This window comes from Streptococcus rifensis, from assembly GCF_053203525.1.
This window is the reverse complement of record NZ_JBRUCW010000003.1, coordinates 1-198,347: the sequence shown is the minus strand read 5'-3', so window position 1 is coordinate 198,347 and position 198,347 is coordinate 1. Positions and strand designations below refer to the sequence as shown.

The window sequence follows — 198,347 nt, the reverse complement described above, 5'->3', positions numbered from 1 at the left end:
CTCTTGTTTTAATTCTGTTGAATAGTAGGTGTTATTACCTTTTTTAACCACTTCAATACCATACCTATCCATAAGTTTGACCATGTACTTGAGATTAGAAATCTGAATATGATACAGTTGGCTGAGTCGGGAATAAGATAACCCATCTTTTCGTAGCTCATAAATTTGTTGTTTATCCTCGTAACTTAATTTCATAAGAAAAGCACCCCATAGTTAGAATTTTGTGTCTAACTTTTGGGGTGCAGTTCAGGGAGAGCAGACTTTTTCCTGAGCCTAGAAATAAGAAAGCGAAGTCTGACTTTATGGTAACGACGGCTATGTTTAAAGCGCTTTCTTGTCTTCTTGAAGGTAGATTTTATTTTTAGACGCCAAAATCGTTTTGGCATCTGCCTTTTTAGGGTGAGGTCTTGGTGTCACTTTGCGCCAACCATGACGCTTCAACAGCGCATAGAACCCTTCTCGGGTTGTCTCTTTCCCGATTTTAGTTTGATAAGCCTCATGCATCTCTGCAATGGTGACAAATTGTCCTGAAGCACTACCAACAAACTGTTCTTTTAAGAACGCTTTTTCTTCTTCGTAGGTGAGATAAGAACGGTGACGGCCTCCTCGCCCATCATGGGTTAGAGCAGAGAGACCTTCTTGATTATATTTTTTCACCAACCGCCAAATGGTATCATGAGATAACCCGATTAAGTCAGAAATAGCTTTGTAAGTCAAGTTTTGGGAGCGTAAATAGACTGCTTGAATCCGTTTGTGATAGGAAGAGAGCTGTTTATCCTTGAGGGCTGATTTGAGTTCTGTGATTTGATCTTGTGTAAATGTCATATAAGTATTATATATCAGATTTTGATTTTTGTTAAGTATAAATTTAATTATATAATTAATAATGATTTATAATCTGAAAAAATTTGCCCATTTCATTATTGGACAAACATGGCATCGCCAAAGCTGAAAAAGCGGTATTGTTCCTCAACGGCATGTTTATAGGCATCTAGGATAAAGTCGCGTCCTGCAAAGGCTGCGACCAGCATGACCAAGGTTGATTTTGGCAGATGGAAATTGGTTGAAAAAGCATCAACAAGTTTAAACTCATAACCAGGTTTGATGAAAATATTGGTCCAACCGGAATCAGCTACAATGCGACCATCAAACTTCGTCCCGATGGTCTCCAGTGTACGGATCGATGTTGTCCCGACAGCAACAATTCGGCCACCAGCAGCTTTCACGTCACGCAGGGTTTGGGCTGCTTGCTCGCTTAAGCTGTAAAACTCAGAGTGCATATCATGATCATCGACATTGTCTACAGAAACAGGACGGAAGGTTCCAAGACCGACATGGAGCGTTAACTCGACCAATTTGACACCCTTGGCTTCAATTTTTGCCAGTAATTCTTCTGTAAAATGAAGGCCAGCAGTTGGTGCCGCGGCAGAGCCATTTTCTTTAGCATAAACAGTTTGGTACCGATCCTTGTCTTCCAACTTCTCATGGATATAAGGCGGTAAGGGCATTTCTCCTAGAGATTCTAACACCTCTAGAAAAATCCCGTCATAGTCAAAGTGAACAATCCGTCCACCGTGGTCTAGTTCCTCTGTAATGGTTGCGTTTAATCGCCCATCTCCAAAGGTAATCTTGGTACCTGTTTTGAGGCGTTTAGCAGGCTTGGCTAAGACTTCCCAATCATCTCCCTCAGTATTTTTAAGCAATAATAGTTCCACATGGCCACCGGTATCAGGTTTTTGACCATAGAGACGAGCAGGTAAAACACGGGTATTGTTCATGACTAAGGCATCCCCTGGATTGAGGTAATCGATAATATGATCAAAGTGCTGATCGACCATAGTTTGTTTGTCATGGTCTAGCACTAAGAGGCGCGAGCTGTCTCTTTTTAAAAGAGGGGTTTGGGCAATTAAGGCTTCCGGAAGTTCAAAATCAAAATCAGCTGTATTCATGATAGTCCTTATCAAATCAAGATTTGCGAGTCAAGCTCACAACGGTCTCTATTATATCATTTTCTATCTTATTCTGCTTGACAAAAATTGGTATATACCATATAATGAAATTAGCATTAAAACAGAAAAAGGAGTGCCTCATGAAAATTATTGAAGTTCGTAATCCAGTTGAAGGTGGTAAGATTGCCTTAGATATTGTCAGGGATAGTTTAAAAAATGGGGCTAGGGTTTTTGGCCTTGCGACGGGATCTACTCCCGTTGAGCTCTATAAGCAAGCAGTCGCTAGCGATATTGACTTTTCAGACGCAGTGGCGATTAATCTGGATGAGTATGTGGGTTTAGGGCCAGATGATGATCAGAGCTATCATTATTTTATGCAGAAACACCTTTTTGAGGCTAAGCCATTTAAGGAAACGTATGTTCCTGATGGAAAGGCCAAGAACTTAGATGAAGCAACAGAAGCCTATGAAGCCATCATCCAAGACAACCCGATTGACTTGCAGATTCTAGGGATTGGACGAAATGGCCATATAGGTTTTAATGAACCTGGGACGCCATTTGACCAACAGACGCACGTGGTTGATTTAGTACCATCAACCATTGAAGCCAATGCCCGTTTCTTTGAGAATCCAGAAGATGTTCCTCGCCAGGCTGTCTCTATGGGAATTGCAAGCATCATGAAGGCTAAGGCTATTGTCCTCATGGCTTATGGGTCTGAAAAGGCGGAAGCCATTGCAGGATTGTTGGAAGGACCAGTGACAGAAGACTTACCAGCTTCTATCTTGCAGCGTCACCCAGATGTGACTATTATTGCCGATGAGGCTGCCCTTAGCCTTTATAAAGGCTAACAGGAATGGAAACGCCAATTAATAAAAAGAAGTTAAAAAAATCGCTCTCCTTTAATCTAGGAGGAGCGATTTTTTTAGAGGTACTGGCGGGCGACTTCTAAATCACCGAGATAGCTGTCGTCTTTTTGACCGTTGATGATCTGATAAGCATCAGCCCCTTTGCCCGCAATGATAACCGCATCGTCTGAGTTAGCCGTGCGAGTCATAGCTGTTTGAATAGCACTTTCTCGGTCAACAATGGTATCATAAGGTCTTGTGAGGTAGCCTGCAATCTCCTCACAGATAAGGGCAGGGTCTTCGTAGTTGGGATCATCGGCTGATAAGATGACCTCAATGTCTGGCAAGCTATTGAGCAGGTCTCCAAAATCCTTGCGGCGACTTTGACCTTTGTTGCCCGGTGCACCGATGATAAGAATAATCTTCCCTTTTTGGTGGGTTTGAACAACATGAACCAGTTTTTCAAGACTGTCTTTGTTGTGGGCATAGTCGACAAAGACTTTGGCACCGTTGGCCTGTGTTAAGACTTCCATGCGACCGGGAACCTGCGTTTCGGCAATCCCTTTTTGAATATCGGAAGGAGTGGCACCAAGCCTTAAACAGGCCAGGCCAGCAGCTATGGCATTTTCCTGATTAAAGTGACCGATGAGTTGGATGTCGTATGTGCCTTCTAATTTACCACTGACCTCGAATAAAAAGGCCTTAGAGGTCAGGATTTGGTTGTCTGAAGTTCCCCCATAGAAGTCGTGGGGTTTGTCAGTAACCTGAGCTTTGACAAGGTCAAAATGGTCCATCTCGCTATTGACAATCACAGCTCTGCTATTGTCCATCAAAAGGCGCTTATGGTAAAAATAGTCCTCTAGACTAGGGTGCTCAATGGGCCCGATGTGGTCGGGGCTGATATTTAGAAAGACACCGACATCAAAGGTTAGCCCATAGACGCGTTTGACCAAGTAGGCTTGACTGGAGACTTCCATGATGAGGTGCGTCCGCCCATTATTGACGGCTTGGGCCATCATGGCAAAGAGATCAAGGCTTTCAGGAGTAGACAGTTGGGATTTAAAAAAGGTTTCGCCATCCAGTGTCGTATTCATGGTGGACAGGAGAGCAGGCTTGTGGCTTTGTTTAAGAATATGATAGGCAAAGTAGGCAGCTGTCGTTTTTCCCTTTGTTCCTGTAAAGGCAAGTAGTTTTAGCTTATCTTGTGGATAATCATAAAAAGTCATGGCTAAAAGACTCATGGCCTGCTTAATATCGTTGACTAAAATAGCAGGAATCCCAACTTCATAGTCTTTTTCAGCGACATAAAAGGCCAAACCTTGCGCGACAGCGCTCTCTAAAAATTCCCGCTTAAAAGTAGCTCCCTTTACAAAAAAGAGGGTATCAGCCTTAGCCTGACGACTATCGTAAGAAATACTTTCAAAGGTCACACCAGACCAGTCAAAATGATAACGACCATCCGTAATCACCTCACGGAAATTATGGTCATTTTTTAAAATGTGTAATACAGACTCAATTTTTAACATGACTCTATTGTAAAACTAAAGTCAAAGTTTTACAAGTCCCAAAGAAAAGTTTATAATAAGTAGGATACAAAGCCCGTTAAGAAAAGCGAAGAAAAATGAAAAAAGAGACGACGAGTCATAAAGCCTCTAGGAACTTTTTGAATTTTATCTAGCTTTTTAGGGCGTGTTCGACTACATAGGATACAAAGGGCGTTAAGAAAAGCGAAGAAAAATGGCGGTAAGTCAGAAATCTCTGATTTCGGAGAACGTAGACAAACCCTAGTTTTTCTGTCAACAGGACATTACAAAGTTCTAGCAAGGTTTTAAAGAGATGATCTTTTGCGAGCTAAGCGAGAAATTATCGAAACTTTCCGCTGTGATAAAAGTGCCTGAAACGCAATAGTTTCAGGCACTCGGAAGTTTGGAGACCTTAGGCTCAAAACTTAGGTTTGGAATCCCGAAGGGAGTCGCTACCGTCCGTTATCACCTAAGGAAAGTTTCAAAAGAGACTTTGTCTTCAATCTGAGAAATCTCTGATTTCGTTGACGCACCCCGGTCAGGACGGTTAGGCTTTTCGACGATAGCCATCGAGAAGGGCCAACAGATATTTTAAACTACTGGAGACTTGTTAATGGCTCTTAGGGCCTTAATCTCGTCATCATAAAAAAGGAAAAATCATGTCAAAACAAGCTATTTCACAGCAAGAGAAGATGGTTCAAGGAACCTTATGGCTGACGATGGGAAATTTTGCCAGTCGACTTTTAGGTGTTGTCTATATTATCCCTTGGTTTATGTTGATGGGGGAACATGGCAATCAAGCCAACGCCTTGTTCAATATGGGCTATAATATCTATGCTATTTTCTTGAATATTTCAACAGCAGGGATTAACGTGGCTGTTGCTAAACAGATTTCAAAGTACAATTCCATGGATCGACCTGAAATGAGCTACAAACTAGTTCGGACAGCCTTTCAATTTATGTTGGTGCTTGGTGCCATTGCGGCAGGAATTATGTATATAGGGGCACCGCTTTTTGCGGAAATCTCTGGGGTTAGGGATGATCTGGTGCCTGTCATGCGAAGTCTGTCTTGGGCAGTGCTAATCTTCCCATCGATGAGTATTATTCGAGGCGTTTTTCAAGGGTTTAACAACATGAAACCCTATGCTATCAGTCAGGTAGCTGAGCAGATTATTCGAGTAATCTGGATTTTGTTGGCCTCCTTCTTCATCATGAAGTTGGGATCAGGTGATTACGTTGAAGCAGTGATTCAATCAACCTTTGCGGCCTTTATCGGAATGATTGCCAGTGTCCTCGTATTGGCCTACTACCTTTGGAAAGCTGATTTAGTAGGTCCCATTTTCTTAGAAAAACCTGTTGGTGAGAAAATGGAAACCAAGGCGGTCTTGATTGAAACCGTTAAAGAAGCCATACCGTTTATCGTTACGGGTGCGGCCATTCAAATTTTCCAATTGATCGACCAATTCACCTTTATCAATGCTATGGAACTCTTTTCGCGTTACACCAATGAAGAATTGCAAGTTCTCTTTTCATACTTTGCTGCCAACCCTAACAAGGTTTATATGATTTTAATCTCTGTCGCTATCGCAATCGGAGGAGTTGGGATTCCTTTATTGACAGAGAATTTTGTCAAGAAAGATAAAAAAGCTTCTGCCCAGTTGATTGAAAACAGTTTAACCATGTTGATGGTCTTTCTGTTTCCAGCAGTTGTGGGGGCAACTATACTTGCAAAACCACTTTACACGGTGTTCTACAATGTTCCAGATACCATGGCCTTAAGTTTATTTATTGTCGCCATGCTTAGCACCTTTGTTTTAGGGTTTTACACAGTCCTTGCTCCCATGTTGCAGGCTCTCTTTGAAAACCGAAATGCAGTCAAATATTTCCTCTATGGAACACTTGCTAAATTAGTGGTTCAACTACCATTCATTTATCTTTTTGGAGCTTATGGTCCGCTATTATCGACAATTCTAGGACTAATGGTCCCAATTGTCATGATGTATCAAAGAACAAGGCGTATCACTGGCTTTAATCATCAATTGCTTCTCAATCGTGGACTATTGGTTCTGCTACAAACTCTGATCATGGGGGTTCTTGTACTGCTTGTAGAAATCGGGTTAAATGCTGTTTTTCCGGTCACCGATCGGTTTTCAAGTGTGGTTCACTTAGTTATCGGTGTTAGTGTTGGTGTGATTGCCTACGGCATCATGAGCTTAGTGACCAAATCAGCCGACTTCCTGATTGGAAAAACAAAAGCTAAGGTGTTGCGTCAAAAACTAAAGCTACCATAATATTGGAATGGCTACCGATTTATTTTGAAAAATAGAATAAGATATAAATCGGAGGTTGATATGACTTATAAAATAAGGGCATTAAAGCAGAGTGAAATAAAACTGCTGGATAGATTTCTATATGAGGCTATTTTTATCCCCGAAGGAGAACAAGCTCCATCAAAAGAGATTATAGAGCATCCCGATCTACAAATATATGTTTCGGATTTCGGGAAGAAAAATGATATCTGCTATGTTGATGAAGTTGAGGGAGAGGTAGTAGGAGCAGTATGGACCCGTATTATCAATGATTATGGTCATTTTGATGATGAAACGCCCTCCCTTTCGATTTCACTGCTCAAGGCGTATAGACATCTGGGAATTGGAACAAAACTGATGAAACAAATTCTTTTAACTTTGAAGGAGCAAGGCTATAAGCAAGTGTCATTATCGGTTCAAAAGGCAAACTATGCTGTATCAATGTATCAAAAAGTAGGTTTTAAAGTAGTTCGTGAAAATGAAGAAGACTATGTAATGGTTTGTAAACTCTAGTTTTTCACATGACGGTTTGTCTCAGTCAATATGATAAAATAAAGAAATCTTTTTCCTAAGCTTGAGGAGTGGAAGAACAACATTTTGTTGATAGAGACTAGTGAGGAAAAACCTGATCCAGACCTCTTTAGAAAAATGATTAATACTCTAAAAGAGTATGGTATTTTTGATGTCATTTCAGGTGTTTTAGTCGGGAAACCTCAAAATGAAACATATTATGAAGAATACAAGCAAATTTTATTAGAAGACATTTCTGATAACGATTTATCTACCGTTTATAACTTAAATATCGGTCATGCAACGCCTAGATGCGTTATACCATTTGGGGTGGATGCAGAAGTCAATATTTAAAAACAAGTTATTGTTTTCCATGATGAGATAGGAAAGAGGAAGCTCAGATATCAGAGCCTCCTCTTTTATACAGCTCAATTAGCTTATAGCCCCAATCTATAACTAGCTATCTTTAATAAAAATAAAGGGGGAAAGTGGCTGTATCCTAAATTCATGATAAAATAGAGAGTAGAAATTGGAGGATGAGACATGACCCATAAGATTGAGACGATTTTAGCCCAGACGGGAATTAATTCAGATGAAAAAACGGGAGCATTAGTGACTCCTGTTCATTTTTCCACGACCTATCAGCATCCGGAATTTGGCCAGTCAACCGGTTTTGATTACACCCGCACCAAGAACCCGACGCGTTCAACTTTGGAGAAGACCTTGGCTGCTATTGAGTATGCCGATTATGCCTTGGTGACAAGCTCTGGCATGTCAGCCATTGTTCTAGCCTTTAGCATCTTTCCAATCGGGACCAAGATTTTAGCGGTGCGTGATCTTTATGGGGGCTCTTTCAGATGGTTTAACCAGCAAGAAGCAGAAGGGCGTTTTCACTTTACCTATGTCAATACTGAGGAGGAATTACTGGCTGAAATTGCTACAAAAACCTACGATGTGGTCTACGTTGAAACACCGACCAACCCGCTCATGCTGGAATATGATATAGCTTCGATTGTTGCAGCAGCTCACAGTACAGCGGCTAAGGTCATTGTGGATAATACCTTTTATAGCCCAATTTATCAGACACCGGTTAAAGACGGTGCCGATGTCGTTCTTCATTCAGCAACCAAGTACCTTTCTGGGCACAATGATGTGTTAGCTGGTGCTGTGATGACTAGCGATCAAGAACTCTATGATCAGTATTTCTACAACCTTAACACGACAGGAGCAGTTTTATCGCCTTTTGATTCCTACCTTCTGATGAGAGGACTTAAAACATTAGCCTTGCGGATGGAACGGTCAACGAGCAATGCTCAAAAATTGGTTGCTTTTCTACAAAACCATGAGAAGGTTACAGATGTTTTATACCCAGGTAAGGGGGGAATGATCTCTGTTAAAGTTGTTGACGAGGAGAAAATTCCGACCATTCTTAACACCTTAAAACTCTTTACCTTTGCGGAGAGTTTAGGTGGCGTCGAGAGTCTAATCACTTATCCAACAACTCAGACCCATGCAGATATTCCAGCTGAGGTGCGGCACAGCTATGGTTTGATGGATGACTTATTGCGCTTGTCGATAGGTATTGAGGATGCAGATGATTTAATAGCTGATTTGAAACAAGCACTGGAGGCTTAACATGACTTATGATTTTACCAAGCGGCCAAATCGGCTGACCACTCATTCCGTTAAATGGAGAGAAGTGGAGAAAGACCAAAGGCTTCTGCCTCTTTGGATAGCAGATATGGATTTTTACATTGCGCCAGAAATCAAACAAGCTATGGCAGACTATGTCGCATCAGATGATTATGGCTATGCCTATGAAGCAGAAAGCCTCTACCAGTCCGTCGTTGATTGGGAGGCCAAGCACTATAGCAATACCGTAAAAGCTGACGAAATTCTCTTTGTATCAGGTGTCGTTCCGTCGCTGTCTATCGCTTTACAAGCTTTGACATCAGAAGGTGATGCCGTGCTGATTAACACGCCTTATTATGGACCAATTCCTCGAACCGTCCAACTGTTGAATCGTCAGTTAGTTAAAAATGAATTGGTTAATATTGAGGGGCGGTATCAGATTGATTTTCAGCAGTTGGAGCAAGATATTGTTACTCATGACATCAAAGTTTACGTTCTCTGCAACCCTCAAAACCCTAGTGGCCGTGTCTGGACGCGTGAGGAACTTCAAAAACTTGGCAACATCTGTCTCAAACACAATGTGCTCATCATTGTTAATGAAATTCATCGTGACTTAACGCTTTTTGGCAATCAACATATTAGTTTCAATACAGTCGATGATGCCTTTAAAGATATTTCCATTACGCTAGCCAGTGCAACTAAAACCTTTAACATAGCCGGGACCAAAAATAGCTACGCCTTGATTCCTAACCCATCGCTAAGGAAAAAATTCACCCAGCAACGTTTGGCCAATAACCAACATGAAGTTCCAACGATTGGTCTTGTGGCGACTGAGGCAGCCTTTACTCACGGAGAAGGTTGGTTAAATGCTCTCAAGCCTGTTTTAGAGCAAAATGTCACCTATGTCAAGGACCAACTAGAAAGCCAGACAGAGATTAAGGTCATGGTTCCAGAAGCAGGTTATCTCATCTGGCTAGACTTCTCTGCCTACAATCTCGATGACCAAGAACTCAAGGCTAAATACCGTGATGAAGCAGGCCTAATCTTGAGTGATGGGACAACTTTTGGGACTGCTGGGCGTCAATTTGTACGGTTTAATATCGCAGCACCTTTTGATGTCATTCAGGAAGCGTGCAGTCGGTTGATCAATGTGTTGGCTAAGGATGACTAGCTTTTTTAAAAGTGTCGATTGACACATGCCTTTTTAAGTCTTTTTTGGTATAATTTTAGAAGAATAGATTAAGGAGGCTATCATGGGAAAATTCCAAGTTATTTCTCATCCATTAATTCAGCATAAACTGTCCATCTTACGCCGGGTTGAAACGTCAACCAAGGATTTTCGTGACCTGGTCAATGAGATCGCCATGCTGATGGGATATGAAGTGTTGCGTGATCTTCCGGTGGAAGATGTCGAAATTGAAACACCGATTACAAAAACCGTCCAAAAACAAATTGCTGGTAAAAAATTAGCGATTGTGCCCATTTTAAGAGCAGGTATCGGGATGGTTGATGGTTTGTTGAGCTTAACGCCTGCCGCTAAAGTTGGCCATATCGGGATGTACCGTGATGAGGAAACCCTTCAACCAGTAGAGTACTTAGTTAAGTTACCGTTTGATATTGAACAACGCCAAATTTTCCTCGTGGATCCTATGTTGGCCACAGGTGGTTCAGCTGTATTAGCAGTGGATTCCCTTAAAAAACGTGGGGTAACCAATATTAAATTTGTCTGCTTGGTAGCAGCGCCAGAAGGCGTCAAAACCTTGCAAGATGCACATCCAGATGTTGATATTTATACAGCTGCCTTAGATGAAAAACTCAATGAGTATGGTTATATTGTCCCAGGTCTTGGAGATGCTGGCGATCGTCTCTTTGGAACAAAATAAGACAATCTCTTCTATCATTGCTTAATGGTCTTGAAGTCAGATTTCTTTTGTCGAAACTTACCATTTTGCTAAACAGTTCAGAATATCCATAAATAGTCTGGATAAGGTCAAGGTAACGATGTTATTAAGGCCTTGTCCTTTTTCTATTAATGTGAAGCTGTCTGGCAGATGTTTGCGAGATTGGGAAGGAAAATAAATGGATAGCTCTTTATGGATGCAGAAGAAGAACTGGATAGTCTGCCTCAGGCTTGTTATCTAAAACTGAGTTCTATTTGTGCTAAAAATTTGACCTTTATTGACCAAAAAGATATAATGGCAATATAACATTTTAAGTATTATCTTATGACTAAAAAGGAGAACGATATGATTCCAGTAGTTATTGAACAAACTAGCCGTGGCGAACGCTCTTATGATATATACTCTCGCCTTCTTAAAGACCGTATTATCATGTTAACAGGACCTGTTGAAGACAATATGGCAAACTCAGTGATTGCCCAATTGCTCTTCCTGGATGCTCAGGACAATACTAAAGATATCTATCTTTACATTAACTCACCTGGTGGCTCTGTTTCAGCTGGTCTTGCAATTGTCGATACCATGAATTTCATCAAATCTGATGTTCAAACCATCGTGATGGGTGTGGCTGCCTCTATGGGTACCATTATTGCCTCATCAGGTGCTAAGGGTAAACGGTTCATGCTGCCAAATGCAGAATATCTCATTCATCAACCAATGGGTGGAACAGCTGCAGGCACGCAACAAACAGATATGGCCATTGCAGCAGAGCGCTTGTTAAAAACCCGTAAACGACTTGAGAAAATCCTCTCTGAGAACTCAGGTAAGACAGTGAAACAAATCCATAAAGATGCAGAACGTGATTTCTGGATGGATGCTGAAGAAACCCTTGCTTATGGGTTTATCGATGCCATTATGGAAACATCTGATTTAAAATAAGGGGGTTACCTCATTAGTAGGCTGAGTCTAAGACTTGGCCTTTTTAGTATTCTTTTATTTAGCAAATAGTCTGGGTCACAGAAGCCGAAGGCAGCTCTTCACAGATGTTTTAAAGGGAGATTAGATAAAACGTTGCTATTATTTGGCAGTCACTTGGGCTATTTTTTGTTATAATAAAAGGAAAGGAGAAGAATATGTTTGAAAAAAGAGAACGAAAAAGCATCGTCGTTTACTTGAATTATTACCGCGATGTCAAAAAAATAAAACATGTGGGAGATGTTGCATATGTCTCTCGTCGAGGTCGTTATGCCGTCATCTATGTTGACCAAGACCAGGTAGAAATGTTAGTCCAACAACTTTCAGCCGAAAAATTCGTTAAGCGTGTTGTCCCATCTTATCTGAAAGACTTGAATCAAGACTTTGTAGGGAACCTTTGGCGGGACTCAGATTCTGTCGCAATAGCAGAAAATTAGAAAAACTTTTAAAATAAAAACGCTTTCTAGGACATTCATTATTGACAATTTTCTGACAATTGTGTATATTAGTTATACTTTGAAAAAAAGAAGTAATTGATAGGAGAACACAATGACATCAAAAAAATTAGCAATGACCCTTTTGACTTTTGCTAGCGCTGCATTTTTAGTAGCCTGTGGAGAGGTTGGAGGAAGCAATTCAACCTCTAATTCCGGTAGTTCTGAACAAACAGCCTCTAACGCTATCGGGGATACCATTAAAGTTGGTTACAACTTTGAACTAAGTGGCAACGTCGCTTCATACGGAAATACCGAAAAAAATGGTGCAGATCTTGCCGTAGAAGAGATTAATGCTGCTGGCGGTATTGATGGTAAAAAAGTAGAAGTTATTTCTAAAGACAATAAGTCAGAAACAGCAGAGTCAGCTACAGTGGCAACCAGTCTTGTGGCAGAAGGAGCTCATGTTATCATTGGTCCTGCAACATCTGGTGCATCTGCAGCCGCAACGGCCAATGTAACGCGTGGTGGTGTTCCGATGATTACACCATCCGGAACACAAGATAACCTTGTTTATGCAGCTGATGGAACAACAGTTAATGAGTTTTTCTTCCGAGCAACCTTTGTTGACAGTTTCCAAGGAGATTTGTTAGCAAGTTATGCAACAGATACCTTAAAAGCTGAAAAAGTTGTTCTTTACTATGATAACTCCAGTGATTATGCGAAAGGAATTGCAGATTCCTTTAAAGAAAACTATACAGGCGAAATCGTAGAAACCTTAACGTTTGCTTCTGGTGATAAAGACTATCAAGCAGCTTTAACGAAGATCAAGGACCTTGACTTTGATGCGATAATCATGCCAGGTTACTATGAAGAAACAGGAGCTATCGTTAAACAAGCTCGTGATTTGGGAATTGATGCTCCAATTGCTGGTCCTGATGGATTCGATAGCCCAGTATTCTTAGAAAAAGCTGGAACTGCTGCGACTGACGTACATTACTTGTCTGGTTTCTCTACTGAGGGTTCTGAAAAAGCTAAGAAATTCTATGACGCATATGTTGCAAAATATGGTGAAGAACCATCCATGTTCTCTGCCCTCGCTTATGACTCTGTCTACATGGCAGCAGAAGCAGCTCAAGGTGCATCAACTTCTGTTGACATTAAAGACAACCTAGCTAAATTAAGCGATTTTGAAGGTGTAACTGGTACCATGTCTGTGGATGAGAACCACAATGTGGTGAAATCTGCTTATGTCATCAGCTTTACAGATGGCAAAGTCTCTGGTGTTGAAGTCCTTGAGGCAAAATAGGGCGGTACCAGTTAGATAATCTCCTTGATAAATCAGTTCTTACTGAACTGATTTATCTTTGTTTTCTAAACGATAAAAAAGATGATAGAAAGTGCGGTGCCACTATGATTCAACAGCTTGTAAATGGCCTTATTTTAGGAAGTGTTTATGCTCTTCTGGCCTTAGGATACACCATGGTGTATGGAATTATCAAGCTTATTAACTTTGCTCATGGCGATATTTATATGATGGGGGCTTTTATGGGCTATTTTTTAATCAATAGCTTCCAGATGAACTTCTTTTTAGCCCTCATTCTGGCGATGGTTGGAGCAGCTGCTTTGGGTGTGACCATTGAATTTTTAGCCTATCGCCCCTTAAGGCAATCAACGCGAATTGCAGCTTTGATTACAGCGATTGGGGTCTCCTTTTTCCTTGAATACACCATGGTCTATTTTTTTGGAGCGAATACACGGGCCTTTCCTCAAGCTATCAAAACAGTCAGTTATGATTTAGGGCCTATCTCAGTGACAAATATACAGCTTATTATCTTGGGTGTTTCCCTGTTATTGATGGTGCTTTTGCAATTCATCGTAAAAAAAACCAAGATGGGGAAAGCTATGCGAGCTGTTTCTGTTGATAGTGATGCAGCGCAATTAATGGGAATTAATGTGAATCAGACCATTAGCTTTACCTTTGCCTTGGGCTCTGCCTTGGCAGGTGCAGCAGGTGTATTGATCGGTCTTTACTATAATTCTGTCGAACCCTTGATGGGGATGACACCAGGTCTTAAAGCCTTTGTTGCGGCGGTCCTTGGTGGTATTGGGATTATTCCTGGCGCTGCCTTGGGTGGTTTTGTCATCGGTATTTTGGAAACGATGGCTATCGCTTTTGGGCTGTCTGACTTCCGAGATGGGGTCGTTTACGCAGTACTCATTTTAATTTTACTGGTTCGCCCTGCAGGAATTTTGGGTAAAAATATAAAGGAGAAGGTCTAGTATGAAACAAAATTTAAAAGCTAACTTAACTTGGCTAGCATTAGTCGTAGGCCTTTATGTCTTACTATCGCTCCTGATTAACACTGGTGTTATTAATTTTTACTATGTTCAAATTTTACAGCAAATCGGCATAAACATTATTTTAGCTGCAGGACTCAACCTTATTGTAGGTTTTTCTGGCCAATTTTCACTAGGGCATGCAGGGTTTATGGCCATTGGTGCCTACACAACAGCCATCATTGGTAAACAGATGCCAACGTACGGTGGCTTTGTTTTGACAATCGTGATTGGCATGGTCATTGCTGGCCTTGTAGCGACCTTGGTTGGTATTCCAACGCTTAGACTCAAAGGGGACTATCTAGCCATTGCCACCCTTGGGGTTGCAGAAATTGTGCGTATTTTAATCATCAATGGTGGTAGTTTAACCAATGGAGCTGCTGGGATTATGGGGATTCCTCCCTTTACAAGTTGGGAATGGGTCTTTGGCTTAGCTGTGCTTTCAATTGTATTGATTATGAACTTTTTACGTAGTCCTATGGGACGGGCAACGATTGCTGTTCGCGAGGATGAAATAGCCGCCGAGTCTATGGGAGTTAGCACGACAAAAGTTAAGGTGGCAGCTTTTGTCATCGGCGCCATGACTGCAGCTGTTGCTGGTAGCCTTCAAGCAGGGTATATCGGAACCATTGTTCCCAAAGACTTTGCCTTTATGACGTCTGTCAATGTCTTAATTATCATCGTTTTAGGTGGTTTGGGTTCGATGACCGGTTCCATTATTGCGGCAGTCCTTTTAGGAATCATCAATGTTCTTTTACAAAGCGTCTCAGACATTCGGATGATTATCTATGCGTTAGCTCTGGTTCTCATTATGATTTTCCGACCTGGTGGACTCTTGGGAACCAAAGAATTGACCTTGTCCAGGCTGTTTCAAAAAAAGGAGGAAAAGTAGATGGCATTACTTGAGGTCAAAAATCTGACTAAGCACTTCGGCGGATTAACAGCAGTTGGTGATGTAACACTAGAACTCGAACGCGGGGAACTCGTTGGGCTTATCGGGCCAAACGGCGCTGGAAAGACAACCCTATTTAACCTCCTGACGGGTGTTTATGAACCTAGCGAAGGGACAGTGACCCTAGATGGGAAATTGCTGAATGGAAAAGCTCCTTATAAGATTGCAGCAGCGGGTCTAGGCCGCACCTTTCAGAATATTCGCCTCTTTAAGAACATGACTGTCTTAGAAAATGTCTTGGTAGGTTTAGGAAATCATCATTCGTCGCATGTCCCTGCCTCCTTCTTACGCTTACCAAAGTTTTACCAATCTGAGGCCAGCCTCAAAGAAAAGGCTTTAGAATTGTTAGCTATCTTTGATTTGGACAAAGAAGCGGACACGCTTGCGAAAAATCTTCCCTATGGGCGACAACGTCGGTTGGAAATTGTTCGTTCCTTGGCAACAGAACCAAAAATCTTGTTTTTAGATGAACCTGCTGCAGGGATGAATCCTCAAGAGACGGCTGAATTAACGGCCCTCATTCGACAACTGAAGGAGCAGTTTGATATAACCATTATGTTGATTGAACACGATATGAGTCTGGTCATGGAAGTGACGGAGCGTATCTATGTTCTTGAGTATGGCCGTTTGATTGCTCACGGAACGCCTGAAGACATTAAAACCAATAAACGCGTGATTGAAGCCTATCTGGGAGGTGAAGCCTAATGTCAATGTTAAAAGTAGATCAACTCTCGGTTCATTATGGCGTCATTCAGGCGGTTAAGGATGTCACCTTTGAAGTTAATGAAGGGGAAGTCGTTTCCTTAATTGGGGCTAATGGTGCCGGAAAAACGTCTATTCTAAGAACAATCTCTGGTCTTGTTCGTCCGTCTAACGGTAGTATCTCCTTTTTAGGGAATGAGATTCAAAAGGTACCTGCTCAAAAAATTGTTGCCTCAGGGATCTCTCATGTTCCTGAAGGTCGCCATGTGTTTTCAGGCTTAACAGTTCTAGAAAATTTGGAAATGGGAGCCTTTTTGAAAAAAGATCGGGACGAAAACCAAGCAAATCTAAAAAAAGTATTTGACCGTTTCCCACGCTTAGAGGAGCGAAAAAATCAGGATGCTGCGACCCTTTCTGGCGGTGAACAACAAATGTTAGCCATGGGACGAGCGCTCATGTCAACCCCTAAATTGTTGCTGTTGGATGAACCATCGATGGGATTGGCACCAATCTTTATTCAAGAAATCTTTGACATCATTCAAGATATTCAAAAACAGGGCACGACAGTCCTTCTGATTGAACAAAATGCCAATATGGCCTTGTCTATTTCGAATCGTGGTTACGTGCTTGAGACAGGCTCTATCGTCCTTTCAGGAACAGGTCAAGAGTTGCTCACGTCTGATGACGTTCGAAAAGCCTATCTTGGTGGTTAAGTCTAAACTCGCTTTGGCGGGTTTTTCTTTACGGTTTTTGCTTTAGTTTGTATACTAATTATAAGAGGGATTAAAAGCGTCTAAGAATGAGACAGTTACTGAAAGGTATGCTTTATTCCTGCCTTGCAACCTGTTCAACCTTGTTGGGTTAAGCTTTGTCCGTTTCGCAAACGAAAATTGGAATGACGGAGGAGGAGTTTGATGACTTCAGAAAAACAAGAACGTATTTGGCCCTCGCTTGTAAGAGATTACCTTATTTTTATTGCCATAATAATGTTACTAAATGCCGCTATCCAACTATCTAAGGGAGCAGAAGTATGAGAACGTAGACAAACCCTAGTTTTTCTGTCAACAGGACATTACAAAGTTCTAGCAAGGTTTTAAAGAGATGATCTTTTGCGAGCTAAGCGAGAAATTATCGAAACTTTCCGCTGTGATAAAAGTGCCTGAAACGCAATAGTTTCAGGCACTCGGAAGTTTGGAGACCTTAGGCTCAAAACTTAGGTTTGGAATCCCGAAGGGAGTCGCTACCGTCCTTTATCACCTAAGGAAAGTTTCAAAAGAGACTTTGTCTTCAATCTGGAAGTATTTGCCTTTTCAACCAATATTTTAGCGTTTGGTGTTTTTCTAGGGAGTTCATTGATCCGTTATCAACCTTCAAATGGGTGGCTTAAGGGTTGTTTACTACCTGTTCTTATTTTTATGGCAATAACGATTGCTTTAATCTTTTTATTTGGTGAGACGCTTTTTTATCTTCCCTGGGTCTGGGTTTTCCCTATAGCTTTCTTGATTGCTGGATTGGCAACAGCGATTCACTGTTATTTTGTTCGAAAATCCTTTAAACTGGAGTGGGACAATAAGCCAGGTCGTCATGAAAAATTATAGAATCTCCACTTTTTTCGCTAGAAAAAAGTGTTTTTTTGTGCTTATTTTGGTAAGATAGAGGTATTGCTTTTTAGGAGATAAGTGTGGATCAGAAGAAAAAAACGTTACAGGAACTAAGACGAGAACGAGCTAGGAAAAGAGATAAGCGAGTGTTACTGAGTTTATCTGTCTTTTTGATGCTCTTATTTATGGTCTATCTTGTGACAAACTCGCCACAGTTTCATCTTCCTAAATTTTCCTTTAGTTGGCCAAAATGGTCATTAACATCTTCACCTCAAAAGGAAGAGCAACCTGAGGTTGAGGGGAAATTTTCAAAAGGGCAACAGATGCTCATCAGTCCGGCAGCCATTGAGGAAGACCCTTCCCTAGCGCCTTATCAAAATCGATTGGCGAGGGTGGAATCTCTAGAGCAGATAGAAGAAGGTGACAAACAAAATATTGTTTACACCCTGAACTTTGGGCGTGATGAAAAAGTCTCAGGCATTGCTGAGGACTTTCTCGCTGAAGAAGCAACTGGTTTTGCCTTAGGGCAGGAAGTGGAACTGTTAGACAGAGTTGGATCAGCTAGAGTTGAAACGATTACCAAAACGGATGATTACGAAACCTACTCGGTGACTCTTGAAGATGGACAGACAGTGGATTCTCTTAGTTTTCATCAGTTAGCCTATGTTTATGATATTCCGCTTGATGCGACAGCCCTGCCTCGCGACAACAATCAATTGATTCAAGAGGCAATGGATTTAACCAGCCAGTATAGCTTTGTTGTGGTTCGATTTCCAAAGGGCCAGTACCGCATTGGATCCGCGACTCCAGAGTCAGAATACCTCTTACTACGGTCAAATGTTGAACTGCGGGGGCAGGAAACTGAATTAATCGTTGAAGGCTCTGCCCGTTGGTTTGGGTTAGCTACTGGCGTGACTGGCTATGACGGGGTCTCGCATTTTCTAATGAATGGGCTGACCTTTAAAGCCAGTGACTTGGTTAATGGCAATCAATTGTTGATCATGACTAATCATGGCTATGGTTGGCAAATTGAGAACAATCAGTTTTCCATGGTCCATAAAATGTCCAGCCATATTTTTGACTTAGGGGGCTTACAAGACTCTGTTTTTAATGGCAATCGTTTTGAAGGGTATGCGCCTGAACTGACACAGGTGACTGAGATTGGTGATCGTGACCTCCATAATTTTTATGCTGAGGCCATTCAACTGGATACTTCTCACAATATTTCTCCTTGGGATGGTGGCATGATGCGAGCGATTGATCCCAACTATGACTGGACGACTAGTCAACCCGTGATGTCAAACAATATTACAATTAGTCATAATGCCTTTTTACCCTACTATAATCCTCAAGGACAATTGGTCGCCTATGGAGCAACGGTTGGTCAACATTCGTCTTATGTTGGCATGACTAGTATTTTCGGAAACACTTTTGAAAATACTCTGGCGACACGCTACAAGGACCAAACGAGTGACCAATGGGTTCTTGAACCAGTTCATTTACAGTCCAATGCACCAGTTGACATAAGAGATAATAACTACCAGTAGATCAAAATGGGCTAAGCCATAGAAAGAGGTTGTGATGGATTACCAAAAGTTAATAGATAAACTGTCTACTTTTATAGCTCATCAAGGAGAAAAGTATGTTTCTCCCGCTAAAGCGGGGCCGCATGCTGCTGAAATGGAAGGCTTAAAAAGTCAAGGGCAACAAGCTAGAAATGCTTTTACAGCATTAGCGCAGGCTCTTGAAAAAAGGGTTCCAGGCTTTAACCGTCAAACAACCAGCCAATGGATGAACCAGGCGCAAATCCTGCGGCCACACTTTTGGGCCTATTTTATTGAGGAGACAAGGAGCTCTCAAGAGCCAGCCATAGCTTTAAGGGTCATACAGGATACGAAAAGTCTCGGTGTCTCGCTGGAGGTAAGCGTCATTGAGCGCTCCTTAGCAGAAGATACTCTTTCAAGATTAAATCGAGTTCTCGACTTGCCATGTCAAGATGGTCTTTACTATTTTGCACAAGAAAACGGGACGAGTCGTAGAGTGGAGATGACAGAAGATAACCGTCAAGCTCTCATTGAATCTGTCGAAAAAGGTTGTGTCCGTAAAGTCCAGGTCAAATACGATCTACCAGATTTAAGTCAGTTTTCCTCTATTGAAGAGTTAGATAATGAATTAATAAAAGGATGGGAGAGGATACAGCCATACTATCGGGTAACTCAATAATCTCACAAGAGGCTCTATTTATGACATATTTTGTGATACTTAAAAAGAGTAAAAGAGGGGCTGGGACTTCAATCAGTGTGTTGTGAAAACTTTTAATGAAAACTAGCGAAACGCTTCCAAAAGTGCTATAATGAAAATAGAAATTCAAAGGAGGCGTCTATGGCAGTTAAAGATTTTATGACCAAAAAGGTTATCTACGTTAGCCCTGAAACAACAGTTGCATCTGCAGCAGACTTGATGAGAGAACATGGGATTCACCGCTTACCCGTCATTGAAAATGACAAGTTGGTTGGACTGGTAACAGAAGGAACCATTGCTGAAGCAAGTCCATCCAAAGCGACCAGCCTTTCTATCTATGAAATGAATTACCTGCTGAATAAAACCAAGGTCGGGCAGATCATGATAAATGACGTTATTACGGTCTCTAAGTTGGCCAGTCTAGAGGACGCTGTCGCTCTCATGCTGACGCACAGCATTGGTGTTCTACCAGTCGTTGACCATGATATGATTAGTGGCATTATTACGGATAAGGATGTCTTTAAGGCCTTCTTAGAAGTCTCTGGTTACGGTGAGGATGGTGTCCGTGTACGCTTGATTGCTGATAATGGAATCGGTGTTTTGGAAAAAATTATTCATCTGATTTCAGAAGAGAACCTTAATATTTCACATACTGTTAATATTCCACGAAAAGATGGCAAAGTCATTATTGAAGTTCAAATAGATGGTGAATTTGATATAGACCAACTGAAAGCGAAATTCACTCAAAATGGGTTTGAAGTAGATGGGATTGTCAGAACCTCATCCAAGCAGTAGTGGTTTTTCTCCTTGGATGACTACACTATACTGTTTAGTGAAAATTAAACATGGACAAGACGACACAGTTGCAGATAGAACTGAAATTATCAATTAAACGAAAACAAGGTCTCAGTTTGGTTTTCGAAAAGTCATACAAAAGCGAGCCCCAATGGAGGGGCTCGTTTTTAATATTCAATTATTTTTTACGGTAAATTCGCTTATGATTTTCAATTCTTTGGAGAGCAAACCGGCTATCATCATGTCGTAGTTCAGGGCTATTACCCTGATCGTCAAGAGGAATGGTCTCAAAGAAAATGGCTTCATAGTCAGTGATAGAAAGGATTTGGCGCTTGGCCAGCTCTTCTAAACGATTTGGGTTGAGATGATCGCGGTAACCATCAACGAGACGTGCTGAGAAAAGCTCACAAACAGCACCTGAGCCATAGCTATATAGGAGAATCTCATCACCTGCAGTTAAGCCTTTGCTTTGTTCTAATAGGGATAGCAAGGAGAGGAAGAGCGACCCTGTATAGATATTGCCAACCACTTGGTTGTAGCGTATGGCTTCTATGAAGCGTTCCTCATGTTTTTTTGATGGATTGAGAGATTGCAACCCCTTCAGACCTTGTTTAGCAAATGGAATATGGAGACAAACAGCAGCAAAATCATCTAGGGTTTTACCATTTTGTTGACGATATTGTGTAAATGTAGTCTGTAGACAGTCCGTGTATTGCTCTGTTGAAAATCGTCCATCAACCTCTGGGTAGGGACAATAGTTTGGTCTCCAAAAATCCATGACGTCTCTGGTTTGGTACACATTGTCCCAATTGAGCTCAAGAATACTTGGGTTGGCTGAGATAAGCATAGCGACTGCACCAGCCCCTTGCGTAGATTCGCCACCAGATAGGAGTCCATACTTAGCAATATCGCTAGCGATAACCAACACCTTTGACTCTGGACGATTAGCAATATGATTTCGAGCGAATTCTAATCCTGCAGCAGCAGAATAACAGGCTTCTTTGAGCTCAATCGCGCGAGCGTATGGTTGAATACCCAAGAGACCATGGATGTAGACAGCGGCAGCCTTGGATTGGTCAATACCGGTTTCTGTTCCAACAATAACCATGTCAATGGCAGCCTTGTCCTCTTCCGTTAAAATTTGAGCAGCGGCCTCAGCAGCAAGGGTCACGATATCCTGGGTGACTGGAGCAATAGCCATTGCTTTTTGCATGAGACCAATAGTGTATTTACCAGGGTCTGTATTGCGAGCTTTTGCCAAATCTTTTAAATCTAAAATATAGTTTGGTAAGGCGAGACCAATTTTGTCGATACCTATTTTTATCATTTTTATAACCTCATTTTTAAAGAAGCGAGACACCATACTTATGCTTTGTTCGATTCCGATATATCTGACGAAATCAAGGAGTCCACTCTATTTTGGAGTTCATGGATAAGAGAAGCTATTATGCTGTCACTAATTGACCAAGATCAACGAAGTCTTCATTAACATTGCCTTATCTCTATTAGGAGAAACACCTCATTCCCCTTGGACAGCCAAAGTCTAGGGGGCAAAAGATTTTATGACATTATCACAATCAAAATAAACCAATCTGCTAATTCGATACTTTTTAGGCTAGAGTTATGGACTTTATAAGCTTAAAAGTAGTATTAATGTCAAGAAGTGGTTTTAGGACAAGCTAGAGAGTGATATATAGATTGGGCAGGAAATAAATACTGTCTAGGATCACTTTACCAGCGACCACTTGTTCAAAGTGGATAATAGTAGAACGCGTAGGTTCTACGATGCCTAATTTTTATAATCAACTTGAGCGTTTTTCATAACTATACTCACTTGAAAAGGAAGTTAATACAGAACTTACACTAGACCAAAAATGGTTTAGGGACAGGGACAATCAACTAGTTGCTGACTATCTAGCTAGTTGATTATACCATTTTTTCGTTAAATATTTAAGTGGAAGTATTTTATGTTAGAAAATCAGACTCGAGTCCTAGTTGAAAACTTTTTTGAAAAATAATAGCTTTTTGAGATGTTTTTTTGTAAAATAGAAGGGTAAACATAGTTTTCACAAAAGTAAAAAGGAGAACCCTTAAACATGGTAAAATTAGTTTTTGCTCGCCACGGTGAGTCAGAATGGAACAAAGCAAATCTCTTCACTGGTTGGGCAGATGTGGACTTGTCTGAAAAAGGAACACAACAGGCGATTGATGCTGGTAAATTAATTAAAGAAGCAGGAATCGAATTTGATGTAGCGTTCACTTCAGTTTTGAAACGTGCGATCAAAACAACTAACTTGGCTCTTGAAGCAGCCGATCAGCTTTGGGTACCAACTGAAAAATCTTGGCGCTTGAACGAACGTCATTACGGTGGCTTAACTGGTAAAAACAAGGCTGAAGCAGCTGAGCAATTCGGTGATGAGCAAGTACACATCTGGCGTCGTTCTTATGATGTTTTGCCTCCAGAAATGGCAAAAGATGACGAGCACTCAGCACACACTGACCGTCGTTATGCCTTGCTTGATGACTCAGTTATTCCCGATGCAGAAAACTTGAAAGTAACGCTTGAACGTGCCCTTCCATATTGGGAAGACAAGATTGCGCCAGCCCTTAAAGAAGGTAAAAATGTCTTTGTTGGTGCCCATGGTAACTCTATCCGTGCTCTTGTTAAACACATCAAAGGCTTGTCTGATGATGAAATCATGGATGTTGAAATTCCAAACTTCCCACCACTTGTATTTGAATTTGATGAAAACTTGAAAGTAACGGCAGAATACTACCTCGGTGGTGAATAATAAACGCTAAAAAACTCGGAAATCTCCGAGTTTTTTTGTGCTTATTGAACGGGGTTTCTGCATGTTGATACGATGCTGATTCCCGCCAGAGATCCTGAACGATTAGGATTGTTAGCAGTCTTTATTGACCCAGGCTGAGATTGACCCTCCGTTGACAGGAAACATTCCCCAACCCTCTTCATCAATGATCACTTCGAAGTCATGGTTCCCAGTGTAGTCGACAAAAACTTTCCCTGCGTTTAAGCTACCGACATGCATGCGTTTTTCATTGATGTCTCCATTACTGATAATAACGGCAACACCATCAGGGTGCTCATCGTTACCTAAACGAGTCCATCCAATACAATTGGCGTCATCTAGATAGTCTATCTGCTCTCCATAAGCATGATTCTGACGGATATAAAGTAACTTATCAATGATGTCTTGGAAACTTGGCTGTCCAAATTCCCCCTCAATCCCATAATAGTCACCGTAAAAGACACAAGGTAGACCTTGTTCACGCAATAGAATAGCGCCATAAGCAATCGGTTTAAACCAGTCTTCGATAGCTGATTCTAAGGCCTGACCGCGTTGTGTGTCGTGGTTTTCCACAAAGGTAACCGCAGACGTTGGAATATGCTCGACCAGTGTTCCTTGGAATAAATTTCTTAAGTCATAATAGCCACCAGCCAGTCCAGCTTGGTAAAAGTTCATGTGCAAGCCCACATCGACCAAATCAAAGGTAAATTCGGTTTCATTAAGGTAACTATCTTTGGCATCAAAGTCACTGTTCCAGTACTCCCCAAAAACATAGAAAGCCTCCCCATAGTGTTCCTGGGCGTGTTGCATCAAATCCTTCATGACGTTTTGATCGATATGTTTGATGGCATCTAGTCGAAATCCTGCTACACCAGTGGTTTCAACAAACCAATCCATCCAGTCGTGTGTGTGGGCTAACACATCTGGATGATTGTAATCGATGTCTGTAAACATGAGGTAGTCATAATTGCCATTTTCATTGTCTACCGTATCATCATCTGCCCAGCCTTTATTATCCCCTAGAATCATATAGACGCCAGTTTCCTGATTTCTCGCATCAAAATCAGTGCCAGAAAAATGGTACCAATGCCACTTGAAATCACTGTAGGTATCACCCCGACCGGGAAACTTAAAATGCGTCCAAGCCTCAATTTCAAACGGCTCTGAAATGGGTGTTTGACGGTCATTCGGGTCCATGCGTAAGACCTTGAAAGTTTCAAGAGCATCCCCATTAGCTTTGTGGTTGAGGACGACATCAGCGATCGGAGCAATACCAACGTTTTTTAGGGCCTGAATCGCGTCTAGATACTCATCTTTTGTCCCGTATTTGGTGGCCACAGTTCCTTTTTGGTCAAATTCTCCTAAGTCAAAAAGGTCATAGACACCGTAACCCACGTCATCTTTGCCTGTTCCCTTAAAAGCAGGTGGCATCCAGACTTTGGTAATACCCATATCGGCTAGGTGTTGGCTATCTTCTTTCAAATGGTTCCAGTGGTTTTGGTCGCTTGGCAGATACCATTCAAAGTATTGCATAATGGTTTGATTTCTCATAGGAGTACCTCTTTCAATTAATAGTACCTATTATAGCAATATTTTTAGCATTTTTGTCAAACTAACCTTTTATGAAATAGGAAAACCAATGGTGAAACTATGTTTAAAATAGAAAAGCTGATTAGTTTTGGGCAATCATTCGTAGATTTGTTAAGGTAAAAAGCATAGCCTATCAAAGTAAGCTATTCATTCATTAAATGCTTATTTTTTAGTCTGCCTTTTTTCTAAAAATTATGATAAAATAGGGAAAAGATTTTAAGAGAAATGAGAACACCCATTGTCTTCAAAAAGAAGCGCTAAATTTTGGAAAAAAAAACGAAAACATGGTTATCAAGAGGTGACGACAGGTCGCTTATACCTTATCTTTGCAACTGTTGTTGTCCTTTTCTTGGGGTTGATTGCTAGACTAGCATACATGCAACTGGTCGATCAAGCATTTTACCAGACAAAATTAGCCACGGCTAGTCAAAAAACAATTTCCAGTCCAGGAGTTCGGGGTCAAATATATGATGCAAAGGGTGAGCCTCTTGTCACTAACAAGGCCTTTCAGGCGCTTTTCTTTACGAGACCGAACAAAGGATCGAGCGACGATATGAGGGCTCTTGCCCTAGACTTAGCAGCAGTGGTTGATATGTCAGACATCACGATCAGTGATCGGGATAAAAGGGATTTTGTGCTTGCTGATTCAGAAGTGTATCGACAAGTTGTCTCCGACTTGCCTAGAGAGGAACGTCTTGATGGGACAGGGAATTATTTGCCTGAAGCCACGATTTATGCCAATGCCATAGCTAATTTAGACCAAGATGATTTGAATTTTTCAGCCACTGAAGAAAAGGCCATTGCCCTCTATTCTCAAATGGCCTCCTTGGGATATTTTGAAACCGTTCAGCTCTTGACAGACCCGTTGACAGAAAAACAAGTCGCAAAACTAGTTGAAAATAAAAAATGGAAAGACGAGGGCTTGTCTGTCCAAACAGGATGGAAACGTGAAGTGTTACCAACTTCCTTGGCAAGCATCATAGGTCGTGTGTCCTCCCAAAAGTCCGGGTTACCCGAAGAAGACGCTCAGGACTACTTGGCTAAAGGGTATGCCTTAAATGACCGTGTGGGGACCTCTTACCTTGAAAAACAATACGAACCATACCTCCAAGGCCAACGAGAAGTCAAAGACCTTCACCTTGATAAGGATGGTAATTTGGAATCTGTTCAGGTGATTTCAGAGAGTCAAAAAGGTCAGAACTTAAAATTAACCGTTGATCTTGCCTTTCAAAATGGCGTTAATGATATCCTCCAACGCTATTTTAAGGAAGAGCTCGAAAAAGGGACAACGACCTATTCTGAAGGGATATATGCAGTCGCCTTAGACCCAGAGTCTGGTGCTGTTCTTGCCATGTCAGGCTATAATCACGAAGCTGACAGTAAAGAGTTAGAAGAAAATGCGCTAGGTACGGTTACCAATGTTTTTGTTCCCGGCTCAATCGTCAAAGGAGCAACTCTCACTGCAGGCTGGGAAACTGGTACGATAGTGGGAAACCAGGTCTTAACAGATCAGCCGATTGTCTTTGCCGAATCAGCTCCGATTATGTCTTGGTTTACCTCCCTCGGGAATCAAGAGGTTACTGCTACTCAAGCCTTGCAATACTCTTCAAATACCTACATGGTACAAGTGGCTCTTAAAATGATTGGACAAGATTATCAACCCAATATAACAGTGGCTACGGGGCAACTCGCCCAAGGGATGTCACAACTTAGAGATGGCTTTGCGCAATTCGGTCTCGGAGCTGAGACGGGAATTGATTTGCCGATTGAATCTGCTGGCTTTATCCCTCAAGACTATGATCTTGGCCACTACCTAACCAATAGTTTTGGACAGTTTGATAACTATACTCCTATGCAAATGGCCCAGTATGTGGCGACGATAGCTAATGGAGGCCAGCGTATTGCTCCCCATCTGGTAGAAGGAATCTATGGAAATGATTCGCAAAAGGAGATAGGAGAGCTAGTTCAAGCCATACAGCCTGAAGTCCTCAACACGGTTTCCATCTCACCTGAGAATATGGCCTTGATACAGGATGGCTTCTTCCAAGTGGTGAATAACCCCTCAAGTTACTCGACGGGTAAGTCGATCGGACAGGGGGCTGCTGTTGCTATTTCTGCCAAAACAGGAACAGCTGAAACCTTTGTAACAGATAAGGATGGTAAACAGCAAGAGGCAATCAACACCAACGTTGTTGGCTATGCGCCTAGCGATAAGCCTCAGATTGCGGTAGCTGTTGTTTTGCCGCATGTTACGGATTTGAACTCAAAAACGAGCCATTATATCATGCGTGATATTATTAACCTGTATCACCAACTATACCCTATGAATTAAAGGAACTTTATGTTATATCCAACTCCAATTGCTAAATTGATAGATTCGTATTCCAAGCTGCCAGGTATTGGGATTAAAACAGCAACCCGCCTAGCCTTTTATACTATTGGAATGTCAGATGAGGACGTCAATGACTTTGCCAAAAACCTTTTGTCAGCTAAGCGAGAATTAACCTACTGTAGCCAGTGTGGCAATCTAACCGATGAAGATCCTTGTGCTATCTGTGCAGACGAGTCTCGAGATCGCTCGACGATTTTAATTGTGGAAGACAGCCGGGATGTTTCAGCCATGGAAAATATCCAAGAATATCACGGCCTCTACCATGTCTTGCAAGGTCTTATTTCTCCTATGAATGGGATTGGACCTGACGACATTAATCTCAAAAGCTTGATCAGTCGGTTAATGGAGAGTGATGTGACTGAGGTCATCATTGCGACCAATGCCACAGCTGATGGAGAAGCAACAGCCATGTATATCTCTCGTGTGCTAAAACCTGCTGGCATCAAGGTTACTCGTCTGGCGCGTGGGCTAGCGGTTGGGGCTGATATTGAATATGCAGATGAATTAACGCTCCTAAGAGCTATTCAGAATCGAACAGAATTATAAAAAAAGGAAACGACTATGTCTAAGGAAACATTGATTTTACTTTATGGTGGGCGTTCTGCTGAGCGAGAAGTGTCGGTTTTATCGGCAGAAAGTGTGGCGCGCGCGGTAGATTACTCCCAATTTATAGTGAAAACCTACTTCATTACCCAATCGGGTGATTTTATTAAGACCCAAGTTTTTGAAAAAAGGCCAGCAGAAGAAGAACACTTGATGACTAATGCGACCATTGATTGGGAGAAGAAGATCCCTGCGTCAGCTATCTATGAAGAAGGAGCAGTCGTCTTTCCCTTGCTTCATGGACCAATGGGCGAAGACGGGTCTATGCAGGGCTTTTTAGAGGTTTTAAAACTACCTTATGTTGGGACAACAGTTTTAGCGTCGAGTTTGGCCATGGACAAGATTGCGACCAAACAGGTCCTAGGCACATTAGGCATTCCGCAAGTAGCTTACGTTGCCCTGTCCGCTAGCCATGATCGTGAAACTAAAATCGCTGAAATAAATGATCGTCTGACTTATCCAGTTTTTGTAAAACCTTCAAACATGGGATCTAGTGTCGGTATTTCCAAGGTTGAGACAGCAGAAGCATTAGACGCTGCGCTTGATTTAGCCTTTCGCTATGATAGCCGTGTCTTGGTCGAGCAAGGTGTTAATGCCCGTGAAATCGAGGTTGGTCTCTTAGGCAATCATGACATAGGAACGACAGAACCCGGTGAGGTTGTGAAGGACGTTGCCTTTTACGATTATGATGCTAAGTATATCGACAATAAGATTACCATGGCTATCCCAGCTCAAGTTGACCAAGAAGTGGCTCAAAAAATGAGAACCTATGCTGCTCAAGCCTTTGCTGCTATCGGGGGGACGGGTCTATCACGCTGCGATTTCTTCTATACTGAAGATGGGCAAATCTTCTTAAATGAGCTTAACACCATGCCAGGGTTCACTCAGTGGTCCATGTACCCTCTCTTGTGGGATAATATGGGCATAGGCTATCCTGATCTCATTTCGGAGTTAGTGCGTTTAGCTAAGGAAGTTTTTGCAGAACGTGAGAGTCAGTTGTAGAGTAAAGATGTCAAGGGACATTTTGATTGGTCAAAAGAGGAAATAGATCTATCGCAAAACTTGAAATCCTCAGATGCTTTAAAAACCACTCACTCAGGCTCCATTTGCCTCTCTGACTATGCTGAAGTATGATTGATGGGCAAATCATTTTTAGACCATAAGGAGGTTGTTATGATTAAGAAAAGTCACTATGTTAGTATCGGTTTATTTCTGTTATCGATTTTACTGAATGCTTTAAGCTCGCAAGGAAAGTTATTGCCTTATACGCAGGCACAAATTTCTGATCGTTATAACAATGTCCTGGCACCAGATTACTTTACCTTTTCAATCTGGGGAGTGATTTATCTCTTATTTGCCGTCAGTTTAGCCTATCCCTTTATCAAGAGAAAACACCCCTTAAAAGGTATTCAAAATGCGATTGCACCCTACAATGTGATGTGGATTTTGGCAAATATCGCTTGGATCGTTTGTTGGAGCAACAATTGGCTGTTTTTATCTCTTCTCATCATTAGCTTTTATCTGGTCATACTGGTCCTGATTAATATCAAAATCAATGCTTTTACCAATTCTCCAGCTCTGTGGCTAATGAGGCTAACTCATGGCTTGCATGCGGGATGGTTAATTGCAGCATGGTTTGCCAATGCCATGGCTTTTCTAGTTAAACTGGGTGTTCCAGGACAGGGCTTTATAGGTGTGACCCTTGCCATCTTGATGGCGCTAGCCATAGTTGGCCTTGCTTACTTTGTGCAAGGACAGACGCAAAACCCCTTGATCCTGTTATCGCTGATTTGGGCTTTTGCGGGTATTGCCAGCAAGAATGGACCATCTAGTTTATACACTGGAGCTAGTTCGGTTATTCTAGTGTTATCCTGGCTATGTATTGGCCTTTTAATCTTTTTCTTTGCTAAGGCCTTTGCCAATCGCACACGAAGAACCCATTAATCCAAGGAGAGAGGCATGGAGTATTTACTTGTCATTGGTGCTGTTCTAGTTGCAGGCCTATTGTCGGTGCCGTTGTTAAAACAATCAAGTCGGAAGCGTTTAGAGGCAAGGTTGAGCTTCTTAACCACACGACTCTCATCTAATACAAGGCAATTAAGCATGACCACTGCAGCAAAATTTCCGACAGACTATCAGCGATTGCAACAGCAAGTTGCTGCGGATATGGCAGAGCTGTCGAAACTGCTAAAAAGCAATGAACAGCGGTTGCCACTTGATTTAAGTCAGTCAGCCTGGGACTTGGTGGAAGAATCTCAAGTGCTGTTACCTACCCAAGGCGTTGTTGAGCGACCCCAATTATCAACCAGCACTGGAAAGACTCAAGGTCTAACAGCTGGCCAATTGAAAAAACAGGTTCCTGAAATTTGGCCTATTTTATCAAATATTCAACAAGATGATGCCGAGATACGGCAAAAAATGGCTGAAAAGAACCTGCCCAACCAGCAGGAACTTTTAGCGGTTCATGAGGCTAATATGGCCAGGTATCAGGACATTTTAGAAGGCTATATGAAAATCAAAGCAGACCCTAAAGCCTACTATCAGGCGGAAGAACGCTTGGTCAAAAGTCAGCAAGCGTTGCAGCATTTTGATGAGGAATTAGATGAAACCCTGCGTCAAATCAATGAAGGGGACATGATGAATTTTGAGATTAGCCTCAGGATGATGAACCAAAGGTGAACTAATCAACCTCAAAATATTTTTATAAGCGAAACGGAGGCTGAGACAAAAGTCCTAGCCTTCTGATGGTTTTCCATCAGTTGAACAAGATACAGTGGTTGGGAGTAACACTCACTTGCTATGTCAGTTTAAGTCTTACCCCTGCACAGGTCATTAGGTTCTTCAGCACCAAAGAGCACTACTGAGTGGTCTCTAATTTTACAGTCCTAATAGTATGAGGGAAAGGTTGTTTCCTTTATCTCCACTCCCTTTGAAGTCAATTGAATGAGTAACAAAAAGAAGATTAGGACTTTTTATCCTAACCTTCTTCTCTAGTTCTAGATTATTTTATTTGAGTTTTAAAAAGCATCACGGAGCGCTTGAAAAATTAAATATTGTTAAGGGTTATTGGTCTTTCACATAGGCACCTAAGCCAAATAAGGAGCTAATAAAGAGCAGACCGACGATGACTATTCCTGGTTGAACAAAAATTAAGGGAATAATGCTTAGCAAGAGAAAAGCAATAAATCCTGAGATGGTAATCCATTTTTTATCTTGAAGCAACTGTTTGTGCATGCAAAACTCCTTTCAAAAGGCATGATTGTGAAGACGTCCTTGAATGCTAAAACGAAAGAGAAATGATTTAAACCGCAAATCCCTGATAAGGTCTTTCAACTAGGAAGAAACCAATCTCATCAGTTCTTGTCTTTGGTTACAAGGATAGGAAATAATCTATTACAAGCCTATTGTAACGTTTTAGGGTAGCGTTTTCAAGCAATTGTATGTCATTTGGCAGAGTCTTTATTTTGTGAAAATTAGGGCTTTTCTGCTATTATGAGAGTTAAGAAAGTGAGGGGGAACATGGTTACGATTGAAGAACTTATATCTGGCCAAGTGGATGGCCAATCATCAGCTTCCATAACTTTTAATGATGACACTTTGGATGTCGTTCGTCAGGCTCCTGAAGGGCTGACGGCTTATGACATTTTATTAGCAACTCTTGACGAAGATTAAAGAAATATTAAAGGATAGTAACAAGGGGTAGAAATCAGCTATTTGGTCAAAAATTTGGTATAATGGGTAGATAGAATGACTATGGATTGAGGAAATCTTTTATGAAAAAAATCTTAGTAGTTGATGATGAGAAACCAATCTCTGATATTATAAAATTTAACATGACACGAGAAGGCTATGAAGTTATCACTGCCTTTGATGGGCGTGAAGCTCTTGAGCAGTTTAATCTGGAGCAACCAGATATTTTAATTTTGGATTTGATGCTTCCAGAGTTGGATGGACTTGAAGTAGCTAGAACAATCCGTAAGACCAGCAATGTCCCAATCATTGTGTTGTCTGCAAAAGATAGCGAATTTGATAAGGTCATTGGTCTTGAAATTGGGGCGGATGACTATGTGACCAAACCTTTTTCAAATAGAGAACTTCAAGCGCGTGTTAAGGCTCTTTTGCGTCGTAGCGAATTATCTGAACAAGCCCCTGAGAGTGATGGCAAACAGGCAACAGAAATTATAGTTGGGGAATTGCAAATCTTACCAGACGCCTTTTTGGTGCGGAAAAATGGAAAAGATTTAGAATTGACTCATCGTGAATTTGAGCTGGTGCACCACTTAGCTACACACATGGGTCAGGTGATGACCCGTGAACACCTCTTGGAAACGGTCTGGGGCTATGACTATTTTGGAGATGTAAGGACTGTTGATGTGACTGTGCGCCGTTTAAGAGAAAAAATTGAGGATGTACCAAGTCGCCCCGAGTATATCTTGACACGACGTGGCGTAGGGTATTACATTAGAACTAATGATTGAACAACTTAAGCTTTTTATCTTTTCCCAGGGCTTTATTTTCACGGTCATTGTGATAGGTTTTGTGGCTATCCTTGCCTTTCTTCTCGTAGAAAATTACAAGGATAACAAGCAAATTAAGCTCTTGAACCAGAAGGTTCAAGACTTGATTCACGGCGACTATTCAGAAGTTCTGGATGTTCTTGGCAGTCCTGAAATTACAGATATGACCAATAACCTCAACGATTTGTCTGAGGTTATTCGTCTGACTCAGGATTCCTTGGAACAGGAGAAAAATCGTCTGTCTTCCATCTTAACCTATATGAGTGATGGGGTAGTCGCTACGGATCGGATGGGCAGGATTATCCTGATTAATGAATCTGCTAAACGACAATTAGGACTATTAGACCAGACGTCAACCGGAGATATCCTCCTTATGGATGTTCTGGAATTTCCTGAGGAATATAGCTTCAATGACCTAATCAAAAAAACACCGGAACTCTTTATCGACCACATGAGCCAAAATGGTGAATTTATTACCCTAAGAGCAAGCTTGGCACCTATTCGCAGAGAATCTGGTTTTACGGCAGGTTTGGTTGTTGTCCTTCATGACATGACAGAACAAATGAAGGAAGAACGAGAACGGAAATTGTTTGTTTCCAATGTCAGCCATGAGTTAAGGACACCACTGACTTCTGTGAAGTCCTATCTAGAGGCGTTAAATGATGGTGCGCTAAATGATGCTGTCGCACCGAGTTTTGTAAAGGTCTCTCTTGATGAAACCAACCGCATGATGCGAATGATTACGGACCTCCTCAATCTGTCGCGCTTCGACAATAAAAATATTCAGTTGGATTTGGAATTGGTCAACTTTACAGCCTTTATGACCTTTATCCTCAATCGTTTTGATCAAATCAAGCAACAGGAAGATAAGAAGAATTATACGATTATCAGGGAATACCCGCTAAAACCTATTTGGATTGAGATTGATACTGACAAGATTGCGCAAGTGATTGACAATATTGTTAACAATGCTATTAAATACTCTCCTGACGGAGGGAACATCACCATCAGCATGAAAACGACAGAGCGACAGTTGATTATCTCTGTGGCGGATGAAGGTTTAGGGATCCCCAAGAAAGATTTGCCTAAGATTTTTGATCGATTTTACAGGGTTGATAAGGCACGCAGTCGAGCCCAAGGGGGAACAGGTTTGGGGCTGGCGATTTCAAAGGAAATTATTAAGGCTCATCAAGGCTTTATCTGGGCCAAGAGTGATTATGGCAAGGGGTCGACCTTTACCATGGTTCTACCGTATGATAAGTCTATCTCCGGTGATTGGGAGGATACGGAAGTTATGGATAAAATAGAAATGACGGAAACACTTAATGGAAGGCTTTAAATATAGTATTTTAGCGTCTGGGTCGACAGGCAATGCTTTTTACCTAGAGTCTGACCAAAAGAAGATTTTGGTAGATGCGGGATTAACAGGAAAAAAAATAGAGCAACTGCTTAATGATATTGACCGAACAGCAGCAGATTTGGATGCTATTTTTATCACACATGAGCACAGTGACCATATCAAAGGGGTTGGTATTTTGGCTCGGAAGTATGGGCTTGATCTGTACGCAAACGAAGAAACCTGGAAGGTCATAGATGAGCGCCAGCTAATTGGAGCAGTACCGAATGAACAGAAGCATATTTTTAAGCGGGATGAGATGAAAACCTTTGGGGATTTAGATATTGCTTCTTTCGGAGTGAGTCATGATGCGGTCGCCCCCCAATTTTACCGTTTTATGAAAGATGGCAAAAGTTTTGTCATGTTAACCGACACAGGTTATGTTAGCGACCGGATGGTTGGGATGATCGAAAATGCTGACGGTTACTTGATAGAAGCCAATCATGACATTGAAATTTTAAGGGCAGGGAGCTATCCTTGGCGAACCAAGCAACGCATTCTATCAGATATTGGCCACCTCTGCAATGAGGATGGGGCGGAAGCTATGATTCGGAGCCTGGGTAATAAAACCAAAAAGATTTACCTCGGTCACTTATCCAAGGAAAATAACATCAAGGAGCTGGCCCATATGACGGTGTTTAATCAGCTAGCCCAGGCCGATATGCGAGTCGGAACGGATTTTCAGCTTTTTGATACCTCACCTGATGAAGCGACTTCACTAACAGACATTTAAACCAGTAGGGGGAGCAGATGGGTAAGAATTGTAGCCATTTGACCTCCTTCTTTGTGGTATAATGGATAAGTAACGCATTAATGACTAAATGAAGGAAGAAATATGAAAACACTAAACACCAAACTCACAGCAGATTATGGTATCCACTTTGATGACTTGTCTCTTTTAGAGACTGCTTTTACCCATACGTCTTATGCTAATGAACATCGCCTCTTAAAAATTTCACATAATGAACGCTTGGAATTTTTAGGAGACGCTGTTCTCCAGTTAATAATCTCCCAATATCTCTACCAAAAATACCCTGATAGACCTGAAGGGGACATGTCAAAACTCCGCTCGACATTCGTCCGTGAAGAAAGTCTAGCGGGCTTTTCGCGTGCTTGTGGCTTTGCGCCTTTTTTGAAATTGGGAAAAGGTGAAGAAAAGTCTGGAGGACGTGATCGTGACACAATTTTAGGTGATGTTTTCGAAGCTTTTTTAGGGGCTTTATTACTAGATAAGGGCATTGAGACTGTCGAAGCCTTCCTTTACAAAGTTATGATTCCACAGTTGGAACAAGGAACGTTTGCAAAAGTTGAAGACTACAAGACTCGACTGCAGGAGATGCTGCAAGTCAACGGAGAAATAGATATCGAGTATGTGGTGGTTGACGAAACAGGACCGGCGCATGATAAGGTCTTTCAAGTTGAAGTTCGGGTCAATGGCAGAGTCATCGGTCAGGGCCAAGGTCGCTCTAAAAAAATCGCGGAACAACAGGCTGCGCAGCATGCGGTTGAGCAGGGGAAATAGACATGTTTTTAAAAGAAATTCATATGCAGGGCTTTAAATCCTTTGCGGATAAGACCAAGGTCGTTTTTGATCAGGGGGTGACAGCAGTTGTAGGACCAAACGGTTCTGGCAAATCCAATATCACTGAAAGTCTGCGTTGGGCGTTGGGAGAATCCTCTGCCAAAAGCCTCCGTGGAGGCAAAATGCCTGATGTTATTTTTGCAGGGACGGAAAATCGTAAACCCTTAAACTTTGCCTCGGTCACCGTTGTCCTTGACAATAAGGACCAATTCATTAAAGATCGTGGTTCTGAGATTAAGGTGGAACGTCAAATCTACCGTAATGGAGATAGTGAATATCTGATTGATGGGAAAAAAGTCAGGCTTCGAGATGTTCATGATCTTTTCATGGATACTGGTCTAGGACGCGATTCCTTTTCGATCATTTCTCAGGGGCGTGTTGAAGCTATCTTTAACTCCAAGCCCGAAGAGAGGCGGGCTATCTTTGAAGAAGCAGCTGGTGTTCTCAAGTATAAGACTCGAAAAAAAGAAACGGAAAGCAAGCTCAATCAAACGCAGGACAACTTAGATCGTTTAGAAGATATTATTTATGAGTTGGATGGGCAAATTGGCCCCCTAACCAAACAAGCCGAAACTGCCAAACAATTTCTCACCCTAGATGATGAACGCCAAAAACTGTACCTCAATGTTTTAGTGGCGCAAATTAAAAGCAACAAAGCTCAGTTAACGCAGCAAGAAGCTGCCCTCGTTCAAGTCCAAGCAGAATTGCAAACGTATTATAGCCAGCAAGACCAAATGGAGCAGGAAAACCAGGTCTTAAAGCGTAAGCGCCAGGACTTGCAGAAAAAAGGGGAGTCTCTCCAAGCGGATCTTGTGCGTTTAACAGGCTTAATTGCTGATTTGGAAGGGAAAATAGCCCTTCATAAATTGGAAGCGAACCAGAATGCGACCAGTAAAGCTGAAGCTCAAGAGCGCCTGGAACGGTTGAGAGAGCAAGAAACCACGACAAAAACGGAATTAGATACAAAACAGCAGGTCCTTGCGATGACTAATGCTCAGCTTTCTGAGATTGAAGGTCAGATTGAGAAACTGACGGCTGACATTCAAAACTTTTCAGAGAATCCTGATACTGTTATCGAAGCCTTGAGAGAAAAGTTTGTTTCACTCATGCAGGAAGAGGCGGAAACCTCAAACCAGTTAACAGCTCTTGACAATCAGGCTGAGCACTTGCGTCAAGCCTCGGAATCTCAAGCAGCAGAACTAGCGAAATGGCAAGATGACTTAGAAAAAGCAATTGAGGAGCAGCAGCGCAATCAGGAGATTCTGAATAGGGCCGAAGGAGAGGTTCAAACCCTTCTGGCAGATTATCAAGCCGAAAGTCAGAAACAATCGTCTTTAAACCAGGTCTATCAGCAAGCGCAGGAGGCGATGTTTTCTGTCTTGGACCAGCTGAAAACAAAGCAGGCCCGTGAACAGAGTCTTCAACACATCCTTAAAAGTCACAGTAACTTTTATGCAGGGGTCCGCAGTGTCTTAAAAGAGGCCACACGGCTAGGTGGTATTGTCGGGGCGGTGAGCGATCACTTGAGTTTTGATACCAAGTATCAAACAGCCCTAGAGATCGCGCTTGGTGGCGCTAGTCAAAACATTATTGTCTCTGATGAGGGAGCTGCTACACGTGCCATTGCTTTTCTTAAGAAAAATCGCCAGGGTCGAGCAACCTTTTTGCCTCTAACAACGATTAAACCGCGGTACTTGTCTGACCATAACCAAGCGACCATCAGCCAACAGGCTGGCTTTTTGGGGATGGCTGCTGATCTAGTTCGTTTTGACCAAGCTCATGCCAACATTTTCCAGAATTTATTAGGACTAACGGCTATCTTTGAAACACTAGAGCAGGCCAACCAGGCTGCACGGCAAACCCGTTTTCAGGTCCGAATAGTGACCTTGGATGGTTCAGAGATTCGTCCAGGTGGTGCTTATGCCGGTGGTGCAAACCGTCAGAATAATAGCAGTTTTATTAAACCAGAGTTGGAACAACTAACAGATGAGATAACAAGCTTGCAGGCCAGCTTAAAAGAGATAGAGCACCAAGTTGCAGAACATAAATCTTCCTTGCAAACGCAAGAAGAAATCCTCTCTCAGCTAAAACAAAGAGGGGAAACCGCTCGTTTAGCCGAACAAAAAAGTGCCTTGGAGCAAGAAAACAAGGATAAAACGGTTTCAGATTTAGAAAATCTGATCGCCCTCCACGCCCAAGAAAATGGGGTATCCAATTTAACGGAACTGGATGCTAGTCGACTCACCCTTAAAGAACGATTAGCAAGTCTGTCTGACCAAAAAGAGAGCATCAGCAAGCAAATTGAGCAAGTCAAGGGAGATAAAGACACTATTGAGGCGCGACTCAATGATTTAAATAAGGCTCTTTCTCAAGCGCAAGTGCAAGAAAGTCAGCTCAATGGTGAAGCCAGGTTCGCGAAGACCGAAGAAACCCGTTTAGTCCAAGAAATGGCTCGAATTGTTGATGAAATGACAGGTTTAGAAGCCATCATTGCTAGTAAGACGACCCAACTGAGCCAGGAAGACTCTATTAGCCTGACGACCCAGTTGGCTGAAAGTCAGGCTCGAAAAGATAGCCTTTTGCAAGAACAGATCCGCCATCGGTTTGAGTTGGAGGACATTGATGGTCAGTCTGAGGACTTGGCAATGCGAATGGCTGAGGCTAGAAGTAAGAATGAAGAACTGATCCGATCTCAAACCAAATTTGAAGCAGAAATTGAGCATTTATCAGATCGTTTACGCAGTCTTTTAGGAAGTTTAACAGAGCAGTTCCAACTCAGTTTTGAAGCTGCAAATGAAAAGGCTCATAGCATTGACAATCTGGCTCAAGCAGAGCAAACGCTCAAGCAACTTGAAGGTAAAATTCGTCGTCTAGGTCCGATTAATATAGAGGCTATTACTCAGTTTGAAGAAGTCAGTGAGCGTCTCCATTTCCTCAACAGCCAGCGTGATGACCTCCTTTCCGCTAAGAACCTTCTCCTTGAAACGATTCAAGAGATGGATCAAGAAGTTAAGGAAAGGTTCCAGGAGACCTTTGAGGCCATTCGTGTCTCCTTTCAGCAAACCTTCCGGCAAATGTTTGGCGGTGGTTCAGCAGATCTGATTTTAACCGAATCTGACCTGCTCTCAGCTGGCATTGAGATTTCTGTGCAACCGCCAGGTAAGAAGATTCAGTCCTTAAACCTCATGTCAGGTGGTGAGAAAGCTCTATCGGCTTTAGCTCTGCTATTTGCCATCATTCGCGTGAAGACGATACCTTTTGTTATTTTGGACGAGGTGGAAGCGGCTCTCGATGAAGCTAATGTCAAGCGTTTTGGGGATTACCTTAACCGCTTTGATAAGTCTAGCCAATTTATCGTGGTGACCCACAGAAAAGGAACCATGGCTGCTGCGGATGCCATGTATGGGGTGACCATGCAAGAATCTGGCGTCTCCAAAATCGTTTCTGTCAAACTCAAGGACTTGGAACAAGAACAGCTATCTTAGAAGATGATTGGTTCTCATCTTTGAGACTAGATTTTTAGTTTGAATTATGATAAGATATCATACAGCGAAGGGCTTTTAATGTCATCCTGTGAGGTGACAAAGGCACGTAGAACCGGCAAACTACTAGGCCCTATTGCAAATACATTAGGGCTTTTACTATGCCTAGAAAAGAGGAAATTATGGAGTCAAGCACTTCACGCGTTAACTTATTATTGGATGTAGATCAAACCCCACCCTTAGCCAAGGGCCTTCTCCTCAGTGTCCAGCACGTCTTTGCCATGTTTGGAGCAACTATTCTTGTTCCTTTGATTTTAGGGATGCCAGTATCCGTTGCCTTGTTTGCATCTGGTATCGGGACCCTTATTTACATGGTGGCAACTCAGTTTAAAGTACCTGTTTACTTGGGGTCGTCCTTTGCCTATATTTCTGCTATGGCCTTTTCTATTGAGCAGATGGGTGGTGATATCAAAGCTGCACAAACGGGTGTTGTTCTAGTTGGTTTGATCTATGTAGTGGTCGCTGGATTGGTTAAGTTTCTTGGTACAAAATGGATTGATAAGCTGTTGCCACCAATCGTTATTGGTCCCATGATTATGGTTATTGGCCTTGGTTTAGCGGGATCTGCCGTGACCAATGCTGGTTTTGTGGCTGATGGTAATGTCAAAAACATTATTGTCGCTATAGTGACCTTCTTAATCACTGCCTTTATTAATACCAAAGCCAAAGGGTTTCTTAAAATTATTCCCTTCTTATTTGGGATTATCGGGGGCTATATCGTGGCCATTTTCTTTGGCTTGGTTGACTTTACACCTGTTTTAGAAGCCAATTGGTTTGAATTGCCTGGGTTTTATTTGCCATTTTCAACAGGCGGGCTCTTTAACACCTATGACCTTTACTTTGGTCCAGAGACATGGGCAATTATCCCAGTAGCAGTAGTCACGATAGCAGAGCATATCGGTGATCATACGGTCTTAAGTGAAATTTGTGGTCGCCCGTTCTTGAAAACTCCTGGCCTCCATCGCACCTTGATTGGTGATGGAGTAGCGACAGCTGTTTCGGCCTTTATCGGCGGGCCTGCCAATACGACCTATGGGGAAAATACAGGTGTTATCGGGATGACGCGTATTGCCTCTGTTTCAGTCATCCGAAATGCCGCTCTTATTGCCCTTGGTCTCAGCTTCTTTGGCAAATTCACAGCTCTTATCTCTACGATTCCGACGGCAGTCCTTGGTGGGATGGCTATTCTCTTGTACGGTGTAATTGCCAGCAATGGCCTTAAGGTGATGATTGAGCGCCAAGTAGACTTTCGTCAGGTACGTAATCTCATCATTGCCAGTTCCATGTTGGTACTTGGTCTGGGTGGTGCCGTTCTCGAAATCGGTGCAGTAACCTTGTCAGGCACAGCCCTCTCAGCCATTGCCGGGATTCTTTTGAACCTCATCTTACCACACGAAGAAAAATTCGACGACCATAAGGTAGAAGAATTACTTGAAAAATAAATTTCAAAAGAGCCTCAAATGCGAGTCTCTTTAATATCCAATAGACTTTAAAAATTGCCACATTGAAGCTGGGCAAAAAAGTCTCGAAAAATAGAAAATGGCATAGAATCAACGTTGTTAAAACGTTGATTCTATGCCATTTTGCTTTTAAAAAGAATAACTAAAATATAACTTTTTGCCCAGCCTCTAGTCTTTGCGAGAGACAATGCCAATGATGACATCAACGGCTTTTTCCATGGTTTGGAGGCTGACAAACTCAAAGCGGCCATGCATGTTTTCCCCACCGGCAAAGAGGTTTGGAGTTGGGATGCCAAGGAAAGAAATCTTAGATCCATCTGTACCGCCACGAACGGGTTCAATAACTGGGGTTATCCCTTGATTTTCCATGACAGTCTTGGCAATGGTAATTGGGGTCATGTCTTTTTCAATGACTTTTCGCATGTTGTAGTATTGATCATGCATCTTAAGAACGACACGTTCGGTATCAAATTGCGCATTCATGCGATCTGCAATATCTTGTAAGAGATGTTTACGGGCATGGAAGTCATCGTCCGCGAAATCTCGGATAATGTAGGCAGAAGTCGCGTGATCAACCGTTCCCTCTACATTCATGAGGTGAAAGAAACCTTGGTACCCTTCTGTATGCTCAGGACGCTCCGTTTCAGGGAGTTGGTTATGAAAATCAATGGCTAATTGAAGGGCATTGATCATGCCGTTTTTAGCAGAGCCTGGATGGACGTTACGGCCAATAAATTCAAGATTGGCAGCAGCAGCACTGAAGGTTTCGTACTGGAGTTCACCAAGTGGGCCGCCATCAACGGTATAGGCAAAATCGACGTTGAAATCATCAACATCAAACTTATTAGCACCGACACCAATTTCCTCATCAGGGCCAAAGCCAACACGAATTTCGCAATGTTTAACATCAGGGTTTTGGACCAGATATTCGATAGCTGTCATGATCTCAGCAATACCGGATTTATCATCAGCCCCTAATAGGGTTGTTCCATCGGTAGTGATCAAGGTTTGGCCTTTGTAGGTTGTCAGCTGAGGGAAATCCTTTGGATTGAGCTCATAGCCAGAAGTACCAAGGGTAATGGCCTTCCCATCGTAGTTTTCAATCACTTGAGGCGACACGTTTTCAGCATTGAAGTCAGCTGTGTCCATGTGGGCAATAAAGCCAATCTTACGGGTCAGACTAGGATCATTGGCAGGAAGCGTACCGACCGCAAAGCCATTTGGCAAGTAGTGGACATCCTGTAATCCAACTCGCTCCATCTCAGGAAGCAATATATTTTGTGCAAAGTCAACTTGAGACTGGGTAGAAGGGGTTGTCGTAGAGGTTTCATCAGAACGTGTATTGACCTTAACATAGGTCAAAAAGCGATCTAATAATGTATCGTAGGGCATAAGGTTTCCTTTCTGATTTCCTTAAAAAAGGACGTTTCAATCTACTTAAAAGTTTATCACAATTAGCCATAAATGGCTAGAAAGGAAGTGAGTCTGATAAATTTGGAAAAATGTTAATAATTGACCATTTTGAACTAGCTATGGACAATTGATTAAACAAAAAATCAATGGTTTATACATTTGCAAAATATTTGCAGAAGACAACAAAAAAGGCTTTGAAATCATAGCCTTTTTGAGTAGTTTTTAATATTTTAAACAGTAGCTGTCAGCTGTTCCTCACTTCGTTAAGCTTGTTAGCTCACAGGACAGCCTTGCAGGGGTAATACTAGGCCCTCTCTTGTTTGCTTTGCAAACAGAATCGCGCAGTATTACTCCCACTCATCGACTCCACCTCCAAAGACTCACTTCAATCGTCTTTGGAGGTGTCGCATGCTGAGGGGTGGACAGCGGTTCTAATAGCACTACGTTTATTAATCACCGTGTCCAACGTAAGGATTAGGGCCTTGCTCTAATCCTTACTCCCACTCAACAGTTGCTGGTGGTTTGCTGGTGATGTCGTAGACGATGCGGTTGACATGGTCAACTTCGTTGACAATGCGGACGGAGATTTTTTGAAGGACTTCCCAAGGGATCTTAGCAAAGTCAGCAGTCATGCCGTCGATAGAGGTGATGGCACGAATGGCAATGGTGTAGTCATAAGTACGACCATCACCCATAACGCCAACGGAGCGCACGCCAGTGTTCACGGTGAAATATTGCCAAATGTCGCGGTCAAGACCGGCTTTAGCAATCTCCTCACGCAGGATAGCGTCTGATTCACGAACGGTTTTCAGTTTTTCTTCGGTGATTTCACCCATGACACGAATGGCTAGGCCTGGACCTGGGAATGGCTGACGCCAAACAATTTCATCGGGCATACCAAGGGCAGTCCCTAGGGCCCGCACTTCGTCTTTGAAGAGAGTGTTTAGTGGCTCGATCAATTCAAACTGCATGTCTTCTGGAAGGCCGCCAACATTGTGGTGCGATTTAATGGTTTGAGCGGTTTCTGTTCCAGACTCGATGATGTCTGTGTAGAGCGTTCCTTGTGCCAAGAATTTGACATCCTTGAGTTTACTAGCTTCGTCATCAAAGACATAGACGAATTCGTTCCCGATGATTTTACGTTTTTGCTCAGGATCAGAGATGCCGGCCAACTTGTCAAGGAAGCGTTTGGCAGCATCAGCCTTAATGATGTTCAGGCCAAATTTACCACCAAGCATTTCCATAACTTGGTCAGCTTCGCCTTTACGGAGAAGACCGTGATCAACGAAGATACAGGTTAATTGATCACCGATGGCACGTTGAAGAAGCACCCCAACAACAGAAGAGTCAACACCGCCAGATAGACCAAGGAGAACTTTTTTATCTCCGACAGTTGCACGGATTTTTTCAATTTCCATGTCGATGAAGTTATCCATTGACCAGTCCGCTTTAGCGCCACAGATGTTCAGGGCAAAGTTACGGAGAATGTCGTTTCCGTATACGGAATGGCGTACTTCTGGGTGGAACTGAATACCATAGATATTTTTCTCAGGATTTTCAATGGCTGCAAATGGGCAATCCGCTGACTGCCCTGTGCGGACAAACCCTTCAGGAATTTCAGTGACCGCATCTCCGTGGCTCATGAGGACCACCTGTTTTTCAGGCGTGTTGTCAAAAAGAGCAGAACCTGTCTGGGTCATTTCAGATTGTCCGTATTCACGGTTACCAGCCTCGCCAGCAGGAACCACTTTTCCGCCAAGACGGTCTGTAAGGAGCTGCATGCCGTAGCAGATTCCTAGGATAGGAATACCCAGTTCAAAGATATCTTCGTCAATGCCGAATGAATTCTCAGCATAAACTGAATTTGGACCTCCTGATAAAACGATACCGATCGGATTTAGGGCCTTGATTTCCTCAGCACTGAGTTTGTGGCTTTTGAGTTCGGAGAAAACCCCAAATTCACGGATACGACGGGTAATCAGCTGGTTGTACTGGCTCCCGTAATCGAGAACAATGATTTTTTCAAGATCTGTAAAATCGTTTGCGATACTAGACATGTCTTTCCTTTCTGATAGAAGCGATGTGATAACCTTATTTTACCATAAAAGCCGACAATTTCTAGGGGAAAATGGATTTATAGTTAGAATTTTGGTAAGATTAGTGTGAAAGAGGTGCCTATGTTACCAGCTTATCTAAAAATTCATAATCAAATTAAGGACGAGATTGACCAAGGAATCTGGAAAATTGGCCAACGTCTGCCCAGTGAGCGAGATTTTGCGGATCATTTTCAGGTCAGTCGCATGACTTTGCGTCAGGCTGTTAGTCTCCTTGTTGAAGAAGGTGTCTTAGAGCGCAAGGTTGGCTCAGGGACCTATGTCGCCAGCAATCGCATTCAAGAAAAAATGCGTGGGACGACGTCTTTTACTGAGATCATCAAATCCCAAGGCAAGCAACCGTCTACTCAGCTTGTGTCTTATATGGCGAGCAAGCCCAATAAAAAAGAACAGGCCTATTTAGAACTGAGACCGTCTGAGACCGTTATTCGGATGGAACGGGTACGATTTGCGGACGATCTTCCTGTCGTCTATGAAGTAGCTGTAGTGCCTAAGAAATTCATCGCTCAGGTGTCGCAGGACGAAGTGACGCAGCATTTCTTTAAAACCTTGACAGAGGCGGGTTATAAAATCGGCAAGAGCAAGCAAACCATTTATGCACGTCTAGCACAAGATGTCGTCACTGACTATTTAGGATTGGAGCCAGGGCAAGCCATTTTAGGCCTGACACAGGTGTCTTATTTTGAGGATGGTCAGCCCTTTGAATATGTCAAAAGTCAGTATGCTGGTGAACGGTTCGAGTTTCACTTAGAAAATAACTAGGAAAGAGGTTGTTATGCAGCATTCAGCATGGCACGACTTGATTAAGGCAAAGTTACCAGACCATTATTTTGGTCAAGTCAAGCAATTTTTGAAGACAGTTTACAGCCAAGGCACGGTTTATCCTCCTGAGGATAAGGTTTTTGCGGCCATTCAACAGACAAACCTAGAGGATGTCAAGGTCGTTATCTTGGGTCAAGACCCTTACCATGGCCCTAATCAGGCTCAAGGCTTGTCTTTTTCGGTGCCGGATAAGATTCCTGCACCCCCTTCTTTGCAAAATATCCTCAAGGAATTGGCAGAAGATATTGGACCAAAACCATCCCATGATTTGACCGCCTGGGCAGACCAAGGGGTCTTGCTCCTTAATGCCTGTCTAACGGTACCTGCTGGCAATGCCAATGGTCATGCTGGGCTCATCTGGGAGCCGTTTACAGACGCTGTAATTAGTGTTGTTAATGATTTGGAAAAGCCTGTCGTCTTTATCCTTTGGGGCGCTTATGCCCGCAAGAAAAAGGCTCTGATTACCAATGCGCACCATCTGGTATTGGAATCAGCCCACCCCAGCCCTCTGTCTAGCCATCGAGGTTTTTTTGGCAGTCGCCCGTTCTCAAGGGCTAATGCTTTTTTGGTGGACAATGGCAGAGCTCCGATAGATTGGTTAAGGTGATGAGATGGCTTTACTAGCAACAATTTGTTATGTGGACAATGGCGAAAGCCTGCTGCTCCTCCATCGTAACAAGAAACCCAATGATGTCCATGAAGGCAAATGGATAGGTGTAGGAGGCAAGTTTGAAGCAGGGGAAAGTCCAGAAGAGTGCGCCAAACGTGAAATCTTAGAAGAAACGGGATTGACAGCGATCAAGATGAATTTATGTGGTGTTATTACCTTTCCAGAATTTACGCCAGATCATGACTGGTACACCTATGTCTTTAGGGTGACCGCTTTTGAGGGAACGGTGTTGGAAGACTGCCCTGAAGGAGACCTAGAATGGGTACCTTATGATCAAGTTTTATCTAAGCCAACATGGGAAGGCGATAAAACATTCCTCAGCTGGATTTTGGGAAATAAACCCTTCTTTTCAGCGAAATTCAGCTATAAAGACAGTGAATTAATCGATGAGGAAGTGGTATTTTATGGATGAGTACATCAAACCTTTAAGAATTGACGATTTACAAGCTTATCTAGCAAACCATTATAAAGGCGACCGTGATGAGCAAGGCTTTTTCATGAAGTTGGTGGAGGAAGTTGGCGAGGTAGCTGAAGTCCTCAATCAGCGGGCAGGACGCAAGGCGAAAGACAAAGCTGATTTGGACCTGGAGTTAGCCACAGAACTGACGGACCTTCTCCATTATGTGGTAGCCATCGCAGCGATTAATAGGCTAGATTTAAGTCAGATTATCTTAGAAAAAGATAAGAAAGCAGCTATTAAGTACCAACACGAAATGAATTTAGAGGAATTTTTAAAGAAGTCTGAAGACTAGCAGATAGTAAAGGAGAACTGTATGCTTTTAATTCAAAATGGTCGAGTCGTTGACCCTAAATCTGGCGTTGACCAAGTCATGGATATTCTTATTGGAGATGGTAAAATCCTGCAAATGGGAGAAGCTATTGTTAAAGAGAATGCAGAGACGATTGATGCAACTGGTTTAGTCGTAGCCCCTGGCTTGGTGGATATTCATGTCCATTTCAGGGAGCCTGGTCAGACCCACAAGGAAGATATTCACACTGGTGCACTAGCTGCAGCAGCGGGTGGGGTGACCAGTGTTGTCATGATGGCTAACACTAGCCCAACTATTTCAACCGTTGAGATTTTAAAAGAGGTTCTAGCCTCAGCTGCTAAGGAAAAAATCCATATTTATTCTGTAGCTACAGTTACCCAAAACTTTGATGGCAAAAACCTGACAGACTACAAGGCACTATTAGAAGCCGGTGCTCTTGGTTTTTCAGACGACGGTATTCCTTTGCAATCAAGCAAGGTGGTTAGAGATGCCCTTAGATTGGCCAAAGAACATCGTGCCCTCATTTCCCTTCACGAAGAAGATCCAGAACTCAATGGCATTCTTGGACTAAATGAGCATATTGCCAAGAGCCATTTCCAGATTTGTGGGGCAACAGGTGTGGCTGAATACAGCATGGTAGCGCGTGATGTCATGATTGCCCATGCTGAAAATGCTCGTTTGCATATTCAACATTTATCCAAGGCTGAGTCTGTTAAGATTGTAGCCCTTGCCCAAGAATTAGGAGCGCCTGTGACCGCAGAAGTATCTCCTCAGCATTTCTCAACGACAGAGAGCTTGCTTTTGACCGCTGGGGCTAATGCCAAGATGAACCCGCCTCTTCGCACAGAAAGCGATCGGCTAGCGCTTATTGAAGGGCTGAAATCTGGAGTCATCTCTGTCATTGCAACTGACCATGCCCCTCATCATGTTGATGAGAAGAGTGTTGCTGACTTGACCAAGGCGCCGTCAGGGATGACAGGACTTGAAACCTCACTGTCACTTGGATTAACCCATTTAGTTCATACCGGAGATTTATCCCTGTCTGACTATTTGGCTAAAATGACTTGCAATCCAGCAGCTCTCTATGATTTGGATGCTGGTTATCTGGCTGAAGGTGGACCGGCGGATATTGTGATTTTTTCTGAGACGGAAGACCGTCTCGTTACCGCAAATTTCACTTCCAAAGCTAGCAATTCTCCTTTTGTCGGTCAGACCTTAAAAGGTGTGGTCAAATACACCATAGCAGATGGTCAGATTGTCCATCAAAATCTTTAATATGGCCAAGAAACGTAAACTTCTAACTTTTAAAAAATGGGTCAAAAAATGGCGTGGTAAAAAACTCAAAAAACAAGTGAAACGACGCCTTCAGATTTTTGGACTACTCCTGTGCCTTTTGTTTGCTGGGTTGTGGATAAGGAGGCAAGTCATCATGCAGGAAGAGCAACGAGCTTTTGAGAAAGCAGATCCTAATGCTTTTATCGAAATTGTTGGGAAGTCGGCTCAAGACATTGCTGATAAAAATGATCTTTATGCCTCGGTCATGGTGGCGCAAGCTATTTTAGAAAGTGATTGGGGCAAAAGTCAGTTGACCGTAGAAGCCAACAACCTCTTTGGAATTAAGGGGGAGTATAGGGGACAATCTTATCAGATAGCGACTGCTGAGGATGATGGTACAGGAAAACTTTATACTGTCATGGCCGATTTTCGCAAGTACCCGACCTATCATGCTTCACTCCAAGACAATGCTAAGCTTCTTCGTCAGGGGTTAATCGGTGCGCCAGATTTTTATGTTGGTACCTGGAAGAGCAACACGACGTCTTACCATGACGCGACAGCTTATTTACAAGGGCGTTATGCCACTGACACAAATTATGCTAGCAAACTCAATACCCTTATTGAACAGTACCATCTCACTAGGTTTGACAAAGTGAAATAGCTTTTTTAATTGTTAAAGCATAGCCATCCTATGCAGACATAATAGAAAACGAGAGACTCACGTTAGGTGAATCTCTCGTTTCAGATTGAAGACAAAGTGTCTTTTGAAACTTTCCTCAGGTGATAACGGACTGTAGCGACTCCCTTCGGGATTCCAAACCTAAGTTTTGAGCCTAAGGTCTCAAAACTTCTGAGAGCCTGGAACTACTGCGTTTCAGGCTCTTTTATCACGGCGGAAAGTTTCCGTTTTTGCTCGCCTCGCTCGCTAAAAATCCATTATTTTAAATCATTAGGCAAACTTTTGAAGATCATTAACACAGAAAACAGGTTTGTCTACGCTCTCAAACGAGAGACTCACGTTAGGTGAATCTCTCGTTTTTCGTTCGTTTGCCAGATTATTTTTAGTTATTGCTTAGTCTATTAAGAGCACATAAGTCAGACACTGAATAATGGGAGCTTTATTCTTCAAGACTAGTGTCATCGAACTCATCCTCATCAGAAATGAGGTCTTCAAAGTCAGCTAGATCAAAGGGTGTGGTTTCATTATCTACACCAGTATCAGCTTCCATCTCAGCTAATAGTTGTCTGTAGTCATTATTGATGGCACCTAAGTCAGCTTTTGTTCGTGCAACCTGCACTCTTGCTTGGATGGCGTCAGCTTTTTGAACGTATTGAGAATACTTCACTGGTGCATTTTCAAACTTAAACAAAGCTGCATAAACGAGTCCTGCCAGTTCCATGGTTTCATAAGTGTCCTCAGAACTAAACGGCGCGTCTAACGATGGTTCAGCGACTGTTTCAGTAGGAGGCGTCTCTACAATTGGTTGCTCAGTAGCTGGTTCTGGATCTGCTGGAGTTTCTGGTTGTTCAGGTTGACTGCCGTTCGCTTCGTCTGCACCAGTCTCAGGAGAACCAGTTTCAGAAAGAACCTGATCGCCAAAGGCAATGGCTGCCTCTCTCATCTTAGTCAGCTCTTCTTTGGAGAGATCTTGACCATAGTTTTGACCAATAGGAGCGATAATAGCGTAAAGCATGTTCACGTACTCAAGGCCTTGGGCTTCTTGGTCACCGGTGTAGTGGTCAAAGATTTTATTTTTAATCTCTTCTATGGTATCAAGTAAGAGCTTTTGATCTTCCTCAGTCCATGGTGTTCTGCCCTCATTTTCCTCTCTTGCAGGAGGAGTGGTTGGTGAAGGTTCAGGCTTACTTTCTTCAGCAGTCTCTGACTTGTTAGGAATCAGTTCTTTATAAGGACTGTTCTCTGCTAAGGTATCCATCGAGAATTGGATTAGTTCATTTTGGAGGGCAAGCATCTGGTCTTTCGTCATTTGATTACCATAGGTGGCTACCTTGGCGACAATGGCTTGTAACTGTGAAATTAAGGCTTCATCCTTATGGTCCTTATCATCTTGATAGGCCTTCAAGATAGCTTCTTGAATGTTTCCTGAGATTTCCAGCAGTTTCATTTGGTCCTCAGGTGTTATCGGAGTAGCAGTTGGTGAGCTGTCCTCAGGTTTGGTTTCAGCTGGTTTATCTGGTTTTGAATCCTCAGGCTTAGGAGCGACTGGCTCTTCTGTTTTCTCCTCTATGCGAGAAAGTAGCGTTGGTTCTGCTGCGTTAATGGCTTTTTCCTTGTCACTGAGGGGTTGGCCATAAGGCTCAAGAATGGTTTTTGGTGTTTCCATTTGGCCATTGCTAGCAAAGCTATCTTTGAAAGCATCAATGAAGGAGGCGATCCCACGTAGGGCATGAGGGTCATCGGCTAGTGCTTTGTAGGCGTCACCGTCTTCATGGGCATAACTTTTACGCTCAACGCTTGCAATGTCAATTCGCATCTTTAAATCAACCCATTTGCCCACTAAATTTGGATAGGTTTCGCCATCAGCTGGTTTTCTATCCAGAATCCGGTAGATTTGGCCGATAGCTTTAGCGGTATCTTCTCTAAGATCGTTTGGCAATGCGGATTGATTCACATGGCGCGTGAAATAATCAAGATATTGTGTAGCGGTCGGAACCAATCGGTCATTAAAGCGTTGGATTTCGCTTAATTCATGGGTGATGACGTCTAGGTCATGAGTGTTTGATTTTGCGGCAGCCGTGTTGACGCGTTTGACCCACTCTGCCTTATCGACCTGAGTAATTTGAATATGGGAATCTCTGATCCTGTTTAGCAGATTGTTATAAAGGGTATCAATCGGTTTAGCAGCTGGAGCATCCTCACCGAGGAGATGTTGACGACGGAAATTGTCTAGCATGCTGAGATAACCGTCTGTCGAATTAGTGACTAACTCGTCTAAATCGGTTTTAAATGCTGATAACACCTGGCTGATGCGGTGGAGTTGGCGCGGTTTTTCTGTGCCAAAGAGTTGCTCAGCTTCGGCTTCAATAGCACTTACGTTTGCTAGGACAGCTTCTTTGTCAAAGGCACCCTCTACAAAACCTCCTTGGATGGCCGGGAGCTTATTGTTAAGGTATGCTTTGAGGCCATCTTTAGCTTTAATGTTGAGGAAGTGAGTGTGCCCGTGACCTTCACCCTTATAAGGAATGACAAATTTGCCATTTTCGATACGGATGTCACTGGTTTTGATGTTGCGGTGTTTGGCAATGGCTAGAAGTTCATTTTCAAAATCCGTTTCAGGATCGCCGGTCACCTCAGGCAGTGTCACCAAGTCTCTTCTGAGCATGTAGGGGTGAATATGCGTTGGATCATAATCTTGCGTTGGTTCGTTAAAGACAAAGTAATGGTCCTTGACTTTAATCGCTTCAAGAGGAACATTGTAGGTTTCTGAAATGTAACGGCGTTTAGCCTCCGTCTCAGCGGCACTATCTGTCCTTGGTTGGTCGCTATTGGAATGATCGTGACCTGTATCAATCTTATCGCCGATGCTAAGGTCATTGAGAATATAGATGTGGTCATGGTTCCCGTGTTTCCAAATGGCTAAAGGCCCTTTTTCAGAGTCCATAAGGGTCAAGTCAGAGCGTTTAATCCCTAGGAGATCAGCAAGGTAGGCCAATTTTTCCTCTATGTTATCAGTTGGCTTTTCTGGTTTAGATGGTTTAATAGGCTCATTAGGTTCAGTTGGGTTAACTGGGACACTTGGTTTCTCAGGTTGGTTAGGTTTTGTTGGGTTTGGCGTTACTGGTTGATTATGGCGTGATGGCAATGTTGGACTTGGATGGTCATGACCAGTAGAAATCTTGTCTCCAATCTTAAAATCATTAAGAATATAAACATGATCATGGTCCCCATGTTTCCAAATCGCTAGAGGTCCTTTTTCAGAGTCCATAAGGGTCAAGTCAGAGCGTTTAATGCCAAGGCTTTTAGCAAGGTAGGCTAATTTTTCCTCTAAACCAGTAGACGTATTGTTATCAGGCTTGGTTGGAACACTTGGCCGAACCGGTTGCCCTGGTTTTGCAGGTTGACTCGGTTGAGATGGGAGCGTTGGGTTTGGTTTAGCGATTGGTGTAGCAGACGTCGGTTGACTTGGGCGAGCGCTGGCTGGGACCAAGTGATCCCATGGACCACCAATCAAACTATCATAAGACAAAAAATGGTTATGATTGCCGTGCTGGACAATAATACCAGTTGCCGTGTGGAACTGAATACCTGTGCCATCAAACAAGAAACCATCATCAGTTGTGTAGTCAACACCAGCAACAGGACCAGACTGGCTCGGTTGATTCGGCTGGCTAGGGTGGTGAATCGGTTGCGCCTGGCTACCTCCCTGGTCGCCTGAACCTCCTTGTCCTCTGTGCGCAAGAGCAGCATTAGCGGCAGCTAGTTCGCTAGCAGATAACTGAGATTTAGGGATGTAGTGCGTGTGGTCACCATGTGGAACAAGGAAACCATCTCCCAAGTCTTGCAGGACATGGCTTGGGTCAAAGACATAGCCATCGTCCGTACGGTAGCCTGTAGCAGTATTTTTTGAGTCACCTGAAGCTGAATGGATGTGCTCAGCAGCGTGCCCTTCCTGTTGTGCCTTGATGTCTTCTTTACTGCGGACATTGCTTTGCTTTTTAGCATCCTTGAGGTAGAGGTAGTATTTGCCATCCACCTTGATGATGTACCCGTCTTTTACCTCATTGACCACATCGCTATCTTTAAAGACATAATTGGGATCTTTCATAACCAGTTCTTCACTGATGATGGCATCAAAAGGGACCTTACCATCATAGTAGTGGAAGTGGTCCCCATGCGATGTTACATAGCCTTGATCAGTGATTTTGACAACGATTTGCTCAGCATCAATGTTTTCTTTATCCGAAATCTGCTGAGGAGTCGCCTGTTGAGACGATATTTTTGATTTGCCGGCTTCTTTGGTGTAGGCAATTGTCGCGTCTTCTTGCTTGGATTGCTCCTGAAGGCGGCCCATCTGGTAGCTCGAAACGCCTAATAGCAAGGCAGCAGCAGACCCTAGAATGTATTTCTTTTTCATAAGTCTCCTTAAATAAGAATGATAAAAAATAAAATTACCGGTAAATAACCAGTTAACCAAATGATACCACTAGAAACTTAACCTGTCAACTAAATGAACAAAAAATAATGTTACCTATTTTATAAAAAAAGGTTGACGATTCGTTCTGGATACTGTAAAATACAATGGAATAAGGAGATCTGATATGATTTATGGACTAGAGATTGATAAGGACAGTCGCTGCCTGCATTACCACTCACCCTTAGATGTTGTGGCTTTAAAGTGTGGCCAGTGTCAGCGCTACTATTCCTGTTATGAGTGCCATGATGCCCTAGAGGACCATAACTTTTTGGCTACTGGACCTGATGTGGAATACCCAGTTTTGTGTGGAGTTTGTAAGACCTACCTGACGCAACAAGAATATCAAGATGGGGCCTGTCCTCACTGTCACCACCCTTTTAATCCTAAGTGTGCTCTGCACAAAAGCATCTATTTTACAACGGATAAGATAAAGGAGTAAGAAATGAAAATAAAGGACCTTACACAAATCACAATGATGGCCACACTCATGATTGTCTTAGGGTTTATTCCAGGAATTCCCTTAGGGTTTATTCCTGTCCCCATTATCCTTCAAAATTTAGGGGTGATGGTTTCAGGTGCCTTACTAGGACCTAAAAAAGGCACCTTAGCAGTTGTTCTCGTTTTAATGATTGGTCTATTTCTACCTGTTTTTTCTGGGAAATCAACAACGATTCCAGTCTTAATGGGACCGACAGCAGGCTATGTCTTGACCTGGCTTTTTGTTCCAGCCCTCATTGGTTGGGGGCTGTCAAAGGTAGATGTCAAAAATGCATTGCTGACGTTTGGGGTAATCTGGCTAGCTGGTGTTCTTTTTATCGATGTGATTGGAGCTATTTGGCTTGCGGTATACACACAAGCTCCCATAGGAGCTTCCCTGCTGGCAAACCTTGTTTTCATCCCTGGAGACACGATTAAAGCCTTACTAGCGACCATCGTCGTCATGCGGATGAGACGGATGACTGGTCAGGTATTTATCTAGAAAATCAAATCAAAGTGACAACAGGTAAAGAGCTGGCAAGCTGGTACGAATTCAGTCTTGCTAGCCTTTTTTGGTCAGTCAAGGCAACGCGTGTGGAGGGTTTAAGCGTCTGAAATCTAGCTTTTCAATAGAGAGTGGGACAGAAGTCATGATTTCGAAGAAATTGACTTCGTTGTCCCACCACCGCACAGTTGATTAGGATGGCCTCTAACGATTGCATAGCAAGGGTTTAGGGCTTCCAATCAACCACTGCGTCAATCTGTTACTTCTATCAAAAAGAGAAGATTGAGACACTTTTGTCCCAAGTTCTACCGCTCCCTATAAGGCTTATCTTGAATTCTTAGGAGAATTAATTTATAATAGGGCAAATAAAGGTGAGGTGAGGCAATGTTACATTTTGAGAACGACTACAATAAGGGAGCGCATCCAGCTATTTTAGAGGCATTAGTCACGAGTAATTTTGAAGGATTAGCTGGTTATGGGAGTGATCCCTACACTGAAAACGTAACGGAACAATTGCGAGAGCTTTGTGACTGTCCTGAGGCTGAGGTTACCTTGTTAACGGGTGGCACGCAGACCAATCAATTGGTGATTGATACCCTTCTTGCCCCCTACGAAGGGGTGATTGCAGCAGAGACAGGGCATATTGCGACCCATGAAGCAGGTGCCATCGAGTACACCGGCCATAAAGTCTTAACCTTACCGCATCAGGATGGCAAGCTATCGGCTGAGGCTGTGGAAACGTATTTGGCTGATTTTTACGCTGACAGCAACCACAGCCACATGGTTTATCCAGGCATGGTCTATATTTCCCACCCGACAGAATATGGAACTCTCTATACAGAAGATGAGCTCGAAGCTCTCTCTAAGATTTGTCAGGCTTATGACATTCCCCTCTTTCTAGATGGGGCCAGATTAGCCTATGGTCTAGCAGCTGACGGGGCAGTAGACTTACCAACGCTTGCACGGTTGACAGATGTCTTTTACTTTGGGGGGACTAAGGCTGGTTTACTTTGTGGTGAGGCAGTTGTGTTCACTAAAAACAACCAGCCTAAGCATTTTGTCACCCATGTCAAACAACACGGTGCCCTCTTAGCCAAGGGACGCTTGCTCAGTGTTCAGTTTAAGGCACTCTTTGAGGATGGTCTCTATGAAAGCATAGGACGGCATGCTTTGGAAATGGCCGAGCAGTTAAAAGGCATTCTCAGAGATAAGGGTTATCGCTTTTATTTAGAATCGCCAACCAACCAGCAGTTCATTATCGTTAACAATGAAACCTTAGAAGAATTAGACCAGCAGGTGGCTTATAGCTTCTGGGAAAAATACGATGACCAGCATATCGTGATTCGCTTGGCTACCAGCTGGTCGACAACTCAGGCAGACATGGATGCATTGAGGGAAGTCTTGTAATAAGGAAGAGAAGCAGGAAAAGTTACCTTTTCTTGTTTTTTGGCATTATTATGCCCATCTATTTTAGCCAGTTAGCCAAATTTTAAGCTTTTTATGGTAAAATGTTAAAATAGAACCATTACAGACAGTACGGGAGAAGTCTAATGAAATTAGAAACCAAATGCACAGGCTTGCAGGGTACCTTGAAAGTTCCTGGAGATAAATCAATCAGTCATCGTTCTATTATTTTTGGGGCGATTAGCGAGGGCACAACAACTGTTCATGACATTTTGCGTGGTGAAGACGTGCTTTCAACCATGCAGGTCTTTCGGGAGTTGGGTGTCCCTGTTGAAGACAATGGCGATACGGTGACCATCGAAGGTGTTGGTTTTAAGGGCTTAAAAGCCCCGGAAAATAAGCTCGATATGGGGAATTCAGGGACCTCTATTCGCTTGATTTCAGGTGTTCTAGCGGGTCAAGATTTCACCGTTGAGATGTTTGGAGATGACTCCCTTTCAAAACGCCCTATGGACCGTGTAACGATTCCTTTGCGTCAAATGGGCGTTGAGGTGTCTGGTCAGACCGATCGCGATTTACCGCCATTAACGCTAACGGGTAGTACTAAGCTAAATCCGATTCAATATCAACTTCCGGTGGCTTCCGCTCAGGTTAAGTCAGCCTTGATTTTTGCGGCCCTTCAAGCAGATGGAGAATCAGTCATTGTTGAAAAAGAACTGACACGGAACCACACGGAAGACATGATTCGTCAGTTTGGTGGGGAGCTGTCCGTAGATGGGAAAGAAATTCGTGTTAAGGGTGGCCAAACCTTGCAAGGTCAAACAGTGACCGTTCCTGGTGATATTTCCAGTGCGGCCTTCTGGTTGGTGGCTGGTTTGATCGTGCCCAACTCTAAAGTTGTCCTCAAAAATGTAGGCATTAATGAAACTCGGACTGGTATTATCGATGTCATCAAGACCATGGGAGGCAAATTAACCCTTTCTGAAGTTGATGAGGTGGCCAAGTCAGCAACCTTGACTGTGGAGACTTCAGACCTACATGGCACTGAAATTGCAGGCGATATTATCCCGCGTTTGATTGATGAGCTACCAATCATCTCCCTATTAGCGACTCAGGCGACTGGTGAGACTGTCATTCGCGACGCCGAAGAGCTAAAAGTCAAAGAAACAGACCGCATTCAAGTCGTTGCAGATGCTCTCAACAGTATGGGCGCTGACATCACACCAACAGAAGATGGCATGATTATCAAGGGTAAAACGGCTCTTCACGGAGCAGTTATCAATACTTTTGGTGACCACCGGATCGGTATGATGGGTGCAATCGCATCGCTCGTGGCAGAGTCTGGCCAAGTGGTGCTTGAAAGAGCTGAAGCCATCAATACCAGCTATCCAAGCTTCTTCAGTGATTTAGAAAGCTTGCGCCATGGCTAAAGTCTTGCTTGGATTTATGGGGTCTGGAAAATCTACTATCGCTCGAAAACTAGACCCTGATTACGTGGATATGGACACAGTTATTACAGACCGTATCGGCATGCCCATTGCGCAATTTTTCAAGGAACAGGGAGAACCAGCCTTTCGGGCTATCGAGTCCCAAGTCTTGACTGAATTGCTTGAGGAAGATATTGTGCTCTCGACTGGTGGTGGGGTGGTGCTGTCTGACATGAACCGCCAACTCCTGTCCCAAAACCAGCCCAACATCTATCTGAAAGCGGATTTTGAAACCCTTTATCAGAGGATTGCTGCAGATACGTCCAATGATCGACCGGTCTTTGAGCAAAATAGCAAAGCGGATTTGGAAAAAATCTTTGACAGTCGTCAAGCACTTTATGAAGAAGTAGCTACTCAGACCATTGATGTGGCTTGCTTAACCCCAGAAGAAATTGTCGAGGTATTGGCATGAAACTTGGATATTTAGGCCCTGTTGGGTCCTTTTCCCACAATGTCGCTCTAAAATCTCTCCCATCAGCAGACCATCTAGCATTTGCTAACATCACAGAGGTCATCAAGGCCTATGAGCAAGGTCAGGTAGATGCGGCTATTGTTCCGGTTGAAAATGCGATTGAAGGAAGCGTCCATGAGACCCTCGATTACCTTTTTCACCAAGCCAGCCTTCATGCTGTGGCTGAATTTATCCAACCTATTAAGCAGCAACTCTTGGTGACAGATGTCACCAAACCGGTTGAACGCATCTTTTCCCATCCCCAAGCTATTGCCCAAGGCAAGGCCTATATCACCAAGCATTATCCCCAGGCAGAGATTGAATTGACAGCCTCAACAGCCTATGCTGCGCGCTATGTTTCAGAGCATCCCGATAAGCCTTATGCGGCTATTGCGCCTGATTCTGCAGCCAAGGCCTATGGCCTGGTGACTGTGGCTCGGGATATTCAGGAAATGCAGGAAAATTTCACCCGATTTTGGCTCTTAGGACACCAAACACCAAGTATCTCTGCTCATAGTTTAGGCCATAAAATTTCACTAGCCTTGACCTTGCCAGATAACTTGCCAGGGGCTCTCTATAAAGCAATGGCGACCTTTGCCTGGCGAGGCATTGATTTGACCAAAATCGAGAGCAGGCCCCTCAAGACGGTATTAGGAGAGTATTTTTTCATTCTCGATGCCAGATATGATCACCCTAAGCTGGTCCATTTTGCATTAGAAGAGCTAACCAGCATGGGAATTACGTATAAAATTTTAGGAAAATATGAAGTTTTTCAAATGGAAAACTTGGAACTGTAAGGAAGACAAATGGCAAGACAATACGACCATCTCAGCCATCACGAGAATTTACGGTACGATTTTTTACAAAAAAATATCCATTTTCTCAGTGAGCGAGATAAGGCTGAATTGCATTATTTAGAAGCCAAAATTGCTGGAAATGCCATTCCAGCACCACAAGGAACTCTTAAAAAACGCCGTAAGCCTGTTAGCTTACCGGCTTATTCGCCATCCAGTCGCAAACGTCAGGTCGAGCCAAGGGCCAAGAAAAAGCCTGTTCGAGAACTAGAAGGCTTCACGCCCGAAGGACTGCCTGTCCTAGAAAGCAGGCGCTCAAGAAGGCAAAAGCAAAAAAACTACTATGCTTTACCGACCTCTCCTACCAAAGAGATCCCTAAAGTTCCTAAAACAGCGGCAACTCGTTCTGCTGTAGCTCCACAAGTTCCAAAAATCAAGAAACAAGAAGCACCGCAGGCACAAGCTCAAACGCCTGATGTAGAAATCTATTCATCCATCGAGGATTTGGCGCACCAATTGCACAAAGAAACTCAAGCACATCAAGCTAATCCACAAAATCGCCTTGAGACACGACAATCAGGGCATCGTCTTGCTGACAGACAGTCTAAAAAGAAACCTGCCCATAAACCGAAACAATGGCCAAAACTACCTAAGCCTCAAAAGGGCTGGGGTAAAAAGGTCTTAAAGGTGGCAGGTCTCGTCCTCTTAATTTCCCTGATAGGGATGTTCTTGATGTTCCTCAAAGGTTATTATGATGCCAAAAGCAATGAGGCGGCGGCTGAAGCAGCAGAAGTCGAATTTTTTGACGGTCAGGATTCTCGGGATGGAACGAATATTTTGGTCTTAGGAACGGATTCGCGGATTGGTCAAGTCAGTGCTGAAGCACGAACAGACTCAATCATGGTGGTCAATATCGGTAATTCTGACGGTAAAATTAAGATTGTCAGCTTTATGCGTGATACCTTGATCAATATTCCTGAAGTCAGTTATGAAGATGGGATTAATACCTACTATGATCAGAAACTTAATGCTGCCTTTAGCATCGGTGAGCAAAATGACAAGCAGGGAGCAGAGGCTATCCGAGTTGCCTTAAAAAACCACTATGATATTGATATCAAATACTATGCCATGGTTGATTTCCAGACCTTCGCAGCAGCTATTGACACCCTCTTTCCAAATGGCGTCACCATTGATGCTCAGTTTGCGACAGTAGATGGTAATAAAGTTGATTCGGTTCAGGTACCAGATGACCTTAATATGAAAGATGGTGTCGTACCCGAGCAGACCATCGAAATTGGGAAACAGCAGATGGATGGTAGGACTCTTCTTAACTATGCGAGTTTCCGTAAGGATGATGCAGGAGATTTTGGACGAACTGAGCGCCAACAACAGGTTCTTTCGGCTATTTTACAGCAAGTCAAAGATCCGACCAAACTCTTTACAGGCTCGGCAGCTGTCGGAAAAATCATGGGCATGACCTCAACTAATCTCCCCTACTCCTTTATCATTGGACAGAGTATTTCTGTCTTAGGGGATGCCTCTAATGGGATTGAACAGACAACTGTCCCAGCGGCAGGTGATTGGGTTGACGAGTACGATATGTATGGCGGTCAAGGCCTGCTGGTTGACTTTGAAGCCTACCAAGATAAGCTCTATGAACTAGGCTTGCGGTAATGAACTATGGTATAATAAGGGTTAGAGTTTAGCTCTGGCCTTTTCTTTTTTGGGAAATGGCAGAGCAGTAAAGAAAGAGATAAAAAGATGTTAGAAAAAAACAGTATTATAGAGGTTGACATCATTGACCTCAGTCATGAAGGCAAAGGAGTGGCCAAGGTTGATGGCCGTGTCTTTTTTGTCGATAATGCCTTGCCTGGTGAGCGTATCCAAATGCGCGTGCTCAAGGTAAACAAATCGATTGGTTATGGCAAGGTCGAAGCCTTACTTGAAACCTCAGAGGATCGAAACCAAGACCTCAACCTAGATTACCTGCGCACAGGGATTGCTGACCTTGGCCATCTCACCTATGAGGCCCAATTAGCCTTCAAGCAAAAACAGGTCCAAGATAGCCTTAGAAAAATCGCTGGAAATACAGCAATAGAAGTCCTGCCAACCTTCGGCATGGCCAATCCTCTTGCCTACCGCAACAAGGCCCAAGTCCCCGTGCGACGGGTCAATGGCCAACTAGAAACAGGCTTCTTCCGCAAAAATTCCCATGACTTGATGCCGATTGAGGACTACTATATCCAACACCCTGAGATTGATGCCCTCATCAACATGACAAGAGACCTGTTGCGCCGTTTTGACCTCAAGCCTTATGACGAACTCGCGCAGACCGGTCTGATCCGCAATCTCGTTGTCCGTCGTGGACATTACACGGGCGAGCTCATGCTGGTCTTGGTGACGACACGGCCTAAGCTTTTTCGGATTGAGCAAGTGATTGACCAGCTGGTCGCAGCCTTTCCAAACCTGGTTTCCATTATCCAAAACATCAATGATAAAAATACCAATGCCATCTTTGGAGCTGAGTTTCGGACCCTTTATGGCAAAGACAGCATCACAGACACCATGTTGGGTAACCAGTATGCCATCTCAGCGCCATCTTTCTATCAAGTTAACACCGAAATGGCGGAAAAACTCTACCAAACGGCTATTGATTTCTCAGAATTGACAGCAGACGATGTGGTTGTTGATGCTTACTCAGGTATTGGAACCATCGGTCTTTCCTTTGCTAAAGACGTTCAGCATGTCTATGGGGTTGAAGTGGTCGAAAGTGCGGCTGCAGATAGCCGAGCAAATGCGGAACGAAATGGTATCACTAACGCCACCTATGTCTGTGATACAGCTGAAAATGCCATGGCGAAGTGGGTCAAAGAAGGCATCAAACCAACCGTCATCGTCGTTGATCCTCCGCGTAAAGGCCTGACCGAAAGCTTTATCCGAAGCTCGGTGGAAGTAGCACCGAAGAAAATCACCTACATCTCCTGCAACCCGGCCACCATGGCGCGAGACATCAAACTCTATGAAGAACTTGGCTACAAGCTCCAAAAAGTCCAGCCCGTTGACCTCTTCCCGCAGACGCATCATGTTGAGGCAGTTGGTTTGTTAGTCAAGGAGTAAACCGAGGAAGAATGGCAAATTTAATATGAAAAGAGGAAATTATGACACGACAACCATTTGAGGAATATTTAAAAGGGATTGACAATCTCGAACACCGCGAGAAGGTAGCCACCATCCTCCATTGGATAATGGAGGAATTTCCTGAATTGGAACCCGTCATCAAGTGGAATCAACCTATGGTAACCCATAATGGAACATATATCTTTGGCCTAAGTGTTAGTAAGCAACATATATCAGTTAGTCCTGAAGTAGCAACAATTAAACAGTTTAAAGAAGATATTGAAAAAAGTGGTTATTCATACACGGACAATATTATTCGTATAAAATGGAAAGAAACGATAGATTATGATCTTATAAGAAAGCTGATTACCTTTCAAATGGAAGAAAAAGCAGGATTTACTAAATTTTGGAGATAGCATCAAAAAGTATAAGTGGCATTGCTATTTAAGGAGGTATAATCAACGACAGATAACAAGTATCCTAGTTTAAAAATAATTGAGCCGATATTTTCGGATTCTGTTGTTTTAGAAAAAAATAGGAGTCATTTGCTTTAGTGAATTAAAGAGTATGTACTGTGGAGGTGCTTTTTACCCACCCAAATTTACATCAGATTTTAACCAAAATTTTTTCAAATCGGAGCTTGATAGTCTTTCTGAGTTTGCAGAGAATTTTGATCTTAAAAATAATTGTTCGACGGGAGGAAGAGCGCTATTATCTGCTAATTCTTTAAGACGTAAAGATCAGAACCATTCTGCTAAAGGGTCAAAATACCAAAAGTCAATTTTTTAGACTGGACATATTCTAGGGCATCAGTTAATTTATAATATTCCTGGTTTTAATTATAATCCTAGTAACAGAAGCAATATTTTCAATTTTTTAGTGGAAAGGTGCTAAGAAGTGGAAAACTCAAATTAGGAGGAAACCCTGAACCAAAAAGTAATACTTAACAAAAATCAAAATCTGATATATAATACTTATATGACATTTACACAAGATCAAATCACAGAACTCAAATCAGCTCTAAAAGATAACCACCTTTCTTCCTATCATAAACGGATTCAAGCGGTCTATTTACGCTCACAAAACTTGACCTACAAAGCTATTTCTGACTTAATCGGTTTATCTCATGATACCATTTGGCGTTTGGTGAAAAAATATAAACAAGAAGGTCTCTCTGCTCTAACCCATGATGTACGAGGAGGCCGTCATCGTTCTTATCTCACATACGAAGAAGAACAAGCGTTCTTAAAAGAACAGTTTGTTGGTAGTGCTTCAGGACAATTTGTCACCATTGCAAAGATGCATGAGGCTTATCAAACTAAAATCGGGAAAAAGACAACCCGAGAAGGATTCTATGCGCTGTTGAAGCGTCACGGTTGGCACAAAGTGACACCAAGACCCGAACATCCTAAAAAGGCAGATGTCAAAACAATTTTGGCGTCTAAAAATAAAATCTACCTTCAAGAAGAAAAGAAAGCGCTTTAAACATAGCCGTCGTTACCATAAAGTTAGACTTCGCTTTCTTATTTCTAGGCTCAGGAAAAAGTCTGCTCTCCCCAGCAAACTTTTTTGTACCAAGATGAAGCAGGGTTCGGACGGATCAGTAAACTTGGGAAGGCGTGGCACCAAAAGGAGTGCGTCCTCATATTCATAGCCACTATATCCGAGAATACCGATACTGCTATGGCGCTGTCGATGCCCACACAGCGGAATCTTTCTTCATCATTGCTGGGGGTTGTAATACCGATTGGATGAATGCGTTTCTCAAGCAATTATCTGAAGCCTACCCGAATGACTATATTTTACTCGTGATGGATAACGCTGTATGGCATAAATCACGGACCTTAGAGAAACCTGCCAATATTGGCTTTACGTTCATTCCTCCTTATACGCCTGTGATGAATCCGATTGAGCAAGTCTGGGGTGAGATACGTAAGAGAGGATTTAAGAATAAGGCCTTTAAGACGCTTGGTGAGGTCATTGACAAGCTACAAGAGGTGATACAAAGCCTGCATTGGTCTGTGTTGAAGCCCATTGTTCATAGAAATTGGGTGTTTTCAGATTTTGATGTTGGATGAGTATAAAAAATCTGTTGTAAGACTGGGAAAGTGACAATCCTACCTTATATGAAATTGCCAATAGTGTGCGCGAGAGAATATTGCAACTGGTTGATACAGTAGACAAAGAAGTGAAATATGGCGGTATTTTGTTTGCCGCACCTGAACCGTTTTGTGGCATTTTTGTTTATAAGCAACATGTATCTGTGGAATTTAGTCATGGCGCCGAGATAGTAGACCCATACGGTTTATTAGAGGGCAAAAGCCGTCGTCATTTGAAATGACATGCTATCCTATGAATGTTGGATTAGAAGAAGACTGGAAAAAATTAATTGGATTTGTAAAAGACAATTATGGTTATTTAGATGTACTGGTGAATAATGCAGGTATTGAAATGGGAAAAGATATCCATGCCATGTCTTTTGAAGAGTTCAAAATGATGCAAAACTGTAATGTAGACGGTGTATTTTTAGGTAGTAAATATGCTTATGAAGTCTTGGTAAAACATGGGGATGCTAGTATTATCAATATTTCATCTGTTTCCTCAAAACGTTCTGGTCCAAACTGTGGTAATGATGCTGGGTACAGTGCTTCTAAAGCAGCCGTTAATTTGTTAACGAAGCATGTTGCTTATACCTATGCTCCAGATGGCATTCGTGTCAATGTGATTTTACCGGGTGGTATTCGTACTCCGATGGTGGATGAATCCTTGAAGAATGTTCCAAATGCAACAGATTATCTAAAAAGCATCAATCCACTTCCCCCACATCTAGGAAAAGTGGAAGACATTGCCGATCTAGTCTATTTTGTTGCTTCAGCTGAAAATGCCTATATGAATGGTGCTGAATTAGTTAGCGATAGTGAAATGATAACATATTAATGATTTTCTGAAATCATACAAACTCATAGTCGAATAAACAGGCTGTCTTAAATCTGGAATAAGACAGCCTGTTTTTAATATGATTGAGAACTGTAATGGGTAATATTATTTGCTGCTTTCAGTAAGTATAGGGAAAGAAACACAAAATAAGACAATGCGCTATCCAGCAACGAGACGATGGCTTTGAATTGACTGAGGTAGTGCGACTAAAGGATAAAACTATTGGATTTAGGAATTGATAAATGTATGAGAATAACCTGCCAATGGTGGGCCCATTCCGTTTTCTATGATATAATAATAGTACCAATGTTCCTTGAGAGAGGGTGTGGGAGGAAGGATGATTCAATTAATTGCTACGGATATGGATGGCACCTTTTTAGACCATGAGGGAAGCTATGATAAGGCCCGTTTTCGTCGGATTTTAAATCAATTAGCTAATAAAAACATTCAGTTTGCTGTGGCTAGTGGACGCTCTTACTTGGCACTTGAGGGCTTGTTTGCAGAATTTAAGGATGAGATCATTTTTATTGCTGAAAATGGCAGTCTGGTTATGGAAAAGGACGTTTGCCATTTTGAAGCCGTCATGACGCCAGAGCTCTATCTCTCTATTATTAGCCGCTTGGGAGATAGCCCCTTTCCATGTGAAGCCTTTCTTTTATCAGGACGAAAGGCTGGTTATGTTTTAGACACTGTTTCTTCTGACTATCTGACATTTATCACCCGCTATTACGAAAATGTGGTCCAGGTTTCTGATTTTTCAGAAATAGATGACGATATTTTTAAAATCACTGCTAATTTCTCAGAAGACCAAGTCCTTGATGTCGCTAATTGGCTGACGCAAGAAATTCCTGGTGTCACAGCCATGACCACTGGGTTTCAATCGATCGATATTATCCGGGAAGACATTGACAAAGAAACTGGGTTAGCAAGTCTTTGTCAGTATTTGCATCTCTCTCCTGACCATGTCCTGGCCTTTGGAGATAATCTCAATGATTATCGGATGTTAGAGTTTGCGGGAACGGCAATAGCGACAGCAAATGCTCGGAAAGAAATCAAACAGATTGCAGATTTAGTGATTGGCTCTTGTGAGACCGAAGCAGTTCAGACCTACATTGAGGAGAATGTATGACCGAGATAAAATTATTGGCACTTGACTTAGATGGCACGTTGTTGAATTCAGATAAACAGATTTCCATTGAAAACCAGAAAGCTTTGCGAGCAGCGCGTGATAAGGGCGTAAAAGTTGTCCTAACTACAGGGCGTCCCCTAGCAGCTATCGGTGACTTTTTAGAAGAGTTGGACTTGGTCCATGAAGACGAATTTGCCATTACCTTTAATGGTGGCCTCATCCAGCGCAATACCGGAGAGATTTTAGATAAGGTAACCTTTGGTTATGAAGAAGTTAAGGCTATTAAAGCCTTAACGGATAAACTTGGTCTATCCCTTGATCTTTTAGATGATGGGGATGTTTATGCCTTGCATTCGCCTGTACCGACCCTTTATCCAACCTGCAATGCCAGTCTCAATCACATGCCCACAGCTTTTGAAGAGTTAGATTCTAAACAGACCTTCAACAAGGCAGTCAGTTCTTGTAAGTCGGATTTGATTGATCGGCAACTCCCTAACATTCCGCAGAGTTTTCATGATCGCTTTGAGATTTTTAAATCACGAGCGATTATTTTGGAATGGAACCCTAAAGGCGTCCACAAGGCAAATGGTTTGGCCAGTTTGATTAAGATACTAGGCCTAAAACAAGAAGAGGTCATGGCCTGTGGAGACGAAGCTAATGATATGAGCATGGTCAAATGGGCTGGCTATGGGGTTGCTATGGGGAATGCGACAGATGAACTTAAAAATGCTGCAGACATTGTCGCGCCAATGACCAATGACGAAGATGCTGTCGCTTGGGCAGTCAAGACCTATATTTTGAAAGAGGATTAGAATGGGATTATTTGACCGATTATTTGGAAAAAAGAAAGATCAAGACGAACACAGTAAAGACGAGGTTGCACCTGACCAAGAGCATCAACTTGACCAGGACCAAGATCCGATGAATTGGGAGACGGTTTCTGAACAGGCAGAAGATGGTTTTGCTGAGGATGTGGCCAAAGCACCAGAGGCTGATGAATTAGAGGAAACCTTTGAGAATAACCTTTTAGCTGATCAAGCCAGCTCAGCAGAACATTTTTTTGAAGACGAAGTGGCTGTTCCAGAAGAACACCTCAGCTTTCCTCAGGATGCGCTTACTGACCATGAAACGACTGATTGGGAATCAATTAGTCATCTAGCAGAAGACAGTTTTGCGACAGAAATAGCGGAAACCATTACTCAAATAGATGGAACAAAGCCGTCTTCCGAAGAATCTTCAATTGTAGATCAAGCTGCCTCAGCAGAAGTATTTTTTGAAGACGAGGTAGTTGTTCCAGAAGCAAATCGGGACTTCCCGCAGGAAGAAATCCTTGTCCCAGAAGATGTGATGTCACAATCTGAGGAGCAGGCCACACCAGAATTGATTCAAACTGATGAAGCAGATCTAGTTGAAGGACAAGCCTTCCCAACAGAAGCGGATGCCTACCATGCTGCGGACGAAGAACATCAGGCTGAAACGAGACTGAGCGATGAAGCGACCGAATCATCCCTGCCTTCGGGTCATCAGGAAGTAACAGACTCTACCACTGAACCAAGGTCTGTAGAAACGGTTGACCATGTGCCATCAAGCTTAGAGCGGGCCATGGAAATCTTGCGCGACAAGGAAAAAAGAGCTGCTGCAGTTGAAGAGGCAGAAGCCCGTAAAGCTGAAGAAGACAGATTAGCTGCCGAGCGAGCTACTGAAGAGGAACGGTTAGCTGCGCAAGAACGTCAAGAAACAACAGAAGAAAAATATGAGCGCAGCCTTAAGAAAACACGGACTGGCTTTGGTGCCAAACTCAATGCTTTCTTTGCTAATTTCCGTACCGTAGATGAGGAGTTTTTTGAGGACCTAGAAGAACTGCTCATCACCAGTGATGTAGGCGTTCAGGTCGCAACCACCTTAACTGAAGAACTTCGGCAAGAAGCGAAATTAGAAAATGCCAAAAAACCTGAGGACCTTCGTCGTGTCATCATTGAAAAATTAGTCGATATTTATGAGCAGGATGGCGATTTTGAAGCCGAGAAAATCCGTCTGCAAGAGGGATTAACGGTTATGCTTTTTGTTGGTGTTAATGGTGTTGGTAAAACCACTTCCATCGGTAAATTAGCCAATAAATATAAAAAAGAAGGCAAAAAGGTCATGCTCGTCGCAGCCGATACGTTTCGTGCTGGAGCCGTTGCTCAGTTAGTTGAATGGGCCCGTCGAGTTGATGTTGCTGTAGTGACGGGACCTGAAAAATCGGACCCAGCCAGCGTGGTCTATGATGGAATGGAACGGGCTGTAGCAGAAGGCATTGACATCCTTATGATTGATACAGCAGGTCGTCTCCAAAATAAGGACAATTTAATGGCTGAGTTGGAAAAAATCGGTCGTATTATCAAGCGCGTGCTCCCAGACGCACCTCATGAGACCTTGTTAGCCTTGGACGCGTCAACCGGTCAAAACGCTCTTGTACAAGCTAAAGAATTTTCAAAAATCACCCCCTTAACAGGCTTAGTCTTGACCAAGATTGACGGAACAGCTCGAGGTGGTGTTGTCTTAGCCATCCGTCAAGAATTGGATATTCCTGTTAAACTGATTGGGTTTGGTGAAAAGATCGATGATATTGGTCAGTTTGATTCAGAAGACTTTATGCGTGGACTTTTGGAAGGCTTAGTTTAGGTAGGTGAGGTTAGGATAATGCACACAGAACACTACAAAGATAATATTCACGCCCCGTGGGGTCAGATTTTCTACACGATTCTATTTGCGCATCTCATGGATATCAAGAACAAGCAAGTGCTCGATTTTGGCTCAGGGTTTGGTTTAACGGCAGATTTTTTATCAGCTAATAATGAGGTCATAGCTATAGAACCAAATGCAGACATGGTCTCAGACCGTTTTGGTAAAGATAGTTACCGTCAATTGACAGGAAGTCTTGAACTTCTCAGCCAGTTTCCCAATGATTATTTTGATGTGATTATTTGCCATAATGTACTCGAATATGTCTCATCTGATTCCAGAGCCATTTACCTAAGAGAACTTGCCCGAGTCCTAAAGCCTGGAGGACAACTCTCTTTGGTCAAACATAATGCAGCTGGCAAGGCGATGCATAAAGCTGTTTTTGAAAATGAAAGTATACAGGCACTTCGCTTGATTTCTGGGGATGGTTCTTATGAATCGACAGCCCTTGGACACGGGCAGGTTTATGATTTGGAAAGTCTCTTGCCTCACAGTGGCTTGTCCATTGAAAACTATCGTGGTATCCGGACCTTTTACGGTTTGCAAGACAATAAATTTAAACGCGAAAGCGATTGGATACGGCGAATGACTAAGTTAGAACTAGGTGTAGCCGACAAGTCCCCTTATCGAGATGTTGCCTTCTTTCATCACTATACCTTGCGAAAATAGCATCATCATGAAACCCTTCTATTAAAATGGAGGGGTTTTGTTTATGGAAGAATGCTTTTCACGATAACATTCTATAGTAACTTTTAACTTTTTAAACAGTTCGAAGAAAAAAGAGTAGTTAGGTGCCTAAATTTTCTAAACAATAAATGCGAGGGCTAACCATTTATTAATTTGCATTAACAAGAAAAATAGCATCGTTTACTAGATAAGTGTCTAGAATGAGTCTAAAGAAAATGATAATGCAGTTTTGGAAAAAGTAGCAACAGGATTTTTAAAACCTCACGCTATCCTGGAAGATTTTCCAGAACAACTTATTAAATGCTATTCAGATTCGTTACTTTTCGCATATCATTTTATACATCAACTAAAAATCTATTTTAGAGAAGCAGTTTATTTTAATCTTTGAATGGGATTGTGATACAATAGAATATGTAAGCGGTTCCTTGTCTTTTTGTTAAACCTTGTACACTAAGAAGTAGTGATGGTATTAATATGGACAGTATCTAGTGATTTTTTGGTAGAAAAATTTGAATGCGGGTTACTCGAGTTAGGACGGAACTCGATTTTTTGTAGCAATATCTTAGAATCTGCAAATTGTTAAGTTGCTTGATTGTAGCCTTAGTACTTGGATTAGAACTTCATTATAGATTTGAAAAATACTTAAAATTTGTCTTGGCTGTCGATTCAGGTAATGCTAGATCTCCATAAACAGGTTATTTAGAGAAATGGAATTTGAAGCGACTCATTAGTATATTGATGTTCCTTGATTAGCGTTATAGAAAGAGACAAAAGGGAGCGCTGTTATGAAATAGACAGTCCTTATTATCATCAGAGGAGGAAAAGCTATGGATAAATATTACCGATTATTAAAAGATAAATTCCCTACAAAAGCTGCTGTTCTCACTGAAATTATAAATCTGGAAGCCATCCAACTGCTTCCCAAGGGGACAGAATTTTTTATCAGTGACCTGCATGGTGAGTTTGGGGCTTTTGATTATCTCTTAAGGAATGGCTCAGGTATTCTGAGAAGAAAAATGGAAGAGTGTTTTGAAAATCGTTTGACGCATGAAGAACAAGAAGCACTTGCCCAACTCATGTACTTTCCAAAGGAAAAGATTGCGAGAGATCGAGCGGTTATGGGAACTGTAGAACTGCAAAAGTGTTTGCATCATCAGTTACCACAGATTATTCTACTAGTTCAATACTTAGCTAGTAAATACACACGATCTAAGGTCAGAAAGCTATTGCCGCCGACCTTTTCTTATATTATTGAGGAATTATTGGCTGAGATTGAACGACAAAAAGATAAGGAAGATTATGTAAGAGCTATTGTTGAAAAGGTCACAGCGTTGGGTAGCTTGGAGGAATTAATCATAGCTCTTTCTAGTCTTGTTCAGGAATTAGCGGTGGACCATTTACATGTAGTAGGCGATATTTATGATCGTGGACCAAGTCCAGACCTAATTATGGAACGCTTGCTTGATTTGCGATCTGTTGATATTCAATGGGGAAACCATGATATCACCTGGATGGGAGCTATGGCTGGCTCTCTGATTTGTATGGTGAATGTTATCCGAATAGCTGCTCGCTATAATAATCTGAGTTTAATTGAAGACAGTTATGGTATTAACCTTAGGCCTTTGATCTCCTATTGTCAGGCATATTATCAACCTTTACCATCTTTTACACCGATTTTAGACGGTAAGGAGATAGCTCAGGAACAGGCGATTATACTTAATCAGCTCCAACAGGCGACAGCTGTATTACAATTTAAATTGGAAGATGCTGTTATTGCACGCCATCCAGAATGGCAGATGGAGCACCGGCGCCTTTTAAGGAATGTATCTATGAGAGATAATACGGTTAGGATTGGTGAGGAGACTTATCCTCTAAAGGACTTCACGACAGTATGTCTTGACAATGATAATCCTTGCCGACTAAGCTCTGCCGAAGAAAGCCTTCTGCAACATCTTATGGCTAATTTTCAGTCTTCTGAAAAGCTTAAACGGCACATCGATTTTCTCTTTGAAAAAGGTTCAATGTATCTATGTTATAATGACACTCTCCTTTACCATGGCTGCATTCCACTAACAGAAGATGGCGGCTTTAAAAGTATGCAGTTAGGGGACAAATCATACGCAGGGAAGGCCTTGTTAGATGCCTTTGAGGACCGGATAAGGACTGCTTACTATCATCCAACTGTCGGCGAATCAGAAGTTACAGATGTTTTTTGGTATCTGTGGACAGGAGAGTGCTCGTCTTTATTTGGAAAGGAAGCAATGACGACTTTTGAAAGGTATTACATTTCAGACAGGAAGACCCATCAGGAAAAGAAAAATACCTATTATCACTTACGTGATCAAGAAGAAACTTGTCATAGGATTTTAAGAGCCTTTGGCCTAAGTGAAGAGCACCACATTGTAAATGGTCATACCCCAGTCCGTGAAATTGATGGGGAAAACCCGATTAAAGCTAATGGACGCTTATTAGTCATTGATGGCGGATTTGCAAAAGGCTATCAGCAAAAGACTGGAAGAGCAGGTTATACACTTGTTTCAAATAGCTTTGGTTTGGAGCTTGTGGCTCACCTTCCTTTCCAATCTATCACGACCGTTTTAAATGGTCAGTCTGGTATCATGGCAACCAAACGTCTAGTTGAAGAAGCAACTCATCGAAAATTGATTTGTGATACAACGATCGGACAAGAATTATCCCAGGAAATTCTCGACCTAGAATGGCTATATCGAAATTTTGAAGATTATTAAACTAAGAAACACCCTTTCATCCATTAATGAGAGGGTGTTTCTAAATTTCTATGGTAAATTCAGTTAATCCAGCAAACCATGCTCGCGGTACCACTCATCAGGATGCCAGTACCATTGCGTATCAAAGGCTTCCAGCATATCAAAGGCTGCTTGTGGGCCCATGGTGCCAGCAGGGTACGTGTGGAGAGGGACAGTATTGTCTTTCCAGAGTTTAACGACACGATCAATCAATGCCCAGCTGGCTTTGACTTCACGCCAGTGGCTAAAGTTAGTTGAATCACCATTTAGGGCGTCAAACATTAGTTTCTCGTATGCTTCAGGCGAGTTAGCAGTCGCTTGGCCACTATGGCGGAATTTCAGATCGACAGGTGTGATATTAAAGTCAGTACCCACTTGTTTTCCGTTGATGTGAAGAGAGAACCCTTCTGTCGGCTGGATATAAATGGTTAGCACATTTTGTTCAAACTCTTGACCAAAAATATTCTGTGTGGGCTTGAAGATAATGTTCACACGAGTGCCTTTTTCGGTCATGCGTTTGCCTGTGCGGAAGAAGAAAGGCACATCCTTAAACCGCTCAGTGTCAACAAAGAAGGTACCTGCCGCAAATGTTTCTGTTTGCGAGTTTTCAGAGACATTTGGCTCATCAAGATAGCTGATGTAGTCGTGCTTGTTGATACGACCAGCAACATATTGCCCGCGGACAAAGTTTTTCTTCAGCTCCTCATCAGACTGGTGACGGAGATTTTCAAAAACCTTGATTTTTTCCTGACGGATGGCATGTTCATCGAAGGTTTCAGGCTTATCCATCGCCAAGATGGAGAGCAATTGCAAGGTATGGTTTTGGACCATGTCTTTGAGGGCACCAGACGTGTCATAATAGCCTGCACGTTCCTCAACACCGATGCTTTCGGCAAATGTAATCTGGATATTATCGATGTATTGGTTGCTCCACATTTGCTCGAAAATGGGGTTAGCAAAGCGAACCGCAAAGATATTTTGCACCATTTCTTTTCCGAGATAGTGGTCAATGCGGTAAATCTGATTTTCCTCAAAAGCTTCCGCTAATTCCTGATTCAGTTGTTCAGCTGTTTCCAAGTCTGTTCCAAAAGGTTTTTCAATGATTAAGCGTTCAAAACCTTGACCGTCTACAATCTGTTCTGACTTGAGGTGCTTAGCAATGGTCCCAAAGAATTCAGGAGCCATGGATAAGAAGAAAATTTTATTCCCTTCTGTAAAATACTGCTCTGCTAGCTCATCCTGTAGTTTCTTCAAGGACTGGTAATGCGCTGTGTCATTAACATCATGGCTTTGGTAGTAGAAGTGGCTAGCAAATTCCGCTGCTTGACGTGGGTTGTCAGGAAGTTCTCCGAGCGATTCAATGACCACTTCTTCAAAGTATTCTTTGGTCCATGGACGGCGAGCAGTTCCAATAACTGCAAAGTTTTCAGCTAAATGGCCTGATTTATAGAGTCGAAAAAGGGCAGGGTAGAGCTTGCGTTTAGCAAGGTCACCACTAGCTCCGAAAAAGGTAAAAAGTACTTTTGCTGGCATAGTCGTTTCCATTTCATTCAAGGTGATATCTTAGAGAAATTCCGACATCATGCACTACTAATGGCTAATATCCTGAGAAGAGATTTAAGCTATGGGATAGCGTGATGATGAATTTCGATGAGTGTGAGCCATTTTGCTCTATTAGTTTCTATTTTATCATAAATTGTCAGATAATTTCTAATTTTGGGTGCGAAAAGTTAAAAAAAGCTTAAAATACTTCCTTTTTTCTGAAAGGAAGCTTAAAGCATTTGTAAAAGGGTGAAATTTTAAAAAAACTTTCAGAAAAGTCCTTTAGACTGATTGCAATCAAAAGAAAGAGAGGACAGGACATGTCTAAAGCACCTATCATTTTAATTCCATCCTATCGTCCTGATCAAAAATTAATTCATACATTAAAGGAGCTGCGTCTCATTAGCTCACAACCTGTTGTCGTTGTGGATGACGGGAACACAAGCACCTCTGAAAAAAATTTATTCTTGAAACTCAGCAACCTGAAAGATGTTCATATTGTGCACCATGCTGAAAATCGTGGGAAAGGCGCTGCTTTAAAAACAGGTTTTAAGTATATTTTGAACCACTTCCCTGAGGCGGTTGGTGTGGTGACAGCAGATGCGGATGGCCAGCATTCGCCATCAGATGTGTTAAAAGTTTCTGAGCAGCTCTTAAAAACGCCAGAAGCACTTGTCTTAGGAATGCGGGAATTCTCAGGCGATGATGTTCCTTTTAGAAGCCGATTTGGTAATGAAGTGACAGCCTTTATCTTTAAATTGTCAACAGGTATTTCCTGTCCTGATACGCAAACCGGACTAAGAGGTCTTTCACGACAAGAAATGACCCATGCTATGGCTGTAAAAGGCGATCGTTTCGAATACGAAATGAATCAACTGCTAGATTCAGCCCGTCGTAAAGTAACCTTTACGCGTGTTCCGATTGAAACGATCTACATTGATGATAATGCGACCAGTCACTACAATCCGATTAAAGATTCAATCAAAATTTTAAGTGCGATTTTTAAGTTTATGTTGGCGTCCTCAGTAGGAACAGTTGTAGATCTCAGCCTATTTTTCCTTTTGGCAGGTTTTGTTTTTCCTGCTACGGTATCTGGGATTTTATGGTCAACAGTTATCTCCAGAGTCATTTCCGGAATAGTTAACTATACGATTAACGTCAAATGGGTATTTGGGTCTAAAAATGATAAAGGAACCTTTCTACGTTATGGTCTCTTATTCTTAGGTATTATGGCTCTAAGTGCCATTCTAGTGGGAGGTACTAGTCAAGTCTTTGGCTATCATTTCTTTTTAAAACTGATTATTGATACTTTCTTGTTTGTCATCTCCTATAAAGTGCAACAAGAGTTCGTTTTTAGACCTCAACAAAGACTGCCTCTGGTAAAAACGGCTAACCAAATGCGACCATCTATTACTCAAAAGCTTGGGTAACTGGTCACCTCTCGCATTTCATGGGGAATTAGTGATCTAGGTTAAGAGGAGTGGGAGAGAGTTTCTCAAACCTTAAAGAATGCTTACTTTAAGATTCGTGCAAGAAAAAATTAAGAAACTTTCAAGAAAAGGACTGTAAACTTAGCTTATCAAAATGTTATACCTTTGAAATAGTAGAAATGAGGTGGCCACATGGCAAAAGATTTTTTTAAGCGAAAAGAAAAAAAGTATGTTTTAACCCAATCTCAATTTGAGGCTTTCAAGGAGCTCTTGGAAAACAAGATGGAACGCGATCCCTATTATGTAACGCAAAACAATACCATTTATTTTGACAATGACAATGATGAAATGATTGTGAATTCTATCCATGGAACGGATTATAAATGTAAAGTCAGAGCTCGTCATTATGCAGGTACTGGCCAAACCTTCTTGGAAATTAAATCTAAGATTTATGGAACAGTTTTTAAACGCCGCATTATTCTTACCTTGGAACAATACAATGATTTTCTAGAAACAGGTCTTTTGCCAAAGAGTCAAATTGGGCGTGAGATTAGTTATGTCTTTGAGGACAAAGAGCTGTATCCTAAGATATTTATTATATACAACAGAACGTCCTACAAGACTAAGGAAGAACAGTCAGACTTAAGGATTACTTTTGATGAGGATTTGCGGTCATCTACCCACAACCTTGATATTACCCTTGACGAGGAGATGACTCGCTATTTTGAAGAGCCCCGTATCATCATGGAAATCAAGACCAAGGAAGGCATGCCTCCATGGTTAGTCGATTACATCTCTAGCCATCACATTTACCCACAGTCTTTCTCTAAATACGGTAAAATTTTTACCAAAGCGAGATTAAGCCAGATCAGAAAGGAGCAACACGCTCATGTTTAATTCAGTCCTTACAGGTGGCATTACCGCCCAATCCCTTTTTATAACATCATGTGCCTCCATTGTTTTTGGTCTCGCCATTGCTTGGGTCCATACGAAGACTTCATCCTACTCGAAGAACTTTGCCATTACTCTCGTCACCCTGCCTGTCCTGGTGCAATTTGTCATTATGATGACCTCTGGAAGCCTTGGGACCGGGGTGGCTATCATGGGGACCTTCAGCTTGGTGCGTTTTCGTTCCATGCCAGGAACGTCTCGCGAATTAGTTAGTGTCTTTGCGGCCATGGCGGTGGGGCTCGTGACCGGGACCGGTTACGTAGGGTTTGCAGGTGTAGCGACGGGCATCATCGCCATCTTGCTCTTGACCCTTCATTTCACAAATCTCTTTGATCCAAGTGAGACGACCCAGTACCTGACCATTTCCATGCCTGAGGATGTCGAGCACGAGCAGGTGCTTCGCCCCGTTTTTGAAGAATACCATGTTAAGGCGACTCTTGACAATATCCGTCTTAAAAACATGGGGTCTATCTTTGAACTGAGCTATGACTTAGAATTGCCGAAAAACATGGACCGTAAGGCTTTTATCAATGACTTACGTATCCGAAACCGCAATCTATCAATTATTCTCGGCAAAAACCCACTAAAAGGTGGATTGTAATTATAGTAAATTTGAGGTCAAAATGATTGTAGCCCAACTGAAAGGAGTCAATTATGACAACAAAAACACTAAAACGAACAGCTATTACCATTGCATGCTTAGCAACACTCCTAGCAGGGATCTATATCATGCCCTATGATGGCTAGTTTCTAAGTTTGCATTATATTATTAAGAACGAGATTTATTAAGGAGAAAAACGATGATTAAAACGACACGATTTAAACGATTGAGCTACGGTCTTATCTGTGGCTTGACCTTGCTAGTGACTGCGGCGTGCTCAAGTCAGTCCTCGGCTTCACAAGCAACAATAGCATCCTCAACGACCACAACTTCAAGTCAGACAGCAACATCATCTGACACAACTTCAAACACGTCCACTACAAGTGCAGCAGATATTGATTGGTCAGCTCTACCAACGACAGAGGTCACTTTGACAGATGAGGGCTTGACCATCACTGAAGCAGGAACCTATGTCTTAACAGGATCAACCACAGGTGGGGTTACGGTTAACACGACTGGAAATGTCCGCATTATCTTAGCGGGTGTTGAGATTTCAAGTGCAGATAATGCAGCCCTTTATGTCGAATCGGCTGACAATACGGTTATTGAGTTGCAAGATGGGACTGACAATACCATTTCAGACGCGACTGTCCATAGCGACACATCGATAGAAGGAACAGTGTACTCGAAAGATGACCTCTTTATCACCGGAAATGGTAATCTGACAGTTGAAGGTAATTACCAAGACGGGATTGTATCGAACGATGATTTGACCATTGAAGCAGGGAATATCACAGTTACTGCAACAGATGATGGTATCCGTGGTAAGGATTCGCTTATTGTGACTGGTGGCACTGTTTCAGTGACTGCTGGTGGTGATGGGATGAAAGCGACCAATGATGAGGATACGACTAAAGGCTACACGCATATCACGGGCGGTACCATTACTGTTGAAGCTGGCGATGATGCCATCAAGGCAGAATCAAGTCTTATCATCGATGGTGGTGATATAACCGTCACCAATAGTGTAGAAGCCCTTGAAGGAACTAATATAACCATCAATGGTGGTACACTTGACCTTTATGCGTCAGATGATACGATTAATGCGTCTAGCACCGTCTCTTCTGATATCTATGTTAAGATCACTGGTGGCGACCTGAAGATTGCGGTTGGCTCAGGGGATACAGATGCCATTGACTCTAATGGAGACATCTACATCTCAGGTGGTACCATAGATATCACGGCTCAGTCAGCCTTTGACTATGATGGCACAGCTGAATACACAGGTGGTACCCTGATTGTTAATGGGGTCACCCAAACTGAAATCACTGCTTCAGGCCCAGGAGCTATGGGTGGCATGGGCGGAGGCCCAGGTGGTCGCTAAATTGAAGACAAACGCCCCGCTAAGCAAAAGAGACTTAGCGGGTTTTTGGTTATGGTTGGTAGCTTGCTACAAAGCTTGTGCTTAGTATGGCACGTTTGACAAAGGAGCTGACTAGAGCTATTTCTTCAGCTGTGTGAGCACCATCACCCATACCACCTAGGCCACAAAGGGTTGGGATGCCCAATGATGTCAAAATGCCAGAATCTGAAGCGCCATTAACTTTGGTAGCTGATAGTTGGCCATAGCCAATCTTCTGAGCATTTTCAGCATAGGCTTCAAACAGGGCCATGACTTCTTGACTTGCTTCCATGCAGTCTATTTCCATCCGAACGGTGAGGTCTGTTTGCGTGTCGGGCACGGTCTGTTGGTGACACAGACTTTCGAGGTCTGCTAAGATTTCATCCCGCATGGCTAAGGTATTAAAGCGAATAGCGACGCTAACTGTAGCACTAGCTGGAATGACATTTTCGCTCGTTCCACCGATAATTTTGCCACAGTTAAGGAGTTTGCCCCGACTGTAGTCATTGAGCTGTTCGATGGCAATGATTTTATGCGCCATTTCTAAAATAGCAGAGCGTCCATCTTTTGGAGCATTTCCTGAGTGGGCGGGACGGCCAGTCACAGTGATATCGACAATCCCGCCTCCTTTTCGGCCGACCACGATACTATCATTCAGGAGACCGGTCTCAAAGTTAAGGCCATAGACGGCTCCTTTTGCTTCCTGACGAATGATGTCTTTGACATTTGAAAACATGTGTAGATTTTCCTCGTCACTGACCAGGATGTATTTGACCGGACGGGTAAAGTGAGGAAGAGCTTGCAGTGCTATTAAACTATAGAGTCCAATAACCACACCTGATTTCATATCCACAATTCCAGGACCATGAGCAAAACCGTCGTCATCAATCCTAAAAGGATTAGCTTTTGCAGTCCCATCAGGAAAGACAGTGTCTGTGTGGCCGATAAAAACGATCGGAGCTTCGTCGCTATTGGAATTAATTTCAGCGATGAGGACAGGCCCTGCACCATCCGCTTCAATGGTCCGGTTGGGGATATCGTATTGGTTCAAGGTGTTTTGAAGAATCTGAACGACCTGAGCAACACCAGCTGCATTTCGTGTGCCACTGTCGATGTTAATAATTGTTTCAACCAGTTTAATCAATTCGTTTTCTTTAGCATTTAGGTAATCTGTGATAAATGAGGTTGTCATAAAAGATTTCCTTTCTTAGAAATAAGCGATGACAAATCCTGCCATGAGGACAGAAGCGATGGTCACAGTGACAATTCCTGCCACCAACATTTTCGGCAAGAGATAGCACTCGATGGCTTGGCGCTCAACGTCCGTTTGACCGATAGACATCGCCATTTCTTTAGGCATGAGCATGGTCGTTGGAAAACCAAAAGTACAGCTGATCCCAAGGGCAATGGCCATGTAAGGACTAGTTTTAAAGAGTTTACTGGCTACGAGGCCCATGAGGACAACTCCGACGACACCAAGCCCCATAATAGCAATAAGGGGAACGATAATCGAGACAACCATCTCAGGTGTAGTAGACGAGAGATTTGAAAAAATCAAGACGGTTACAAGGAACATGATGAGACCATCTGACTCTGTCTTGGCTAAGATGCCTTGCTCAAGAAACCCTAGGGCAAAAGCAAGCATTCCTAAAAGCAAACACATGACAAAGAAGTGGATTTTTCCACCAGTAAAGCCAGATAGGTAAAAGCTTAAGCAGGTTACCAATGCTAATTTAGTCAAGTATGTCGATGGTTTCTGTAGTTTAGCAGGGATTTCAAGGAACTTACGTTTGTTACCCTCAGTATCAGGGGCAACACTGGTTTCAGCTTGGCCGCTTCTAAAGCAGTTTAAGTAGTTTTTAGCTTCTTGCCGTAAACAATAAGAAGCGATTGGAATCCCGACAAATTTTTGAAGGATAAGCAGACCAATACAAAAAGTTACAACTGTTTCAAGTCCCTTACCTTCAAGAGCACTAGTGATAACGAGTGTAGCAGCATTTCCACCAGCAAAAATTGGAAGTCCTGCTAAAGCAAAGTCTTGCAGTCCAAGAAGTTTCCCACCTAAGAAAATGAGAAGTGAAGACCCGAAAAGTCCCATAAGAGCAATAGCAACTACCTTGCCCTGACGTTTCATTTCAGGAATATCGAGAGTCGTTCCTAAGGAGGTGATGAGCAGGCCAGCCATTAAGTTTCCAAAGACCTTGATGCCAGTATCGTCAAAACTAGCAACTGGAATGAGACCAGTCCAAAAACCAATCAACATGAGAAAAGCAAGTGCAAGGACAGAGGAAATCATGGCTCTGGTTTTGAGCGCAATCAGTTCACTAATGGCAAAAAGAACAAGTAAAATAGTAAGGCTTGTAATAGCAGGCATAAGAAAACTCCTAAGATGATTAAGGTCTTTCATAAGAAAGAAAGTGAAAAGTATCTAGGAGCTTTTTTCTATGAAAAAAGGGCTACATCAAAGTGCAGCCCATCCGATTATTGAGAGCTTCACATAGATACTTTTTGAAACAACCAAAAAATTGTATCTATGCAATTTCACATACATACATACAACTTATCTATGCCAGCTTTGCCATGAAAATACTGCTGATACGTGCATGTGAGTCTCCTTCGAAATGTTTTTTTCTATCATAACACATTTTTAAAAGAACGCAAGCGTTTTTTTAAAAACTTGTACCGAATGTTCGGAAATAATGCGTCATACCAGTCCTTCACGATTTATGGTATAATAAGTCTAACTTGATAGAACGAGGAAATGGTATGCGTTTAAGCCTTCATGAGATTGCACAAGTCGTCTCAGCCAAAAATGATTACAGTCAGTATCCAGACCACGCGGTCTCTGGTCTTGAATTTGACAGCCGTAAAATCACGTCAGGAGATATCTTTCTCCCCCTGAAAGGGGCGCGTGATGGCCATGCGTTTATCCCAGTAGCTTTTGAAAATGGTGCCCAGGCAACCTTGTCAGAAGTGGTGGTAGAAGGCCCTCATCTTTTAGTGGAAGACTGCCTCACAGCCTTTCAACAACTAGCCAGCTACTATATCCAAAAAACAGGTGTCGATGTTATTGCCGTGACGGGTTCCAATGGGAAGACAACCACCAAGGACATGATCCATGATATCCTAGCGACAACTTTTAAAACCTATAAGACCCAGGGCAACTACAATAATGAAATTGGTCTGCCCTACACGGTGCTTCACATGCCAGAGGACACGGAGAAGTTAGTCCTTGAAATGGGGCAGGACCATCTTGGGGACATCAACCTGCTATCTGAGCTTGCCCGTCCACAAATCAGTGTGGTGACCTTGGTTGGGGAAGCCCATTTGGAATTCTTCGGCAAACGCGAAAAAATTGCTGAAGGTAAACTCCAAATCGCAGATGGCATGCCAAAGGGAGGTCTTTTGCTGGTTCCTAACGATCCGATCCTTAAGCCATACTTGCCTGAGAATCAGGAGGTGATCTTCTTCGGAGAAGGCGCTGCGCTTGATGTCACAGATTTGGTTGAAGAAAAAAATCGCTTGACCTTTCAAGTGCCCTTTATGGAAGGTGAGATTACCCTCCCTGTGCCAGGACGGTACAATGCCACCAATGCCATGCTCGCAGCCTATGTGGCCAAAGCTTGTGGGGTGACAGACGAAAACATCAAAGCAGCCCTTGCCACCCTAAATTTGACCCGCAATCGCACGGAGTGGAAGGTTGCTCATAATGGCGCCGAAATCTTATCGGATGTCTACAATGCCAACCCAACAGCCATGCGCTTGATTTTGGAGACCTTTGCAGCCATTGCTAAAAATCCTGGTGGTCGCAAGCTAGTGGTCCTGGCAGATATGAAAGAGTTGGGGGAAGAATCGGCCAGCCTTCATGCAGGCATAAGAGAAAGTATCAGTGATAAGATTGACCAAGTCTATCTCTATGGTCCGGAGATGAAGCCACTGGCTGAAGCGATGGCTCAGGATGAGCGGGTGCTCTATTATCCGGATTATCCAGACTTTGAACGCCTTAAGGCAGATCTTAAGGCAGATCTGCAACCGGCGGATCAAATCCTCCTAAAAGGATCTAATTCCATGCGATTGGGACAGGTGGTGGATCTCTTAGTCGGAGAATAGTTCAAACAGTTACCAGAGCAAAGGAGAAAAGAATGGCAGAAGCACTTGAATTAGTTGCAATCAGTGATAAGGATATCGATGCGATTGCAGATTGTTTCACGCAAGACTTATTGCAAGCCGTGAATGGACAACTCGTTTTTGACAAACGACGTCATATTGGAGATGTCAAACAAATCTTGCTGGTCTTTGAAGCTTTCTATATCCGTACGGGTTCGTATGGTAGTCTGACGGTAAACGTTATTACCTCAAATGACTATCACAGTGTTGACCTTATTCCGTCAGGAGGTGGGGATGGTCTCTTAAATATTAGCTGGGGAGCCAATGCCAATTTTGCTCAAAAAGCAAAAGAGATTCTAGAAAGCTATGGCTTTAAACACATAAATGGAGACCATTAAGGAAGTAAATTTCAGAACAAGACTTTAGCTTGGGCTTCTAACTAGGTTGGATACACTATCTAGTTGCTTCTAGATTTCTTAAGTTATTGCAACTTAAAGACACAAAAAAATCGATGTGAATCGATTTTTTTTGTTATGAGCGTCCCAATACTTTTTTGATAAGGGTAATACCCTTGTGTTTGAGTGGTGATGGGTAATAGCGAAAGGTCCCCATTTTACGGGTGATGTAGCCGTTGAAGTTCTGTTTGAACCGTAACACACTATCAGACCCATCAAATAGACCAGTAATGCCAAGAAAATTATAAGTCGGAATACCTCTTTTAATGCTTTCGTTCATCGCTTCTAGTTGAAGAATAGCTGGTGCGTAGAAGCGATTGAACTCAGGATAGGAACCTGAAAAAAGATAGGCTGTTTCATGAGTGTCATAGATAAACAAAGCACCTGCTAAAATAACTTCCTCATTTCCAAAACGATCGATGTATTCAGAAGCCTCATTGATCCGTGTATCAAACGTCGAAATCTGGCTGGATAATTCCTTGGCCAATTTTTTTTGTTTGGCAGAGTCCGTTTGGAGAATCGCTTTTTCAGCGTTTTTTAGTTTAGAGACGATTTCATTTTTATTCGTTTCGAGATTTGCTTTATAGTCCGTAAAATTTAGGACTGCGACCAAAAATTGTGCCTTATCCCCAAAACTATCATAGAAATCCTGATAATAATCAAGCGATTTATCTTCATAGTCACGACGCTCAGAAGTTGCAGCAGTAATCTCTTTGAAAGCATGAAGCTCTTCTCGGTTCAACTCTCGCGTCTTAATCCCAAAACTGAGGGCTTTTTTCACTAAGGGACGGCCTTTTTTACTAAAGGAAGCCAGCAGCTTTTCTTCAGAGATATCAGTTAAGTCTTTCACATAGTGCCAGTCTGGTTCCCCACCTGGATAACCTGTGGTTAAGCCATCGTGGCTGTAGCCTGATAAAGTTAAATCCTTAATGAGTTGGTTTTGTTCAGGTCCTGCGGGCTCTCCGTCACTGTCAAATCGTTGATAGGTATCATAGGGTTTAACCAGTAACTGCAAAGCCCCTTCTTTTTTAGCATAGTCAGTTAATCCCTGATAGAATTCGCTAAGATAGTCTTGATTAATACTTATAGGTCCAGAATTAATCTCCATATGGAGCCCTCCAGTCATAGGCATGGCATACACTAGACCTGCAACCTGAAGGTTGCCGTCTTTTTCAAGACCGAGGAATGCGGTTTTAAACCCACGTTTTGTTAGCAATTGTGCCATTTGAGGACTCTGCATAAAAGAAGCATTCGGACAATGTTTGGCAAAAGACTCGAAGGTTTTTGCATCTAGTTCTTTTAAAGACATTAGTGTTTATTCCTTAATTTCTTTCGGGTTTCATAAGCAAATTGAGATAATCGATAGAGAAGGCCATTGACAGGAAGGTCGAATTCTCCGATATATTCCTCAAAGGTTGGCGCAAAATTAGCTTTGAACTTGGTCAAGCCGTCATCCAAACTCCCTTCAACCCCCCCCATATTCGCCCAGATAATACCATCTTGATAGGCATCATCAAAGACTTTAGGATATAGAGAATATTGGGGATAGAATTTCTTGAAATCATCGTTCATGCCAGCGTACAGCATTTCCATGACATTGCCAAACCGGACAGATAAAATACCAGCGATTACCAACTCGTCATCATACCGATGCACAAATTCCGAAAACTCAGCGATGTATTTCTCTACTGAAGCTTTTTGTTGATTGAGTTTGGTCAAGCGTTTCTTTTGATGCTCCGCAGTCTCAGCTAAATCTTTGTTAATTTGTGCTAATTGCTCCTGATACTCCGCTAAGCGGTTCGGCAGATTAACTGTTGCAAGATGGAGGTAGGCGTCTTCACCATAAATGGTCATCATCTTTTTGAAGTAGTCTTGGTTGCGAAGAGCGACGCCTTTACGGCCTTCTGTTAACGCGACCACATTGGCAAATTCTGCGACATCAGAAATGTCTCCACGACTTGTGACAACACCACGATTAATAGCGTCTTTCATTAATCGTTTTGTGTGTTTTGGAAAAGTCTCAGCAAGATTTGCTGCAGTATAAACATTTGCTTGAAAGCGCGGTTGAATGGTTTCAGCGATATCTGAAGTTCTTCCAGCCCAGTTAGCACCGGCTTGTTCTAAGTTCTTGACATAGGACAGAACTTGGTCATTTTCTGGAGCTGTTTCAGCATCCGCTAAGGCGTATTGACGAAGAAGCAGTGCAGGATCAAACTTGATAAACAAGGTCCGTTTGGATTTACCAAAAGCCTTGAGGGAGGTCATGACAAAGGTAACAAGTTCTTGATTACCATAGTCCATAATTGGCCCTCTTGGGATATAGAGCATGGTCAGGCCAAAGGGAAGAGGTTTAATGAGAACACTGGCAACAGCAATGAGTTCCTCATTATGATAGAATCCTAAACGCTCGTTTCCCCAGTTATCTTTTATCTTCGCCCAGTTTGATGACTGCAAAAGATTCGCTTGTTCAGATGCTTTTGCGAAAGCATCATGTTCCTCGGGGGATAGTCCAACTTTATAGGTATACATTAGTCGAGCACCCACTCTCTAAGGGCGTGGGCAACGCCACTGTCATTGTTTGATTTGGTGATGTATTTAGCAATTTCCTTCAGTTTAGGATTTCCATTTTCCATCACTACAGGTGTTCCAACAATTTCAAGCATAGCACGATCGTTTTCTTCATCGCCAATAGCCATGGTTTGATCTAAGGTTAAGTCTAGTTTTTCAGCTAGGTGCTTGATGGCTTCTCCTTTGCTGACGGTTTTGTTGAGAATTTCTAAATAAAACGGAGCTGATTTGACAACATTATATTTTTCATAGAAAGCTTCCGGTAATTTTTTGATAGCCGCGTCTAGAATTTCAGGCTCATCAATAAACATGATTTTAACGATAGCCTTATCAGCCATTTCTTCAGCAGTACGGTAAAATATGGGCATATTAACCAAATTGGATTCATGGACAGTGTATTTACCGATGTTGCGGTTGGCTGTGTAGATACCGTCCTTCGTGATGGCATGCATGTGCACACCCAGTTTACGGCCCAAAAGTTCAATATCCATATAATCGTCGTATGACATGGTTTCTGAAATGATATCTTTGCCACTAGAGGTCTCTTGAACAAGCCCCCCGTTAAAAGTAATCACATAATTTTCAGGGTCATCTAGCTTTAGATCGTTTAGGAGTTGCTTAACCCCAGCAATTGGGCGACCTGTTGCAATAACGATTTTAACCCCTTGATTTTTGGCGTCTTGCACAGCTTCAAAAACTTCAGGTGTGATCTGACGTTGATCTGTAATAAGAGTGCCATCGATATCGACAGCTACAAGTTTAATTGACATAGTTTTTCCTTCTATAAAATACATTAGGAAGTCGAAAAGAACGTGTTTGAAAAGGTCTTTTCTCCTTCCTTAGTCTTTTTTAAAGCATAGTCTAAGCAGTGACAGGTGTTTTTGCTATCTTAATGTTCCATCGCCTTAATAATAGACATAAAACTTTCATAATCATCAGCAAAAATAGAATCCTGAATCATCTCTTTAGGGAAATAAAAACGTTGATCCCCATGAATGGTTCCTGATAAGGTGCTGACTAAAGGTGACCGTTGAGACAGTTCAACCATAAGTCCGTCCTTTTGGTAAAGTTCAATCTGTGTTCGAGGTTGCTCTGCTTCGGGATGGTAAATATCATAGGGCAAATCAAAATTCCGATGAACTGCCGTATAATACTCAGGGTCAAATCCAATTTGCGCAACCAAGCGCCTCAAATTATCGAGATTCTCTTCATCTACTTCATCAAAGGTTACCGACTTAAAGACCTTGCGATTAACGAAACGACTAGCAAGGTCTGCTAAGATTTCGTCAGAAGACTGCATCCAAGCTTGAAAATAGGTATTCATCACCCCATCATCGATGGCCAGGTAATCAAAGAGATCGAAGTTCTGCCTAAAGAACGGGATGAGGAGAGGCGATGTCTGCTGGAAAAAATCTGGCTCCACTGGAAAGAGAACTCGTGCTCGCTTAAGTAAGTTTTGCAAGAGCACTTCCATGGCACGAGTAGCAGGGTGGAAATAGACCTGCATATACATTTGGTAACGACTGACGATGTAGTCTTCCACAGCATGCATACCTTGAACTTCAAATGCGATGCCTTCCTCAGTCGGACGAATAACTCGTAAAATCCGTGTTAAGTCAAATTCACCGTAGCTGACTCCTGAGAAATAGGAGTCACGTAACAGATAATCCATACGGTCCACATCGATCTGACTGGAAATTAATTGCTCAATCTTTTTATTAGGGTGATTGTGACTAATAATAGAGGCAATTTGATAAGGAAAATCTGGAGCGACAGTCTGCAAAATTTGACATATTTCAGTCTCTGGATCAGTGATAACCAATTGAGACATCAGTTCATGATCCGTGTCAAAAAGGCGCTCGAAGCTATGAGAATAGGCTCCGTGTCCGATGTCATGCAAAAGAGCCGCTACCTTGGTCAGCAGGCTTTCTTCTTTGGACCAAAGCTCGGGGTATTTTTTTTCAAATTTTGCCGTAACTTGACGAGCAATTTCATAGGCACCGAGGCTATGGGAAAAGCGGCTATGTTCTCCTCCATGGAAAGTAAAGCCAGATGTTCCGAGCTGTTTAATGCGGCGCAGCCGCTGAAATTCCTTGCTATTTATTAAGGCGTAGATGACTGGATGATCCACATTGACATAATTGTGCACTGGATCTCGAAAGACTTTTTCATTCATGTCCTCATTATAGCAAAATAGGCTCTTTTTCGCCATTAAAAGATAAAGCCTTCTGACTGAATAACCTTTGTCATTTTTTTGGAGGACATCGGTGAAAAAGTTTGCTATAATACCAGTATGAAAATCTATTTGCCTATGTATCAATTCATTCTTCTAGCCTTATCAACTGCTTTTGCGACCTATTTTTTCAATAGGTCAATGATGACCGGCCAGTACCTCTTTGTTATGATTTGGGGGAGTATTTTGTTGCGGAATTTGCATAGCAGTTATCAGCTTAGTAAGTTTATTAGAGCAATTGAGGCTAGGATTGATAAAATGACCAAGAAAAAAGACTGAGATGGGAAGAATGTTTAGTACCCAACTTAGTCTTTTTATCTGTTTTTAAGAATTGTTAATCGTTTGTCCAGCTGCTTAGACTGATTTCGCCACTGTTGAGCCAGATATCAGGTCCATCAGAAAGTTCAACCAGCAACCGTCCCTCATCGTCTATTTCTTTAGCAAGACCTGAGTAATCTTGATGATTTTGCTTGAAGGTGACGGTTTGACCAAGAACCAAGGAACGGGATTTATAGAGGGCAATAAGGTCCTCTTCAGAAGTGTTTAGGTAGACCTGCCAGATTTCAGCGATGAGCTCGTTGCGGGTTATAGCAGGCTGCCGATCAAAGAGACTGCCAGCCTTATTGGCTATCTCTTGAGGGAAGTCCTCAATGTGAAAATTCAGTCCAAGGCCAACAATGACGTCGGTGATGAGGCCGCTTTCGATAGAAGAGACTGCTTCAGTCAGAATGCCTGCAATTTTTTTCTGACCAAGGTAGATATCGTTGACCCATTTGATTTGTGGCTTCTTGTCAGTCAGATTATCAATAGCTTGAACGACAGCAGCCGCGACTAAGACGGTATAAGGGGGTATTTGGTTGAAAGGAACCATGGGTTTGAGGTGAAGGGACATGTAAATCCCACCTTGCTTAGGAGCAAAAAAACTGCGCCCAAAACGACCTTTAGCGCCTGCTTGATGCGGAGCCAAATAGAGGCAGTTGCCCTGATGACCAGCCTCTATTCCTTTCCTAGCATCCTGTTGGGTCGACTGACTATCTGTTTGGTAATGAATGTCAAATGGCAGGTGATTTGATAACCAAGATGGCTCCAATAGATCGCCTTTAAGGAGTCGATAACCGCGATTGGGAATAGAATCAATCACAAGGCCTTGTTTTTCAAGTTGTTGCGTAGCTTTCCAAATACTGGTCCGTGAAAGATTTAATTGCTCCGCTAACTGTTCGCCACTTATGTAATCTGAAGCCTTTGCTAAGATTTGATACACTTTTTGGTAGGTTTTCATAAGATTATTTTATCAAAAATAAGCCGATTACTCAAAAACAACTTGAAGAAACTTATGAAAAATGATAGTATAAAGTATGTATTAAAACACTAGGACAACAGTATGATAGGAAATGGCAGAGAGGAGTAAAAGGAGCAATGCTACAATTACAAGCTGTTAAGAAAAGCTATGGTAGTAAACAAGTGCTACATGGTATTGATATGCAAGTCAAACCAGGTCATATCGTAGGACTGGTCGGGAAAAATGGTTCTGGTAAAACCACTATTTTCCATTCTATTTTGAAATTCGTAACCTTTGAAGGAGAGATTACCTTTGATGGTCAGCCAATCCAGTTGGAGACTTATGAGCGCGTGGGCTATTTGCCTGAGGAGCGAAGCCTTATGCCCAAGTTGACCATTAAGGACCAGGTCAGCTATCTGGCCAGTCTAAAGGGACTCAGCAAGGCCCAGATTGCTGAGCGACTTCCGCGGTGGATGGAACGCTTAGAGGTCAAGGGTAAGTTAACGGATAAGATTAAAAGCCTCTCTAAAGGAAACCAGCAAAAGGTCCAATTGATCGCGACCTTGATTCATGAGCCAGATCTCATCATTTTAGATGAACCTTTCAGCGGGCTGGATCCGGTCAATACGGCGCTACTCAAAAAGGTTATTTTATCAGAAAAAGAGCGTGGGGCAGCTATAATCTTTTCTGACCATGTCATGACCAACGTTGAAGAACTCTGTGATGAATTGGTTATGATTAAGGACGGCAATGTTGCCCTAAATGGTAGTGTTCAAGAGGTTAGAAATAGTTATGGTAAGACTCGAATTTTTGTCTCTAGTGACTGGAGTAAAGAAGCCTTAGAAGAACTGCCTCAAGTTACTGAGGTTTCAAGGACTAATCAAGGAACCTGGCGTTTAGTTTTAACAGATGAAGCGGCTGGTCCTGAGATTTTTACTCGCCTAACAGCTGGTCAGTATATCCAAACCTTTGACCAGCAAGCCCCAACCATTGATGAAATCTTTAAAATCGTGTCAGGAGTCAGTGTATGAACAAAGTGTTAATTGTTATAAAGGAGACCTATCTGAGACAGGTCAAATCACTAGCCTTTCTCTTTATGGTCTTATCACCCTTCTTGTTTATAGGACTTACTGCTATTAGTGGATTAGCAGGCGCAAGCATCGGTGGCAATTTGTCGAATCAAACAGCACTTATCAGTCAGGACAAGGCCTTAATTGATGAACTTAATCAATTCGGTGACTATACAACAGATTTTGCTGATCTTGAAGCAGCCGAAAAAGCCTTAAAGGACGAAAAAATTTCTGCTTATCTTGATATTAAGGTAGAAGATGGTCAGACGAAAGCCAGTTATATTGGCACAGAACCAATGGGTGAGAGGGATAAAGTCTTGCTCAGTCAAGCTTTAAGTAACTACCAGATGAAACTTAATCAAGAGGAAGCGGATCTCAGTCCTGAACAAGGCCATATTTTAGCCCGTCAGTTCCAGTTGGACGAACATATAGCAGAAGACAAGTCCTTTGAAAAAATAGCCCAGACCATTGCCTTCTTTGCCTTAGTCATGTTCATGTATATGATTTTGATTACCTATTCCAGCATGACCGCTCAGGAAATCGCCAATGAGAAAGGGACCAAAATCATGGAAGTTATTTTCTCAAGCGTTCCAGCTCATCTTTATTTCTATGGACGCATTTTGGGGATCTTAGCTGTAGTAGCGACCCATGTTGGCATATACGCCCTTGGTGGTTACTTAGCCTATCAGTTTGGTCAACCCTACTTGAAAGCTCTGGGAGTTGCTCCAATTGTCAATAGCGTACTAGGCAGTCTTTCCATTAATACCCTCTTCTTTGTTATTTTTGGAATCTTAATTTATGTTATCTTTGCAGCCCTATGCGGTTCTCTGGTGACCCGTATGGAGGATGTTAACAAGGCTATTTCACCTGTCATGATGATGATTATGGTAGCTTTCTTTACAGTCTTTAGTCTAGGACAATCTGGAACAGACCATATCATTATGAAAATAGGTTCTTTCATTCCTTTCTTTTCAACTTTCTTTATGCCAATTCGTGCGATTAACGGTTATGCTTCTGGAGCCGAAACCTGGCTGTCCCTGAGCATTTTAGTGCTCACAACGGCAGGCTTAGTTTTTTACATCGGAAAATCCTATGCAGGTTTGATTTTGCAGACGGATGATTTAGGAGTTTGGAAAAGTTTCCAAAAGGGAATGGCCAGCAAATAAACAGTGAAAGGGGTTTGCAGTGTTTGTAAATCTCTTTCTTTTTGGATGAAATTGTGATAGAATAAACAGGTAAATTAAAAAAAGAAGAGGTAAGTGAAATGTCACGTAAACCGATTATTGCTGGTAACTGGAAGATGAACAAAACGCACAAAGAAGCTCGCGATTTTGTCAGTGCTGTTGTTAATGCTATCCCATCCAACGAATTGGTAGATACTGTTATTGGTGCTCCTGCAATCTTCCTTGAAGGAATGAAAAAAGGTGTTAAAAAAGCTGATTCCGAACTTCAAGTAGCTGCGCAAAACTGTTACTTTGAAGACTTTGGTGCTTACACAGGCGAAAACAGCCCTGCAACCATTGCAGCTCTCGGTGTAGAGTATGTTATTATTGGTCACTCTGAGCGTCGTGACTACTTCCATGAAACAGATGAAGATATCAACAAAAAAGCCCATGCCATTTTCAAAAATGGCATGACGCCAATCATCTGCTGTGGGGAGTCTCTTGAAACTTACGAAGCTGGTAAAGCTGAAGAATTTGTTGGTGCGCAAGTCTCTGCTGCGCTTAAAGGCTTGACTGCTGAACAAGTAGCCTCTTCAGTCCTTGCTTACGAGCCAATCTGGGCCATCGGTACTGGTAAGTCTGCTACTCAAGACGATGCTCAAAAAATGTGTAAAGCTTGTCGTGACGTTGTAGCTGCTGACTTTGGTCAAGATGTGGCTGACAAGGTGCGTGTGCAATACGGTGGCTCTGTTAAACCAGAGAACATTGCAGACTATATGGCTTGTCCAGACGTTGACGGTGCTCTTGTTGGTGGTGCTTCCCTTGAAGTAGATAGTTTCTTAGCACTCCTTGACTTCGTTAAATAATCTCATTAGGTTAAAGGTCTCCTTGTTTATGACAGGGAGGCCTTTTAATATCGAAAAATACCTCAAGGAGACCATTACATTATAAAAAGAGTAAAAACTAAATAAAGGATATGGATGTCTACTCTATATAGTTGAATGCTTTAAGAAAATTCTGATGAGTTTTAGGGGTGCTCAAAATAATAGAAACGGCTAGTGCAGTCTATTTATTATTTAGTTTTTTAAAAAGATGATATAATCTCATTAAAAGATTGGGGGAATTAAAAAATGATGAACGACAATCATTTGCATGAAATTCGTGTATTTGAGAATTTTGAAATGGTGTCCTATGATCGTGGACATGTCGTTGTAGCGACTGAGGTGGTAGATAAGTCTCTTAACTATTACGGCTTTGCCCATGGTGGATATATCTTTACACTGTGTGATCAGATTAGTGGCTTGGTTTCTATGTCGATGGGAGCTGAGAGTGTGACCCTGCAATCCAATATTAATTATCTTAAATCCGGAAAATTAGGAGATAGCCTCGTCATTGATGGTCTTTGCGTCCATGATGGGAAAAAGACTAAAGTAATTGATGTCACAGTCATTAACCAAAACAAGGAAGATGTAGCTAAGGCAACTTTCACCATGTTTGTGACAAGTAAATAGAATCTTAGATAATTTTTTTTATAGTTGATTAATTATGATAAGAGTGAGTGAGATGGCAAAAATAAAGTATAGGCCCCTTAGCTTGATAGTACTGATGGTTTTAGGGTTTAGCCTCTGGAACCCATTAAATTTGGAAGTAAAACAAGTTTTTCTTTTTGCAAGTCTATTGGTAACCTTTGCTGTATGGGCAACAGAAGCTGTTCATAAGCCAGTTGCCTGTCTTTTTTTGCTAGGGAGTTTTTTGGTTTTTGGTGAAACGCCTGCTAGCAATATTTTTGAATTCGCCTGGTCAGACACCAATCTTCTCATTATCACCACGACTTTACTAAGTGTAGGGTTAATGCATTCCAATGTCATTCATCTTTTGATTGAAAAAATTATTTCTCCCTTTACTAACAGTCTTTTTCTCTTTCTTTTATTTCCTTATCTCTTAGGGATAGTGCTCGTGTTCTTAATTCCTCAGGGGTTTGCCCGAGTCATCATTGTTGGAACGCTTTTTCAAGCCATGTTACCTTCTGATTCAGTAGAGCAGTTAGAAAGTAAACCAATTTATCTATTTAATGCCTTTATAGGTGTTATTATGGGCTACATGTTTTTTCCAAATGGCGAAATTCTACTCAATGGCTCTGCACTCGCATTTGCCGGTCAAGAGATAAGCAGTCAGTTAGGATTTACTCAGTGGTTCACTTTAATGGCAGTACCTACCATCTTCTTTATTCTTCTATCTATTGCCTCTATCTACATTCTTTTTAAAAAGCAATTGGGATCATTTCATAAAAACCAACTATCATTAACTAAAACAAAGCCAGAAAATTCGGAAAATCCTTATGCAACATGGATTGCCATCGTTTCCATGGTCTGTCTGCTCATTGTCTGGCAGACAGAGAGCTATCACGGAATCCCAGCCTGGGTTGGAACGGCGATAGTGGTCCTGGTTTTTTTTGCAACAGGCATCTTGAAAAAGTCAGACTGGGGTCAATTAAATCCACATTTCTTATTATTTTTAGTGACGATATTTAGCATTGGAAAAGTACTCGGCCAAAGTGGCATCACTGGAATTGTTTTCGAACACTTACAAAGAATGTTGCCTAATGCTCAAACACCAATGTATTTGGCTATCGTTATGGGGATTGTCATGTTGATGCACATGGCTATAGGATCAGCCGTAGCAACTATGTCGGTCGTTTTGCCCTTGCTTTTTCCTATGATGGAAAGTGGTGGATACTCTGGTGTAGTCATTCTATTAATGGTTTACATTCTGGTCAATACCCACTATCTCCTGCCCTTTCATCATGCCACCCTTATGATTGGGACGGGACGTCAGTATTACTCTGAAAAAGTGATGCTTCGGTATGGATTGGCCATGTCACTTGTGGCTCCTCTTATGGTTGGATGTGTTTATTTTCCTTGGTGGCGATTCCTTGGTTGGCTTAACTAGACTTATTCAAAAGCACAGTTTTTTACTGTGTTTTTTTTGTGCAGTTTTATAGGCTTTTTGTTACAATGAAGCTATGACAAAAGCAGATGTGATTTTTAAGGAAAATATTTCAAAGATTCTTAACGAAGGTGTTTGGTCGGAACAAGCACGTCCAAAGTATAAAGACGGTAAACCGGCTAACTCCAAGTATATAACAGGTTCTTTTGCAAGCTATGACCTTAGTAAAGGTGAGTTTCCCATTACAACTTTGAGGCCGATTGCAATTAAATCAGCTATCAAAGAAATTTTTTGGATTTATCAAGACCAGACCAATGACCTTTCTGTTCTAAATGATAAATACGGTGTCAAGTATTGGAACGATTGGGAAGTTGGAGATACTGGAGCAATCGGTGAGCGCTATGGTGCCATTGTGAAAAAGCATAATATTATTGGTAAACTGCTCAAGCAGTTGGAAGAGAACCCTTGGAATCGTCGCAATGTCATTTCGCTTTGGGACTATGAGGCCTTTGAACAGTCAGAAGGGCTTTTGCCTTGTGCTTTTCAAACCATGTTTGATGTGAGGCGTGTGGATGGAGAAATATATCTTGATGCAACCTTGACGCAACGGTCTAATGATATGCTGGTTGCCCACCATATCAATGCTATGCAATATGTGGCTCTTCAAATGATGATTGCCAAACACTTTGGATGGCAAGTCGGGAAATTTTTTTATTTCATTAATAATCTCCACATTTATGACAATCAATTTGAACAAGCTGAAGAACTTTTGCGCCGTGAACCTTCAGAATGTCAACCACGTTTAGTGCTCAATGTGCCAGATAAAACAAATTTCTTTGATATAAAGCCAGAGGATTTTGAACTTCTGGATTACCAGCCCGTAAAACCTCAATTACGTTTTGATCTTGCTATTTAATTTCAAAAAGCCATAGGATGAGTTCCTAAGTGCTTTTTTAACGTATTTTTGATACAATGAGATTAGATAAAAAGTCCTAGGAGATCGACTGATGAGCAAAAAAATGGCGGCTATCTGGGCTGAGGATCAAAACCAATTAATCGGAAACGACATGGGACTCCCTTGGTCTTTGCCAGCTGATTTGACCCATTTTAAGCAAACAACTATGGGTCACAGTATCCTTATGGGACGCAAGACATTTGATGGCATGGGACGGCGCGTTTTGCCAGGCAGAACCAATCTCATTTTGACAAGAGATAATGAGTATAGTGTTGATCATCCTAATGTTCTCGTGTTTAATGAGTTAGACGATGTTATAAACTGGTATCAGGGCCAAGATAAAAACTTATTTATCACTGGAGGGGCTGAGATTTATGCCCTCTTTTCTCCCTATATCGACGAAGTCATCAAGACAGAGATTGATGGCGTTTTTGAGGGAGACACCTACTTTCCAGAAAATTTCGATTGGACTGGATTTGAGACTGTTAGCCTGACCCATTTTCCAAAAAATGAAAAAAATGCCTATGATTTTAAGGTAAGAGTCATGGCAAGAAAAGGATAGACATGCAAAGAAGTGTTTTTGGTGTATTCACCGCTTTTTTATGTGGCATCTGTGTCTTATGTGCCATGCAGGCGTTTCGAAAAAAACGCACAGGTTTAGGAATTATTTTTTTACTTAATGCCTTTACCAACTTAGTTAATAGTATCCATGCTTTTTACAATACCCTGTTTTAAGCACAAACTCCTGATCTTAAAAATAGAAAGATAGAGAATCATGCCAGCCAATAAAAAAAATGAAATGATGGTTTATTGTTCCTTCTGTGGCAAAAACCAAGACGAAGTCCAAAAAATCATCGCAGGAAATAATGTTTTTATCTGTAATGAATGTGTAGAACTAGCACAAGAAATTATTCGCGAAGAAATGGCAGAAGAAGTTTTGGCAGACTTATCAGAAGTTCCAAAACCGCAAGAACTTTTAGCTATTCTAAATCACTATGTGATCGGGCAGGATAAAGCCAAACGAACGTTAGCTGTCGCTGTCTACAATCACTATAAACGCATTAATTTCCAACACAGCAAGGACGACGGTCAAGAGGTTGATTTGCAGAAATCAAACATCCTGATGATTGGCCCAACTGGATCTGGAAAAACCTTTTTGGCTCAAACCTTAGCCCGAAGTCTAAATGTGCCCTTTGCTATTGCTGATGCGACTGCCCTGACTGAGGCGGGATATGTTGGGGAAGACGTTGAAAATATCCTTTTAAAATTGCTTCAGGCTTCTGATTTTAACATCGAACGTGCGGAGCGAGGGATTATCTACGTCGATGAGATTGATAAGATTGCCAAAAAAGGTGAGAATGTCTCCATCACACGTGATGTCTCTGGTGAAGGGGTTCAGCAAGCCCTCCTTAAAATCATTGAGGGTACTGTAGCAAGTGTACCTCCTCAAGGTGGCCGTAAGCATCCGAACCAAGAAATGATTCAGGTCAACACGCAAAACATCCTCTTTATCGTAGGTGGGGCGTTTGATGGGATTGAAGAAATTGTTAAGCAACGGTTAGGTGAGAAAGTTATCGGTTTTGGCCACAACAACAAAGCCATTAACGAAAAAGCTTCATACATGCAAGCTATTGAAGCAGATGATATTCAAAAGTTCGGTATTATTCCAGAATTAATTGGGCGCTTGCCTGTCTTTGCAGCACTTGAGCAACTAACAGTTGATGATCTGGTTCGTATTTTGAGAGAACCGCGAAATGCATTGGTTAAACAATACCAAACCCTTCTTTCTTATGATGATGTTGAATTAGTTTTTGAAGAAGATGCCTTACAAGCTATTGCCGAAAAAGCCTTGGCCCGTAAGACTGGAGCGCGTGGTTTGCGTTCGATTATCGAGGAAACTATGATGGATGTCATGTTTGAAGTCCCTAGTCAAACCGATGTCAAAGTGGTTCGCATTACCAAAGCTGCTGTTGAAGGTAGTGATAAACCCATTTTAGAAACTGCCTAACGACTTAGGTCCGATTGCTCAGCCTTTCGGACTTTTTCAAGTTAAGAAAGGAAATATAATGCCTGTAAATATTCATAATGCAGAGATTGTCTTATCTGCTGTGTCACAAGCCCAGTATCCAGCTGATGATCTCCCTGAAATCGCCATGGCTGGTCGCTCTAATGTTGGAAAATCAAGCTTTATCAACGGAATTCTTAATCGAAAAAATTTAGCTAGAACCTCTAGTAAACCAGGAAAAACACAACATTTAAACTTTTACAATATCGATGACCAACTGAGATTTGTGGATGTTCCAGGCTATGGCTATGCCAAAGTTTCTAAAACAGAACGTGCCAAATGGGGTAAGATGATCGAAGAGTATTTAACAACCCGAGAGAATTTACGTGCGGTAGTAAGCCTTGTTGATATGCGTCACGAACCAACTGCTGATGATATTCAGATGTACGAGTTTCTGAAATATTATGAGATTCCTGTTATTGTAGTGGCAACTAAAGCGGATAAAATTCCAAGAGGAAAATGGAACAAACAAGAATCTATTATTAAGAAGAAACTGCAATTTGATTCAACAGATACCTTTATTGCATTTTCATCAGTGACAAAAGAAGGGGTCGATGCTTCTTGGGAAGCTATTCTTTCTGCTACTGGAATTTCCTAAAATAAATACTTGAAAATCTGTTTTGAACAGCACCTCAAAAGTTAGATGGAAAAAATCTAACTTTTTGTGCTCAGTACATTTTTTAACTGAATTTTTTAATTTTTTTCAAAAAATTTTTCAGCTAAAAAACGGGTACTTTTCTTCATATTTAATAAACGATTTCTGTGGAATCGTTTTCGTGATAAAAAGGGAGATACGGGCCAAAGCACTTATATTTCAGCCCCACATTCTCCAAAAAATATGTTAAAATGGTATACAGATAGTTTTAATTTTAGAAAATTAGGACGGACGAAGAAGGGAGGAGTTTATGGCAAATGCAACATTAGCAATGATGCAAGAGATTGAAATGGAAGCGCAAGCTGTCTTGGATAGTTATGAGCAAGAGATTGCTGGCTTAAGAGAAGCTGCTGAAAAAGATTTGGCTGATATCGCGGCACAATACGATCGTGATACTCAGACGGAAGTTTCCAATTTGAAAGCTCTTGCTGAGCAAGAAATAGATACCTTGCGTCAAGAGATTCAAGCCACCATTGCTCAAAATGAAGCTGCTGTGCGGGAAGCCTTGACAGATAAAAAAGATGACTTGGTCCAGGCCATCGTAGATAAGGTGGTGGCAAATTATGGCCATTAGTCAAATGCAGAAGTTGTCTCTGATTCTGCCAAAGGATCATCTGGACAATGTTCTTGTGACCATGCAGGACTTGAGGCATGTGGAAGTGCGTGACCTAGGACAGGAAGAGTCTTGGCAGGAAGCTTTCTCTAACAATCAAGTTCAGTTGGCAGAAGCAACTCCTTATGATCAGAGTAGTCAAGGGATGCTTGCGGGCGAGGAAGCGCTGGCCTATTTTTTAAAGCGTCAGCAAAAACTGGAAATAGCTATTGCACAATTAAAAGCCTTTCTGCCTCAGCAAGGCTTGATAGCCAGTCTTCGCCAAAAGCGCCGTGTTTTAGATTTTTCGGCTGTTGAAATTCAGGGACGCGAGAGTCTTGAAGAAAATTTCCTTAAGAAAATTCGCTCACTCTTTAAAGAGCACGATAGCTTACAGGAACAACTTCAAAAGTTAGAAGCAAACTATACAGAAGTTGCTAAGTGGGAAAAACTGGAGACAACTCCTCAAGAGCTCAGTCAGTTCAAGCATATCAAAGCTCTGATTGGAACCATTCCAAATACTGAGGACAACCATTACCTCAGGCGGCTTCAAAAGGCAGAAGGCATTGATTATCAGGAAGTTTTTCGGTCTGAAACAGAATATGGTGTGATTCTCTTCCTTCACCCCCGTGAAGAAGGGCGTGAATTACTTAACTTAGATGACTTTCTCTTTAAACCTTTAGAATACGCCTACAGTTTGATCCCGGCCGAACAGCTCAAGGAATTTGATGTCGCAAGGAATCTTCTTCAAGCGAGGGTTTCTGAAATCAAGCATCAACTGCGAGATGCTCAAACCAGCTTAGAACAGCTTGAGCTAGAGTTAGAAGCTGTCACTAACCGTCACACGCGTGAGGTCGCTAAGAAGAAATTAGCGACCAGTCAGAATCTCGTGGCACTAGAGGGGTGGATTGAGTCTGCTGAATTACCGATTTTTAAACAGGATTTACAGGACAAATATGGAGACAGTATTTTACTGATAAGTAGTGAAGTAACGAAAGACGATTGGAATAATGTTCCTATCAAGCTGACCAATCATCCAATGGTAGAGCCTTTTGAAATGATTACGGAGATGTATTCACTCCCTAAATATTATGAAAAAGACCCAACTCCTTACTTGGCACCATTTTATTTCACTTTCTTTGGAATGATGGTGGCTGACTTAGGTTATGGTCTGCTCATGTTCCTCATAACAGGTTTGGCGCTTAAGTTCTTTACTCTCGCACCTGGGACCAAGCGTTTCCTAAAATTCTTTAATGCCCTAGGAATTTCGGTTGGACTTTGGGGATTGGTCTATGGCTCATTTTTCGCTTTTGAACTGCCGATGCAGCTCCTGAGTACAACCAATGATGTTATGACCATCTTAATTTTATCGGTTGCCTTTGGTTTTATCACGGTTTTAACAGGTCTATTCTTGAGTGGTCGCCAAAAGATAAGGATGAAAGAGTATGCTGAAGCCTATAATTCTGGTTTTGCGTGGTTGTTGATTCTAATCGGTATTCTACTAGTCATTATCGGTATGATGATTCCAAACATGGCCGTTTTGGCATCGATTGGTAAATGGCTGGCTATTATAAACGCTGTAGGCATTTTAGTCGTTTCAGTTATTGCTGCTAAGAGCCTTGCAGGTTTGGGATCTGGTCTTTATAATTTGTATAACGCAACGAGCTATGTCAGTGATTTGGTTAGTTTTACGCGTCTCATGGCACTAGGAGTGTCAGGAGCGAGTATTGGGGCAGCCTTTAATATGATTGTTGGTATGCTACCTGTTTTGGCTCGCTTTAGTATCGGGATTCTATTGTTTTTAGGACTACATGCTATCAACATCGGACTCTCCTTGCTTTCTGGTTATGTACATGGGGCTCGTCTCATGTTCGTCGAGTTCTTTGGTAAGTTTTACGAGGGAGGCGGTCGTGCCTTTAATCCCTTAAAGCCTGCTGAAAAATATTTTGATATTAAAAAAGTTCATTTGGAGGACAAATAAATGGAACACTTAGCGTCTTATTTCTCAACATATGGTGGCATCTTCTTTGCCAGTCTTGGTATTGTGTTAGCCGTATCTCTCAGTGGTATGGGGTCTGCCTACGGTGTTGGTAAGGCTGGTCAAGCTGCAACAGCGCTTTTAAAAGAGCAACCTGAAAAATTCGTGCAGGCTTTGCTTTTACAACTCTTGCCTGGTACGCAAGGCCTTTATGGCTTTGTTATCGGAATGTTCATACTCTTTTCTATGCCAGCGGACTTAGCTGTTCAAGATGGTTTAGCATACTTATTTGCTACTTTACCAATTGCTATCGTCGGATACGCCTCAGCAAAGCACCAAGGTAATGTTGCGGTTGGTGGTATGCAAATCTTGGCCAAACGTCCCGAGGAGTTTATGAAAGGGGCTATCCTTTCTGCCATGGTTGAAACGTACGCTATCTTAGCCTTCGTTGTATCGTTCATGTTAGTTCTCCGAGTAGGATAAACCATTTTAAAAAAGGAGGGTCTAATATGTCAGATATGACAGGACTGAAGGCATCTGTAATGGCGCAGTCGCATGAAAAAGGCCGCCTCAATCTTGCAGCTTCAAAAGAAAAAATCCAAGTAGATTTTGATAAGAAAAAAGAGCAGTTAATATTAGAAAAAGAAGCCATTCGTCGCAATCGTCTAGGAGAGATTAATCGTCATAAACAAAGGGATTTGCAACAATTAGAAAATAAGGCTCGCCAATCGACTCTAGTGACCAAGCAAGAGGTTCTAAAAGAACTTTTCATAGCGGCACAAGACAAGATGGCGAACTGGCCTGAAGCTGATCAAGTAGCTTTCTTTAAAACGCTTATGGCCAACTATCCTCAAGCTGTTACAGTACAGGTTGGCCAAAGAACAGCTGATACCTTTTCAGAAGCGACTTGGCAGGCACTTAGTCAAGAATTTCCACAAGTGACTTTTGCTAATGAACGTGTACCAAATGAGGCTGGATTTGTGGTCTCAGACGGAAAGGTAGATGACAATTACCTATACAGTACTTTGGTGCAAGAAATTTGGGAATCGGAAAGTTATCGTTTAGCTTCTGAAATTTTTCAAACGGAATAGGAGGTGCTTCATATGGATGCAAGCCTATTTTCACAAGTCAATACGGCTATTAGTGTGCGTGAAGCACGAATGGTTACAAAAGACCAGTTTGAACAGCTCTTATCTGTGGAAGACAGAGAGCGGATGGCTTTGATTTTACAGGAGACGGATTATAAGTTAGACAAGGAAAGTCTGGCTGATCCTAATCAGATTGAGGCTGCTTTGATGAAGCAGTTGGCGGAAGAGTATCGGTTTGCTTTTGAGGAAACACCAGTTGAAGAAGTGGTGCAACTCTTTGCCCTTCGTTATACCTACCACAACCTGAAAGTGCTTCTCAAGGCTCGTGCGACTCAAACAGATTTAACGGAATTGCTGTTGCCCATTGGTCGTTATTCTCGCGATATCATAGAGCACTTGGTGACAACTTTGACCAGTGAGGCGTGTCCGAGCATCATGGTTGAAGAAGTATCGGCTACTTGGCTAGAGTTCCAAGATTATCAAGATATGCGTATTTTGGACATTGGAATGGACATGGCTTATTTTAAGCACTTGAGGATTTTGGCAGAAGAACTGGACATAGCTGAACTTAAAGCATTTGCAACGCTCACTATTGACTTTTATAATGTGATTACGGTGAAGAGAGGACTCAATCAAGACAAGCCACGCAGTTTCATGCGCCAGCTTCTGTCAGAAGACGCTCTCATGAAAGCCCGTGAATACTTGAAACTATATGCTGATCAATCTCTTCTCGCCTGGTTCAACCAAGTTTATCCAAATAGTTTCGATCTCTCTACCAAAGACTTTGAAAATGCTCTGGCTCAGGCTGAGATTTCAGCAGTAGACTTGGAATACTTGATGGATTTATTACGCTTCCAAGTTTTAGAGCAGGGACGATTTGAAACGCAAGGACCACTTCCTCTGGCTCGCTATATCTGGGGGAAAGAGCTTGAAGTCAAAAATCTTCGCTTAATCTTAACGGGACGCAGCAACGACCTTAGCCCAGAACTTTTAAAAGAAAGGATGAGACCTGTCTATGGCCAGTAAAACCTATAAAATTGGTATCGTTGGGAACCGTGACGCCATCCTGCCTTTTCGAATGATTGGTTTTCAAACTTTTCCAGTAACGGAACCTCAGCAAGCTGTTAACACACTTCGTAAATTAGCACGGGAAGACTACGGTATTATCTACCTAACAGAAGATATTGCAACCGAAATTCCTGAGACGCTTAACTATTATGACAGTCAACTAACCCCTGCTGTTATCCTATTGCCAACCCATAAGGGAAGTCTAGGATTAGGAATTCAACGTGTGCAGGATAATGTTGAAAAAGCTGTTGGACAGAATATACTTTAACCAAAAGGTCGTCATAGTGACACTACGGCCTCATATCTTATTGAACTGAATTCGGCCTACGAGTTTTGCGAAAAAGATAGTTTTTACTAGAACGTTTTCGTTCTTCGTCAAAACTCCTGTTCTCGCTTGACTCGCTTAACGGCCTCATATCTTATTTGAACTGAATTCGAGCTAAAAGCTTGGAAAAATTCATAACACTCCTTGTGTCTGCTGACACATCGTCCTGTTTTTCATTTTTCATTCGCTTTTTTAACGCTCTCATATCTTATACAAGGAGGGGAAAACTTGAGCCAAGGTAAAATTATTAAAGTTTCAGGTCCCTTAGTGATTGCTTCTGGCATGCAGGAAGCCAATATTCAAGACATTTGCCGTGTCGGTGATTTGGGCTTGATTGGTGAAATTATTGAAATGCGTCGCGATGAAGCGTCCATTCAGGTTTATGAAGAAACCTCTGGTCTACGGCCAGGTGAGCCAGTGATAACAACTGGCAGTCCACTTTCGGTGGAATTGGGTCCTGGTCTGATTGCTCAGATGTTCGATGGGATTCAACGTCCGTTGGAAAGTTTCAAAGAAGTTACTGATTCTGACTTCTTGATTCGTGGGGTTGAGTTGCCAAACTTGGACCGTGAAACCAAATGGACCTTCAAACCTAGCTTAGCTGTTGGAGACCAAGTTGTTGCTGGAGATATTCTAGGAACGGTTCAGGAAACAGAAGTGGTTGAACACCGCATCATGGTGCCTTACCAAGTTGAAGGGACTATCACTAGCATTTTAGAAGGTGACTTCACTGTCGAGGAAGTTATCTACGAAATTGCTCAACCTAATGGTCAGACCTATCAAGGAACCTTGATGCAGAAATGGCCAGTTCGTCGCGGACGTCCGATTGCTCAAAAATTAATTCCGGTAGAACCTATGGTCACTGGTCAGCGGGTTATTGATACCTTCTTCCCAGTTACCAAAGGTGGCGCGGCGGCTGTCCCAGGACCATTTGGTGCCGGTAAAACCGTCGTTCAGCACCAAATCGCTAAATTTGCGAACGTGGATATTGTTATCTATGTTGGTTGTGGTGAACGTGGGAATGAGATGACCGATGTACTAAACGAATTTCCAGAGTTGATTGACCCTGCAACAGGACAATCCATCATGGCGCGTACAGTCTTAATCGCTAACACGTCTAATATGCCCGTTGCAGCTCGTGAGGCCTCTATCTATACCGGTATTACGATTGCAGAGTATTTCCGCGATATGGGTTATAACGTGGCTATCATGGCGGACTCAACCTCACGTTGGGCGGAAGCCCTGCGTGAAATGTCAGGGCGTCTGGAAGAAATGCCAGGGGATGAAGGATACCCAGCCTATCTCGGTAGTCGTATCGCTGAGTACTATGAGCGGGCCGGTCGAGTTATTACTCTTGGTAGTGAAGGTCGTGAAGGAACGGTTACAGCCATTGGTGCCGTATCACCTCCAGGGGGGGATATTTCAGAACCTGTTACACAGAATACCCTTCGTATTGTTAAAGTCTTCTGGGGGCTAGATGCACCGCTTGCGCAACGCCGTCACTTCCCAGCCATTAACTGGCTCAGCTCTTACTCGCTCTATCTCGATGAGATTGGTCAGTACATTAACGATCGTGAAAACATGCAGTGGGCTGAGAAGGTCACAAAGGCTATGAATATCCTCCAAAAGGAAAGCGAATTGCAAGAAATCGTTCGTTTGGTTGGTATTGATTCCCTCTCAGAACGTGATCGTTTGACCATGAATGCTGCACGTATGATTCGTGAAGACTATTTACAACAAAATGCCTTTGATGACGTGGATACCTATACATCGTTCCGCAAACAGGTTGCTTTACTGACTAATATCTTACTCTTTGATGATGAAGCTAACCGTGCCTTGGAACTCGGTGCCTACTTCACAGAGATTATGGATGGTACCGTTGAATTGCGTGACCGTATTGCCCGTAGCAAATTTATCTCTGAAGACCGTATCGAAGAGATTGAAGGCTTAACAGAAAAAATTAAAACAACGCTGCATGAAATTGTCGCACAAGGAGGGGTAACACATGAAGGTTATTAAAGAATATCGGACCGTCAGTGAAGTTGTTGGCCCCTTGATGATTGTCGATCAGGTCGAAGGGGTTCGTTACAACGAGCTCGTTCAAATTAAGTTGCATAATGGCGAAACCCGTCAAGGACAAGTCCTAGAAGTCCAGGAAGACAAGGCTATGGTCCAACTTTTTGAAGGATCAAGCGGGATTAACCTTGAGCAGGCTAAAGTGCGCTTTACAGGTCGTCCTTTGGAATTACCCGTATCAGAAGATATGGTTGGCCGTATCTTTAACGGGATGGGTAAACCTATTGACGGTGGGCCAGACTTGATTCCTGAAAAATTCTTGGATATTGATGGACAAGCCATTAACCCTGTAGCTCGAGACTATCCGGATGAGTTTATCCAGACAGGAATTTCAGCCATTGACCATCTGAACACACTTGTTCGTGGTCAAAAACTGCCAGTGTTCTCTGGTTCAGGTCTTCCCCACAAGGAATTGGCTGCTCAGATTGCTCGTCAAGCAACCGTTTTGAACTCCGAAGAAAACTTTGCCGTAGTCTTTGCAGCCATGGGGATTACCTTTGAGGAAGCTGAATTCTTCATGAATGACTTGCGTGAGACAGGAGCCATTGACCGTTCGGTTCTCTTTGTGAACTTGGCCAATGACCCAGCGATTGAGCGTATTGCGACTCCGCGTATCGCCTTGACAACAGCAGAATATCTGGCTTATGAAAAAGACATGCACGTTCTTGTTATCATGACCGATATGACCAACTACTGTGAGGCCCTTCGGGAAGTCTCTGCGGCCCGTCGTGAGGTTCCAGGACGTCGTGGGTATCCAGGTTACCTTTACACCAACTTGTCTACGCTTTATGAGCGTGCAGGACGCTTGGTTGGTAAAAAAGGCTCAGTGACACAGATTCCAATTCTGTCTATGCCTGAGGATGACATTACGCATCCCATTCCTGATTTGACTGGTTATATCACAGAAGGACAGATTATCCTGTCCCGTGACCTCTACAACAGTGGTTACCGTCCACCGATTAACGTTTTACCTTCCCTATCTCGTCTGAAAGACAAGGGGTCTGGTGAAGGTAAGACACGCGGAGACCATGCGGCAACCATGAACCAGCTCTTTGCGGCATATGCCCAAGGGAAACAAGCCAAGGAATTGGCGGTCGTTCTCGGAGAATCTGCCTTGTCTGAAACAGATAAACTCTATGTGAAATTCACCGACCGTTTTGAAAAAGAGTACATCAACCAAGGTTTCCAAACCAACCGTACGATTCAAGAAACCCTTGATTTGGGCTGGGAACTCCTTTCTATCTTGCCTCGTACTGAGTTGAAACGAATTAAGGATGAAATGATTGACCAATACTTGCCTAGCACAGCGACTGCTAAAGAAGACGCTTAGAAAGAGCAGGAGATAGAAATTTTTGAGATGAGTTTGCAAGAATTCATTTCAGTTTCTCTCCAGATGGAGGACAAACGATGGCACGCTTAAACGTCAAACCAACTCGGATGGAGTTGAGCCGTCTTAAGGACCGCTTGAAAACCGCCATCCGAGGCCATAAATTGCTCAAAGATAAGCGGGATGAATTGATGCGGCGGTTTATCGAATTGATTCGTGAAAACAACCGTCTGCGTCAAGAAGTCGAAGCAGGTATGGTAGACAGTATGCAGGATTTTGTCTTGGCTAAGTCTCTCGAAAATGACAAAATGGTTGAACAAATCTTTGCTGTCCCTACTAAAACAGTCGATCTTCATATTGAAACAGAAAATATCATGAGTGTTAATGTACCACGCATGCACATGACTGTCAATAATCCTTATGGAGATGACGAGGGAGATGTGGTATACAGTTACCTTGCTTCTAATTCTCAAATGGACGCTGCTATTGAGCAAATAGAAGATTCATTGTACAAGTTGTTGCGTTTGGCCGAGATTGAAAAATCTTGCCAGCTTATGGCTGATGAGATCGAAAAAACACGCCGCCGTGTTAATGGCCTGGAATATTCAACCATTCCGCAACTCCAAGAGACCATTCATTATATCGAGATGAAACTCGAAGAAGCAGAACGGGCTAATGTCGTTCGCATGATGAAGGTTAAAGACATGGGATAGCCTACTTGGTTATCTCTTTTTTGTAGTTTCAAGGCTATTCCTATCCTATTATTTACATTTAACATCAAAATCTGAATGCCGAAAGATAGGTTTGCTTGTTTGTTGTCAGCGATGATAAGCTAAACTGTTATCATCTCTTTGTTAATAGTTTGGAGAATTGGTTACAACTCAAACACTTGGAAAATTAGCATGCATTATCAGATTTTGATTTTATTTGAGTATTATTTATTGAAAATCATTCGGAAACTACTGATTAATAGTTATTATTTTCAGAAAATATTGACAATTAAAACAACTTTAGATATAATGACAACTAACTTAAAAAAGGAGGAAACCATGCAAAAAGTAACTTTAATTCCAGGTGATGGGATTGGTCCAGAGATTACAGAATCTTTAAAGGAGATTTTTGCAGCTGCAAAAGTTCCGATTCAATTTGACCAAGTTGAAGCTGGACAAGCCATTTTAGATCAGACTGGTTCATTAATTCCAGACAATGTTTATCAGAAAATAGAAGAAAACAAAATTGCTTTAAAGGGTCCTATTACAACCCCAATTGGGCAAGGATTTAGAAGTATCAATGTTTCACTCCGAAAAAAATATGACTTATATGCAAATGTTCGGCCAGTCAAAAGTATTCCTGGTCTGACAACACGGTATCAAGATATCGATTTGATCATTTTCCGTGAAAATACAGAAGGTCTCTATATTGGTGAGGAACATTATGAAACGGATGATCACAATAGTGCTGTTGCTATTAAAAGAATCACGAAACAAGGCAGTGAGCGCATCTTAAAATCAGCTTTTGAACATGCCAAAAAACATGGAAAAACTAAAGTAACAGTTGTCCATAAAGCTAATATCTTAAAACTAACGGATGGCTTGTTTTTAGAGACTGCGAGAGAGGTCGCAGCTTCTTATCCAGACATTACCGTTGAAGAGCTCATTGTGGATAATATGTGTTTACAGCTGGTGACTAATCCAGAGCGTTTTCAGGTCATTGTGACGATGAATTTATATGGTGATATTCTATCTGACCTTTGTGCAGGATTAGTAGGAGGATTAGGAATAGCACCTGGTGCTAATTTGGGAGATGAGTTAGCTATTTTTGAAGCAGTCCATGGTTCAGCACCTGATATTGCTGGCCAAGATAAGGCTAATCCACTAGCACTTATCTATTCAGGAATCAATATGCTCGATTACATGGGGCTGTCTGATTATGCCCGTCAGATTGAAAATGCTGTTTTAAAAACAGTTTCCCAATCTAAAAATCGAACAGCTGATTTAGGTGGGCAGTTGACAACGACTGCCTTTACTCAAAAAGTTATCAGTTACCTTTAATAACTTCGTTGAAAAAATATTTTGTCAAAATAAAATCTCGTAAAGATTTCCTTAGATTTAGAAAGGCCTAATAAAGTGTCAAAAACAGACATAATCTTATTTGTTGGCAATCATAAGCGTAGATATTTTAAGTCAGTTAGACTTAAAATATCGGAGAGATTAATTCTTAATGTTGGATATATATGCTACAAATGGATGCTATTTACGAGTTCAGGATTTTACGTCGAAAGAATAGGAGTATTTGAATGCAATTAGCACTTATTGGATTTTTAATGTTAATCACCATTATTTTCCTGCTGTTTAAGGGGAAAGTGACACCGATGGTGGTCTTTATCACCGTCCCAACGATCGCTGCTTTTTTAGCAGGATTCAATATCGAAGAAGTCGTTGCTTTTATCGAGAGTGGTATTGGTACCGTCAGCAATATGGCAATTCTCTTTATCTTTTCAGTAACCTTTTTTGGTGTCTTAGCAGATACGGGGATGTTTGATGCGGTTGTCAATCGGTTGGTTAAAAAGTCACAGGATCATATTGTTTTAGTTGCAGTCGTTACAGCTATTGTTGCTGTTTTTTCTCACCTTGATGGGGCAACTGTTACCACAGTACTAATTACTGTCCCAGCCCTCTTGCCTCTGTATCAGAAGTTAAATATTCGTCCTCAATTGCTTATTTTAATTACCGCTTGCGGTATGGGTGTCATGAATTTATTACCATGGGGAGGACCGGTCGCACGAGCTGCTGCCGTTCTTGAAATGGAAGCCAATGACCTTTGGCAATTATTGATTCCGATACAGATTTTAGGAGTATTCATGACGATTGGGCTAGCAATTATCATGATATTGAGAGAGAAGAAGCATTATCAAACTCAACAGGACGTTTTAGTAGCTAATGATTCTCCAAAAGAGCAAACCGAAACGTCAGAAAATCCTTTGCACCGTCCTAAGCTGATCTGGTTCAACTTTCTCTTAACCCTGGTGGTTCTTCTTGTACTGCTTTGGGATAAATTTCCAGCTTATTTCGTCTTTATGTGGGGGTGTGCCTTAGCACTCATGGTTAACTACCCAAATGTTAAGGATCAAAAAGAACGGATTAAAGCCCATGCCGCAGCAGCACTGGATGTTTCTGCCGTGATGCTTGCAGCAGGTATCATGGTTGGGATTTTAGGACAAAGCGGTATGCTAGAAGCGATGGCCATTCCATTATTGAAAATCATTCCACCATTCTTAGCAAGACACCTTGATCTGATTATGGGAGTCTTAGGATTCCCATTAGGAACAATGCTTGGAACGGATTCTTATTTCTATGGTTTGATGCCCTTGGCCATTGAAATAGGAGAAAATTACAGCATTGCACCTTTAACGATGGGAACTGCCATGCTGATTACGAAAAACCTTTCCTTACTCATCAGTCCGATGGTGCCAGCAACTTATTTAGCAACTGCACTAGCTGGTGTGGAGCTCAAAGAACACATTCGCTATAGTTTTATTCCATTATGGATTGTTGGGATTCTCATGCTGATTTTTAGTCTCCTGATAGGAGTGATTGCCTAAGTCTTGTCAATGGGTTGCAAAAAAGCTTAACCGATTTTTCCAATGTTAACTGGAAAAGCGGTTAAGCTTTTTGCTTTCATCATAAATTGTTATTACGGATTAGAAGTGGGCGAGTTACTACCCTCTTCTGAAGAGCTAGATTCCTCGGTTTCCGAACTAGATTGAGAAGTTTCCGAGTCTTCCTTAGGTTCAAATTGTTCAGGATGTAGAGCCTTATAAGTCGGAGCATTAAAGAGGTCTATGGTTGACTTGTTACCGTTCTGACTATAAAGGCTGGTCGAAGCGCTACCCAATTCTTTTTCAAGAGCTAGTTCCTGTTCAAGAGAATTTTGGTAAGAAATCTTAGTCAGGTCTAATTTCTCGAGACCACTGTCTTTATAAAAGCGTAATAAATCTCCAGTTTGAATAGCATCTGAGGTGGTCAACTGCAGAGTCGCAACATCTCTAGCTTCTTGAATAGCTTCTGTCGTGCTCTCATCAGGAACTGTGATTTCCTCACCTGACTCAGTGTAGTAATTACGCCCCCCATAACTCGTATAAGTAGGAGTAATAAAGTAACCAGAGGTTCGAAGAGCGACAACCTGCTTATGGTCTGGTGATAGAGCATCTTGACCAACTTGGAGGTACTTGCTCGAATCAATACCTAATAAATGCAATAGGGTTGGTAAGGCATCGACTTGACCAGCATAAGTGTCAATGATTTTGCCATTAGATATGCCCGGAATATGGATCATATACGGAACGCGCTGTAACATGGCATTGTCGTATGGAGACCAGGTTTCGGAATTTTCCCCAATCAATGGCGCTAGTCTTGGGTTCCTCGAATTGGAAATACCATAATGATCCCCATAAAGGATGATGATTGAATTATCGTACAATCCTGTCTCTTTGAGGTAATTGAAAAAAGCTTCGACAGCTGCATCTAAGTAGTTTGCTGTTGCAAAATAGCCGTTTATAGTTTCATCTTCAGTCTCAGCCAGAGGAAATCCAACCTCGTCACCAACCAAACTTGTTGTATAAGGATAGTGATTAGATACTGTGATGTATTTGGTGTAAAAAGGTTGTTGGAGATGTTCCAAGTACTCAATGGAGTCTTTTAGCATGACCTTATCATTTAGACCATACTGGAAGGAGTTTTCACTCGTTTGTTTTGAAAAATAGGACGCATCAAAAAAGTATTGGTAACCCCATTGTTTATATGTTTGATTTCTATTCCAAAATGTTCCAGCATTACCATGGAAGACGGCACTGCTGTAGCCCTCTAATTGTGAGAGGATGTTGGGAGCTGCGACTTGAGTGTTAGTGCCTCCGTAGGTCACCATAAAGGAACCTTGTGACAACCCAAAGAGACCCGTATCGAGCAGTGTTTCGGAATCAGACGTTTTGCCAGCCTTGACCTGGTTGAAAAAGTTTGAAAACGATAGAGTTTGTTCGGAATGGTAAAGAGAGTTTAAGAAAGGAGTAACTTCATAAGATTCTCCCTCACTTTCCAACTGATAGTCAATCAAAAACTGTTGGAAACTCTCCAGATGGACATAGATGACGTTACGTCCTTTAGCTATTCCATAATAATCAGGATTGGGTTTAGCATAGTTTTCTGACACGTAAGCCTCAACTGGAATAAGATCCTCTTCTGTAGCTCCAGCCCTATCTTGCCGAGCACTGTAGGTCTGATTAGCACTATAAGCTAGGAAGGCATTTGGCCCTAAGGCTCTTACAATATAACTATTAGAGAAGCCACGACTTAATAATTCAGGGCGATCAATTTCAGCTAAAAAAAGATTGACTGAAAATAGCATAACGGAGAGAGCGGTGACAGCAAAGCTAGATCTCTTATCAAAAGGTCGTTCGTCTGCAGAGATTTTTTTCCTATAAATAAGATAGCCGAATAAAAAGAAATCAAAAAGAAAGATTAGGTCAACGAAGCGAAACAGTTTTACCGCAGCTTCACCTAGACCAGCAGAGACGCTAGAGGATGCTAACATCGTGTTCACCGTGATAAAGTCACTAAACTCTCTAAAATAGATCACATTTGAAAATAGCCAAGCAAAAACTATAGTATACAATAGCGAGACGATGATATAAAATGCTTTAGTGTTCTTAATATAAAGGGCTAAACCCAGGAAAAACAGAGTTGTAGCCACTGGACTTATAAGGGCGATAAAATGCTGGTAGATGCCTCCAAGATCTAAATCAAAGACAAAATAGTAGGCAATGATCGTTTTTAACCAAACCAAAAAGACAAGGCTTAGAACTAACCCGAGTCTCGTACTGATAATTTGCCTTAAGTTTTTAAAAAAAGTTTTCACAATACTGTCCTTATCATATCTTTTTCCTAAAATCTTAATTTCTCTTTTAAAATTATAACATATTTTGAAAAAATGGCTAAGATTCACCTATGTTTTGAGAAAATAAGGAGATTTTGATATACTTCTAAATATGAAGAAAATTAGCTTGAGGCAAGGCGCTGAACGCAAACTCTTAAGTGGGATTCATTTGATAGATTCTAGAGATATAGCTGACCAATCCCTTGATAATACTTGGGTGGATATCCGTAATGGCAATGGAGAATTTTTAGGCATTGGCTATCTCTCCCAGCAAAATAAAGGCGGTGGCTGGGTCATAAGTCGAGAACCTGTTCAAATAGATGCCCAATTCTATGAAACCCTATTTCGTCAAGCTTGGGAAAAGAGACAATTTTACCATGCTGATCAATCGACTACGGCCTATCGCTTGTTTAACCAAGACGGCGATGGTCTTGGCGGGCTGTCCATAGATCTCTATGGTGAATATTCAGTCTTTTCATGGTATAATGAGTTTATCTATAGCCAAAGAGAGCTGATTATTAAGGCCTTTCATAAAGCCATTCCCCAAGTAAAAGGAAGTTATGAAAAAATACGCTTTAAAGGACCTGATTATGACAGTCGGCATATTTTTGGCCAAGAGGCTCCTGAAACCTTTTTAATTTTGGAAAATGGAGTGTCTTACCAAGTTTTCTTAAACGACGGCTTGATGACTGGGATATTCTTAGATCAGCATGACGTGAGAGGTTGTCTAGTAGATGGTCTTGCTTCTGGGAAAAAAGTTCTTAATCTCTTTTCCTATACGGCAGCATTCTCAGTGGCAGCTGCTATGGGGGGCGCCGCTGAAACGACTTCAGTTGATTTAGCGAAACGAAGTAGAGAACTCTCTCAAGCTCATTTTGAAGCGAATGGACTAGATTTAGAGAACCACCAATTGGTTGTTATGGATGTGTTTTCTTATTTTAAGTATGCTAAACGGCATGGCTTAACATTTGATGTTATCATCTTAGATCCACCGAGTTTCGCTCGCAACAATAAAAAGACCTTTTCAGTTGCTAAAGATTACCACAAGTTAGTAACAGAAAGTATTGAGATATTGCAGCCAGGAGGACTTATTATAGCCTCCACAAATGCCTCTAATTTGAGTTTAAAAAAATTTAAAGAGCAAATTGAAAAAGGATTTGGAGATCGTTCACATGACTATGTGACTCTTCACCAATTACCTTATGATTTTCAAACGAATAAAAAAGACGAAAGCAGTAATTACTTAAAAGTATTTACCATTAGGATTTAAACTATGCAAATTGTCGTACCAATTATGCCGACATCACTCGAAGAAATTGAACAGCTCGATTTATCACGTTATGAACAAGCAGACTTGATTGAATGGCGAGCAGATTATTTACCAAAAGAAGAGATATTACGTGTGGCTCCAGCAGTCTTTGAAAAGTTTGTGGGTCGAGAAGTCATCTTTACGCTAAGAACAGCAAGAGAAGGTGGCCATATTACAATAGACGCTCAAGCCTATGTTGACTTACTTAAGGAAATTAACCAATTGTACCAACCTGATTATCTTGACTTTGAATATTTCTCCTATCGAGAAGTATTTGATCAAATGCTTGATTGTTCAAACTTGGTGTTAAGTTACCATAATTTTGAAAAGACTCCTGATAACTTAATGGAAATTATGTCTGATATGACAGCTTTGGCTCCTAAGATGGTTAAGTTAGCTGTAACTCCTAAACGAGAACAAGATGTGCTTGATTTGATGAACTTCACACGGGGATTTAAGGGACTTAATCCAGAGCAGAATTTTGCTACCATGTCTATGGGGAAGCTTGGTCGCATTACTCGCTTTTCATCAATATTGACAGGTTCTTCTTGGACATTTGCCTGTGTGGATAACCCTTCCGCACCTGGCCAAGTTGACCTGAAAGACATGGTTAAAATCAGAGATATTTTAAATGAAGATTGATGGATATACAAGATTAGCAGCAGTTGTGGCTGACCCTATTAGACATAGTTTATCGCCATTCATTCACAATATGGCTTTTGAGACTACTGGCGTTAATGGTGTTTATGTGGCTTGGGAAATTCCTGAGGGTGACTTACCAGCAACAATTGAAAACATTCGCCGTTATAATATGTTTGGGATTAACCTGTCCATGCCATACAAGACTGCCGTCATCCCATTCCTTGATGATCTTACCCTCGAAGCAAAGGTGATTGGAGCAGTCAATACTGTTGTTAATCAAAATGGCAAGCTCATCGGTCATAATACGGATGGTAGAGGTTTTTTTGCCAGCCTTAGAGAGTATTCTGTCACAGGTCAGGAAATGACCTTGATTGGTGCTGGTGGGGCAGGTCTGGCTATTATAGCTCAGGCAGCATTAGACGGCGCTGAGGCTATCCATGTCTTCAGTCGTGCCAAATCAGTTGCCAAAACAATTGCAAGCTTGCAGGCCATTATGGAGGAGACGGGCGTTTACATCACTGTGACGGCACTAGAGGACTTGGTTGCTCTTCAAGAGGCTATTAATCAGTCGTCCCTATTGGTCAATGCAACTAGCCTTGGCATGGACGCTACCAGCAATCCCTTGCCAGATGAGATTTCCCTTCCTTCTAACCTTTTGGTGGCAGATATTATCTACCAACCCTTTGAAACACCGTTGCTTAAACGAGCCAGACAAGAAGGTTTGAGTGCTGTCAACGGACTGGGAATGTTGCTTTATCAAGCAGCAATAGCCTTTGAACTCTGGACTGGTCAGTCTATGCCCGTTGATGTGATTTGGCCCAAACTTGAAGACTTGGTCAAAACATAGGACCTAGGATGCCAACCCTAGGGTCTTTCTATATTCGGTACCAAATGACTGAGAGACAGAGTCCTCACCCAATCCTGATCTGTTCCAATCGGGACCATTAATCCAGTAGTCCTCTTAAAATTTTTGGGGGAGTCAGGCAACAAGCCTTCAAAAGTTTTTGCTGGCTTCACTGCTTACCATGACGAGTGAGATAGATTCCTTGCTCGTCGTTCGTGCAATCTGTATGGAGTTCTTATGAAAGTATCTGTTAATTTACCGCATCATCCTTATGATATTTTAATCGAAAACGGCAGCCTTGCTAAGGTTGGCCAGTGGGTCTCTAGCCTGTGGAAACCGCAAAAAATAGTTATCATCACTGACGACCATGTCGGTGGCTTATATGCTAACCAAGTTCAAGAGAGCTTGGCCTCAGCGGGGTTTGAAGTAGCGGTCTTTGACTTTCCCGAAGGTGAAGCCCAGAAAAACTTGGCTACTGTCAATCAAGCGTATGAGTTCTTAGTGAAAACGGGATTGACGCGGTCAGATGGGATTATTGCCTTGGGTGGCGGTGTCGTCGGTGACTTAGCTGGCTTTGTTGCGTCTACCTACATGCGGGGTGTGCATTTCTTACAGATTGCGACCAGTTTAACTGCCCAAGTGGACTCGTCGATTGGTGGTAAGACAGGCGTTAACACACCTTTTGCCAAAAATATGGTCGGTACCTTTGCCCAGCCAGATGGTGTCCTGATTGATCCAGAGGTCTTAAGAACCTTGGGGCGTCGAGAACTGATCGAGGGAATGGGTGAGGTGATTAAGTATGGTCTTATTGCCGATGTCGAGCTCTGGCAATTGCTCGAAAGTATGTCGGGAGCTGACGATATTTTAAAGTATGCAGAACAATTGGTTTATCATTCGTGTCAGGTCAAGCGTCAACATGTTGTTGAAGATGAATTGGATAATGGGGTTCGGCTCTACCTTAATTTTGGGCATACCATTGGACATGCTGTTGAGCAGACAGCCGGCTATGGTAATGTGATGCATGGTGAAGCTGTGGCCATAGGGATGGTTCAAATCTCCCGTGTAGCCGAGAAAAAAGGGCTTATGCTAGCTGGGATAACAGAGCAAATTGCTCACATGTGCCAAAAATTTGGTCTCCCAATTGACTACGAGCCATGGGATGCAAAAGCTCTCTACAAGGCTCTTATTCATGACAAGAAGGCGCGGGGCAGCCAGATCAAAACCGTTATTGTTCCAAAGTTGGGGCAGGCAGCTCTTAACCCTATTGGTCTTGACGAGATGAAAGAATACTTGGAGAAATAGATGAGATATTTAACTGCTGGGGAGTCACACGGTCCCCGTTTAACAGCTATTATTGAAGGCGTTCCGGCAGGTCTTCCCTTGACGGCTGAGGACATCAATGTAGAACTGAAACGCCGCCAGGGTGGTTATGGGCGTGGTGGTCGCATGAAGATTGAAAGCGATCAGGTGGAGATCACCTCAGGTGTCCGCCATGGGTTGACCATGGGAGGCCCCATCACCCTTAATGTGACCAATAAGGACCATGAGAAATGGCTTGACATCATGTCGGTTGCTGACATTGAAGATAAGTTGAAGAGTAAACGTAAAATTACCAAGCCTCGGCCAGGTCATGCTGATCTTGTCGGTGGGATGAAGTACCGTTTTTCTGATTTACGTAATTCTTTGGAACGGTCATCCGCGCGTGAAACGACCATGCGGGTCGCAGTTGGTGCAGTTGCCAAACGCCTTTTGGAAGAAATCGGTGTTGAGGTGGCTAGTCACATTGTGACCTTTGGCGGAATTGAAATCGATGTGCCAGATGGGTTGACCGTTGGTCAAATCAAGAGCTTGGCTGCCCAGTCAGAAGTTTCCATTGTTAACCAAGACCGTGAAGACGAAATCAAAGCCTATATTGACCAAATTAAGAAGGACGGTGACACCATTGGTGGCGTCATCGAGTGTGTGGTCGGCGGTATTCCTGTCGGTTTAGGTTCCTTTGTTCAATGGGATAAAAAGTTGGATGCTAAGCTGGCTCAAGGCGTTGTCTCCATCAATGCTTTTAAGGGTGTTGAGTTTGGTGTTGGCTTTAAAGCTGGCCAACTTAAAGGTAGTCAGGTTATGGATGAAATTCTCTGGTCTGAGCAGGACGGCTATACTCGCAGAACAAACAACCTTGGTGGCTTTGAAGGTGGTATGACCAATGGTCAGCCCTTGGTCATTCGTGGGGTCATGAAGCCTATTCCAACTCTTTACAAGCCCCTCATGAGCGTAGATATTGCAAACCATGAACCCTACAAGGCAACAGTGGAGCGTTCTGACCCAACAGCAGTGCCAGCAGCAGCAGTTGTCATGGAGTCTGTTGTAGCAACAGTTCTTGCCACAGAAGTTCTGGATAAATTCTCTTCTGACAATATAGAAGAACTCAAAGCAGCCGTTGCTGCCCATGCTGCTTACGTGAAAGAATTTTAAGATGACTAAAACCATATACATTGCAGGATTGGGCTTGATTGGTGGCTCCATAGCGCTTGGAATTAAACGCGATCACCCAGATTACACAGTTTTGGGCTATAATCGTGGAGCGGATTCTCGTCGTGTCGCTCTGGAGCGAGGCATGGTTGATGCTGTGACGGATGATTTTGCGAGCTTTGCTCCAAGGGCGGATGTCATTATTTTGGCAGTGCCCATTCAGCAGACTCTTGAGTTCCTTGAACAGCTAGCAGGCTTACCGCTCAAGCCTAATGTCCTAGTCACAGATGCTGGTTCGACCAAGCTAGCTATTGTCCAAAAAGCCGAGCAAGTCCTTGCAGGTAAAGCTATTCGTTTTATCGGCAGTCACCCCATGGCTGGTAGTCATAAATCGGGTGCTCAGGCTGCAGATGTCAATCTCTTTGAAAACGCTTATTATATCCTGACACCGTCTGCATTGACCACAGAGGATACCATCTTAGAAATAAAAGACCTTTTATCTGGTCTTCATGTCCGCTTTATTGAGATGGATACTGAGGAGCATGACCAAGTGACCGGTCAGGTTAGCCATTTCCCACATGTCTTAGCAACCAGTCTCATGCTACAGGCAGGAGACCATCGCGAGACACATGCTATGACCCAACATTTAGCTGCAGGTGGGTTTAGAGATATGACACGAATAGCTGAATCAGAGCCTGGGATGTGGACAAGTATTTTAATGACCAACAAAGAAGCTGTTCTGGAACGGATTGATGACTTTAAGAGTCGTTTAGATCAGGTAACTGACATGATTCAGCAAGACGATCAAGAGGCGTTGTGGCAGTTTTTCCATCAAGGCGGTCAAATCCGTAAAGAGATGGAAATCCACAAACGTGGAGGCGTCGATAGTTTCTATGATCTTTCTGTCAATATTCCTGATGAGGAAGATGAAATCCTGAAGATTATGGAATTACTTCGTGGTACATCACTCATGAACCTGCGAATTAACGAAGAAAACCGGGAAGACATTCACGGAATCTTGCAGATAACTTTTAAAACACAGGCAGATCAGATTCGCTCAAAAGAGATTATCGAAGCCGCTACAGATTACCAAGTGTTTATTGATTAAACCTTAAAAAGGAGAAACCTATGTCAGAAAATATTTACGATTTGGCCAACGGCCTAGAACGTGCGTTTCGCCAATTGCCGGAATATCAGGCTGTTGTAGAAGCCAAGAATCAGATTGATGGTGATAGCTCAGCTAGTGAACTCTTTAAGGAATACACAGCCTTTCAAAGCGAGCTTCAAATGCTTATGCAATCAGGTCAGGCACCAGATCAGGACTTGCAAGACCGTATGCAGGCTATAAGCACTAAATTGCAAGCCAATTCAGTTGTTGCAGACTACTTTACCAAACAGCAACAGCTCTCCGTATATCTTTCAGATATTGAGCGGATTATTTTTAGCCCGCTGCAGGATTTGATGTAGCCTTCTTTTAAAAAACTGATGACATGTCAGTTAAAAAGCCAAACCTGATGAATACAGGTTTGGCTTTTTGTGATTCCTCATTCTCTTTTACGGGAAAGGGTTTCAGATAATTTAATGCCTAGACACCATAGTAGAGGCTTTCAGTGGCAAATTGGGGCTCGCTAGTGGCCATAATGCCTAAGTCACGGAAGATTTCTTCATCTGCTTTTGACAGGATAGCACTGCTATGAGCTTGCAAGTCACGGAGTTTTTCGACCTGCAGAAGAGCCGCTTCGGCAGAAGGATTGGTAACAGCTGAAATACTTAGAGCGATTAAGGCTTCTTTGCAATCTAGAATCTTGCTAGTGTTTTTCAATTTATCATGATTGAGCTTGTTGATTGTATCAAGAATGACTGGGGGCATCAGGTGTAAATCTTCACCGATATTGGCCATTTCTTTTAAAGCATTGAGGAGGCAGGCGGCGGCAGATGTCATAGTAGAACTGCGTTTCCCAGTGACTAGACGACCATCTTCAAGTTGAATAGAAACAACTGGAGCTTTAATCTCCAAGCTTCGATTAATGGCAGCCGCAACAACGGGTCTGTCCTCTGGGGTTAAGCCCATCTCATCCATAATGAGTTTTCCACGTTGGGCAGCTTCTAAACTAGTTGTACCTTTTTTGTAATCACATTGAAGGGCATAATAACGACGAATAATTTCCTGCTTGGCGGCCTCTTGAACAACATCGTCATCAATGATAGCAGAACCAACACGATTGACTCCCATATCTGTCGGAGAGTAATAAGGAATATCAGCGCCATTAATCTTAGTCAAGATACGACGAAGCAGCGGGAAGGCCTCGATATCACGGTTGTAGTTAATGGTTGTGATACCATATTTTTCTAAATGGTAGGGATCAACCAGATTAATATCTTCTAAGTCAGCGGTGGCAGACTCGTAGGCCACGTTGACAGGGTGTTTGAGAGGAAGGTCCCAGACAGGAAAGGTTTCAAATTTAGCATAGCCAGCCTTGCGACCGCGCTGGACTTCGTGGTAGAGCTGATTGAGACAGGTAGCCAGTTTTCCGCTATTGGCACCTGGTGCCGTCACGATAACCAGCGGTTTTGTTGTTTCAATGTATTCATTTTTACCATAACCATTTTCGCTAACAATAGTATCCACATCAAAAGGATAGCCTTCAGTATGACCGTGCGTATAGACCTTAATCCCGTGGCGTTCAAGTTTAGTTTTAAACTGACTAGCGGCGGGTTGTCCGGAAAAGCGCGTGATTAAGACGCTGTTAATCTGCAAATCCCAGTAGCGCAGGTCATCGATCATCCGCAGCAGATCGCGGTCATAGGTGATACCGAGATCGCCACGAACCTTGTTGGACTCTAAATCGCCAGCGTAAATGCAGATAATAATCTCTGCCTGTTCGCGCAGACGGTGGAGCAGTTTAACCTTGCCATCAGGGTCAAAACCCGGTAATACACGCATGGCATGAAAATCCCCTATAAGTTTGCCCCCAAACTCAAGATAAAGCTTGTCATGAGCGTTAACGCGTTCCATGATAAACTGACTCTGCTCTTCGAGATATTTCTCGCTATCAAATCCTTTTTTCATATCGACCTTCCTTTCCTCATACTCATAAAAGAATAGTTTACTCCTTTTTCTCTAAAAAATCCAGCAAAAACCTATAAGAATCAGGTTCAAAAACAAGGTCAGTGAATCTCAGTACACAAATGATTTAAAGACACACTGAGACAGCATTAAAAGCAGACGAAAAGTCCGCTTTTAAACTGTTAGGATTACCAATTGATGTTGCAGAAGAGCTTTTGATAAGTCATCTCTTGCGCAGCATTAGTCCTCTTTCTTCTTGCCTTTAAAGAAGCTTAAGCCTGAGAAAAGTCCGAGACCGAGCACTGATAAGATAGAGCCTGCATCGCCAGTCTTAGGAAGAACATTCTTCGGTGTTGTGTTTGCGGACATTGACCGAGCAGTGTTGCTAGTAGCTGCAGAGGCTGCATAAACAACGGCGTATTTGCTAAAATGCGGCGCTTGGAAAACAACTGCGTCATAGGCATTACCGTTTGCGTCATAGGCAATCGTCTGAGTAAAGTCCAGCGGTACAGCCGTCTCATCGTTTGGTAAGTAGAGAACAGCCTCGACTGTCTTACCGGCATCGATTGGAAGAGTGACCAAGGCTGGCTTGCTAATCTCCAAATCCTGTTGTTTAGCATCCACGACTTCTATATCATAAAGGTCGAAATCTTTACCACTCAAGACAGCGGGAACAGAAGCACTATTCGGATCGATATGGGAAACTGTTAAGCCTTTAGCTGCAACCGTTTCTTGTTTATCCAGAACGACTCTGATTCCTGAAGCAGGATCATTGAGTACGATTTCTTTCTCAGCGTGGTCCATTGCTGATGGATAATATCCTGGGCGATAGCTTGGGAGATTTTGACCAGGTTGAGGTGTCGGTTTAGGAGTAGCTACATCATCTTTGACAAATGGGTCAGTACCTTTTTGGAGCTCGTCAAGGTTTGAGATGCCGTCTCCATCACTGTCAGCTTCAGGTGTTAATGGAATAACGCGTTCATTGCTATTCACAGCAGTGTATTTAGAAAGGTCAGGAGTTTTTGCTAGAAATTCTGCAAAGACTTCATCCATGGAAGGCCCTTCCTGACGGGCGCCGCCTAGCATATCGTAACCATCACCACCAGCAGCTACAAAGTCATTGGTTGCTAAATAATAAGTTTTTTCTGGATTTAAGGCATCATAAGCGTTGGTTTGCTTGTTGAGGATTTCGATTTTAAGCACGCGATTACCAACTTCAGCCAAGGGATTGTAGTAAACTTTGGCACCAGACACTTGTAAGTAGAAACCAGCAGCACTAAAGAGCGGTTGACCATTTTCGTCTGTGATGTAAGAGCCATCTTCGTTTTTCTGAAGGGCTGAGCTAAGGGATTTTTCGAACATCTTCTGGATTTGGCTTCCCTTAACTTCGATTTGGGAGATGATATTTCCAAAAGGCAGAACCGCAATAATATCCCCTTTGGTAATCGCCTGACCAGCCGCAATTGTTTCTCGAATACCACCACCGTTTGTAACAGCTAAATCAGTTGGTTGACTAAAACCTGTTTGTCCATAATCATAGAGAGCATCAGTGATAGCATTACCAGAGTTCGTTTCGCGAACACGGACATTGGAGCGATCACCATTAAGTTCGACCGTATTGTTTTCAACAACGACCTTGGCATTTTCAGCATCAAACTTGGCTTTGGCTTCAGCGACAATGGCAGCAATTTTTTCATTAGGAACAAGTGAAGCGGTATCGGTAGCCTTAATAATTTCAGGTGTTACCGTGTTGTTGCTAAGGGTAATCTTACCAATATTATTGAGGTAGCTTCCAGTTTGGCTGTAGGTCACGTTGGAGCCAAAGGAGGCAGTGTTTACCGTGTGAGAGTGACCATCAATGACAATAACAGTCTTACCTGCTAAGGGTTCGTATTCGGACAAGGCCTTAGCCAGAGTGTCTCCGCGCCATTCAGACGGCGTACTATCGTCTATTCCCAAATGAGCTAAGATAATATAATAGTTGTAGGTCTTTCCTTCAGCTCGACCGTTGGCTTCGACTTGCTCAATCGCTTGTTTGACTTCGGAAATAGGGTCTTTAAAGACAACGTTAGTGACATTTTTAGGATGAGTCTTAGTTTCCGTTTCAGGAGTCGTCACGCCAATAACAACAAACTCATCACCTGGTGTGTCAGGGGTCTTATCAATAACCGTAGAGGCTTCAAACAAGCGCACATTATCAACATAGGTATTAGCAGAAAGTAGTGGAAATTCAAGAATTTCTTTGTAAGCTTGAGCCTGTTCCAAGCTAAAATCAAATTCATGATTTCCCACAACCATCGCATCGTATCCGATAGCGTTCATGGCCTTGGCTAATTCAACACCCATACTGGCATTGGAAATAGGAAGTCCTTGGAAGGCATCGCCTGCGTCAAGAACCAAGGTGGTTTGATTAGCCTTTGCTCTTTCATCTTCAACAACAGTAGCTAATTTAGCTAAACCGATGACGCCACGCTCCTCTAACATCCGACCGTGGATATCATTGGTGTGTAGAATAACGGTTGATGTAGATTCAGTTTGCTCCATAGGAGCTTCAGATGTAACTGTACTAGATTCTGAAGTGGGCGCAAGAGGTTCGCTAGCAGGGAAGTTGTCAGAAGGAGTCGCTTTTTCCTGACTGGCTGGAGAAGCTGAAGTGTCTGATTGTTCTGCTTCAGGCGCCTGTGAAATCGCAACAGTTGGTGTGTCTGTAGTTGCAGATTGGTCAGAAGGTTGGTCAACAACTGTAGGAGAAGTAGGACTTGTGACAGTCTCGTTTGTAGGTGCCGTTACCTCAGTGGCTTCAACGGATCTCTGTCCTTGACTAAGCAGGACAGTTGAAAGTAAAATCATTGATGAAGTGACAATTAACGGTTTCTTTTTCATAAGAACTCCTTTTTTATGTGATACTCTTATTATAACAAAAGTCGAATGATTTTTATATGAAAACGCTGTAAATGTTAGGAAAAATTAGTAGATAATTTTAGTCATTGATTTTTGAATGGAAACCTTGGTATCTTAGAAGCTAAAATAATTTTTATCAGAATACTTTAAAAATTCATTAAAATAGAGTATAATGAGACCATTACATAATTTTGAAATAAGTTGAGGTATTACCTATGGGATACACTGTTGCTTTGGTCGGTGCGACTGGTGCTGTTGGAACACGCATGATTCAGATGTTGGAAGAGTCTTCACTACCTATTGAAAAAGTCCGCTTTCTAGCATCTGCTCGGTCAGCTGGAAAAACGTTGGTTTACAAGGGTCAAGACATTGTTATCGAAGAAACAACAGAAGATGCGTTTGAAGGTGTTGACATTGCCCTCTTTTCAGCAGGAGGTTCAACGTCTGCAAAATTTGCTCCTTATGCCGTTAAAGCTGGCGCAGTAGTTGTCGACAATACCTCATATTTCCGCATGAACAAGGAAGTTCCTTTGGTTGTTCCTGAAGTTAATGGGCATGCTCTGGAAAACCATAAAGGCATCATAGCTTGCCCTAACTGCTCGACCATCCAGATGATGGTGGCTTTAGAGCCAGTTCGTCAACAGTGGGGGCTTGAGCGTATCATTGTTTCGACTTATCAAGCTGTTTCTGGTGCTGGACAGTCAGCTATCAATGAAACGGAAAACCAATACCGTCAAATCTTAAATGATGGTGTGGCACCTAAGGATGTTACAGCTAACATTTTACCGTCAGGTGGCGATAAGAAACATTATCCAATCGCTTTTAACGCTCTTCCTCAAATCGATGTTTTTACAGATAACGATTATACCTATGAAGAGATGAAAATGACCAACGAAACAAAGAAAATCATGGAAGACGACAGTATTGCTGTTTCAGCAACCTGTGTGCGTATTCCAGTCTTGTCTGGCCATTCTGAGTCCGTCTACATCGAAACAAAAGAAGTAGCCCCAATTGAGGATGTTAAAGCTGCCGTTGCAGCCTTCCCGGGAGCTGTTCTGGAAGATGATGTCGCAACACAAACATACCCTCAAGCGGTCAATGCTGTTGGAAGTCGAGATACTTTTGTCGGACGTATCCGTAAAGACTTGGATGTTAAAAAAGGCATTCACATGTGGGTGGTTTCTGATAACTTACTGAAAGGTGCTGCATGGAACTCTGTCCAAATTGCTGAGGAGTTGCATCTCCGTGGTTTGGTTCGACCAACTGAAAATCTTGTTTTTGATTTGAAATAATTTAGATTCCCAAATAATAGGAGGGAACTTATGTCTTTAGAAAGATTAAAAAATGCGCATATTATCACTGCCTTAGTCACTCCATTTAAGGAAAATGGTGACATTAATTTTGAAGCATTACCAAAACTGATCAATTATTTACTAGACCACCACACAGAAGGGATACTTCTGGCTGGTACGACAGGAGAAAGCCCAACATTAACACACGATGAAGAGTTAGAGCTCTTTGCCGCTGTGCAAAAAATTGTTGATGGTCGCGTTCCTTTAATTGCAGGTATCGGTACCAATGATACCCGAGATTCAGTTGAGTTTGCCAAGGAAGTTGCTGCCTTCGGTGGGTTTGATGCAGGATTAGCGATTGTGCCTTATTACAATAAACCAAGCCAAGAAGGATTATATCAACATTTCAAGGCTATTGCTGAGGCGAGTGAGTTACCGATCATGCTCTATAATGTTCCTGGTCGAGTAGTGACTGCTCTGGAGCCTGAGACAACGCTACGTCTCGCAGCTTTACCAAATATTATTGCCATTAAAGATTGTACAAATCTGGATAATTTGGCTTATCTGATTGAGAACAAGCCTGAAGATTTTCTGGTTTATTCAGGCGAAGACAATTTAGCTTTTCATGCCATGGCATTGGGGGCAGATGGGTTAGTTAGTGTTGCTTCCCATACCAACGGGGATGAATTTTATGAAATGTTTGAGGCTATCAGTCATCAGGATTTGCCTAAAGCAGCTCAAATTCAGCGCCAGCTCGTACCAAAAGTATCCGCTCTGTTCTCTGTTCCTAGCCCTGCACCTGTGAAGGCTGTTCTCAATCATCGCGGTTTTGAAGCTGGTCCCTTGCGCTTGCCTTTGGTCGCCTGTACAGATGACGAAGCGAAAAAGATTATTGAAATCGTTGAACAATAGATTCTGATAATTTCACTAAAAAGTTTTAATTCTTTATTTTGGATTTTAACTACCTATGTTAAAAAGAACTAACTAAAAACGGTAGATTTCGAGATAGTTGAGACTTCTAAAAGTAATAAAGGCAGGACAGTTGTCCATGCCTTTTGTCATTTTAAGTTTGTGCTTATCTACAAAGGGAACTTATTTATAAGAATATTTTTGACTGGGTGTTAGGAATAATGTCTGTCAAATATGGTATAATATCAGCAAGGAGATGATATGTATAAGACTCAATCGTCAGGAGAAAAGGTACGCTTATTTAGTTTACTTTTCGTTCCTATCTTGATTTATCAGCTTGCCAATTTTTCGACGTCCTTTATTGATACCATGATGACAGGTCGATATGCTACGGTGGATCTGGCTGGAGTATCAATGGCGACCAGTCTTTGGAATCCATTTTTTACATTTTTAACCGGAATTGTCTCTGCCTTAGTGCCAATAGTTGGTCAACATTTAGGGCGAGGGGACAGAACAAGTGTGACCAGAGAATTTCATCAGTTTATCTATATGAGTATCGGGTTATCAGTATTTTTTTGGTTTTTGGTCATTCTTGGCGCTGATAAAGCCCTTGTTCTTCTAAATTTAGAAGCGTCGGTTTATCAGGTCGCTAGCAATTATCTGTCTTGGCTTTCTCTAGGGATTTTTCCGCTATTTTTATTCAGCGTTTGTCGTAGTTTATTTGATGCTTTAGGACTAACGCGACTTTCAATGGTTTTGATGCTTCTCTTAGTTCCTTTAAATTCTTTTTTTAACTACTTGCTCATTTTTGGGAAAATGGGATTACCAGGGATGGGTGGTGCTGGAGCAGGATTAGGAACAGCCTTAGCCTATTGGATTATTTTAACGCTTGTTATAGCTATCCTGATGTTTCATCCCAAAGTTAGGGAGTATCGTTTATGGGAGTTGTCGCCTATTGATGTTAAGGATATATCCTCAGGATTTCGACTCGGTTTACCTATAGGAGGAGCTATTTTTGCTGAGGTAGCTATCTTTGCGGTAGTAGGGCTTCTGATGGCCAAGTATTCGACAGCTTTGATAGCCTCTCACCAAGCTGCTATGAATTTTGCCAGTTTGATGTATGCCTTTCCTGTTTCTATTGCAACCGCACTACCGATTGCTGTATCCTATGAGGTCGGTGCTGGACGCTATGATGAAGCTAAAAGTTATGCTAAGATTGGTCGTCTATCAGCTTTCGGTTTTGTTTCAATCACATTAGTTTTTCTATTTTTATTCCGCTATAAGGTTGCTGCATTGTATGGGACAGACCCGTCATTCATTGAACGGACAGGAACATTTTTAACTTATAGTTTATTCTTCCAGTTAGCAGATGCCTTCACAGCTCCTATACAAGGGATTTTAAGGGGCTACAAGGATACTCGACTGCCCTTTTTATTGGGAGTTATTGCTTACTGGGGGATTTCCTTACCAAGTGCTTTTTTACTTGAGTGGTTAACCTCTTTAGGTCCTTACAGTTATTGGATTGGTCTGATTCTAGGGATATTTTCAAGTGGATTATTGCTTTCTAAGCGTTTAACCATTATTCAAAGAAAACTTGAGGCAATAAACAGATAAATAATTGGTTTCAAACTATAAAAGATAGTGATTTAAAATGAGTTGAAAAAATAATAAGGAGGATTTTGATGTCACAAATTATTTTGGTTACAGGGGCTTCTGCAGGTTTTGGGCAAATCATTTGTCAAACCCTAGTCGAAAAAGGATACAAGGTCATTGGAGCTGCAAGACGGTATGAAAAATTGCAACGCATTCAAGAGGAACTGGGAGAGCAGTTTTACCCCTTACAGATGGACGTCTCTCAGCCAGAACAGGTTGACAAATCCTTAGCTAGTCTACCAGTTGGATGGCAAGAAATTGATATCCTTATCAATAATGCTGGCCTAGCACTAGGCCTTGATCCAGCCTTTGAAGCGAGCTTTGAGGATTGGCAGACAATGATAAATACCAACATTATAGGGTTGACCTATGTGACTAGACAGATTTTGCCTACCATGGTCTCTCGAAATCAGGGTCATGTTATCAATATAGGGTCTACAGCAGGAACAGTTCCCTATCCAGGAGGGAATGTCTATGGAGCGTCTAAAGCTTATGTCAAACAATTTAGTCAAAATTTACGGGCAGATTTAGCTGGAACGCGTATCCGGGTTACCAATATCGAGCCTGGCCTTTGTGGTGGAACAGAATTTTCCAACGTCCGTTTTAAGGGGGATGACGAGCGAGCAACTAAATTATATGATGGGGCAGGCAGTATCCAACCTGAGGATATCGCAAACACAGTTCTTTGGACTTTAGAACAACCTGCACATGTCAATATTAGTCGAATCGAAATTGTTCCAGTTTCTCAAACATTTGGGCCACAGCCTATAAACAGAACCTTGTGGAATGATGATTCTTTATCGTAAGCAACAGAAAGAATTGGATGGGTGTTCGATTTCCATCTGATTCTTTTTTATCTAGTTTTGATAGAAATTGAAATAAAATGATAGAATTTGGTTGACTTTGAATGATTTTATGGTATAATGAAATCTGTAATCGATTTCAGGAGGGAACCGTTATTCTTAAATCAGAACGAAAGCAATTGATTTTGGAAGCTATCGCTGCTGAAAAAATCGTTACCTTGGAGTATTTAGTGGGCTTATTAAATTCTTCTGAATCAACTGTTAGAAGAGATCTTGATGAGCTTGAAGCAGAACGAAAACTCAGACGTATTCATGGCGGTGCAGAAGCACTGTCTTCTTCAGCTAGTGAATTAAGTAACCTTGAAAAATCTGTCAAAAACGTTCAAGAAAAAATGTTGATTTGTCAAAAAGCTCTAAATTTGATCGATGAAGGCGATGTTGTCTTTATAGATGCTGGGACGACGACAGGTGTTTTAGTTAAAGCGCTCAGTCAAGAACCAGTTGCCAATTTAACGGTGGTGACCAATTCTATCCATCATGCAGCGACGTTTGTCGAACAAGGCATAAAAACCATTATTATTGGTGGTCTTGTTAAGGAACGTACAGATGCTAGTATTGGAGGCTTTGCTCTAGAGCAAATTCAAAGTCTTAACTTTGATAAAGCCTTTATAGGCATGAATGGTGTGGACAAGGAGTACCTTACAACGCCAGATCCTGATGAAGCGACCATCAAAAAGGCCATTATTGCTAATGCTAAGGATACCTTTGTGTTAGCAGATGAGTCTAAACTGGGCCAATTTTCATTTGTTAAAGTTGCCAGTTTAAACCAAGTGACGCTGTTAACGAATCGGACAGAAAAAACAATTCTCCAAGAAATCAAAAAGAAAACGAGGGTGATAGAAGTATGATTTATACAGTCACGCTAAATCCTTCGATTGACTTTATTGTCCGTCTTGATCATGTCGAGACAGGGGCGGTCAATCGGATGACTAGTGATGATAAATATGCCGGTGGTAAAGGCATTAATGTGAGTCGCGTTTTACAACGTCTTGGAATTCCTACCACAGCTACTGGTTATGTTGGTGGATTTACTGGCGATTTTATTGAAAAGGTGCTTCAGTCTGAGGCTATCGAGACAAAGTTTGTCCATGTCGAGGAAGATACACGGATTAACGTTAAAATTAAGGCCGACCAAGAAACAGAGATTAACGGAACAGGCCCTTTCATTTCTGATGATAATTTAAAAGAGCTCGAAGCTATCCTTGTCCAATTATCATCAGCAGATGTTGTGGTTTTTGCTGGATCGGCACCCGCAAATCTTGGCAATGGAGTGTATAAGGACTTAATCGCTAAAACAAGGTCAACTGGAGCTCAAGTGGTCTGTGATTTTGAAGGGCAAACCTTGCTGGATTCGTTAACCTTCTCGCCCTTGCTTGTAAAACCAAACAACCATGAATTAGGAGATATTTTTGGTGTAGAGCTAAACAGTCTCGATGACATTGAGATCTACGCCAGAAAAGTTCTTGAAAAAGGCGCCCAGCATGTTATTATCTCCATGGCTGGGGACGGGGCGCTCTTAGTGACACAAGAAGCTTCTTACTTTGCTAAACCGATCAAAGGAGAAGTCAAAAATTCTGTGGGAGCGGGAGATTCTATGGTGGCCGGTTTCACTGGGAAACTGGTTGAAACTGGTGACGTTCTTGAAGCCTTCAAGTGGGGCGTTGCCTGTGGCACAGCAACCACTTTCTCAGACGATCTAGCGTCGGCTACATTTATTAAGGAAACATATCAAAAAGTTGAGGTAGAAAAACGATGAACATCCAAGATGTATTACGTAAAGATGTGATGTTGCTTGATTTACAAGCAACCGAAAAAGAAGCAGTTATTGATGAAATGATTGCTAAATTAGTAGAAACTGGGGTCGTAACCGACTTTGATGCCTTCAAAGCTGGCATCATGGCGCGTGAAGCCCAAACGTCTACTGGACTTGGTGACGGGATTGCTATGCCACACAGTAAAAATGCGGCTGTCAAGGAAGCGACTGTTCTCTTTGCTAAATCAGCAGCGGGAGTCGATTATGCCAGTCTTGATGGGCAACCGACGGACCTCTTCTTTATGATTGCTGCTCCAGAAGGCGCAAATGACACGCATTTGGCTGCTCTTGCACAATTATCACAGTACTTGATGAAAGATGGCTTTGCTGCTAAATTACGTTCAGCGTCAACAGCAGATGAAGTTCTAAATTTATTTGCTCCTGAGGCAGAAGAAGTTGTTGAAACCCCTGTTGCACCCGTTGTTTCTAACTCAGAGGAGTTTATCGTAGCAGTCACAGCTTGCACAACAGGTATTGCCCATACCTTCATGGCTGAAGAAGCTCTTAAAAAACAAGCTGCTGCAATGGGTGTCGACATTAAAGTCGAAACTAATGGAGCTTCCGGTGTTGGCAATGCCTTAACTGCAGCAGATATTGCAAAAGCTAAAGCGGTTATCGTGGCAGCGGATAAGGCTGTAGAGATGGATCGTTTTGACGGCAAACCTCTTGTTAATCGTCCAGTAGCTGACGGTATCCGTAAAACAGAAGAATTGATCAATCTAGCTTTGTCTGGTGATGCGCCGATCTATAAGGCTGCAGCTGGTAGTAAAGCAGTCGAAAGCGAAGAGAAGACATCCTTCGGTGGTCAAATTTACAAGCACTTGATGAGTGGTGTTTCTCAAATGCTTCCATTTGTTATCGGTGGTGGTATTATGATCGCCATTGCCTTCTTGATTGATAACCTTATGGGAGTGCCTGAAGCTAACCTTGGCAGTCTTGGTTCTTATAATCAGTTGGCAGCTATGTTTAATAGCGTTGGTGGTGCAGCCTTTGGCTTTATGTTACCAGTTCTAGCTGGTTATATTGCCTACTCCATTGCTGAAAAACCAGGTCTAGTATCAGGTTTTGTTGCTGGAGCTATCGCATCAAGTGGTCTTGCCTTTGGTAAAATCCCTTATGCTGGTGCCGCATCAGAGATTCCTGCTGCTGTACCATCAGGTTTCCTTGGAGCCTTGGTTGGTGGTTTCCTAGCAGGTTATGTTGTTCTAGTCATTAAAAAATATGTGAACGTCCCACGTTCCCTTGAAGGCGCTAAGTCCATTCTGATCTTACCACTCCTTGGTGTATTCGCAACAGGATTCCTTATGTTCCTTGTTAACATTCCCATGGCCGCGATCAATACGGCTCTCAATAACTTCTTGACAAGCCTATCTGGTAGCTCAGCTGTTCTTCTCGGTCTCCTTGTCGGAGGTATGATGGCTGTTGATATGGGTGGTCCAGTTAACAAAGCAGCTTATGTCTTTGGTACTGGAACATTAGCAGCGACTGTTGCGTCAGGTGGTTCAGTCGTGATGGCTGCTGTTATGGCTGGTGGTATGGTTCCACCGCTTGCTGTCTTTATTGCAACCCTTCTCTTTAAAGATAAATTCACTAAGGAAGAACGTGACTCTGGATTGACGAACATCATTATGGGCTTGTCATTCATTACAGAAGGAGCTATCCCATTTGGTGCAGCTGATCCAGCTCGTGCTATCCCAAGCTTCATTGTTGGCTCCGCCCTTGCAGGTGGCTTGGTTGGTTTATCTGGCATCAAATTGATGGCGCCACACGGTGGTATTTTCGTTATCGCCTTAACAAGTAATCCAATTCTTTACATCCTGTATGTTTTAATTGGTGCTTTAGTATCAGGTTTCCTCTTTGGTTACCTTCGTAAAGCGAAGTAAGCTAAGGCTTTCATACCAATGAATTAGTTCAAACCTTGCTGATCACGCAGCAAGGTTTTTCTGATCTTTCCTGTAGGAATCAGCTCAAAATATGTTATAATGAAGAGAATGTAAAAGCTAAGAGGTAGAATATGCAAATCAATCGTAAGCAAGAAATTGTTAATCAGTACCATTTTGATGCTCGAAATGCAGAATGGGAAAAGAAAAATGGTGTCCCAAAGACAAAAGTTGAAGTGAATTTCCATCTAGTCAAACAAGACCATGAAGCCAATTCAACGCACTTAGTTGCCGTAGTTCGTTTTATGGTTGTCTTTAAGGATTTTGTGGTTTCTGGAGGGATTTCTCAAGAAAACGAAGTGGTGGGACGTGTTGTTGATCAGCCTGGTGATTATAGTCAAGAAGAAATCCAGGAAATCTCAGCACCCATTTTAGATATGCTTAGACGACTAACCTACGAGGTTACTGAGATTGCCTTTGATGCCCCAGGAATTAAATTAGAATTTTAGGTTATTTTATGAAATTAGCTATTGTAACGGATAATTCAGCACATATGTCTAATGAGGTTATACAAGACGAAGACGTTTATGTATTAAAGATTCCAGTTGCTATTGACGGAAAGTCTTATATTGAGGGAGAGAATCTAACCGTCTCGGAATTTTATCAAAAAATGGCCCAGTCTGAAGATTTACCCAAAACCAGTCAACCAAGTATTGCTGAACTGGACCAATTGCTAAAAGAATTGTCTCAAAAAGGGTATTCCCATGTTCTTGGACTATTCTTATCGAGTGGTATCTCTGGCTTTTGGCAAAATATTCAGTTTTTACCAGATGAGTATCCTGAGATGACGGTTGCCTTTCCAGATACAAAAATCACGTCAGCTCCTCTTGGGATGATGGTTGGTCAAGTTCTGTCTCAGAGCAAGGCTGGTCTTTCTTTTGACGATATTATGGTCAAACTTGAACCATTGATCGAAAAAACACATGCCTTTATCATGGTTGATGATCTGAACCACCTGGTTAAAGGTGGACGGTTGTCAAATGGTTCAGCCCTGTTGGGAAATCTCCTTAAGATTAAGCCAATTCTTTATTTTAACGAGGGATCGATTGAAGTTTATGAGAAAGTTAGAACTGAAAAGAAAGCTATTAAGCGCTTAATTGAAATACTAGATGAGAAGACAGCTGATAATAATTACCATGTTGTCATTATCCATGCTAATTGCCCTGAAAAAGCTGAAAGCTTTAAAACCCTTTTAGTTGAAAACGGCCTTGGCAGTGATTTGGCCATTGCACCATTTGGAGCGGTCATTGGGACACATCTCGGTGAAGGCGCTATAGCCTTTGGGATTTCACCTAAAGTTGCATAGAAAGATGGTATCAGACCAGAGTACAGAACGGAAAGAGAGGAATGTCATGTCCATCAAAGTCATTATTGCAGGATTTAAGGGAAAAATGGGACAAGCAGCCCATAAAATGGTTTTAGAAGATGAAGCCTTAGAGTTGGTGGGCTTAGTTGATCCCTTTGCAACAGAGAAAAATGTGGCTGGTGTTCCAGTTTTTACTGATAAATCTGAGTTAAGTTCTCTGGAAGCGGATGTCTGGGTCGATTTTACGACCCCAGCGGTGGCTTATGAGAATACTAAATTTGCCTTGGAAAGTGGCTTTGCACCTGTTGTTGGGACAACGGGGTTCACGCCTGAGCAAATTGATGACCTTAAAACCTTATCGGCCAGCAAGGGATTGGGCGGTTTAATTGCTCCAAACTTTGCTATCGGAGCCATTTTGCTCATGCAATTCGCAGCTCAAGCAGCCAAATACCTTCCAAATGTGGAAATCATTGAATTGCACCATGACAATAAAAAAGATGCTCCTAGTGGAACAGCCATTAAAACGGCTGAATTAATTTCGGAAACTCGGCAAAGTCTAAAACAAGGAGCAGCTGATGAAGAAGAATTATTAGCTGGTGCACGTGGAGCTGAAGTTGATGGCATGCGCATTCATTCGGTTCGCTTACCAGGCTTGGTTGCTCATCAGGAAGTTATTTTTGGCGCTCAAGGTGAAGGTCTCACACTTCGTCATGATTCTTATGACCGCATATCCTTTATGAGTGGGGTCAATCTTGGAATTAAAGAAGTTGTTAAGCGTCAGCAATTGGTTTATGGATTGGAACAGTTATTATGAAATTAAGCAACTTGCCTTCTGAATTTCAGGAGGCATTGCCCATTTTAGAAAAAATAAAAGCTGCAGGATTTGAAGCGTATTTTGTTGGCGGATCGGTGCGCGACGCGATTCTCGGCCGGCCTATTCATGATATTGATATTGCAACCTCAAGCTATCCAGAAGAAACCAAGTCAATCTTTCCAAAAACGATAGATGTGGGGATTGAGCATGGAACAGTTTTGGTACTAGAAGGTGGTCATGAATACGAAATTACGACCTTTAGGACGGAAGAGGTTTATGTCGATTACCGTAGACCGTCAGCCGTTCATTTCGTGCGCTCGCTGGAAGAAGACTTAAAACGTCGCGATTTCACGGTAAACGCTTTTGCTCTTGATGACCAAGCACAGGTGATAGATCTTTTTGGAGGACTGGAGGATCTAGCTAGGAGACAACTCAGAGCTGTTGGGAATCCTAGCGAACGCTTTAAAGAGGATGCCCTGCGTATCATGAGGGGCTTCCGCTTTGTGGCTAATCTTAATTTTGAGATAGATTTGCAAACCTTTAAAGCCATGAGAGACCATGCCCATCTACTGGAAAAAATATCTGTCGAACGCTCTTTTGTTGAGTTTGATAAGCTTCTCACGGGCCCTTCTTGGCAGAAGGGGTTAAACCTCTTGGTTGATAGCGGAGCTCATAACTACTTACCAGGTCTAAAAGGACTAGAGGAGGAAATTTATTCTTTCTGTCATAGTTTGGCTAAGGATTATCAGTTTTTGCAATCAGAACAGGCCTGGGCTGCATTTTTACATCATTTAGCAATTCCTAATGTGAAAAGTTTTTTAAAAGGTTGGAAAACCTCTGGTCAATTTCAAAAAGATGTTGAGAAATTAGTTCAAATCCTGAATTTAAGGGAGAAAGGTTGCCTAACCAAGCAAGATTGTTACCGCTATGGGGCATCCTTTTTGAGAATTACTGAAGAACTTCGCAAGGCAAAAGGATTAGATAGTGATTTTAAACGCATCGATCAGCTGGATAAATCTCTGGTTATTCATAGTAAAAAAGATATGGTTGTCTCTGGAAGGACATTAATGACCGAGCTTGGTATGAAACCTGGACCGGAAATCGGTCAACTGCTTGAAAAGATTGAAGCGGCAATTGTAGATGGAAAAATAGCAAATGACAAGGACGCTATTTTTCGAGTGATTAGAGAAGGAGAATGTGATGAGTGATTTTATCGCAGAAAAACTGACAAAATCTGTAGGAGATAAAACAGTTTTTGAGAATATCTCATTTATTATTCACCCTGAAGACCGAATCGGAATTATTGGTGTTAACGGAACTGGAAAAACGACCCTTTTAGATGTTATTTCTGGTCGACTTGGATTTGATGGCGATACGAGTCCATTTTCTAGGAAAAATGATTATAAAATAGCTTATTTAACTCAAAATCCAATTTTTGATGACACAAAAACTATTTTAGATACCGTTTTATCCGATAACCTTCCTGAAATGCGTTTGATCAAGCGATATGAGCAATTACTAGAAAACTACGATGACAGCCAGCAGGATGAACTGAATCATCTAATGACTCAGATGGACGCTAGCAATGCTTGGGAAATTGAGAGTCAAGTAAAAACAGTTCTGCATAAACTCGGATTAACAGACCTGCATCGCTTGGTTGGTGATTTATCAGGAGGCTTACGACGTCGGGTTCAGTTAGCACAAGTTCTACTGGGACGAGAAGAGTTGCTTTTGCTCGATGAGCCCACAAACCATTTGGATATTGAAACCATCGAGTGGTTGACCAATTTTCTCAAAACAGAAAAACGAACGGTACTGTTTATCACTCATGACCGTTATTTCTTAGATCATTTGGCAACGAGAATCTTTGAGCTTGATAAGGCGAAGCTAGTCGAATATCAAGGAAATTATCAGGATTATGTTCGACTTAAAGCAGAGCAAGATCAACGAGATGCTGCCCTTCGTCATAAGCAAAGTCAACTTTACAAACAAGAATTAGAGTGGATGCGCCGCCAACCACAGGCGCGTGCGACAAAACAGCAAGCAAGGATCAATCGCTTTCACGATTTAAAAGGGGAACTTTCGAACTTTTCAGAGTCTGCAGAGCTTGATATCAACTTTCAGACCAGCCGTATTGGAAAAAAAGTCGTCAAATTTGATGACGTGAGTTTTTCCTATCCTAATTTACCAATTCTTAGTCACTTTAATCTCCTTATTCAAAATAGAGATCGTATTGGTATTGTAGGAGAAAACGGGCGAGGCAAATCAACTTTACTCAACCTCATTGCTGGTCAGCTTAATCCTGACTCAGGGGTTGTTGAGAGGGGAGCGACGGTTAAAATTGGCTATTTTTCGCAACAAATCACTGGTCTTGATACCAGCAAACGAGTTATTAATTACTTGCAGGAAGTAGCTGAAGAAGCCCAAACGAATTCTGGTCAGATTTCTATTGCAGAACTTCTAGAGCAGTTTTTATTTCCAAGGAATACCCATGGTACCTTAATTGAAAAATTATCCGGTGGCGAGCAAAAGCGCCTGTTCTTGCTTAAAATTTTATTGCAACAGCCTAATGTGCTCTTATTGGATGAACCCACTAATGATTTAGACATTGCCACCTTAACGGTTCTTGAACAATTTCTGGAACAATTTTCTGGTCCAGTTATTACCGTTAGTCATGACCGCTATTTTTTGGATAAAGTCGCCAACAAGATTCTTTCCTTTGAAGCTGATGGCATTGTGACTTTTTATGGGAATTATACGGACTATTTAGACGAGAAAAAGTTTTTAGCGGATCAAGCACAGGAAAGAGAGAAGTCCGTTCTTAAAGAGACCACAGTAGGAACAAAAGTTAAACCTGAACGTGCTAGGCGAATGACCTATCAAGAAAGACAGGAATGGGAAGGCATCGAAGCTGAAATAGAAACGTTAGAGGAATCCATATCAGCTCTAGAATCGAAGATGCTAGAACATTCCAGTGATTATGGTAAATTAGCTGAGCTTCAGCGTGAGCTTGAAACTTCCAATGATTTACTCTTAGAAAAGTATGAACGCTATGACTACTTGAGCGACCTTCAATAAGGAGAAAGAATGAAACAAGGATTAGTTCTCTTTGTCAGTATTTATTTGTTGGTAACCTTTGGTGAGAGCCTTTGGCGCTGGCATCAAAAACGGTATAACGTTGTTTTTGGTGGACTTGGTATGATCCTTAGCGGTCTGTTATTGCTGGTGACTTGGTCTTATGCTAAGGCCTATAGTGATTGGCAGATATCGCTTTATGCCCTAGGGTTTATGGTGCTTGGTAGTTTGCCACAACTTTATGAATTTCGTCACCATCACCCACTCACGGTTAAACGGCATTTTCTCCAGTTCACTTGGCATATTGCACTTCTCTTTTTACTCTATCTTTTAGGACAAAAGTGAGTAAAACTTTTTTTAAAAACATGCAAGCCTTTGCATAAAGTGGTATAATAGAATGAAAATGAAATGAAGGAGAGACGTATGAGTCAGAAAATTATAGGGATTGACCTTGGAGGGACATCGATTAAATTTGCCATTTTATCAAAAGATGGTGAAGTTCAAGATAAGTGGTCTATTGGCACTAATATTTTAGATGAAGGTTCTCATATTGTCCCTGATATCATTGCTTCTTTAAAGCAACGGATGGATTCTCTTGGTTTAACCAAGGATGATTTCTTAGGCATTGGTATGGGATCTCCTGGAGCCATCAATCATGAAATGGGTACAGTAGTTGGAGCTTATAATCTTAATTGGAAGACAGTGCAACCTGTTAAAGAACAAATCGAAACAGCTCTTGGAATTCCATTTTTTATCGATAATGACGCCAATGTGGCTGCTTTAGGTGAAAAGTGGAAAGGTGCAGGAGAAAATGACCCAGATGTCGTCTTTGTTACTTTAGGAACTGGAGTCGGGGGCGGAGTCGTTGCTGGAGGCAATTTGATACATGGCGCTGGAGGTGCCGGTGGCGAAATTGGCCACATGGTGGTTGATTTTGACCAACCGATCAGATGTACCTGTGGCAAGCTTGGTTGCTTAGAGACAGTCACATCCGCAACTGGTATTGTTAACCTTGCTCGTCGTTATGCTCAAGTTTATGCGGGGGAGTCTAAACTCAAACAATTGATTGACAATGGGGATGACGTCTCTGCTAAAGTTATATTTGATTTGGCAAAGGCTGGTGATGATTTAGGACAAATAGTGTACGATAACTTTTCCCGTTATTTAGGGATTGCTTGTGCTAACATTGCTTGTCTTCTCAACCCATCAGCAATTGTCATCGGTGGAGGTGTATCTGCAGCCGGTGATTTCTTGCTCAATGGACTCGATGAGGTATATAAGGAAAATGTCTTCCCTCAAATTGTTGGCTCAACCAAGATAAAATTAGCTCAGTTGGGGAATGACGCAGGTATCATAGGTGCAGCATCATTGGTTCTTTGAGAGATTTAAGAATCGCTAATTAAGCAGGTCGAGGCCTGCTTTTTTCTGAATGATGGAGGTTTATATTGGCTGAAAAAGAATTTTTAAAAGCAATGCAAAAAATTTTGGCCATTGCAAACACAGGGCTATTTTACAGCAGCAATCCTTTTGATCAAGAGAGATATCAATCTATTCGTAGGGAAGTGAAAGAAATCTTGAAATCAACCACAGCGCTATCAGAACCGGAACTTACCAACCTTATGAGACCGACCAAGTCTTATGAAACGCCTCTAGTGGATGTGCGTGCTTTCATTTTAAAAGAGGGCAAGGTTTGTCTGGTTAAAGACCGATTGTCCAGTGGCACCTGGGCCTTACCTGGAGGGTTTGCTGAAGTTGGATTAAGTCCGACAGAGAATGTCATTAAAGAGGTCCTAGAAGAAACGGGATACACTGTTTCAGTCAAGCAACTTCTTGCTATATTTGACAGCAATCAGGACCCTCAACAGATACAGTCTAAACACTACTATAAACTGACATTTTGGTGTCAAATGGAAAGTGGAACATTTGAACCTAACGAGGAAATCAGTGAACTGGCTTTCTTCGATCTTGACCATTTACCGCCTCTCTCTGTTAAAAGGACCACAGAGCATCAGATTAGATATTGTTACTATATGGTCCAGTCGATGGTAGATAATCAAGAGAACGATATAACATAAGACTGGGACATTTTTCCCAGTTTTTTTGCTATAAACATGAGGTTAAAAGATCTCTGTCATGTTGAAATGTCACTCATGTGGTTTGTAATGGAAAATCAGTGATTTTTTAAGGTAGGGTTGATCATATTTAACGGCTAGTTTGTAGAGCCAATTGAGCAAGCGCCTAGCTTTAATCTTGCCAGCCATCAAGTCGGTTTTGGCCTTGAGGTAGCTGGTTTTTTCCTTGTCAGTAGCTTTTTTCTTAAAATACCCCCAAATATGATCTATAGCGTTTATCTGGTAGCGGTCAAGTGGTGGTTCAGTCAAACATTCCTCTATTAAGCTATAGAACTCTAGCACTGGGAACTGGGTTTTGTTTTTCAGCAGTTGGCGAATTGCTTGGTAATGTTTGGGAGAGTAGTAGAGGATTAGGTATTTGTAAGCTGCCCATTCTTTTTCAAGTAGGCGAATATCTTGAAGGTCAGGATGCGTTGCGAGTGTGCACTTGACTGCAGATAAATTTTTGTCCTTGACTTCGAGCATAATGTCTACGTCGTAGTCGGATATGCTGTTGTAAAAGTCCAGAAATGCTTCAAGATAGATAGTTTGCGTATGGGCCCCGATACGAGCGTTTGCCCGTTGCTGGGAATAATGGATTTTTGGCTTGCCGTCTTCCGCTTTCCAGGTTTTAACTACTTGCTCTAACCAGTCAGCATCGGATAAGTTAGGATCGCTGAGATTAGACGCATTATGAAGGTTATCGTAAACGACAGGAGCACCTGTTGCTTGACTGATGGCTAGAGCATCCGAAATGGTGTAGAGGCGGTCATCGTTTTCAATGATGAGACGTTCTTTAATACGGTTTGATAACGTTTGATAGACCTCAATAAAACGCAACATTGCAACATCCTTATCACCATAGACACCACCAATATGAAGAACCATTTTGTGGGTGCGGTCTAACCCAAGAGCCTCCATAAAACGCGCGTGATAGTTCAGTTCAGCGATGCTTCGAGAAACGACAGCAGGATCAGGGGAGTTCAATACTGTATATTGACCAGGATGCATGGACAACCGTAGCTGGTACTTGCTTATTTTACGCCCAAGTCTTGCAAAGGTCTCAGCAAATTCAGAAACCCAATCCAGGGTATTAACCTCACGATCAGACCCAAATGGAATGATATCGGAACTCATGCGAAACATCTGAATGTGGTGTTTGATGTTATAGTCAAGCATTCGATTTAAAGCCGTCAAATTATGAGTGATAATATCCCTTAAAGCATCGGGTGTAGCGTTGGCTTTTCGCAAGGTTCTTATCTTGCTATCAGGTAAACTTTCATTGAGGCAGGCATAGCCAATCATAAGGTTCTCCTAGGCAGTGTTTTTCTTTATTTTACCCTAAAATCTTTCATCTGCAAGAAAAACTTTTCTTAGGGGTTTTTGCTTGCAAAAAAGGGGCAAGTGTAGTAAAATAGTGGAGTTGACTTAATGCACTTCTGTGCAACCGCACGATTGCCGTTTTAAGCAGGGAAACCTCACGGTACTAGGCGAGTCTTCACAAGGAGAACTTTCTCCAAAAAAATCTTTATAGGAGGTGCATCATGAGCACATACGCAATTATCAAAACTGGCGGTAAACAAGTTAAAGTTGAAGCTGGTCAAGCAATCTACGTTGAAAAATTGGACGTTGAAGCAGGTCAAGAAGTGACCTTTAACGAAGTTGTTCTTGTAGGTGGTGACAAAACAGTTGTTGGTAAACCACTTGTAGAAGGCGCAACAGTTGTTGGTACGGTTGAAAAACAAGGCAAGCAAAAGAAAGTTGTTACTTTCAAATACAAGCCTAAAAAAGGTAGCCACCGCAAACAAGGTCACCGTCAGCCATACACAAAAGTTGTTATCAACGCTATCAACGCTTAATTTTAGGTTAAACGCATGATTCTAGCCCAATTCACCCGTCAGCCTGACGGCAAACTGCAACACGTTCAAATCAGTGGTCATGCAGGAAGTGGACCTTATGGCTACGACATCGTGTGTGCAGCGGTCTCAACCCTGAGCATCAATTTTATCAATGCTTTGATAGAACTGTGCCAGATAGAGCCCCAAGTCGAAATTAACGAGATAGATGGTGGGTTTCTGTCAGTGACGCTTCCTCGTCATCTGAATGACCCGACTAGCGAGAAGGTTCAGCTCTTGTTTGAGGCATTCTTGCTAGGTATGACAAACCTGAATGACAATTCATCGGAATTCGTCCAAACTCAGGTCAAACAATAACTCAACGGAGGAAAAACTAATGATTCAATTAAATCTTGCTAACTTGCAATTATTCGCCCACAAAAAAGGTGGCGGTTCAACATCAAACGGTCGTGACTCACAAGCAAAACGCCTTGGCGCTAAAGCTGCTGATGGTCAAACAGTATCAGGTGGTTCAATCCTTTACCGCCAACGTGGTACTAAAATCCATCCAGGTGTAAACGTTGGCCGTGGTGGAGATGACACACTTTTCGCTAAAGTTGAAGGTGTTGTTCGTTTCGAACGTAAAGGTCGCGATAAGAAACAAGTTTCTGTTTACCCAATTGCGAAATAATCATGACGAGTCTGCTTCGGCAGGCTTTTTTGATGTTTTGGAATCATTGTGTTATCCTATGGGTATCTTATAGCTATAGTAGAGGAGATAGTGATGATTTATAATCAGTTTAATCAACCAATAGGTGAGTCTTTATTAGATGATTCTGCCGGAAAACCAGTAGATTTATCCCTTTTAACAGGGCGATATTGCACTGTTGAAAAATTAAACGTTGAAGCTCATATTGAGGATTTGGCCGCTTTTTATGTTCATGCTCCTGTGGAAGAGGACTGGACTTATTTGCCCCTGGCACCTTTTGATAATCTTGAGAAGTTTAGAGCCTATCTTGAAGAATGTGAGACATCTGAAGATCCCTATTATCTAGTCATTCGTGATAATAACAGTCAAAAAGCTATAGGCATGTTCTCCCTTTTAAATTATTACTTTAAAAATCGTTCTCTTGAGATGGGATGGGTGGTCTATTCCAGAGCTTTACAAGGTAGTCGAATAGCGACTGAAGCACAGTATTTAGCCATGAAGTATGTTTTTGAAGACCTTGATGCTCGTCGTTACGAGTGGAAGTGTGATAGTCTGAATGAGCGATCCCAAAAAGCGGCAAAACGCTTAGGATTTCAGTATGAAGGAACTTTTCGTCAGCATTCCATTTACAAAGGCAGGACACGGGATACCTCTTGGTTTTCAATTGTCGACAGTGAATGGCCTGTCTTAAAACATCGGTTTGAGGGCTGGCTGGCACCAGATAATTTTGAGATTAACGGTATTCAGAAAAAATCCCTTAATCAGTTTTAAGCTAAAAGACCATGTGCGTTGATTGCACATGGTCTTATATGTTTTTGGAAATGCATCGTAGACCCTTTTGAGAAACTTTTAATAATTTCCATAAGTGTCAGTAAATCTACTTTGGTTTGTCGTTGCCGACTCGTTTTTATTCTCTTGCTAAATCCCAGCGCTTACTGAGAAAACGGGAGAAGCTTGAAATGCCAAAGTTAATGACAAAGTAGATCAAAGCGATAGTGACATAAAGCGTAAAAACAGCTGTCGTTTCAAAGTTACGTCCCATCAAGATCTGACTGGCTCCAAAGAGTTCCTGAAGTGCAATAACAGAGTAGAGAAGACTGGTATCTTTGATGACGGTCACAAACTGTGAAATCATGGCAGGTAGCATTTTACGTAAAGCTTGTGGCAAGATAATGTATTGCATGATTTGCAATTGGGTGAACCCTTGCGCTTGACCAGCCTCTGTTTGGCCATGGTCGATAGCATTCAAGCCACCACGAATGATTTCAGCTAGGGCAGCAGATGTAAAGACGGTGAAGGCTGTTACACCAGCTTGAGTTGATTTCAATTGGAAAACCAAGAAAATGGTGAAAATCCAAAGGAGGTTTGGCACATTGCGGACAAACTCAATATAGATGGATGAAATCCATTTTAGGATTTTATTTTTGCTATTACGCATTACCGCAAGCACCGTTCCAATCACTGTGGAAAGGATAATGATGATAAAGGAAAGCTTTAAAGTTAACCAAAGACCTTTCATTAAAAAGGCAATATTGGTGGGTGTCAGCACATTTAAAATATCTTGAATCATAACTGACCTCCTTAATAAGCGTTTTTATTTTTTTCTTCCCAACGACGGGCAAGCGTAGCCAGTGGGAAGCAAAGAATGAAGTAGAGAATCGCTGCGGTTACAAATGGTGGCACGTAGTTGGCATTAACGGCTGACCAGTGTTTGGTCACAAACATAATGTCAATACCTCCGATAATGGCAACTGTAGACGTGTTTTTGATAAGGTTTACAACCTGGTTTGCAAGGGGTGGTAGAATTGTTCGAATAGCCTGCGGAATAATAATGTAGCGCATGCTCTCGGTATAAGTAAACCCTTGAGACTGAGCCGCTTCCATCTGTCCTTTTGGTACGGCCAAAATACCAGTTCGAAAGACTTCAGCGATATAAGCCCCGTGGTAGAGTCCTACACAGATAACGGCTGTCCAATAGATAGAAGGCATCAGTGTGAAATTTGAAATCAAGGGGAATCCATAATAGATAATTACAAATTGCACTAATAATGGTGTGTTTTGATAAAATTCGACATAAACTCGAGAAATAGCCTTGAGCCATTTGTTTTTACTAGTAGCCATCATGGCAAACAAGATACCGAGTATCATGGCGCACAGGAGGGCGCCAATGGAAATGGCGATTGTAAAGAGAAATCCTTGAGCAAACAGTGGCCAGTCTTTCAGAAAGTCAGCCCAAAGTTCAGCTGAAAATAAATTTGATAGCATGATTGAGCTCCTTTCTAATCATTTTCCATTGATGTGGGTTTTAGCCCATACGTATCGTAGATGGATTGAAGCGTGCCATCAGCTTCCCATTCCATAACCAAGGCATCTAAGTAGGCGTTTAAATCAGTATTCGATAGTTTAGTAACGATACCGTACTGAGACGGGTTATAGGATAAGTCTAGAATTTCATTACTTTTACCAGTAAATCCTGATAGGATAGATTGGTCGATAGAAAAAGCATCAACACGTTGTGCCGCTAAACTGACAACAACCTCAGGGTTTGATCCTAGTTCGGTAAAGTTGAGTGAAATGCCCTTATCAGTCGCTATTTCAGTTAGCAACCCCTGTTGGATAGAGCCTTGAGTCACTCCGATTGTCTTGCCATCTAAATCTTCCCAAGAAGAAATACCACTTGTTTTTTTCACAAGAAAACCATTGGCGTCTGTGTAATAAGGAGTGGTGAAGTTATAAAGCTTTTTACGCTCTTCGGTAATGGTAAAGGTTGCTGCAACCATATCGAGTTGCCCATTATCTAAGAGAGCACCACGAGTTTGTGCAGTGACTGGTGTCAATTCAATAGCAACCCCAAGTTCTTCGGCTACTTTTTTCGCAATCTCAATTTCAAGACCAGTGTATTCATTGGTTTCAGGATCTCGGTAGCCAAAATTTGGAACGTCTTGTTTAACACCAACACGAAGTGTTCCTCTTTTTACGATAGCCGCCACCTGATCGGTTGCTGCTAATTGTGACTTTTCAGTAGCTTGTGTAGGGTTAGAGCTGAAGACCAACCAACTAAAGAGGCTAAATAAAGCAAAGAGAGGAAGTAATAGAAGAGATAGTTTCTTTTTCATTAGTTTCCCTCCTAGTCATCCAAAGAGACACGTTCACTCGTGTGATGAATAATTTTACTGAGGAACTGTTGGGCACGTGGATCGGTTGGGTTATCAAAGAAGCCATTGACATCTGTCGTATCAACCAACACTTCTCCATCAGCCATAAAGATAATACGATCAGCCACTTCACGGGCAAATCCCATTTCATGGGTAACCACAACCATGTTAGTTCCATTCTTAGCCAATTTCTTCATAACAGCTAGCACATCACCGATTGTTTCTGGATCGAGGGCTGAGGTTGGCTCGTCAAAGAGAAGCAACTCTGGTTTCATGGCGAGACCGCGGGCAATAGCAATTCGTTGTTTTTGACCGCCCGAAAGCATAGCAGGAAAAGAATCTTTGCGATCCCACATGTTAACATAGGTTAGGTATTTTTCTGCTCGAGCTAATGCTTCCTCATTGCTGATACCGAGAACCTTAATGGGAGCTAAGGTAACATTCTCTAAAACAGTTTTGTGAGGATAGAGATTGAAATGTTGAAAGACCATGCTGACTTCTTTGCGCAAATCGATGAGGTCCTTACTAGAAGCGCCTGACACTTGATGGCCATTGACCACTAAATTTCCATTGTCGATCTTTTCCAATCCATTAATGGTACGGATGAGGGTAGATTTTCCTGACCCAGATGGCCCTAACAAAACAATCACTTGACCATCTTCAAATGTTAAGTTGATGTCCTTCAATGCATGAAAGTCGCCGTAATATTTATTAACAGCTTGAAATGAAACTAAGCTCATAATAATCCTCCAAATTCTAATGTTAGAAAATATAACATGTGAAGATTTTACCACATAAAAAATAGCTTGTCAACTAGAATTTGAATTTTCTGACATTTTTCTTAACTACTAAGCATCGTCATTTTATGTTTTTGTAGCAGAAATGTGCAAAATAACAGGTGAGATGGTAAAATAGGCCTTGTAAAAAGAAAAAGGAGTAAGCGATGTTAACCTACGATATCATTGTCATTGGCTTTGGAAAAGCTGGCAAAACACTTGCTGCAAAACAGGCTAGTTCTGGAAAAAAGGTTGCTTTAATTGAGCAGAGTAAGGAGATGTATGGTGGAACTTGTATCAATATTGCCTGCATTCCTACTAAAACCATGTTAGTTGCTGCTGAAAAAGGTCTAGATTTTGACCAAGTTATGGCTGAAAAAGATGCAGTTGTGACTCGGTTGAATGCTAAAAACTATGCCACAGTATCTGCTGGTGTTGATGTGATTGATGCAAAGGCACGCTTTATAGCTAATAAAGTTATTGAGGTAATTGCAGGAGATGAGACTCGTCAACTGACAGCTGAAACGATTGTTATTAATACAGGTGCGCTTTCTGTAGTTCCTCCAATTCCTGGTTTGACAGAAACGGCAAATGTGGTTGATTCCACAGGGATTCAACAGCTTGAGAATCGCCCTGAGCGTCTCGGCATTATTGGGGCTGGAAATATTGGTTTAGAATTTGCGGGATTGTATAATCAACTCGGTAGCCAAGTGACAGTTTTTGATGGAGCTGATGCTATTTTGAGTCGCTTTGAGCCAGAAATTGCCCAAATGGCCAAAAACTATATGGAAGAAGATGGGATTAACTTCAATCTTTCTAGTGAGATTACGGCTGTGTCCTCAGTTGATGGATCCGTTCAAGTGTCAACAGAACAAGGAAACTTCCAATTCGATGTAGTGCTTTATGCGACTGGTCGTAAGCCTAATATTGAAGGACTGAATATCGAGGCCACAGATATTGCCTTGACTGAACGCGGCGCTATCAAAGTAGATGATTTCTGTCAAACAACTGTGCCAGGTGTTTTTGCGGTTGGGGATGTTAATGGTGGGCCACAGTTCACCTACATTTCATTAGATGATTTTCGTATTGTCAATGGTTATCTCAATGGTTTGACTACTTATAGCCTGAAAGAGCGTAAGGCGTTCCCGACAAGTACTTTTCTAACACCGCCTTTAGCTCAGGTTGGTTTAACTGAGGCTCAAGCTGAGAAAGAAGGCCTTAACTATCTGACAAAGACAATACCTGTTGCTGCGATGCCCCGTGGTCACGTCAATGCGGATCTACGAGGAGCCTATAAAGTAATTGTTGAAAAGTCTAGCAAACAAATTCTGGGCGCGACCTTCTTTGGTGTTCAAGCCCATGAGTTGATAAACCTCGTTAAGATAGCAATGGATAATCATATCCCTGCGACCTATTTCCAAAATCAAATCTTTACCCATCCAACCATGGCTGAGAATTTTAATGATTTATTTGCCTTTTAGGCAAGCCTATCCTACTCTCTGATAAGAGTGGGATTTTTTTGAACCGTTTCCTTTTAGTCTTTGTGGTATAATAACAACATGCACAGAAAACCGACTTCAGCCTATGTCCATATTCCTTTTTGCACACAGATTTGTTTTTACTGTGATTTTTCAAAGGTTTTCATCAAGAATCAACCTGTTGATGATTATTTAGAAAGCCTTATTGAAGAGGTAAAAGCAGCTGATGCTCCACCTTTGCGGACACTGTATATTGGCGGTGGGACGCCCACGGCTATTTCTGCCAGACAGCTTGATTTTTTATTGGTTAATTTAGAAAAAGAGCTTGATCTCAGTCAAATAGAAGAATTTACGATTGAAGCAAACCCTGGTGATCTAGACCAAGAAAAGATTGAAGTTCTCAAACGATCAAAAGTTAATCGCGTCTCTTTGGGGGTTCAAACCTTTGACGATCGAATGCTCAAACAAATCGGACGTGGTCACAATCAAGCTATGATTTATGAGAGCATTAACAGTCTCAAGGCTGCTGGTTTTCATAATATTTCGATAGACCTTATCTATGCCTTGCCTAATCAGACCATGGATCAAGTTAAGGATAATGTCAAAAAAGCTTTAGAACTCGATATTCCTCACCTTAGCCTTTATAGTTTGATTTTAGAGAATCACACCGTCTTTATGAATCGACAAAGGCGAGGGCATCTTCATTTGCCACATGAAGATTTAGAGTCGGACATGTTTGAATATATCTTGAAGGAACTTGAGGCGAATGGTTTTGAGCACTATGAAATTTCCAATTTTACTAAGCCAGGGTTTGAAAGCAGGCATAATCTCATGTATTGGGATAATAGTGAGTATTATGGGTTTGGAGCAGGTGCTTCAGGTTACCTTGATGGCGTTCGCTATCGGAATCGTGGACCTATCCAACACTATTTAAAAGCCATTGCTGAAGAGAAACAGGCTCGTTTAGGACAAGATATTTTGACCCAAGAAGAAATGATGGAAGAAGAACTCTTTTTAGGGCTTCGTAAAAAAACGGGTGTTTCAGTAGCTCGGTTTGAAGAAAAATTTCAGACGGATTTTGAAGACCGCTATGGTGCAGTTGTTGATAAGTTAATAGCAGATGGGCTCTTAAAACCAAATCGCAAACAGATTCAAATGACAAAAAAAGGCCTCTTTTTAGGAGATACTGTAGCAGAGCACTTTATTTTGGAGGATAACTAATGGGACATTCCTATCAAGAAAACTTTACCATTCCTTTTGATTTTTCAGATGTCAATGGGAATCTCAAATTACCACCCTTCCTTTCTAAATTATTAGATGTCTCAGGTCAGCACTCTGCTGAGTTGAATCGGAGTGACCTTTATGTCTTGGAAACATACGGTCTCGTTTGGATTGTCACAGACTATGAGTTTGATATTGTGAGGTTACCGAGATTTTCAGAGAACGTCACGATTCGTACAGAGGCGATTTCCTATAATAAACTCATTTGTCATAGGCGTTTTGAAGTGATGGACGAGACAGGCGAATTACTGATGCGTGTTGAATCATACTTCGCATTAATGGATTTAGAACAGCGTAAAATTGTTCCAGTTCCAGAGGAATTGTTAGAGCCTTATCAATCTGAAAGGGTTAAAAAGATTGCTCGAGGCGCCAAGTATAAGAGTTTAGAGACGCCTTCAAAAGCCAACTATCATGTCCGTTTCTTTGATATTGATATGAATGGCCATGTGAACAATAGTAAGTATTTAGATTGGATGTACGATGTTCTTGGCTATGCGTTTTTAAAAACGCATGTCCCTAGACACATTCACCTGAAGTACAATCGCGAAGTGTCACCGGGTGGAGATGTTTCTTCTGAGTTTGAGAGGGATGGACTCGTTAGCCACCACCAAATTGGCTCTGATGGACAAACGAATGCCCAGGCCATTATTACTTGGGAGGAATTATGACTTATAAAGGCTATTTGATAGATTTAGATGGAACAATTTACAGAGGTAAGACACGTATACCAGCTGCTGAGGCCTTTGTTCATGACTTGCAAGCTAGAGGGATTCCCTATCTTTTTGTGACCAATAATACAACAAAAACCCCTGAGATGGTTCAGGATAATCTAGCTACAAACTTTAATATCCAAACGCCTATAGAAACGATATACACAGCGAGTTTAGCAACGGTTGACTATATGGATGAGATGAATTTAGGAAAATCAGCCTATGTCATTGGTGAAAAAGGTCTGAAAGAAGCCGTCGCCAATGCTGGCTACACGGAGGAATTAGAAAATCCAGCCTATGTCGTTGTTGGACTTGATAGCCAGGTGACCTACGAACATTTCGCCCTTGCAAGCCTAGCTATTCAAAAAGGAGCTCATTTTATTGGGACCAATCCTGATTTACGTATTCCAACAGAAAGAGGCGAATTGCCAGGAGCTGGTTCTCTTAACCAGTTATTAGCTGCCACGACTGGAGTTGATCCGAAATACATTGGTAAACCTATGGCTATTATGATGGAAAAAGCATTAGACCGTTTAGCAATGACGAAGGCAGATGTCCTTATGATTGGGGACAATTACATGACGGATATTCGAGCAGGAATTGATAATGGTATTGACAGTCTTCTCGTGTTAACAGGCTTTACTAAAGCAGAGGAAGTTGACCATCTACCGATAGCTCCAACCTATGTTCTAAATAGTTTAGCAGAGTGGAGTTTCAATGAATAAACCACGATTACCGATTAAAACAAAGCTTCGTTTTGCGATAACATGTCTGTGCCTTGTGGCTTTAGCAATCGTGCTGACCATTCATATCGCTTGGTTACTTTATCCTTTTGAAATTAAATGGTTAGATTTAGAATCTGTGGTTACCCTTGATTCACAAAGAATACAGCATAATTTTAACGTTTTACTCAGTTATTTAACCAACCCTTTTCAATGGACCTTGGCTATGCCTGATTTTCCGTCATCTGCTGATGGTCTCTATCATTTTGAAGCCGTCAAGAAACTCTTTCATCTCGCGCAAGGCCTATTTCTAATGACAATATTTCAAAGTTTTCTGTTTTTAAAAAAGGCCCACAAAAGTGGGACCAAAGGATTGCTCAGTAAAGGGTTCGCCCTGATGGCATTAACACCGATAGCTATAGGATGTTTTGCTGGAATGATTGGTTTTTCAAGATTTTTTGTCCTCTTCCACCAGATTCTTTTCCCTGGGGATTCGACCTGGCTATTTCATCCAAGTCTTGACCCAGTCATCTTGATTTTACCGGAAAGGTATTTTTTCCACTGTTTTCTCCTCTTTTTTGTTCTTTACGAATGTTTAGCATTAGCAGGCTATCTGTGGACAAAACAAAAAAAGCTTAAGGAAAGAAATGATGAATTCTTTAAGGCATCAAAAAATGACTTAAAAATTTAAAGTCCTTATCTACCATTAGAGTGTTTTTATGATAAAATAGAAGGAGTGGAGGGATTGGTATGATTAAAGTTTTTGGCAAGTTGCGTTACCATTGGCAACCGGAACTATCTTGGTCCATTATCTATTGGTCTCTTGTTTTAACACCCTTTTTTATTTATTTGATTTTACTTTATGAAAGAACACGCGTGAGTCTTCCTTATTATCTCCTCATGCTATCTTGTGCGCTATTGGTATTTCTAGGGCTACAGCGTTATTTCGTCATTGGGTCGGATGGGAATCTTACCATTAAGTCTGCAAACCCATGGAAGTCCCATACCATTCCAATCGCCAGCATCAGTAGGATTGAAGTCACTTATAGTTCTATTACGATTTTTTCAGATAAATATCCGAACGGTCGAGATTTTCACATGCGAAAATGGCCTAAAAAGTATTTTGTGAATGCCATTGCGTTAGAAGAAAGTTTTAAAGGGGAAGTTGAGTTAACTGACCATTTGATTAAACTAGATTATTTTGAAACTTACTATAGTGAAGAAGCCAAAAGATCAGTCAAGTAGCAGAGCCTTTGTTGGGCATTCTTTAACTGCTTTGATGATGTCAGGGCTATGAGGAAGGTCTTGCTGACGTTTATCTGTTTGACTAAAGACGACGATGCCATCGTCATCATAATCAAAGACAGATGAGTAGGTCTGACAGAGACCGCAGGCAATACAACGTTCTGGAATAATAGATACTTTCATAAGACTATTGTAATACGATATTTAAGATTATACAAGGAGAAATGATGGCAAATAAAAAACCCTGGGAGGGGAAATTATTTGATAATATAAGTCGCAGAACTAACCGTGGGCGTCAAGAGGATCGTACAGCTCGGTTCTTCACTATTTTAATGATTGCTTTTGCTGTTATAGTGACTTTGGTTATTGGGATGTCTATTTATCTGTCTATTGGTGGCAGTAAAACTGGTGAAGCAACAGATGTTTTTTTTAATCCAGGTGTTGATACTGTCTCTAGTCAAACATCAGAAGAAACTTCTGTTTTAGAGGAAGCGACACCTGCTCAATCAACGGAGCCATCTTCTTCTGAGTGGAGTGGTAACACACTGTCTGTACAAGCAGGTGAAGGAGCAGGTCAAATAGCTTCTCGAGCAGGTATTACTATCGAACGTCTTTATGAATTAAATCCTGAATTTTTGCAAACGGGTGCTTGGTATGCTAATCCTGGCGACGTTGTGAGAGTGGATTAGGAGAATCAATGAAAAAAATTAAAATAGCCATTGACGGCCCCGCATCAAGTGGCAAATCAACTGTAGCCAAGCTCATTGCCAAAGAACTTGGCTATACCTATTTAGACACTGGTGCCATGTATCGCTGTGCGACTTTGATGGTGCTTGAAAATGGGTGGCAAGAAAACGATTTAGATAGGATTCTTAAAGGTTTAGACCAATATCCTATACATTTTGAACGCGGGCAAGATGAAGACCAACGAGTCTTTCTAAACAATGTGGATGTGACTAAACGTATTCGTGAAAATGATGTCACCAATAATGTCTCTTGGGTCTCGGCATTTCCAGAGGTTCGTGCTAAGTTGGTAGAGCAGCAACAACAAATTGCTGCTCAAGGTGGTATCATTATGGATGGTCGTGACATCGGTACAGTTGTTCTTCCTGATGCGGAATTAAAGATTTTTCTAATTGCTTCGGTTGAAGAACGTGCAGAACGTCGTTATAAAGAGAATCTTGCTAAGGGAATTCCTACGGATCTTGAAATCCTCAAAAAAGAAATCGCCGAACGAGACTATAAAGACAGCACGCGAGAAGCATCTCCTCTCAAAAAAGCAGAAGATGCTATTGAATTTGACACGACGGGTGTTTCCATTTCAGAAGTGGTGCAATTTATTTCAGAAAAAGCGAGAGAAATCCTTGACAAGGAATCTATGATTTGATAAACTAATAAGCAATGAGAAAAGCAGAAGTGAGAACTTCTCGCCTTGCGACTAACGTTGTCTGGCTCTACATGCTAAGTTTCCTATGGGAATATTGTGTAGAACGGACTTGTGTTAGCAAGTTCGTTTTTTGATTTTCTCAAATAAAAAAAGAGGTGACAACCATAGCAAAGCAAGACTTATTCATCAATGATGAAATCCGTGTCCGTGAAGTTCGTCTCATCGGCCTTGAAGGTGAGCAGTTAGGTATTAAACCACGTAGCGAAGCACAGGCCATCGCCGATGAAGCTAACGTTGATTTGGTGCTGATTCAGCCCCAAGCTACACCGCCGGTTGCGAAAATTATGGACTATGGCAAGTTCAAATTTGAGTACCAGAAAAAACAAAAAGAGCAACGTAAAAAACAAAGCGTTGTAACAGTGAAGGAAGTTCGTCTCAGCCCAACAATCGATAAGGGTGATTTTGATACGAAGCTTCGTAGTGCTGTGAAATTCCTTGAAAAAGGAAACAAAGTGAAAGTTTCCATTCGCTTCAGAGGCCGAATGATTACTCACAAAGAAGTTGGTGCTAAGGTATTAGCAGATTTTGCTGAAGCAACGCAAGATATAGCTGTTATTGAGCAAAAACCCAAAATGGATGGCCGTCAAATGTTCATGCAACTAGCCCCAGCTGAAAAAAAATAACATCAATTGACAGAAAAAGGAGATTATTATGCCAAAACAAAAAACTCACCGCGCATCTGCAAAACGTTTTAAACGTACAGGTTCAGGCGGTCTTAAACGCTTCCGTGCTTACACATCTCACCGTTTCCACGGTAAGACTAAGAAACAACGTCGTCACCTTCGGAAAGCATCTATGGTACATTCTGGTGACTTCGCTCGTATCAAAGCAATGTTGACTGGTTTGAAATAAGTCTAACTTGCTTTTACTAAATTAAGAATTATTCGGAGGAATTATAAATGGCTCGTGTTAAAGGTGGCGTTGTTTCACGCAAACGTCGTAAACGTATTTTAAAACTCGCTAAAGGTTACTATGGCGCAAAACATATCTTGTTCCGTACGGCTAAAGAGCAAGTAATGAACTCTTACTACTATGCTTACCGTGACCGTCGTCAAAAGAAACGTGATTTCCGCAAATTGTGGATTACACGTATTAATGCGGCAGCTCGTATGAACGGTTTGTCATACTCTAAATTGATGAACGGCCTTAAAAAAGCTGAAATCGATGTTAACCGTAAGATGTTGGCAGACTTGGCTGTTAACGACGCAGCAGCATTTACTGCTCTTGCAGATGCAGCTAAAGAACAACTAGCTAAATAAAAAAAGTAAAACTATAAAAAGGCTGGGATTAAAGTCCTAGCCTTTTTATAGTTTTTATCGTCAGTTGAGCAAGGTGTATTCAATGCCAGAAAAGATGTAGGGCAACTTTTGAGTTGGAGTGACTGTAACATAGTTAGGATTAATAGTATGGTGATAGCGTATCAAAATAAACCTAGTGTTAACTCTGTCAAATCTACCAGAGAGAAAGTCAGAAAGACATTTGAAACTGTAATAAGTAAAAACCGAGAAGACTACCAAAAACTATAATCTTCTCGGTTTATCCATGTGAGACATTTCTACTTAAATCCCCATAAAAGCTTTAATCTCAGCTTCTGTCATTCCTGAATCGCAACGGACCGTTACTTGTCCATCGAGGACGCGAACAAAGCCTGGTACAGTTGGAATCCCATATTGTCCTCTAAATTGGCTTAACTGTTCTAATTGATTAGCTTGTTCGGAGTTCACAAAATAGACAGTAGCACCTGTCTCAGCAACTACATTAGCTAATTTAGTAGCGAATTTCCGGCAGTAAGGACAAGTTCCGCGTCCAATAAAATAAATTGCTGAATCTGCATTAGAAATCGTCTGCTCAGCATGGTCAATAGTGACAGGTGTTAAATCCTTAATATCCTTCTCGAAGGTTGTCATAACAAAACCTCTTTTCCATTTTATTCTTAGTTTTAGTATGCCACATTTTTCCAATAAAATCCAAAGAAAGGCTCAAAAGACCACTCATAAAAAACAAGGTGTGGTCTTTTTGATTCGTCAAAAGCTACCACAAAAACCACATTTTGTTTTGACTTCATTATTACATTTTAATGAGCTCTAAAATACCGATTTAAAAGACAGATTATCATATATCATAGGCATTTGTCATCTTTTTTTACCTGTTGCTCTGTGGAAAGGCTTTTTGAAGCATGTATTGACGAAATCTTTCTGTTGTCAGCAAAAAAGAAGCAGGATTTGAATCCTAGCCTCTTCAATGCTGTATTTAATTAGTTACGAACTGCAGAAGCGAACTCTTCTTTAGAGAATGCTTCATCAATGATATCTTTTAATTGTTTAGCTGATGCTTGCATTTTTTGCAATTCAGCATCATTGAGGGGGACTTTGACATTGCGAACGATACCATGCGCACCGACGATAGCCGGTTGGCCAATGAAAACATCTTCAACCCCTTCGTATTGACCGGCTTGGAAGACCGATAGCGGTAATACAGCATTTTCATCATCAAGGATGGCTTTGGTGATACGAGCCAAAGCGACAGCAATCCCATAGTAAGTTGCGCCCTTTTTATTGATAATAGAGTAAGCTGCATCGCGAACACCGATAAAGAGATCAACTAAGCCTTGGGCATCAACGTCACGGTTATCTTGCAACCACTGTTCTAATTTTACACCAGCAACGTTGGCATGAGACCAAACAGCGAACTCAGAGTCACCATGTTCACCCATGATATAAGCATGGACTGAGCGAGCATCAATCCCAATTTTTTCAGCTAATGCTTGACGGAAACGAGCTGAATCCAGAGAAGTTCCCGAGCCAATAACGCGTTCTTTAGGAAAGCCAGAGAATTTCCAAGTAGAGTATGTTAAAATATCAACTGGGTTAGCAGCGACTAAGAATATACCATTGAAACCGGAGGCGACTATAGCTTCAACAATACCCTTGTTAATACGAAGATTTTTTTCAACCAGATCAAGGCGTGTTTCACCTGGTTTTTGAGGGGCACCAGCTGTTAAGACAACCAAGTCAGCATCATGAGCATCAGAATATTCAGCTGCATAGATCTTTTTAGGTGAGGTAAAGGCCAATGCGTGGCTTAAGTCTTCTGCATCGCCTTGAGTTTTTTCTTTGGCAATATCAACGATACCAAGTTCTTGTGCAATTCCTTGAGTTACAAGGGCAAAGGCATAGGATGAACCAACAGCGCCATCGCCGACAAGAATTACTTTTTTATGTTGTTTAACAGTAGTCATGTTTAAAACATCTCCTTAAATTTAATAGGGAAGCCCCTTATGTTTACTATTCTAGCATTTTTTGCTTTTTTTGTCAGCTTTTGAAAGCAAATGAAAACGTTTAGAACACTAAAGAAACAACAGATTTTTTGGCTAAATTATGGTATAATGAAGAGTAATTGTAAACTAGAAAAGAGGCATTTTCGATGCAGGATAGAAATTTAGTGGACGTTCATTTAACACGGGAGATGAAGACTAGCTTTATTGACTATGCCATGTCAGTCATAGTCGCTCGGGCGCTTCCAGATGTTCGAGATGGTCTTAAACCTGTCCATCGACGGATTCTTTATGGGATGAATGAACTAGGTGTTACTCCTGACAAACCTCATAAGAAGTCAGCTCGTATTACAGGTGATGTCATGGGGAAATACCATCCTCACGGAGATAGTTCAATTTATGAAGCCATGGTCCGTATGGCTCAGTGGTGGTCCTACCGTCACATGCTGGTCGATGGTCATGGAAACTTTGGTTCCATGGATGGCGACGGTGCGGCTGCCCAGCGCTATACTGAGGCACGCATGAGTAAGATTGCTCTTGAAATGTTGCGTGACATCAATAAAAATACGGTTGATTTCCAAGACAACTACGATGCTAGTGAGCGTGAACCTCTTGTTTTGCCAGCACGCTTTCCTAACCTTTTGGTCAATGGGGCGACAGGCATTGCTGTCGGTATGGCGACAAATATCCCGCCACATAATCTAGGAGAGACGATCGATGCTGTAAAACTCTTGATGGATAACCCTGAAGCAACGACCAGGGATATTATGGAAGTCCTGCCTGGTCCAGACTTTCCAACTGGCGCTCTGGTTATGGGGAAGTCAGGTATTCATCGTGCTTATGAAACAGGTAAGGGGTCTATTGTTTTACGGGCTCGCACTGAAATCGAGGAACTTAAAAACGGCCGTGAGCGTATTGTTGTAACAGAGTTCCCGTATATGGTTAATAAGACCAAGGTTCATGAGCATATTGTTCGCCTTGCTCAAGAAAAGCGTATCGAAGGGATTACAGCTGTTCGTGACGAATCGAGTCGTGAAGGTGTTCGCTTTGTCGTTGAAGTCCGCCGTGACGCATCAGCCAGTGTTATTTTAAATAATTTGTTCAAATTGACTAGCCTGCAGACTAATTTTGGTTTTAATATGCTAGCCATTGAAAATGGTGTACCTAAGATTCTTTCGATTCGTCAAATTTTGCAAGCATACATTGCTCACCAGAAAGAAGTGGTTGAACGTCGCACGCGTTTCGATAAAGAAAAAGCTGAGGCACGAGCTCATATTTTAGAAGGACTTTTGATAGCTTTAGATCACATCGATGAAGTGATCCGTGTTATTCGAAATTCTGAAACAGATGCTGAAGCTCAGGCTGAATTGATGAGTCGTTTTGAGTTATCAGAACGTCAGAGCCAAGCTATCCTTGATATGCGTCTCCGTCGTTTGACAGGTTTGGAACGTGATAAAATTCAATCGGAATATGATGATTTAATCGCCTTAATTGCTGATTTAGCCGACATCTTAGCAAAACCAGAACGTATTGTGACTATCATCAAAGAGGAGTTAGAGGAAACCAAACGCAAATACGCTGATAAACGTCGTACGGAACTGATGGTTGGGGAGGTTTTGTCTTTAGAAGATGAAGACTTAATTGAAGAAACTAATGTTTTAATCACGCTGTCTAACAAAGGCTATATCAAGCGTCTTTCTCAAGATGAGTTTACTGCTCAAAAACGTGGAGGACGGGGTATCCAAGGAACAGGTGTCAAGGATGACGATTTTGTCAGAGAAATGGTTTCAACCAGTACACATGACCATCTTTTCTTCTTCACTAATAAAGGGCGTGTCTACAGATTGAAAGGTTACGAAATACCTGAATACGGTCGGACAGCTAAAGGTCTACCTGTCGTAAACCTTCTAAAATTAGATGAAGGAGAAAGCATCCAAACCCTAATTAATCTCAAGGCAGATGAAGCAGAAGGGGCCTATCTCTTCTTTACAACGCGTCAGGGGATCGTTAAGAAGACTAGTGTGTCTGAGTTTGGACATATTCGTCAAAATGGCCTTAAAGCCTTAAATTTAAAAGAAGAAGATGAATTGATTAATGTCTTTTTAACATCAGATGATAGTGATGTCATCATTGGTACCAAATATGGCTACTCAGTGCGATTTAAGGCTTCTAGTGTTCGCAATATGGGACGGACAGCTACCGGTGTAAAAGGTGTTAACTTACGCTCTGGAGATGCGGTTGTTGGTGCTTCAACTATCACTGATGACCATGAGGTTCTCATCTTGACTGAAAAAGGTTATGGTAAGCGGACCTCAGCTTCTGAATACCCGACAAAAGGACGCGGTGGTAAGGGCATTAAAACAGCTAATATCACTGAAAAAAATGGTTCTCTTTCTGGACTTCTGACAGTTGAAGGACATGAAGACATCATGGTTATTACTGATACTGGTGTCATTATCCGAACCAATGTTGCCAATATCTCTCAGACAGGACGTGCAACGCAAGGTGTTAAAGTGATGAGGCTTGATAGTGACGCTAAGATTATGACATTTGCACTTGTAGAGGTTTCTGAGGATGGGATAACGGAGACCATCAATGAAGAGTAAAGGGGAAGAAAATTTGGCACACACGCGTTTACGTAAAAAAGATAGGACGTTTAAAAGTTGGATCAAAAATGTTATTATTTTTCTATTGTTTGTTTTGTCTCTTCTCTTAATCTTTAATACCTCCATCAGGAACTCTATCATTGCTTGGAGAACTAATCAGTACCAAGTTGACAAGGTGTCTGTTGAAGAAATCGAAAACAACAAAAATAAAAAAGCCAATTTTGCTTTTGATGATGTTGAGTCTCTCTCGACAGAATCCGTTTTAGCTAATCAATGGGCAGCTCAGCAACTACCTGTGATAGGAGGAATTGCTATTCCTGAGTTAAAGTTAAACCTTCCAATCTTTAAGGGATTGGATAATACGGCCCTCCATTATGGGGCAGGAACAATGAAGGAAAATCAAGTTATGGGGCAAAGAAATTACGCTTTGGCCAGCCATCATGTTTTTGGCATCACAGGTGCAAGTGGCATGTTATTTTCACCACTTGAAAATGGAAAGCCTGGAATGAAGATTTATGTAACTGATAAAGCTATAGTTTACACATATGTGTTAACGACTGTTGAAACAGTCACTCCTGATCGTGTAGATGTGATTGATGACGTTCCAGGTGTTACTGAAATCACTCTGGTAACTTGCGAAGATGCTGGAGCAGAATTTAGAACTATTGTTAAGGGGACATTAGAATCTTCTGTTGCCTATAGCGATGCAGAAGGAAGCATCCGTAAAGCTTTTAACACCTCTTATAATCAGATTCAATTATAGGATAATTCATATTGATCTGAAACGAGTGGAATAATTACCCAAATTAAGAGGTAATATTTCATTCGTTTTGTTGTTTCTGAAAAATTATAAGAAATCGTTAGTCTGTTATTGCATATTTTTGACCTATTCCTTATAATAGAGACTAGGTGATTTAATGAAAAAGAATGAGTTAGTAATTGTATTAGGACTAATGACTATATTGGTATCAACAACTGCATTAGTAATTGGAGTCAGCAAACAGATAGCTCCGGCTAGCGAGCAAGTTGAAGCGTCTTCGTCGGAAATCTCGCCAGAAAATAATGACGATGTTGAAAACGAAAACGCAGAAGTTAATTATTTAAAATCAGAAGAAGCTAAGCAGGCGGTCATGGATCAGGATTTGACCCTAATGGATGCCTATGGACTTCATTATGATTATGCCCATCTGTCGTTACCAGAAGTTGTTCAAGTATATTTGGATGAAATAGGGGCTCCTCACTCTAGTGTGGCTTTCAGTTATAAAAATACTGAGACAGGCGAAATCATTGCCATGAATGAGTTGCAATCGATGACTGCGGGTTCAACCTACAAGCTTCCCTTGAACATGCTAATTGTTGATGGAGTTTTGAACGGGCAATTCTTTATGGATAAACCCTATGACATTGCCAATCTTTCCTTTGAAAATGAATCGGAATATTTAGCTTATCGTGGGCAATTTGGCAATGGGATGACAATCTCTGAAATGCAAGAATATTCCTTGGTTTATTCAGAAAATACGCCAGCTTACGGAATGGTTCAGATGTTAGGTGGCTTTGAGGCAACTTATAAGCTATTTGGTCGCTATGGCCAATCGAGAGGGGACATTAAGGCCATTGATTTGGAATCTGGAAACAAAACAACGACGGATTATTATATTCAGGTGTTAGACTATCTTTGGCACAATCAAGAAAAGTATAGTGATATTCTCTATTACTTAGGTATTTCCTTTCCCAATCAGTATTTTAAGGCTTATTTACCTCATTTAACCATCTACCAAAAACCTGGTTACTATGCAGAGGCCTTGAATGTCGATGCCATTGTCTACGAGGAAACACCTTATCTGATTGCTCTTTATACAGCAGGACTCGGAGGGTCTAACGCTGAGACAACCGAAATTAATGGCCTTGGATACGTTCAGTTAACGGAATTAACCTATGTGATTAATCAATGGCATCGGGTCAATCAAAATCCTTGATAACTGTTTTCTAAAATAATTTTTTTAAGGAAGTGGTCAATGCCACTTCCTTTTTTGATGTATTTGCTGGTAAAGATGACAAATATAAGGCATTAAACTGATTGGGAATACGAATAGAGTAGTAGGAGGATATTATGTATAGTATTTCAGTTGAACCAGAATCGTTGATGCCTCGTGAGCGTTTGCTTCTTGAAGGCGCTGAGACCTTAAGTAATCAAGAGTTATTAGCTATTTTATTAAGGACGGGAACAAAAGGTCATTCTGTGCTTTCTGTTGCCAACAGTCTATTAAATAGTTTAAAGAGCTTGCACGAGTTGAAGGAATTTTCTGTTCAGGAATTACAAGGTTTATCTGGTGTTGGTAAGGTCAAAGCTATCGAAATAAAGGCTATGATTGAACTTGGGAAGCGAATTAATCAATCAAAGTATCGTCACATGGAGCAAATACTCAGTAGCGAAAAACTGGCGAAACAATTGATGCAAGATCTCAGTGATAAAAAGCAGGAACACTTGCTTGCTATCTATCTGGATACACAAAACCAGATTATCAAGCAAGAAACTATTTTTATTGGGACTGTTATGAAATCATTAGCTGAGCCTAGAGAAATCCTACATTATGCCATTAAATATATGGCGACATCAGTCATTATTGTTCACAATCATCCTTCTGGTAGATCTAGGCCTAGTTCTAATGATGATCAATTTACCTTGGCAATCAAAAAGGCCAGCGAGTTGCTTGGCCTTGTCTTGTTGGATCACTTAATTATCGGAAATGGTGAGTATTACTCGTACCGAGAAGAAACAGATCTGCTCTAGAGATGATTAACAATATAGTCAAAGAGCATTAAATCTTCTTGACGATGGTCGATCATAAATTCTGGATGCCATTGGACGCCCATGTAAGGGTAGCCATCGTTTGCTTTGACAGCTTCAATGATTTTATCATCAGCTGAATAACCGATAATATCAAGGTTGTTAGCTAATGTTTTGATTGCTTGACGGTGAAATGAGTTAATAGAGGGGCGTTCGCCAAAAATATCTGATAATGCCGTACCAGCAGTCAGAATGACCTCATGTGTAGGATGCATAGCTGAAAGGTCTTGCCAATGGGATTTGATTTCCTGGTGCAGCGTGCCTCCCATGGCAACATTAAAGAGTTGAGTTCCTCGGCAAATTGAAAAAATCGGTTTTTCTCGCTTTACCATATCACGGATAAGGGAGAGCTCAAATTCATCACGATCTCGATTGTAATCATCGCTTTTAATCGTCTTTTCTTCCCCATAATATTCGGGAAGGACATTCTGCCCACCCGTTAAAATCAGTTTGTCAATGGTGTCTGCATAGATTGTAGCGAGATCAGGGGATCCAATAGGTAGGACAAGCGGCACACCACCAGCCTTTTGGACGCCTTCAACATAACCTTTAGCACAATAGACCTGAAAGAAATTACGATCTTCAGGGTTGTATTCAATATTACTTGAAATACCGATAATCGGATGAGTCATTGATCTCCTTACTGCTTTTGTCGCATAAAATAGAGTAGAGTTTGTAGTTCGCTTGTTAAATCAACGTATTGGACAACGATGTCTTTAGGGACAGTCAAATTAATGGGGGAGAAGGATAAAATTCCTTTAATACCTGCTTCAACGAGTTGATCGGCAACTTCTTGCGCTTTAATACTAGGTACAGATAAAATAGCTGTTTGTGCTTTGGCATCAGTTACCTTTTCTTTTAAAGCAGTTATTGGTAAAATAGGAATACCATCGGCTGACGTCGTTCCCACAAGCTCATTTTCCTCAACATCAAAGGCTAGGACAATTTTCATTTTATTTCGCTCATGGAAGCGATAGTTTATCAAGGCTCGGCCCATATTACCGACGCCTACTAAGATGACATTGGTGATTGAATTATCGTTTAAAATGTCAGCAAAAAAATTCATTAATTTTTTAACATCATAGCCAAACCCACGACGACCAAGTTCTCCAAAGTAGGAGAAATCACGGCGGACTGTGGCTGAATCGATACCAATAGCTTCGGCGATTTGTTTAGACGATGCCTTTTCGATATTTTCTTTGTTAAATCGCTTAAAAATGCGATAGTAAAGGGAGAGCCTTTTTGCTGTAGCTCTTGGAATGGATTGACCTTTATCATTTTTCATTCTGAAGTTACTCCTTGTTCAATAGTTTTATTTTAAATAAAGTTTGTGAAAATTGCAATATATATCACCTGAAAAAACACGTTCTAAATGTCTGACCGAAGACAAAGTCATTTTTGAAACTTTCCTTAGGGGATAGCTGACAGTAGCGATTTCTTTCTGACGTCTGTCTCAAGCTATCGCTGGCTCTGTTTCCAACCTTTAACTGTCTTCCAGACTGTTAAAACAAATCTGTTCTTTGAACCTAGGGTCTTAAAGAATCCGGAGCCACTGCGCCTTGTTTAACAAACGATAAAGGCTAATAAGGCTGGGACATATGCCCCAGCCTTATTAGCCTTTTGAGTATTTTCAAGCATCAGAGATAGGAATTAAGGTCCCTTGCTTGCATGACACGATAGAGGTCACCTATAATGCCACTATAATCTATGTTATGGCCGTTAATGATGACTTTCGTAACCTTTAAATGATCAGGAACTGTTAAACAGCCTGCAAATGCTCTGAAAAACTCGTCCACATCTGCAAACATTAGATGGCGTTCCTGCTTGTAACTATCTAGATAACTGATTTCAACCATAGCTGACCTATTTTTCTACTTTATTAAAAATGTTGCGTTCAACAAGACTATCCATAAGGAAAAAGAATTTTTGTTGAATAATGGTGTTAGCGCTAGGTTTAAAGATGTCGACGATACGAAGACCGGATTTGTCTGTAATATTAATTTTAAACCCATCTAGATCTTTATTAATAATAATTTTTAAAAGGAATCCTTCTCCAGAATTAGGGACTTCTTCTAAAAGACGTGTGAGTTCAAAATTTCCTAATTTATTTTGAAGAAAGGTATTATCTAGCAGGGTATATTTACGAATTTGAGAATCAATCTCGTATGTGTAAGGACAGTTTTTTAAGGTAACTTTTTTGTCAAAAGCCATGATTATTCTCCTAATAGTTTTAATAATTGAGATGAAAGTGTATCGATCTCTTCAAGGGTGTTGTATTTTGAAAAACTAATACGGACACTTTCCTTGAGAAGTGGGTGTTCAGCTCCATAGAGGGCCTCGAGGACATGACTAGGTTCAATATTTCCTGCCGTACAGGCTGATCCACTTGAAATAGAAATCCCCAATAAATCAAGTCGCATTAGTAATTGTTCATTGAGTTGACCAGGAAAAGCGATATTGAGAACGTAGGGGAGATTATCTTGGTCCTGATTGACAGTAGGTCCCAAAGGAGATAATGCTGTTAGAAGAGCTCGTCTCAATTGCTGCACATGAACCATATTGGTTTCCCAAGATGCTAGACTTTCTTCTAAGGCACTTGCCATCGATGCAATACTGGCCAAATTTTCAGTGCTGGCCCGGCGCTTGTCTTCTTGATTACCACCAAGAAGAAGGGGGTGGAGACGATTGGTGTTTGTGTATAAAAAACCAACTCCTTTTGGACCATGAAATTTATGACCAGAAGCGCTCAACAGATCAATCCCAAGTTCTTCTGGGTGTATTGGTAGTTTGCCTACCGCTTGAACAGCGTCGACATGAAAAACTGCTTGGTGTTCTTTCAATAACTCTCCAATAGAAGCAATTGGCAAGAGATAGCCCGTCTCGTTATTAGCATACATAGCAGAAACTAGAATTGTATCTGGGCGTAGCGCTTCCTTAAATTGTTGGACTGTGTATCTGCCTTCTACTGGCTTTAAATAGGTGACTTCAAAACCATATTTTTGTTCCAATTCCTTTAATGGATGAAGAACAGCGTGATGTTCAATGGCGGTTGTTAAGATGTGCTTTCCCTTTTCTATATTGGCCAAGGTATATCCAATCAATGCTAAATTATCTGCCTCGGTCCCACCAGAAGTAAAAATAATGCGATTAGGGGAAGTTTCTAGGGCTGAAGCGATTGAGTGACGAGCATTTCTTAGGATTTGGGCTGCCTGACGACCAGGGGTATGGAGGCTGGAAGGATTGCCAAATGTGGTTTGCGAAACAGTAAGTAGGGTATGTATCGCCGTTTCTGACATGGGAGTCGTGGCGGAGTTATCGAGATAAATCATTCATCTTCCTTATTGGTTGCTTTTTTAGCCTTTTGATAAGCAAAAAGTGGGCTGACAGGCTTACGCTCATGAATACGAATCAAAGCATCCGCAATTAACTGACTTGCTGAAAGGTATTTGACATGGTTCGGTGTTTCTTCTTTTGTGGCGACAGAATCTGTTACGACAATTTCCTTGATAGGAGCAGTATTTAACTTTTCAGCAGCCTTACTAGCAAATAAACCATGACTAGCAAAAGCATAGATTTCTGTGGCACCCTCTCGTTGGAGAGTACGGGATGCTTCAGTAAAAGTGACACCTGTATTAAGAATATCGTCAATGAGAAGAGCAGTTTTGCCTTCGACCTCCCCAATAATATAGCCTTTTTGACGTCCTGCATCGTCTTCTTCGTGATCAATAATGGCAATAGGAGCATCTAGGTATTCTGCCAAAGATCGTGCTCGTTTAATCCCAGAATTTTTAGGGCTAACGACGACAACATCTGCCCCTTTTAGGCCTAGGCTAACGCAATATTCTGCAAAGAGGGGAATTGTGTAGAGATTGTCAACAGGGATATCAAAGAACCCTTGTATCTGAGACGCATGGAGATCGAGAGTCAAGACGCGGTCCACACCGGCCTTCACTAGCATGTTGGCAACCAGTTTAGCGGTGATTGGTTCACGAGAACGGGCAACACGATCTTGGCGAGCGTAGCCAAAGTATGGCATGACAATGTTAATCGAGTTAGCTGATGCCCGATTACAGGCATCTATCATAATGAGCAGTTCCATCAGATGATTATTGACCGGATAACTGGTCGATTGGATGATGTAAACATCGATGCCACGAACCGATTCCTCAATATTGATTTGAATCTCACCATCTGAGAATTGGCGAGAAGACATTTTTCCAAGAGGGATACCTGTTTCTTTAGAAATTTTCTCAGCTAATTCACGGTTTGAATTCAGTGAAAATAATTTGATGTGTTTGTCATGGTAGCTCTTTGACATAACAATTGCTCCTTTTGGCTTTGTTAAATCTATTTTAACAAAAAAAGCTGAAAAATTCAGCTTTCAATATAAGAAAAGAATGGAAGAGTTTACCCATTTTTTTTTAATATAGAGTGAGTAAAACGAGCCACCTTAGATTTGGCATACTTGAAATCGATTTGTTCCTGTGCCAAAAACTGTTCAAATGCACGTTTTCCTTGGTCAGGGTCTGAGACCTCCAATTCTAACTCATAGTCTGATATACCAGAGTAATGGTTTTCATCCAATGCCATCAGACCAATAGGAAGCAGGGTTTCACGACGGTGGGTGGTTAAGTCCCCCTTTTTTTCAATACTATCTATTTTAAATCCGAAATCTTCAAGCAACTGAGTGATCGCATTTGGTTTCAGTTTATTATTTTTAATCATCTGTTCAGCTTCTTCAAGGTTTAGAGGGATATTGTGCTCCATATTGCCCACTTCTTGAGGAATTTTTAAGGTCATTTCGGCATGGTCATTAAATGTTCTGATTCGTAAAGACAATTTGGCTTTACGAAGTTCAGATTCTTTTGTATCAAAATAATGGTTAGTTTGAGTGACGAGAGGAACTGTCGAAAATTTCTGAGTTAAGCCCTCGAATTCTTTCTTGCTGAGCAGGGTCTTGTACTCAATTTCAATTTGTTTCATGGTCATTTTCCCTTTTTATGGTATAATATCTAGAGGATATTCTATCCTAAATGATGGAAAATAACAAGGCTGGAGACTGGTATGAATTGGGAAGAATTTTTAGACCCTTATATCCAGGCGGTAGGCGAGTTGAAAATTAAACTGCGTGGTATTCGTAAGCAGTACCGCAAGCAAAACAGACATTCCCCAATCGAATTTGTGACAGGGCGTGTTAAATCGGTTGAAAGTATTCAAGAGAAAATGGCTTTAAGAGGCATTAAGCTTGAGAATGTTGCTCAAGAAGTCCAAGATATTGCCGGCGTTCGTGTCATGGTGCAATTTGTTGATGACGTCGCCGAAGTTTTAGAATTGATTCGCCAGCGTCAAGATATGTGTGTTGTGCACGAAAGAGATTATATTACTTATAAAAAGGCAAGTGGTTATCGGAGTTACCATGTGATTATTGAGTATCCAGTTGAAACGATTTCTGGGACAGAGGTCATTTTAGCTGAAATTCAGATTAGAACGCTAGCAATGAACTTCTGGGCAACCATTGAGCACTCGTTGAATTATAAGTATAAGGGAGAGTTTCCAGAAGAAATTAAACAACGGTTAGAAATCACTGCTAGAATTTCTAATCAGCTGGATGAGGAAATGAGTAAAATAAGAGACGATATTCAAGAAGCACAATTGCTTTTTGACCCCGTCCATAGGAAACTGAGTGATGGTGTAGGAAATAGTGATGACACAGATGAAGACTATAAATAAAAAACGCATTGCTTTGATGGCCAGTAGAAATCCCAAAAGTGAAGCCGTATACAATCAACTGTTTACCACACTAAAGGATGCAGGATTTATTTTAAGCAGCAAGCAGCCTGATGTCGTTATCTCAATCGGTGGAGACGGCATGCTTTTATCTGCTTTTCATAAGTATGAGCATCTTCTCAACACGACTCGATTCGTGGGAGTTCATACTGGCCATTTAGGTTTTTATACAGATTATCGAGATTTTGAAGTTCAAGAATTAGTTGAAAACCTTAAGTTAGACAGAGGAGCCAAAATTTCCTATCCTGTTTTGCGTGTTGTCGTTCAATTCAAAAATGGTGAAAAAATCAGTTATCGGGCCTTGAATGAAGCGACCTTAAAACGACTCTCAAAAACTATGGTTGCTGATGTGATGATTAATCAGGTCCATTTTGAACAATTTAGGGGAGATGGTCTCTCGGTATCAACTCCGACTGGATCAACTGCCTATAATAAATCACTTGGCGGGGCTGTTCTTCATCCTACGATAGAAGCTCTACAGCTAGCTGAAATAGCCAGCCTGAATAACCGTGTTTATCGAACATTAGGGTCATCTGTTATTATTCCTAAAAAGGATAGGATAGCCATCCTCCCTGTTCATAATGACCGCTACAGTCTATCTGTAGATAACAAGACCTATATCTACGATAATATTGAAGCTGTAGGGTTCTACCTTGATGATACTAAGATTCATTTTGTGGCTACGCCGAGCCATACAAGTTTCTGGGAAAGGGTCAAGGATGCCTTTATAGGGGATGTTGAGACATGAGATTTGAATTCATTGCAGATGAGCACATCAAGGTTAAAACCCTTCTTAAAAAGCATGAAGTCTCTAAGTCACTTTTAGCAAAAATAAAATTTAAAGGGGGGAGTATCCTTGTCAACAATCAGCCCCAAAATGCCATCTATTTGTTGGAGGTAGGAGACAAGGTAACTATTGATATTCCTTCTGAAGAAGCATTTGAAAATCTGCAGGCGGTCTCAAGACCTCTGCAGATTGTTTATGAAGACGATCATTTTATGGTCATTGAAAAACCTGCTGGAATTGCTTCTATTCCAAGTATTTTGCACTCCAATACGATTGCTAATTTTGTCAAAGCTTACTATGTCGAAAAAAACTATGAAAACCAGCAAGTCCATATTGTGACCAGATTAGACAAGGATACCAGCGGTCTCATGCTCTTTGCCAAGCATGGCTATGCCCATGCGAGACTGGACAAACAGCTACAAAAAAAGCTAATTAAGAAAAAATACTTTGCCCTTGTTAAAGGCGTGGCAGATTTAGCTGATCAAGATGATATTATCGCACCAATTGCACGGCCAGAGGACTCTATCATCACACGACATGTCCATAAGTCTGGGAAATATGCTCATACGGCTTATGAAAAAGTGGCCAGTTTCAATGAGGGCATTCATTTAGTGGATGTTCATCTTTTAACCGGTCGAACCCACCAGATCAGAGTCCATTTTAGCCATATTGGCTTTCCACTCTTAGGAGATGATCTTTATGGAGGAAGTCTAACGGATGGTATTAATCGCCAAGCACTGCACTGTCATCGGCTGGAATTTTTTCATCCTTTTAAGGGAGAACATATCGTCTTAGAAAGTGAGTTGCCAGAAGATTTCCAGCGTGTTTTAACACATTTGGAGAAAAAAAGAGTATAATAAGTTTATAACTAAAAACATTTAAGGAGTTTCTCATGCAAATCTTTAACAATATGAAGTCCCGCTTGGTTAACCAAGAAGTCAAGATTGTTTTTCCAGAAGGGGAAGAACCACGTATTCTACAAGCGGTTAAAAACTTGGTCAAAGAAAGGTTGGTCGTTCCTGTAATATTGGGTAATGAGAATAAAATTTCGGCTTACCTTGAAATTGAAGGTGTAACTTCAGGTTTTGAAATCATTGATCCTACGACCTACAATGTCGATGAGATGGTATCTGCCTTGGTTTCTCGACGTCAAGGTAAAGTGGATGAAACTCAAGCCCGTGAATTGTTGAAAGATGTGAACTATTTTGGCGTTATGTTGGTTTATATGGGTTATGCCAAAGGGATGGTTTCTGGTGCGATTCACTCAACTGCTGATACTGTCCGTCCGGCACTTCAAATCATTAAAACCAAGCCTGGTATTTCCAGAACTTCAGGTGCATTCTTGATGGTACGAGAGTCTGATCATACTCGTTACATGTTTGGGGATTGTGCGATTAACATTACACCTGACGCTCAGACCCTAGCTGAAATTGCTATCGAGACTGCGAACACTGCAAATCTTTTTGGTATTGACCCTCGTGTGGCTATGCTTAGCTTCTCAACAAAAGGAAGTGGTAGCAGTCCAGACGTTGATCGTGTTGCAGAAGCAACCAGCATAGCTAAAACGCTTCGTCCAGACCTAGCTTTGGATGGTGAATTGCAATTTGATTCAGCCATTGACATGACTGTCGGAGAAATCAAAGCTCCTAACAGTCCAGTTGCTGGTAAAGCGACTGTCTTTATCTTCCCAGAAATTCAATCTGGTAACATTGGTTACAAGATTGCTGAACGGTTAGGTGGCTTTTCAGCTGTAGGACCAATCCTTCAAGGTCTCAACAGCCCTGTCAATGACCTCTCTCGTGGCTGTAACGCTGACGATGTCTATAAATTAACCATTATTACAGCGACTCAAGCCTTAGATGGGGCGAATTAATGAAATCACTCTTGGTCTATATTAAAGGATACGTCAAAGAAGCTCTTCTAGGTCCACTGTTTAAGTTGCTAGAGGCGAGCTTTGAACTCCTTGTTCCCTTGCTAATTGCAAGAATGGTAGACCAGATTATACCTGACAATAACCAAGGCGACTTGGTTATTGTTGTATTCTGGCTATTTGTTCTAGCAGTACTTGGCGTATTGGTTTCAGTCACAGCACAATATTTTTCCGCCAAGGCTGCTGTTAGATACACCCAAGGGTTAACGGATGATTTATTTGCCAAGGTCATGCGCTTGCCACAAGCTGAACGAGATCGTATCGGCCATTCGTCATTAGTCACACGTTTATCAGGGGACACCTTTCAAATTCAAACAGGTATCAACTTGTTTTTAAGGCTCTTTTTAAGAGCACCGATTATTGTCGTGGGTGCAATTATTATGGCCTTTCTCTTGAGTCCAAACATAACCTTGATTTTTGTTGTAATGGTTATACTGTTGTTTATCTTAGTTTTTGGGATTTCGAGAATCACAGCACCAGCTTATCAAAAGTTAAGAAAAGGTCTAGATCGTATTGTCGGATTAACACAAGAGCAATTATCTGGTATGCGAGTGGTGCGTGCCTTTACCCAAACCTCTAGAGAAAAACAGGCTTTTACAGATGAAAATGAGTCCTATTTGAAGGCTCAGATTAAAGTGGGACATTGGGCAGCATTCTTGTCTCCACTAACTTATTTTGTGGTGAATGTCAGCCTTTTAATTCTCTTATGGCGGGGGCAACAATATGTCTCGATGAATGTGCTTACTCAGGGGGCCTTGATGGCTTTGGTCAATTACCTGCTTCAAATCTTAACGGAATTACTAAAGGTTGCAACCATGACAACCAACCTCAACCAGTCTTATATTTCGGCACAACGTGTGTTGGAAGTTTTTCAATTGGCAGATGAGGACATCTTAGCACCAATAGCTGAGTATTCAACAGATAAAAAAGTGGCTCTTGAAGCAACTAAGGTGACCTTCCAGTATCCAAGTGCCAGTGAACCCTCTCTCACTGGTTTGGAATTGTCTATTCAGCCAGGTCAAATTTTAGGAGTCATTGGAGGAACAGGATCTGGGAAATCAACCTTTGTTCAACTCTTATCAGGACTTCGTCAGGTCACATCAGGTAGCCTAAATCTCTATCAAAATGGTTCAAGTCCTGCCAATCTCAAAGAATGGCGGGAATGGGTAGCAGTCGTACCTCAAAAAGCCCAATTGTTTAGAGGAACTGTCAGGGAAAATCTCTTATTAGGAATGGAAGTTATTGATGTTTCTGATGAGCAACTGTGGGAAGCTCTCGAATATGCACAGGCTGCTGACTTTGTCAACGATAAAGAAGGTGGGTTGGATGCCGTTGTTGAAGCCTTCGGACGTAACTTCTCAGGTGGCCAGCGTCAGCGGTTAACCATGGCTAGAGCCTTATTGCGTAGAGCACCGTTTCTAGTCTTAGATGATGCTACGTCAGCTCTTGACTATCTGACAGAAGCTAAACTTTTACAGGCTATTGCGACTCATTATAAAGACATGACCTTAATTTTGGTCTCCCAGCGGACACGTACGCTTAAACCAGCAGATCAAATTGTTGTTTTGGATAAAGGGGAACAAGTAGGACTTGGAACACATGAGGAGTTGTTATCAACCTCACCTGTTTACCAAGACATCCACTATTCACAACATCAGGAGGTGACCCATGGCTAAAAAACAAAAAACGTCCAGCCTTGGGCGCTTGATGATGCGCTTTAAAGGTCAAACCCTTTTGATTGGGCTGGCTGTCATTGGAACCATTATTCAAGTTGCTTTAACGGTATATCTTCCTGTCTTGATTGGTCGGGCTATTGATAGCGTGGTTTATCCTAATAGCCAGCAAGTGATTGGCACGATTCTTCTACAAATGGCTCTTGTGATTGGATTGAACACAATCATTCAATGGGTCAATCCTTTGGTTTTCAATCGTCTCATCTATCAAATGGTTGCCAAATTGAGAGCAGAAGTGCTGTACAAACTTCATCATTTGCCCCTTTCTTACTTAGATCGACAATCCGTTGGCGATTTGGTTAGTCGTGTGACAACCGATAGTGAACAGTTAACAAATGGGCTTTTGATGATTTTCAACCAGTTCTTTGTTGGTGTGTTAACGATCCTCTTGACGATTTTCAGCATGGGCCGTTTAGATGGATTTATGTTGCTTCTTGTTATTGGTTTGACACCTTTATCTCTCTTAATTGCGCGCTTTATTTCTAAAAAGAGTTACCGTCTTTTTCAAGATCAGACCAAAGCTCGAGGTCTTCAGACCCAGCATTTAGAAGAAGCAATCGGTCAACAAAGTTTAATTCAAAACTTTAATGCCCAAAGCCAAATGACAGAGACTTTTAAAACTCTTAATAGTGGCTATAGTGATGCGACACAGGGTGCCATCTTTTATTCTTCAACCATTAACCCTGCGACCCGCTTTGTTAATGCCCTGATTTATGCCTTACTAGCTGGATTTGGGGGCTTGCGTATCATGCGGGGGCAATTCACTGTCGGCCAATTAACCACCTTCCTAAACTATGCGACCCAGTATACCAAGCCATTTAACGATATCTCTTCTGTTTTTGCAGAATTACAGAGTGCCTTAGCCTGTGCAGAGCGTTTATTTGCCATTTTAGATGAACCTGTTATTCAAGATGAGGGAACAGCCAATATAGATACGAACGCTGTCAGAGGTGCTATTACATTTGAGAATGTTCAATTCGGCTATGTTCCTAATCGAATTTTGATGCAAAACTTGACCTTATCCGTTCCTGAAGGTAGTAAAATCGGGATTGTAGGGCCAACAGGTGCTGGAAAATCAACCATGATTAACCTCCTCATGCGCTTTTATGATCCGAATGCTGGACAGATTCTACTTGATGGTGTGCCGACTAGTCACTACAGTCGAGAGGCCTTTCGCCAGCAAATCGGTATGGTGCTCCAAGAGACTTGGTTAAAAGCGGCAACGGTTCATGATAATATCGCTTATGGTGTTCCAGAGGCTAGTCGTGAGAGTGTCATTGCTGCTGCCAAAGCTGCCAATGCCGATTTCTTCATCCGTCAATTGCCAAATGGCTACGACACATTTTTAGAGGATGCGGGTTCCAGTCTTTCTCAGGGACAGGCGCAATTATTAGCTATCGCTCGTGTTTTTCTTCAAGAACCTAAAATTCTAATTCTTGATGAAGCCACATCTTCTATTGATACACGGACTGAATTACTGATTCAAAAAGCCTTTGAGAAATTAATGGAGGGACGGACTAGCTTTGTGATTGCTCACCGTCTTTCTACCATTGAAGATTCAGATGTGATCCTTGTCATGGTTGATGGAGATATTGTGGAGTCTGGCAATCACGATGAACTGATGGCTTTAAGAGGTGTGTATCACCAGATGCAAACAGCCCAAGAAGCATTAGCATAGCAGTAATAAGGAGAGTTCATGAAATCTATTGGCATGGAAACCTTTCAATCAATACATAAAAAGAATCCAGTATCGCTCATTGATGTGCTTTCTGAAGATTTGTTCCACGAGAATCATATCCCAGGAGCTATCAATATCCGTTAGAAGAATTAGAAGACCGTTTAGCTCAACTCTCACCAGCAGATGCGCATTATGCCGTGTGCCAGAGAGAATTTAAACCAGAAGTTGCAATAGTATTTCTCACGGAAAAAGGGTTCGATGCCACCAATGTCGAAGGCGGGACCTTGACTTGGGAAAAGTAAATACTCCTTTGACAGGCTTCCTTCCGTCAGTCTGTCAAACTAGACTTTCCTATCAACCTCTTTTGAAATTTAAAAAAACGAACTTGAGACAGATAGTCCCAAGTTCGTTTTAGTTTGTATAATCTGGTTTTAGTAAAATCTGAAATACAACTCTGTTATCATCCTTGGAAGAGAAGGTAAAAGGAAGCTCATGTTTATCAAAGAGTTGTTTGACGAAGTAAAGCCCTATACCTGATCCGCCACTTTCTTTTGAACGGCTATAATCTGGACGATAAAAGGGGTCAAAAAGATGTTCAAAATCATAAGAACTAGGCATATGTTTAGGAAAATTCTCAATGGTTAGACTAGCATGGTTCAGTTGGACGGTAACGGTGGTATCTGGTTTGCTGTATCGAATAGCATTGTCTATAAGGTTTTTAAAAGCTTTGGTCAGCTCTACAGGGTTACCGTAGATGCTGACATCATACGGCGCCTCAAAGCTTAATGTTATAGCGTTCGCTTTCGCAAAATGGTGACAGTCCTCCAAAACGTGTAGCAAAAGAGTATTGAGTGACACCTCTTGGTATTGATCAGTAGGGATGTAGTCAAGTTTTGCAGTTTCCAGAATAGACTTAACCAGCTGGGTTTGGTCTATCAATATTTTTTGGCATTGTCTCAAATATTTGTCATGGTTTTGAAAATCGCCTACATTATAAATCATTCCCTCAACCAAACCAGATAAGCTAGCGATTGGGGTTTTTAGTTCATGAGCAGTGATTTGCAGAAAGGTTGCTTTTTCTTTTTCCTTTTGGATTGCCCGTTCATTTTCTTGCTTTAACTCTTCAATACTGCTGACTAATTGTCGGTATAAGCTGTTAATATCCTGACCTAAAGTTGCTATCTCATCTTTCCCTAAAGGTTCGATGATGATATCGGGAGAAAGAGAGAGCATTTGACGTGTGACGCTGGAAATCTTTTTGATTCTGCGATTGGAAAGATGACTATAAACAAAAGCGACGCTACTAGCAATGACAACAATGGCTAACAGGATGAGTGGATAATAGGTGACAAAAACTTGACTGTATTCTGAGAGGGAGTAAAAGCCGTATTCGGCCTGTAAAATAACTTCTTTACCATCTCGGGTAGTGATAAACTCTGCCCAGGCACCGATTTCATCGTAGTTCCCCTTAGCCAGATACTCTCGGGATTGTTGAGAGAGTTCTGCCTCAGATAAGATAGGATAAATATCTTTACCATCCTCATCAATCAAGCGAAATAAGAGATCTGGCATTGAACGATCGAGTTTTTGAAGTTTTTCGACCATCTCAGCTTCGGAAAGGCTATTTAGAGATTGAAGGACAGTATTGTATTGATTCTTTAAAGACTGTTTTTGAATGTGATTAAGGGTTATGGGCAATGCTAGATGAAGAATAAGTAAAAGAAATAAGACAGTAGAAGTGATGAGACCACTGACAATCAAGAAATTTTTACGTACAATGCCCATATCACACCTCTAACTGATAACCACGGCCGATAACTGTTTTTAGCTTCAGATGAGGTATTTTTTTGCGAAGATTTCTCACATGGTTATCTAAAACACGACTATCTAATTCGGTATATCCCCATATTGACTCCATGATAAAATCACGTGTTAGGACATAACCTCTGTTTTGAGCCAGTAGCAATAAAATGTCGTATTCTTTTCGTGTGAGTTCAAGTGGATTATCTTGGTCATAGACAATTCCCTGATCAGGGTAAATACGAAGACTGTCAATGGTGATAAGAGACTCTTTTGTTGGCTCGTTCTGCCTTAAAATATTTTCAACACGCTTCATCAAAATTAGGGGTGAAAAGGGTTTGGTAACATAATCGCTGATGAGTTGATTAAAGCTTGTTAATTGTGTGTATTCATCATCCAAAGCCGTTAACATCAAGATGGGCACACTTGATGTTTTTCGAATTTCTTTGAGGACATCTATACCGCTGATCGATGGAATCATAATATCAAGAATAATCAAATCTAAATCGTTCTGCTTGAAAAAATCAAGGGCTATTTGACCATCAAATACAGCATGAGGCTCATAACCTTGAGCTTTTAAAAATTCACAGATCACTTGATTGATAGTTGGATCATCTTCAACAACAAGTATTTTTTTCATCAGAACCTCCTGAAATCATTATACACTAAATTAAAGAGAAGAAGGCTTGGGGACTAAAAAAACAGATAAAAAGGAGATTGGAAACAGAAAAAACTGAGAAAATGATGATAAGCTAACTATAAACAATGAATTGGAGGGAAACGATGTCTTATAAACAAGTATCTAAAGCCTTTTGGGGTTACATGGGCATTATTATTTCAAGTTATCTAGTACTAAGTTTTCTGTTTGGAATGTCCTATGGAAGTCCTGAATTTGTGGCTTGGCGTCTGCCGTTTTCGGCGCTAGCTACTCTCTTAGTCATAATTTTTTCGTGGAGAAATAAAAAAAGGTTAGCCTATCGGTTTCCTTTTAAACAGAGGCTCTCTTTTTTGATGATTAGTGTGGTGATACCTTTTCTAATCGTGGGTTTCTTTTGGGTAAAGCATTTTACAATTAGTTGGACTTTTGTTCTTCCAATATTAACAACAATGTTGGTTGGAGCCGGAGAAGAAGTCCTCTTTAGAAAAATCATGTTATCCGTTTTTTTAACTAAATTGCCTCTTCCAAAAGCTATCTTATACTCATCCATGTTGTTTGGTCTTTCTCATCTCGTTGCCTTACTCGGTGGCAGTCCCTTAAAGCAAGTTTTGATTCAGGTTCTTTTAGCCACTTTGATGGGTGTTTTTTATGGTTTCTTGTACTTGTTTACGCAAAAAATAGGACTGTTAGCACTAGATCATTTTTTCTGGGACTATATGCTAGTGGGTGGAGCCCTAACGCATTACCCACTAGTTGCATTTGCCATTCCAGTTCTTTTAATATTACGCGTCATAATGATCATCGTTATGTTTGTGTTCAGCAAGAAGGAGGTGTCTCGTGAAGCGATTGACTGATCTTAAATGGTTTGATATTCTGATAGTGACTGTGATACTGTTTGGCGAAGCCACCATCTTAGCCATCCTAGGTTATCAGGACCTGCTTAATCAGGCGACAACCGCTGAAAATGCAGTTGCCTTTACAACTCAAGACAATTATAATAGTCTACTTTTACAAGGCTTTCTATTAGGTCTTGCTTTCCTATATCTTTGGGTGAGAAGATTTGACTTTAAGAGATGGAACATAAAGGTGACTTTGGAGGGGATGGGAAAAGCAGTTCTGATCTTTATAGGCGCAGCATTCTTAATGGATGTTTTCTTTATCGTGACACAGCCTATTGCCATAAGCCTTCCCTTTCCCATGCCCTTTTCAGAGGTGTTAAATCATGTTGAGTTTTCCTCTGTGCTTTACGCCTTGCTCAATGGTTTTTATGAAGAAATTTTCTTTCTTGGGATATGCCAGTCCGTTTCTCAAAAAGATTTGAAATGGGTTCTTCCTTTTTCTTTCTTTATTCGCTTTATTTTTCATATTTACCAAGGAATGGTACCAGCCATTGGTATCGGCTTAGTGTTTGGTGGGTATTTGTATACTTTATATCAAAAATCGACAGACAAAAATCTTTTTCCATTTTTTATAGCGCACGCTATTGCTGATGTCTTTGGACTAGGTTTGTTATATTATTTTCTTTAGGAGGTTTTCATGCTAGAATCCGTTATTGATGCTAAAAAGCGATCTGCTAAGAATTTTAGCTGGTGGTCGGCGCCTTTACTAGGGTATGGTCTTTTAATAACTGGCGAAATCTTTGGTATTATTGCCTTGCTTTGGGTGCCTTTTGCCTTTCCGCAAGTCATGTCGGACGAGTATCTGATGCTCTTAGTGGAGCTGTTTACTTTTGCTTTTATTGCAATTGTCGTGATTGCTTGGGCTAGATTTCAGGAGAAATCTCCCTGGCAAGGGTTAGGCATGTCCAAGGCCAACGCCTTTAAGGAGTTCTTAAAGGGCTGGGCCTTTGGGGCAGTTGTGTTGATTGTTTGTGTGTTACTGATGATGGCTGTTGGCGTGGTGACCATCGAAGCATTTGATTTTTCAATGAAAACATGGTTAAAATTCATTCCATTGTTACTAGCCTGGTCAATTCAGGGGACAACTGAAGAAATTTTATGCCGGGGTTGGATGTTCACCACTATTAGCGCCAAGAATAATATTCCCCTTGGCATACTGATTTCATCTCTCTTTTTTACAGCCATTCATTTAGGCAATGATGGGATTAGTTGGATTCCTTTGCTTGATCTCTTTATCTTTGCGGTTTTAGCTTGTTTGGTCATGTTAAAAACCAACAATCTTTGGGTGATCAGTGGGTTTCATGCTGCTTGGAACTGTTTCCAGGGCAATGTCTTTGCGTTTCCAGTAAGTGGTACAGCGACAGGTGATGCTTTTATCCATGTTTCCAGTCATGGACCTAACTGGTTATCCGGTGTTCCCTTTGGTGTTGAAGGAAGCATTATCAGCGTTATAGTTCAATTAGCCATAGTGGCTTGGCTAGCTTATGACCTCTTTGTCAAACCGAAACAGGTTTTGCAAAAGTAGACCTTTAAAAACGCACGGTCGAACCATTAGCTTATCAGGTTGACATCTAAAGTTTGTAAGCAGACAAAAAGACGTTGGACGATAGTCCCGCGTCTTTTGTTATTTCCCTAAGCAGAATTGGCTAAAGAGTTGAGTGATAAGTTCGTCTGGTGCGGCATCACCGGTGATCTCACCTAGAATCTCCCAACACCGTGTCATGTCCACTTGAAGCAGATCAACTGGCATGCCTAGAGCTAGGCCATCGTTAACCGCATTGAGGGCTTCAAGGGCTTTTTCAATCAGTGAGATGTGGCGGGCGTTGGAAAGGTAGGTGGCATCCTGTTCGACCAGGCCAGCATTATCAAAGAAGAGTTGATTGATACGGTCTTCAATAGCGTCAATGTTTTGATTGGTAAGAACTGAGATCGGAATGACGTCTTCTGGTAGCTGGTCACGTTCAATGACTTGAGGGAGATCGGTCTTGTTAAGCAAGATGATACGGTTGCTAGACGCACTGATGTCAAGTAAAATGCGGTCTTGTTCAGTGAGTGGCTCTGCACTATTAAGTACCAACAGTACTAAATCAGCCTCCTCAAGGGCTTTTTTAGAGCGCTCAACACCGATTTTCTCGACAACATCATCTGTCTCTCGAATACCTGCTGTATCAATCAACTTCAGCGGAACCCCTTTGATATTAACATATTCCTCAATGACGTCCCGTGTGGTACCGGCAATATCTGTTACAATAGCCTTTTCTTCCCTTAACAGATTATTAAGCAAACTGGATTTACCGACATTAGGGCGTCCGATGATGGCAGTCGAGAGGCCTTCACGCAAGATTTTGCCCCGTCTGGCTGTGCGCAGAAGATCTGACAAGAGTTTGGCAAACTCTTCCGTCTTTTCACGAAGGAGCTGAGTCGTCATCTCTTCCACATCATCGTATTCAGGGTAGTCAATATTGACTTCCACTTGAGCGAGGGTGTTGAGGATTTCCTGACGTGTATTGTCAATCAGATGTTTGAGGGAGCCATCCAACTGTTTGACAGCGATATTCATAGCCTTGTCGGTCTTAGCACGGATGATGTCCATGACGGCTTCAGCCTGAGTGAGGTCCACCCGGCCATTTAAAAAGGCACGTTTAGTAAACTCACCTGGCTCTGCCATGCGAGCCCCTTCACGAATCAGCAGTTGCAAGATTTCATTGGTCACGGCGATGCCACCGTGCGCATTGATTTCAATGACATGTTCACGGGTAAAGGTTTTAGGGGCTAACATGACCGACACCATCACCTCGTCTAGAATCTCTCGGGTCTGAGGGTCGATGATATGGCCATAGTTAATGGTATGGCTAGCAACTTTTGTGAGATTTTTTCCTTTAAACACGCGATTAGCGATGGTTAAGGCATCTAAACCAGACAAGCGGACAATGCCAATAGCTCCTTCACCAAGAGGGGTTGAAATAGCAGCAATGGTATCAAATTCTTTGGTAATCATAAGGTTATTTTAACGCAATTAAAGGAGGGATGCAAGGGCCGGGATTGACCGATGACTGATGAGGGGGTTATCATGCCAAAAGGAGGATAGTAATTGACCTAATACGTTTATTTTAGAGTTATGGCCCTACTGTTAATCGGATTACTGTTAGGAGGCTTTTTTATGCATTCATACAAAAGCTTGTTTCAAAAAGTCTACGGCCTGTGCTTATTGGTTTTATGGTTCTTATTTTACCCTTTTGACCCTTTATCTCAATTTCTACTATTTCTGATGGTTCTCCAAATCATGATGATACCGATAAATATGGTGCGAGATTACAAGGACATGTACTAAAAGCGGTAGAAATCCACTTGGGTTTCTTTTTTTCATCATCTAGTTGTGATATAATACTTTTATGAAAATTTTCTGAGGGTGAAATCTCGGTACATATCTGCAAAGATATGCCTAGCAATTGGTTATGTCAACGTTTTGTAAAAGGAAATCAAAAACAGAGTGAAGAGTAGTGAGTTGAAAATTGTTTTGATGATCCTCAAGCTAAACAGAGACCAATAAGAGTATGAGGTGTTTTGTGAATCAACCAAAAACCTATGAAGACTGTCTAGACTGGATTCATGGCAAGTTAAAATTTGGAATTAAACCGGGTTTGAAACGGATGACCTGGATGCTAGAGCGATTGGATAACCCTCAGAACAAAATAAGAGCTGTCCATATTGTTGGCACAAATGGCAAAGGTTCAACGGTTGCCAATTTACAACGGATTTTCACTGGTTCTGGCTATCGTGTGGGAAGCTTTACCTCACCCTTTATCATCGATTTTCGGGAGCGAATTTCAGTTGATGGCGAAATGATTGGTAAAGAGGAGTTGATAGCCTTAGTAGAGGCTGTCTACTCAATTGTAGAGCGTTTGCCAAAGGAGACAGGCCATGAACCAGCGACAGAATTTGAAATCATTACGGTGATGATGTTTTACTATTTTGCTGAAATCAATCCCGTTGATATTGTTCTGGTTGAAGCCGGACTTGGAGGTCGGCTTGACTCCACAAATGTCTTTACCCCTCTCTTAACCCTTTGTCCATCGATTGGCTTGGACCATCAAGCTATATTAGGTGAAACCCATGAGGCGATTGCTAGAGAAAAGGCTGGTGCGATGAAGCCTAGTGTACCCTTTATTTTTGCGTCGGATAAGGAGAGTGTTAGAGACGTTTTCAGAGAGGTTGCCCATCACCTAAAAGCACCATTATACGAAGCTGGTCGGCATTTTTCGCTCTCCAATGGGGTATATCAGGATGAGGCAGGCTGTGCTATAAATGACATCTCAGTTGGTCTACTTGGGGGACACCAAATCAGCAATGCTAGTCTGGCTATTAAAGCCTCTCTTTTACTGAAAGAAACATTTCCTAAGGTTACAGAAAACTCTATAAGGAATGGCCTTGCTCAAGCAAAATGGGTTGGCCGCACAGAGTTAATTGCGCCTAACCTTATGATTGATGGTGCCCATAACGATGAATCCGTAAAGGCTCTTTGTGATTTGCTTGCTTCTAGATACAAGAATAAACCCATTCATATTCTCTTTGCAGCTATCGAAGGAAAACCTGTTAACAGCATGCTGGAACAATTAGGAGTTCTTGGGCAGGTCACAGTGACCACCTTTGATTACCCTAAAGCATTACCTGTAGAGGCTTATCCCAATGAGTGGCCAAGAGAAGCTGATTACAGGAATTGGTTGGCTCAATGGGAGTCTTCAAGCTCTGACGATTTCTACCTTATAACTGGTTCTTTGTATTTTATTTCAGAAATTAGGGCAATACTTATCCCTCATGACCGTTACTAATGAAAAGGAAAACAGATGACACAAAATCACGAAATGGCTGAAGAAGCAATTCGGCAACTGCTAGTTGCCATGGGAGAGGACCCTAATCGGGAAGGTTTGTTAGATACGCCGAAACGGGTTATTAAAATGTATGAGGAAATGTGGTCTGGACTTGGTAAGGACCCTAAAGATGAATTTACAGCAGTCTTTTCAGAGGGGCATGAAGAAGTCATCTTGGTCAGGGATATTCCGTTTTATTCCATGTGTGAACACCATTTAGTTCCATTTTATGGTGTCGCTCATGTGGCCTATATCCCTAGTGAGGGCAAGGTGACGGGTTTGAGTAAATTAGCTCGAGCTGTTGAAGTTGCCAGTAAACGGCCACAACTGCAAGAGAGACTGACGGCTCAGGTTGCGACAGCCTTGGACGATGCCTTATCTCCTGAGGGTGTTTTTGTCATGGTTGAGGCAGAACATCTCTGTATGACCATGAGGGGGATCAAAAAGCCCGGTGCTAAAACTGTAACAACTGTAGCTAAAGGGATTTTCAAGGACAACATTGATCAGCGCAAGGAAATCCTTGCTATGATCTATAATGGGTAAATACATGATAACAATTGACACATTAAGACAGCGGCCGACAATCATGGGGATTTTAAATGTTACCCCAGACTCATTTTCGGACGGTGGAAACTATGTTGCTACTGAGCAGGCTATGGCTCAAGTGGAAAAAATGCTAGCTGAAGGGGCGACCGTCATTGATGTCGGTGGAGAGTCTACCCGTCCCGGTGCAGCATTTGTTACAGCTGACGAAGAAATCAACCGTGTGGTTCCAATTATAAAGGCGATAAAAGACCGTTATGGTTGCCTAGTCTCGATAGACAGTTATAAAACAGAGACTGTGAGAGCTGCTCTTGACGCAGGCGCAGATATCATTAACGATGTTTGGGCAGGTTTGTATGATGGCCAAATGCTCTCATTAGCAGTGGAACACCAAGTTCCAATTATTCTCATGCACAACCAAGAAAAGGAAAGTTACACGAATATCACAGAAGAAGTTTGTGCCTTTTTATCAGATCGGGCGAAAGCTGCTCAGGATGCTGGACTTTCTGCTGATAAGATTTGGTTGGATCCAGGATTCGGCTTTGCCAAAAATCCTCAACAAAATATTGATTTGCTAAAGGGGCTTGAGCAGGTTTGCCTACTAGGCTACCCAGTTTTATTTGGTATCTCCCGTAAGCGTGTTGTTGACTTTCTTTTGGGTGGTGGAACCAGCCCCTTGGAAAGAGACCAAGCGACAGCCGCCTTGTCAGCATATGCCATAGAAAAAGGCTGTAATATGGTGCGCGTGCACAATGTTGCTGCCAATACAGATGTGCTCAAAGCAATTGCACCTTTAAGAAAGTAGGACAAGAATGGATAAAATTTTTCTGACAGACTGTCGATTTTATGGGTATCATGGTGCTTTTGCTGAGGAGCAGGTCTTGGGCCAAATCTTTGTAGTCGATTGCGAGCTGTCTGTTGATTTGGCAGCTGCTAGCCAATCTGACGCTCTTTCTGATACTGTTCATTATGGTCATGTCTTTGAAACGATTAAACATCGTGTTGAATCTCAAAAATACCAGTTAATTGAGCGATTAGCTGGAGCTATTATTGAAGATTTATTTGATGGTTTTTCTCCAATCAATGCAGTAAAATTGACTATTAAAAAAGAAAACCCGCCCATCGCTGGCCATTATGCCCATGTCGGAATCACTTTGGAAAGACAACGATGAGTCAGTATTACCTCAGTTTAGGCAGTAACATAGGTGATCGTGAGAGATACCTGCACTCAGCCATTAACGCAATAGCCGAGCTACCAAAAACAACAGTGCTAACGGTTTCTTCTGTTTATCAAACGGCTGCATGGGGGAAAACCGATCAGGATGATTTTTTAAATCTTTGTTTAGTGGCGCAATCAGATTTAAGTCCGCACACCTTTTTATCGTATACCCAAGAAATAGAGAAAAATTTAGATCGTGTTCGTCATGAGCATTGGGGGCCACGTACACTTGACATCGATATTTTAATGATTGACGACCGGATTATCGATGAGGAACATTTAAAAGTGCCCCATCCCTATATGACAGAGCGTGGCTTTGTGTTAAAACCCTTAGCTGAAATTGCTCAGTCAGCCATTCATCCTAAAACGAAGCAGACGATTAAAGACTTGCTGCATCAGATTGATACAGAAGATGTTATTTGGTTCAAATCATTTATCCCTAAGTAACAGAGGAGGAGGCCTTCTCTGTTTTCTTTTTAACGTTAGCGCTATCAAAATACTCTAAAACTTGGTATAATGAAAGTAGAGACAACATTTAGGAGGAGACGATGAGTCAGTTAAAACAATTAGTTGGTATTGAAGCAGCCAAGTACATCACTGACGGGATGACAATAGGACTAGGGACTGGTTCAACAGCATACTATTTTGTAGCTGAAATAGGTCGGCGTGTCCAAGAAGAAGGTTTAAACATAACAGCAGTTACAACTTCCAGTGTCACTAGCGCTCAAGCGAAGAGTTTAGGGATACCTCTAAAAAGCATTGATGAAGTGACCTCTGTTGACGTTACTGTAGACGGTGCTGATGAGGTTGATTCAAATTTTAATGGCATCAAAGGTGGGGGTGGCGCCTTACTGATGGAAAAGGTTGTCGCTACCTATACCAAACTATATATTTGGATTGTCGATGAGAGTAAGATGGTTGAGACTCTCGGTGCCTTTAAACTCCCAGTTGAGGTTGTTCAGTACGGAGCTGAAAATCTCTTTTGTCATTTTAAAGCGAAGGGTTACCAACCCAGTTTCCGTGAAAAAGATGGTAAACGCTTCGTAACTGATATGCAAAATTTTATTATTGATCTTGATTTGAAAAAGATTGAAAATCCAGAGGTGCTAGCCCAAGAGTTGGACAGAACTGTCGGTGTTGTCGAACATGGCTTGTTTAATGGTTTTGTTGATAAAGTCATTGTGGGATCGCAAGACGGTGTGCAAACACTTGACGCACCAAATATAAATAATAATAAATAATTATAAAGGTTTTGGGTGCTAACCGTAACCACCCTAGATTAGGAGGACAAATGTCGCAATTTGATCGTATTCATTTAGTTGTTTTAGACTCTGTGGGCATTGGTGCTGCACCAGATGCCAACAATTTCGTCAACGCTGGTGTGCCAGATGGGGCTTCAGATACTCTTGGTCACATTTCAAAAACAGTTGGTCTTGATGTGCCCAATATGGCTAAGATTGGTCTGGGAAATATCCCACGGGAAACACCATTGAAAACCGTTCCAGCGGTTGAGCATCCGACAGGCTATGTGACGAAATTAGAAGAAGTCTCTCTCGGCAAGGACACTATGACGGGACACTGGGAAATCATGGGACTCAACATTACCGAGCCGTTTGATACCTTCTGGAATGGCTTCCCTGAGGAAATCTTAACCAAGATTGAAGACTTTTCAGGCCGTAAAGTTATTCGTGAAGCCAACAAGCCTTACTCAGGAACAGCTGTTATCGATGACTTTGGTCCGCGTCAGATGGAGACAGGCGAGCTGATTATCTACACATCGGCGGATCCAGTCCTTCAAATCGCAGCCCATGAAGACATCATTCCGCTTGAGGAACTCTATCGTATTTGTGAATATGCCCGCTCCATTACCCTAGAACGTCCAGCGCTTCTGGGTCGTATCATTGCCCGTCCTTATGTGGGAACGCCGGGTAACTTTACTAGGACATCTAACCGCCATGACTACGCCGTATCGCCTTTCCAAGACACGGTCATGAACAAGCTTGACCAAGCCGGCATTGACGTGTATTCAGTTGGTAAAATCAATGATATTTTCAATGGCTCTGGTGTCAATCACGATATGGGACACAACAAAAATAATGCTCATGGGGTTGAAACCTTAATCAAAACCCTCCAATTACCTGAATTCAAGAAGGGCTTTTCTTTCACAAACTTGGTTGACTTTGATGCCCTTTACGGTCACCGCCGCAATCCGCAGGGCTATCGTGATTGCTTGCACGAGTTCGATAGCCAACTGCCAGACATCATAGCAAACCTCGGAGATAATGACCTCCTCATGATTACAGCGGATCACGGCAATGACCCAACCTACGCTGGAACGGACCATACCCGTGAGTACATTCCACTTCTCATCTATGGAAAATCCTTGAAAGGGAGTGGGGTCATTCCACAAGGACACTTTGCAGATATTTCAGCGACAGTTGCTGAAAACTTCGGCGTTGAGAAGGCTATGATTGGAGAAAGTTTGTTAGAGCAATTGGTGTAGGAGGGTAGCATGACTCAAACCATTACCATCTACCATAACCCCAAATGTGGTACTTCGCGAAATGTTCTAGCCATGATTCGGCATGCTGGTATCGAGCCAGAAGTCATTGAATATTTGAGGACCCCACCAACGCGCGAGACCTTGGTTCAGCTGATTACAGATATGGGGATTTCAGTTAGAGAAGTATTGCGGAACAATGTCCCGCAATACGAACAGTTAGAGTTAGACAGGGAAAACTTATCAGACGAGGCGTTGCTTGATGCCATGATGGTAGAACCCATTTTGATCAATCGTCCTATAGTTGTCAGCCCTCTCGGGACGAAATTGTGTCGCCCTTCGGAGAAGGTGTTAGACCTTTTGCCAGAGGACTTTCCCTACCCCTTTACAAAAGAAGACGGACAGGTTATTAACAAATAAGAAAAGGAGAAAATATGTCACTCATTGAAAAGATTAATGAAACAAAAGCATTTTTAGAAGAAAAGGGCCTGATTGCACCTGAATTTGGCTTGATTTTAGGGTCTGGCCTGGGTGAATTAGCAGAAGAAGTTGAAAACGCCATTGTGCTTGACTATGCGGACATTCCCAACTGGGGGCAATCTACTGTTGTTGGTCATGCTGGCAAGCTCGTCTATGGGGACTTAGCTGGTCGTAAAGTCTTGGCATTGCAAGGTCGTTTCCATTTTTACGAAGGAAATCCGATGGAAGTCGTGACTTTCCCAGTACGGGTTATGAAAGCCCTTGGTTGCCACAGTGTTGTGGTGACTAATGCAGCTGGTGGGATTGGGTATGGCCCGGGAACCCTCATGCTGATTAGTGACCATATCAATATGACCGGAACTAATCCATTGATTGGTGAAAACTTAGATGACTTTGGTCCTCGATTCCCAGATATGTCCGATGCCTACACCAAGACTTACCGTGAGAAAGCTCATGCTGTTGCAGGAAAACTAGATGTCACTCTTGAAGAAGGCGTTTATCTTGGATGTTCTGGTCCTACTTATGAGACACCTGCTGAAATCCGGGCCTTTAAGACACTAGGAGCGGATGCTGTCGGTATGTCTACAGTCCCTGAAGTCATTATTGCGGCCCACTCTGGCATGAAGGTATTAGGTATCTCAGCCATTACCAACTTTGCAGCTGGCTTCCAAGCTGAACTTAACCATGAAGAAGTGGTAGAAGTGACTCAACGTATCAAAGGGGAATTCAAACATTTGATTAAATCAGTCTTAGCTGAGTTATAAAAAAGATGAAGAAAATTAATTGGAAAATAGTGGCCAGTTTATTGAGTTATCTGACTGGCTTTGGGATATTAATTGATCAAAGTAGTGATAGAGGACCACTCATATGGTTTTGCATAGGGACTGTGTGTTGAGCTTATACTTTATGGATAAAAAATAGAGTAGAAAGAAACAGGTTTCCTCTAAATTATGTCAATTAATTAAAATGATTTAACAGGGAAATTAGAATTTTTCTTCTCAATCTAACAATTAATTTTCTAATAAAATCTATGATCTACCAAGTTGATTAACAACTTGTAAAATGAAAGGAAAATAACAAATGTCTATTCATATCGCTGCAAAACCTGGCGAAATCGCCGATAAAATCTTACTTCCAGGAGATCCTCTCCGTGCGAAATTCATCGCTGAGAATTTTTTAGAAGATGCAGCCTGCTTCAACGAAGTCCGAAACATGTTGGGTTACACGGGAACCTACAAGGGAGAACGTATTTCCGTTATGGGAACTGGCATGGGAATGCCATCTATTTCCATTTATGCCCGTGAATTGATTGTTGAGTACGGTGTAAAAAAACTTATTCGTGTTGGAACGGCTGGCTCTATTGATCCAGATGTACATGTCCGTGAGTTGGTATTGGCTCAGGCTGCTGCGACAAATTCTAATATCATCCGCAATGATTTTCCTGAGTTTGATTTCCCACAAATTGCTGATTTTACCTTATTGGACAAAGCTTATCATATCGCTAAAGATTTGGGCTTAACGACTCATGTAGGCTCTGTTTTATCATCTGATGTGTTTTACTCTAACATGCCGGAGCGTAACATGCGCTTAGGTGAACTCGGCGTCAAAGCGATTGAAATGGAAGCTGCGGCTCTTTATTACCTTGCTGCACAACATGGAGTACAAGCTCTAGGAATCATGACAATCTCTGATAGTCTTGTTCATCCTGAGGAGGATACCACAGCTGAAGAACGTCAAAACACCTTTACAGATATGATGAAGGTTGGGCTAGAAACATTAATCTCTTAATGAATACAATAGAAAAACAAACCCTCTTACTGTTATTAAAGCTCTACGAATATGATGCAGCATTTCACTTTGCCAGCGAAATTGCCCAAATACCTGAAGACTTAATGGTTGTTCTTGAAATGTTACGAGAACGACGGGAACTTCATACAGGACCGGCTTTTAAATTGGGATTGGTAATGAACCAGAAAAGAGAAGATGAGCAATTGGCAAATTACCTTTTGGACCTTGAAACGAAGCTCAAAAAAGCTCAGATAATTGATTTTGTCCGAGCGGTTTCTCCACTTATCTATCGTCTTTTTATGCGTCTTGTGACTGCAAAGATTCCCAATATCATGGATTACATTCATGATACTAAGGATGACCGTTATGACACATGGTTAAGAGATGAGTTGATGGGGTCAGATTTAAAAATCCTTCGCCATTTCAAGCCTGAGCGAAATGTAACTTCTAATAGCTTGGCCAATCTGATTTTGCAATTAGATTATCCAGAAGATACTAAAAAACAAGTGGTCAGCCTTCGTAAACTAGAGCGTTCAGTCCGGAACCCACTTTCTCATTTGATTAAGCCATTTGATGAAAAAGAGTTAAGACGAACGACTAATTTCTCCTCAAAAAAATTTATGAACACTCTCATTGATCTTTCCCGAAAGACGGGAGTTCAGTATGATAGTGAGTTTTATTTCGATAAAGTTAATGCGCACATTATTCAAAAGTATGAGCTAAAATAGATTAGAAATATTAAGCTTATAGATGAGAGTGACAGAAAATTCAGTGTCTAGGAACGACTGATATTTCTGTCACTCTCGCTTTTATTTTTCATCGTGTTTCTTTTAGATGACATCATGAACCATCTTTTTGTATAGCCTATGTTATCCAATTGCTTTTTTTAATGTGATTTGGCTTGTAATGACTATTTTGGGTGGACAAAGAACTTGTCTCTCAATTGCTAGTATAGTATAATGATAGAGTCACAAGAGGAGCGAAATGCTGAGATTGGCCTAGCCTAAACTCTTATCACCTGATCAAGTTAGCACTTGCGTAGGGATGTGGCAGAAGACTGAAGTAATCCTTCTGAAAAACTTCTGCAGTTTTGATTGTGGCATCTGTTGACGAAACACAGCTCACAATCACTGTGTTTCACTAGTCTATGCTAGAAAAGTTTTTTAGGAGGTTTTTACTATGAACCGTAGTCGTATTCAACTCTTAACCGAGATTGCTATTTTTGCAACCTTGGCCATGATTCTGGATGTCTTTACAGAACCGATGAAGCTTGGTCCGTGGATTTCTTTTTCCTTTAAGATGTTGCCAATCTTTTTGGTTTCCTTTCGTTGGGGAACTAAAGCTGGGATGGCAGCTGGTTTCTTGTGGGGCATTTTGCAAGTCGTAACCGGTGAAGCTGCAGGTGGTATTTTGACACTTTTTCAAGGCTTCTTAGAGTATTTCGTCGCCTTTGCCCTAATCGGTCTTTCAGGGGTTATGAAACCTGCCGTTGATCGCTCACGTCAAAGAAAGGAAACAGGAAAAGTTCTTTTGAACACTTTAACAGGTGTCGTGATTGGAACAGTAGCTCGCTACGCTATCCATTTCATTGCCGGCTTTATTTTCTGGGGCCAATATGCACCCGAAGGACAAAGTGCTGTTTATTATTCTTTTGTTGTTAATGGTAGCTCTGCACTTGGAGAAGGTTTGGCTTGTATCCTGGTGATTTGGCTAGCTCAACCGTTGCTATCTATCTTTCTGGATAAAAAGTAATATTAAAAAAGGAATAACCTGCACCCCAATTGTTAGATGTTGGGTGCAGGTTATTTTAATACTTATTCTCATTAAATTGGACTTCCTCTAAGAGATAGTCGATGAACCGTTCTCCCATTTTAGAGAGGTTTGCTTTTTGGTGCTTGATGTAGATCAGTTCAATGGTATCGTCAACTTCAAGAGGGATTGATACAATATTATCACCATTAAGGTTACTGTTTAAAATCCCTGTAGCAATCGTATACCCATCAAGCCCGATTAACAGGTTGAAAAGTGTCGCTCGGTCAGAGACCACAATTGATTTTTTATGGTGCTCCGTTGAGAGAATTTCCTCAGAAAAATAGAAGGAGTTATGAGTTCCTTGATCATAACTGAGGTAGGGAAAGTCTTCTAAATCTTCAAGTCTAACAGAGGTCTTTTTGGCCAATGGATTGGTCGTGCTGACAAAAATATGAGGTTTTGCAGTGAACAAACTGGTATAGGTTAAATGGTTATCATCAAACATTTTGGTCAAAACATCACGGTTGTAGGAGTTCAGAAAGAGAACACCAACTTCACTTCGGAAATTTTTAACATCATCAATAATTTCCCAGGTCCGTGTTTCCCGAAGAAAAAGTTCATAACGGGTCATATCGCTTTTCTTCAAAAGACTGACAAAGGCATTAACCACGAAAGCATAGTGCTGAGAGCTGACACTGAATAGCTCTCTTTGCCCGCTGGGGCTCTTGTAACGCTCTAGTAGAAGGTCAGTTTGCTCAACGACTTGACGGGCATATGAGAGAAACTCCATGCCGTCTTTTGTCAAAGTAATTCCTTTAGGGTTACGGTGAAAAATATCGATGCCCATTTCATTTTCCAAATCTTTTACAGCATTGGAAAGACTAGGTTGCGTAATAAAAAGTTGCTTAGCAGCTTCGTTCATAGAGCCTGTTTCGACGATTTTGATAATGTATTGTAATTGCTGTATTCTCATGATTGTATTATATCACAACACTGTTAAAAGGTGGCCTTATAGGCTCAGACTATAACCCAATGTTACACTTTTCTTCCATGTCATGCCCAGACTATTTCTTGACATTATTTGCAATTCATGGTATTGTAAAACAAATAACCTTTAACAAAGTCCAGAGAGGCTTTCAAGGTATCAGGAAAAACCTATTTCAGGATAGATCACTTTGGTGGACGCTGTCTTTTTTCTGTACCCTGGCCTCGACGGTTGGGGTATTTTTCTTTGCCTTACTCTTTACAGATAGAAAGGAAATAGTATGCGAGAACCACGTCCCATCATTGCCCTAGATTTTCCAAATTTTCAAACCGTCAAAACATTTCTTGATCAATTTCCCAAGGAAGAATCACTCTACCTTAAGATTGGTATGGAGCTATACTATAGCACTGGTCCTGAAATCGTTCGTTACATTAAATCTTTAGGGCATGCCATCTTTCTTGATCTGAAATTGCATGATATTCCAAACACAGTTGAGTCAGCCATGCGAGTTCTCTCCTTATTGGATGTTGATATGACCAATGTCCATGCAGCAGGAGGCCTTGAAATGATGAAAGCTGCACGACGCGGTCTTGGAGACAAAGCCAAATTAATCGCTGTCACCCAGCTCACCTCAACCAGTCAAGAACAGATGCAGGCAGACCAAAATATTCAAACAAGTCTTGTTGATTCGGTGGTTCATTACGCCACTCGGACTGCTGAAGCAGGCCTCGATGGCGTTGTTTGCTCGGCCAAAGAAGTGTCTGCTATTAAAGAAGCCACCTCTGCTAATTTTGTCTGCCTGACTCCAGGTATTCGACCTGCCGGAGCCAGTGTCGGCGATCAGCAACGAGTTGTCACACCTGAGTTAGCCCAGGAAATTGGAAGCGACTATATCGTCGTTGGACGCCCCATTACCCAAGCAGAAAACCCAGTTGCTAGCTATCAGGCGATTAAAGCAGCTTGGTCAGGACAGTCATAAAATGAAAAGGAGATTATCATGTCAACATTAGCCCAACAAATTGCCAGTGATCTATTAGCCATTGAGGCTGTTTATTTGAAGCCAGAAGACCCCTTTACTTGGGCTTCAGGGATCAAATCCCCAATTTATACAGACAATCGTGTAACATTAGCATATCCAGAGGTGCGCACGCGCATTGAAGATGGTTTTGTTGAAACTATTCAGGAAAAATTCCCAGAAGTGGAAGTCATTGCTGGAACCGCAACGGCTGGTATTCCACACGGTGCCATAATCGCCGATAAGATGAAACTGCCTTTTGCTTATATTCGCAGTAAACCTAAAGCACATGGAGCTGGTAATCAAGTTGAAGGTCGGATCCATAATGGACAAAAAATGGTGATTGTCGAAGACTTGATTTCAACTGGGGGGTCTGTTCTTGAGGCTGTTGAAGCGGCAAGACGAGAAGGAGCAGATGTCCTTGGTGTCGTGGCTATCTTTACCTATGAATTACCGAAAGCCGACAAAAATTTTGCAGAAGCAGGTGTTTCTTTAGAGACCTTATCAGACTACAGTCAGTTGATCCAAGTTGCGAAAGAAAAAGACTATATCACACATGAAGGTTTGGTCTTGCTTGAAAAATTCAAAGATAATCAGGAAACCTGGCAAGATTAAAATAAATTTAATCTTTAAAGTGAAGCCCCTCTCGAAACTATTTTTACTCACTGAGAACGAGGTAATGATTGTTTTAAAAGAGGAGTTTTTTAGGAAGCTAAGCTTATCAAAACATTAGTCATTAGTGGTGGTTGAGGCAAGCTGATTTCTAAATAAGGTTTTTATCAGATTAATTCTCTTTTTTTTGGTAAACTAGAAGGGTTATCAAAAGGAAAGAAGAGATTATGCAAAAAATAATAACCATCGCCTTTCGAATCTTAAACATTTTGATGATTGGCATTTCCATATTATGGCTGCTCTCAAGTCTCACATGGTTTTGGCAAATATACAGTAAGTACGAGTCATTAAATGCCTTGGTGTTCGCTCTAGTTCTTGTCCTTCTGGCCTTGTTTCTGCTGAAATTTAAATTTTCAAGGGTTCAAGCAGGTTATCGCTGGCTAATGAGCAAAAAAATCTGGCTAATTCTTGGAGCTCTTATTTTTCAGGTCATTGTTTTACTTTCGTCAGACATGATGATCCGTTCTGATGCTGCAGTTGTCTTTAACGGGGCTATTGAAGCCATACCTGCTAAGTCTATCTCCAGTTATCTTTCGAGAAACCCTAATAACTTAATGTTATTTTTATATGAGCGGTTCTTTTATCATCTTTTTGGGCAACATGCAGTTTGGGTACTTCAGGGACTCAATATCCTTTATACCCATTTAGCTGGTAGCATTCTTTACCTCGCAGCGAAACGTCATTTTGATCAGGCTGTTGCGGATAGAACCTTTACCTTTTACTATTTTTTAATTCTCCTGACGCCAAAATTTATGGCCATGTATACAGATGTCATGGTTCTACCGATTCTGGCTGTTCAAATTTACGCCTTGATTGCCATATTGAACAATAACCCAACCAAAATGGACAAGTGGAGATTTCTTTTCTTGGGTCTCCTGACTGGTCTGGGATTAGCTTTTCGACCAACAGGCGCCATTATTGTCATTGCTTTCTTTGTCGTTTATGCTAGTTATCATCCATTGCGGAAAACGATTCCTTATTTTTTGGTCTTTCTCCTAGGGTTAGGTATCAGTTATGGTGGGCTAGGCTATTATAAAGACCACCAGACCGAAGTGGTTATTATGACCGAAGATGGTCTTTCAAAAAATGCTTTGACCTTTATTAATTTGGGTTTAACGCACAGTGGGACTGATCAAACCGATATGAAAGAAGGATTGTTACAGTATTTACCTGAAGAAGACCATGACAAGTACAACAATGGGATGTTCAAAAATGAATACCAGCTGGCTGAAATTAAGCGGCGGTTAAAGGAGTATAATCTAATAAGTTTTCTAGATCACACACTCTACAAACAATATCGAACTACTGGTCAAGGCAACCTCAATTGGATTTACAAGTCGCCTGATGAGGAAAAATCGGATTATATAAATCCGTTAACTGATAAAACAGTTAATAACGGCTTAGCTCAGTTCGTCCGTCATTACCTAATCTATACGGATGAATCAGGCTTTCAATATTATGATTATTTTATTCAATTTATTTGGGTCCTACTCAGTTTGGGCCTAGTGTTCTTTTTTATCCATTCTAAAACTCCCTTTGATCAGACTAATCAGTTCTTAGGCTTAGCTTTATTTGGAGGCTTGCTATTTCTTCAACTCTTTGAAGGTGGCAAATCCCGCTATTTAATCCAGTTTCTCCCTCAAATTATCTTTATTGCAGCCTTAGGTTGGGGCAATTGGACTTTTAAAAACACACCATCGTCTTACGATGATTAATAGAGGTATTTATGTTATTATCTGTTATTGTTCCTTGTTACAATGAGGAAGAATCCATTCCATTATTTTTTAAAGGGATGGAAAAAATTCAAGCACAGTTACTTGGGCGCCATGAGTTAGACTATCTGTTCGTGAACGATGGTTCCAAAGATAAAACCTTGGATGTTTTGCGACAGCTGAGTCAATCTCATCTGTCAGTAAACTATCTGTCTTTTTCACGAAATTTCGGCAAAGAAGCAGCCCTATATGCTGGACTTCGTGAAGCCCAGGGGGACTTGGTTACTGTCATGGATGTAGATTTGCAAGATCCGCCTGAACTCTTGCTAGGAATGGTTCAACTTTTGGAAGCTAATGCTGATTTGGACTGTGTAGGCTGTCGGCGGACCAGTAGGGATGGGGAACCGCCCATACGGTCGTTCTTTGCTAAGCAGTTTTACAATCTCATTAACCGCATTTCAAATGTGGAGATGGTAGATGGGGCAAGAGATTTTCGATTGATGCGTCGTCACATGGTTGATGCCATTTTGGAAGTCACAGAATACAATCGCTTTTCTAAAGGCATTTTTAGCTGGGTTGGGTTTAAGACTGAGTATTTAGAATATAAAAATGTTGAGCGTGTGGCAGGGGAAACAAGCTGGGATTTTTGGAGTTTATTGAAGTACTCTGTGGAAGGAATTGTCAATTTCTCAGAAGTTCCCCTAAGCATTGCCACTTTTGCAGGGGTGTTCTTTTGTTTGCTTGCATTTGCCGGTGGAGTTTTGGTAATCTTTAAAACATTGGTCTTTGGCGATCCGGTTGCTGGTTGGCCATCGATGACTGTTATTATGCTCTTTCTTGGAGGCTTACAACTCTTGTCTTTAGGGATTATTGGGAAGTACCTGGGAAAAGTCTTTATGGAAACCAAAAAACGTCCGGTCTATCTTGTCAAAGAACGAAGTCGTGCTCAAAAATAAGACCTTTCTGGTACTGGTGTACCAGAAAGGTCTTATTGTAAATTGATATTGCTTATAAATGCAAAAAAATCTATAGATTTAGTATTAATCTAAATAGGGTTTCAATAAAAGCAGTTCATCCTGAGTCAAAGGACGGTATTGGCCTGGCTCCAATGAAGGATCTAATTCAAATGGACCAAAGGTGATACGCTTTAAGGAGATTACTTTGCTACCTACTGCTAAAAACATCTTTTTAACTTGATGAAATTTTCCTTCTGATAAGGTCACTGTTGCTAAACTATATCCTGGCCGACTTTCAAGAATCTGGAGCTGGGCTGAACGACATCGCGTGCCATCACGAAATGTTATCCCTTGATCAAAACGTACAATAGCACGCCAGTCTATGGTAGCGTTAACTCCAACTAAATAGGTCTTGCTGATGTGATGATCAGGGTGGAGCATACGAAGCCCAAGAGGACCATTGTTGGTCAAAAGAAGAAGTCCTTCAGTGTCAGCGTCGAGCCGGCCAATATGGTAAATCCCTTGGGGACGGTCTTCAGGCTTTAACAAGTCTAAAACCGTTTGTTTGCTGGAGTCTTTAACAGCTGTCACAACGCCTTTTGGTTTATGAAGCATGAAGTACAGCTGACTCGAATCTTTAATAGGCTGATTAAAGAGACAGATTTGCTGCAAGGAAGCATCCACATTTTGCCCGATATGCCTTGCAGGTTTGCCATCGATCATGACCTGTTGATGACGGATGGCTTGTTTGATTTTTTTCTTGGAGTGTAACCCATGATTCCAAAGTAATTTATCTAAGCGCATGAAGCTCCAATCTTATTATTAGTTTTTCTTCTTACCATCAGTTTATTAAAAAATAGAGGAAATTTTAGTTCAAACTGAAGGTAACATTATGGTTCTAAACGATTATATGGAAAGACAAGAACCTTATGATTTAGCAAAGGTCAGAAGATTAAAGAGAAGAACTACTACAAACTTTCTGAAAAATCTGATATAATAGAAAAAATGTTTTTTAAGGAGTCGTTATGACAGTGAAAATTGCTTTGCTTGGCTTTGGTACAGTTGCTAGTGGTGTCCCTTTTCTTTTAAAGGAAAATAAAACTAAGATCGAACAAGCGGCGAAATCGGAAATTGAAATTGCAAAGGTCCTTGTTAAGGACGATGAGGAAAAGAATCGTTTGTTGGCTGATGGACATGAGTATAACTTTGTGACATCTATTGACGAGATTCTGGCAGATACTGATGTTGAAATTGTTGTTGAGTTGATGGGACGGATTGAGCCGGCTAAAACCTTCATCACGCGAGCCCTTGAATCTGGGAAACATGTTGTAACTGCCAATAAAGACTTGCTGGCTGTCCATGGGGCGGACTTGCTGGCAATTGCACAAAAACATCAGGTCGCTCTTTATTATGAGGCAGCGGTAGCTGGCGGTATTCCCATTTTGAGAACTTTAGCTAATTCCTTTACTTCTGACAAAATCACAAGAATGTTAGGTGTATTGAATGGAACGTCTAATTTTATGATGACCAAAATGGTCGAAGAAGGATGGTCCTATCAAGCTGCTCTAGCAAAAGCGCAAGAGCTTGGATATGCTGAATCAGACCCGACCAATGATGTTGACGGAATTGATGCAGCCTACAAAGCTGTCATATTGAGTCAATTTGGGTTTGGCATGACCATTAATTTTGAAGATGTCGTTCATAAAGGGATTCGTGACGTGACCACTGATGATGTTGTCTTGGCACAGGAACTAGGCTACGTTATCAAACTTGTGGCTTCTATTGAGGAAACGGCTTCTGGCCTAGCAGCAGAAGTGTCTCCAACCTTCCTTCCTAAACATCATCCGCTAGCCAGTGTGAATGGTGTTATGAACGCAGTCTTTGTTGAATCTATTGGTATAGGAGAGTCAATGTTCTACGGACCAGGTGCAGGTCAAAAACCAACAGCGACATCTGTTGTTGCTGACCTCATCCGTATCAGCCGGAGATTGAACGACCAAACAGTTGGTAAATCCTTCAATGAATTTTCACGTCCAGCACAGTTAGCTAAGGCTGAGGATATTAAGAGTGATTACTATTTCTCTATTCAAACGCCAGACCAACCTGGACAAATTTTGCGACTTGCAGAAATTTTTAATGCGCAACAAATTTCATTTAAACAAATTCTTCAAAGTCAGGTCAACGGTGAAACTGCTCGGATTGTCATCGTGACACACGCCATGAATAAGAAACAACTGGATAACGTTTCAAAAGACTTAAAAGCTGTTGCTGATTTTGAAATTCACAATATCTTACGTGTTTTAGGAGAATAAGATGAAAATTACAGTACCAGCCACCTCCGCCAATATCGGACCTGGTTTTGACTCAGTCGGTGTGGCCTTAAGTCGCTACCTGACCGTTGAAATTATTGAGCCTGCTGACGGTTGGTTTATTGAACACGATCTCGACTACGTGCCTCATGATAAGCATAATTTACTGCTCAAAACTGCTCTAAAAATAAAGTCTGATTTAAAACCCCATCGTCTTAACATGGTAAGCGATATTCCTTTAGCCAGAGGACTAGGCTCATCTAGTTCGGTTATTGTGGCTGGTATTGAATTAGCCAATCAATTGGGAGACCTCAACCTCTCTAATGAGGAAAAGTTGCAACTGGCAACTGACATAGAAGGTCATCCCGATAATGTGGCCCCTGCTATTTTCGGCAACCTTGTCATTTCTAGCTATGTTAATAAGCGAGTTTCTGCTGTTGTGTCTGATTTTCCAGAATGTTCTTTTTTAGCCTTTATTCCAAAATATGAATTGCGTACATCAGACAGTCGGGGTGTTTTGCCTAATCAAATGTCCTATAAAAAAGCTGTCGCAGCTTCCTCAATTGCCAATGTCGCTGTTGCAGCCCTCTTAAAAGGTGATTTGGAGACTGCTGGAAAAGCAATTGAAGCTGATATGTTTCACGAACAATATAGACAAAAACTCATTCGAGAATTTTACAGCATTAAACAATTAGGCCATAAGCACGGTGCTTATGCGACTTATTTGTCAGGTGCTGGACCGACCATAATGGTTCTAATTAGCAAAGACAAACTATCTGAGTTAAGTGAGGCTATACAGGCATTGAACTTTGATGGCGATTTGACTGAATTAACGGTTGATACGCAAGGGATTGTTGTTTCTTTAGATTGAGGAGAAAAAATGAAAAAATTATATAAAGCTGTTCAAAGTCTTGGCTTTATCTATGATAAAGAAAGCAATGTAATCTATGGTTACTATCAAGGCTATCCGATTTACTTCTGGTCTCAGAATAACAGTGGCTATAGCCGGACTTATGTTATCTCAACATCTGTTGCTAAAGATGGGCAATTCTTGTCCAAAATTGAAGCAAATGAATTGAGACAATCAGGATCTAAGTCTATCGCCAGAGTTAACCATCATAAATTCCGACTTGATTTTTTTATAAAAAATGCCTTTTTGGCCAAATCGCGAATCACTAAAACTCTTAGTGCTCTAGATGATATAGTAGCCTTCCTTTCTAACAATGGATATGTAGCAGCTTGTGAAGAAAACGGACAAACGAATCACATTAATTTCTACAATGTCTCGGGTTCTCCTCGTATTTTATCACAATCAACTTTCGATGGTTTGAGTACGCAGTTAGCTGATTTGGAAATGGAACAAGCTCAAATTTCGGAGAACTACTTAATTGGGTCAGTAGGAGCATTTTTAGGATCTCTCATCGGTGTAGCTGCTATTGTCATTGTTAGCCAACTCGGATATGTTTCAATGTTATCCGGTATCATTATGGGAGTATGTACTGTAAAGGGTTACCAATTCTTAGCTAAGAAATTTTCGATTATATCAGCAATAATTTGTCTTGTCATTGTCGTAGTCATGACTTATTTTGCCAATGAACTCGATTGGGCGATTTCGATTGCTAACTATTTTCAAGTCGATATTTTCACGGCCTTTCAGGGTATTCCAGTCTTGAAAGCTGATGGCACGATTGATAGATCAATCTATTTCACCAACTTGGGAATGTTGGCTGTTTTCACATTAATTACTTCAGTAGCCACTATTTTAAATGCTTTAAAAGAAAGCCAGAATAAATTTTCCAGCCGAGAGTTGTCATAAAATGATTCATAACAGATGTTAACAAAAGGTTGGCATCTGTTTTTCGTTTAATAATTGTCACTATGATTCCTTGATTTTAAAATGAAAAAAAGCAGAATTGACCGAGGTGAGGCTTTATAAATCTTTTGTCATTCAGTGAATCTGCTAAATTCCCAAAGTAAGTTCCACCGTCCAGTCGCGTGGAAGTTAGTCTGCGAAAACATGATAAAATCAGTGGAAATCCGTGTCAGGGTAAGTTCCACTGGTTTTTATTTTCGTTGGATTGATAGG

Annotated in this window: 188 protein-coding genes, 3 pseudogenes, 1 riboswitch and 2 other annotated features; of the genes and pseudogenes, 150 read left to right on the top strand and 41 right to left on the bottom strand. The window is 41.7% G+C overall.

Translation table 11 applies throughout. The features are described 5' to 3' along the window. The 3 genes and pseudogenes from ACVRYP_RS03165 to queA all read right to left on the bottom strand — a co-directional run. Positions 1-195 (bottom strand): annotated as a pseudogene (locus ACVRYP_RS03165) (IS3 family transposase); the annotation flags it as partial. 126 nt (positions 196-321) lie between these two features. After that, on the bottom strand, positions 322-825 hold the full coding sequence (locus ACVRYP_RS03160; RefSeq protein ID WP_447467324.1) for a helix-turn-helix domain-containing protein: 504 nt from the start codon (positions 823-825) through the stop codon (positions 322-324). Between the two features lie 95 nt (positions 826-920). Beyond that, the gene (gene queA / locus ACVRYP_RS03155) at positions 921-1,949 is read right to left on the bottom strand and encodes a tRNA preQ1(34) S-adenosylmethionine ribosyltransferase-isomerase QueA (protein WP_447467323.1); all 1,029 of its coding nucleotides are present in this window, start codon (positions 1,947-1,949) and stop codon (positions 921-923) included. Between the two features lie 140 nt (positions 1,950-2,089). Between queA and ACVRYP_RS03150 the strand changes: the two genes are divergently transcribed. Further along, the gene (locus ACVRYP_RS03150) at positions 2,090-2,797 is read left to right on the top strand and encodes a glucosamine-6-phosphate deaminase (RefSeq protein ID WP_447467322.1); all 708 of its coding nucleotides are present in this window, start codon (positions 2,090-2,092) and stop codon (positions 2,795-2,797) included. 74 nt (positions 2,798-2,871) lie between these two features. On the opposite strand, the gene ACVRYP_RS03145 is transcribed toward ACVRYP_RS03150, so the two are convergent. Beyond that, a complete protein-coding gene (locus ACVRYP_RS03145; RefSeq protein WP_447467320.1) occupies positions 2,872-4,320 on the bottom strand; it encodes a UDP-N-acetylmuramoyl-L-alanyl-D-glutamate--L-lysine ligase in 1,449 nt (482 codons plus the stop codon). Positions 4,321-4,976: 656 nt separating this feature from the next. On the opposite strand from ACVRYP_RS03145, the gene ACVRYP_RS03140 reads away from it, so the two are divergent. The 16 genes and pseudogenes from ACVRYP_RS03140 to ACVRYP_RS03065 all read left to right on the top strand — a co-directional run bounded on the left by ACVRYP_RS03140 (position 4,977) and on the right by ACVRYP_RS03065 (position 20,706). Continuing rightward, positions 4,977-6,608 carry a putative polysaccharide biosynthesis protein gene (locus tag ACVRYP_RS03140; RefSeq protein ID WP_447467318.1) on the top strand — a complete coding sequence of 544 codons (1,632 nt, stop codon included), beginning with the start codon at positions 4,977-4,979 and terminating at the stop codon, positions 6,606-6,608. Between the two features lie 60 nt (positions 6,609-6,668). After that, positions 6,669-7,139, top strand: coding sequence for a GNAT family N-acetyltransferase (locus tag ACVRYP_RS03135; protein WP_447467317.1), 471 nt, complete (start codon positions 6,669-6,671; stop codon positions 7,137-7,139). Positions 7,140-7,184: 45 nt separating this feature from the next. Next, a pseudogene (locus ACVRYP_RS03130) lies at positions 7,185-7,490 on the top strand (LD-carboxypeptidase); the annotation flags it as partial. Between the two features lie 189 nt (positions 7,491-7,679). Continuing rightward, positions 7,680-8,771: a cystathionine gamma-synthase gene (locus ACVRYP_RS03125; protein WP_447467316.1), complete on the top strand. Its 1,092-nt coding sequence runs from the start codon at positions 7,680-7,682 to the stop codon at positions 8,769-8,771. Between the two features lies 1 nt (position 8,772). Further along, on the top strand, positions 8,773-9,939 hold the full coding sequence (locus tag ACVRYP_RS03120; RefSeq protein WP_447467315.1) for a MalY/PatB family protein: 1,167 nt from the start codon (positions 8,773-8,775) through the stop codon (positions 9,937-9,939). A gap of 82 nt (positions 9,940-10,021) precedes the next feature. After that, the gene (gene upp, locus ACVRYP_RS03115) at positions 10,022-10,651 is read left to right on the top strand and encodes a uracil phosphoribosyltransferase (RefSeq protein WP_447467314.1); all 630 of its coding nucleotides are present in this window, start codon (positions 10,022-10,024) and stop codon (positions 10,649-10,651) included. A 342-nt stretch (positions 10,652-10,993) separates the two neighbouring features. Continuing rightward, a complete protein-coding gene (locus tag ACVRYP_RS03110; protein WP_447467313.1) occupies positions 10,994-11,605 on the top strand; it encodes an ATP-dependent Clp protease proteolytic subunit in 612 nt (203 codons plus the stop codon). A gap of 194 nt (positions 11,606-11,799) precedes the next feature. Beyond that, positions 11,800-12,078, top strand: coding sequence for a DUF2129 domain-containing protein (locus ACVRYP_RS03105; RefSeq protein WP_447467312.1), 279 nt, complete (start codon positions 11,800-11,802; stop codon positions 12,076-12,078). 112 nt (positions 12,079-12,190) lie between these two features. Further along, positions 12,191-13,384, top strand: coding sequence for an ABC transporter substrate-binding protein (locus ACVRYP_RS03100; RefSeq protein ID WP_447467311.1), 1,194 nt, complete (start codon positions 12,191-12,193; stop codon positions 13,382-13,384). A 104-nt stretch (positions 13,385-13,488) separates the two neighbouring features. Then, positions 13,489-14,358, top strand: a complete 870-nt coding sequence (locus ACVRYP_RS03095; protein WP_447467310.1) for a branched-chain amino acid ABC transporter permease — start codon at positions 13,489-13,491, stop codon at positions 14,356-14,358. Position 14,359: 1 nt separating this feature from the next. After that, complete coding sequence (locus ACVRYP_RS03090; RefSeq protein ID WP_447467309.1) at positions 14,360-15,307, top strand: branched-chain amino acid ABC transporter permease; 948 nt, start codon at positions 14,360-14,362, stop codon at positions 15,305-15,307. Next, complete coding sequence (locus ACVRYP_RS03085; RefSeq protein WP_447467308.1) at positions 15,308-16,072, top strand: ABC transporter ATP-binding protein; 765 nt, start codon at positions 15,308-15,310, stop codon at positions 16,070-16,072. Continuing rightward, positions 16,072-16,782 carry an ABC transporter ATP-binding protein gene (locus tag ACVRYP_RS03080; protein ID WP_447467307.1) on the top strand — a complete coding sequence of 237 codons (711 nt, stop codon included), beginning with the start codon at positions 16,072-16,074 and terminating at the stop codon, positions 16,780-16,782. Before ACVRYP_RS03085 ends, ACVRYP_RS03080 begins: the two co-directional genes overlap by 1 nt. Before the next feature lie 968 nt (positions 16,783-17,750). Further along, on the top strand, positions 17,751-19,217 hold the full coding sequence (locus tag ACVRYP_RS03075; protein WP_447467306.1) for a hypothetical protein: 1,467 nt from the start codon (positions 17,751-17,753) through the stop codon (positions 19,215-19,217). Between the two features lie 34 nt (positions 19,218-19,251). Then, entirely contained in the window at positions 19,252-19,893 is a 642-nt protein-coding gene (locus ACVRYP_RS03070; protein WP_447467305.1) for an HI_0552 family protein, read from the top strand. A gap of 159 nt (positions 19,894-20,052) precedes the next feature. Beyond that, positions 20,053-20,706, top strand: a complete 654-nt coding sequence (locus ACVRYP_RS03065) for a CBS domain-containing protein (protein WP_447467304.1) — start codon at positions 20,053-20,055, stop codon at positions 20,704-20,706. A gap of 178 nt (positions 20,707-20,884) precedes the next feature. Here ACVRYP_RS03065 and ACVRYP_RS03060 read toward each other — a convergent pair whose 3' ends face one another. Further along, positions 20,885-22,030: a hydroxymethylglutaryl-CoA synthase gene (locus ACVRYP_RS03060; RefSeq protein ID WP_447467329.1), complete on the bottom strand. Its 1,146-nt coding sequence runs from the start codon at positions 22,028-22,030 to the stop codon at positions 20,885-20,887. A 772-nt stretch (positions 22,031-22,802) separates the two neighbouring features. On the opposite strand from ACVRYP_RS03060, the gene ACVRYP_RS03055 reads away from it, so the two are divergent. After that, complete coding sequence (locus tag ACVRYP_RS03055; RefSeq protein ID WP_447467303.1) at positions 22,803-23,498, top strand: phosphoglycerate mutase; 696 nt, start codon at positions 22,803-22,805, stop codon at positions 23,496-23,498. Positions 23,499-23,609: 111 nt separating this feature from the next. Here ACVRYP_RS03055 and ACVRYP_RS03050 read toward each other — a convergent pair whose 3' ends face one another. Then, positions 23,610-25,067 carry an alpha-amylase gene (locus tag ACVRYP_RS03050; RefSeq protein WP_447467302.1) on the bottom strand — a complete coding sequence of 486 codons (1,458 nt, stop codon included), beginning with the start codon at positions 25,065-25,067 and terminating at the stop codon, positions 23,610-23,612. Positions 25,068-25,404: 337 nt separating this feature from the next. Between ACVRYP_RS03050 and pbp2b the strand changes: the two genes are divergently transcribed. From pbp2b to ACVRYP_RS03025, 5 genes are all read left to right on the top strand, one after another. Continuing rightward, the gene (gene pbp2b, locus ACVRYP_RS03045; RefSeq protein WP_447467328.1) at positions 25,405-27,438 is read left to right on the top strand and encodes a penicillin-binding protein PBP2B; all 2,034 of its coding nucleotides are present in this window, start codon (positions 25,405-25,407) and stop codon (positions 27,436-27,438) included. A 9-nt stretch (positions 27,439-27,447) separates the two neighbouring features. Further along, positions 27,448-28,044 carry a recombination mediator RecR gene (gene recR, locus ACVRYP_RS03040; protein ID WP_447467301.1) on the top strand — a complete coding sequence of 199 codons (597 nt, stop codon included), beginning with the start codon at positions 27,448-27,450 and terminating at the stop codon, positions 28,042-28,044. A 15-nt stretch (positions 28,045-28,059) separates the two neighbouring features. Next, positions 28,060-29,103, top strand: coding sequence for a D-alanine--D-alanine ligase (locus tag ACVRYP_RS03035; protein WP_447467300.1), 1,044 nt, complete (start codon positions 28,060-28,062; stop codon positions 29,101-29,103). A gap of 171 nt (positions 29,104-29,274) precedes the next feature. Beyond that, positions 29,275-30,045 carry a TspO-related membrane protein gene (locus ACVRYP_RS03030; RefSeq protein ID WP_447467299.1) on the top strand — a complete coding sequence of 257 codons (771 nt, stop codon included), beginning with the start codon at positions 29,275-29,277 and terminating at the stop codon, positions 30,043-30,045. A 15-nt stretch (positions 30,046-30,060) separates the two neighbouring features. Then, a complete protein-coding gene (locus ACVRYP_RS03025; RefSeq protein ID WP_447467298.1) occupies positions 30,061-30,780 on the top strand; it encodes a hypothetical protein in 720 nt (239 codons plus the stop codon). A gap of 384 nt (positions 30,781-31,164) precedes the next feature. Here ACVRYP_RS03025 and ACVRYP_RS03020 read toward each other — a convergent pair whose 3' ends face one another. Beyond that, positions 31,165-31,335 (bottom strand): hypothetical protein, encoded by a 171-nt coding sequence (locus tag ACVRYP_RS03020; RefSeq protein WP_447467297.1) that lies wholly within the window; start codon positions 31,333-31,335, stop codon positions 31,165-31,167. A gap of 285 nt (positions 31,336-31,620) precedes the next feature. Between ACVRYP_RS03020 and ACVRYP_RS03015 the strand changes: the two genes are divergently transcribed. The 7 genes from ACVRYP_RS03015 to ACVRYP_RS02985 all read left to right on the top strand — a co-directional run bounded on the left by ACVRYP_RS03015 (position 31,621) and on the right by ACVRYP_RS02985 (position 40,580). Further along, on the top strand, positions 31,621-31,773 hold the full coding sequence (locus tag ACVRYP_RS03015; protein ID WP_447467296.1) for a hypothetical protein: 153 nt from the start codon (positions 31,621-31,623) through the stop codon (positions 31,771-31,773). 101 nt (positions 31,774-31,874) lie between these two features. Next, complete coding sequence (vicR, locus tag ACVRYP_RS03010) at positions 31,875-32,579, top strand: cell wall metabolism response regulator VicR (protein WP_447467295.1); 705 nt, start codon at positions 31,875-31,877, stop codon at positions 32,577-32,579. Beyond that, a complete protein-coding gene (vicK, locus tag ACVRYP_RS03005) occupies positions 32,572-33,957 on the top strand; it encodes a cell wall metabolism sensor histidine kinase VicK (protein ID WP_447467294.1) in 1,386 nt (461 codons plus the stop codon). The genes vicR and vicK overlap by 8 nt, the downstream gene beginning before the upstream one ends. Continuing rightward, positions 33,944-34,747 (top strand): exodeoxyribonuclease WalJ, encoded by an 804-nt coding sequence (walJ, locus tag ACVRYP_RS03000; RefSeq protein WP_447467293.1) that lies wholly within the window; start codon positions 33,944-33,946, stop codon positions 34,745-34,747. Before vicK ends, walJ begins: the two co-directional genes overlap by 14 nt. Positions 34,748-34,849: 102 nt before the next feature. Next, on the top strand, positions 34,850-35,536 hold the full coding sequence (gene rnc / locus ACVRYP_RS02995) for a ribonuclease III (RefSeq protein ID WP_447467292.1): 687 nt from the start codon (positions 34,850-34,852) through the stop codon (positions 35,534-35,536). A 2-nt stretch (positions 35,537-35,538) separates the two neighbouring features. Next, entirely contained in the window at positions 35,539-39,081 is a 3,543-nt protein-coding gene (gene smc / locus ACVRYP_RS02990; RefSeq protein ID WP_447467291.1) for a chromosome segregation protein SMC, read from the top strand. A 179-nt stretch (positions 39,082-39,260) separates the two neighbouring features. Continuing rightward, positions 39,261-40,580, top strand: a complete 1,320-nt coding sequence (locus ACVRYP_RS02985; RefSeq protein ID WP_447467290.1) for a uracil-xanthine permease family protein — start codon at positions 39,261-39,263, stop codon at positions 40,578-40,580. Positions 40,581-40,766: 186 nt separating this feature from the next. Here the strand turns inward: ACVRYP_RS02985 and pepT are convergent, their stop codons facing one another. Together pepT and guaA are read right to left on the bottom strand one after the other, a co-directional pair. Then, positions 40,767-41,990: a peptidase T gene (pepT, locus tag ACVRYP_RS02980; RefSeq protein ID WP_447467289.1), complete on the bottom strand. Its 1,224-nt coding sequence runs from the start codon at positions 41,988-41,990 to the stop codon at positions 40,767-40,769. 515 nt (positions 41,991-42,505) lie between these two features. Then, positions 42,506-44,068 carry a glutamine-hydrolyzing GMP synthase gene (guaA, locus tag ACVRYP_RS02975; RefSeq protein WP_447467288.1) on the bottom strand — a complete coding sequence of 521 codons (1,563 nt, stop codon included), beginning with the start codon at positions 44,066-44,068 and terminating at the stop codon, positions 42,506-42,508. Between the two features lie 120 nt (positions 44,069-44,188). On the opposite strand from guaA, the gene ACVRYP_RS02970 reads away from it, so the two are divergent. The 6 genes from ACVRYP_RS02970 (at position 44,189) to ACVRYP_RS02945 (ending at position 48,323) form a co-directional block, all read left to right on the top strand. Then, positions 44,189-44,887 carry a GntR family transcriptional regulator gene (locus tag ACVRYP_RS02970; RefSeq protein WP_447467287.1) on the top strand — a complete coding sequence of 233 codons (699 nt, stop codon included), beginning with the start codon at positions 44,189-44,191 and terminating at the stop codon, positions 44,885-44,887. Between the two features lie 13 nt (positions 44,888-44,900). After that, on the top strand, positions 44,901-45,554 hold the full coding sequence (locus tag ACVRYP_RS02965; RefSeq protein ID WP_447467286.1) for a uracil-DNA glycosylase: 654 nt from the start codon (positions 44,901-44,903) through the stop codon (positions 45,552-45,554). 4 nt (positions 45,555-45,558) lie between these two features. Further along, a complete protein-coding gene (locus ACVRYP_RS02960) occupies positions 45,559-46,029 on the top strand; it encodes an NUDIX hydrolase (protein ID WP_447467285.1) in 471 nt (156 codons plus the stop codon). Next, positions 46,022-46,369 (top strand): MazG nucleotide pyrophosphohydrolase domain-containing protein, encoded by a 348-nt coding sequence (locus tag ACVRYP_RS02955; RefSeq protein WP_447467284.1) that lies wholly within the window; start codon positions 46,022-46,024, stop codon positions 46,367-46,369. The genes ACVRYP_RS02960 and ACVRYP_RS02955 overlap by 8 nt, the downstream gene beginning before the upstream one ends. A 21-nt stretch (positions 46,370-46,390) precedes the next feature. Then, positions 46,391-47,662 carry a dihydroorotase gene (locus ACVRYP_RS02950; protein WP_447467283.1) on the top strand — a complete coding sequence of 424 codons (1,272 nt, stop codon included), beginning with the start codon at positions 46,391-46,393 and terminating at the stop codon, positions 47,660-47,662. 154 nt (positions 47,663-47,816) lie between these two features. Next, the gene (locus tag ACVRYP_RS02945) at positions 47,817-48,323 is read left to right on the top strand and encodes a glucosaminidase domain-containing protein (protein WP_522732410.1); all 507 of its coding nucleotides are present in this window, start codon (positions 47,817-47,819) and stop codon (positions 48,321-48,323) included. A 457-nt stretch (positions 48,324-48,780) separates the two neighbouring features. Here the strand turns inward: ACVRYP_RS02945 and ACVRYP_RS02940 are convergent, their stop codons facing one another. Beyond that, positions 48,781-52,758 carry a pneumococcal-type histidine triad protein gene (locus ACVRYP_RS02940; RefSeq protein WP_447467282.1) on the bottom strand — a complete coding sequence of 1,326 codons (3,978 nt, stop codon included), beginning with the start codon at positions 52,756-52,758 and terminating at the stop codon, positions 48,781-48,783. Positions 52,759-52,942: 184 nt separating this feature from the next. Here ACVRYP_RS02940 and ACVRYP_RS02935 point away from each other — a divergent pair, with 184 nt between their 5' ends. From ACVRYP_RS02935 to ACVRYP_RS02855, 17 genes and pseudogenes are all read left to right on the top strand, one after another. Next, positions 52,943-53,257 carry a CHY zinc finger protein gene (locus ACVRYP_RS02935; RefSeq protein WP_447467281.1) on the top strand — a complete coding sequence of 105 codons (315 nt, stop codon included), beginning with the start codon at positions 52,943-52,945 and terminating at the stop codon, positions 53,255-53,257. A gap of 3 nt (positions 53,258-53,260) precedes the next feature. Next, positions 53,261-53,797 (top strand): biotin transporter BioY, encoded by a 537-nt coding sequence (locus ACVRYP_RS02930; RefSeq protein WP_447467280.1) that lies wholly within the window; start codon positions 53,261-53,263, stop codon positions 53,795-53,797. 387 nt (positions 53,798-54,184) lie between these two features. Beyond that, positions 54,185-55,207, top strand: a complete 1,023-nt coding sequence (locus ACVRYP_RS02925; protein WP_447467279.1) for a threonine aldolase family protein — start codon at positions 54,185-54,187, stop codon at positions 55,205-55,207. A gap of 143 nt (positions 55,208-55,350) precedes the next feature. Continuing rightward, entirely contained in the window at positions 55,351-56,634 is a 1,284-nt protein-coding gene (aroA, locus tag ACVRYP_RS02920; protein ID WP_447467277.1) for a 3-phosphoshikimate 1-carboxyvinyltransferase, read from the top strand. Then, positions 56,627-57,103, top strand: coding sequence for a shikimate kinase (locus ACVRYP_RS02915; RefSeq protein ID WP_447467276.1), 477 nt, complete (start codon positions 56,627-56,629; stop codon positions 57,101-57,103). The genes aroA and ACVRYP_RS02915 overlap by 8 nt, the downstream gene beginning before the upstream one ends. Next, entirely contained in the window at positions 57,100-57,939 is an 840-nt protein-coding gene (gene pheA, locus ACVRYP_RS02910; RefSeq protein ID WP_447467275.1) for a prephenate dehydratase, read from the top strand. Before ACVRYP_RS02915 ends, pheA begins: the two co-directional genes overlap by 4 nt. 9 nt (positions 57,940-57,948) lie before the next feature. Continuing rightward, entirely contained in the window at positions 57,949-59,610 is a 1,662-nt protein-coding gene (locus tag ACVRYP_RS02905; protein ID WP_447467274.1) for an LCP family protein, read from the top strand. Positions 59,611-59,697: 87 nt separating this feature from the next. Further along, positions 59,698-61,053, top strand: coding sequence for a 23S rRNA (uracil(1939)-C(5))-methyltransferase RlmD (gene rlmD, locus ACVRYP_RS02900; protein ID WP_447467273.1), 1,356 nt, complete (start codon positions 59,698-59,700; stop codon positions 61,051-61,053). A 41-nt stretch (positions 61,054-61,094) separates the two neighbouring features. Then, entirely contained in the window at positions 61,095-61,469 is a 375-nt protein-coding gene (locus tag ACVRYP_RS02895) for an iron chaperone (protein ID WP_447467272.1), read from the top strand. Positions 61,470-62,031: 562 nt separating this feature from the next. Beyond that, positions 62,032-63,131: pseudogene (locus tag ACVRYP_RS02890) on the top strand (IS630 family transposase). A gap of 53 nt (positions 63,132-63,184) precedes the next feature. Further along, on the top strand, positions 63,185-63,394 hold the full coding sequence (locus ACVRYP_RS02885) for a DUF1801 domain-containing protein (RefSeq protein ID WP_447467327.1): 210 nt from the start codon (positions 63,185-63,187) through the stop codon (positions 63,392-63,394). An 11-nt stretch (positions 63,395-63,405) separates the two neighbouring features. Next, complete coding sequence (locus ACVRYP_RS02880) at positions 63,406-63,990, top strand: SDR family NAD(P)-dependent oxidoreductase (protein ID WP_447467271.1); 585 nt, start codon at positions 63,406-63,408, stop codon at positions 63,988-63,990. 337 nt (positions 63,991-64,327) lie between these two features. Further along, complete coding sequence (locus ACVRYP_RS02875; protein ID WP_447467270.1) at positions 64,328-65,119, top strand: Cof-type HAD-IIB family hydrolase; 792 nt, start codon at positions 64,328-64,330, stop codon at positions 65,117-65,119. After that, the gene (locus ACVRYP_RS02870; protein ID WP_447467269.1) at positions 65,116-65,931 is read left to right on the top strand and encodes a Cof-type HAD-IIB family hydrolase; all 816 of its coding nucleotides are present in this window, start codon (positions 65,116-65,118) and stop codon (positions 65,929-65,931) included. Before ACVRYP_RS02875 ends, ACVRYP_RS02870 begins: the two co-directional genes overlap by 4 nt. A 1-nt stretch (position 65,932) precedes the next feature. After that, positions 65,933-67,783 (top strand): signal recognition particle-docking protein FtsY, encoded by a 1,851-nt coding sequence (ftsY, locus tag ACVRYP_RS02865; RefSeq protein ID WP_447467268.1) that lies wholly within the window; start codon positions 65,933-65,935, stop codon positions 67,781-67,783. Positions 67,784-67,801: 18 nt separating this feature from the next. Continuing rightward, a complete protein-coding gene (locus tag ACVRYP_RS02860) occupies positions 67,802-68,512 on the top strand; it encodes a methyltransferase domain-containing protein (RefSeq protein WP_447467267.1) in 711 nt (236 codons plus the stop codon). A gap of 845 nt (positions 68,513-69,357) precedes the next feature. After that, complete coding sequence (locus ACVRYP_RS02855; RefSeq protein WP_447467266.1) at positions 69,358-71,277, top strand: fructose-1,6-bisphosphatase; 1,920 nt, start codon at positions 69,358-69,360, stop codon at positions 71,275-71,277. Positions 71,278-71,340: 63 nt separating this feature from the next. Here ACVRYP_RS02855 and zwf read toward each other — a convergent pair whose 3' ends face one another. Then, the gene (gene zwf, locus ACVRYP_RS02850) at positions 71,341-72,828 is read right to left on the bottom strand and encodes a glucose-6-phosphate dehydrogenase (protein WP_447467265.1); all 1,488 of its coding nucleotides are present in this window, start codon (positions 72,826-72,828) and stop codon (positions 71,341-71,343) included. A 329-nt stretch (positions 72,829-73,157) separates the two neighbouring features. Between zwf and ACVRYP_RS02845 the strand changes: the two genes are divergently transcribed. The 4 genes from ACVRYP_RS02845 (at position 73,158) to ACVRYP_RS02830 (ending at position 77,203) form a co-directional block, all read left to right on the top strand. Continuing rightward, complete coding sequence (locus tag ACVRYP_RS02845) at positions 73,158-74,267, top strand: glycosyltransferase (RefSeq protein ID WP_447467264.1); 1,110 nt, start codon at positions 73,158-73,160, stop codon at positions 74,265-74,267. 192 nt (positions 74,268-74,459) lie between these two features. Further along, positions 74,460-75,164: a VTC domain-containing protein gene (locus ACVRYP_RS02840; RefSeq protein ID WP_447467263.1), complete on the top strand. Its 705-nt coding sequence runs from the start codon at positions 74,460-74,462 to the stop codon at positions 75,162-75,164. Further along, a complete protein-coding gene (locus ACVRYP_RS02835) occupies positions 75,157-75,819 on the top strand; it encodes a DUF4956 domain-containing protein (RefSeq protein WP_447467262.1) in 663 nt (220 codons plus the stop codon). Before ACVRYP_RS02840 ends, ACVRYP_RS02835 begins: the two co-directional genes overlap by 8 nt. Positions 75,820-76,018: 199 nt before the next feature. Continuing rightward, positions 76,019-77,203, top strand: coding sequence for a carbohydrate-binding domain-containing protein (locus ACVRYP_RS02830; RefSeq protein WP_447467261.1), 1,185 nt, complete (start codon positions 76,019-76,021; stop codon positions 77,201-77,203). Positions 77,204-77,252: 49 nt separating this feature from the next. Here ACVRYP_RS02830 and ACVRYP_RS02825 read toward each other — a convergent pair whose 3' ends face one another. Both ACVRYP_RS02825 and ACVRYP_RS02820 read right to left on the bottom strand, forming a co-directional pair. Beyond that, complete coding sequence (locus ACVRYP_RS02825) at positions 77,253-78,413, bottom strand: M20/M25/M40 family metallo-hydrolase (protein ID WP_447467260.1); 1,161 nt, start codon at positions 78,411-78,413, stop codon at positions 77,253-77,255. A 15-nt stretch (positions 78,414-78,428) separates the two neighbouring features. Then, positions 78,429-79,595 (bottom strand): hypothetical protein, encoded by a 1,167-nt coding sequence (locus ACVRYP_RS02820; RefSeq protein WP_447467259.1) that lies wholly within the window; start codon positions 79,593-79,595, stop codon positions 78,429-78,431. Between the two features lie 392 nt (positions 79,596-79,987). On the opposite strand from ACVRYP_RS02820, the gene ACVRYP_RS02815 reads away from it, so the two are divergent. Both ACVRYP_RS02815 and ACVRYP_RS02810 read left to right on the top strand, forming a co-directional pair. After that, positions 79,988-81,331 (top strand): UDP-N-acetylmuramoyl-tripeptide--D-alanyl-D-alanine ligase, encoded by a 1,344-nt coding sequence (locus ACVRYP_RS02815; protein ID WP_447467258.1) that lies wholly within the window; start codon positions 79,988-79,990, stop codon positions 81,329-81,331. A gap of 32 nt (positions 81,332-81,363) precedes the next feature. Continuing rightward, on the top strand, positions 81,364-81,726 hold the full coding sequence (locus tag ACVRYP_RS02810) for a DUF6054 family protein (protein WP_447467257.1): 363 nt from the start codon (positions 81,364-81,366) through the stop codon (positions 81,724-81,726). 133 nt (positions 81,727-81,859) lie between these two features. Here the strand turns inward: ACVRYP_RS02810 and ACVRYP_RS02805 are convergent, their stop codons facing one another. The 4 genes from ACVRYP_RS02805 to ACVRYP_RS02790 all read right to left on the bottom strand — a co-directional run bounded on the left by ACVRYP_RS02805 (position 81,860) and on the right by ACVRYP_RS02790 (position 86,527). Continuing rightward, entirely contained in the window at positions 81,860-83,092 is a 1,233-nt protein-coding gene (locus tag ACVRYP_RS02805; RefSeq protein WP_447467256.1) for an aminoacyltransferase, read from the bottom strand. Then, a complete protein-coding gene (locus tag ACVRYP_RS02800) occupies positions 83,092-84,312 on the bottom strand; it encodes an aminoacyltransferase (RefSeq protein ID WP_447467255.1) in 1,221 nt (406 codons plus the stop codon). Before ACVRYP_RS02800 ends, ACVRYP_RS02805 begins: the two co-directional genes overlap by 1 nt. Next, the gene (gene yidA, locus ACVRYP_RS02795; RefSeq protein ID WP_447467254.1) at positions 84,312-85,121 is read right to left on the bottom strand and encodes a sugar-phosphatase; all 810 of its coding nucleotides are present in this window, start codon (positions 85,119-85,121) and stop codon (positions 84,312-84,314) included. The genes ACVRYP_RS02800 and yidA overlap by 1 nt, the downstream gene beginning before the upstream one ends. A 119-nt stretch (positions 85,122-85,240) precedes the next feature. Next, complete coding sequence (locus ACVRYP_RS02790; RefSeq protein WP_447467253.1) at positions 85,241-86,527, bottom strand: HD domain-containing protein; 1,287 nt, start codon at positions 86,525-86,527, stop codon at positions 85,241-85,243. A gap of 117 nt (positions 86,528-86,644) precedes the next feature. Here ACVRYP_RS02790 and ACVRYP_RS02785 point away from each other — a divergent pair, with 117 nt between their 5' ends. Beyond that, positions 86,645-86,863: a DUF3272 family protein gene (locus tag ACVRYP_RS02785; RefSeq protein ID WP_307122456.1), complete on the top strand. Its 219-nt coding sequence runs from the start codon at positions 86,645-86,647 to the stop codon at positions 86,861-86,863. 55 nt (positions 86,864-86,918) lie between these two features. On the opposite strand, the gene birA is transcribed toward ACVRYP_RS02785, so the two are convergent. Then, positions 86,919-87,863 (bottom strand): bifunctional biotin--[acetyl-CoA-carboxylase] ligase/biotin operon repressor BirA, encoded by a 945-nt coding sequence (gene birA / locus ACVRYP_RS02780; RefSeq protein ID WP_447467252.1) that lies wholly within the window; start codon positions 87,861-87,863, stop codon positions 86,919-86,921. Between the two features lie 137 nt (positions 87,864-88,000). Here birA and ACVRYP_RS02775 point away from each other — a divergent pair, with 137 nt between their 5' ends. The 20 genes from ACVRYP_RS02775 to ACVRYP_RS02680 all read left to right on the top strand — a co-directional run bounded on the left by ACVRYP_RS02775 (position 88,001) and on the right by ACVRYP_RS02680 (position 108,772). After that, positions 88,001-88,894 carry an ABC transporter ATP-binding protein gene (locus ACVRYP_RS02775; protein ID WP_447467251.1) on the top strand — a complete coding sequence of 298 codons (894 nt, stop codon included), beginning with the start codon at positions 88,001-88,003 and terminating at the stop codon, positions 88,892-88,894. Then, positions 88,891-90,099, top strand: coding sequence for an ABC transporter permease (locus ACVRYP_RS02770; protein WP_447467250.1), 1,209 nt, complete (start codon positions 88,891-88,893; stop codon positions 90,097-90,099). Before ACVRYP_RS02775 ends, ACVRYP_RS02770 begins: the two co-directional genes overlap by 4 nt. 98 nt (positions 90,100-90,197) lie before the next feature. Further along, the gene (gene tpiA / locus ACVRYP_RS02765; RefSeq protein WP_447467249.1) at positions 90,198-90,962 is read left to right on the top strand and encodes a triose-phosphate isomerase; all 765 of its coding nucleotides are present in this window, start codon (positions 90,198-90,200) and stop codon (positions 90,960-90,962) included. Positions 90,963-91,229: 267 nt separating this feature from the next. Continuing rightward, on the top strand, positions 91,230-91,607 hold the full coding sequence (locus ACVRYP_RS02760) for a PaaI family thioesterase (protein ID WP_447467326.1): 378 nt from the start codon (positions 91,230-91,232) through the stop codon (positions 91,605-91,607). Between the two features lie 52 nt (positions 91,608-91,659). Beyond that, the gene (locus ACVRYP_RS02755) at positions 91,660-93,045 is read left to right on the top strand and encodes an SLC13 family permease (RefSeq protein WP_447467248.1); all 1,386 of its coding nucleotides are present in this window, start codon (positions 91,660-91,662) and stop codon (positions 93,043-93,045) included. 73 nt (positions 93,046-93,118) lie between these two features. Further along, positions 93,119-93,958: a thymidylate synthase gene (locus ACVRYP_RS02750; RefSeq protein WP_447467247.1), complete on the top strand. Its 840-nt coding sequence runs from the start codon at positions 93,119-93,121 to the stop codon at positions 93,956-93,958. 91 nt (positions 93,959-94,049) lie between these two features. Then, positions 94,050-94,559 carry a dihydrofolate reductase gene (locus ACVRYP_RS02745; protein WP_447467246.1) on the top strand — a complete coding sequence of 170 codons (510 nt, stop codon included), beginning with the start codon at positions 94,050-94,052 and terminating at the stop codon, positions 94,557-94,559. A gap of 213 nt (positions 94,560-94,772) precedes the next feature. Next, the gene (clpX, locus tag ACVRYP_RS02740; protein WP_447467245.1) at positions 94,773-96,005 is read left to right on the top strand and encodes an ATP-dependent Clp protease ATP-binding subunit ClpX; all 1,233 of its coding nucleotides are present in this window, start codon (positions 94,773-94,775) and stop codon (positions 96,003-96,005) included. 58 nt (positions 96,006-96,063) lie between these two features. Beyond that, entirely contained in the window at positions 96,064-96,660 is a 597-nt protein-coding gene (yihA, locus tag ACVRYP_RS02735; RefSeq protein WP_447467244.1) for a ribosome biogenesis GTP-binding protein YihA/YsxC, read from the top strand. Positions 96,661-96,967: 307 nt separating this feature from the next. Further along, complete coding sequence (locus ACVRYP_RS02730; RefSeq protein WP_447467243.1) at positions 96,968-97,291, top strand: hypothetical protein; 324 nt, start codon at positions 96,968-96,970, stop codon at positions 97,289-97,291. After that, the gene (locus ACVRYP_RS02725; protein WP_447467242.1) at positions 97,281-99,290 is read left to right on the top strand and encodes a V-type ATP synthase subunit I; all 2,010 of its coding nucleotides are present in this window, start codon (positions 97,281-97,283) and stop codon (positions 99,288-99,290) included. Before ACVRYP_RS02730 ends, ACVRYP_RS02725 begins: the two co-directional genes overlap by 11 nt. Further along, a complete protein-coding gene (locus ACVRYP_RS02720; protein ID WP_447467241.1) occupies positions 99,291-99,770 on the top strand; it encodes a V-type ATP synthase subunit K in 480 nt (159 codons plus the stop codon). Between the two features lie 26 nt (positions 99,771-99,796). After that, a complete protein-coding gene (locus ACVRYP_RS02715) occupies positions 99,797-100,378 on the top strand; it encodes a hypothetical protein (protein ID WP_447467240.1) in 582 nt (193 codons plus the stop codon). A 12-nt stretch (positions 100,379-100,390) separates the two neighbouring features. Continuing rightward, the gene (locus ACVRYP_RS02710; RefSeq protein ID WP_447467239.1) at positions 100,391-101,401 is read left to right on the top strand and encodes a V-type ATPase subunit; all 1,011 of its coding nucleotides are present in this window, start codon (positions 100,391-100,393) and stop codon (positions 101,399-101,401) included. Beyond that, positions 101,391-101,711 (top strand): V-type ATP synthase subunit F, encoded by a 321-nt coding sequence (locus ACVRYP_RS02705; protein ID WP_447467238.1) that lies wholly within the window; start codon positions 101,391-101,393, stop codon positions 101,709-101,711. Before ACVRYP_RS02710 ends, ACVRYP_RS02705 begins: the two co-directional genes overlap by 11 nt. A gap of 285 nt (positions 101,712-101,996) precedes the next feature. After that, positions 101,997-103,787, top strand: coding sequence for a V-type ATP synthase subunit A (locus ACVRYP_RS02700; RefSeq protein WP_447467237.1), 1,791 nt, complete (start codon positions 101,997-101,999; stop codon positions 103,785-103,787). Continuing rightward, positions 103,774-105,174 carry a V-type ATP synthase subunit B gene (locus ACVRYP_RS02695; protein ID WP_447467236.1) on the top strand — a complete coding sequence of 467 codons (1,401 nt, stop codon included), beginning with the start codon at positions 103,774-103,776 and terminating at the stop codon, positions 105,172-105,174. The genes ACVRYP_RS02700 and ACVRYP_RS02695 overlap by 14 nt, the downstream gene beginning before the upstream one ends. A 77-nt stretch (positions 105,175-105,251) precedes the next feature. Continuing rightward, positions 105,252-105,884 (top strand): V-type ATP synthase subunit D, encoded by a 633-nt coding sequence (locus tag ACVRYP_RS02690; RefSeq protein WP_447467235.1) that lies wholly within the window; start codon positions 105,252-105,254, stop codon positions 105,882-105,884. Between the two features lie 336 nt (positions 105,885-106,220). Beyond that, complete coding sequence (locus tag ACVRYP_RS02685; protein ID WP_447467234.1) at positions 106,221-107,222, top strand: isocitrate/isopropylmalate dehydrogenase family protein; 1,002 nt, start codon at positions 106,221-106,223, stop codon at positions 107,220-107,222. A gap of 245 nt (positions 107,223-107,467) precedes the next feature. Continuing rightward, on the top strand, positions 107,468-108,772 hold the full coding sequence (locus ACVRYP_RS02680; RefSeq protein WP_447467233.1) for a CitMHS family transporter: 1,305 nt from the start codon (positions 107,468-107,470) through the stop codon (positions 108,770-108,772). 92 nt (positions 108,773-108,864) lie between these two features. Here ACVRYP_RS02680 and ACVRYP_RS02675 read toward each other — a convergent pair whose 3' ends face one another. Continuing rightward, positions 108,865-111,081 carry an LTA synthase family protein gene (locus ACVRYP_RS02675; protein ID WP_447467232.1) on the bottom strand — a complete coding sequence of 739 codons (2,217 nt, stop codon included), beginning with the start codon at positions 111,079-111,081 and terminating at the stop codon, positions 108,865-108,867. Between the two features lie 130 nt (positions 111,082-111,211). Between ACVRYP_RS02675 and ACVRYP_RS02670 the strand changes: the two genes are divergently transcribed. From ACVRYP_RS02670 to ACVRYP_RS02640, 7 genes are all read left to right on the top strand, one after another. Continuing rightward, positions 111,212-112,369, top strand: a complete 1,158-nt coding sequence (locus ACVRYP_RS02670; RefSeq protein ID WP_447467231.1) for a class I SAM-dependent rRNA methyltransferase — start codon at positions 111,212-111,214, stop codon at positions 112,367-112,369. A gap of 3 nt (positions 112,370-112,372) precedes the next feature. Continuing rightward, a complete protein-coding gene (gene aroD / locus ACVRYP_RS02665) occupies positions 112,373-113,050 on the top strand; it encodes a type I 3-dehydroquinate dehydratase (protein WP_447467230.1) in 678 nt (225 codons plus the stop codon). Next, a complete protein-coding gene (locus ACVRYP_RS02660) occupies positions 113,040-113,897 on the top strand; it encodes a shikimate dehydrogenase (protein WP_447467229.1) in 858 nt (285 codons plus the stop codon). The genes aroD and ACVRYP_RS02660 overlap by 11 nt, the downstream gene beginning before the upstream one ends. 234 nt (positions 113,898-114,131) lie before the next feature. Beyond that, positions 114,132-115,196, top strand: coding sequence for a 3-dehydroquinate synthase (aroB, locus tag ACVRYP_RS02655; protein WP_447467228.1), 1,065 nt, complete (start codon positions 114,132-114,134; stop codon positions 115,194-115,196). Next, positions 115,197-116,363: a chorismate synthase gene (aroC, locus tag ACVRYP_RS02650; protein ID WP_447467227.1), complete on the top strand. Its 1,167-nt coding sequence runs from the start codon at positions 115,197-115,199 to the stop codon at positions 116,361-116,363. It abuts the gene before it with no gap. 1 nt (position 116,364) lies between these two features. Next, positions 116,365-117,468 carry a prephenate dehydrogenase gene (locus tag ACVRYP_RS02645; protein WP_447467226.1) on the top strand — a complete coding sequence of 368 codons (1,104 nt, stop codon included), beginning with the start codon at positions 116,365-116,367 and terminating at the stop codon, positions 117,466-117,468. 20 nt (positions 117,469-117,488) lie between these two features. Further along, a complete protein-coding gene (locus ACVRYP_RS02640) occupies positions 117,489-117,827 on the top strand; it encodes a YlbF/YmcA family competence regulator (protein ID WP_447467225.1) in 339 nt (112 codons plus the stop codon). A 118-nt stretch (positions 117,828-117,945) separates the two neighbouring features. Here ACVRYP_RS02640 and ACVRYP_RS02635 read toward each other — a convergent pair whose 3' ends face one another. After that, positions 117,946-119,430, bottom strand: a complete 1,485-nt coding sequence (locus ACVRYP_RS02635) for a DUF1846 domain-containing protein (protein WP_447467224.1) — start codon at positions 119,428-119,430, stop codon at positions 117,946-117,948. A gap of 237 nt (positions 119,431-119,667) precedes the next feature. After that, positions 119,668-122,310 (bottom strand): 5'-nucleotidase C-terminal domain-containing protein, encoded by a 2,643-nt coding sequence (locus ACVRYP_RS02630; protein ID WP_447467223.1) that lies wholly within the window; start codon positions 122,308-122,310, stop codon positions 119,668-119,670. Between the two features lie 233 nt (positions 122,311-122,543). Between ACVRYP_RS02630 and ACVRYP_RS02625 the strand changes: the two genes are divergently transcribed. The 15 genes from ACVRYP_RS02625 to ACVRYP_RS02555 all read left to right on the top strand — a co-directional run bounded on the left by ACVRYP_RS02625 (position 122,544) and on the right by ACVRYP_RS02555 (position 138,068). Beyond that, entirely contained in the window at positions 122,544-123,620 is a 1,077-nt protein-coding gene (locus ACVRYP_RS02625) for an aspartate-semialdehyde dehydrogenase (protein WP_447467222.1), read from the top strand. A gap of 30 nt (positions 123,621-123,650) precedes the next feature. After that, positions 123,651-124,532, top strand: coding sequence for a 4-hydroxy-tetrahydrodipicolinate synthase (dapA, locus tag ACVRYP_RS02620; RefSeq protein ID WP_447467221.1), 882 nt, complete (start codon positions 123,651-123,653; stop codon positions 124,530-124,532). Positions 124,533-124,790: 258 nt separating this feature from the next. After that, positions 124,791-126,143 (top strand): MATE family efflux transporter, encoded by a 1,353-nt coding sequence (locus tag ACVRYP_RS02615; protein WP_447467220.1) that lies wholly within the window; start codon positions 124,791-124,793, stop codon positions 126,141-126,143. Positions 126,144-126,211: 68 nt separating this feature from the next. Continuing rightward, positions 126,212-126,988 (top strand): SDR family oxidoreductase, encoded by a 777-nt coding sequence (locus ACVRYP_RS02610; RefSeq protein WP_447467219.1) that lies wholly within the window; start codon positions 126,212-126,214, stop codon positions 126,986-126,988. A gap of 101 nt (positions 126,989-127,089) precedes the next feature. After that, complete coding sequence (locus tag ACVRYP_RS02605) at positions 127,090-127,893, top strand: DeoR/GlpR family DNA-binding transcription regulator (RefSeq protein ID WP_447467218.1); 804 nt, start codon at positions 127,090-127,092, stop codon at positions 127,891-127,893. Next, on the top strand, positions 127,890-128,801 hold the full coding sequence (pfkB, locus tag ACVRYP_RS02600; RefSeq protein WP_447467217.1) for a 1-phosphofructokinase: 912 nt from the start codon (positions 127,890-127,892) through the stop codon (positions 128,799-128,801). The genes ACVRYP_RS02605 and pfkB overlap by 4 nt, the downstream gene beginning before the upstream one ends. Then, positions 128,798-130,741 carry a PTS fructose transporter subunit IIABC gene (locus ACVRYP_RS02595; RefSeq protein WP_447467216.1) on the top strand — a complete coding sequence of 648 codons (1,944 nt, stop codon included), beginning with the start codon at positions 128,798-128,800 and terminating at the stop codon, positions 130,739-130,741. Before pfkB ends, ACVRYP_RS02595 begins: the two co-directional genes overlap by 4 nt. A 131-nt stretch (positions 130,742-130,872) precedes the next feature. Continuing rightward, complete coding sequence (locus ACVRYP_RS02590) at positions 130,873-131,247, top strand: DUF1149 family protein (RefSeq protein ID WP_447467215.1); 375 nt, start codon at positions 130,873-130,875, stop codon at positions 131,245-131,247. Between the two features lie 8 nt (positions 131,248-131,255). Continuing rightward, the gene (fakB, locus tag ACVRYP_RS02585; RefSeq protein WP_447467214.1) at positions 131,256-132,104 is read left to right on the top strand and encodes a fatty acid kinase binding subunit FakB; all 849 of its coding nucleotides are present in this window, start codon (positions 131,256-131,258) and stop codon (positions 132,102-132,104) included. A gap of 46 nt (positions 132,105-132,150) precedes the next feature. Then, positions 132,151-132,918, top strand: a complete 768-nt coding sequence (gene dapB, locus ACVRYP_RS02580) for a 4-hydroxy-tetrahydrodipicolinate reductase (protein ID WP_447467213.1) — start codon at positions 132,151-132,153, stop codon at positions 132,916-132,918. Further along, the gene (locus ACVRYP_RS02575) at positions 132,915-134,126 is read left to right on the top strand and encodes a CCA tRNA nucleotidyltransferase (RefSeq protein ID WP_447467212.1); all 1,212 of its coding nucleotides are present in this window, start codon (positions 132,915-132,917) and stop codon (positions 134,124-134,126) included. Before dapB ends, ACVRYP_RS02575 begins: the two co-directional genes overlap by 4 nt. Next, positions 134,119-135,996, top strand: coding sequence for an ABC-F family ATP-binding cassette domain-containing protein (locus ACVRYP_RS02570; protein WP_447467211.1), 1,878 nt, complete (start codon positions 134,119-134,121; stop codon positions 135,994-135,996). The genes ACVRYP_RS02575 and ACVRYP_RS02570 overlap by 8 nt, the downstream gene beginning before the upstream one ends. A 9-nt stretch (positions 135,997-136,005) precedes the next feature. Continuing rightward, positions 136,006-136,338, top strand: a complete 333-nt coding sequence (locus ACVRYP_RS02565) for a hypothetical protein (RefSeq protein ID WP_447467210.1) — start codon at positions 136,006-136,008, stop codon at positions 136,336-136,338. Positions 136,339-136,416: 78 nt separating this feature from the next. Further along, the gene (locus tag ACVRYP_RS02560; RefSeq protein ID WP_447467209.1) at positions 136,417-137,373 is read left to right on the top strand and encodes an ROK family glucokinase; all 957 of its coding nucleotides are present in this window, start codon (positions 136,417-136,419) and stop codon (positions 137,371-137,373) included. Between the two features lie 65 nt (positions 137,374-137,438). After that, positions 137,439-138,068, top strand: coding sequence for an NUDIX hydrolase (locus ACVRYP_RS02555; RefSeq protein WP_447467208.1), 630 nt, complete (start codon positions 137,439-137,441; stop codon positions 138,066-138,068). A gap of 69 nt (positions 138,069-138,137) precedes the next feature. Here ACVRYP_RS02555 and uvsE read toward each other — a convergent pair whose 3' ends face one another. Next, positions 138,138-139,409, bottom strand: a complete 1,272-nt coding sequence (gene uvsE, locus ACVRYP_RS02550) for a UV DNA damage repair endonuclease UvsE (protein WP_447467207.1) — start codon at positions 139,407-139,409, stop codon at positions 138,138-138,140. A 130-nt stretch (positions 139,410-139,539) separates the two neighbouring features. Then, positions 139,540-139,612: a sequence feature (ribosomal protein L21 leader region), on the top strand. Positions 139,613-139,648: 36 nt separating this feature from the next. Here uvsE and rplU point away from each other — a divergent pair. The 4 genes from rplU (at position 139,649) to ACVRYP_RS02530 (ending at position 141,419) form a co-directional block, all read left to right on the top strand. Further along, positions 139,649-139,963, top strand: a complete 315-nt coding sequence (gene rplU, locus ACVRYP_RS02545) for a 50S ribosomal protein L21 (RefSeq protein WP_447467206.1) — start codon at positions 139,649-139,651, stop codon at positions 139,961-139,963. Positions 139,964-139,978: 15 nt separating this feature from the next. Continuing rightward, the gene (locus tag ACVRYP_RS02540; RefSeq protein WP_447467205.1) at positions 139,979-140,317 is read left to right on the top strand and encodes a ribosomal-processing cysteine protease Prp; all 339 of its coding nucleotides are present in this window, start codon (positions 139,979-139,981) and stop codon (positions 140,315-140,317) included. A gap of 19 nt (positions 140,318-140,336) precedes the next feature. Beyond that, a complete protein-coding gene (gene rpmA / locus ACVRYP_RS02535; RefSeq protein WP_307122645.1) occupies positions 140,337-140,630 on the top strand; it encodes a 50S ribosomal protein L27 in 294 nt (97 codons plus the stop codon). A gap of 93 nt (positions 140,631-140,723) precedes the next feature. Then, on the top strand, positions 140,724-141,419 hold the full coding sequence (locus ACVRYP_RS02530) for a GNAT family N-acetyltransferase (protein ID WP_447467204.1): 696 nt from the start codon (positions 140,724-140,726) through the stop codon (positions 141,417-141,419). 136 nt (positions 141,420-141,555) lie between these two features. Here ACVRYP_RS02530 and ACVRYP_RS02525 read toward each other — a convergent pair whose 3' ends face one another. The 4 genes from ACVRYP_RS02525 to ACVRYP_RS02510 are packed head-to-tail and all read right to left on the bottom strand — an operon-like array spanning position 141,556 to position 144,543. Beyond that, entirely contained in the window at positions 141,556-142,218 is a 663-nt protein-coding gene (locus ACVRYP_RS02525) for an amino acid ABC transporter permease (protein ID WP_447467203.1), read from the bottom strand. An 11-nt stretch (positions 142,219-142,229) separates the two neighbouring features. Continuing rightward, a complete protein-coding gene (locus tag ACVRYP_RS02520) occupies positions 142,230-142,913 on the bottom strand; it encodes an amino acid ABC transporter permease (protein WP_447467202.1) in 684 nt (227 codons plus the stop codon). A gap of 14 nt (positions 142,914-142,927) precedes the next feature. After that, complete coding sequence (locus tag ACVRYP_RS02515) at positions 142,928-143,764, bottom strand: transporter substrate-binding domain-containing protein (protein WP_447467201.1); 837 nt, start codon at positions 143,762-143,764, stop codon at positions 142,928-142,930. Between the two features lie 11 nt (positions 143,765-143,775). Then, positions 143,776-144,543: an amino acid ABC transporter ATP-binding protein gene (locus ACVRYP_RS02510; RefSeq protein ID WP_307122641.1), complete on the bottom strand. Its 768-nt coding sequence runs from the start codon at positions 144,541-144,543 to the stop codon at positions 143,776-143,778. 203 nt (positions 144,544-144,746) lie between these two features. Between ACVRYP_RS02510 and ACVRYP_RS02505 the strand changes: the two genes are divergently transcribed. The 6 genes from ACVRYP_RS02505 (at position 144,747) to ACVRYP_RS02480 (ending at position 150,015) form a co-directional block, all read left to right on the top strand. Further along, the gene (locus ACVRYP_RS02505; RefSeq protein WP_447467200.1) at positions 144,747-146,060 is read left to right on the top strand and encodes an FAD-containing oxidoreductase; all 1,314 of its coding nucleotides are present in this window, start codon (positions 144,747-144,749) and stop codon (positions 146,058-146,060) included. A gap of 78 nt (positions 146,061-146,138) precedes the next feature. Continuing rightward, positions 146,139-147,278 (top strand): radical SAM family heme chaperone HemW, encoded by a 1,140-nt coding sequence (gene hemW, locus ACVRYP_RS02500; RefSeq protein ID WP_447467199.1) that lies wholly within the window; start codon positions 146,139-146,141, stop codon positions 147,276-147,278. Continuing rightward, on the top strand, positions 147,278-148,006 hold the full coding sequence (locus ACVRYP_RS02495; protein WP_447467198.1) for an acyl-ACP thioesterase domain-containing protein: 729 nt from the start codon (positions 147,278-147,280) through the stop codon (positions 148,004-148,006). The genes hemW and ACVRYP_RS02495 overlap by 1 nt, the downstream gene beginning before the upstream one ends. Continuing rightward, a complete protein-coding gene (locus ACVRYP_RS02490) occupies positions 148,003-148,773 on the top strand; it encodes a TIGR01457 family HAD-type hydrolase (RefSeq protein WP_447467197.1) in 771 nt (256 codons plus the stop codon). Before ACVRYP_RS02495 ends, ACVRYP_RS02490 begins: the two co-directional genes overlap by 4 nt. A 13-nt stretch (positions 148,774-148,786) precedes the next feature. Then, positions 148,787-149,461: a TIGR01906 family membrane protein gene (locus tag ACVRYP_RS02485; protein ID WP_447467325.1), complete on the top strand. Its 675-nt coding sequence runs from the start codon at positions 148,787-148,789 to the stop codon at positions 149,459-149,461. A 59-nt stretch (positions 149,462-149,520) separates the two neighbouring features. After that, positions 149,521-150,015 carry an EbsA family protein gene (locus ACVRYP_RS02480; protein WP_447467196.1) on the top strand — a complete coding sequence of 165 codons (495 nt, stop codon included), beginning with the start codon at positions 149,521-149,523 and terminating at the stop codon, positions 150,013-150,015. Here the strand turns inward: ACVRYP_RS02480 and ACVRYP_RS02475 are convergent. Beyond that, positions 150,004-150,198: a ferredoxin gene (locus ACVRYP_RS02475; protein WP_447467195.1), complete on the bottom strand. Its 195-nt coding sequence runs from the start codon at positions 150,196-150,198 to the stop codon at positions 150,004-150,006. The two genes, ACVRYP_RS02480 and ACVRYP_RS02475, sit on opposite strands and share 12 nt — an antisense overlap. 44 nt (positions 150,199-150,242) lie before the next feature. On the opposite strand from ACVRYP_RS02475, the gene ACVRYP_RS02470 reads away from it, so the two are divergent. The 5 genes from ACVRYP_RS02470 (at position 150,243) to rplT (ending at position 152,721) form a co-directional block, all read left to right on the top strand. Next, entirely contained in the window at positions 150,243-150,704 is a 462-nt protein-coding gene (locus tag ACVRYP_RS02470; RefSeq protein ID WP_447467194.1) for an SAG1386/EF1546 family surface-associated protein, read from the top strand. Between the two features lie 8 nt (positions 150,705-150,712). Further along, the gene (gene cmk, locus ACVRYP_RS02465) at positions 150,713-151,402 is read left to right on the top strand and encodes a (d)CMP kinase (RefSeq protein ID WP_447467193.1); all 690 of its coding nucleotides are present in this window, start codon (positions 150,713-150,715) and stop codon (positions 151,400-151,402) included. A 15-nt stretch (positions 151,403-151,417) separates the two neighbouring features. After that, positions 151,418-151,543: a sequence feature (ribosomal protein L20 leader region), on the top strand. A gap of 14 nt (positions 151,544-151,557) precedes the next feature. Continuing rightward, the gene (gene infC, locus ACVRYP_RS02460; RefSeq protein WP_447467192.1) at positions 151,558-152,085 is read left to right on the top strand and encodes a translation initiation factor IF-3; all 528 of its coding nucleotides are present in this window, start codon (positions 151,558-151,560) and stop codon (positions 152,083-152,085) included. 28 nt (positions 152,086-152,113) lie between these two features. After that, complete coding sequence (gene rpmI / locus ACVRYP_RS02455) at positions 152,114-152,314, top strand: 50S ribosomal protein L35 (RefSeq protein ID WP_018372725.1); 201 nt, start codon at positions 152,114-152,116, stop codon at positions 152,312-152,314. A 47-nt stretch (positions 152,315-152,361) separates the two neighbouring features. Beyond that, on the top strand, positions 152,362-152,721 hold the full coding sequence (rplT, locus tag ACVRYP_RS02450) for a 50S ribosomal protein L20 (protein ID WP_307122700.1): 360 nt from the start codon (positions 152,362-152,364) through the stop codon (positions 152,719-152,721). A 300-nt stretch (positions 152,722-153,021) separates the two neighbouring features. On the opposite strand, the gene ACVRYP_RS02445 is transcribed toward rplT, so the two are convergent. Further along, positions 153,022-153,369 (bottom strand): DUF6568 family protein, encoded by a 348-nt coding sequence (locus tag ACVRYP_RS02445; protein WP_447467191.1) that lies wholly within the window; start codon positions 153,367-153,369, stop codon positions 153,022-153,024. Between the two features lie 347 nt (positions 153,370-153,716). Further along, positions 153,717-154,700: an L-lactate dehydrogenase gene (locus ACVRYP_RS02440; RefSeq protein ID WP_447467190.1), complete on the bottom strand. Its 984-nt coding sequence runs from the start codon at positions 154,698-154,700 to the stop codon at positions 153,717-153,719. A gap of 185 nt (positions 154,701-154,885) precedes the next feature. Between ACVRYP_RS02440 and gyrA the strand changes: the two genes are divergently transcribed. The 4 genes from gyrA (at position 154,886) to radC (ending at position 160,133) form a co-directional block, all read left to right on the top strand. Continuing rightward, positions 154,886-157,342 carry a DNA gyrase subunit A gene (gyrA, locus tag ACVRYP_RS02435; protein WP_447467189.1) on the top strand — a complete coding sequence of 819 codons (2,457 nt, stop codon included), beginning with the start codon at positions 154,886-154,888 and terminating at the stop codon, positions 157,340-157,342. Then, positions 157,332-158,105 carry a class A sortase gene (locus tag ACVRYP_RS02430; protein WP_447467188.1) on the top strand — a complete coding sequence of 258 codons (774 nt, stop codon included), beginning with the start codon at positions 157,332-157,334 and terminating at the stop codon, positions 158,103-158,105. Before gyrA ends, ACVRYP_RS02430 begins: the two co-directional genes overlap by 11 nt. A 154-nt stretch (positions 158,106-158,259) precedes the next feature. Beyond that, a complete protein-coding gene (locus ACVRYP_RS02425; protein WP_447467187.1) occupies positions 158,260-159,318 on the top strand; it encodes a serine hydrolase in 1,059 nt (352 codons plus the stop codon). 134 nt (positions 159,319-159,452) lie between these two features. After that, positions 159,453-160,133: a RadC family protein gene (gene radC / locus ACVRYP_RS02420; protein WP_447467186.1), complete on the top strand. Its 681-nt coding sequence runs from the start codon at positions 159,453-159,455 to the stop codon at positions 160,131-160,133. Here the strand turns inward: radC and ACVRYP_RS02415 are convergent. From ACVRYP_RS02415 to ACVRYP_RS02385, 7 genes are all read right to left on the bottom strand, one after another. Next, positions 160,130-160,822 (bottom strand): gamma-glutamyl-gamma-aminobutyrate hydrolase family protein, encoded by a 693-nt coding sequence (locus ACVRYP_RS02415; RefSeq protein ID WP_447467185.1) that lies wholly within the window; start codon positions 160,820-160,822, stop codon positions 160,130-160,132. The genes radC and ACVRYP_RS02415 overlap by 4 nt on opposite strands. An 8-nt stretch (positions 160,823-160,830) precedes the next feature. Beyond that, positions 160,831-161,475 (bottom strand): redox-sensing transcriptional repressor Rex, encoded by a 645-nt coding sequence (locus ACVRYP_RS02410; protein WP_447467184.1) that lies wholly within the window; start codon positions 161,473-161,475, stop codon positions 160,831-160,833. 352 nt (positions 161,476-161,827) lie between these two features. Beyond that, a complete protein-coding gene (locus ACVRYP_RS02405) occupies positions 161,828-162,046 on the bottom strand; it encodes a DUF4649 family protein (protein ID WP_447467183.1) in 219 nt (72 codons plus the stop codon). A gap of 7 nt (positions 162,047-162,053) precedes the next feature. Then, a complete protein-coding gene (locus ACVRYP_RS02400) occupies positions 162,054-162,401 on the bottom strand; it encodes a DUF1831 domain-containing protein (protein ID WP_447467182.1) in 348 nt (115 codons plus the stop codon). A 2-nt stretch (positions 162,402-162,403) separates the two neighbouring features. Next, on the bottom strand, positions 162,404-163,519 hold the full coding sequence (locus tag ACVRYP_RS02395; RefSeq protein WP_447467181.1) for a cysteine desulfurase family protein: 1,116 nt from the start codon (positions 163,517-163,519) through the stop codon (positions 162,404-162,406). Continuing rightward, positions 163,516-164,508, bottom strand: coding sequence for a ribose-phosphate diphosphokinase (locus tag ACVRYP_RS02390; protein ID WP_447467180.1), 993 nt, complete (start codon positions 164,506-164,508; stop codon positions 163,516-163,518). Before ACVRYP_RS02390 ends, ACVRYP_RS02395 begins: the two co-directional genes overlap by 4 nt. 89 nt (positions 164,509-164,597) lie before the next feature. Then, the gene (locus ACVRYP_RS02385) at positions 164,598-165,173 is read right to left on the bottom strand and encodes a CYTH domain-containing protein (RefSeq protein ID WP_447467179.1); all 576 of its coding nucleotides are present in this window, start codon (positions 165,171-165,173) and stop codon (positions 164,598-164,600) included. Between the two features lie 81 nt (positions 165,174-165,254). Here ACVRYP_RS02385 and yjbM point away from each other — a divergent pair, with 81 nt between their 5' ends. The 7 genes from yjbM to ACVRYP_RS02350 are packed head-to-tail and all read left to right on the top strand — an operon-like array spanning position 165,255 to position 172,249. After that, positions 165,255-165,920, top strand: a complete 666-nt coding sequence (gene yjbM / locus ACVRYP_RS02380) for a GTP diphosphokinase (RefSeq protein ID WP_447467178.1) — start codon at positions 165,255-165,257, stop codon at positions 165,918-165,920. Beyond that, positions 165,895-166,725 (top strand): NAD kinase, encoded by an 831-nt coding sequence (locus ACVRYP_RS02375; protein WP_447467177.1) that lies wholly within the window; start codon positions 165,895-165,897, stop codon positions 166,723-166,725. Before yjbM ends, ACVRYP_RS02375 begins: the two co-directional genes overlap by 26 nt. Continuing rightward, the gene (locus ACVRYP_RS02370; protein WP_447467176.1) at positions 166,722-167,621 is read left to right on the top strand and encodes an RluA family pseudouridine synthase; all 900 of its coding nucleotides are present in this window, start codon (positions 166,722-166,724) and stop codon (positions 167,619-167,621) included. Before ACVRYP_RS02375 ends, ACVRYP_RS02370 begins: the two co-directional genes overlap by 4 nt. Before the next feature lie 35 nt (positions 167,622-167,656). Then, positions 167,657-168,637, top strand: coding sequence for a phosphate acetyltransferase (gene pta, locus ACVRYP_RS02365; RefSeq protein ID WP_447467175.1), 981 nt, complete (start codon positions 167,657-167,659; stop codon positions 168,635-168,637). After that, positions 168,637-170,370: an ABC transporter ATP-binding protein gene (locus ACVRYP_RS02360; RefSeq protein WP_447467174.1), complete on the top strand. Its 1,734-nt coding sequence runs from the start codon at positions 168,637-168,639 to the stop codon at positions 170,368-170,370. Before pta ends, ACVRYP_RS02360 begins: the two co-directional genes overlap by 1 nt. Further along, a complete protein-coding gene (locus tag ACVRYP_RS02355) occupies positions 170,363-172,105 on the top strand; it encodes an ABC transporter ATP-binding protein (RefSeq protein WP_447467173.1) in 1,743 nt (580 codons plus the stop codon). The genes ACVRYP_RS02360 and ACVRYP_RS02355 overlap by 8 nt, the downstream gene beginning before the upstream one ends. Positions 172,106-172,123: 18 nt before the next feature. Continuing rightward, entirely contained in the window at positions 172,124-172,249 is a 126-nt protein-coding gene (locus ACVRYP_RS02350; protein WP_447467172.1) for a rhodanese-like domain-containing protein, read from the top strand. Positions 172,250-172,516: 267 nt separating this feature from the next. Here the strand turns inward: ACVRYP_RS02350 and ACVRYP_RS02345 are convergent, their stop codons facing one another. Both ACVRYP_RS02345 and ACVRYP_RS02340 read right to left on the bottom strand, forming a co-directional pair. Then, the gene (locus ACVRYP_RS02345; protein WP_447467171.1) at positions 172,517-173,890 is read right to left on the bottom strand and encodes a sensor histidine kinase; all 1,374 of its coding nucleotides are present in this window, start codon (positions 173,888-173,890) and stop codon (positions 172,517-172,519) included. Between the two features lies 1 nt (position 173,891). After that, positions 173,892-174,545: a response regulator transcription factor gene (locus tag ACVRYP_RS02340; protein ID WP_447467170.1), complete on the bottom strand. Its 654-nt coding sequence runs from the start codon at positions 174,543-174,545 to the stop codon at positions 173,892-173,894. A gap of 143 nt (positions 174,546-174,688) precedes the next feature. On the opposite strand from ACVRYP_RS02340, the gene ACVRYP_RS02335 reads away from it, so the two are divergent. From ACVRYP_RS02335 to ACVRYP_RS02325, 3 genes are read left to right on the top strand one after another with little or no spacing between them, the layout of a single operon-like run. Continuing rightward, positions 174,689-175,417: a CPBP family intramembrane glutamic endopeptidase gene (locus ACVRYP_RS02335; RefSeq protein WP_447467169.1), complete on the top strand. Its 729-nt coding sequence runs from the start codon at positions 174,689-174,691 to the stop codon at positions 175,415-175,417. Further along, positions 175,401-176,090, top strand: coding sequence for a CPBP family glutamic-type intramembrane protease (locus ACVRYP_RS02330; RefSeq protein ID WP_447467168.1), 690 nt, complete (start codon positions 175,401-175,403; stop codon positions 176,088-176,090). The genes ACVRYP_RS02335 and ACVRYP_RS02330 overlap by 17 nt, the downstream gene beginning before the upstream one ends. 9 nt (positions 176,091-176,099) lie before the next feature. Further along, complete coding sequence (locus ACVRYP_RS02325) at positions 176,100-176,987, top strand: CPBP family intramembrane glutamic endopeptidase (RefSeq protein WP_447467167.1); 888 nt, start codon at positions 176,100-176,102, stop codon at positions 176,985-176,987. 99 nt (positions 176,988-177,086) lie between these two features. On the opposite strand, the gene mnmE is transcribed toward ACVRYP_RS02325, so the two are convergent. Beyond that, positions 177,087-178,460: a tRNA uridine-5-carboxymethylaminomethyl(34) synthesis GTPase MnmE gene (gene mnmE, locus ACVRYP_RS02320; protein ID WP_447467166.1), complete on the bottom strand. Its 1,374-nt coding sequence runs from the start codon at positions 178,458-178,460 to the stop codon at positions 177,087-177,089. Between the two features lie 568 nt (positions 178,461-179,028). On the opposite strand from mnmE, the gene ACVRYP_RS02315 reads away from it, so the two are divergent. The 12 genes from ACVRYP_RS02315 to thiT all read left to right on the top strand — a co-directional run bounded on the left by ACVRYP_RS02315 (position 179,029) and on the right by thiT (position 188,612). After that, a complete protein-coding gene (locus tag ACVRYP_RS02315; RefSeq protein WP_447467165.1) occupies positions 179,029-180,291 on the top strand; it encodes a bifunctional folylpolyglutamate synthase/dihydrofolate synthase in 1,263 nt (420 codons plus the stop codon). 15 nt (positions 180,292-180,306) lie between these two features. Beyond that, positions 180,307-180,873 carry a GTP cyclohydrolase I FolE gene (folE, locus tag ACVRYP_RS02310; RefSeq protein WP_447467164.1) on the top strand — a complete coding sequence of 189 codons (567 nt, stop codon included), beginning with the start codon at positions 180,307-180,309 and terminating at the stop codon, positions 180,871-180,873. A 4-nt stretch (positions 180,874-180,877) separates the two neighbouring features. Then, positions 180,878-181,678, top strand: a complete 801-nt coding sequence (gene folP / locus ACVRYP_RS02305) for a dihydropteroate synthase (protein ID WP_447467163.1) — start codon at positions 180,878-180,880, stop codon at positions 181,676-181,678. A 7-nt stretch (positions 181,679-181,685) separates the two neighbouring features. Beyond that, positions 181,686-182,045 (top strand): dihydroneopterin aldolase, encoded by a 360-nt coding sequence (gene folB, locus ACVRYP_RS02300; RefSeq protein ID WP_447467162.1) that lies wholly within the window; start codon positions 181,686-181,688, stop codon positions 182,043-182,045. Next, entirely contained in the window at positions 182,042-182,539 is a 498-nt protein-coding gene (gene folK, locus ACVRYP_RS02295) for a 2-amino-4-hydroxy-6-hydroxymethyldihydropteridine diphosphokinase (RefSeq protein ID WP_447467161.1), read from the top strand. Before folB ends, folK begins: the two co-directional genes overlap by 4 nt. 101 nt (positions 182,540-182,640) lie before the next feature. Beyond that, on the top strand, positions 182,641-183,333 hold the full coding sequence (gene rpiA, locus ACVRYP_RS02290) for a ribose-5-phosphate isomerase RpiA (RefSeq protein WP_447467160.1): 693 nt from the start codon (positions 182,641-182,643) through the stop codon (positions 183,331-183,333). A 50-nt stretch (positions 183,334-183,383) separates the two neighbouring features. Next, on the top strand, positions 183,384-184,595 hold the full coding sequence (locus ACVRYP_RS02285; protein ID WP_447467159.1) for a phosphopentomutase: 1,212 nt from the start codon (positions 183,384-183,386) through the stop codon (positions 184,593-184,595). Positions 184,596-184,604: 9 nt separating this feature from the next. Beyond that, positions 184,605-185,012: an arsenate reductase (glutaredoxin) gene (gene arsC / locus ACVRYP_RS02280; RefSeq protein ID WP_447467158.1), complete on the top strand. Its 408-nt coding sequence runs from the start codon at positions 184,605-184,607 to the stop codon at positions 185,010-185,012. A 14-nt stretch (positions 185,013-185,026) separates the two neighbouring features. Next, a complete protein-coding gene (locus tag ACVRYP_RS02275; protein WP_447467157.1) occupies positions 185,027-185,836 on the top strand; it encodes a purine-nucleoside phosphorylase in 810 nt (269 codons plus the stop codon). Between the two features lie 316 nt (positions 185,837-186,152). Then, positions 186,153-186,860, top strand: coding sequence for a purine-nucleoside phosphorylase (gene deoD / locus ACVRYP_RS02270; RefSeq protein WP_447467156.1), 708 nt, complete (start codon positions 186,153-186,155; stop codon positions 186,858-186,860). Continuing rightward, positions 186,860-187,588, top strand: coding sequence for a Gbs1250 family HEPN protein (locus tag ACVRYP_RS02265; protein ID WP_447467155.1), 729 nt, complete (start codon positions 186,860-186,862; stop codon positions 187,586-187,588). Before deoD ends, ACVRYP_RS02265 begins: the two co-directional genes overlap by 1 nt. A 235-nt stretch (positions 187,589-187,823) precedes the next feature. Then, positions 187,824-187,922: riboswitch (TPP riboswitch) on the top strand. A 117-nt stretch (positions 187,923-188,039) separates the two neighbouring features. After that, positions 188,040-188,612, top strand: a complete 573-nt coding sequence (thiT, locus tag ACVRYP_RS02260) for an energy-coupled thiamine transporter ThiT (RefSeq protein ID WP_447467154.1) — start codon at positions 188,040-188,042, stop codon at positions 188,610-188,612. Positions 188,613-188,667: 55 nt separating this feature from the next. On the opposite strand, the gene ACVRYP_RS02255 is transcribed toward thiT, so the two are convergent. Beyond that, complete coding sequence (locus tag ACVRYP_RS02255; protein ID WP_447467153.1) at positions 188,668-189,585, bottom strand: LysR family transcriptional regulator; 918 nt, start codon at positions 189,583-189,585, stop codon at positions 188,668-188,670. 292 nt (positions 189,586-189,877) lie between these two features. Here ACVRYP_RS02255 and pyrF point away from each other — a divergent pair, with 292 nt between their 5' ends. The 4 genes from pyrF to ACVRYP_RS02235 all read left to right on the top strand — a co-directional run bounded on the left by pyrF (position 189,878) and on the right by ACVRYP_RS02235 (position 193,952). Continuing rightward, complete coding sequence (gene pyrF, locus ACVRYP_RS02250) at positions 189,878-190,576, top strand: orotidine-5'-phosphate decarboxylase (protein WP_447467152.1); 699 nt, start codon at positions 189,878-189,880, stop codon at positions 190,574-190,576. A gap of 18 nt (positions 190,577-190,594) precedes the next feature. Continuing rightward, complete coding sequence (gene pyrE / locus ACVRYP_RS02245) at positions 190,595-191,227, top strand: orotate phosphoribosyltransferase (protein WP_447467151.1); 633 nt, start codon at positions 190,595-190,597, stop codon at positions 191,225-191,227. A 224-nt stretch (positions 191,228-191,451) separates the two neighbouring features. Beyond that, on the top strand, positions 191,452-192,999 hold the full coding sequence (locus tag ACVRYP_RS02240; RefSeq protein WP_447467150.1) for a glycosyltransferase-like membrane protein: 1,548 nt from the start codon (positions 191,452-191,454) through the stop codon (positions 192,997-192,999). Positions 193,000-193,010: 11 nt separating this feature from the next. Further along, a complete protein-coding gene (locus tag ACVRYP_RS02235; RefSeq protein WP_447467149.1) occupies positions 193,011-193,952 on the top strand; it encodes a glycosyltransferase family 2 protein in 942 nt (313 codons plus the stop codon). Between the two features lie 84 nt (positions 193,953-194,036). Here ACVRYP_RS02235 and ACVRYP_RS02230 read toward each other — a convergent pair whose 3' ends face one another. Continuing rightward, the gene (locus ACVRYP_RS02230) at positions 194,037-194,756 is read right to left on the bottom strand and encodes a pseudouridine synthase (RefSeq protein ID WP_447467148.1); all 720 of its coding nucleotides are present in this window, start codon (positions 194,754-194,756) and stop codon (positions 194,037-194,039) included. Positions 194,757-194,977: 221 nt separating this feature from the next. Between ACVRYP_RS02230 and ACVRYP_RS02225 the strand changes: the two genes are divergently transcribed. The 3 genes from ACVRYP_RS02225 to ACVRYP_RS02215 are packed head-to-tail and all read left to right on the top strand — an operon-like array spanning position 194,978 to position 198,077. Then, positions 194,978-196,264 carry a homoserine dehydrogenase gene (locus ACVRYP_RS02225; protein ID WP_447467147.1) on the top strand — a complete coding sequence of 429 codons (1,287 nt, stop codon included), beginning with the start codon at positions 194,978-194,980 and terminating at the stop codon, positions 196,262-196,264. A gap of 1 nt (position 196,265) precedes the next feature. Further along, positions 196,266-197,132, top strand: coding sequence for a homoserine kinase (thrB, locus tag ACVRYP_RS02220; protein WP_447467146.1), 867 nt, complete (start codon positions 196,266-196,268; stop codon positions 197,130-197,132). Between the two features lie 9 nt (positions 197,133-197,141). Then, on the top strand, positions 197,142-198,077 hold the full coding sequence (locus tag ACVRYP_RS02215; RefSeq protein WP_447467145.1) for a hypothetical protein: 936 nt from the start codon (positions 197,142-197,144) through the stop codon (positions 198,075-198,077). The last annotated feature ends 270 nt before the right edge of the window (positions 198,078-198,347 follow it).

Coding starts and splice junctions, on each gene's coding strand:
- ACVRYP_RS03020 (WP_447467297.1), bottom strand. CDS start 31,335: ATGCACAAACAGTTGCTTCAAGATAAAAAATGGATTACCATCTCAGGA.
- ACVRYP_RS03140 (WP_447467318.1), top strand. CDS start 4,977: ATGTCAAAACAAGCTATTTCACAGCAAGAGAAGATGGTTCAAGGAACC.
- queA (WP_447467323.1), bottom strand. CDS start 1,949: ATGAATACAGCTGATTTTGATTTTGAACTTCCGGAAGCCTTAATTGCC.
- ACVRYP_RS02845 (WP_447467264.1), top strand. CDS start 73,158: ATGTCTAAAGCACCTATCATTTTAATTCCATCCTATCGTCCTGATCAA.
- ACVRYP_RS02475 (WP_447467195.1), bottom strand. CDS start 150,198: ATGAAAGTATCTATTATTCCAGAACGTTGTATTGCCTGCGGTCTCTGT.
- ACVRYP_RS02805 (WP_447467256.1), bottom strand. CDS start 83,092: ATGTCTTTAAAAGAACTAGATGCAAAAACCTTCGAGTCTTTTGCCAAA.
- ACVRYP_RS02235 (WP_447467149.1), top strand. CDS start 193,011: ATGTTATTATCTGTTATTGTTCCTTGTTACAATGAGGAAGAATCCATT.
- vicK (WP_447467294.1), top strand. CDS start 32,572: ATGATTGAACAACTTAAGCTTTTTATCTTTTCCCAGGGCTTTATTTTC.
- pyrF (WP_447467152.1), top strand. CDS start 189,878: ATGCGAGAACCACGTCCCATCATTGCCCTAGATTTTCCAAATTTTCAA.
- ACVRYP_RS02935 (WP_447467281.1), top strand. CDS start 52,943: ATGATTTATGGACTAGAGATTGATAAGGACAGTCGCTGCCTGCATTAC.
- ACVRYP_RS02395 (WP_447467181.1), bottom strand. CDS start 163,519: ATGATTTATCTCGATAACTCCGCCACGACTCCCATGTCAGAAACGGCG.
- ACVRYP_RS02915 (WP_447467276.1), top strand. CDS start 56,627: ATGGCTAAAGTCTTGCTTGGATTTATGGGGTCTGGAAAATCTACTATC.
- ACVRYP_RS02955 (WP_447467284.1), top strand. CDS start 46,022: ATGGATGAGTACATCAAACCTTTAAGAATTGACGATTTACAAGCTTAT.
- ACVRYP_RS02410 (WP_447467184.1), bottom strand. CDS start 161,475: ATGAAAAATGATAAAGGTCAATCCATTCCAAGAGCTACAGCAAAAAGG.
- ACVRYP_RS02470 (WP_447467194.1), top strand. CDS start 150,243: ATGGCAAATAAAAAACCCTGGGAGGGGAAATTATTTGATAATATAAGT.
- ACVRYP_RS03090 (WP_447467309.1), top strand. CDS start 14,360: ATGAAACAAAATTTAAAAGCTAACTTAACTTGGCTAGCATTAGTCGTA.
- ACVRYP_RS03055 (WP_447467303.1), top strand. CDS start 22,803: ATGGTAAAATTAGTTTTTGCTCGCCACGGTGAGTCAGAATGGAACAAA.
- ACVRYP_RS02895 (WP_447467272.1), top strand. CDS start 61,095: ATGACACGACAACCATTTGAGGAATATTTAAAAGGGATTGACAATCTC.
- ACVRYP_RS02515 (WP_447467201.1), bottom strand. CDS start 143,764: ATGAAAAAGAAACTATCTCTTCTATTACTTCCTCTCTTTGCTTTATTT.
- ACVRYP_RS02640 (WP_447467225.1), top strand. CDS start 117,489: ATGTCAGAAAATATTTACGATTTGGCCAACGGCCTAGAACGTGCGTTT.
- tpiA (WP_447467249.1), top strand. CDS start 90,198: ATGTCACGTAAACCGATTATTGCTGGTAACTGGAAGATGAACAAAACG.
- ftsY (WP_447467268.1), top strand. CDS start 65,933: ATGGGATTATTTGACCGATTATTTGGAAAAAAGAAAGATCAAGACGAA.
- ACVRYP_RS02860 (WP_447467267.1), top strand. CDS start 67,802: ATGCACACAGAACACTACAAAGATAATATTCACGCCCCGTGGGGTCAG.
- ACVRYP_RS02405 (WP_447467183.1), bottom strand. CDS start 162,046: ATGGTTGAAATCAGTTATCTAGATAGTTACAAGCAGGAACGCCATCTA.
- recR (WP_447467301.1), top strand. CDS start 27,448: ATGTTATATCCAACTCCAATTGCTAAATTGATAGATTCGTATTCCAAG.
- ACVRYP_RS02695 (WP_447467236.1), top strand. CDS start 103,774: ATGAAGGTTATTAAAGAATATCGGACCGTCAGTGAAGTTGTTGGCCCC.
- ACVRYP_RS02960 (WP_447467285.1), top strand. CDS start 45,559: ATGGCTTTACTAGCAACAATTTGTTATGTGGACAATGGCGAAAGCCTG.
- dapB (WP_447467213.1), top strand. CDS start 132,151: ATGTCCATCAAAGTCATTATTGCAGGATTTAAGGGAAAAATGGGACAA.
- ACVRYP_RS02560 (WP_447467209.1), top strand. CDS start 136,417: ATGAGTCAGAAAATTATAGGGATTGACCTTGGAGGGACATCGATTAAA.
- ACVRYP_RS03150 (WP_447467322.1), top strand. CDS start 2,090: ATGAAAATTATTGAAGTTCGTAATCCAGTTGAAGGTGGTAAGATTGCC.
- ACVRYP_RS02720 (WP_447467241.1), top strand. CDS start 99,291: ATGGAACACTTAGCGTCTTATTTCTCAACATATGGTGGCATCTTCTTT.
- folB (WP_447467162.1), top strand. CDS start 181,686: ATGGATAAAATTTTTCTGACAGACTGTCGATTTTATGGGTATCATGGT.
- ACVRYP_RS02930 (WP_447467280.1), top strand. CDS start 53,261: ATGAAAATAAAGGACCTTACACAAATCACAATGATGGCCACACTCATG.
- ACVRYP_RS02715 (WP_447467240.1), top strand. CDS start 99,797: ATGTCAGATATGACAGGACTGAAGGCATCTGTAATGGCGCAGTCGCAT.
- ACVRYP_RS02430 (WP_447467188.1), top strand. CDS start 157,332: ATGAAGAGTAAAGGGGAAGAAAATTTGGCACACACGCGTTTACGTAAA.
- ACVRYP_RS02790 (WP_447467253.1), bottom strand. CDS start 86,527: ATGAATGAAAAAGTCTTTCGAGATCCAGTGCACAATTATGTCAATGTG.
- ACVRYP_RS02645 (WP_447467226.1), top strand. CDS start 116,365: ATGACTAAAACCATATACATTGCAGGATTGGGCTTGATTGGTGGCTCC.
- birA (WP_447467252.1), bottom strand. CDS start 87,863: ATGAAAACCTACCAAAAAGTGTATCAAATCTTAGCAAAGGCTTCAGAT.
- ACVRYP_RS02265 (WP_447467155.1), top strand. CDS start 186,860: ATGAATACAATAGAAAAACAAACCCTCTTACTGTTATTAAAGCTCTAC.
- ACVRYP_RS02575 (WP_447467212.1), top strand. CDS start 132,915: ATGAAATTAAGCAACTTGCCTTCTGAATTTCAGGAGGCATTGCCCATT.
- ACVRYP_RS02490 (WP_447467197.1), top strand. CDS start 148,003: ATGACTTATAAAGGCTATTTGATAGATTTAGATGGAACAATTTACAGA.
- ACVRYP_RS02755 (WP_447467248.1), top strand. CDS start 91,660: ATGGCAAAAATAAAGTATAGGCCCCTTAGCTTGATAGTACTGATGGTT.
- deoD (WP_447467156.1), top strand. CDS start 186,153: ATGTCTATTCATATCGCTGCAAAACCTGGCGAAATCGCCGATAAAATC.
- ACVRYP_RS02925 (WP_447467279.1), top strand. CDS start 54,185: ATGTTACATTTTGAGAACGACTACAATAAGGGAGCGCATCCAGCTATT.
- ACVRYP_RS02680 (WP_447467233.1), top strand. CDS start 107,468: ATGCAATTAGCACTTATTGGATTTTTAATGTTAATCACCATTATTTTC.
- thiT (WP_447467154.1), top strand. CDS start 188,040: ATGAACCGTAGTCGTATTCAACTCTTAACCGAGATTGCTATTTTTGCA.
- rnc (WP_447467292.1), top strand. CDS start 34,850: ATGAAAACACTAAACACCAAACTCACAGCAGATTATGGTATCCACTTT.
- yjbM (WP_447467178.1), top strand. CDS start 165,255: ATGAATTGGGAAGAATTTTTAGACCCTTATATCCAGGCGGTAGGCGAG.
- ACVRYP_RS02830 (WP_447467261.1), top strand. CDS start 76,019: ATGATTAAAACGACACGATTTAAACGATTGAGCTACGGTCTTATCTGT.
- ACVRYP_RS02770 (WP_447467250.1), top strand. CDS start 88,891: ATGAACAAAGTGTTAATTGTTATAAAGGAGACCTATCTGAGACAGGTC.
- ACVRYP_RS03125 (WP_447467316.1), top strand. CDS start 7,680: ATGACCCATAAGATTGAGACGATTTTAGCCCAGACGGGAATTAATTCA.
- ACVRYP_RS02525 (WP_447467203.1), bottom strand. CDS start 142,218: ATGATTCAAGATATTTTAAATGTGCTGACACCCACCAATATTGCCTTT.
- rpmA (WP_307122645.1), top strand. CDS start 140,337: ATGATTCAATTAAATCTTGCTAACTTGCAATTATTCGCCCACAAAAAA.
- ACVRYP_RS02415 (WP_447467185.1), bottom strand. CDS start 160,822: ATGACTCATCCGATTATCGGTATTTCAAGTAATATTGAATACAACCCT.
- pta (WP_447467175.1), top strand. CDS start 167,657: ATGCAAATCTTTAACAATATGAAGTCCCGCTTGGTTAACCAAGAAGTC.
- guaA (WP_447467288.1), bottom strand. CDS start 44,068: ATGTCTAGTATCGCAAACGATTTTACAGATCTTGAAAAAATCATTGTT.
- ACVRYP_RS02225 (WP_447467147.1), top strand. CDS start 194,978: ATGACAGTGAAAATTGCTTTGCTTGGCTTTGGTACAGTTGCTAGTGGT.
- aroD (WP_447467230.1), top strand. CDS start 112,373: ATGCAAATTGTCGTACCAATTATGCCGACATCACTCGAAGAAATTGAA.
- ACVRYP_RS02215 (WP_447467145.1), top strand. CDS start 197,142: ATGAAAAAATTATATAAAGCTGTTCAAAGTCTTGGCTTTATCTATGAT.
- ACVRYP_RS02685 (WP_447467234.1), top strand. CDS start 106,221: ATGCAAAAAGTAACTTTAATTCCAGGTGATGGGATTGGTCCAGAGATT.
- ACVRYP_RS02840 (WP_447467263.1), top strand. CDS start 74,460: ATGGCAAAAGATTTTTTTAAGCGAAAAGAAAAAAAGTATGTTTTAACC.
- ACVRYP_RS02595 (WP_447467216.1), top strand. CDS start 128,798: ATGAACATCCAAGATGTATTACGTAAAGATGTGATGTTGCTTGATTTA.
- ACVRYP_RS03030 (WP_447467299.1), top strand. CDS start 29,275: ATGATTAAGAAAAGTCACTATGTTAGTATCGGTTTATTTCTGTTATCG.
- ACVRYP_RS02880 (WP_447467271.1), top strand. CDS start 63,406: ATGAATGTTGGATTAGAAGAAGACTGGAAAAAATTAATTGGATTTGTA.
- ACVRYP_RS03135 (WP_447467317.1), top strand. CDS start 6,669: ATGACTTATAAAATAAGGGCATTAAAGCAGAGTGAAATAAAACTGCTG.
- ACVRYP_RS02810 (WP_447467257.1), top strand. CDS start 81,364: ATGGCAGAAGCACTTGAATTAGTTGCAATCAGTGATAAGGATATCGAT.
- thrB (WP_447467146.1), top strand. CDS start 196,266: ATGAAAATTACAGTACCAGCCACCTCCGCCAATATCGGACCTGGTTTT.
- ACVRYP_RS03015 (WP_447467296.1), top strand. CDS start 31,621: ATGGTTACGATTGAAGAACTTATATCTGGCCAAGTGGATGGCCAATCA.
- ACVRYP_RS03160 (WP_447467324.1), bottom strand. CDS start 825: ATGACATTTACACAAGATCAAATCACAGAACTCAAATCAGCCCTCAAG.
- ACVRYP_RS03095 (WP_447467310.1), top strand. CDS start 13,489: ATGATTCAACAGCTTGTAAATGGCCTTATTTTAGGAAGTGTTTATGCT.
- ACVRYP_RS02505 (WP_447467200.1), top strand. CDS start 144,747: ATGTTAACCTACGATATCATTGTCATTGGCTTTGGAAAAGCTGGCAAA.
- ACVRYP_RS02285 (WP_447467159.1), top strand. CDS start 183,384: ATGTCGCAATTTGATCGTATTCATTTAGTTGTTTTAGACTCTGTGGGC.
- ACVRYP_RS03080 (WP_447467307.1), top strand. CDS start 16,072: ATGTCAATGTTAAAAGTAGATCAACTCTCGGTTCATTATGGCGTCATT.
- ACVRYP_RS02825 (WP_447467260.1), bottom strand. CDS start 78,413: ATGACAACCTCATTTATCACAGATTACCTAAATGCTAAAGAAAACGAA.
- ACVRYP_RS02815 (WP_447467258.1), top strand. CDS start 79,988: ATGCGTTTAAGCCTTCATGAGATTGCACAAGTCGTCTCAGCCAAAAAT.
- ACVRYP_RS02670 (WP_447467231.1), top strand. CDS start 111,212: ATGAAGAAAATTAGCTTGAGGCAAGGCGCTGAACGCAAACTCTTAAGT.
- ACVRYP_RS02725 (WP_447467242.1), top strand. CDS start 97,281: ATGGCCATTAGTCAAATGCAGAAGTTGTCTCTGATTCTGCCAAAGGAT.
- ACVRYP_RS02940 (WP_447467282.1), bottom strand. CDS start 52,758: ATGAAAAAGAAATACATTCTAGGGTCTGCTGCTGCCTTGCTATTAGGC.
- ACVRYP_RS02630 (WP_447467223.1), bottom strand. CDS start 122,310: ATGAAAAAGAAACCGTTAATTGTCACTTCATCAATGATTTTACTTTCA.
- ACVRYP_RS02750 (WP_447467247.1), top strand. CDS start 93,119: ATGACAAAAGCAGATGTGATTTTTAAGGAAAATATTTCAAAGATTCTT.
- ACVRYP_RS03050 (WP_447467302.1), bottom strand. CDS start 25,067: ATGAGAAATCAAACCATTATGCAATACTTTGAATGGTATCTGCCAAGC.
- aroA (WP_447467277.1), top strand. CDS start 55,351: ATGAAATTAGAAACCAAATGCACAGGCTTGCAGGGTACCTTGAAAGTT.
- ACVRYP_RS02785 (WP_307122456.1), top strand. CDS start 86,645: ATGAAAATCTATTTGCCTATGTATCAATTCATTCTTCTAGCCTTATCA.
- ACVRYP_RS03035 (WP_447467300.1), top strand. CDS start 28,060: ATGTCTAAGGAAACATTGATTTTACTTTATGGTGGGCGTTCTGCTGAG.
- ACVRYP_RS02965 (WP_447467286.1), top strand. CDS start 44,901: ATGCAGCATTCAGCATGGCACGACTTGATTAAGGCAAAGTTACCAGAC.
- vicR (WP_447467295.1), top strand. CDS start 31,875: ATGAAAAAAATCTTAGTAGTTGATGATGAGAAACCAATCTCTGATATT.
- ACVRYP_RS02325 (WP_447467167.1), top strand. CDS start 176,100: ATGCTAGAATCCGTTATTGATGCTAAAAAGCGATCTGCTAAGAATTTT.
- ACVRYP_RS02540 (WP_447467205.1), top strand. CDS start 139,979: ATGATTCTAGCCCAATTCACCCGTCAGCCTGACGGCAAACTGCAACAC.
- ACVRYP_RS02335 (WP_447467169.1), top strand. CDS start 174,689: ATGTCTTATAAACAAGTATCTAAAGCCTTTTGGGGTTACATGGGCATT.
- ACVRYP_RS02240 (WP_447467150.1), top strand. CDS start 191,452: ATGCAAAAAATAATAACCATCGCCTTTCGAATCTTAAACATTTTGATG.
- pepT (WP_447467289.1), bottom strand. CDS start 41,990: ATGCCCTACGATACATTATTAGATCGCTTTTTGACCTATGTTAAGGTC.
- ACVRYP_RS02495 (WP_447467198.1), top strand. CDS start 147,278: ATGGGACATTCCTATCAAGAAAACTTTACCATTCCTTTTGATTTTTCA.
- ACVRYP_RS02360 (WP_447467174.1), top strand. CDS start 168,637: ATGAAATCACTCTTGGTCTATATTAAAGGATACGTCAAAGAAGCTCTT.
- ACVRYP_RS02835 (WP_447467262.1), top strand. CDS start 75,157: ATGTTTAATTCAGTCCTTACAGGTGGCATTACCGCCCAATCCCTTTTT.
- rplU (WP_447467206.1), top strand. CDS start 139,649: ATGAGCACATACGCAATTATCAAAACTGGCGGTAAACAAGTTAAAGTT.
- ACVRYP_RS02590 (WP_447467215.1), top strand. CDS start 130,873: ATGCAAATCAATCGTAAGCAAGAAATTGTTAATCAGTACCATTTTGAT.
- fakB (WP_447467214.1), top strand. CDS start 131,256: ATGAAATTAGCTATTGTAACGGATAATTCAGCACATATGTCTAATGAG.
- arsC (WP_447467158.1), top strand. CDS start 184,605: ATGACTCAAACCATTACCATCTACCATAACCCCAAATGTGGTACTTCG.
- ACVRYP_RS02690 (WP_447467235.1), top strand. CDS start 105,252: ATGGCACGCTTAAACGTCAAACCAACTCGGATGGAGTTGAGCCGTCTT.
- ACVRYP_RS03120 (WP_447467315.1), top strand. CDS start 8,773: ATGACTTATGATTTTACCAAGCGGCCAAATCGGCTGACCACTCATTCC.
- rpmI (WP_018372725.1), top strand. CDS start 152,114: ATGCCAAAACAAAAAACTCACCGCGCATCTGCAAAACGTTTTAAACGT.
- ACVRYP_RS03110 (WP_447467313.1), top strand. CDS start 10,994: ATGACTAAAAAGGAGAACGATATGATTCCAGTAGTTATTGAACAAACT.
- ACVRYP_RS02385 (WP_447467179.1), bottom strand. CDS start 165,173: ATGAAACAAATTGAAATTGAGTACAAGACCCTGCTCAGCAAGAAAGAA.
- rplT (WP_307122700.1), top strand. CDS start 152,362: ATGGCTCGTGTTAAAGGTGGCGTTGTTTCACGCAAACGTCGTAAACGT.
- ACVRYP_RS02710 (WP_447467239.1), top strand. CDS start 100,391: ATGGATGCAAGCCTATTTTCACAAGTCAATACGGCTATTAGTGTGCGT.
- ACVRYP_RS02635 (WP_447467224.1), bottom strand. CDS start 119,430: ATGAAAAAAGGATTTGATAGCGAGAAATATCTCGAAGAGCAGAGTCAG.
- upp (WP_447467314.1), top strand. CDS start 10,022: ATGGGAAAATTCCAAGTTATTTCTCATCCATTAATTCAGCATAAACTG.
- ACVRYP_RS02530 (WP_447467204.1), top strand. CDS start 140,724: ATGATTTATAATCAGTTTAATCAACCAATAGGTGAGTCTTTATTAGAT.
- hemW (WP_447467199.1), top strand. CDS start 146,139: ATGCACAGAAAACCGACTTCAGCCTATGTCCATATTCCTTTTTGCACA.
- ACVRYP_RS02345 (WP_447467171.1), bottom strand. CDS start 173,890: ATGGGCATTGTACGTAAAAATTTCTTGATTGTCAGTGGTCTCATCACT.
- walJ (WP_447467293.1), top strand. CDS start 33,944: ATGGAAGGCTTTAAATATAGTATTTTAGCGTCTGGGTCGACAGGCAAT.
- ACVRYP_RS02760 (WP_447467326.1), top strand. CDS start 91,230: ATGAACGACAATCATTTGCATGAAATTCGTGTATTTGAGAATTTTGAA.
- yihA (WP_447467244.1), top strand. CDS start 96,064: ATGCCTGTAAATATTCATAATGCAGAGATTGTCTTATCTGCTGTGTCA.
- ACVRYP_RS03070 (WP_447467305.1), top strand. CDS start 19,252: ATGGATTACCAAAAGTTAATAGATAAACTGTCTACTTTTATAGCTCAT.
- ACVRYP_RS02945 (WP_522732410.1), top strand. CDS start 47,817: ATGCAGGAAGAGCAACGAGCTTTTGAGAAAGCAGATCCTAATGCTTTT.
- ACVRYP_RS02985 (WP_447467290.1), top strand. CDS start 39,261: ATGGAGTCAAGCACTTCACGCGTTAACTTATTATTGGATGTAGATCAA.
- ACVRYP_RS02950 (WP_447467283.1), top strand. CDS start 46,391: ATGCTTTTAATTCAAAATGGTCGAGTCGTTGACCCTAAATCTGGCGTT.
- ACVRYP_RS03065 (WP_447467304.1), top strand. CDS start 20,053: ATGGCAGTTAAAGATTTTATGACCAAAAAGGTTATCTACGTTAGCCCT.
- folP (WP_447467163.1), top strand. CDS start 180,878: ATGATAACAATTGACACATTAAGACAGCGGCCGACAATCATGGGGATT.
- smc (WP_447467291.1), top strand. CDS start 35,539: ATGTTTTTAAAAGAAATTCATATGCAGGGCTTTAAATCCTTTGCGGAT.
- pfkB (WP_447467217.1), top strand. CDS start 127,890: ATGATTTATACAGTCACGCTAAATCCTTCGATTGACTTTATTGTCCGT.
- pyrE (WP_447467151.1), top strand. CDS start 190,595: ATGTCAACATTAGCCCAACAAATTGCCAGTGATCTATTAGCCATTGAG.
- rlmD (WP_447467273.1), top strand. CDS start 59,698: ATGTTAGAAAAAAACAGTATTATAGAGGTTGACATCATTGACCTCAGT.
- ACVRYP_RS02445 (WP_447467191.1), bottom strand. CDS start 153,369: ATGACAACCTTCGAGAAGGATATTAAGGATTTAACACCTGTCACTATT.
- ACVRYP_RS02400 (WP_447467182.1), bottom strand. CDS start 162,401: ATGGCTTTTGACAAAAAAGTTACCTTAAAAAACTGTCCTTACACATAC.
- ACVRYP_RS02870 (WP_447467269.1), top strand. CDS start 65,116: ATGACCGAGATAAAATTATTGGCACTTGACTTAGATGGCACGTTGTTG.
- ACVRYP_RS02820 (WP_447467259.1), bottom strand. CDS start 79,595: ATGCCTGCTATTACAAGCCTTACTATTTTACTTGTTCTTTTTGCCATT.
- folK (WP_447467161.1), top strand. CDS start 182,042: ATGAGTCAGTATTACCTCAGTTTAGGCAGTAACATAGGTGATCGTGAG.
- ACVRYP_RS03085 (WP_447467308.1), top strand. CDS start 15,308: ATGGCATTACTTGAGGTCAAAAATCTGACTAAGCACTTCGGCGGATTA.
- ACVRYP_RS02615 (WP_447467220.1), top strand. CDS start 124,791: ATGTATAAGACTCAATCGTCAGGAGAAAAGGTACGCTTATTTAGTTTA.
- ACVRYP_RS02660 (WP_447467229.1), top strand. CDS start 113,040: ATGAAGATTGATGGATATACAAGATTAGCAGCAGTTGTGGCTGACCCT.
- ACVRYP_RS02605 (WP_447467218.1), top strand. CDS start 127,090: ATGATTTTATGGTATAATGAAATCTGTAATCGATTTCAGGAGGGAACC.
- ACVRYP_RS02440 (WP_447467190.1), bottom strand. CDS start 154,700: ATGACTACTGTTAAACAACATAAAAAAGTAATTCTTGTCGGCGATGGC.
- zwf (WP_447467265.1), bottom strand. CDS start 72,828: ATGCCAGCAAAAGTACTTTTTACCTTTTTCGGAGCTAGTGGTGACCTT.
- ACVRYP_RS02800 (WP_447467255.1), bottom strand. CDS start 84,312: ATGTATACCTATAAAGTTGGACTATCCCCCGAGGAACATGATGCTTTC.
- clpX (WP_447467245.1), top strand. CDS start 94,773: ATGCCAGCCAATAAAAAAAATGAAATGATGGTTTATTGTTCCTTCTGT.
- ACVRYP_RS02255 (WP_447467153.1), bottom strand. CDS start 189,585: ATGAGAATACAGCAATTACAATACATTATCAAAATCGTCGAAACAGGC.
- ACVRYP_RS02275 (WP_447467157.1), top strand. CDS start 185,027: ATGTCACTCATTGAAAAGATTAATGAAACAAAAGCATTTTTAGAAGAA.
- ACVRYP_RS02340 (WP_447467170.1), bottom strand. CDS start 174,545: ATGAAAAAAATACTTGTTGTTGAAGATGATCCAACTATCAATCAAGTG.
- yidA (WP_447467254.1), bottom strand. CDS start 85,121: ATGTCAATTAAACTTGTAGCTGTCGATATCGATGGCACTCTTATTACA.
- ACVRYP_RS02355 (WP_447467173.1), top strand. CDS start 170,363: ATGGCTAAAAAACAAAAAACGTCCAGCCTTGGGCGCTTGATGATGCGC.
- ACVRYP_RS02775 (WP_447467251.1), top strand. CDS start 88,001: ATGCTACAATTACAAGCTGTTAAGAAAAGCTATGGTAGTAAACAAGTG.
- ACVRYP_RS02745 (WP_447467246.1), top strand. CDS start 94,050: ATGAGCAAAAAAATGGCGGCTATCTGGGCTGAGGATCAAAACCAATTA.
- ACVRYP_RS02855 (WP_447467266.1), top strand. CDS start 69,358: ATGGATAAATATTACCGATTATTAAAAGATAAATTCCCTACAAAAGCT.
- uvsE (WP_447467207.1), bottom strand. CDS start 139,409: ATGATTGGCTATGCCTGCCTCAATGAAAGTTTACCTGATAGCAAGATA.
- dapA (WP_447467221.1), top strand. CDS start 123,651: ATGTCTTTAGAAAGATTAAAAAATGCGCATATTATCACTGCCTTAGTC.
- ACVRYP_RS02480 (WP_447467196.1), top strand. CDS start 149,521: ATGATTAAAGTTTTTGGCAAGTTGCGTTACCATTGGCAACCGGAACTA.
- ACVRYP_RS02875 (WP_447467270.1), top strand. CDS start 64,328: ATGATTCAATTAATTGCTACGGATATGGATGGCACCTTTTTAGACCAT.
- ACVRYP_RS02565 (WP_447467210.1), top strand. CDS start 136,006: ATGAAACAAGGATTAGTTCTCTTTGTCAGTATTTATTTGTTGGTAACC.
- folE (WP_447467164.1), top strand. CDS start 180,307: ATGACACAAAATCACGAAATGGCTGAAGAAGCAATTCGGCAACTGCTA.
- aroB (WP_447467228.1), top strand. CDS start 114,132: ATGAAAGTATCTGTTAATTTACCGCATCATCCTTATGATATTTTAATC.
- ACVRYP_RS02510 (WP_307122641.1), bottom strand. CDS start 144,543: ATGAGCTTAGTTTCATTTCAAGCTGTTAATAAATATTACGGCGACTTT.
- ACVRYP_RS03145 (WP_447467320.1), bottom strand. CDS start 4,320: ATGTTAAAAATTGAGTCTGTATTACACATTTTAAAAAATGACCATAAT.
- ACVRYP_RS02350 (WP_447467172.1), top strand. CDS start 172,124: ATGAAATCTATTGGCATGGAAACCTTTCAATCAATACATAAAAAGAAT.
- ACVRYP_RS02570 (WP_447467211.1), top strand. CDS start 134,119: ATGAGTGATTTTATCGCAGAAAAACTGACAAAATCTGTAGGAGATAAA.
- ACVRYP_RS02230 (WP_447467148.1), bottom strand. CDS start 194,756: ATGCGCTTAGATAAATTACTTTGGAATCATGGGTTACACTCCAAGAAA.
- cmk (WP_447467193.1), top strand. CDS start 150,713: ATGAAAAAAATTAAAATAGCCATTGACGGCCCCGCATCAAGTGGCAAA.
- ACVRYP_RS02425 (WP_447467187.1), top strand. CDS start 158,260: ATGAAAAAGAATGAGTTAGTAATTGTATTAGGACTAATGACTATATTG.
- gyrA (WP_447467189.1), top strand. CDS start 154,886: ATGCAGGATAGAAATTTAGTGGACGTTCATTTAACACGGGAGATGAAG.
- ACVRYP_RS03105 (WP_447467312.1), top strand. CDS start 11,800: ATGTTTGAAAAAAGAGAACGAAAAAGCATCGTCGTTTACTTGAATTAT.
- ACVRYP_RS02610 (WP_447467219.1), top strand. CDS start 126,212: ATGTCACAAATTATTTTGGTTACAGGGGCTTCTGCAGGTTTTGGGCAA.
- aroC (WP_447467227.1), top strand. CDS start 115,197: ATGAGATATTTAACTGCTGGGGAGTCACACGGTCCCCGTTTAACAGCT.
- pheA (WP_447467275.1), top strand. CDS start 57,100: ATGAAACTTGGATATTTAGGCCCTGTTGGGTCCTTTTCCCACAATGTC.
- ACVRYP_RS02970 (WP_447467287.1), top strand. CDS start 44,189: ATGTTACCAGCTTATCTAAAAATTCATAATCAAATTAAGGACGAGATT.
- rpiA (WP_447467160.1), top strand. CDS start 182,641: ATGAGTCAGTTAAAACAATTAGTTGGTATTGAAGCAGCCAAGTACATC.
- ACVRYP_RS02705 (WP_447467238.1), top strand. CDS start 101,391: ATGGCCAGTAAAACCTATAAAATTGGTATCGTTGGGAACCGTGACGCC.
- mnmE (WP_447467166.1), bottom strand. CDS start 178,460: ATGATTACCAAAGAATTTGATACCATTGCTGCTATTTCAACCCCTCTT.
- ACVRYP_RS02370 (WP_447467176.1), top strand. CDS start 166,722: ATGAGATTTGAATTCATTGCAGATGAGCACATCAAGGTTAAAACCCTT.
- ACVRYP_RS03100 (WP_447467311.1), top strand. CDS start 12,191: ATGACATCAAAAAAATTAGCAATGACCCTTTTGACTTTTGCTAGCGCT.
- ACVRYP_RS02730 (WP_447467243.1), top strand. CDS start 96,968: ATGGCAAATGCAACATTAGCAATGATGCAAGAGATTGAAATGGAAGCG.
- ACVRYP_RS02390 (WP_447467180.1), bottom strand. CDS start 164,508: ATGTCAAAGAGCTACCATGACAAACACATCAAATTATTTTCACTGAAT.
- ACVRYP_RS02625 (WP_447467222.1), top strand. CDS start 122,544: ATGGGATACACTGTTGCTTTGGTCGGTGCGACTGGTGCTGTTGGAACA.
- radC (WP_447467186.1), top strand. CDS start 159,453: ATGTATAGTATTTCAGTTGAACCAGAATCGTTGATGCCTCGTGAGCGT.
- ACVRYP_RS02375 (WP_447467177.1), top strand. CDS start 165,895: ATGACACAGATGAAGACTATAAATAAAAAACGCATTGCTTTGATGGCC.
- ACVRYP_RS02520 (WP_447467202.1), bottom strand. CDS start 142,913: ATGCTATCAAATTTATTTTCAGCTGAACTTTGGGCTGACTTTCTGAAA.
- ACVRYP_RS02905 (WP_447467274.1), top strand. CDS start 57,949: ATGGCAAGACAATACGACCATCTCAGCCATCACGAGAATTTACGGTAC.
- ACVRYP_RS03025 (WP_447467298.1), top strand. CDS start 30,061: ATGGAGTATTTACTTGTCATTGGTGCTGTTCTAGTTGCAGGCCTATTG.